General features: G+C 65.4%; 205 protein-coding genes, 2 tRNA genes and 4 pseudogenes. 93 read left to right on the forward strand and 118 right to left on the reverse strand.

The window, feature by feature from the left end; genetic code table 11:
- Positions 1-103 precede the first annotated feature (103 nt).
- The gene (locus E3O45_RS02520) at positions 104-703 is read right to left on the reverse strand and encodes an LON peptidase substrate-binding domain-containing protein (RefSeq protein ID WP_092450307.1); all 600 of its coding nucleotides are present in this window, start codon (positions 701-703) and stop codon (positions 104-106) included.
- A 174-nt stretch (positions 704-877) separates the two neighbouring features.
- Here E3O45_RS02520 and E3O45_RS02525 point away from each other — a divergent pair, with 174 nt between their 5' ends.
- Positions 878-1,249, forward strand: coding sequence for a LysR family transcriptional regulator (locus E3O45_RS02525; protein ID WP_134441490.1), 372 nt, complete (start codon positions 878-880; stop codon positions 1,247-1,249).
- A 100-nt stretch (positions 1,250-1,349) separates the two neighbouring features.
- Here E3O45_RS02525 and E3O45_RS02530 read toward each other — a convergent pair whose 3' ends face one another.
- Complete coding sequence (locus E3O45_RS02530; RefSeq protein WP_241980444.1) at positions 1,350-2,168, reverse strand: bacteriorhodopsin-like; 819 nt, start codon at positions 2,166-2,168, stop codon at positions 1,350-1,352.
- Between the two features lie 234 nt (positions 2,169-2,402).
- Between E3O45_RS02530 and E3O45_RS02535 the strand changes: the two genes are divergently transcribed.
- Together E3O45_RS02535 and E3O45_RS02540 are read left to right on the forward strand one after the other, a co-directional pair.
- The gene (locus tag E3O45_RS02535) at positions 2,403-3,611 is read left to right on the forward strand and encodes a lycopene cyclase family protein (RefSeq protein ID WP_134441491.1); all 1,209 of its coding nucleotides are present in this window, start codon (positions 2,403-2,405) and stop codon (positions 3,609-3,611) included.
- Positions 3,608-4,549, forward strand: a complete 942-nt coding sequence (locus E3O45_RS02540) for a Brp/Blh family beta-carotene 15,15'-dioxygenase (RefSeq protein WP_134441493.1) — start codon at positions 3,608-3,610, stop codon at positions 4,547-4,549. The genes E3O45_RS02535 and E3O45_RS02540 overlap by 4 nt, the downstream gene beginning before the upstream one ends.
- Positions 4,550-4,567: 18 nt before the next feature.
- On the opposite strand, the gene E3O45_RS02545 is transcribed toward E3O45_RS02540, so the two are convergent.
- Together E3O45_RS02545 and E3O45_RS02550 are read right to left on the reverse strand one after the other, a co-directional pair.
- Entirely contained in the window at positions 4,568-6,232 is a 1,665-nt protein-coding gene (locus E3O45_RS02545) for an ABC-F family ATP-binding cassette domain-containing protein (RefSeq protein WP_134441495.1), read from the reverse strand.
- A 40-nt stretch (positions 6,233-6,272) separates the two neighbouring features.
- Positions 6,273-6,944, reverse strand: a complete 672-nt coding sequence (locus E3O45_RS02550) for a bifunctional 2-polyprenyl-6-hydroxyphenol methylase/3-demethylubiquinol 3-O-methyltransferase UbiG (RefSeq protein ID WP_134441497.1) — start codon at positions 6,942-6,944, stop codon at positions 6,273-6,275.
- Positions 6,945-7,084: 140 nt separating this feature from the next.
- Between E3O45_RS02550 and E3O45_RS02555 the strand changes: the two genes are divergently transcribed.
- The gene (locus E3O45_RS02555; protein ID WP_241985188.1) at positions 7,085-8,338 is read left to right on the forward strand and encodes an MFS transporter; all 1,254 of its coding nucleotides are present in this window, start codon (positions 7,085-7,087) and stop codon (positions 8,336-8,338) included.
- 18 nt (positions 8,339-8,356) lie between these two features.
- Here E3O45_RS02555 and E3O45_RS02560 read toward each other — a convergent pair whose 3' ends face one another.
- The gene (locus E3O45_RS02560) at positions 8,357-10,204 is read right to left on the reverse strand and encodes a sigma-54-dependent Fis family transcriptional regulator (RefSeq protein ID WP_134441498.1); all 1,848 of its coding nucleotides are present in this window, start codon (positions 10,202-10,204) and stop codon (positions 8,357-8,359) included.
- Between the two features lie 166 nt (positions 10,205-10,370).
- On the opposite strand from E3O45_RS02560, the gene E3O45_RS02565 reads away from it, so the two are divergent.
- From E3O45_RS02565 to E3O45_RS02585, 5 genes are all read left to right on the forward strand, one after another.
- A complete protein-coding gene (locus tag E3O45_RS02565; RefSeq protein ID WP_134441500.1) occupies positions 10,371-12,227 on the forward strand; it encodes a hydantoinase/oxoprolinase family protein in 1,857 nt (618 codons plus the stop codon).
- Positions 12,228-12,275: 48 nt separating this feature from the next.
- Positions 12,276-12,725: an acetone carboxylase subunit gamma gene (locus E3O45_RS02570; RefSeq protein ID WP_241979007.1), complete on the forward strand. Its 450-nt coding sequence runs from the start codon at positions 12,276-12,278 to the stop codon at positions 12,723-12,725.
- Positions 12,726-12,727: 2 nt separating this feature from the next.
- Complete coding sequence (locus E3O45_RS02575; protein WP_134441503.1) at positions 12,728-14,854, forward strand: hydantoinase/oxoprolinase family protein; 2,127 nt, start codon at positions 12,728-12,730, stop codon at positions 14,852-14,854.
- Positions 14,855-14,897: 43 nt separating this feature from the next.
- Positions 14,898-17,234 carry a hydantoinase B/oxoprolinase family protein gene (locus tag E3O45_RS02580; protein ID WP_134441505.1) on the forward strand — a complete coding sequence of 779 codons (2,337 nt, stop codon included), beginning with the start codon at positions 14,898-14,900 and terminating at the stop codon, positions 17,232-17,234.
- Between the two features lie 88 nt (positions 17,235-17,322).
- Positions 17,323-18,123, forward strand: coding sequence for a hypothetical protein (locus E3O45_RS02585; RefSeq protein WP_134441507.1), 801 nt, complete (start codon positions 17,323-17,325; stop codon positions 18,121-18,123).
- A gap of 121 nt (positions 18,124-18,244) precedes the next feature.
- Here E3O45_RS02585 and E3O45_RS02590 read toward each other — a convergent pair whose 3' ends face one another.
- From E3O45_RS02590 to E3O45_RS02620, 7 genes are all read right to left on the reverse strand, one after another.
- Complete coding sequence (locus tag E3O45_RS02590; RefSeq protein ID WP_134441509.1) at positions 18,245-18,541, reverse strand: bacteriorhodopsin; 297 nt, start codon at positions 18,539-18,541, stop codon at positions 18,245-18,247.
- Between the two features lie 69 nt (positions 18,542-18,610).
- Positions 18,611-19,333 carry a DUF2461 domain-containing protein gene (locus E3O45_RS02595; RefSeq protein WP_134441511.1) on the reverse strand — a complete coding sequence of 241 codons (723 nt, stop codon included), beginning with the start codon at positions 19,331-19,333 and terminating at the stop codon, positions 18,611-18,613.
- A gap of 6 nt (positions 19,334-19,339) precedes the next feature.
- Complete coding sequence (locus tag E3O45_RS02600; protein WP_134441513.1) at positions 19,340-19,909, reverse strand: HhH-GPD-type base excision DNA repair protein; 570 nt, start codon at positions 19,907-19,909, stop codon at positions 19,340-19,342.
- A 67-nt stretch (positions 19,910-19,976) separates the two neighbouring features.
- Positions 19,977-20,432, reverse strand: a complete 456-nt coding sequence (locus E3O45_RS02605; RefSeq protein ID WP_134441515.1) for a hypothetical protein — start codon at positions 20,430-20,432, stop codon at positions 19,977-19,979.
- Positions 20,433-20,602: 170 nt separating this feature from the next.
- Positions 20,603-21,277, reverse strand: coding sequence for an SDR family oxidoreductase (locus tag E3O45_RS02610; RefSeq protein ID WP_104132099.1), 675 nt, complete (start codon positions 21,275-21,277; stop codon positions 20,603-20,605).
- Positions 21,278-21,538: 261 nt separating this feature from the next.
- On the reverse strand, positions 21,539-21,859 hold the full coding sequence (locus E3O45_RS02615) for a HigA family addiction module antitoxin (RefSeq protein WP_134441517.1): 321 nt from the start codon (positions 21,857-21,859) through the stop codon (positions 21,539-21,541).
- Positions 21,834-22,115, reverse strand: a complete 282-nt coding sequence (locus tag E3O45_RS02620) for a type II toxin-antitoxin system RelE/ParE family toxin (protein ID WP_134441519.1) — start codon at positions 22,113-22,115, stop codon at positions 21,834-21,836. Before E3O45_RS02620 ends, E3O45_RS02615 begins: the two co-directional genes overlap by 26 nt.
- 404 nt (positions 22,116-22,519) lie before the next feature.
- Between E3O45_RS02620 and E3O45_RS02625 the strand changes: the two genes are divergently transcribed.
- The 4 genes from E3O45_RS02625 to E3O45_RS02640 all read left to right on the forward strand — a co-directional run bounded on the left by E3O45_RS02625 (position 22,520) and on the right by E3O45_RS02640 (position 30,923).
- Positions 22,520-23,944 (forward strand): hypothetical protein, encoded by a 1,425-nt coding sequence (locus E3O45_RS02625; RefSeq protein WP_134441521.1) that lies wholly within the window; start codon positions 22,520-22,522, stop codon positions 23,942-23,944.
- Positions 23,941-24,879 carry a hypothetical protein gene (locus E3O45_RS02630; RefSeq protein ID WP_134441522.1) on the forward strand — a complete coding sequence of 313 codons (939 nt, stop codon included), beginning with the start codon at positions 23,941-23,943 and terminating at the stop codon, positions 24,877-24,879. The genes E3O45_RS02625 and E3O45_RS02630 overlap by 4 nt, the downstream gene beginning before the upstream one ends.
- A gap of 434 nt (positions 24,880-25,313) precedes the next feature.
- Entirely contained in the window at positions 25,314-30,197 is a 4,884-nt protein-coding gene (locus E3O45_RS02635) for a DEAD/DEAH box helicase (protein ID WP_241985204.1), read from the forward strand.
- Positions 30,198-30,218: 21 nt separating this feature from the next.
- Positions 30,219-30,923, forward strand: coding sequence for a DNA/RNA non-specific endonuclease (locus tag E3O45_RS02640; protein WP_134441526.1), 705 nt, complete (start codon positions 30,219-30,221; stop codon positions 30,921-30,923).
- A gap of 555 nt (positions 30,924-31,478) precedes the next feature.
- On the opposite strand, the gene E3O45_RS02645 is transcribed toward E3O45_RS02640, so the two are convergent.
- The 5 genes from E3O45_RS02645 to ychF all read right to left on the reverse strand — a co-directional run bounded on the left by E3O45_RS02645 (position 31,479) and on the right by ychF (position 36,229).
- Positions 31,479-32,297, reverse strand: a complete 819-nt coding sequence (locus tag E3O45_RS02645) for a hypothetical protein (protein ID WP_134441528.1) — start codon at positions 32,295-32,297, stop codon at positions 31,479-31,481.
- Positions 32,294-33,493, reverse strand: coding sequence for a hypothetical protein (locus tag E3O45_RS02650; protein ID WP_134441529.1), 1,200 nt, complete (start codon positions 33,491-33,493; stop codon positions 32,294-32,296). The genes E3O45_RS02645 and E3O45_RS02650 overlap by 4 nt, the downstream gene beginning before the upstream one ends.
- Positions 33,486-34,589, reverse strand: a complete 1,104-nt coding sequence (locus tag E3O45_RS02655) for a cytochrome P450 (protein ID WP_134441531.1) — start codon at positions 34,587-34,589, stop codon at positions 33,486-33,488. Before E3O45_RS02655 ends, E3O45_RS02650 begins: the two co-directional genes overlap by 8 nt.
- 11 nt (positions 34,590-34,600) lie before the next feature.
- Positions 34,601-34,756 carry a hypothetical protein gene (locus E3O45_RS17395; protein WP_166789376.1) on the reverse strand — a complete coding sequence of 52 codons (156 nt, stop codon included), beginning with the start codon at positions 34,754-34,756 and terminating at the stop codon, positions 34,601-34,603.
- A 402-nt stretch (positions 34,757-35,158) separates the two neighbouring features.
- Positions 35,159-36,229 (reverse strand): redox-regulated ATPase YchF, encoded by a 1,071-nt coding sequence (ychF, locus tag E3O45_RS02660; RefSeq protein ID WP_134441532.1) that lies wholly within the window; start codon positions 36,227-36,229, stop codon positions 35,159-35,161.
- 76 nt (positions 36,230-36,305) lie between these two features.
- Between ychF and E3O45_RS02665 the strand changes: the two genes are divergently transcribed.
- Positions 36,306-36,920, forward strand: a complete 615-nt coding sequence (locus E3O45_RS02665; protein ID WP_134441535.1) for an exonuclease domain-containing protein — start codon at positions 36,306-36,308, stop codon at positions 36,918-36,920.
- A 64-nt stretch (positions 36,921-36,984) separates the two neighbouring features.
- Positions 36,985-38,412, forward strand: coding sequence for a DNA recombination protein RmuC (gene rmuC, locus E3O45_RS02670; RefSeq protein ID WP_134441537.1), 1,428 nt, complete (start codon positions 36,985-36,987; stop codon positions 38,410-38,412).
- Between the two features lie 122 nt (positions 38,413-38,534).
- Here rmuC and glpX read toward each other — a convergent pair whose 3' ends face one another.
- The 5 genes from glpX to E3O45_RS02695 form a co-directional block, all read right to left on the reverse strand.
- Positions 38,535-39,467: a class II fructose-bisphosphatase gene (gene glpX, locus E3O45_RS02675; protein WP_092450458.1), complete on the reverse strand. Its 933-nt coding sequence runs from the start codon at positions 39,465-39,467 to the stop codon at positions 38,535-38,537.
- A 195-nt stretch (positions 39,468-39,662) separates the two neighbouring features.
- Positions 39,663-41,132, reverse strand: coding sequence for a GntP family transporter (locus E3O45_RS02680; protein ID WP_134441538.1), 1,470 nt, complete (start codon positions 41,130-41,132; stop codon positions 39,663-39,665).
- 79 nt (positions 41,133-41,211) lie between these two features.
- Complete coding sequence (locus E3O45_RS02685) at positions 41,212-42,132, reverse strand: NAD(P)-dependent oxidoreductase (protein WP_370450296.1); 921 nt, start codon at positions 42,130-42,132, stop codon at positions 41,212-41,214.
- On the reverse strand, positions 42,129-43,574 hold the full coding sequence (locus tag E3O45_RS02690; protein ID WP_134441540.1) for a four-carbon acid sugar kinase family protein: 1,446 nt from the start codon (positions 43,572-43,574) through the stop codon (positions 42,129-42,131). Before E3O45_RS02690 ends, E3O45_RS02685 begins: the two co-directional genes overlap by 4 nt.
- Positions 43,575-43,669: 95 nt before the next feature.
- Positions 43,670-44,380: a FadR/GntR family transcriptional regulator gene (locus E3O45_RS02695; protein ID WP_134441542.1), complete on the reverse strand. Its 711-nt coding sequence runs from the start codon at positions 44,378-44,380 to the stop codon at positions 43,670-43,672.
- A gap of 170 nt (positions 44,381-44,550) precedes the next feature.
- On the opposite strand from E3O45_RS02695, the gene fbaA reads away from it, so the two are divergent.
- Together fbaA and E3O45_RS02705 are read left to right on the forward strand one after the other, a co-directional pair.
- Positions 44,551-45,576, forward strand: a complete 1,026-nt coding sequence (gene fbaA / locus E3O45_RS02700) for a class II fructose-bisphosphate aldolase (protein WP_134441544.1) — start codon at positions 44,551-44,553, stop codon at positions 45,574-45,576.
- Between the two features lie 38 nt (positions 45,577-45,614).
- A complete protein-coding gene (locus E3O45_RS02705) occupies positions 45,615-46,247 on the forward strand; it encodes a DUF6264 family protein (protein WP_134441545.1) in 633 nt (210 codons plus the stop codon).
- Between the two features lie 28 nt (positions 46,248-46,275).
- Here the strand turns inward: E3O45_RS02705 and E3O45_RS02710 are convergent, their stop codons facing one another.
- A complete protein-coding gene (locus tag E3O45_RS02710) occupies positions 46,276-47,316 on the reverse strand; it encodes a 4-hydroxy-3-methylbut-2-enyl diphosphate reductase (protein ID WP_134441805.1) in 1,041 nt (346 codons plus the stop codon).
- A 132-nt stretch (positions 47,317-47,448) separates the two neighbouring features.
- Here E3O45_RS02710 and xseA point away from each other — a divergent pair, with 132 nt between their 5' ends.
- The 5 genes from xseA to E3O45_RS02735 all read left to right on the forward strand — a co-directional run bounded on the left by xseA (position 47,449) and on the right by E3O45_RS02735 (position 51,699).
- Positions 47,449-48,666, forward strand: coding sequence for an exodeoxyribonuclease VII large subunit (gene xseA / locus E3O45_RS02715; RefSeq protein WP_092450365.1), 1,218 nt, complete (start codon positions 47,449-47,451; stop codon positions 48,664-48,666).
- A 5-nt stretch (positions 48,667-48,671) separates the two neighbouring features.
- Entirely contained in the window at positions 48,672-48,923 is a 252-nt protein-coding gene (locus tag E3O45_RS02720; protein WP_134441547.1) for an exodeoxyribonuclease VII small subunit, read from the forward strand.
- Entirely contained in the window at positions 48,920-49,573 is a 654-nt protein-coding gene (locus E3O45_RS02725) for a DUF4245 domain-containing protein (protein ID WP_158251596.1), read from the forward strand. Before E3O45_RS02720 ends, E3O45_RS02725 begins: the two co-directional genes overlap by 4 nt.
- On the forward strand, positions 49,570-50,220 hold the full coding sequence (locus E3O45_RS02730; RefSeq protein WP_134441550.1) for a carbonic anhydrase: 651 nt from the start codon (positions 49,570-49,572) through the stop codon (positions 50,218-50,220). The genes E3O45_RS02725 and E3O45_RS02730 overlap by 4 nt, the downstream gene beginning before the upstream one ends.
- 63 nt (positions 50,221-50,283) lie before the next feature.
- On the forward strand, positions 50,284-51,699 hold the full coding sequence (locus tag E3O45_RS02735; RefSeq protein WP_134441552.1) for an aspartate ammonia-lyase: 1,416 nt from the start codon (positions 50,284-50,286) through the stop codon (positions 51,697-51,699).
- A 188-nt stretch (positions 51,700-51,887) separates the two neighbouring features.
- On the opposite strand, the gene E3O45_RS02740 is transcribed toward E3O45_RS02735, so the two are convergent.
- From E3O45_RS02740 to E3O45_RS02755, 4 genes are all read right to left on the reverse strand, one after another.
- The gene (locus tag E3O45_RS02740; RefSeq protein WP_370450297.1) at positions 51,888-52,430 is read right to left on the reverse strand and encodes a GNAT family N-acetyltransferase; all 543 of its coding nucleotides are present in this window, start codon (positions 52,428-52,430) and stop codon (positions 51,888-51,890) included.
- An 81-nt stretch (positions 52,431-52,511) separates the two neighbouring features.
- Positions 52,512-53,861 (reverse strand): PhoH family protein, encoded by a 1,350-nt coding sequence (locus tag E3O45_RS02745; protein ID WP_092450375.1) that lies wholly within the window; start codon positions 53,859-53,861, stop codon positions 52,512-52,514.
- Between the two features lie 217 nt (positions 53,862-54,078).
- Positions 54,079-55,200 carry an aminotransferase class V-fold PLP-dependent enzyme gene (locus tag E3O45_RS02750; protein ID WP_134441556.1) on the reverse strand — a complete coding sequence of 374 codons (1,122 nt, stop codon included), beginning with the start codon at positions 55,198-55,200 and terminating at the stop codon, positions 54,079-54,081.
- A 36-nt stretch (positions 55,201-55,236) separates the two neighbouring features.
- Positions 55,237-56,022, reverse strand: coding sequence for an isoprenyl transferase (locus tag E3O45_RS02755; protein ID WP_134441558.1), 786 nt, complete (start codon positions 56,020-56,022; stop codon positions 55,237-55,239).
- A gap of 68 nt (positions 56,023-56,090) precedes the next feature.
- On the opposite strand from E3O45_RS02755, the gene E3O45_RS02760 reads away from it, so the two are divergent.
- Complete coding sequence (locus E3O45_RS02760; protein ID WP_092450381.1) at positions 56,091-56,792, forward strand: hemolysin III family protein; 702 nt, start codon at positions 56,091-56,093, stop codon at positions 56,790-56,792.
- A 4-nt stretch (positions 56,793-56,796) separates the two neighbouring features.
- On the opposite strand, the gene E3O45_RS02765 is transcribed toward E3O45_RS02760, so the two are convergent.
- Together E3O45_RS02765 and mca are read right to left on the reverse strand one after the other, a co-directional pair.
- Complete coding sequence (locus E3O45_RS02765; protein WP_134441560.1) at positions 56,797-57,054, reverse strand: hypothetical protein; 258 nt, start codon at positions 57,052-57,054, stop codon at positions 56,797-56,799.
- Positions 57,051-57,899 carry a mycothiol conjugate amidase Mca gene (mca, locus tag E3O45_RS02770; RefSeq protein WP_134441561.1) on the reverse strand — a complete coding sequence of 283 codons (849 nt, stop codon included), beginning with the start codon at positions 57,897-57,899 and terminating at the stop codon, positions 57,051-57,053. Before mca ends, E3O45_RS02765 begins: the two co-directional genes overlap by 4 nt.
- Positions 57,900-57,999: 100 nt before the next feature.
- Here mca and E3O45_RS02775 point away from each other — a divergent pair, with 100 nt between their 5' ends.
- The gene (locus E3O45_RS02775) at positions 58,000-58,485 is read left to right on the forward strand and encodes a DUF4307 domain-containing protein (RefSeq protein WP_166789377.1); all 486 of its coding nucleotides are present in this window, start codon (positions 58,000-58,002) and stop codon (positions 58,483-58,485) included.
- Positions 58,486-58,583: 98 nt separating this feature from the next.
- Entirely contained in the window at positions 58,584-59,075 is a 492-nt protein-coding gene (greA, locus tag E3O45_RS02780; RefSeq protein ID WP_092450387.1) for a transcription elongation factor GreA, read from the forward strand.
- 400 nt (positions 59,076-59,475) lie between these two features.
- Here the strand turns inward: greA and ilvA are convergent, their stop codons facing one another.
- Genes ilvA through E3O45_RS02810 form a run of 6 tightly spaced genes read right to left on the reverse strand, consistent with a single transcriptional unit; the run spans position 59,476 to position 66,056 of the window.
- Positions 59,476-60,711, reverse strand: coding sequence for a threonine ammonia-lyase (ilvA, locus tag E3O45_RS02785; RefSeq protein ID WP_134441565.1), 1,236 nt, complete (start codon positions 60,709-60,711; stop codon positions 59,476-59,478).
- A 3-nt stretch (positions 60,712-60,714) separates the two neighbouring features.
- Positions 60,715-62,133: an AI-2E family transporter gene (locus E3O45_RS02790; RefSeq protein WP_241985189.1), complete on the reverse strand. Its 1,419-nt coding sequence runs from the start codon at positions 62,131-62,133 to the stop codon at positions 60,715-60,717.
- Positions 62,134-62,154: 21 nt separating this feature from the next.
- Positions 62,155-63,258 carry an ABC transporter ATP-binding protein gene (locus E3O45_RS02795; RefSeq protein ID WP_166789378.1) on the reverse strand — a complete coding sequence of 368 codons (1,104 nt, stop codon included), beginning with the start codon at positions 63,256-63,258 and terminating at the stop codon, positions 62,155-62,157.
- On the reverse strand, positions 63,255-64,100 hold the full coding sequence (locus E3O45_RS02800; protein WP_134441567.1) for an ABC transporter permease: 846 nt from the start codon (positions 64,098-64,100) through the stop codon (positions 63,255-63,257). Before E3O45_RS02800 ends, E3O45_RS02795 begins: the two co-directional genes overlap by 4 nt.
- Complete coding sequence (locus E3O45_RS02805; protein WP_370257716.1) at positions 64,097-65,050, reverse strand: ABC transporter permease; 954 nt, start codon at positions 65,048-65,050, stop codon at positions 64,097-64,099. The genes E3O45_RS02800 and E3O45_RS02805 overlap by 4 nt, the downstream gene beginning before the upstream one ends.
- Positions 64,947-66,056 (reverse strand): ABC transporter substrate-binding protein, encoded by a 1,110-nt coding sequence (locus E3O45_RS02810; protein WP_134441811.1) that lies wholly within the window; start codon positions 66,054-66,056, stop codon positions 64,947-64,949. Before E3O45_RS02810 ends, E3O45_RS02805 begins: the two co-directional genes overlap by 104 nt.
- 192 nt (positions 66,057-66,248) lie before the next feature.
- On the opposite strand from E3O45_RS02810, the gene E3O45_RS02815 reads away from it, so the two are divergent.
- Positions 66,249-67,439: a winged helix-turn-helix domain-containing protein gene (locus E3O45_RS02815; protein ID WP_134441568.1), complete on the forward strand. Its 1,191-nt coding sequence runs from the start codon at positions 66,249-66,251 to the stop codon at positions 67,437-67,439.
- A 43-nt stretch (positions 67,440-67,482) separates the two neighbouring features.
- On the opposite strand, the gene E3O45_RS02820 is transcribed toward E3O45_RS02815, so the two are convergent.
- From E3O45_RS02820 to E3O45_RS02830, 3 genes are all read right to left on the reverse strand, one after another.
- Entirely contained in the window at positions 67,483-68,367 is an 885-nt protein-coding gene (locus E3O45_RS02820) for a M48 family metalloprotease (RefSeq protein ID WP_134441570.1), read from the reverse strand.
- A 13-nt stretch (positions 68,368-68,380) separates the two neighbouring features.
- Positions 68,381-68,947 (reverse strand): LemA family protein, encoded by a 567-nt coding sequence (locus tag E3O45_RS02825; RefSeq protein WP_092450401.1) that lies wholly within the window; start codon positions 68,945-68,947, stop codon positions 68,381-68,383.
- A 181-nt stretch (positions 68,948-69,128) separates the two neighbouring features.
- A complete protein-coding gene (locus tag E3O45_RS02830; protein ID WP_134441572.1) occupies positions 69,129-69,713 on the reverse strand; it encodes a heme-binding protein in 585 nt (194 codons plus the stop codon).
- A gap of 107 nt (positions 69,714-69,820) precedes the next feature.
- Here E3O45_RS02830 and E3O45_RS02835 point away from each other — a divergent pair, with 107 nt between their 5' ends.
- On the forward strand, positions 69,821-70,393 hold the full coding sequence (locus E3O45_RS02835; RefSeq protein ID WP_166789379.1) for an ATP-binding cassette domain-containing protein: 573 nt from the start codon (positions 69,821-69,823) through the stop codon (positions 70,391-70,393).
- 8 nt (positions 70,394-70,401) lie between these two features.
- Positions 70,402-70,683 (forward strand): ABC transporter permease, encoded by a 282-nt coding sequence (locus tag E3O45_RS17760; protein WP_166789380.1) that lies wholly within the window; start codon positions 70,402-70,404, stop codon positions 70,681-70,683.
- Positions 70,684-70,692: 9 nt separating this feature from the next.
- Here E3O45_RS17760 and E3O45_RS02840 read toward each other — a convergent pair whose 3' ends face one another.
- Positions 70,693-72,153: a glycoside hydrolase family 1 protein gene (locus E3O45_RS02840; RefSeq protein WP_134441574.1), complete on the reverse strand. Its 1,461-nt coding sequence runs from the start codon at positions 72,151-72,153 to the stop codon at positions 70,693-70,695.
- 175 nt (positions 72,154-72,328) lie between these two features.
- Between E3O45_RS02840 and E3O45_RS02845 the strand changes: the two genes are divergently transcribed.
- The 3 genes from E3O45_RS02845 (at position 72,329) to E3O45_RS02860 (ending at position 76,277) form a co-directional block, all read left to right on the forward strand.
- Positions 72,329-74,575 carry a hypothetical protein gene (locus E3O45_RS02845; protein ID WP_134441575.1) on the forward strand — a complete coding sequence of 749 codons (2,247 nt, stop codon included), beginning with the start codon at positions 72,329-72,331 and terminating at the stop codon, positions 74,573-74,575.
- Positions 74,576-74,601: 26 nt separating this feature from the next.
- Positions 74,602-75,528: a Ppx/GppA phosphatase family protein gene (locus tag E3O45_RS02850; RefSeq protein ID WP_134441577.1), complete on the forward strand. Its 927-nt coding sequence runs from the start codon at positions 74,602-74,604 to the stop codon at positions 75,526-75,528.
- Between the two features lie 287 nt (positions 75,529-75,815).
- A complete protein-coding gene (locus E3O45_RS02860) occupies positions 75,816-76,277 on the forward strand; it encodes a GNAT family N-acetyltransferase (protein ID WP_255452951.1) in 462 nt (153 codons plus the stop codon).
- A gap of 40 nt (positions 76,278-76,317) precedes the next feature.
- Here E3O45_RS02860 and E3O45_RS02865 read toward each other — a convergent pair.
- Both E3O45_RS02865 and E3O45_RS02870 read right to left on the reverse strand, forming a co-directional pair.
- A pseudogene (locus E3O45_RS02865) lies at positions 76,318-76,704 on the reverse strand (RidA family protein).
- Between the two features lie 436 nt (positions 76,705-77,140).
- The gene (locus E3O45_RS02870) at positions 77,141-77,482 is read right to left on the reverse strand and encodes a co-chaperone YbbN (RefSeq protein WP_134441580.1); all 342 of its coding nucleotides are present in this window, start codon (positions 77,480-77,482) and stop codon (positions 77,141-77,143) included.
- 125 nt (positions 77,483-77,607) lie between these two features.
- Between E3O45_RS02870 and E3O45_RS02875 the strand changes: the two genes are divergently transcribed.
- From E3O45_RS02875 to E3O45_RS02885, 3 genes are all read left to right on the forward strand, one after another.
- Positions 77,608-78,984, forward strand: a complete 1,377-nt coding sequence (locus tag E3O45_RS02875) for a rhodanese-like domain-containing protein (protein ID WP_134441582.1) — start codon at positions 77,608-77,610, stop codon at positions 78,982-78,984.
- A 178-nt stretch (positions 78,985-79,162) separates the two neighbouring features.
- Positions 79,163-79,723 carry a rhodanese-like domain-containing protein gene (locus tag E3O45_RS02880; RefSeq protein ID WP_241978986.1) on the forward strand — a complete coding sequence of 187 codons (561 nt, stop codon included), beginning with the start codon at positions 79,163-79,165 and terminating at the stop codon, positions 79,721-79,723.
- Entirely contained in the window at positions 79,720-80,484 is a 765-nt protein-coding gene (locus tag E3O45_RS02885; protein WP_134441584.1) for a sulfite exporter TauE/SafE family protein, read from the forward strand. The genes E3O45_RS02880 and E3O45_RS02885 overlap by 4 nt, the downstream gene beginning before the upstream one ends.
- A gap of 15 nt (positions 80,485-80,499) precedes the next feature.
- On the opposite strand, the gene E3O45_RS02890 is transcribed toward E3O45_RS02885, so the two are convergent.
- Positions 80,500-80,790, reverse strand: a complete 291-nt coding sequence (locus tag E3O45_RS02890; protein WP_092453080.1) for a metal-sensitive transcriptional regulator — start codon at positions 80,788-80,790, stop codon at positions 80,500-80,502.
- Between the two features lie 131 nt (positions 80,791-80,921).
- Here E3O45_RS02890 and E3O45_RS02895 point away from each other — a divergent pair, with 131 nt between their 5' ends.
- The 5 genes from E3O45_RS02895 to E3O45_RS02910 all read left to right on the forward strand — a co-directional run bounded on the left by E3O45_RS02895 (position 80,922) and on the right by E3O45_RS02910 (position 83,419).
- A complete protein-coding gene (locus E3O45_RS02895; RefSeq protein WP_241985190.1) occupies positions 80,922-81,482 on the forward strand; it encodes a hypothetical protein in 561 nt (186 codons plus the stop codon).
- Complete coding sequence (locus E3O45_RS02900; protein ID WP_134441585.1) at positions 81,472-82,005, forward strand: hypothetical protein; 534 nt, start codon at positions 81,472-81,474, stop codon at positions 82,003-82,005. The genes E3O45_RS02895 and E3O45_RS02900 overlap by 11 nt, the downstream gene beginning before the upstream one ends.
- The gene (locus tag E3O45_RS02905) at positions 82,002-82,376 is read left to right on the forward strand and encodes a rhodanese-like domain-containing protein (protein WP_134441587.1); all 375 of its coding nucleotides are present in this window, start codon (positions 82,002-82,004) and stop codon (positions 82,374-82,376) included. The genes E3O45_RS02900 and E3O45_RS02905 overlap by 4 nt, the downstream gene beginning before the upstream one ends.
- A gap of 480 nt (positions 82,377-82,856) precedes the next feature.
- Positions 82,857-83,000 (forward strand): hypothetical protein, encoded by a 144-nt coding sequence (locus tag E3O45_RS17405; RefSeq protein ID WP_166789382.1) that lies wholly within the window; start codon positions 82,857-82,859, stop codon positions 82,998-83,000.
- On the forward strand, positions 82,997-83,419 hold the full coding sequence (locus E3O45_RS02910) for a YkvA family protein (protein WP_134441589.1): 423 nt from the start codon (positions 82,997-82,999) through the stop codon (positions 83,417-83,419). The genes E3O45_RS17405 and E3O45_RS02910 overlap by 4 nt, the downstream gene beginning before the upstream one ends.
- 177 nt (positions 83,420-83,596) lie before the next feature.
- Here E3O45_RS02910 and E3O45_RS02915 read toward each other — a convergent pair whose 3' ends face one another.
- From E3O45_RS02915 to E3O45_RS02930, 4 genes are all read right to left on the reverse strand, one after another.
- Positions 83,597-83,980 carry a hypothetical protein gene (locus E3O45_RS02915; protein WP_166789383.1) on the reverse strand — a complete coding sequence of 128 codons (384 nt, stop codon included), beginning with the start codon at positions 83,978-83,980 and terminating at the stop codon, positions 83,597-83,599.
- 333 nt (positions 83,981-84,313) lie between these two features.
- A complete protein-coding gene (locus E3O45_RS02920) occupies positions 84,314-84,721 on the reverse strand; it encodes a RidA family protein (protein WP_134441592.1) in 408 nt (135 codons plus the stop codon).
- A gap of 439 nt (positions 84,722-85,160) precedes the next feature.
- Positions 85,161-87,473 (reverse strand): catalase/peroxidase HPI, encoded by a 2,313-nt coding sequence (gene katG / locus E3O45_RS02925; RefSeq protein ID WP_134441594.1) that lies wholly within the window; start codon positions 87,471-87,473, stop codon positions 85,161-85,163.
- Between the two features lie 835 nt (positions 87,474-88,308).
- Positions 88,309-88,734 (reverse strand): hypothetical protein, encoded by a 426-nt coding sequence (locus E3O45_RS02930; RefSeq protein ID WP_241985191.1) that lies wholly within the window; start codon positions 88,732-88,734, stop codon positions 88,309-88,311.
- Between the two features lie 318 nt (positions 88,735-89,052).
- On the opposite strand from E3O45_RS02930, the gene E3O45_RS02935 reads away from it, so the two are divergent.
- On the forward strand, positions 89,053-89,748 hold the full coding sequence (locus tag E3O45_RS02935; RefSeq protein ID WP_134441595.1) for a hypothetical protein: 696 nt from the start codon (positions 89,053-89,055) through the stop codon (positions 89,746-89,748).
- Positions 89,749-89,886: 138 nt separating this feature from the next.
- Here E3O45_RS02935 and E3O45_RS02940 read toward each other — a convergent pair whose 3' ends face one another.
- The 3 genes from E3O45_RS02940 to E3O45_RS02950 form a co-directional block, all read right to left on the reverse strand.
- Positions 89,887-90,147: a Txe/YoeB family addiction module toxin gene (locus E3O45_RS02940; RefSeq protein ID WP_134441597.1), complete on the reverse strand. Its 261-nt coding sequence runs from the start codon at positions 90,145-90,147 to the stop codon at positions 89,887-89,889.
- Positions 90,144-90,395: a type II toxin-antitoxin system Phd/YefM family antitoxin gene (locus E3O45_RS02945; protein ID WP_134441598.1), complete on the reverse strand. Its 252-nt coding sequence runs from the start codon at positions 90,393-90,395 to the stop codon at positions 90,144-90,146. Before E3O45_RS02945 ends, E3O45_RS02940 begins: the two co-directional genes overlap by 4 nt.
- 109 nt (positions 90,396-90,504) lie before the next feature.
- Positions 90,505-90,900, reverse strand: a complete 396-nt coding sequence (locus E3O45_RS02950) for a hypothetical protein (RefSeq protein WP_134441600.1) — start codon at positions 90,898-90,900, stop codon at positions 90,505-90,507.
- A gap of 308 nt (positions 90,901-91,208) precedes the next feature.
- Between E3O45_RS02950 and E3O45_RS02955 the strand changes: the two genes are divergently transcribed.
- The 3 genes from E3O45_RS02955 (at position 91,209) to E3O45_RS02965 (ending at position 93,095) form a co-directional block, all read left to right on the forward strand.
- Positions 91,209-91,421 carry a hypothetical protein gene (locus tag E3O45_RS02955; protein WP_134441602.1) on the forward strand — a complete coding sequence of 71 codons (213 nt, stop codon included), beginning with the start codon at positions 91,209-91,211 and terminating at the stop codon, positions 91,419-91,421.
- A gap of 9 nt (positions 91,422-91,430) precedes the next feature.
- Positions 91,431-91,874: a hypothetical protein gene (locus E3O45_RS02960; RefSeq protein WP_134441604.1), complete on the forward strand. Its 444-nt coding sequence runs from the start codon at positions 91,431-91,433 to the stop codon at positions 91,872-91,874.
- Positions 91,875-92,105: 231 nt separating this feature from the next.
- On the forward strand, positions 92,106-93,095 hold the full coding sequence (locus E3O45_RS02965; protein ID WP_134441606.1) for a DMT family transporter: 990 nt from the start codon (positions 92,106-92,108) through the stop codon (positions 93,093-93,095).
- A gap of 108 nt (positions 93,096-93,203) precedes the next feature.
- Here E3O45_RS02965 and E3O45_RS02970 read toward each other — a convergent pair whose 3' ends face one another.
- Entirely contained in the window at positions 93,204-93,647 is a 444-nt protein-coding gene (locus tag E3O45_RS02970; protein WP_134441607.1) for a hypothetical protein, read from the reverse strand.
- 185 nt (positions 93,648-93,832) lie between these two features.
- Between E3O45_RS02970 and E3O45_RS17410 the strand changes: the two are divergent.
- A pseudogene (locus E3O45_RS17410) lies at positions 93,833-94,174 on the forward strand (tyrosine-type recombinase/integrase); the annotation flags it as partial.
- Between the two features lie 49 nt (positions 94,175-94,223).
- Here the strand turns inward: E3O45_RS17410 and E3O45_RS02980 are convergent.
- The 7 genes from E3O45_RS02980 to hisS all read right to left on the reverse strand — a co-directional run bounded on the left by E3O45_RS02980 (position 94,224) and on the right by hisS (position 101,234).
- Positions 94,224-94,297 (reverse strand) — tRNA-Leu (locus E3O45_RS02980).
- Positions 94,298-94,371: 74 nt separating this feature from the next.
- On the reverse strand, positions 94,372-95,865 hold the full coding sequence (locus E3O45_RS02985) for an NAD(P)/FAD-dependent oxidoreductase (RefSeq protein WP_134441611.1): 1,494 nt from the start codon (positions 95,863-95,865) through the stop codon (positions 94,372-94,374).
- 22 nt (positions 95,866-95,887) lie between these two features.
- A complete protein-coding gene (locus tag E3O45_RS02990) occupies positions 95,888-97,219 on the reverse strand; it encodes a S8 family serine peptidase (protein ID WP_241985192.1) in 1,332 nt (443 codons plus the stop codon).
- Positions 97,216-97,761: a DUF501 domain-containing protein gene (locus E3O45_RS02995; RefSeq protein WP_134441613.1), complete on the reverse strand. Its 546-nt coding sequence runs from the start codon at positions 97,759-97,761 to the stop codon at positions 97,216-97,218. Before E3O45_RS02995 ends, E3O45_RS02990 begins: the two co-directional genes overlap by 4 nt.
- Complete coding sequence (locus E3O45_RS03000; protein WP_092451667.1) at positions 97,758-98,243, reverse strand: septum formation initiator family protein; 486 nt, start codon at positions 98,241-98,243, stop codon at positions 97,758-97,760. The genes E3O45_RS02995 and E3O45_RS03000 overlap by 4 nt, the downstream gene beginning before the upstream one ends.
- 263 nt (positions 98,244-98,506) lie before the next feature.
- On the reverse strand, positions 98,507-99,787 hold the full coding sequence (gene eno / locus E3O45_RS03005) for a phosphopyruvate hydratase (protein ID WP_092451665.1): 1,281 nt from the start codon (positions 99,785-99,787) through the stop codon (positions 98,507-98,509).
- Positions 99,788-99,965: 178 nt separating this feature from the next.
- Positions 99,966-101,234 carry a histidine--tRNA ligase gene (hisS, locus tag E3O45_RS03010; protein ID WP_134441614.1) on the reverse strand — a complete coding sequence of 423 codons (1,269 nt, stop codon included), beginning with the start codon at positions 101,232-101,234 and terminating at the stop codon, positions 99,966-99,968.
- Positions 101,235-101,327: 93 nt separating this feature from the next.
- Here hisS and E3O45_RS03015 point away from each other — a divergent pair, with 93 nt between their 5' ends.
- The gene (locus tag E3O45_RS03015) at positions 101,328-102,308 is read left to right on the forward strand and encodes an ABC transporter ATP-binding protein (RefSeq protein WP_241985193.1); all 981 of its coding nucleotides are present in this window, start codon (positions 101,328-101,330) and stop codon (positions 102,306-102,308) included.
- Positions 102,305-103,414 carry an ABC transporter permease gene (locus tag E3O45_RS03020; RefSeq protein WP_241985194.1) on the forward strand — a complete coding sequence of 370 codons (1,110 nt, stop codon included), beginning with the start codon at positions 102,305-102,307 and terminating at the stop codon, positions 103,412-103,414. The genes E3O45_RS03015 and E3O45_RS03020 overlap by 4 nt, the downstream gene beginning before the upstream one ends.
- Before the next feature lie 19 nt (positions 103,415-103,433).
- Here the strand turns inward: E3O45_RS03020 and E3O45_RS03025 are convergent, their stop codons facing one another.
- The gene (locus E3O45_RS03025; protein ID WP_370449966.1) at positions 103,434-104,261 is read right to left on the reverse strand and encodes a MazG family protein; all 828 of its coding nucleotides are present in this window, start codon (positions 104,259-104,261) and stop codon (positions 103,434-103,436) included.
- A gap of 150 nt (positions 104,262-104,411) precedes the next feature.
- Here E3O45_RS03025 and nhaA point away from each other — a divergent pair, with 150 nt between their 5' ends.
- The gene (gene nhaA, locus E3O45_RS03030; RefSeq protein ID WP_134441616.1) at positions 104,412-105,782 is read left to right on the forward strand and encodes a Na+/H+ antiporter NhaA; all 1,371 of its coding nucleotides are present in this window, start codon (positions 104,412-104,414) and stop codon (positions 105,780-105,782) included.
- A 61-nt stretch (positions 105,783-105,843) separates the two neighbouring features.
- Here nhaA and mfd read toward each other — a convergent pair whose 3' ends face one another.
- The 3 genes from mfd to E3O45_RS03045 are packed head-to-tail and all read right to left on the reverse strand — an operon-like array spanning position 105,844 to position 110,733.
- Positions 105,844-109,464: a transcription-repair coupling factor gene (mfd, locus tag E3O45_RS03035; RefSeq protein WP_134441618.1), complete on the reverse strand. Its 3,621-nt coding sequence runs from the start codon at positions 109,462-109,464 to the stop codon at positions 105,844-105,846.
- A 13-nt stretch (positions 109,465-109,477) separates the two neighbouring features.
- Positions 109,478-110,062, reverse strand: a complete 585-nt coding sequence (pth, locus tag E3O45_RS03040; protein WP_134441619.1) for an aminoacyl-tRNA hydrolase — start codon at positions 110,060-110,062, stop codon at positions 109,478-109,480.
- Between the two features lie 56 nt (positions 110,063-110,118).
- Positions 110,119-110,733 carry a 50S ribosomal protein L25/general stress protein Ctc gene (locus E3O45_RS03045; protein WP_092451655.1) on the reverse strand — a complete coding sequence of 205 codons (615 nt, stop codon included), beginning with the start codon at positions 110,731-110,733 and terminating at the stop codon, positions 110,119-110,121.
- Between the two features lie 273 nt (positions 110,734-111,006).
- Between E3O45_RS03045 and E3O45_RS03050 the strand changes: the two genes are divergently transcribed.
- Positions 111,007-111,732 (forward strand): FadR/GntR family transcriptional regulator, encoded by a 726-nt coding sequence (locus tag E3O45_RS03050; RefSeq protein ID WP_134441621.1) that lies wholly within the window; start codon positions 111,007-111,009, stop codon positions 111,730-111,732.
- A 5-nt stretch (positions 111,733-111,737) separates the two neighbouring features.
- On the opposite strand, the gene E3O45_RS03055 is transcribed toward E3O45_RS03050, so the two are convergent.
- Together E3O45_RS03055 and E3O45_RS03060 are read right to left on the reverse strand one after the other, a co-directional pair.
- Positions 111,738-113,138, reverse strand: a complete 1,401-nt coding sequence (locus tag E3O45_RS03055) for a GntP family permease (protein WP_174843044.1) — start codon at positions 113,136-113,138, stop codon at positions 111,738-111,740.
- Complete coding sequence (locus tag E3O45_RS03060) at positions 113,138-113,701, reverse strand: gluconokinase (RefSeq protein ID WP_241985195.1); 564 nt, start codon at positions 113,699-113,701, stop codon at positions 113,138-113,140. The genes E3O45_RS03055 and E3O45_RS03060 overlap by 1 nt, the downstream gene beginning before the upstream one ends.
- 196 nt (positions 113,702-113,897) lie before the next feature.
- On the opposite strand from E3O45_RS03060, the gene gndA reads away from it, so the two are divergent.
- Both gndA and E3O45_RS03070 read left to right on the forward strand, forming a co-directional pair.
- Positions 113,898-115,355, forward strand: coding sequence for an NADP-dependent phosphogluconate dehydrogenase (gene gndA / locus E3O45_RS03065; RefSeq protein WP_134441625.1), 1,458 nt, complete (start codon positions 113,898-113,900; stop codon positions 115,353-115,355).
- 107 nt (positions 115,356-115,462) lie between these two features.
- Positions 115,463-115,828 (forward strand): hypothetical protein, encoded by a 366-nt coding sequence (locus E3O45_RS03070; protein ID WP_092451631.1) that lies wholly within the window; start codon positions 115,463-115,465, stop codon positions 115,826-115,828.
- 319 nt (positions 115,829-116,147) lie between these two features.
- On the opposite strand, the gene E3O45_RS03075 is transcribed toward E3O45_RS03070, so the two are convergent.
- The 3 genes from E3O45_RS03075 to E3O45_RS03085 all read right to left on the reverse strand — a co-directional run bounded on the left by E3O45_RS03075 (position 116,148) and on the right by E3O45_RS03085 (position 118,672).
- On the reverse strand, positions 116,148-117,125 hold the full coding sequence (locus tag E3O45_RS03075; protein WP_092340644.1) for a ribose-phosphate diphosphokinase: 978 nt from the start codon (positions 117,123-117,125) through the stop codon (positions 116,148-116,150).
- Positions 117,126-118,565 (reverse strand): bifunctional UDP-N-acetylglucosamine diphosphorylase/glucosamine-1-phosphate N-acetyltransferase GlmU, encoded by a 1,440-nt coding sequence (glmU, locus tag E3O45_RS03080; RefSeq protein WP_134441626.1) that lies wholly within the window; start codon positions 118,563-118,565, stop codon positions 117,126-117,128.
- Between the two features lie 35 nt (positions 118,566-118,600).
- Positions 118,601-118,672, reverse strand: a tRNA-Gln gene (locus tag E3O45_RS03085).
- A gap of 122 nt (positions 118,673-118,794) precedes the next feature.
- On the opposite strand from E3O45_RS03085, the gene E3O45_RS03090 reads away from it, so the two are divergent.
- Positions 118,795-119,286 (forward strand): MarR family winged helix-turn-helix transcriptional regulator, encoded by a 492-nt coding sequence (locus tag E3O45_RS03090; RefSeq protein WP_092451627.1) that lies wholly within the window; start codon positions 118,795-118,797, stop codon positions 119,284-119,286.
- A 12-nt stretch (positions 119,287-119,298) separates the two neighbouring features.
- On the opposite strand, the gene E3O45_RS03095 is transcribed toward E3O45_RS03090, so the two are convergent.
- The 10 genes from E3O45_RS03095 to rsmI all read right to left on the reverse strand — a co-directional run bounded on the left by E3O45_RS03095 (position 119,299) and on the right by rsmI (position 130,484).
- Complete coding sequence (locus tag E3O45_RS03095; RefSeq protein WP_134441628.1) at positions 119,299-119,958, reverse strand: methionine ABC transporter permease; 660 nt, start codon at positions 119,956-119,958, stop codon at positions 119,299-119,301.
- Positions 119,958-120,986, reverse strand: coding sequence for a methionine ABC transporter ATP-binding protein (locus E3O45_RS03100; RefSeq protein ID WP_134441630.1), 1,029 nt, complete (start codon positions 120,984-120,986; stop codon positions 119,958-119,960). Before E3O45_RS03100 ends, E3O45_RS03095 begins: the two co-directional genes overlap by 1 nt.
- Before the next feature lie 95 nt (positions 120,987-121,081).
- Entirely contained in the window at positions 121,082-121,978 is an 897-nt protein-coding gene (locus tag E3O45_RS03105) for a MetQ/NlpA family ABC transporter substrate-binding protein (RefSeq protein ID WP_241985207.1), read from the reverse strand.
- A gap of 249 nt (positions 121,979-122,227) precedes the next feature.
- Positions 122,228-124,021 carry an ABC-F family ATP-binding cassette domain-containing protein gene (locus tag E3O45_RS03110; RefSeq protein ID WP_092451601.1) on the reverse strand — a complete coding sequence of 598 codons (1,794 nt, stop codon included), beginning with the start codon at positions 124,019-124,021 and terminating at the stop codon, positions 122,228-122,230.
- A 41-nt stretch (positions 124,022-124,062) separates the two neighbouring features.
- Positions 124,063-124,995, reverse strand: a complete 933-nt coding sequence (locus E3O45_RS03115; protein WP_134441825.1) for a 4-(cytidine 5'-diphospho)-2-C-methyl-D-erythritol kinase — start codon at positions 124,993-124,995, stop codon at positions 124,063-124,065.
- 52 nt (positions 124,996-125,047) lie between these two features.
- The gene (rsmA, locus tag E3O45_RS03120) at positions 125,048-125,845 is read right to left on the reverse strand and encodes a 16S rRNA (adenine(1518)-N(6)/adenine(1519)-N(6))-dimethyltransferase RsmA (RefSeq protein ID WP_241985208.1); all 798 of its coding nucleotides are present in this window, start codon (positions 125,843-125,845) and stop codon (positions 125,048-125,050) included.
- A gap of 101 nt (positions 125,846-125,946) precedes the next feature.
- On the reverse strand, positions 125,947-126,951 hold the full coding sequence (locus tag E3O45_RS03125) for a TatD family hydrolase (RefSeq protein ID WP_134441633.1): 1,005 nt from the start codon (positions 126,949-126,951) through the stop codon (positions 125,947-125,949).
- Entirely contained in the window at positions 126,944-128,515 is a 1,572-nt protein-coding gene (metG, locus tag E3O45_RS03130; protein ID WP_134441635.1) for a methionine--tRNA ligase, read from the reverse strand. The genes E3O45_RS03125 and metG overlap by 8 nt, the downstream gene beginning before the upstream one ends.
- Positions 128,516-128,554: 39 nt before the next feature.
- A complete protein-coding gene (locus tag E3O45_RS03135; protein WP_134441636.1) occupies positions 128,555-129,562 on the reverse strand; it encodes an NADP-dependent oxidoreductase in 1,008 nt (335 codons plus the stop codon).
- A gap of 49 nt (positions 129,563-129,611) precedes the next feature.
- Positions 129,612-130,484 (reverse strand): 16S rRNA (cytidine(1402)-2'-O)-methyltransferase, encoded by an 873-nt coding sequence (rsmI, locus tag E3O45_RS03140; protein WP_134441638.1) that lies wholly within the window; start codon positions 130,482-130,484, stop codon positions 129,612-129,614.
- Between the two features lie 61 nt (positions 130,485-130,545).
- On the opposite strand from rsmI, the gene E3O45_RS03145 reads away from it, so the two are divergent.
- From E3O45_RS03145 to E3O45_RS03165, 5 genes and pseudogenes are all read left to right on the forward strand, one after another.
- Entirely contained in the window at positions 130,546-132,117 is a 1,572-nt protein-coding gene (locus E3O45_RS03145; protein WP_241985196.1) for a dolichyl-phosphate-mannose--protein mannosyltransferase, read from the forward strand.
- Between the two features lie 155 nt (positions 132,118-132,272).
- Positions 132,273-133,373 carry an acyl-CoA desaturase gene (locus E3O45_RS03150; protein ID WP_134441641.1) on the forward strand — a complete coding sequence of 367 codons (1,101 nt, stop codon included), beginning with the start codon at positions 132,273-132,275 and terminating at the stop codon, positions 133,371-133,373.
- 292 nt (positions 133,374-133,665) lie between these two features.
- Positions 133,666-134,482: pseudogene (locus tag E3O45_RS03155) on the forward strand (L-serine ammonia-lyase, iron-sulfur-dependent, subunit alpha); the annotation flags it as partial.
- A gap of 98 nt (positions 134,483-134,580) precedes the next feature.
- On the forward strand, positions 134,581-135,078 hold the full coding sequence (locus E3O45_RS03160; RefSeq protein ID WP_134441643.1) for a LysM domain-containing protein: 498 nt from the start codon (positions 134,581-134,583) through the stop codon (positions 135,076-135,078).
- Between the two features lie 72 nt (positions 135,079-135,150).
- Complete coding sequence (locus E3O45_RS03165) at positions 135,151-136,074, forward strand: sulfurtransferase (RefSeq protein ID WP_134441645.1); 924 nt, start codon at positions 135,151-135,153, stop codon at positions 136,072-136,074.
- Positions 136,075-136,223: 149 nt separating this feature from the next.
- Here the strand turns inward: E3O45_RS03165 and E3O45_RS03170 are convergent, their stop codons facing one another.
- Positions 136,224-138,722, reverse strand: coding sequence for an RNA helicase (locus E3O45_RS03170; RefSeq protein WP_134441646.1), 2,499 nt, complete (start codon positions 138,720-138,722; stop codon positions 136,224-136,226).
- 112 nt (positions 138,723-138,834) lie between these two features.
- Between E3O45_RS03170 and E3O45_RS03175 the strand changes: the two genes are divergently transcribed.
- Entirely contained in the window at positions 138,835-140,421 is a 1,587-nt protein-coding gene (locus E3O45_RS03175) for a molybdopterin-dependent oxidoreductase (RefSeq protein WP_134441648.1), read from the forward strand.
- 11 nt (positions 140,422-140,432) lie between these two features.
- On the opposite strand, the gene E3O45_RS03180 is transcribed toward E3O45_RS03175, so the two are convergent.
- From E3O45_RS03180 to E3O45_RS03210, 7 genes are all read right to left on the reverse strand, one after another.
- A complete protein-coding gene (locus E3O45_RS03180) occupies positions 140,433-140,786 on the reverse strand; it encodes a DUF5655 domain-containing protein (protein WP_134441650.1) in 354 nt (117 codons plus the stop codon).
- A 104-nt stretch (positions 140,787-140,890) separates the two neighbouring features.
- The gene (locus tag E3O45_RS03185) at positions 140,891-141,847 is read right to left on the reverse strand and encodes a ferritin-like domain-containing protein (RefSeq protein ID WP_092451571.1); all 957 of its coding nucleotides are present in this window, start codon (positions 141,845-141,847) and stop codon (positions 140,891-140,893) included.
- Between the two features lie 151 nt (positions 141,848-141,998).
- Entirely contained in the window at positions 141,999-142,754 is a 756-nt protein-coding gene (tatC, locus tag E3O45_RS03190) for a twin-arginine translocase subunit TatC (RefSeq protein WP_134441827.1), read from the reverse strand.
- A 41-nt stretch (positions 142,755-142,795) separates the two neighbouring features.
- Positions 142,796-143,038, reverse strand: coding sequence for a twin-arginine translocase TatA/TatE family subunit (gene tatA, locus E3O45_RS03195; protein WP_134441652.1), 243 nt, complete (start codon positions 143,036-143,038; stop codon positions 142,796-142,798).
- A 117-nt stretch (positions 143,039-143,155) separates the two neighbouring features.
- Positions 143,156-144,781 (reverse strand): FAD-dependent oxidoreductase, encoded by a 1,626-nt coding sequence (locus tag E3O45_RS03200; protein ID WP_134441653.1) that lies wholly within the window; start codon positions 144,779-144,781, stop codon positions 143,156-143,158.
- Positions 144,774-146,933, reverse strand: coding sequence for a molybdopterin oxidoreductase family protein (locus tag E3O45_RS03205; protein ID WP_134441655.1), 2,160 nt, complete (start codon positions 146,931-146,933; stop codon positions 144,774-144,776). The genes E3O45_RS03200 and E3O45_RS03205 overlap by 8 nt, the downstream gene beginning before the upstream one ends.
- 6 nt (positions 146,934-146,939) lie before the next feature.
- Complete coding sequence (locus E3O45_RS03210) at positions 146,940-148,346, reverse strand: MFS transporter (RefSeq protein ID WP_134441657.1); 1,407 nt, start codon at positions 148,344-148,346, stop codon at positions 146,940-146,942.
- Positions 148,347-148,580: 234 nt separating this feature from the next.
- Here E3O45_RS03210 and E3O45_RS03215 point away from each other — a divergent pair, with 234 nt between their 5' ends.
- Together E3O45_RS03215 and E3O45_RS03220 are read left to right on the forward strand one after the other, a co-directional pair.
- A complete protein-coding gene (locus E3O45_RS03215; protein ID WP_134441658.1) occupies positions 148,581-149,378 on the forward strand; it encodes an RNase H family protein in 798 nt (265 codons plus the stop codon).
- 18 nt (positions 149,379-149,396) lie between these two features.
- Positions 149,397-149,783: a TraR/DksA family transcriptional regulator gene (locus tag E3O45_RS03220; RefSeq protein WP_134441660.1), complete on the forward strand. Its 387-nt coding sequence runs from the start codon at positions 149,397-149,399 to the stop codon at positions 149,781-149,783.
- A gap of 50 nt (positions 149,784-149,833) precedes the next feature.
- On the opposite strand, the gene E3O45_RS03225 is transcribed toward E3O45_RS03220, so the two are convergent.
- Positions 149,834-151,093, reverse strand: coding sequence for an exonuclease domain-containing protein (locus E3O45_RS03225; protein WP_134441662.1), 1,260 nt, complete (start codon positions 151,091-151,093; stop codon positions 149,834-149,836).
- Between the two features lie 291 nt (positions 151,094-151,384).
- Entirely contained in the window at positions 151,385-152,857 is a 1,473-nt protein-coding gene (locus E3O45_RS03230; RefSeq protein ID WP_134441664.1) for a sugar porter family MFS transporter, read from the reverse strand.
- Between the two features lie 253 nt (positions 152,858-153,110).
- Between E3O45_RS03230 and E3O45_RS03235 the strand changes: the two genes are divergently transcribed.
- Positions 153,111-154,112, forward strand: a complete 1,002-nt coding sequence (locus E3O45_RS03235; protein ID WP_134441666.1) for an isopenicillin N synthase family oxygenase — start codon at positions 153,111-153,113, stop codon at positions 154,110-154,112.
- A gap of 446 nt (positions 154,113-154,558) precedes the next feature.
- Here E3O45_RS03235 and E3O45_RS03240 read toward each other — a convergent pair whose 3' ends face one another.
- The 4 genes from E3O45_RS03240 to E3O45_RS03255 form a co-directional block, all read right to left on the reverse strand.
- Positions 154,559-155,677 carry a pyridoxal-phosphate dependent enzyme gene (locus E3O45_RS03240; RefSeq protein ID WP_134441667.1) on the reverse strand — a complete coding sequence of 373 codons (1,119 nt, stop codon included), beginning with the start codon at positions 155,675-155,677 and terminating at the stop codon, positions 154,559-154,561.
- A 426-nt stretch (positions 155,678-156,103) separates the two neighbouring features.
- The gene (locus tag E3O45_RS03245) at positions 156,104-157,288 is read right to left on the reverse strand and encodes an acyl-CoA dehydrogenase family protein (RefSeq protein WP_134441669.1); all 1,185 of its coding nucleotides are present in this window, start codon (positions 157,286-157,288) and stop codon (positions 156,104-156,106) included.
- Between the two features lie 13 nt (positions 157,289-157,301).
- Entirely contained in the window at positions 157,302-158,561 is a 1,260-nt protein-coding gene (locus tag E3O45_RS03250; RefSeq protein ID WP_134441671.1) for a beta-ketoacyl synthase, read from the reverse strand.
- The gene (locus tag E3O45_RS03255) at positions 158,558-160,066 is read right to left on the reverse strand and encodes a class I adenylate-forming enzyme family protein (RefSeq protein ID WP_134441673.1); all 1,509 of its coding nucleotides are present in this window, start codon (positions 160,064-160,066) and stop codon (positions 158,558-158,560) included. The genes E3O45_RS03250 and E3O45_RS03255 overlap by 4 nt, the downstream gene beginning before the upstream one ends.
- Positions 160,067-160,337: 271 nt before the next feature.
- Between E3O45_RS03255 and E3O45_RS17415 the strand changes: the two genes are divergently transcribed.
- The 3 genes from E3O45_RS17415 (at position 160,338) to E3O45_RS03265 (ending at position 161,817) form a co-directional block, all read left to right on the forward strand.
- The gene (locus E3O45_RS17415; protein ID WP_166789384.1) at positions 160,338-160,508 is read left to right on the forward strand and encodes a hypothetical protein; all 171 of its coding nucleotides are present in this window, start codon (positions 160,338-160,340) and stop codon (positions 160,506-160,508) included.
- Between the two features lie 118 nt (positions 160,509-160,626).
- Entirely contained in the window at positions 160,627-160,845 is a 219-nt protein-coding gene (locus tag E3O45_RS03260) for a hypothetical protein (RefSeq protein WP_134441675.1), read from the forward strand.
- 57 nt (positions 160,846-160,902) lie between these two features.
- Positions 160,903-161,817: an oxygenase MpaB family protein gene (locus E3O45_RS03265; RefSeq protein WP_134441677.1), complete on the forward strand. Its 915-nt coding sequence runs from the start codon at positions 160,903-160,905 to the stop codon at positions 161,815-161,817.
- Between the two features lie 223 nt (positions 161,818-162,040).
- On the opposite strand, the gene E3O45_RS03270 is transcribed toward E3O45_RS03265, so the two are convergent.
- From E3O45_RS03270 to E3O45_RS17420, 3 genes are all read right to left on the reverse strand, one after another.
- Positions 162,041-163,318: a M18 family aminopeptidase gene (locus tag E3O45_RS03270; RefSeq protein WP_134441679.1), complete on the reverse strand. Its 1,278-nt coding sequence runs from the start codon at positions 163,316-163,318 to the stop codon at positions 162,041-162,043.
- Between the two features lie 48 nt (positions 163,319-163,366).
- Positions 163,367-164,104, reverse strand: coding sequence for a hypothetical protein (locus E3O45_RS03275; RefSeq protein ID WP_134441681.1), 738 nt, complete (start codon positions 164,102-164,104; stop codon positions 163,367-163,369).
- Between the two features lie 144 nt (positions 164,105-164,248).
- On the reverse strand, positions 164,249-164,401 hold the full coding sequence (locus tag E3O45_RS17420) for a hypothetical protein (RefSeq protein ID WP_166789385.1): 153 nt from the start codon (positions 164,399-164,401) through the stop codon (positions 164,249-164,251).
- A gap of 235 nt (positions 164,402-164,636) precedes the next feature.
- Here E3O45_RS17420 and E3O45_RS03280 point away from each other — a divergent pair.
- The 4 genes and pseudogenes from E3O45_RS03280 (at position 164,637) to E3O45_RS03295 (ending at position 169,319) form a co-directional block, all read left to right on the forward strand.
- Positions 164,637-166,775: pseudogene (locus E3O45_RS03280) on the forward strand (ATP-dependent DNA helicase RecQ).
- A gap of 194 nt (positions 166,776-166,969) precedes the next feature.
- The gene (locus tag E3O45_RS03285) at positions 166,970-167,785 is read left to right on the forward strand and encodes an amino acid ABC transporter substrate-binding protein (RefSeq protein ID WP_134441683.1); all 816 of its coding nucleotides are present in this window, start codon (positions 166,970-166,972) and stop codon (positions 167,783-167,785) included.
- Between the two features lie 12 nt (positions 167,786-167,797).
- Positions 167,798-168,466 carry an amino acid ABC transporter permease gene (locus E3O45_RS03290; RefSeq protein WP_134441685.1) on the forward strand — a complete coding sequence of 223 codons (669 nt, stop codon included), beginning with the start codon at positions 167,798-167,800 and terminating at the stop codon, positions 168,464-168,466.
- Positions 168,453-169,319 (forward strand): amino acid ABC transporter ATP-binding protein, encoded by an 867-nt coding sequence (locus E3O45_RS03295; protein WP_134441687.1) that lies wholly within the window; start codon positions 168,453-168,455, stop codon positions 169,317-169,319. The genes E3O45_RS03290 and E3O45_RS03295 overlap by 14 nt, the downstream gene beginning before the upstream one ends.
- Positions 169,320-169,484: 165 nt before the next feature.
- Here E3O45_RS03295 and E3O45_RS03300 read toward each other — a convergent pair whose 3' ends face one another.
- The 5 genes from E3O45_RS03300 to E3O45_RS03320 all read right to left on the reverse strand — a co-directional run bounded on the left by E3O45_RS03300 (position 169,485) and on the right by E3O45_RS03320 (position 175,339).
- Positions 169,485-169,781 (reverse strand): hypothetical protein, encoded by a 297-nt coding sequence (locus tag E3O45_RS03300; RefSeq protein WP_134441689.1) that lies wholly within the window; start codon positions 169,779-169,781, stop codon positions 169,485-169,487.
- Positions 169,778-170,107 (reverse strand): hypothetical protein, encoded by a 330-nt coding sequence (locus tag E3O45_RS03305; RefSeq protein WP_092451242.1) that lies wholly within the window; start codon positions 170,105-170,107, stop codon positions 169,778-169,780. The genes E3O45_RS03300 and E3O45_RS03305 overlap by 4 nt, the downstream gene beginning before the upstream one ends.
- A gap of 346 nt (positions 170,108-170,453) precedes the next feature.
- Positions 170,454-171,005: a hypothetical protein gene (locus E3O45_RS03310; protein ID WP_134441690.1), complete on the reverse strand. Its 552-nt coding sequence runs from the start codon at positions 171,003-171,005 to the stop codon at positions 170,454-170,456.
- Positions 171,006-171,122: 117 nt separating this feature from the next.
- Entirely contained in the window at positions 171,123-174,161 is a 3,039-nt protein-coding gene (locus E3O45_RS03315) for an AAA family ATPase (RefSeq protein WP_134441692.1), read from the reverse strand.
- Positions 174,158-175,339 carry an exonuclease SbcCD subunit D gene (locus E3O45_RS03320; protein ID WP_134441694.1) on the reverse strand — a complete coding sequence of 394 codons (1,182 nt, stop codon included), beginning with the start codon at positions 175,337-175,339 and terminating at the stop codon, positions 174,158-174,160. Before E3O45_RS03320 ends, E3O45_RS03315 begins: the two co-directional genes overlap by 4 nt.
- 175 nt (positions 175,340-175,514) lie before the next feature.
- On the opposite strand from E3O45_RS03320, the gene E3O45_RS03325 reads away from it, so the two are divergent.
- The 7 genes from E3O45_RS03325 (at position 175,515) to E3O45_RS03355 (ending at position 182,858) form a co-directional block, all read left to right on the forward strand.
- A complete protein-coding gene (locus E3O45_RS03325; RefSeq protein WP_134441696.1) occupies positions 175,515-176,303 on the forward strand; it encodes a DeoR/GlpR family DNA-binding transcription regulator in 789 nt (262 codons plus the stop codon).
- Entirely contained in the window at positions 176,300-177,301 is a 1,002-nt protein-coding gene (locus E3O45_RS03330) for a 1-phosphofructokinase family hexose kinase (RefSeq protein WP_134441698.1), read from the forward strand. Before E3O45_RS03325 ends, E3O45_RS03330 begins: the two co-directional genes overlap by 4 nt.
- Positions 177,298-179,322 carry a fructose-specific PTS transporter subunit EIIC gene (locus E3O45_RS03335; RefSeq protein WP_134441701.1) on the forward strand — a complete coding sequence of 675 codons (2,025 nt, stop codon included), beginning with the start codon at positions 177,298-177,300 and terminating at the stop codon, positions 179,320-179,322. The genes E3O45_RS03330 and E3O45_RS03335 overlap by 4 nt, the downstream gene beginning before the upstream one ends.
- Positions 179,323-179,418: 96 nt before the next feature.
- Positions 179,419-181,149, forward strand: a complete 1,731-nt coding sequence (ptsP, locus tag E3O45_RS03340; protein ID WP_134441703.1) for a phosphoenolpyruvate--protein phosphotransferase — start codon at positions 179,419-179,421, stop codon at positions 181,147-181,149.
- 44 nt (positions 181,150-181,193) lie between these two features.
- Positions 181,194-181,472, forward strand: coding sequence for an HPr family phosphocarrier protein (locus E3O45_RS03345; protein ID WP_092451256.1), 279 nt, complete (start codon positions 181,194-181,196; stop codon positions 181,470-181,472).
- Between the two features lie 166 nt (positions 181,473-181,638).
- Positions 181,639-181,890, forward strand: a complete 252-nt coding sequence (locus E3O45_RS03350; protein WP_092451375.1) for a hypothetical protein — start codon at positions 181,639-181,641, stop codon at positions 181,888-181,890.
- 2 nt (positions 181,891-181,892) lie between these two features.
- Positions 181,893-182,858, forward strand: a complete 966-nt coding sequence (locus E3O45_RS03355) for an FHA domain-containing protein (protein WP_241985197.1) — start codon at positions 181,893-181,895, stop codon at positions 182,856-182,858.
- 38 nt (positions 182,859-182,896) lie between these two features.
- On the opposite strand, the gene E3O45_RS03360 is transcribed toward E3O45_RS03355, so the two are convergent.
- Positions 182,897-183,403 carry a hypothetical protein gene (locus E3O45_RS03360; protein WP_241985198.1) on the reverse strand — a complete coding sequence of 169 codons (507 nt, stop codon included), beginning with the start codon at positions 183,401-183,403 and terminating at the stop codon, positions 182,897-182,899.
- 196 nt (positions 183,404-183,599) lie between these two features.
- Here E3O45_RS03360 and E3O45_RS03365 point away from each other — a divergent pair, with 196 nt between their 5' ends.
- Entirely contained in the window at positions 183,600-183,908 is a 309-nt protein-coding gene (locus tag E3O45_RS03365) for a hypothetical protein (protein WP_134441707.1), read from the forward strand.
- A 425-nt stretch (positions 183,909-184,333) separates the two neighbouring features.
- On the opposite strand, the gene E3O45_RS03370 is transcribed toward E3O45_RS03365, so the two are convergent.
- The gene (locus E3O45_RS03370) at positions 184,334-185,107 is read right to left on the reverse strand and encodes a gamma-glutamyl-gamma-aminobutyrate hydrolase family protein (protein ID WP_134441709.1); all 774 of its coding nucleotides are present in this window, start codon (positions 185,105-185,107) and stop codon (positions 184,334-184,336) included.
- 218 nt (positions 185,108-185,325) lie between these two features.
- Here E3O45_RS03370 and E3O45_RS03375 point away from each other — a divergent pair, with 218 nt between their 5' ends.
- The 5 genes from E3O45_RS03375 (at position 185,326) to E3O45_RS03395 (ending at position 189,993) form a co-directional block, all read left to right on the forward strand.
- Positions 185,326-186,057, forward strand: coding sequence for a PspA/IM30 family protein (locus E3O45_RS03375; RefSeq protein WP_134441711.1), 732 nt, complete (start codon positions 185,326-185,328; stop codon positions 186,055-186,057).
- Positions 186,058-186,202: 145 nt separating this feature from the next.
- Entirely contained in the window at positions 186,203-187,036 is an 834-nt protein-coding gene (locus E3O45_RS03380) for an arginase family protein (protein ID WP_134441713.1), read from the forward strand.
- A gap of 195 nt (positions 187,037-187,231) precedes the next feature.
- Complete coding sequence (locus tag E3O45_RS03385; protein WP_134441715.1) at positions 187,232-188,020, forward strand: crotonase/enoyl-CoA hydratase family protein; 789 nt, start codon at positions 187,232-187,234, stop codon at positions 188,018-188,020.
- Positions 188,021-188,166: 146 nt separating this feature from the next.
- The gene (locus E3O45_RS03390; protein WP_134441716.1) at positions 188,167-189,630 is read left to right on the forward strand and encodes an NAD(P)/FAD-dependent oxidoreductase; all 1,464 of its coding nucleotides are present in this window, start codon (positions 188,167-188,169) and stop codon (positions 189,628-189,630) included.
- Between the two features lie 3 nt (positions 189,631-189,633).
- A complete protein-coding gene (locus E3O45_RS03395; RefSeq protein WP_134441718.1) occupies positions 189,634-189,993 on the forward strand; it encodes a Fe-S oxidoreductase in 360 nt (119 codons plus the stop codon).
- Positions 189,994-190,102: 109 nt separating this feature from the next.
- On the opposite strand, the gene E3O45_RS03400 is transcribed toward E3O45_RS03395, so the two are convergent.
- Entirely contained in the window at positions 190,103-191,593 is a 1,491-nt protein-coding gene (locus E3O45_RS03400) for a catalase (RefSeq protein ID WP_134441719.1), read from the reverse strand.
- Between the two features lie 46 nt (positions 191,594-191,639).
- Positions 191,640-192,122: a Fur family transcriptional regulator gene (locus E3O45_RS03405; protein ID WP_134441721.1), complete on the reverse strand. Its 483-nt coding sequence runs from the start codon at positions 192,120-192,122 to the stop codon at positions 191,640-191,642.
- A gap of 95 nt (positions 192,123-192,217) precedes the next feature.
- On the opposite strand from E3O45_RS03405, the gene E3O45_RS03410 reads away from it, so the two are divergent.
- Positions 192,218-194,275: an MMPL family transporter gene (locus E3O45_RS03410; RefSeq protein ID WP_134441723.1), complete on the forward strand. Its 2,058-nt coding sequence runs from the start codon at positions 192,218-192,220 to the stop codon at positions 194,273-194,275.
- Positions 194,276-194,338: 63 nt separating this feature from the next.
- Here the strand turns inward: E3O45_RS03410 and E3O45_RS03415 are convergent, their stop codons facing one another.
- A complete protein-coding gene (locus E3O45_RS03415; RefSeq protein WP_134441725.1) occupies positions 194,339-195,769 on the reverse strand; it encodes an amidase in 1,431 nt (476 codons plus the stop codon).
- A gap of 77 nt (positions 195,770-195,846) precedes the next feature.
- On the opposite strand from E3O45_RS03415, the gene E3O45_RS03420 reads away from it, so the two are divergent.
- Complete coding sequence (locus tag E3O45_RS03420; RefSeq protein WP_134441727.1) at positions 195,847-196,671, forward strand: SDR family oxidoreductase; 825 nt, start codon at positions 195,847-195,849, stop codon at positions 196,669-196,671.
- An 85-nt stretch (positions 196,672-196,756) separates the two neighbouring features.
- Here E3O45_RS03420 and E3O45_RS03425 read toward each other — a convergent pair whose 3' ends face one another.
- From E3O45_RS03425 to E3O45_RS03455, 7 genes are all read right to left on the reverse strand, one after another.
- Complete coding sequence (locus tag E3O45_RS03425; RefSeq protein ID WP_170851577.1) at positions 196,757-197,335, reverse strand: GNAT family N-acetyltransferase; 579 nt, start codon at positions 197,333-197,335, stop codon at positions 196,757-196,759.
- Positions 197,328-198,050: a uracil-DNA glycosylase gene (locus tag E3O45_RS03430; protein WP_134441729.1), complete on the reverse strand. Its 723-nt coding sequence runs from the start codon at positions 198,048-198,050 to the stop codon at positions 197,328-197,330. The genes E3O45_RS03425 and E3O45_RS03430 overlap by 8 nt, the downstream gene beginning before the upstream one ends.
- A 123-nt stretch (positions 198,051-198,173) precedes the next feature.
- The gene (locus tag E3O45_RS03435; protein ID WP_134441730.1) at positions 198,174-198,881 is read right to left on the reverse strand and encodes a Type 1 glutamine amidotransferase-like domain-containing protein; all 708 of its coding nucleotides are present in this window, start codon (positions 198,879-198,881) and stop codon (positions 198,174-198,176) included.
- Positions 198,882-199,064: 183 nt separating this feature from the next.
- Positions 199,065-200,204: a bifunctional 2-methylcitrate synthase/citrate synthase gene (locus tag E3O45_RS03440; RefSeq protein ID WP_134441732.1), complete on the reverse strand. Its 1,140-nt coding sequence runs from the start codon at positions 200,202-200,204 to the stop codon at positions 199,065-199,067.
- A 10-nt stretch (positions 200,205-200,214) separates the two neighbouring features.
- On the reverse strand, positions 200,215-201,132 hold the full coding sequence (gene prpB, locus E3O45_RS03445) for a methylisocitrate lyase (protein ID WP_134441734.1): 918 nt from the start codon (positions 201,130-201,132) through the stop codon (positions 200,215-200,217).
- Positions 201,132-202,667: an MmgE/PrpD family protein gene (locus E3O45_RS03450; protein ID WP_241985199.1), complete on the reverse strand. Its 1,536-nt coding sequence runs from the start codon at positions 202,665-202,667 to the stop codon at positions 201,132-201,134. The genes prpB and E3O45_RS03450 overlap by 1 nt, the downstream gene beginning before the upstream one ends.
- A gap of 31 nt (positions 202,668-202,698) precedes the next feature.
- Entirely contained in the window at positions 202,699-203,379 is a 681-nt protein-coding gene (locus E3O45_RS03455) for a GntR family transcriptional regulator (RefSeq protein ID WP_134441737.1), read from the reverse strand.
- Between the two features lie 106 nt (positions 203,380-203,485).
- Between E3O45_RS03455 and E3O45_RS03460 the strand changes: the two genes are divergently transcribed.
- The 3 genes from E3O45_RS03460 to E3O45_RS03470 all read left to right on the forward strand — a co-directional run bounded on the left by E3O45_RS03460 (position 203,486) and on the right by E3O45_RS03470 (position 207,471).
- A complete protein-coding gene (locus E3O45_RS03460; protein WP_134441739.1) occupies positions 203,486-205,414 on the forward strand; it encodes an AMP-binding protein in 1,929 nt (642 codons plus the stop codon).
- Positions 205,415-205,504: 90 nt separating this feature from the next.
- On the forward strand, positions 205,505-205,852 hold the full coding sequence (locus E3O45_RS03465) for a DUF485 domain-containing protein (protein WP_092451296.1): 348 nt from the start codon (positions 205,505-205,507) through the stop codon (positions 205,850-205,852).
- On the forward strand, positions 205,849-207,471 hold the full coding sequence (locus E3O45_RS03470; RefSeq protein WP_134441741.1) for a cation acetate symporter: 1,623 nt from the start codon (positions 205,849-205,851) through the stop codon (positions 207,469-207,471). The genes E3O45_RS03465 and E3O45_RS03470 overlap by 4 nt, the downstream gene beginning before the upstream one ends.
- A gap of 342 nt (positions 207,472-207,813) precedes the next feature.
- Here E3O45_RS03470 and E3O45_RS03475 read toward each other — a convergent pair whose 3' ends face one another.
- Positions 207,814-208,593 (reverse strand): SDR family NAD(P)-dependent oxidoreductase, encoded by a 780-nt coding sequence (locus tag E3O45_RS03475; protein ID WP_174843045.1) that lies wholly within the window; start codon positions 208,591-208,593, stop codon positions 207,814-207,816.
- A 29-nt stretch (positions 208,594-208,622) separates the two neighbouring features.
- On the opposite strand from E3O45_RS03475, the gene E3O45_RS03480 reads away from it, so the two are divergent.
- The 6 genes from E3O45_RS03480 (at position 208,623) to E3O45_RS03505 (ending at position 215,729) form a co-directional block, all read left to right on the forward strand.
- Positions 208,623-209,723 (forward strand): acyltransferase family protein, encoded by a 1,101-nt coding sequence (locus E3O45_RS03480; RefSeq protein WP_241985200.1) that lies wholly within the window; start codon positions 208,623-208,625, stop codon positions 209,721-209,723.
- 113 nt (positions 209,724-209,836) lie between these two features.
- A complete protein-coding gene (locus tag E3O45_RS03485; RefSeq protein WP_134441745.1) occupies positions 209,837-211,168 on the forward strand; it encodes a bifunctional o-acetylhomoserine/o-acetylserine sulfhydrylase in 1,332 nt (443 codons plus the stop codon).
- A gap of 73 nt (positions 211,169-211,241) precedes the next feature.
- A complete protein-coding gene (locus E3O45_RS03490) occupies positions 211,242-212,444 on the forward strand; it encodes a homoserine O-acetyltransferase (protein WP_134441747.1) in 1,203 nt (400 codons plus the stop codon).
- Positions 212,445-212,514: 70 nt separating this feature from the next.
- Complete coding sequence (locus E3O45_RS03495) at positions 212,515-213,690, forward strand: sensor histidine kinase (protein WP_134441749.1); 1,176 nt, start codon at positions 212,515-212,517, stop codon at positions 213,688-213,690.
- A complete protein-coding gene (locus E3O45_RS03500) occupies positions 213,687-215,027 on the forward strand; it encodes a hypothetical protein (RefSeq protein WP_134441750.1) in 1,341 nt (446 codons plus the stop codon). The genes E3O45_RS03495 and E3O45_RS03500 overlap by 4 nt, the downstream gene beginning before the upstream one ends.
- A 45-nt stretch (positions 215,028-215,072) precedes the next feature.
- A complete protein-coding gene (locus tag E3O45_RS03505) occupies positions 215,073-215,729 on the forward strand; it encodes a response regulator transcription factor (RefSeq protein WP_134441752.1) in 657 nt (218 codons plus the stop codon).
- Between the two features lie 235 nt (positions 215,730-215,964).
- Here the strand turns inward: E3O45_RS03505 and E3O45_RS03510 are convergent, their stop codons facing one another.
- The 4 genes from E3O45_RS03510 to E3O45_RS03525 all read right to left on the reverse strand — a co-directional run bounded on the left by E3O45_RS03510 (position 215,965) and on the right by E3O45_RS03525 (position 219,983).
- On the reverse strand, positions 215,965-217,242 hold the full coding sequence (locus tag E3O45_RS03510; protein WP_134441753.1) for an MFS transporter: 1,278 nt from the start codon (positions 217,240-217,242) through the stop codon (positions 215,965-215,967).
- A gap of 38 nt (positions 217,243-217,280) precedes the next feature.
- Positions 217,281-217,583: a thiamine-binding protein gene (locus tag E3O45_RS03515; protein ID WP_104132783.1), complete on the reverse strand. Its 303-nt coding sequence runs from the start codon at positions 217,581-217,583 to the stop codon at positions 217,281-217,283.
- Positions 217,584-217,593: 10 nt separating this feature from the next.
- Positions 217,594-218,943: a glycosyltransferase 87 family protein gene (locus tag E3O45_RS03520; RefSeq protein ID WP_241985201.1), complete on the reverse strand. Its 1,350-nt coding sequence runs from the start codon at positions 218,941-218,943 to the stop codon at positions 217,594-217,596.
- Between the two features lie 164 nt (positions 218,944-219,107).
- Positions 219,108-219,983, reverse strand: a complete 876-nt coding sequence (locus tag E3O45_RS03525) for an ADP/ATP-dependent (S)-NAD(P)H-hydrate dehydratase (protein ID WP_134441755.1) — start codon at positions 219,981-219,983, stop codon at positions 219,108-219,110.
- Between the two features lie 331 nt (positions 219,984-220,314).
- Between E3O45_RS03525 and E3O45_RS03530 the strand changes: the two genes are divergently transcribed.
- Positions 220,315-221,793, forward strand: a complete 1,479-nt coding sequence (locus E3O45_RS03530) for a leucine-rich repeat protein (protein WP_166789386.1) — start codon at positions 220,315-220,317, stop codon at positions 221,791-221,793.
- Positions 221,794-221,905: 112 nt separating this feature from the next.
- Here E3O45_RS03530 and E3O45_RS03535 read toward each other — a convergent pair whose 3' ends face one another.
- The 3 genes from E3O45_RS03535 to E3O45_RS03545 form a co-directional block, all read right to left on the reverse strand.
- The gene (locus tag E3O45_RS03535; protein ID WP_134441758.1) at positions 221,906-222,976 is read right to left on the reverse strand and encodes a hemolysin family protein; all 1,071 of its coding nucleotides are present in this window, start codon (positions 222,974-222,976) and stop codon (positions 221,906-221,908) included.
- The gene (locus E3O45_RS03540; RefSeq protein WP_134441835.1) at positions 222,973-224,310 is read right to left on the reverse strand and encodes a hemolysin family protein; all 1,338 of its coding nucleotides are present in this window, start codon (positions 224,308-224,310) and stop codon (positions 222,973-222,975) included. Before E3O45_RS03540 ends, E3O45_RS03535 begins: the two co-directional genes overlap by 4 nt.
- A 177-nt stretch (positions 224,311-224,487) precedes the next feature.
- Positions 224,488-225,927 (reverse strand): GuaB1 family IMP dehydrogenase-related protein, encoded by a 1,440-nt coding sequence (locus E3O45_RS03545; RefSeq protein ID WP_134441760.1) that lies wholly within the window; start codon positions 225,925-225,927, stop codon positions 224,488-224,490.
- Positions 225,928-226,109: 182 nt separating this feature from the next.
- On the opposite strand from E3O45_RS03545, the gene E3O45_RS03550 reads away from it, so the two are divergent.
- Complete coding sequence (locus E3O45_RS03550; protein WP_134441762.1) at positions 226,110-229,895, forward strand: multifunctional oxoglutarate decarboxylase/oxoglutarate dehydrogenase thiamine pyrophosphate-binding subunit/dihydrolipoyllysine-residue succinyltransferase subunit; 3,786 nt, start codon at positions 226,110-226,112, stop codon at positions 229,893-229,895.
- Positions 229,896-229,957: the final 62 nt, after the last annotated feature.

Consider the following 229,957-nt stretch of genomic DNA (forward strand, 5'->3'; position numbering starts at 1 on the left):
CCGGTGCCGACCGCTCAGCCGATCTCACAACGCCCCACCCCGGAGCAAAAAAACACTCTAGAGACTCGCCGGGCCGGCTGAACCCATGTTATTCAGCAGCCTCCTAGGCCCAGGTCGCGGCCGCGGCCTGGGTCAGCTCGATGATGTTATCGAGCAGTGCTTCCATGGTGGGCGAGCGCAGCAGCACGATCTGATCGAGCGGTCCGACCGGGGCGATCGCGGCGAGCTGCCAGGCGGCGGCGGTCGGGTCGTGCGAGAGCGCGACATCGGGCGACCACTCCTGGTCGCTGAACTCGCTCGCGAGTGACAGGGTGCGGCGCACAAGTTGCTCGGCCTGTTCGCGGCGCGGCAGCAGCGCATCGTCCCATTCCAGGTCGGGTAGTGCACGAACCGTCGCGAGCGGATGCGGGTCCTCCGGCATCCACTCGGTCACCTCGATTCTGCGCTCACCCTGCACCACCAGCCCGAGGTAACCCTCGGGGGCTTCGAGCTGAGTAACCCGGGCGACGGTGCCGACGCTGAACCGACGTTCGCCGCCGCCCACTTCCTGGCCGCGTTCGATCAGCACGATGCCGAATTCGGCCGGCTCGGCATCGAGCACCCGGGCCAGCATCACGAGGTAGCGTTCCTCGAACACGCGCAGTTGCAGCGGCATGTAGGGGAACAGCACGGATCCCAGAGGGAACATCGGCAGGGTCGTCATACACCCAGCGAACCACGTTGACGCCGCCGCGCCTAGCCCCAGGCACGTGTTCGCGGTGAACACTCGTTGGGTGCAGCGGTCGGACATCCGTGCGTGCAGCGGTGGGTTCGGTCGGTTTCGGCGCGTAGCGTAGAAGGGCTGCTCGCCTCCCGCGCAGCGAACGAGAGGCTTTACGTGGACATCACCCTGCTGGCACATTTCGTGGCCGCCGCTGAGGCACCCGATTTCGCCCGCGCCGCGCAGACACTCGGCGTCTCCCGCGACACCCTCAGCGCCTCGGTAAAGCGAGTCGAAGCCGAACTCGGCTATGCATTGTTCGATCGTGCCGCCGAGAGCACGACGCTCACTGAGATCGGGGCTGCCTTCCTGGACGACGCCCGCCTCGAGTTGACCGAGGCCGCCGGGCGCGGCGCGCAGGCTGGCGGCGGTTCGCGCCGGTCAGGCGGTTCAGGTGGCGGCGGTAAGGCCAAGGCCAACAAGGGCAAGGGCCGCGCCCCCGCGGTGAAGGGCCAGCCGAAGCTCGGGAAGAAGCGCCAGTCGCGCTGATTCGCGACGCTTGTTTAGCAATGCACGTGGCGGCCAAAACGGGACCCGCAGGACCGATTACCGGTCTGGCAGGTCCCGTTCATATCGACGGCTTCGTCGATTATTTCCGCCGATTCTGAACGATAGGCTGCTTGAGGCTCGTCGCCTCCTCCAGAGTCAGTTCGACCTCGGCAAAGGCCTGGTCGTCTGAGAAGGACTTCATCCGCGCGATCCGGAAGATGATCAGGCCGTACAGACATTTGGCCAGGATATCTGCTACGGAGTAGCCGATCTGGAGTCCGACCCATGCATCGGACCCGTCGATACCCAGTCCGGGCAGCAGATAGGCAATCGGGTAGACGCCCCACGTTGCCAGCAGGAGCAGTCGCAGCAGGCTGATGGTCTTACGCACCGTGGCGGGTTGGCGGTCGAGCGACTTGGTCAGTTCAACGAAGAGCACGTAGAGGATATACGCGAAGGGAAGAGAAGAGAGCAGACCGAAGATGCCACGGGTGAGGTTGTCCGACGCCATTTCGCCGGGGTAGCCCAAGGCAATCATCAGGGCAGCAGCAGGAATGAGCCGGGTGAGCAGGCTGCTCTGCACCTTCCGGGCCAGCGCCAGAACTGCCACGAGTTCAAGGAGAAGCAGCGGAACCGTCAGCAGCCAGTCAACGTAGCGGTATCCCTCGTTGAACGACGCTCCCGCGACCTGAACATAATCACCGCGGCCGCCGACCGCCTCGGTCACGAAAGCTTCCGTGAAGGAATTGAAAATACGGAAGTAGTGATACGCCGCGATGCCACAAACGATCGCCGCGACAGTCAATGCCTGGCGATACCTCGGCAATACGCGCGGAAGGCTGATCACCAGAAAGATAGAGGTGAAAAGCTGCGAGGCAATCACGAGGGAGAAAATATTGTAGATGGTGTCGTACTGCACTTGGGTTAGTGAATCAGGTATCAAAATAGCCTCTGATGCTCGAGAATCGCTGACGGTACGGGAGATAAAGCACGTACTTAGGTAACCTAGCTAGGTATATTAGGAAACCTACTCCAAATCGACGTTCAGAGGTAGTAGTGATTCATCCGTAGATTTCTTCAGCTGTTGCAGCCGGCTCGATCGGTCCACAGAAGCACCACACCTCAGCATGTGGTTAAGAGAAATAGAGCACAAATGAACTCTGTCGAAGACGTTGACGTTGTGGTGCTTGGTGCGGGACTGGCCGGGCTCAGCCTGGCGGCCCGGCTGGCGCGCGCGCCAGCCGGGCCGCGCGTTGTCGTCGTCGAACCGCGCACCGCGTACCAGGACGACCGCAGCTGGTGCTTTTGGCAGAAAGAACAACACGAACTCTCGCACTTGGTTTCCCAACGCTGGCCGACGTGGACCTTTACTGATGCCGCAGGTAGCGCGGTTCGGCACGAGGTTCCGGCATTGTCATACCAGTACATTCGTGGCATCGACTTCTATTCCAGCGCGCAGACCGACATCGCTCAGTCGCCGCGTGTAGACCTGCGTCTCGGCGTACGCGCCGAAATGGTGAGCGCGGTGCCGGACGGTGTGCGGGTCGAAACCAGCGGCGGCACACTGCTGGCCCGTCAGGTGATCGATACGCGACCACGGCCCGCTGCCGCGATGCTCTATCAAAGTTTTGTGGGAGTTGAATTCGAGTGTGACGGGCCGCATCCGTTCGACCCGACCGAGGTGACATTGATGGGGTCGCTTGCCGCCAATGAGGAAGGCCTGAGCTTCGTTTACGCGCTGCCATTGGGTCCGAACCGGGCCATCGTGGAGTGGACCCGCTTCGGCACAACACCGATCAAACGGGAACTTCTGGCCGGTGAGTTGGACCACGTTTTAACGGGCCTGGGTCTGGATGACGTTCGTCGGGTGCGCACCGAGGGTGGGGTGCTGGCCATGGGACGGGGCCGTCAGACCGCGCCGGAGATACCCGGGGTGGTGCTTGCCGGAAATGCGGGCGGTGCCTTGCGAGCCGCCTCAGGCTATGGATTCTTGCGCATTCAACGGTGGGCGCAAGTGTGCACGGATCGCCTCCTGGCGGGGCGGGAAGCGGTGGGGCATCCCGAAGAACCGTGGCTGCGTCGCACCTTCGACCGCATCTTTCTCCAGGCCGTTCGCGCGCATCCGGAACGTACTGCAGAGTATTTTCTCGCTCTGGCCCGCGGTGTGCCGCCGGCCACCCTGGTGCGTTTCCTCAGTGACGGCGCCCGGGCCGCAGACTATGCCAAAATCATATTCAGCCTGCCCTGGAGCCCGTTTATCGCCCAGGTAGCCGCACCCACAGCCTTCACGTCTGCATCGGCTGCACAGGCCTTACTCGTCGCCACGCCCACTGGGACCGTGTGCTCGGGCGAGACACAATGATGGAGCAGGTCGCCGCGCCCCGAGTCGGTACCGCCCGCGCAACGGCCCGGATCCGCCACGTCCCCATCGAAACGGTGGTGTTCTCCGGTCTGGCACTGACCACGCTGGCCATGCTCGAGTTCGGCCTGCCGATGCTCTCACTTACGTTTCAGGTCGTACTTCTCGGCGTGCTCGTCGCCGTGCTGGGTCTGCCGCACGGTGCCCTCGATCCATTGATCGCGCGCCGCGCCGGCGTCTGGCGAACCCCGCTGGGTTTTGCTGCGTTCAACGCGGTATACCTCGTGATTGTGGTCGGTGTCGTGCTGCTCTGGCTGGTCGCCCCGGTGCTGAGCTTGGTTGCGTTCCTGATCGTGTCGGCGCTGCATTTCGGGTCTGATTGGAACGCTGATCGTGGGTTGTGGCTACGCTTTGTCGCCGGATTCGGACTGCTGAGCGTACCGGCCTTCTCACATCCGGATCAGGTGGGCGCTGCCTACGTGGTGCTTGCCGGTGCCGACGGCGCGATGGTGTCGGACGTGCAGGCAGGACTGGCACCGCTCGCTCTGGCCGGGCTGCTGGTGGCGGCCGTCGCCGCCATGCGGCATCGGCCGCATGAGAGCGTGGAAATCGTGCTCACGTCGGTGCTCGCATTGGCCTGCGAACCGCTGGTGTTCTTTTTGGTGTATTTCTGTGCGCTGCACAGCTTTCGGCATTTGAGGGCGGGGTTTGCCGAAGAACGTGGCGGAGGGCGACTACCGCCCCTGATCGTGGTCGCGTATACCGTGGTGCCGATCCTCGCGGCCGGTGCTTTGCTGTTCGTCATCGGCCCCAGCGGCGATGTGCCGGAGCAGATTCTGCAAGTGCTGTTCATCGGCCTGGCCGGCCTCACCGTGCCGCACATGATCGTGGTCACCCACGAAAAGCGGCACCAAAAGAAGTTGATGGCCCTGCCCGGGTGAGCTGTTCGGACGCGACCGTCAGCCCTCGAGAACCTGGCCCGCTTCGACATTCCAGTGCCGGTCGGTGCGCACGTTGGCCAGCATGCGCCGGTCGTGGGTGACCAGAAGCAGCGTGCCTTCATAACTGTCGAGCGCCTGTTCCAGTTGCTCAATCGCCGCGAGGTCGAGGTGGTTGGTCGGCTCGTCGAGCACGAGCAGGTTCACGCCGCGCGCCTGCAGCAGCGCTAGCCCGGCCCGGGTGCGCTCCCCCGGCGACAGATCGTCGACCGGGCGGTTCACATGGTCGGCTTTCAGGCCGAACTTAGCCAGCAGGGTGCGCACCTCCGCGGGCGAGAGCTCGGGCACGAGAACTTCGAAGCTCGCGGCCAGGGGCCGGGCGCCGGCCAGGAGCGCCCGGGCCTGGTCGATTTCTCCGATCGCAACGCTGGCGCCGAGGTGAGCGCTGCCGGCATCCGCTTTCTGACGTCCCAGCAGAGCGCGCAGCAGGGTGGACTTGCCGGCGCCGTTCGGGCCGGTGATGCCGATGCGTTCTCCGCCGTTGATCTGCAGGGATACCGGGCCGAGCACGAAGTCGCCCTGCCGGAATTCGGCGTTATTGAGGGTGGCCACGACGGCGCTCGAGCGCGGGGCGGCGCCGATGGTGAACTCGAGCTGCCATTCCTTGCGGGGTTCCTCGACTTCTTCCATGCGCGCAATACGGCTCTCCATCTGCCGTACCTTCTGGCCCTGCTTCTCGCTCGATTCGACCGAAGCCTTGCGGCGGATCTTGTCGTTGTCCGGTGCCTTCTTCATGGCATTGCGCACGCCCTGGCTCGACCATTCCCGCTGAGTTCTGGCCCGCCCGACAAGGTCGGCTTTCTTGGCGGCGAACTCGTCGTAGTTCTCACGGTTGTGCCGGCGCGCGGTTTCGCGTTCCTCGAGGTAGGAGTCGTAGCCGCCGCCGAACACCCGGTTCGCGCCCTGCGCGAGGTCGAGTTCGAGCACCCGGGTGACGCAGCGGGCGAGGAATTCGCGGTCGTGGCTGACCAGCACGACGCCGCCGCGCAGCCCGGTGACGAAGGTTTCGAGGCGTTCGAGCCCGTCGAGGTCGAGATCATTCGTCGGCTCATCGAGCAGCACGATGTCAAAGCGAGAGAGCAGCAGGGCGGCCAGGCCAACCCGGGCAGCCTGGCCGCCGGAAAGCGCGGTCATCAGGCTATCGGCGGTGAGTGTGCTGCCGAGGGTGAGGCCGAGGTCGGCGAGCACGATCGGCAGCCGCTCGTCGAGGTCGGCGGCACCGCTGGCCAGCCAACGCTCGAGCGCGCTCGAATAGGCGTCGGCCGGGTCGATCCCTCCGGCGCGCGGCTGAGCGGCTCCGAGAGCGGATGCCGCGGCATCCATTTCGCGGGTCGCCTCGGCGCAGCCTGTGCGCCGGCCGATGTAGCCGGCGATGGTTTCCCCGGGTACCCGTTCGTGTTCCTGCGGGAGCGCGCCGACGAAGGCATCCGCTGGGCTGAGCGCGATGGTGCCGGCTTGCGGCTCGGTAAGCCCAGCCAGCAGGTTCAACAGGGTGGACTTGCCCGCGCCGTTGGCGCCGACCACGCCGATCACATCACCGGGGGCGACGGTCAGGTCGAGCGATTCAAAGAGGGTGCGGTGCGCGTAGCCGCCGGCCAGGCCCTTGGCCACGAGTGTTCCGGTCATTACCCAATGTTCTCATTGCCGCAGGCGTAGAGTGACCGGCTCAGATCGAGTGGGTGCGACGGAGGGTCAGCACGCTGTCCACGAGGGTGGCGACCTGGCCGTCCGGGCCGATGGCTTCCCGCTCAACAGCAGCTTTGGTGACGATCTCCCAGTGCTCGGCGAGCAGCTCGAGCGAGGCGAGCACGTCGTCGGCGGTCGGCAACGGAACGCCGTCTGGCTTGTGCTTCGACCACGGCGGAAACTGGGCGTGGCCCACGACGAGCAGCACGCCGCCGGGGGCGACCGTTGCGGCGGCGCGGCGCAGGATGACCTCGCGGGGCAGCTCGACCGGTGATTGCAGAAAGTGTGCCGTGACGAGGTCGAACGGGCCGTCCGGCTGCCAGGTGGCCAGGTCGGCGGCGATCCAGCGGATGCGTTCAGCGAGGCCAGCCCCTTCGGCGGCGGCCTGGCCGCGGGCGAGCGCGGTCGGGGAGATGTCGACGGCGGTGACGGACCATCCGTTTTGGGCAAGCCAGAGGGCGTCGCCACCCTCCCCGCTGCCGAGGTCGAGCGCCGTGCCCGGCGCGAGGCCGGCGGCCTCGCGTTCGAGCGCCGCGTTCGCGCGCCCGCTCCAGGAACGATCGCTTTCGCGATAGCGGTTTTCCCAGAAGGTTGCGGGATCCTGTGAAGGCTCGTCGTGCAGTGCGGCAGTGTGCTCGCCGGGATTCGTCATGATCCCACGATGCCCGGTGTGGCGGCACGGCGCAACTTTCGCGGCCGGCGTCGATCAGACCGGTCGGCCGCTCGGTAGAGTGAGCCTCGCGAGCACTCGAGTCGCACGCCCGACGGTGCGACCAACTGGGGGAACAGACAGTGAAGCACGCCAGCACACGCACGACGACCTCGTCACCCGCACCGAACCTGCAGAAGCGCGTCGTGCGAGTGCTCATCGCCGGGCAGATTCTGGGCGGTATCGGCATGGGAGCAACCCTGTCACTGGGCGCGCTACTCGCCGCCGAACTGTCGGGGTCCAGCGCCTGGTCGGGCATGGCCGCCACCATGAGCACCCTCGGGGCCGCGATCGTGGCCGTTCCGCTCGCCCGCCTGGCGCAGGCGCGCGGGCGTCGCGTGTCGCTCGCGACCGGTTCGCTTATGGCCGGCACGGGCGCGGTGCTCGCGATCATGTCGGTGTCCGTCGACAACTTCCCCCTGCTACTGCTGGCCCTGATGCTGCTCGGCGCCGGCTCAGCAACGAACCTCCAGGCCCGCTTTGCAGCGACCGACCTGGCCAGCCAGCGCTTTCGAGCGCGGGACCTGTCCATCGTGGTCTGGTCCACCACCATTGGCGCCGTGCTCGGCCCGAACCTGTTCGGACCGGGCGAGGCGCTCGGTGCCACCCTCGGGCTTCCGGCGATGACCGGGGCGTTCGCCTTTTCGCTCGGCGCCACGGTCGCCGCCGCCTTCGTCTACGCGCTTGGGCTGCGACCCGACCCGCTGCTGACCGCGCTGGCGGCGCGCACGACAAGCGTGGGCATCCGTCGGGCCAGGGGCGGTCTGGCTATTCTGCGCGGCAACACAGCGGCCAGGTATGCCGTTGTCGTGATCGCGCTCAGCCACGCGACCATGGTGGCCCTGATGTCCATGGCGCCGGTGCACCTGCGGGACCACGGCGCGACCCTGACCATCGTCGGGCTGACGATAAGCCTGCATGTGGCCGGCATGTACGCCCTCTCCCCGGCGTTCGGGGCGCTCGCCGACCGGTTCGGCCGGCTTCGAGTGATCCTCGGCGGGCAGGCCCTGCTGCTCGGGGCGCTGGGAGCGGCCTGGCTCAGTGACGGGTCGCAGGGCACGATGACGGTAAGTCTGGTGCTGTTGGGCCTGGGCTGGTCGGCATCCGTTGTCGCCGGCTCTGCGCTCGTCGCCGAGGCCGTCGAGATCGAGGATCGATCTTCGCTGCAGGGCTTCTCCGACCTCTCGATGAACGCGGCCGGAGCTCTCGGCGGCGCAATTGCCGGGCCGATCCTGGCGCTGGCCGGCTACTCCGGACTCGGACTGTGCGCCATGGCACTCGTCGCCGTCGTGGTCGTCTGGTCTGTGATTCGCCTGCGTGCCACACACCGCCAGTAAGCGGATGCCGCAGCCCGGCTACGAGTCGGTGACGGTGATACCGAAGGTTTTTAGCTTGCGGTAGAGGGAGGACCGAGCTATTCCCAGGGACTCGGCCGCGCGCATCCGATTGCCGTCGGCTTTGTGCAGGGCACCGACGATGAGGTCACGCTCCCCCGCTTCGATCGCCGACAACAGGCGCGGTGCACCGCCGTGGCAGTAGGCGGGCAGGTCTTCGGCCTGGATGGCGCCGACCGGTCGCGTGAGCAGGGCGGTGTCGAGCGCTTCTTCGAGCTGACGAATATTGCCCGGCCACGGATAGCGGGAGATCACCCGCATCGCTCCGGCGCTCACAGTGGCCGGACGTAAACCGGCCCGTCGAGCGAGCACCCGGGTGACGATGTCGGGCAGGTCTCCCTGGCGGTGCCGCAGCGGCGCCACCGTGACCGAGGTTGTGAAGTGCTGCAGCAGGGCCGTGTACGGGCGGGCAGCGGCCAAATCAGCCTGAAGATCGGGTTGCGACACGGTGACGGCCAGGCCGCCAGCACCGCCTTCGCGGGTCACCAAAAACGCCTCGAGTTCGGCGGTCGCCGCCTCGGTGAACCGATCGATATTGCGAAAGATGTACAGCGTTGGCCGGGCCAGGGCGCTGATCAGGTCGTTATTAATGGCCGAGTGCATGCCGTGCTCGTTAATCTGCTCGGCACCGAACACGACGCTTCGACCCAGCGGAACGATCTGGCGATATAGTTCGGCGATCAGCGACACCTTGCCACCGCCGGCCTCCCCCAGCACGAGCAGGGGCGCGCCGGCGGTGAGCGCGGTGACCACTCCGCTCGAGGCGCGTTTGCCGAGCAATGATTCCGCATCGTGCAGAATCGCCGAAGTGTCAGCAGGAATGGGTTTCTTCAACCGGTGCCTCCGCAGCGGCGGCAGGGTCAGTCTCGATGCGGGCACCGGTACCACTGCGGGCTCGGAGACGATTTCGACCACCACAACGATGCCGGCGACGGCCGGGCCCACCACGACACGTTTGCCCCGAACGTGCACGACCTTGCCCGAGGACAGCTCGATCTGGTCGACCGGCTGACCAGGAGAAATCATCAGATAGCGAGCGTGCTCTTGAATGGTCCACTGTTCATCGGGAGAAAACGAACTTTGCGCGACCGCGTTGCCCATCACCACGGTGCCGCCGATGGCCATGACGGCGCCCCGGTTGCGGGAATCCACCCGCACATACTCCTCAAACAGTGCCTGCTGTCGCTGACTGCGATCGGCGAGCAGGTTGCGCTCAATCTCATGGGCGGCCGACCGCACCAGGGAATGCATGAGCGGGCTGGCATCTTCGATGAGGCAGCTGATATCCAGCACCCCCTCCACCCGCCCGGTGATCGCGTCCCGAATGGGACTCCCGGCGCAGGCGAACGGCTGCAGATGCTCGAGAAAATGCTCGGGCCCCACGATGTACAACGGCTGACCCGACTCGAGCACGGTGCCGATTCCGTTGGTTCCGACGCTCGCCTCGGCGTAGTTGAAGCCGGGCGCCAGCGACACGTCATCAAGCAGGGTTCCGATGGTCTTGTCGGTTTCGGAACGACTCAGAATTCGTGCCTTGTAGTCGGTGAGTACGATCGACAGCGGCATTTCGGCCATCTCATCGCTCAGCCGGGCGATGACCGGTTCCGAGCAGCGCATCAGACGGCCGGTCAGATCGAGGTCGTTGTGAAACACTGCCTGAGAAGTGGATGCATCCACTCCCGCTGAGAAGGAACGCTGCCAGGAGGCGGCCACCACGCCAGGAACCGATTGGGTTTCAGCGTGTCCGAATCGCAGAAAATCGGCGCGCGCAGCCGCTATCTTGATTCGCCGATCGGCGACTCTGTGCATATCGACTCCCTTGTGGACTCTGCAAGCATGCCCGCTGCGACCCCGCGAGCGCTAGTCGTGCGGTGTCCCAATCTGGGACACGCTCTACCTCGGACGCGGGGTCATTCTTGGTGACGTGGCTCCCCGAGGGCCTCGATCACTCACCACAAACCGCAAAGGAGCGCTCATGGAACGATTGATCAACATTGACAATGGTGGAACCCTCACCGACATTGTTGTCGCCAGTGGCACGGATTTCACGTTCACCAAGACCCTCACCACTCCGGTCGACCTGTCCCAGTGTCTCTTCGACGCGATGACAAAGGCATCCGCTCTACTGTTCGGCGAAGCGAATCTAGCCGACCTGCTGCATTCAACCCAGCACATCCGCTATTCATCGACCCAGGGCACCAACGCGCTGGTGCAGCGCAAGGGGCCCAAGATCGGGCTCATCACCGACGATCCCACCCTGCCGGACTCGCTCGGCCACTCGGACGACACCGCCGCGTTGTTCACCGACCTGATCGGTGCCCGGATCGGCATCATCACGGCCGACGGCAGTCCCGAGGAACTCTCCCGCCAGCTCGTCGCCGAGATCAACCGACTGACCACCGCCGGAGCGGAGCGTCTCGTCGTCGCCGGCCTGAGCGCCGAACGCGAACACCTGTTCAAGCGCACCATGCTCAAGAACTTTCCCCGACACCTGCTCGGTTCGGTGCCGATTCTATTCTCCCGCGAGTTCGCCTCTGATACCTCCCGCCAGCGTCAGGTTTGGTCCGGCATCCTCAACTCCTTTCTGCACCCCACGGTCGAGCGTTTTCTGTACAGCGCCGAACACCGGCTGCGCGCCTACAAGGTAAAGAACCCGCTGCTGATCTACCGCAACGACGGCGCTTCCTCCCGGGTGGCCAAGTCGGTCGCGCTCAAGACCTACTCCTCCGGACCGCGCGGCGGCCTCGAGGGCACCCGGGCTCTGGCCGAGGCGTACGGGCTCGACAACGTGCTCATGATCGATGTCGGCGGCACCACAACGGATGTCGGCGCCGTCGCCAATTCCACGATCGCCGTCGACCGGCGCGGATCGATCCAGGGCGTCGACATCTCCTACGAGATGAGCGATGTGCGCTCGACCGGAGTCGGCGGCAGCTCGATCATTGCCGTGCACGACGGCGAGATCACCGTCGGGCCGGAAAGCGTCGGGGCAGCCCCCGGACCGGCCTGCTTCGGTTTCGGTGGCACGCAGGCCACGATCACCGACGTCAACCTGCTGCTCGGCGTGCTCGACCCCGCCACCTATCTGAACGGCGAGATGGCCCTCGACGCCGAACGGTCGCGCGCTGTCATCACCAAGACCGTCGCCGACCCGCTCGGAATCAGCCTCGACGAGGCCCTGATTCGCATGGAAGCCAGCTATTCCAGCCACCTGGCGCGGGCCTTCGCCGACCTCGTGAGCGCGACGGGCGACACGACGGTCGCCGCGTTCGGTGGTGGCGGACCGATGAACGCCTGCGCCGCCGCACGCATTGCCGGCGTGCACAACGTGCTCGTGCCCCGGCTCGCCGCGGTGTTCTCGGCCTACGGAATCAGCTTCTCCGACATCGCCCAGTCCTACGAAACGAGTGTCACCGGGTTCTCGGAGGCCGAGATCACCGCGGTGCGCACGTCGATGCAAGCGGATGCCGGCAAGGACATGTTCCAGGAAGGGCACGACCTGAGCGAGTGCGAACTCGACTGGTCGACCATTGTCGAAGACGGCGAAGAGATTCTCTCGCTCAAGGCCACCTTCCGGCTGCCGCACCCGACCATCGCCAGCGGGGTACCCGCTGCGGCGAGCGCCGCCGTGGCCGCCGGAACCCGGCAGGTGCGCTCCACGCCCACCCAGATCGACAGCGTCTCGGTCTACCAACTCGACGACCAGAAGCCCGGCGCCACGGCGGCCGGACCGGCCATCGTCGAGGGACCGTTCTTCACCGCGCGCGTGCCGCTCGGCTGGACCCTGACGGTCTCCACGGCTGGCGACCTGCAGCTCGCCGACACGCTTTAGCCCACTTTTTTGTTTCCCCAGGAAGGTACAAACACAATGCGCGTTCCCATGACCGAATATCTGCTCATCGACCTCGATACGGAGCGGTGGATCTGCCGCGTCTGCGCCCATGACTTCGGCGACGCCCGCGGCAACTACAAGGAAGGAACTCTGGTCTACGACCGGGACCCGCGGGAGATTCACCCCCCGGTGATCGACCCGGAAAAGTACGAGTTCACGTTCTCCCCGGACCCGACCTTCTGCCGCATCCTGGAGTTCTACTGCCCCACCTGCGGCACCCAGATCGAGGCCGAATACCTGCCGCCGGGGCATCCGCCGACCGTCGACATGCTCTGGGACATCGATTCCCTGCGCGAAAAGTGGGAAGCCCACGGCGGCAACCCCGAGGAGGTCGTCAACTACGGCCCCGGCGAGAACGCCGAGACCGACCTCAGCGCCCGGTTTGATTCCGTGTCCGCACATTCCCACTCGCACGCCGACAACTCCGAAGGGCACTGACCGTGAAACGCATATCCGTAGACATCGGCGGCACATTCAGCGACTGCTTCTTCGTCTGGGACGACGTGTACATCGAATCCAAGGCGCTCACCACCCACCACAACCTCGCCCTCGGTTTCAACGAAGCCCTCGACCGGGCCTGCGAGCGCGCCGGCATCAGCCGCGAAACCGCGCTCAAGGAGGTCGACTCGGTGCGCTACGCCACCACCCTCGGCACCAACGCCCTGATCGAGGGTAAGGGGCCGCGGGTCGCGGCGATCGTCACCCACGGGTTCGAGGACACCATCCCGCTCTCCCGTGGCCGCGGCTACGGCGAAGGACTCGACGGGGTCAAGCAGGGCGATATGCCCGATGCCCAGCGACCAGACCCGCTTGTGCCGCGCCGCCTCATCCGCTCTGTTAAAGAACGGATCGACTCGGTCGGCGAGGTACTGGTGCCCCTGATGTACGACGACGTGCGCACCCAGGTGCGCGAACTCGTCGACAACGGTGCAGAGGCCATCGTTATCGCGTTGACCAACGCGACCGAGAACTCGGTGCACGAGGATCGCATTCTGGAGATCATTCTCGACGAGTACCCCACGCACGAGCTTGGGTCGATTCCGGTGCTGCTGAGCAGCCAGGTCTCTGGCCGCAAGGGCGAGTACGTGCGGGCAATGGCCACCGTCGTCGATGCTTTTTTGCACCAGACAATGTTTCATGCACTCAATCAGCTCTCCAACAACCTGCGTGACTCGGGTTATGAGAAGCCGATGCTCGTTATTCACAATTCGGGCGGCATGGCGCAGCCCAATTCAACGGATGCCTTACAAACGATTCACTCCGGACCGATCGCCGGCGTCGGCGCGGCCCAGCACCTGTCAGAATCCACCGGGCTTGGCGACGTCGTGTCGATGGACATGGGCGGCACCTCGTTCGACATCGGGCTGGTTCCGGAGGGTGGTGTGCGGCACTACGATTTCCAGCCCACCATTGGACGTTGGATGGTCTCGGCGCCGATGATCCACCTGAACACGCTCGGTGCTGGCGGCGGCTCGATCGCGGCCTACAACCGCATCCACCACGCCATTCAGATCGGACCGGAGTCGGCCGGAAGCGACCCGGGTCCAGCCTGCTACGACCGTGGCGGCCTGCGCCCCACTGTCACCGACGCCGACCTCGTGCTCGGCTATCTCGACCCGGACAACTACGCCAACGGGCACATTAAGCTCAATAAGAAGCGGTCGATCTACGTGATCGACGAGACGCTCAGCGACGAGCTCGATCTGGACGCGGTCGAGGTGGCCAAGGTCATCAAGAAGACCGTCGATGAGCAGATGGCGATTGGCATCGAGAAGGAGCTGCGCTCGCGCGGCGGCCTGATCGAGGACTACACGATGCTCGCCTACGGTGGCAACGGCCCCCTTCACGCCTGTGGCATCGCGGCGAGCGCCGGCATCAGCCGTATCCTGTTTCCACCGTTCGCGTCGGTGTTCTCGGCGCTCGGCGCCGGCAATATGCGACCGCTGCACATTCACGAACGCAGCGCCTACGTCGTGCTCTACGAAGCGATCAAGCGCAGCCTGTACAACCAGTACGACGCGCTCAACGGGTACATCGAGGAGCTCGAAGCCAAGGGTGCCGAAGACCTCGTGCGCCAGGGCTACGACCGCGCCGACGTGCGCTACCGACTCGAGATGGACATGCGCTACGGCAACCAGCTCGTCACCACCGCCGTCGCCTTCGACATCAACCGGGTCAACGGGGTCGCCGATGTGCTGCACCTGATCAAGACGTTCTCCGAGATCTTTGGCGAGCGGTACGGCGAGGGAACCCAGGCACCGGAGGCAGGCATCCGGGTGCAGACGATTCGGGTCGCATCGTTCATCGAGGGCGAAGTCATTCAGTTCGAGTCGATCAAAATCGGCGGCGAGAAGACCAAACCGGCCCCCGTGTCGCACCGGTCGGTGCACTTTACGAGCATCGAAGGCGCGGTGGACACCCCTGTTTACGACGCTGAGGCGCTCAAACACGAGTACGTGATTCACGGGCCGGCGATCGTGACGACCGAGAACACCACGTACCTGGTCGAGCCGGGCTGGCGCCTGGAGCCGACCCTGCAGGGGGCGGTATGGCTGCTCAGCGACTGACCACTTTTTCTGTAGCTAACGCAAGCAAAGGAGCTTGAACACCATGACACTGACAACTGACCAGTTTGTACCCACCAGCGGAAACGACGACGACGCAGCCCAGCTACTGACCGACCAGGAACAGCAGTGGGTCGACAAATTCATGGACGAAACCACCCTCTTTCTCGGACCAGACCCGGCTATTATGCGCCACCACGAGATCATGCCCCGCACCGCCTATGAGGAGGAGTGCATCGCGAACGGCATCAACCCGCTCGAGATCGACCGCATCCGCAAGCGCCTGGCCGGGGCCCTCGACGAGGCGTTTGAAATGTGCGAGAGCATGGGCGCAGCGCCCGGCGCCAAGTGGGCGGACCTGTCCTGTGCCGTCTACACCGCCGAGGGCGACGTGACGTACCTCTCCAATCGCGGTGTGATCGCGTTCTCTGCGGTGCTGCACCACCCCATCCGCTACATCATGAAGAACTGGAAAGACGAACCCACCGTCGGCATCAACGAGGGTGATGGTTTCTTCCACAACGACTCGCGTTTCGGCATGGTGCACAACACCGACCAGTCGATGCTGGTGCCGGTGATTCGCGGCGGCATCATCATCGCCTGGGTCGGCGCCACCATCCACGAGGGCGAAAACGGCGCCTGCGAGCCGGGCGGCATGCCGAGCGGCTCGGAGACACCGTTCGACGACGGCCTGCGCGCCTCGCCGATCAAGATCGTGGAAAAGGGCCACCTGCGCCGCGACCTGCTCACCTTCCTGCAGCACTCGACGCGCGACCCGAAGCTCATGCTCGCCGACATCAAGGTGAAGATGGGCGCCGTCAAGCGCATTATGGACACCGTCGACCGCCTGATCGACGAGGTCGGCCAGGAAACGTTCGTGGCCTCCCTGCGAGTCACCGTCGAGGACGTCGAAACCGAGGTACGCCGCCGTATCGGCGAGCTTCCCGACGGCACGGTCACCTTCAATCAGTTCGTCGACTCGACGCTGAAGGAAAACATCCTGATCAAGTTCGCCTGCAAGATCACCATCAAGGGCGAACGCATGATCGTGGACCTCACCGGCACCGGCCCCGAGATTCTCAACCGCGCCATCAATTCGCCGCTCGCCTCAACGAAGTCATTCATGGCCCAGGCCATCCTGTCGTACTGGTGGCCCGACCTGCCCCGCTCGACCGGTGCGCTGTCACCGATCGAAGTCATCACCGAGGAACACAGCTGGGCGGATGCCGGCTACGACGCTCCCGTCGGGCAGTCACTGCAGGCATCCTTCCGCGGTTTTTCAGCCCTGCAGACGGCCTTTGCCAAGATGCAGTTCTCCTCACCACAGAAGTACTCCAACGTCGTTGCCCCCTGGTTTAACCAGATCAACGACTTTCTCTGGGGCGGCACCACGCAAAATGGTGAGCAGGTCGGCAACCTGTGCGCCGACCTCAACGGCATGGGCGGCGGCGCGAAGGCCTTTCGCGACGGTGAAGACGCCGTCGCCCCGCTATTCTGCGCGATGGCCGACATCGGCGAGCAGGAAGTCATGGAAGAAGAGGTTCCGTTCCTGCAGCTCGTGAGCAAGCGTCTCGTTCGCGACAACCAGGGCTTCGGCAAGTTTCGCGGTGGCATGGGCTACGAGATGATCGTCGCCTCCCGCGGCACCCCGAGCTGGGGTTTCATGACCGTGACGAGCGGGTCGAAGTTCTCCTCTGTACCCGGCATGTTCGGCGGCTACGGGTGCCCGGTCTACCCGCTCGCGATGGTGAAGAACGTCAATATCTACGACATCATCCAGAAGGACCCGTCGCAGTTCAACCTCTCGATGGAGCGCGTGATGAACGAGCAGCCATTCGAGGGCGGCGACTACCAGTCCGCCCACATGGGGCTGCAGTTCGACGTGGCGAAGGAGGGCGAGCTCTACATGATCGCCCAGGGCGCGGGCGGCGGCTACGGCGATGTGCTCGAGCGCGACCCGGAGCTCGTGGTCACCGACCTCGAACTCGACCGGATCAGTGCCCACACCGCGTCGACCATGTACGGCGTGGTCTGGGAACCGGAGACCTACGTGGTGCACGAGCAGGCCACCATCGAGTTGCGCGCGAAGATGCGCCAGGACCGCATCAACCGCGGCACTCCCTACAAGGAATTCATCAAGGATTTCGTGAAGGAAGAGCCGCCGGCTGACCTGCTGTACTTCGGTTCCTGGGGGCAGGACGACGACGAAAACCTGATTGCCACCCACTGGGGCGGACTCGAGCCGGAGCGCGTCAAGGGCAAGCTCGAGGATCTGCCGCTCATCATGGTTCCCGATCGTCGGGTGCTCAAGATCAGCAAGCTCGAGGCGCGCGTGCGCGAACTGGAGCAGAAGTACGGCGAAGTGGCCCTGCACAAGTCCTAATTTTCACCAGCTGACCCGGGCTGCGGGACCGTCTCCTTACGGTCCCGCAGCCCGGGTCGATTTTCTTGATTGATCGATGGGAGACACCGTGACCGTTTCATTGAATGACCTGCTGGCCGAGCCAACGTCGGGCCGCCGTCGCGCGGTCGTGCTGGACAGCCACGAATATGCCCAATCCGTTTTTCTGCAGGGCAAGCCGGTGCCCTGGCAGGAGCCGATGGCCTTCGCGAACTTCTTCGGCCAGGTGCAGGGCGTGCTGAAGTCCGACCTGGCCTTGCTCAGCCTCGACCGGTTCTACGCCCAGCGGGTCGCCGCCGACCCTGCGCTTCAGGCAGCGATGGGCGCCAAAACCCGCACCGGCTATGCCCTGCGTACCCTGCTCGGTGATGCCGAGACGACGGCGTACGTGATTGAACTGGCCACCCTCTTCAGCCAGACCCAGCGGGTACCGGTCGTGCTGCAGATTCCGTCGCCGATGCAGTGGCTGGCGCTCACGCATCCATTTTCGGGGTCGAACGATGTGTCCGGGCTCGACGCCGACAACGCCGAAAACGCGTCAATGTATGTTGCCGACTGGCTGCGCGGGTTCGCCGCGCTGCCGCTGATCGCCGTGCTGCTCGACGACCGCGGCCCGGCTGTCGGCGGGGTACCTTTGTCGACCTATTCTCCAGTCGCCAACGTGACCGACCATTACCGGTGGGCGCTCGGCCAGCGACACGACGACCACGTCGAGCTGCACGGCAGCCAGCTGAGCGGAGCGGTGATCGGCGCGGAGTTCTGGTCGTCCGACTCCGGCACGCTGCTGCCCGACGGCGATTTTCTGGTGGGCGAGGTGCCGCGCCAGGCGGTTCCCGAGCAGGTGCTGAGCCGTATTACGGCGCTGGACTAGGCGGCGCCTTTGTCGGGTGCGGCATCAGACATCCGTTGTCACCTCGATGTCATAGGCCCAGGGTGCATTGGGGGCCCGGCCGAGCAGACGTTCGCTCGGCCGGGCCCCGATGACGTTCGCCCTATTTCACGACGTCGGCGGGCTTGATCGACCGCAACAATTCCCCGGCGTCCTCGACGGACAGTTCCGCGAGCGCCAATGCCGGGTCGTCGGCAAAGGATTTCATCCGCGCAATCTGGAAGATGATGAGCCCATCGACCGTCTTCGCCAGAATGTCGGCTATCGAGTATCCGAGTTGCTTGCCGACCCAGGCGTCTCCACCGCTCACACCGATGGCCGGAAGCAGGTACGCGATCGGATAGACACCCCAGGTCAGAATTTTGCTGTGAGAAACGGCGCCTAGATTGTGCACCACCACAGGGACAAAGTGTGACCGGCACTTACCGGGGCCCTGGCCTGATACGGCGCGGGTCCAGGCTGGCTGTGGTCAGGCAGAGCGACGGCGGCCTACGGCTGCTTCCTGCTCGAGCGGGGTGGCCGCGGCCAGTGGAACGTTGAGAAAGTCGACTACCGGTTGAAACGCCCGAAACCGTTCAATGACGAGGTCGGTGAAATTCTCGTCGAGCGCGACGTCGCCGGGCAGGTGGCCGACCAGTGCCCAGCTGCGATTGAGCAATAGGTCAGCCGCCGGATGGTCGACCGGGAAGCCGCGCGGCGGGCGGATGAGCTTGTTGCCGCCGAACGGTTGCGCCAGTTGTGTGAGCGCGGGCGTGGCGAGCAGAGAGCGCAGCTCTCCGTGGTGGTCGAGCACGTAGTCGCGGATGGCCCGTAGCTGCGGCGGCTGCGGGCTATAGGCACCGCCGGCCACCATGACGCTGCGCACACCCACCTGCAGAAAGTATCCGGCTCCCCCGGCCTTCTCCAATCCACGGGGTGGCCAGTGGGCAGCGAGATGAGTCTTGTACGGCGACTTGTCGTTCGAGAATCGAACGTCACGATAGATGCGCATCATGGCCTTGTTCGGCGGGCGCACACACTCGGCCGCGAAGTCGCCCAACGCAAGGTTGATTCGCTCGATGACCGCAAGCATCCGTTCTTTCAACTCGTGCTCGTAAATCGCTTTGTGCTCCTGGAACCAGTCGCGTTCGTTGCGATGCTCGAGTTCGTCGAGAAAGTCGAATGTCTGTTCGTTGAAGTGAGGGCCCACCACGCGAGACTACGCCTTCGCGGCTGCCTTAGCGGCGCGCTTGGTCTCCCGCACGCGAGTGAGCGATTCGGGGTCGACAATGTCGGCCACCGATCGGTATGACCCTTCCTCCCCATAGGGAGCGGATGCTTCGCGCCAGCCGGCCGCGTCGACTCCGAGGCGCTTACCGAGGAGTGCGAGAAAAATCCTCGCTTTCTGTTCGCCAAACCCGGGCAGTGACTTCAGTCGACGGAAGATTTCCTTGCCGTCGGGATCTCCCTCCGTCCAGATCGAGGCGGTGCAGCCGTTCCAGTTGCTCATGATGGCCCCGGCCACCGATTGGGTGCGCGCCGCCATCGAACCCGGGTAGCGGTGCACGGCCGGTGACGCGCGGAACATCTCGGCGAAGGCATCCGTGTCGAAGTCGGCGATCACTTTCGGATCGAGGGTGCCGATCCGTTCGCGAATCTTGGCCGGACCGGCAAAAGCCGTTTCCATCGCAACCTGCTGGTCGAGCAGCATTCCGATGAGCAGCGCGAACGGATTCTCGCTGAGGAGGGCGTCGGAGGTGTCATCGCCGGTGATGTGCAGCGTCGTCATGGGAATCAGTCTGCCACCGCCACCCTGTGCAGCCGACCCGGTCCGGACCGGTTCACGGCGGACGGGGCTATCGGCGTCCACGCAGCGCCCGACGGAGTACTGCGCTCGCCCCGGTCGCCCACAGTGCCCACAGCACGAGAAGCGGCTGGAACAACAGTCGGATGAAGCGGCTTTGGTCGGTGTCGAGGCCGAACGCGTCGGTCTTCGTCAGGTACTGCGAGATGTTTCCGGGGAAGATGGCTATGAAGAAGGCCGCTGCCACGAATCCGACCAGCACACGCTGCTTCGCGGCGACGAGGAGAGCCACGCCGAGGGTGATCTCCACCACCCCGGAGCCGAGCACGACGAGGTCGTCGTTCAGCGGTACCCACTCCGGCACCTGTGCCTGGAAATCGTCACGCGCGACCGTGAGGTGGGTGGTACCGGCACCGGCCAGGACCAGCCCGAGCGCGATCCGTGCCGCCGTGCGTGGGATCGACCCGGTGCGGGAGGTACGGGATCTCTGCTTGGCCGTCTCAGTCATGCCAGAACGCTAACACTCGACGCAGTCAACCGACGCAATTCCATCGGACGAGCGGCCGCTCGGATGGCGGTGGACTTCTTTTTGGGGCACTGCGTCCACGCGCAGACCGCGCCGAGCCTCACTTCGGCGTGCAGTCTGGCTGACCATCGTGCGACGGGGCAACGAGTTCGCTACTCCCGGCCGTCCTCGAGCGGGATGAGCATGGTGCGGAACGGACCGGCAACGGCGTGGAGGTCCCAGATGCGATCAGCGACGCCATCGATGCCGTTGGCAAGCTGAAGCTGGGGGATGCCGCCGGGGATCACCAGTTGGTTAACCCGGATACCGTCACCCTCCAGGGCATCGTGCAGCATCTCGCCGTAGGCGCTCTCGGCCGGGAAGGCGATCGACGTGCCGGCGAAGCCGGCGCGCGCCTGCACCGAGGTTCCACCGTTGATCAGGATGATGCTGCCGCTTCCTGCCAGACGCATTCCCGGCAGCACCGTGCGCACGGCGTGGATGAGCCCGAGGGCCGAGAACTGCAATGCCTCCAGCGCCAACTCAGGAGTCATCTCCAGCACCGGCTTCAGGTAGTCGCGCGACGGGAGCGGACTGTACTGCAGCGCAGTAATGGGCCCGAGCTCTGCCGCGGCACGTGCAAGGGCAGCTTCGAGCGACGCGGGCGTGCGGACATCCGCAGCGTAACCACTCGCGGTGAAGCCGGCATCGGTCAGCTCGGCTGCCATAGCGTCCAGCTTCGACTGGTTCCTGGATATCAGGGCAAGCGAGAAGCCCTCGCGCCCGAACCGGCGCGCAACCGCTGCGCCGAGTCCCGGTCCGGCTCCGATAATGGCGATGACAGGCACGATGGTCTCCTTCGATTGATGCTCTCGTGACGAATATCGCAAGAAACTTGAGCCTAAGCGTTGAACCTGAACTCGACCACGTTCCAACGGCTGCCTGCATGAAGTCCGGAGACTGCGGCACGCGCATTCAGGGATGCATTGACGCGATGACTAGTCCGACGTCGCACTGGTACGGGACCCGTCTTTCGAACAGCCGCCCCAGTTGGGCGAAGTCTCGCGCCCCCAACGCATTGTGCGCAACGACCCTAATCGAAGAATCTGTCACGCGACCTTCAGCGGTGTGATCGATGCGACCTTGTCCCGCAGCGCCCGGCGCTCGCGACGCAACTCATAGTTGGACTGCAGGTTCATCCAGAACTCTTCCGATGTTCCGAAGTACCGCGCCAGGCGGATCGCCGTGTCGGCCGTGATGCCCCGCTTGCCGTGCACGATCTCATTGATCCGGCGCGGCGGCACCCCAATGCTGACCGCGAGCTTGTTCTGCGTGATCCCGAATCCATCGATGAAGTCCTCCATCAGGATCTCTCCCGGATGGATCGACTCGATCGAGTCGTTCTCAGTGGCAGTCGATGAGTTCGACATGGTCTGCTCCTCCTTCTCTCCAGACGAAGCAGATGCGCCACTCGACGTTCACCCGGATGCTGTACTGACCTCGACGGTCCCCGACCAGCTGTTCCAAACGATTGTCCGGAGGGATCCGAAGGTCCTCAAGATCCTTGGCCGCATTGACCAACACGAGTTTCCGCAGGGTCGCTCGCTGCACCGCGCGGTCGACACCCTTGACGTACTGCTCATGCCAGATCTTTCCAGTGTCCTTGCTACCGAACGACCTGATCACACGATCAGTCTATAACGCATTGCGTCAATAACGCTAGACGTTAAACCTGAACTCCACCGACTGGCGTGCAAGCAACTCCTGCCGGAGAACCGTCCGGCCTCCGAAGACGATGATGCAGGAGGCGGCGCGGCCGCTGACGTCGAGGAGGACGGTGAGGGCTTCGGAGCTGGTCGGGGTAGAAGTGACACGGTTTGCGAGACGGCAGCTCAATCTACCGGCTGTCCCGCGGGCGCTCGTCCTAGTCACCGACGGAGTTCGGCCCGCAGGCCAGTGCTGGAAAAATGTTGAAATCGCCTCGTCGATACATGCCAGAAACCCCTAAGCTTGGACAACCCGAGCGAGAGTGCGAGGCCAACGTGCACCCCAGCTCTTCCCGAACCGTCGTGAATCCGGGCACAGCCGCAATGGAAACGCCGCAGCCTCTGCGCCGCTGGTGGTCCGACCCACGCACCGCGGTCTCGACCAGGATCTACCGGCCGGAGTCCGGCGACAGCCGGACATCGTTTTCGGACGCCCAGGCGTTACTCCGCACATCGGCAATCCCCGCCCCGCCCGCCTTGCTGCCGGTGACGTGGATCGACGACCGTTCCATCGCATGCCTCGTCTCGTCCGAGGACGATACATACGGTTGGACCCCCGGAGAGATCGTCCGATGGCATATCGACGACATCCCGGCCGTGCAGCAGGGTCGCCGGATCGACACCGACCTCGACCTGTTTATCGAGTCACTACTCGAAGAGCACGGGCCCGCCTGGGAATCCGGCTACCGCGGAATCATCGAACTCGCCGAGCACTACCACGAGCAATTCGTCAACGCCGAGGAGACGCCCAAACCGCATGACCTTCGCCCGTTCCAGCTCGCATCACAGAACGTCATCATCGGCCTGGCTGCGTTTCGCCGCGACGTCCGCTCGGATGCTACCGCGGTGCGTTTCTGGCAGACCTGCGACGTGCCCCACGTGGGTGCCTCCGAGGGATCCCGAGCGCTCAGCGCCCTAATGTTGTGCGACGCCTTCCAATCCGGCGGCACGATGGAGATCCGGTTCGACGGCCACCCGGAGCATCGAGTTCCCGCCTCGCTCCGCCGCTACGGGCGAACGCTCGGACTCGTCCTGGGAGCGGAAATCCCCGGCGGAGCCAGTATCTCGCCGGCGGAAGCGCGGGCGCTGTTCTGGGAGGTGACCCCGATGCCGGACGATCTCCGCGTGCGCGCACGGCGTTATGTAGACGGCGGAATTTGTTCCGTAGAGCGACTCTGCTACACGCTGCTGTCACCGATTTGGACGGCAAAGGCACTGGACTTCATGATGGCAGCCGGCAGTCTGCAGCGCGTCACAGCAATACTCCTCGGCGGATCGGCAGTAGACAACCGCGCGGCCCGCGGCGTTGAGATGGAGCTGATGCGCGCCGCCCTGCTTGTGGAGATGCTCATCGACCGCCTCGACTCTCGCGACACAGCGGGGGACGACGGGACGACTGCGCGGCTGTTCGAGGACACCACACACGGAGTCATTTGGCAGGCACTGGATCAGTTCGCCGCCATCGCGGTACGGGGATTCCCTCCCGGCCGGGTGCCGTGGAGCGCTGGAGCCGAAAGCTCCGGCCGCCTCGTTGTCCTCCCTCGACCCCACCCGTTACCCGCGGACTACATTGTGGCGTCGAAGCTCGCGGCCAGCGCCGGATTCGAGGGCGTAACAGTCATGGTCTTGACAGCGCAGGATGGGCCAGGAGGGCCAGTCCCGGAGACCATGCGCGCACCCGTTCGACTGGCCGACCTCGACGTGCAAATTGACACCAAGCTTCTCGCCGCGAGACTCGGTCGAGAGTGAGCGCCGAAGCGGAGCTTCACGTGAGGATTCCCCCGGACCTCGCCGAGCGGGCCGCGGTCCTGAGGCGACAGCTTTCGACGGCGCAATTCCACCTCGACCTTGCCACGCCCGACGACCGGGGCGCGGCAGCCCGGTACGAATTGATCGCGAGCCAGCTCGAAGGGCTCGCCTATGAGGGCCTCACTATCGGCGCGGTGCTAGAACCATCGCCGGGCCCCGACACGGTGACGGTCGTCTGGCCATTCAAGGTCGGCACCGCCGAGAACTCGGACGTTCGGGGCGCAATCCGACAGCCGGCTGCCATTTGGCGCTCCAGCAATCCTCAGGCGAGCCGTACCGCCGCAACATTCGAGCGATTCGACGGGCAGCTGGAGGCATGGGCGAACAGCACCGCGGATTCAGCTGACCGCCTGTCTCCGCTCAATCCGAGCGGGATCCAGAACAAGGCACTGACCTGCGCGCTCAGGCGCCACACGATGGCGGGAAGCGGCCCGCTCGTCGAAGTTCCCGTTGTCTACCACGACGGATCACCCGCGCGTGCGTACCCAATTCGGGCACTGCCCCTTCTCGACCAAGAACCCTCTGACGGACGAGAGCTGCTGAAGATGACACTACTTTCCGTCCGGCACTTCGAGATGGATTCGACCGTCGACGGGGCGTGGTTCCGCAACCGTGACATCAGCGTCAAACGCCCCAGAGGCCAGACCGACGAGATTGCGCACAATCAGACGCTGGCGCAACTCAGGTCGCTGGCCTCAGCAGAGCCTTTCACCCTGTACCTCTACCAGACCGGCCTCGAAGCGGCGAACTTCGCGTTCTATCGCGCGCTGGTCGATTATCACCGGCTCGGATTGGGCTACCCGGTGTGCGTCGTGCCCCAGTTCTTCGCTGGCGGCAACTCTTTCGAGAAGGGTACCCCGTGGAACTTCCAGTGAACGAAGCGTCGACGACATCGCATCTATCGACATGGAGCGCGCTTTGCAAAGACTGCCAGAACCGAAAACTCGCCGACGAGGCCGGGCCCACTTCTCGGAAGGCTAAGAAGTCCGACCCTCGCCAGGAGCAGTTTGAGTACTCGGATATGCACTCGTCTCGTGTGACCGACCGCGGCCAGACCCGTTCAGATCGCTGCCCGGAATGCCGCCGCAGGCACCGCAACGAAATCACTGCTTTCCCGGTCGCCTACGTCGACGTGACGGCAATCGGTGAGGCCTCCACCTACGTCGTCGATCCTCGCCAGGGCCCTACCGGACCTCTCGGCGGCCTCGGCCCGCTGCCCCAGACACATTCGCGCCGCACGGAATCCGTCGACCTCCGGTCGTTCGCCCTCGGTATGACAGACGCAGACATCCTCCGACTGCTCGAAATAATGTCGACCCACCAGGTCGTTGTGCTCGAAGCCGGTACGGGCACCGGCAAGTCGACGCTCGCCCCATTCCGACTTATGAATCCCCCGCCCGGGGCCGCGTACCGACCTACGGACGTGGGACAGATCGTGGTATCTGAGCCCAGGATCATCGCAACGAAAAGTGTGGCCAAATTTGTCGGCGAAGCGATGTGCTTCGGGCACGACCTGCGTGAGTGCGCGCGCCATGTCGGCCCAGGCTACCCCGTCGGGTACCAGTGCGAAGGAATCAAAGTCTGGGACGACGCTTGCAGCCTCGTCTACGTCACCGACGGGACCATGATCAACTGGATCGTCAACGGCGACTTGGCGCGAATTGGGACAATAATCGTCGACGAAGCTCACGAGCGCAGCGAGAATATCGAGAACATACTGACGCTTCTGGCCGCCCAGCTCCCCCGATACCCACACTTGAAGGTGGTTATCGCCTCCGCGACGATCGACAAGAACTACTTCATCCGGTTCTTTCAGACCACCCCGACCGTCAAAGTGGGCCATGTCTTCGTGGAGGCCAGGAAAACCATTGGGTACGGCGTCCCGCTCTTTTCCGATCTCGACTTCAGCGAAGAGGTCCTCGAGAACGGTTTCGCCGCGCCCGACCCCGTCGGCGAGCCGCTCTTCCTGCTGCCCGGATGGCCGGACGCTCCGAATCCGGACGAGGGCTGGCGCAGCCTCCGCGACATCACGCGAAACATGATGCTGGGACTGCGTCTACCGGCCCCCGACTGGCCCCAACAAGTCGACCAAGCCGGCGCGGCGCAGACCGTCGCCATCCTAGACGCGACTACCTCAGGCGACGTACTGGTTTTCATGCCCAGCCAGAGGACGATCCTCAGCACCCGCGATCTAATTAACTCCGTTCTCGAAGACCGCGAGTGGGGGGACACGGTCGACGTGTACTGGTTGATGAAAGCCGCGCCTGATGACCAGAAAAAGGCGGCTCTGGCGCAGAGCCCGGCCGGGCGCCGCAAAGTGGTTGTCGCAAGCACCCTCGCCGAGACCTCGCTCACCATCGAGGGAATACGATTCGTGATCGACTCCGGACTCGTCGTCGACGAGCAATGGAATCCGGAACTGGCGCTAAAGCTTTATCCGACTCAACCCCACAGCCAGTCCGGCGTCCGACAGCGCTGGGGCAGGGTCGGCCGCACCTCGCACGGCTGGGTTTTCCCCCTCTACTCGTTAGCCCAGTTCTCGGGTTTCCCCCGCGACACCGCTGCGGGAACGACCAAGACTAACTTGGAAGGGACGATGCTCAAGCTCCTCGCTGCCGGAGAGGATCCCGACCTCCTGGCCTTCCCTGCCGACTTCGCAGCCGAAGGGCTCGTTCGCGACTCCTTCGCGTCAGAGGGCGCCGACAGGTTCCGCGCCGAACACCGCCGCGCGATGTCGGCGCTGCGGGGAAGCGGCGCGGTCACTCCCGACGGGCGGGCGTTAACCAGCCTGGGATTCGAACTCGCACGCTCGCGAGTGCCCGCCGAGCAAGCTGTCGCGCTGATATTCGCCGACCGGCTGGCGTGCCTGCCCGAGGTCGCCACAGCACTCGTCGTGCTGCAGTCCGGTCCACTCGTTACGCCATCGATCGGATCCCGCGACGACGGCCTCTTAGCATCAAACCCGCGATGGACGGACGATCGGAACGCGCACGCGCGCCGGTGCCACGAGGCCCTCGCGGACGGATGCGCCGATGACCTGGAACTGGTCGTGCGAATTTTCTCCAGCTGGGCTCGGTCCCCTGACCCCGGACGCTGGTGCCGTCAATGGTGGATCAACGAGAACGTCCTACGCTCTGCGACCAAAGCCGCCGGCGCGCTGATGAAATCGTTCGCCCCGGGTATGGACAAGGAGGCTACTCGGCCGCTCGAGCTCGCACTCGTCGTCCGAGCCCGCGCCGCGATCTCCCGAGCACTGCCGAACCTCCGTTTCGAGAGGGCGCCTACCGGACTGTGGCACTCAACTTCGAACCCTGACAGCCGACCGGTCGCCAGTCCCCCTCTGCACATTGTGGCGCCCGCCGACACCGTCATTTCGCTTTACCGCGAGCAGGCGTCGGCGTGGGGCTGGGAGGTGGGGGCAGGGACAATCCACGGGTTGGTCGCCGCCGTACCATGGGCGACGGATGGCGATCCCGACAGTTTCGAGCTTGTCCGGCGCGTGCGCGACCGCGCTCGTCAAGACGGGCCCCCGTCCGACCCGACGCGGTTGTTAAGGAAGCACTACCCAGTCGGCGCCAGACTGTCGATCACCCCCTCGTCGAACGGCGCACCCCCGGCCATCACGAAGACGTCGGATGGAATCGAGATGGTCGACGAGCTTCCGGAAGACGACGATATGACGGACGGCGCAACGGGCGATTCGCTTGTATTGGTCTATAAGACAGAGACTGCCGACGCCGCCGACACCGAAGCACTCGACCTTTACGAAATCACGGACAGCGATCCGTTCCCGGAATCCGACCCCGAGCCGGAAATCGCAAGATCCCGAAAGGTTGCCGGCAAAGCCGCGCGATCCACCGGGGACCTCGCCGAGGTCGCCAGCGCGGTGGCAGAGATTCCCGACGAGGAACAACGGCTGCTCCCTCTCCCTCTTCTTGAACTCGAACACGAGCAACTGGAACATTTCGCGTCAGCAGAGAACGCCACAGCCGACACAGCGTGGGGAACATTCGAGACTTTTGACGCCTCGCCCGCGATGACAGTCCGCGGACCCGAACCCGACTGGCAACAGCCGTGGCACGCCCTCGTCGCAGGGTACCTGCTCGACGACGGGCAGCCTCGCCTCCTGGTCGAGATGGTTCCCGCGCAACCGGACGACTGGCCCGACGTCGGCAGCGAGATATCGGTGGTCGCCGGCGAGCTCGCGACCACCCACTACGCACAGGGCCGGGTGTTCCGAGCAGCGGCAACCAGAGGGTCCATCCCGCCGATCTCCAAACAGTTCGCCTTCAACTCTCTCGTCGACGACAGGGTCGGCGCCGATCCCGAGGCGATCACAGAGGGCTCCATCTGGGACGCGCTCGTCCTCCCCGGACGCCGGGCTCGCGACCCGCTGCGACTGAGCCTCGCGCAGGCCGCAATCGCGCGCCTATCGAGCGGCCCTAAGGGCGCCGGCGCGCTTCAAGCGGTGATGTGCGAGATTCTCGCAGAGCGCTACCGCGATAGAAACGGGAACTGGTACGCCCTCGGCCACGTTATTCCTCGGAACGACGGAGGATTCGCCCCGCGCATACTGATCCCGGTCAAAAAGTTCGAAGAGGCATCCATCGCAGTCCTCCCGGGGACAAGAATGCAGCTGAACCTGCAATACGACATGTCGGCCCGGCGCTCCGGCAAATGGCCCGCCGGCATACTCGAAGCCATCGCCGAAAAAGGCTCGCGGAGGCTCCAGATGAAGAAGAAGGGCCAGCTGTGGCTCAGCGGGCCTGCCCCGCTCACCGAGATTGAACGGGACGAGCTCCTACAGCTCGACGGCGGCAACGCAAGAACCGACCGCAATACCTGGATGCTGTGGGAGACCAGCAGGCGCATCGCCGTACGTTCAACTGAAATGATCGCCGAGGCCGACATCCCCATCCAGTCGGCAACCCTCCTCCGCGGGCAAGTCGGGAAGAAGGTGAAGCGGGACCAAAACGTCTCCGTGGCCGTAACCCGAGCAGGAAAACTCGTCGTCAGCGGAACAGCAGAAAACGTCAACGCGGCCCTCGCCTCGATACGGTTGGAACTCGCCGCCCCGACATTCGCCGTGCAACTCCCCTCCCGACGCGGTCGGTACCCGGCCGAAAAGGAAGTGACGAATAGCCTCGACGCGTTCGACCCGGCCACGCGATCCGAATTCAGATACAACGAGAAAAGGGGGCGGCTGGCCATTCCCCGGAACTTCGGCCAGCGCGAGGCCTTGATACAGCACCTGGTTGGTCCATTCACCACATGGGCGCACACGATGACATTCACCGACACGCGTGGCTTCCTGGCCTTTCAGAAAAAGACGACGTGGGATTCCGTCGCCGACGGGCTCACCGGCGTCTCCAGAAAATCGGAGATCGCGGGATCGGTTTGGGCAATCGAGGCACCGGCCCCGGCGACCTTCGACACACTCGTGGCGCGCACGCAAGCTGCTTTGCCCCGCGTGGAACTGGCCGCCCATTCCGAATCATCGGTACCCATCCTGATCGAGCAGCCAGCCCAACAATCGGGCATCCAGCTGACTTATTTGACACCCCCGGCCCACGCGGGCGAACCGGACGCTGCAGGCGTGCCAAAGCCCTCCCCGATCAATACCGAACGCCGTTATCTGAAGTCGACCGCGAACGGGTCCGTATTCCAGATCACTGTGTCCGAGGACGGATCGGAGCTGCGCGAGCACAGCGTCTTCGACCCGGGCAGCTGGCCAGGTGCCATTGATGCCTCGGGCACCCAGACTGCATGGCAGATCGGCGCCTACCGAATGACCGGCCCCGCTGACACGCGGACCGTGTTCTTGGGGAAGGAGTCGGGCCCGGACGGGGACAACGACGTCGCGGTCGTGTCGCTCGCATTTCTCGGCAAATCGCCCCGTGCGTTGAAAGCGGTCGATGGGGTCGGCGCGATGATCATCGGCCGCTCTCTCGACGGGACCTTCAACGAAATCGGGCTCCTCGACCTGGCGCAGGGATCCCCGCAGTGGCGATCGGCAGCCGCCTACGTAGTCGACGACCGCGTCGTCCTTACCGTCGACGGCTATGTTGCGGACCTCCGGGCAACCGATGATGAACACGAATTCGCTGGCTACGAGGCAACCTCCGCGGGAGATTTCAAAAAATGCTGGATATGGATGAACCAAGCGATGGCCGAACATCTGGGCATTGGCTGAGCCGCGCGGAGAGGACCCGAGATGGCATGCATTAAACCGCCCGCACGGGTGACCGCCCGAGTTCCGTCGACCGGCCCGACGCTAGTCGCGCGACCCGCGCTCACTCCAAACCAAATCAAAGATTTCGAATTGCGGGCGAGTCTCCCACAGGAGCTTCCCGCGGGCCTCAAGGTCACGAATCGAATTGATCTCACTCTCGACGAAGTCAACCCGACAACGCTCAAGCCCGAGACTGCCTATGTCTATGAGAAAAGCGTTTATGTTACGGACGAGCACGGCCATACAGCCTACGTACACGGCGAATTGCGGCTCGTCGAAAACAGTCATTCGCTGCGTAGCAAAAAGGGAATGCAGACGAAGGCCAGCGCGGCGGCTGGAGGCGCGACGAACGGCTATCACGGTGGCCATCTGATAGGGCTAGACCTGGGGGGGCACCCGACTGGACCCAATTTGTTCGCCCAGCAGCAACACTTCAACCAAGCTTTGTTCAGGGTGTTTGAGAGAGAGGCCAAAGCAGCATTGAAAAACGGGGTCAAGGTCGAATTAGAGGTTCGCATCTTCGACGAATCACCGGGCGACGCAGTCCCAGATGGCTTGATTTTGAACTACACCATCGGCGAGGTGGCGATGCCCGAAATCGTCCTGATGAATATTGCAGAACAGCTCGGAAATAACCCCGCAGAAGACACCCGCCGGCCGTCCATCATGACGCCCGGACCGGAGTAATAGGAAAGACCGACTTGAGGCAATTTCCTTTCCTCAGCTGACACGCTGCCCCGAGTCCGAGTCCGAGTCCGAGTCAGGTGTCAGTGCCGGTCGAACCCGACGGACTGCGCAAACCGACACATCGCAAGTCGGTACTGGATGCTAATCGTTTTTGGCCAATGTACTGGTGGAAGACGACACGCTGGCAGCACCGCGACGGAATGGCGGTTTACACCTCGGGTTTCGACTTGTATGGGGTGGAGCCGGACACTGAGTCATCCGCCTGCCGTCGGGTTTCGGCAGCCATTCGGGATGCATGGACTTCGGTGCTGTATGTGTCAAACCATGATCGCCGAATGCCGGCCGCAACTTCACGGCATGACCGATATGACGGCGCAATCGCTGCAACCTTTTTCCGAGGATCCGCCTAAATTCGATATTGTCCCCCAAGACTGCGCGCATACCCCGCAGCAAGGTGTGCCTCCTCGGGCGTACCGGCAGCCGACCCAACGGGAGGGCGACGTCCGATTCCGGAATCAGCGCCCCGCGCAGCGGGCGTCGCTGGGGCAAGGACGTTTACTCCGGGCGTCCTCCGAGTTTGACCCGGACGAGTCGCCGCTCGTAGTCCTGATCGATCTTCGGGCCGCGGTGGAGGTTTGCCATGTTGCCGAACATCACGAGCTCGCCGGGCCGCACGGTCGCCTCGACGGCGGGGAGTCCGTCGAGGGTCCCCTCCAGTACGGCGATCGCGCGGAGCATGTCCGGGGCGAGCTCCGGCCGCAGGTCGTGGATGACGGATCCGACCCACCGCGGCACGTCAACGGCCAGGATGGGGGCGGAGAACTGTGGCAGGTGGGGGAAGTTCCTGCGCCAAGGTATCGCCTGGGTGCGCAGCACGTGGAGCGCAGCGGGGTCCAGGGCGAGCCTTTGTTCGATGGAGGCGATCGGCAGTAGACCGGTGGCGGGCGGTTCCATGCCGGCGGCGATGTGGACCTGGCCGAGCAGCGTTAGGACGTTCGGCTGGCGCCACGGCGTGCTGTCAGTGTGCCATGCCTGGTCGTGCCTGTGGCCCAGGCCAGACCGCACGATCGTGAACGCGCCGCCGAGGTCCTCGTGCACCCGGTCGCCTGATAGTCCCATCCACGAGGCGAACATGGCCACGGCGTGCACGGCGCCGTGGCCCTCGGGGTAGCTGAAGCGCTGGTGCCCGCCGCGCGCGTCGCGGACGGCCGCAACCAAGCGAGCTCCGGAGGGCGACGGCGTGTGGGCGATGGCATTGATGGCGTCGGCGGCGGGATGCCGCAGCGATGTGCGGAGAGACTGCTCGTTCCCGGCGAGGGGGGCGAGATCGAACCACTCGTCGGGCAGAGGAATCAATTCTCGGGCCTGCGTCATGCGGTTTGCTCCCCTGGGAAGTGGCGGCGCAATACCGCGGCGACGCGATCGAGGCGTTCCGGGGTTGCGTCACTGGTGACGAACACGTCAAGTTCGCGGTAATGGCGGAGTTCCCCGAAATGGCCCGCGAAAGCGCGGCTGGCGCCGTCGAGGAAGCTGGTCCCGAAACTGGGGTATACCGAATCGAGAGAATGTCCCAGGTAGAACGCCAAGGATCGCTGGCGGGTGGTGTGCGCGTCGCGTTCGCGGTAGTTTTCCATGCTGAAACTGGGGTGGCAGGCGTCGAGGAGCAGTTTCGGCGCTTTCCACACCGGCATGACGATGCGCTGTTCGCCGATCTGGCGGACGGGGTACGACAGCGGCGCCCGGCCGTTCATGATCATGAACAGCAGTTCCGCGAGGAGGTCTTCCCGGTTGTACCCGAAGGCGAGGTCAGTGAATCCGCTCTGCCGGCCGATCGCCCGAGCGGCCTTGAGGATGAGGAAGGTCCCGAAGAAGTGCAGTGCCTCGGTTCCGAACGCGTCACTAAAGTCCGAATACAATTGGTCGAGCGAGGTGGTCATACCCAGCAGGAGCGCAGTATCCACTTCGGAGTACACCCGGTGGTCGATGCCGAGGTCCTGGCACAGCACGGTCGCACGGTCCGCGGCAGCTCGGGTCATGACGTCGGCGAACACGAGGGTGAACGCGGTGAGGTGCTCCGGCGGCAGGGCGGCGCTGAGACCATACGCCAACGCATTGCTGTCTCCCCCGCCGGAGACCCCGAACACGCACCCGCGCTCGGCGACGGCGTACTCCTCGACGAATTCTCCCACCTCGCCCGAAACGAGGGCTTTGGCGGCGGTTTCGTCGAGTACCGTCCCGTGCCGCACTGCCCGCCCTCCTGGCTCGGTCGCGATCGCCTGGAATCCCACCCCGTACCCGGCCGGGAGCGCCGGACCCGGCGCCCAGGGCAGGATCGTGTCGAATAGGGTGTTTCGGAGGGCACGGACCAGCACGACGTCGACATCGGCGGGAACCTCGTCCAGCCGCGTCCACCCGGGGATGACCGACATTCGTTCGCCCCGGAGGAAGTACGTCTGCACCATAGTTCGCGGGATACCGTTTTGCGCAAGCACCTCGTCGACCGTCGCCGCAGTGGAGGGAAGGTGCCTCGTCCCGAGCACGTGCTCGAGTTCGATCTTCAGTTCAGCCATCGGCCTTCTCGTCGCGGTCGTCGGTAGGGATAAGTGCGGAGCTTCTGCAGTCGAGGAGGCCGATCTCGGCTTGCTGGTCGGGGCCGCCACCGAAACGCCCCATCGCGACGGCTACCTGTGAGCGCGCGTACGAGTCGGCCGGGCATCGCCGGGGGCCACTACCGAATGGCATATATCCCGGATGGGGGCGCTGTTCAGCGAATCGCTCCGGGTCGAACACCCCTGCATCAGGCCAGTTTTCGTCCGAACGGTGGATCAGCCAGGGGCTGACCACGGCGAGGTCGCCCCGCTGTCCCCACGGTTCGGATCCGGTTAGCGCGCGCACGATGAGCCAGCTTGCGGGGAAGAGCCTCAACAGCTCGTCGACCTCCCCGGTGGAGGGGCGGGACGACATGCCGAGCGCCACCGCGCTCGTGACTACCGCGGCGGTCGATTCCCAACCCGCGGCGGCGAGCACGACGAGTTCGCCGACGATGTCCCTGTCGCGCCAGCCCGCGTCGCGCAGGTGGTCGAGGAACGGTGAGCGGCCTGTGGAAAGGAGACTGGACAGTGCCAAAACCAGCAGGTCCCGGTGCGGCGATTCCTCGGCTGGCTCTCCTGCTTGGGCCCGCTTTGCGGCGTCCATGACATCGTCGATCCCGCGGGTGAGGGTGTGTGTGTCGAACCCGCCCGCCGAAGCACCCGCAAGGTGCCCGATCATCCACGCTGTGAAGTATGCGCTGCGTTCGCGACGCGGCGGCAAGGCGGTGGGGGCAGCCGAAGGACTGCCCCCACCGAGAGAATTGGTCATGCCGTCGATGTCCGCGCCCGCCAGGCTCAGGGCGGCGACAACGTCCCGGCGGCGGCGGCGAAATATCTCCCCGTCGTGCGACGGGTAGCCGCCGACTGCCGAGCGCGAGATTTCCCCGCGGCCCTTCGGCGGAGAGTTCCGCAGGAGTTCACGCGCCGTCGCCGCATGCAGAACGAGCCACCCGCTTCGCTCCCTGAAAGCTACCTGTACTAGTTCCGCACCCGATGCTGCCGCCTCGAGGAGAAGCGGGAACAACTCGCGGCGCTCGGCGATACTCAGTCCCGGCAGCGGGACGGGACCAGTCATCGAGGAATCGGCTACATTTGCGCGGTGAGGGCCGAAGCGCACAAAACGAACTCGACGCCGTCCGGCGTCATCGTGTTGAGCCCGCCGGCCGGGAGAGTTCCGAAGATCAGCTGCCTCGACAGATCGAGGTCGGCGGAGACGTGGGTCAGGAGTTCTACAGTAGGCATGAGCATCCTCGTTTCAGACTGTGATTGAGTATCATACAGAGAGTCGGCCTTTGGACGCTAGGGATCCTCGCCTCTTCCGGCACGTCGAAATCGCCGTAACGCGTGGGCAGAAAACTGTCGGAGCGAATTTCAGCGAAATTTTGGCCGAAGACAGGGTATAAACCCGAAGATTCCGGCTAGTTCGGCGGGAGAGAGCTCGAGGCGTCGCGCGCAGCCGGTCACGCGATGAGCTCCGCGCCGTCCGGTTTACAGACTTGGCCGGTACGCGAGCATCGAGACATACAACCCAGAACGAAGCCGCGGCAGCCTGACCCGGAACACACAAGAAAGCCCAAAGCCAGAACACCGGCTTGGGGCTTTTCCTTGCATTGATCCGCAGAAACCCGCGGGTCCGCCAGATGTTTAGGAGTGACGGAACTCCACTACGTCGCCGTCTTGCATGACGTATTCCTTGCCCTCGATCCGCGCCTTGCCCTTCGAGCGGGCCTCGGTGATCGAGCCGGCGGCCATGAGGTCTTCGAAGGAGAAGATCTCCGCCTTGATGAAGCCCTTCTGGAAGTCGGTGTGGATGACTCCGGCGGCCTGCGGTGCGGTCCAGCCCTTGTGAATGGTCCAGGCGCGGCACTCTTTCGGACCGGCCGTGAGGTAGGTCTGCAGGCCGAGGGTGTCGAAACCGATGCGGGCAAGCTGGTCGAGACCGCTCTCGGCCTGACCGGTCGACGCGAGCATCTCGGCGGCGTCTTCGGCGTCGAGCTCGCTCAGTTCGCTCTCGAGCTTGGCATCAAGGAACACGGCGTTCGCCGGTGCGACGAGGGCGGCGAGGGTGTCGAGCTTGGACTGGTCCTGCAGCACGGCCTCGTCGACGTTGAAGACATAGATGAACGGCTTCGCGGTGAGCAGGCCGAGTTCGCGGATCGGCTCGATGTCGAGCGTGGCCGAGGACAGCGGCTGGCCACCGTCGAGGATGGCCTGCGCCTTGAGCGCGGTCTCCAAAACGAGCGGCGCCATCTTGCGGCCCTTGACCTCTTTCTCGAAGCGCAGCACGGCCTTCTCGAGGGTCTGCAGGTCGGCGAGGATCAGCTCGGTGTTGATGGTTTCCATGTCACCGGCCGGGTTGACCTTCCCGTCGACGTGCACGACGTCGGGGTCGGCGAATCCGCGGATAACCTGGGCGATGGCATCCGCTTCGCGAATGTTGGCGAGGAACTTGTTGCCGAGTCCCTCTCCTTCGCTCGCACCACGCACGATGCCGGCGATGTCGACGAAGGACACGGGCGCCGGAAGCAGGGTCTTGCTGCCGTAGATGGTTGCCAGGTCGGCCAGGCGCGAATCGGGAAGGTTCACGATTCCAACGTTGGGCTCGATCGTGGCGAACGGGTAGTTCGCGGCGAGCACGTTGTTCTTGGTCAGGGCGTTGAACAGGGTTGACTTGCCCACATTGGGGAGTCCGACGATTGCAATAGTAAGAGCCACGAGAGACCATTCTACCGGCCAGGTCACCGCGGCCCTTGTCGGAGGCTCATGTCGGTGGCCCGTGAGACCATAAGGCGTGCTGAATTTCACCGCGATCGATTTCGAAACCGCCAACTCCTCGGGCGCCTCGGCGTGCTCGGTGGGCATGGTGAAAGTGCGTGACGGCCTGGTCGTCGATTCGGCCTACTGGCTCATCCAGCCGCCGCCCGACCACGACGCTTTCTCCGAGTGGAACACCCGCATTCACGGCATTGTTGCAGCGGATGTCGTGGGCGCGGCTACCTGGGCCGAGCAGCTTCCGCAGCTGGTCACCTTCGTCGGTGACGACTATCTCGTTGCCCACAACGCCGGTTTCGACCTCGGAGTGATCAAGACGGCGTCGATCGTGACCGGCCAGCCGGTGCCGGACTTTCGCTACGTCTGCAGCCTGCAGGTCGCTCGCCGCACCTATCACTTGGAGTCGTATCGCCTGCCGGTCGCAGCCATGGCGGCTGGCTTCGAAGACTTCTCGCACCACAATGCGCTCGCAGACGCTGAAGCCTGCGCTGCCATCATGATCCACGCCGCAAAGCGTCACGAGGTCGATACGCTCGAGCAGCTTGCCCATATCACCCGGGTCAAGGTCGGCGTGATCGGGCCGGTGGCTACCCAGGAACACGCGTCGATGCACGGGCCAATGGCGCTCAACTAGCGTGCATTTAGCCTGATCCGAGTGTCATTCCGGCAATGTCGGTGGTCGCTGGCAAACTTCAAGCATGGAACCACTGCTGAGTTTGACCATCGGTCTCGTCATCGGCGCCGCGTTGGGCGCCCTGCTGACCCTGGTGTTGGTGCAACGTCGCCGCAGCAAGGGCGAGACTGAAGGCTCGGTCGACCCCGACGTTCTCCAGGCCCGCCACCAGGTCGCCCTCGCCGAGGCGCGAGCCAGCGAGGCGACCGTGCGCGCGGCGCTGCAGAGCGAGCTGTCTGCCGCCCTCGCGACCGTTGACGGGCTCAGTTCGCAGATCGACCACGACCGGGCGTCGACGCGTGAGGCTGCGGAACGGGCGCGGTCTGACCAGCAGTTGCAGTCCGAGCGGGAAAAACGCGAGCACCTCGTGCTCGAAGCCCTCAGCCCGGTGCGCGAGACCCTACGCACCATGCAGGAGAAGGTCACCGAGCTCGAAACGCAACGCACCGAACAATACGGATCACTGTCGGAGCAGCTCAAGCAGGCGCAGATCTCCGACCAGCAGCTGCGGGTGACCACCGAATCGCTCGCGAGTGCCCTGCGCTCCAACAGCACCCGCGGTGTCTGGGGCGAGACGCAGCTGCGACGCGTGGTCGAAGCGGCCGGACTAGCCCAGTATGTCGATTTCAACACGCAGACCAATATCACGACGGATGCCGGGCTCGGCCGACCGGACATGGTCGTTCGCCTGCCCGGGAACAAGTCGATCGCCATCGATGCCAAGGTTCCGCTTGAGCATTACATCGAGGCGAGCACCATTCCGTTCACGGCCACCGGTGAGGAGGGCGCCCGCCGTAAGCTGCTGATCGACAAGCACGTAAAGGCCGTACGGGCCCACATCGACGCTCTGGCCAAGAAGACCTACTGGGAAGGTTTCGATGCCAGCCCGGAGTTCGTGATTGCCTTCATCCCGAGCGAATCCCTGCTGTCGGCAGCACTCGAAGCCGATCCGTCAATCCTCGACTACTCGTTCAGCAAACGAGTCGCCTTGGCGTCACCGGTGAACCTGTGGGCCGTGCTCAAGACCGTGGCGTTCACCTGGCAGCAGCAAGCGGTCACCGACGAGGCCCAGAAACTGTTCGACCTCGGCAATGCCCTCTATCAGCGGCTCGGTGCGCTGTCCGGCCACGCGGACTCACTGCGCAAGGCGCTCGAACGCACGGTGGACAGCTACAACAAGTTCGCCAACTCACTCGAATCCCGGGTGCTCGTGACCGCGCGGCAGTTTCCGGGGATCGACCAGACCAAGATCGGGCTGCTCACCGAACCAGCCATCATTCATGATTCACCGCGCAAACTAACCGCGCCCGAGTTGGAGACGCCGGCCGAAGAACTCGACACGCTGGATCTTCCCGTTGACCTGGACGGTGCCGAACTGAACGAGGCTCAGCACAGCGCCATCAAAGCTCGCCTGCAAGAATTAGACGATCCAGAATTAGACGATCAAAAATAAGACGCTTTGCGAATCCGACCTGTGCGGGTAATTACCTGCAGACGGCACAAAAAGAAGCACGCCCCAAGCCTGAATGAACAGACCCGAGACGTGCAATTGTGTGAAGACCTAGTGCGAAGCGACTACAGCCACTTCGCCGCGAGGTGCTCCGCGATGACGCGACGAGCCGTGCCCGAACGGGACCGCAGCACGATGCTCTCGGTGCGGATCATCGGGCCCTTGCGACGCACGCCGTCGACGAGTCCGCCATCGGTCACACCGGTCGCCACGAAGAACGTGTTGTCGCCGCTGACCATGTCGTCGATCTCAAGCAGCTTGTCGATGTCGAGTCCGGCCGCGACGCCACGGGCGCGTTCGGCGTCGTCCTTCGGGGCGAGGCGCCCCTGCATGTAGCCGTCGAGGGCCTTGAGAGCGCAGGCCGTCGTGATGCCTTCCGGGCTTCCGCCGATACCGACGCACATGTCAATGCGAGTCTCGTAGCGAGCAGCATTGATGCCGCCGGCCACATCGCCGTCGAGCATGAGGCGCGTGCCGGCACCGGCCGTGCGGATGGCATCAATCAGGCCAGCATGGCGCGGACGGTCGAGCACGGCCACCGTCAGTTCACCGACCGGCTTCTTCAGTGCCTGGGCAAGGTCGCGAAGGTTGTCGCCGATGGACTGGTCGAGGCTGACCACGCCACGACCGGCGCCACCGGTAACGATTTTGTCCATGTAGAAGATCGACGAAGCGTCGAGCATGGTGCCGCGGTCAGACACGGCGATGACGGAGACGGCGTTCTGACGGCCGGCGGCGGTGAGGCTCGTTCCGTCGATAGGGTCCACGGCGATGTCGCAGGCGGGGCCACGGCCGTTGCCGACGTGCTCACCGTTGAAGAGCATGGGGGCTTCGTCTTTTTCGCCCTCGCCGATGACAATGAGGCCATCGAAGTTGACGGTGCCGAGGAAGGCGCGCATGGCGTCGACGGCGGCCTTATCAGCGGCGTTCTTGTCGCCGCGGCCGATGAACGGCACGGCGCGGATGGCTGCGGCCTCGGTGGCGCGCACAAGCTCCATGGCGAGGTTACGATCGGGGTGTTGAAACAGGGTGGCGGTCTCAGTGCTGTTCAAAAGGTCCTCCCGGACGTAAGTTCGACTTCGATTACGACGGATGCGCGGCGGGTCGCGCGGAGTGTCCGCCCGAGTCACCTTATCGCGACCGGCGTACGGAGGCTGTCACGGCCTTCGCACGCCGGTGGAGGGAACTGCGGTTCAGGCCCCCGCAGCGCCAACGAGGATCCACAACACTCCCACGATCAGGAAGCCGGCAACACCAAGGACGGTCGTGAGCACGGTCCACGTTCGCAATCCGTCAGCGACGCTCAATCCGAGATATCGCGTCACCACCCAGAACCCGGAGTCGTTGACGTGCGACAGCCCGAGGGCACCGAAGGCGATAGCGAGTGTGATGAGTGCCACCTGGATCGGAGAGTACTCCGCGGACGCCACCGTTTCCGCTACCAATCCGGCGGTCGTGAGGATGGCGACGGTCGCCGACCCCTGCGATACCCGCAAGACCAGCGATATCACAAAGGCGAGCACAAGCACCGGAAGACCGGTTTCGGCGAGAGTGTCCGACAGCGCCGTGCCGACGCCGCTTTCGGTGAGCACTCGGGCAAATGCGCCACCGGCACCGGTGACCAGGATGACGATAGCGGCGGGCGGCAGGGCGGCTTCGAGAACGTCCCCGGTGTGCGACAGTGACCAGCCGCGGCGCACGGTCAGCAGGTAGAACGCGAGAGCAAGTGCGACCAGCAGCGCGAACACGGGATTGCCGATGAACGCGAACAGCGGGCGCAGCCCGGCATCGGCGGGCAGAAGGGTCGAGGCGACCGTGCCGGACATGATCAGCACGAGCGGAACCAGAATGAGCGTGAGGATCGTTCCGGCCGTGGGCGGCGCTTCGGTCTTGGTCAACGTGCCGACTCCGCCCGATCGGCCGATCGCGCCGGTCGGGGTCGATCCCGTGGAATCGCTCGAATCAGAGGCACCGAACGACGCGAACTGCTTTGCAGTAGCGGGCAGCATGATGAAATCGCGACGGTTGAGCCATTTTGCCACATAGTGGGCGAGCAGGCCGAGGGGCAAGGCGATAGCAAGACCGAGCATGGTAACCCAGCCGAGGTCGGTGCCGAGGAGTGCGGATCCACCCACGATTCCGGGGTGCGGCGGTACGGCCACGTGAACGGTGAGCATGATGGCCGCGACAGGAAGCCCGAACTTGACCGGGTCGAGACCGGCGATCTTGGAGAAACCATAAATGATCGGCACCAAAATAATGAATCCGACGTCGAAAAAGACGGGAATCGCCAGCACGAGGGCAGCCGCAGTGAGTGCCGCGGCGACGCGCTTCGGCCCAAGCAGGGTCGTGAACCGGCCGGCTAGGCTCGCCGCTCCCCCGGACACCTCGATCAGACGTCCGAGCATGGCGCCGAGAGCGACCAGGATGGCGACCGTGCCCAGGGTTCCGCCCATACCGGCGACAATCGTCGGAATGATACCCAGGCGCTCCGGGGCATCGGCGGTCGCCGGGATGGTTGCAAGCGGGATGCCAGCGGCGAGCGCCACGAGAATGCTGACGAGCAGAAGCGCGACGAACGCCTGCACCTTGAATTTGATAATGAGAACGAGCAGCAGGGCTATGCCTGCCCCTGCGATACCCAAGAGTACGGCGGTTTCCATCGGGGTCTCCTTTGACGAACGAGGTGAGAGTGAATTACGAAGTGAACGCGAGTAATCGTGCGAATTTAGGGCGCGAGAACTACACCGAACTGCGCGGAGCGATAACGCGAATTACCGCCGAGTCATCGTGCGCAGCGAGACCGCTGGCCTGCCCCAGCAGGTATACCTGCTCCGCCGCGGCGGCGACGGGAGTGGCCAAGCCGAAGCTACGTGCTGCGGCGGTGACGATGCCCATGTCCTTGACGAAAATGTCTAGACGACTGAGGACCTCGGCTCCGTCTTCCGTGTACGCGTCGAGCATGCGCGGTCCTCGGTTGGAGAGCATGAACGAACCTGCAGCACCCGCTGACAGCGTCGCGAGGGTGCTTTCCACGTCGAGCCCGAGCGATTCTGCGAGGGCAAGCGCCTCGGCGGCGACAGCGATGTGCACACCGCAGAGCAGTTGGTTGACCGTTTTGAACGCCTGTCCATCGCCGGCCTTGTCTCCGATGATGCTGAGGGTGGAGGCGAGCAGATCGAGCACCGGGCTGGCCTTCGCGCGCGCGCTCGGCTCGGCGCCGACCACGATGAGAAGGTCGCCCTGACCGGCACGCATCGGGCCGCCGCTGAGCGGCGCGTCGACGAGCTGCACGCCGGTCTCGGCGAGCCGGGCCGCGACCGAGACGACATCATCGATACCGACCGTACTGGTCATGATGACCACGGCACCCGGTGTGAGTACGTCGGCGATGCCGGCGTCACCGAACAGGACCTCACGCAATTGCTGGCCGTTGCGCACCGCGAGCAGCACGGCGTTGACACCCTGAGCAGCGCTCCTGGCAGAATCAAACGGGGTGATGCCGGCATCCGCTGCCAGGGCAAGGCGGGCCGGAGCGATATCGAAACCGTGCACGGTCAGCGCAGTGGCCAGTCGGGTAGCCATCGGCAGCCCCATGGCCCCGAGGCCGAGCACGGCGACCCGGTAGTCCGTGGGGATGGTAGCGGGGGTGACAGCTGTCATTGGTGAACTCCAGTCAATTCTTCGGTACGAGTGGTGGTGGTGCTCAAAGTCGCGACCACGTGGGCGAGCGAGTCGTCGTCGCCGACGTTGCCCGCAAAAACGATGTAGGGAATACCGGCGGCCGGGCCGTCCATGGGTTCCCAGAGCGAGACGATGCCGGGCAGCATCGGCCCGCGCACGATCGCATGACGAATGCCGAGCCCCTCGCTGGCCACGTCGCTCGAGGTGATCCCGCCCTTGGCAATCACGAACCGCGGTGCACGCAGCGCGAGCGTGCCCTGCACGATGGCGACGACCGCAGCCGATACCCGGCGAGAGATCTCGAGACTCGCCGCCGGGTCATCCATTTTCACGAGCAGGCGGCTGGTGTGCACGATGACGTCGCCGGTGCTGAGCCGGTCGGCGACGCGAGCGACGACGGTATCGAGGTAGGCGACCGGGTCCGCAGCATCGATCACGGTGGCAACATCGATTTCGATCGTTGTCGCGGTCGGGCGAGCAGCGACCAGTGCCGCGAGCTGCCGGGTGGTGACGCCGACGTGAGAGCCAACCACGACCAGCCCGCCACCCGGTGCGGGATCACCGCGGTGGAAGACCTCAGCCGCGATGAGGGGTGCGCGGCATTCCTGGCCGATGCGAGCCCGCACAAACGGCGGGCCGACCCGGTAGAGGAGCTTCTTGCCGGCACGTTCGGCCAGATCCAGGCCGAGGGCGAGCATTCGGAGATCGTCTTCGGTGACAGCGTCAGCGCAGATCGGCGTCGCGTGGGTAGCGGGCGCGATAGCCGCCGCACCGGAACGAATGATGCCGAGGTCGAGCACAATGACATCGGCGGCCCGAATCCGGCCCCCGGTCTTCTCCTCGACGTAGCCGGGCAAGTCGGAGTGCACGAAGCCGAAGGTGGAGTCGCGGGCGAACTCGGTCTCGGCGACCGGGGTAAGCCCGGTCGCCAGGCGCATGTAGTGCACGCCGCCAATGGTCACCCGATTGGCGTCGGGGAAGGCAGGAACCATGACGACGCCATCAACGGCGATACCCGTCGTAGCAAGGAGTTCTTCGGCGATGACATCGGTTTCAAGCGGAAAGTGGCCGCGCAGCGTGGAATCGCTGCGACTGACAAACCCGATGCTCCGGTCGGTCCGGGCCGCAGCTGCCACAGCATTCTGCACGACCTCACGATTGCGGGCGGCCGCAGCCTCGGCATCGAGACTGCGGGTATTGGTGAGCACGTAGATCGCTGCGGCACCCTGGTCAAAAGCCCATTCAAAGTCGCTTGCCGCCCAACGGGTCAGCACCGGGAGGTCAGAGACTGACTGCGTTCCGGTGGGATCGTCATCGAGGACAACGAGGATGCGCTCGGTCTCGGCCACGCGCGCCGCGACTTCAGCGGCCGGCACTCGCACGGCGACCGGATAGGCAGCGAGAATTTCGCGTTCGTCCATGTTTTCGTTACTCCCTTGTAAATCACTGCCAGATGTCAGCTGTCTGACAGCTTACAGATTGCAGAGCGGAAGTCAAGATCCACACGACGCCGTCGTTAGGCCCTGCGGGAGTCCAGCACGTAGTACCGCAGGTCGGCGAGCGTCTGATCCATGTGACTGTCCATCGCCTTGCGGCTTGCTTCCGGGTCGCCTGCCCGGAGTGCGGTGAGCACGCCCTGGTGTTGCACGATGGCGTGCGCCTGAATCTCAACCACGCTGGACGTTTCGGTGCGCCGTTCGGCCATCACCCGGGTAAGCGGCTCGAACAACACCCCCAGAATGACGTTGCCGGACGCATGCAGGATGACATCGTGAAAGGCGAGATCCGCCCGAACGAACAAATCGACATCGCCGCGTTCGTGCGCGTCCCGCATGAGTTCGAGTTCGGTCGCGAGGGATTGCAGGTCGTGTTCGGTGCGCCGGCTCGCGGCGAGCGCCGCCGCGCCGGTCTCGAACATGCGCCGCACCTCGACGAGCTGTACGGCCACGTCGACGTCGCTCGTCCCCACCGCGGCCACGCGCAACACGGCGTCCAGGGAGGTCCATCGGGCCACGGGGTTGACGAAACTCCCGGTTCCGGAGACGACTCGCACAACGCCCATAGCCTGCAGCGTTTTCATGGCCTCGCGCACGGTCATGCGGCTCACGTCATGGGTGTCACCGATCTCCGCCTCGCTGGGAAGCCCGGCGTCGATGGCGAGGGAGCCGCGAATGATCTGGTCGAGAACATCGTCGGCGACAACGCTGACGAGGGATTTGCGTGCCACGGGATCTCCATCAGATAGCTGCTGTCCGACATCCGGATGTGTTCCATTGTGCCCGGTTCCGGCCGAGTCGTGTGCCGAAGGGCTCCTCCCCGCAGTAGAACCATGGAGTTGACGTTAGGCGGGCGTGGCTAGACTCGATTCACACCCCCGCACACTTTCGAGGAGACGCAATGCCCATCGCAACCCCGGACCAGTACGCCGAAATGCTCGACAAAGCGAAGACGGGCGGGTTCGCTTACCCGGCATTCAACGTGTCTTCGTCGCAGAGCATCAACGCCGTACTTCAGGGCCTCACCGAGGCCGGATCTGACGGCATCATCCAGGTCACCACGGGAGGCGCCGACTACTTCGCCGGCCACACCGTGAAGAACCGGGCCTCCGGCGCACTCGCCTTCGCCCGCTTCGCGCACGCGGTCGCGGACAACTACCCGATCACCGTCGCGCTGCACACCGATCACTGCCCCGAAGGCGCACTCGGCGACTTCGTTATCCCGCTCATCGAAGCCTCGGAGTCAGCGGTCGCCGATGGCGGCCACCCCATCTTCCAGTCGCACATGTGGGACGGTTCGGCCATCGCGCTCGACAAGAACCTCGACATCGCGACCGACGTTCTCAAGCGCACCCGCGCGATCAACGCCATTCTCGAGGTTGAGATCGGCGCCGTCGGCGGCGAAGAAGACGGCGTTCAGGCCGACGTCAACGAGAACCTGTACACGACGCTCGACGACGCGATCAAAATGGTCGAGGCTCTCGGCCTGGGCGAGCAGGGCCGCTATATGGCTGCGCTGACATTCGGCAACGTGCACGGCGTCTACAAGCCCGGCAACGTCAAGCTGCGCCCGGAATTGCTCAAGGAGATCCAGACCGGCCTCTCGGCCAAATTCGGGCTCGCTGCTCTGCCGCTCGACCTGGTCTTTCACGGCGGCTCGGGCTCAACGGATGCCGAAATCGCCGAAGCGGTCGCCAACGGCGTCGTCAAGATGAACATCGACACCGACACCCAGTACGCCTTCACCCGCTCGATCGCCGACTACATGCTCAAGAACTATGACAGCGTGATCAAGGTCGACGGCGAGGTCGGCAACAAGAAGGTTTACGACCCGCGCGCCTGGGGCAAGGTGGCCGAGTCGGCCATGGCCGCTCGCGTCGTCGATGCCACCCGCCAGCTCGGCTCCGCCGGGCACTCAAACAGTTAGAGCACTGACAGCAGTTAGATCATGACAGCGGTTAAACCATGACAGAGAATCCGGACTCCATTCCCCCCGCGAAAGAACCTCGTCCCCGCCCCCAGTACGGCGAACTCGCCCCTGAGGGCTGGACCTGGCAACCTCCGCAGGACCAGGACCGGGTTGACGCTCCCGCCCCCACCGTTGGGGCGGGAGCAGGCGTGCACCCGACCGCGCAGCCGCCCGCCGTTCCGGCACCCCCGTTCCAGACGGGGCAGCCGTTCCAGACGGGGCAGCCGTTCCAGACGGGGCAGCCGCACCAGCCCTCCTCGCGCACCGTGCCCCGCTGGGACCGGCCGCTCACTATCGGGCTATTGACCGTCGGTCTTTTGGCCACCCTGTATGGCGCGTTTTCGCTCGGCGCACTCCCCGATGCCATGCAGCTCATCTACACGCAGCAGGGCCTGGGCACCTACACTTCCGGTGCCAGCATTGGCCCGTTGACCTCGGTCGGGGCCATTGCGGTGGTGTTTATCTGGCTCGCCGCTGCCGCGGTGTCGGTGCGTCTGCTGCTGCGGCGCCGCCGTGCGTTCTACGTGTCGCTGATCGCCGGCGCAGTGTCGACCGTGACGATGTTCGCCTTCATGCTCGCCGCCATGCTGAATGACCCGACCCTGATCGAGTTCCTCAGCCGCCAGTAGCTTTCAGCGGCTGAACCGCCCCGGCCGTCTACTCGGCGGGGGCGGAGCGACCACCGAAGGCACGGGCATCCGTTTCGCCGGAGACGTTGGTGCGCAGCTCCTTGGGAAGCGAGAAGACCAGGTCTTCTTCGGCGGTCTTGACCTGCTGAACGTCGGCATAGCCGGCATCAGCGAGGGCCTCGAGCAGCTCTTCGACCAGTTCTTCGGGAACGGATGCCCCGCTCGTCACCCCCACGGTCGTCGCGTTGTCGAGCCACTCCTGTTTGACCTCGCTCGCGAAGTCCACGCGGTAGGCGGCCTTCGCGCCGTATTCCAGCGCCACCTCGACGAGGCGCACGGAGTTGGACGAATTCGCTGAGCCGACCACAATCACCAGGTCGGAGTCGCGGGCGACCTTCTTGATGGCGACCTGACGGTTCTGAGTGGCGTAGCAAATGTCGTCGCTCGGCGGATCCTGCAGGTTCGGAAATCGTGCCCGCAGCCGGCGCACAGTTTCCATGGTCTCGTCGACGCTCAGCGTGGTCTGCGACAGCCAGACCACCTTGTCGGGATCGCGCACGACGACCGTGTCGGCGGCATCCGGGCTGCCGACGAACGTTGTGTGCTCCGGCGCCTCACCGGCGGTGCCCTCGACCTCTTCATGGCCTTCGTGACCGATCAGCAGAATCTGAAAGTCGTCACGGGCGAAGCGCACAGCTTCGCGGTGCACCTTGGTCACGAGCGGGCAGGTGGCGTCGATGGCCTGCAGGCCGCGCTCGGCGGCGGCGTTGACGACGGCCGGAGAGACGCCGTGCGCGCTGAACACGATGTGCGCGCCGCGTGGAACCTCGTCGACCTCGTCCACAAAGATGGCACCGAGATTTTCGAGTTCGGAGACCACGTGAATGTTGTGCACGATCTGCTTGCGCACGTACACCGGCGCGCCGTAGTGCGTAAGCGCCTTCTCGACGGCGATGACCGCACGGTCGACTCCGGCGCAGTAGCCGCGGGGGGCGGCGAGCAGCACCCGCTTGTGTCCGACCACCGGGGTATCCTTGAGCCTGTTGCGGGCGCTTGGAATGCGTGGCATGCCCAAGCCGATAACGGGCGGAGTGCTCTTCGTTTGCGCTGTATTCACCGCCTCAGTCTACGCACGCACGACCGAAGAACTCTGGGAGGACCAGCCTGTGCCCCACGCCAGCGCAACGCCAAGGACAGCCGCATGACGGATGCCCCCGCCACAGTCGAAACGCCGTGGCCGGTCGCCCTGCTCTCGGGCAAGATTCGCGGCTACATCGAGCGCCTCGGCATGGTCTGGGTCGAGGGGGAGATCACCCAGTGGGGTGCCAGCGGCGGCAACGTCTACGGCAAGCTCAAAGACCTCACCGAAGACGCCACCGTGAGTTTCACAATATGGTCCTCGGTGCGGGCCAAACTGACCGCTGACTTCAAGGCCGGCGACCGCGTCGTCGCACTGGTCAAACCCAACTTCTGGGTCAAGGGCGGCACGCTCACCATGCAGGCCTTCGAAATGCGTCACGTCGGGCTCGGCGACCTGCTGGAACGGCTCGAACGGCTGCGCAAGCAGCTCGCGAGCGAGGGGCTGTTCGATGCCTCCCACAAGAAGCGTCTGCCGTTTCTGCCGCACTGCATCGGCCTCGTGACCGGCAAGGACTCCGACGCCGAGAAGGACGTCATTCGCAACGCGCAATTGCGCTGGCCGGCCGTGAACTTTCGGGTCGCGCACGCCGCAGTGCAGGGAGACCGTGCCGTCGGCGAGGTCACGAGCGCCATCCAACGCCTCGACGCCGACCCGGAGGTCGATGTCATCATCGTCGCCCGCGGCGGCGGTGACTTTCAAAACCTGCTCACCTTCAGCGACGAGAGTCTCGTGCGCGCCGCCGCCGCCTGCGTGACGCCGCTGGTCAGCGCGATCGGGCATGAGGCCGACCGGCCGCTGCTCGACGAGGTGGCGGACCTGCGGGCGTCCACACCAACGGATGCCGCCAAGCGCGTCGTTCCCGACGTCAGCGACGAACTGAACCGGGTACAGCAGGCCCGGGCACGCCTCAGCAGCCGGCTCACCGGCATCCTCTCGTCGGAGATCGACCGAATCTCTCAGCTGCGCAGCCGCCCGGCGCTCGTCGACCCGCGCTGGATCATCGATTCCCGCAGCGAAGACCTCACCCGCTACGTCGCCCGCGGCGCTGAGTTGACGGGGCGCGTTCTGGAGCGCGCCGGCAGCGTCGTCGTCGACCTGCGCTCACAGCTGCGCGCGCTCTCGCCGCAGGGCACCCTGGATCGCGGCTATGCGATCGCCCAGCTGCCGGGCGGCCACGTGCTGCGCCGAGCCGAGGATGCCCCCGAGGGCACCGCGCTGCTGCTCACCCTGGCTAATGGCACCGTGCCCGTCACCACAAACGCCGCCGCGCCGAAATAATTAGAATGGATGCCATGACCTCGCCTACCCCCACCATCAGTGAACTCAGCTACGAACAGGCCCGCGACGAGCTCATTCGCGTCGTCAACGAACTCGAACAGGGGTCGAGCACCCTGGAGCAGTCGCTCGCGCTGTGGGAACGCGGCGAAGCTCTGGCCCGTCGCTGCGAGGAATGGCTGATCGGTGCCAAAGCCCGCCTCGACGCGGCCCGCCTGGCCGCCACCACACCTTCCGAAGACGCCACACCCACCAGATGAGCCGCGCCCCCAAGCCGCCGCGCGTCGTCGCCGAGCTCGGCCGACCGGAGACTCCGCAGGAGACCGCCGATCGCCTTGCCGAGAATTCGCGCAAGTACCGGTCGCACAAGACCGTGAACAACCTCGTGCTGTCGCTGCTGGTGACGGTGGGAGCCGTGCTCGTGCTCGTGTTGCTGGTGCCGCGCAACGATAATCCGATCACCCGCGACGCCGACTATCCAAGCATCGCCGCCCAGCTGGCTCCGGTCGTCGACCACACCCTGGCCAGCCCGGAGCTGCCAGACGGCTGGAGCGCCAACGACGCCGAGTGGCGGGCCGGAGCGAACGACCAGGTTCCGTCCTGGTATATCGGCCTGATCACGCCCGAAAACCAGTTCATCGGCTTCAACCAGGCCTTCGACGCCAACCCCACCTGGCTGGCCCAGAAGCTGCCCGGCTCCCCCGTCGTCGACACGGTCAGTATCTCTGGCGTCACCTGGGACGTCTATCGCAACAGCGCGCCGGCCGCTGACCGGGGAAATTTCGACTACGCGCTCGTGACAACAGCCGGCCCGAGCACCTATCTGCTGATCGGAACGGCGCCCACCGACGACTTCGAGACCCTCGCCACCGCGCTGGCCGCCAACATCGCACAAAATGGGGCGGAATGAACCGGTCATCGACGGCCGTCCCTTCTCCGGCGCAGGCCTGGAACGAACTATGCGAGGGCAATGCGCGTTTTGTTGCCGGCACCCCCCGGCACCGCGAGGACGTTGACCGGCGGGCCGAACTCGTCGGAGCGCAGACACCGCACGCTGCACTGTTTGGCTGCAGCGACTCCCGGCTCGCCGCCGAGATCATCTTCGACCAGGGGCTCGGCGACCTCTTCGTCGTGCGCAACGCCGGCCAGGTCATCTCGTCGTCCGTGCTCGGTTCGCTGGAATACGCGGTCGCCGTGCTGCGCGTTCCGCTCATTCTCGTGCTCGGCCACGACGAGTGCGGAGCGGTACGTGCTGCGATCGATTCTCAGACAGCGGATGCCCCGGCTTTGCCCGTGCATATCGCGAGCATTATCGAGAAGATCGTGCCGGCCGTGCGTCGGGTCAGCGGGCAGGCGGCATCCACTCAGCTGGACCCGGCCCGGGTCGACGCCGGCCAGGTCGGCCGGGAACACCTCAAGGACACGGTCACCGAACTGCTCGAACAGTCCGAGGTGATCAGCGCGGCCATCGCAGCCGGTACATTGGCTATCGTCGGTGCGAACTACGTTCTTTTCGAAGGGCACGCCGACCCCAACATCGTGGTGGGCGATATTTAGCTCACCGGCGCACCCGTTGCGCACAGCACGACTCTCATACAGCACCGAAAGGGAACGCACACAGTGGTGGACACCTCCGCACAAACCGGCTACCGGATCGAACACGACACGATGGGTGAGGTCCGCGTTCCGACGGACGCTCTCTACGGTGCCCAAACCCAGCGCGCGGTCGAGAATTTTCCGATCTCCGGCTCCACACTTGAGTCCGCGCAGATCGCGGCTCTCGCCCGCATCAAGAAGTCGGCGGCTCTCGCCAACGCTCAGCTCGGCGTGCTCGATGCGGACATCGCTGACGCGATCGCCTCGGCCGCTGACGAGGTCATCACCGGGCAGTTCGACTCCGAGTTTCCGATCGATGTATATCAGACCGGCAGCGGCACCTCCTCGAATATGAACATGAACGAGGTCATCGCGACCTTGGCGACCCGCGCGCTCGGCCGTTCGGTGCACCCGAATGACCACGTCAACGCGAGCCAGTCCTCCAACGACGTGTTTCCGACCTCGGTGCACATCGCCGTCACGAGCGCCCTGATCGACGAGCTCATCCCCTCGCTCGACCACCTCGCCGTCTCCTTCGAGGCCAAGGCCGAACTGTGGAAAGAGGCCGTCAAGGCCGGCCGCACCCACCTGATGGATGCCACGCCGGTCACCCTCGGCCAGGAATTCGGCGGCTACGCCCGCCAGATGCGCCTCGGCATCGAGCGCATCCGCACCGCCCTGCCCCGCATCGCCGAGGTTCCGCTCGGCGGCACCGCGGTCGGCACCGGCATCAACACGCCCTATGGCTTTCCGCAGCTGGTCATCGAGTTGCTGGTGCAGGAAACCGAACTGCCGATCACCGAGGCACGCGACCACTTCGAAGCCCAGGCCAACCGCGACGGCCTCGTCGACGCATCCGGGGCATTGCGCACCATCGCCGTTTCGCTTACCAAGATCTGCAACGACCTGCGCTGGATGGGCTCCGGCCCGAACACGGGTTTCGGCGAGATCAACATCCCCGATCTGCAGCCCGGCTCGTCAATCATGCCCGGCAAGGTCAACCCGGTTATCCCCGAGGCCGTGCTCATGGTCTGCTCACGCGTCATCGGCAACGATGCCACGATCGCCTGGTCCGGTGCGTCGGGCTCGTTCGAGCTCAACGTCGGAATCCCGGTGATGGGAACCGCCCTGCTGGAGTCGATCCGCCTGCTCACCAACGCCACCCGGGTACTCGCCGACAAGACCGTCGACGGTCTCGAAGCCAACCTTGAGCACGCCCGCGCCCTGGCCGAGAAGTCGCCGTCGATCGTAACGCCGCTCAACCGCGTCATCGGCTACGAAGCCGCAGCCAAGGTGGCCAAGAAGGCTGTCGCCGAGGGCCTCACCGTGCGTGAGTCTGTCATCGCGCTCGGCCACGTCGAACGCGGCGACCTCACGCTCGCCGAGCTCGACACCGCGCTCGACGTGCTGAGCATGACGCGCCCCCCGCAAAAGAAGTAACCGCACGACCGACAGCGAGTGTTGCCGATGCGCCTCAGGCGTTATCGGCAACACTCGCTGTCGTTAACCGCTCACGCCGCGGGCATCGCGACTCATTTTCTTCACCGCCACCAATAGACCGATCGTCGCTGTCGTCCCGATACGGGAATGCCCTGCGGGACGCATCGGGATCAGGGCGGAGTTCACGTTCAGCGGGGATCGGCCAACAGCTGATACATGAGATGGTCTTGCCACCGGCCCGCTATTTTGAGGTATGCGGGCGCCAATCCATAACGTACGAAGCCCACACGTTGAAGCACCCGTTGGGAGCGCACGTTCGGAATCAGCGTCTCGGCTTGCACCCTGTGCAGCCCCAACTCTTCGAATGCCCGCGTGGTCATTGCTCGAACTGCGTCAGTGGCGTAGCCGCGTCCGTTGTTCTCTTCAGCGACCCAGTAACCCATGTTGCACGACTGAAATGCCCCATAGGTGATCCCGCTGAACGTGATCCGACCCACGACCTGGGCGTCCTCGTCGAGAATCACGTGTGGCAGAGCCTCGCCTCGGCTGTGCCGAGCAAGAACATTTTCGACCTCTGCCTGCTGACCTGCGACCGTGAAGTAGGGATCTGGGCGCACTGGTTCCCACGGAGCGAAGAAGATTCGACCAGTTCGCTGGAGGACGGCAAGGCGCTCCGCATCATCGGCGGAAATGAGTCGAGTAGTAGCAGGCATCAAAGAATGCTCCCACATGAGCCGCAAATCAAACGACCTGCCGCGTGGGCTGTCGCCAACGGCGACCAGCGACCACAGACATCCACTCCCCCGCCGAAACTACATCACCTCGTTGCCCTCCAGCATCTCGGTCACGAGCGCCGCGATCGCGCTGCGCTCCGACCGGGTCAGGGTCATGTGCGCGAACAGCGGATGCCCCTTCAGCGTTTCAATCACGCTGGCCACGCCGTCGAAGCGGCCGACCCGCAAATTGTCGCGCTGGGCGACGTCGTGGGTGAGCACAACGCGCGAGTTCTGACCGATGCGGCTCAGCACGGTCAGCAGCACGTTGCGTTCGAGGGACTGCGCTTCGTCGACGATCACGAAGGCGTCGTGCAGGGACCGGCCGCGAATGTGAGTGAGCGGGAGTACCTCGAGGATGCCGCGCTCGATCACCTCCTCGACCACGTTCTCCGACACGATCGCGCCGAGGGTGTCGAATACCGCTTGCGCCCAGGGCCCCATTTTCTCGCCCTGGTCCCCCGGCAGAAAGCCGAGGTCCTGGCCGCCGACCGCATACAGCGGCCGGAAGACCATGATCTTGCGATACTGCTGACGCTCCAGTACCGCTTCCAGACCGGCGCAGAGGGCGAGCGCCGACTTCCCCGTTCCGGCTCGACCTCCCAGCGACAGAATGCCGATCTCCGGGTCGAGCAGCAGGTCAATGGCGAGTCGCTGCTCCGCCGACCGTCCGTGCAGCCCAAAGACGTCCCGGTCGCCGCGCACCAGCTTGAGCGTGCCTCGGCTGGTCACCCGTCCGAGGGCAGAGCCCCGATCGGAGTGGATGACCAGCCCGGTGTTGATCGGCATGTCCTGCACCGTGCGCGAATCGAGCGTTTCCTTGTCGTAGAGCACGCTCATCTGCTCGGCGCTGAGGGTGATCTCGTCCATGCCGGTCCACCCGGAATCAACAGCGAGTTCGTGCCGGTACTCGTCGGCGGCGAGGCCGAGCGACGCGGCCTTCACGCGCAGCGGCAGGTCCTTGGAGACGACCGTCACGGTCATCCCTTCATTGGCGAGGTTGAGCGCCACAGCCAGAATGCGCGAGTCGTTGTCACCCAGCTGCAGGCCAGACGGCAGCACCGACATGTTGGAATGGTTCAACTCCACCCGCAGGCTGCCGCCCTCGCCGACCGGAATTGGAAAGTCCAGGCGCTCATGCTTGAGCCGCAACTCGTCGAGGTTGCGCAGCGCCTGCCGGGCGAAATAGCCGATCTCCGGGTCGTTTCGCTTGGACTCCAGTTCGCTGATCACCACCACGGGCAACACCACGGCGTGCTCGGCAAACCGGAAAATCGCCTTCGGATCGGACAGAAGCACCGAGGTGTCCAGCACGTAGGTGCGCTCGGTTTGCGAAGCGGATGTCTCCACCCGGTCAGTCGCCTTGCGATCGGTTCGATTAGCGGTCATGGCCACTCCCACCCTGCGTCACGAGGACGCGGATCACTTTGGCGAGCTGGCCATCAAGCAATTCTCGAGCCGTACTTATATGGCCGTCTCGATCAGGTGCCGTACCTGATGAAAGCGACGCTACGACCTACGGGAGAAAAAAGAAACCCGACACGCCCACCGAAATTTGTCGTTCACCTGACGTTGAGGCAGACGACGGGTACGCCGGCGCCGACTCCTAGTAGTTTGCTGAGAGTGCGTACGCCGTGAGCGCACCCCTCAGCATGGTTACTGTGTCGGGGTCGAGGGCCGCGTGCACACACAATCGCACGGTCCGGCCGCGGGTGGTTGCGGTGATTCCGTGGTTGTGCAGGCTGGCTACCAGGGTGGTCAGGAGTTCGGCTGGCGGCTCCAGGACCACGATGCCGGCCCGTGAGACGACATCCCGCGGCGACACGATATCGACGACGAACTCATCGACCAGCTCGATGATCTCCGACACATTCTCGTTCATGGCCTTCTGGATCACGTCGACACCGACGTCGAAACTCTGCTCGAGCGCAGCAGCGAACCGCGCCTGCGCGATGGCGTCCCCATTGGTCACCCGAAAGGCTCGGGCAGCGTGACTGGGCGGGGTGACCTCGTCCCAGGGATCGTCCGTGTCGGTACCGACGTAACCGGAAATCACGGGCACCAGGCGCTCGAGTGCCCGTTCGCTGAGGGCGAGAAACCCGGTGCCCCAGCCGGCCCGCGTCCATGTCTGACCACCGGAAGCGACGACATCCGCTGCCTCATAGGCGGCATCGACGACGCCGAAGCCCTGAATCGCGTCGACGATGAGCAGGCGATCGCCGATGACCTGGCGGATGCCCTCGAGGTCGGTGCGATACCCGGTGCGCGAATCGACCAGGCAGACGGCGACGGCAGCGACGGCCGGGGTCAGCTGGTCGCGGATCTGTCCGGGGGTGACGCGGCCGTGATCCGTCTCCAACCAGAGCGGAGTCACCACGTGCAGGGCTTCGGCGGCGCGCACTGCGGCGAACGGAACGCTCGGAAAGTCACCGGCCGAGAGCAGCACGGATCCGGTGAGACCAAACATGGCCTGCATGAGTCCGGAGCTCGTGTTGGGCTGCAGCACGATCTGATCGGCGGCAAAGCCGGTGAGCTCTGACACGGCGGTGCGAGCACGCAGATCCTGGTCGACCAGATGGTCGAGGCTGCCGTGGCGGGCGCGGGACAACACCTCGGTCTGGCCGAGAGTCTCAGCCACCACGGCCTCGGAGAGCGGGCCGACCCGACCGAAGTCGAGGTAGCCGGGTTCCTCACGAAAACCGTCGGTGAAGCTGAGCAGGGAATTCATGCGCGCAATTCCAATCGGTTGTCAAACACAGGGTGGCTACCCCCCGAAGCGCCGCTGCCGGCGGGAAAAGTCGCGCAAAGCCCGCAGAAAGTCGATCTGCCGCAGGTCCGGCCCCAGCGCTTCAACGAAGTAGAACTCGCTGTGCGCGCTCTGCCAGAGCATGAAGTCGCTCAGCCGCTGCTCGCCCGAGGTACGGATGACGAGGTCGGGGTCGGGCTGACCGCCGGTGTACAGGTGCTGACCGATGAGTTCGGGCGTGAGGGTCTCTACGAGGTCTTCCAGGGTGCCGCCGTGCGCGTGGTGGGTGGCGACGATGCTCCGCATGGCGTCGGTGATCTCGGTGCGGCCGCCGTAACCGACCGCGAGGTTGACGTGCAGTCCCTTATGGCCGCTGGTGCGGGCATCCGCTGCATCGAGAGCCGCGACCAACGGCTCGGGCAGGCCGGCCTTGGACCCCACCTGCTGCACCCGCCAGTTGCGGTAGTGCGAAAGCTCCTCAGCGAGATCGGCGATGATTTCGATCAGATCGGCGAGTTCATCACTCGGGCGCTGGGTGAGGTTGTCGGAGGAGAGCAGGTACAGGGTAACGACCGAAATGCCGAGGTCGTCGCACCATTCCAGAAACTCGCGCATTTTGGCGGCGCCAGCTCGATGGCCGTGCGCGGCGGTTTGAAACCCCAATTGCCGGGCCCAACGCCGGTTGCCGTCGATGATCATGGCAACGTGGTGAGGCATGTGTGCCGGAGTGAGCCCACGCCTCAGCCGGCGCTGATACAGCCCATAGAGGATGCCACGCGGCGAGGGTACCTGGGGTTTCTGCACACAGTTACGCTAGTCCACTCCCCGGGCGTTCGCGGCACCCGGGCCACGCCCTGCCGTATCCTTGCAGCATGGCCACCGAGCACGATATCCCCAATCTGCCGCTGATCGAGGCGGCTGACGCCCACCCTGAAGACGTCAAACCGACCTGGCGCGGCTGGATTCACGCTGGCACATTTCCGGTGACGATCGCTGCCGGCATCGTGCTGCTCGTGCTCGCTGAGGGGTCGGCGGCGAAGATCAGCTCGGCCGTGTTCGTACTCAGTTCGATGCTACTGTTTGGCAATTCAGCGCTGTACCACCGCTTCAACTGGCAGCCGCGCACCCGCATCATTCTCAAGCGCATCGACCACGCGAATATTTTTCTGCTCATCGCCGGGTCGTACACGCCCATCACGGTGCTCGCGCTGCCGCCGGAAAAGGCGACTCTGCTGCTCTGGCTGGTCTGGGGCGGAGCCGGGCTGGGCATCCTCTTTCGAGTGTTTTGGATTCACGCCCCGCGCTGGCTGTACGTTCCGCTCTACCTGGTGCTCGGCTATGGCGCGCTGCTGTTCATCGTGGATTTCTTCCAGGCCAACGCGGCCATGATGACGCTCATCCTCGTCGGTGGGCTCTGCTACACGGTCGGCGCGGTCGTCTACGGGCTGAAGAAGCCCAACCCGGTTCCCGGTGTGTTCGGCTTTCACGAGATCTTCCACACCTTGACGGTCGTGGCGTTTCTGTGTCATTTCGCGGCGATATTGCTGATCGCCACGCATCCGCTCTACCCGTAACGGCTTATTCGGGCTTGTCGCTCGGCGTCGGCGGTGCGCTCGGGTCGGCATCGCGGGCGGCGACCTCGGCATCGAGGCGTGCCTTGATCTCGGCGCGATAGGTCGTACGACGGATGCGACGCACCACATCCAGGCAGAGCAGCAGGGTTGCCAACGCGATCAAGAAAAAGACCAGAAAACCGACGACGCCCGGGGTGACGGTGTTGGGGTCGAAGTCGGGGTCGGGAGTTGCGGCGAGCACGACGGTCAGCAGCGAGGTCATGCGTCGTCCTGGATTCCGGCGAACAGATCGGATTCGGGCATTGCGGTGTCTACTTTCGATTCGACGAGTTGGAAGTCTTCGTAGGGCCAGGCCTCGCGGACAAGATCGTTGGGCCAGAAGAAGAAGCTGCTGTCGGGTGTGACCTGGCTCGCGTGCGAGCGTAGGGCGGCATCTCGAGCTTCAAGAAAATCACCGGCGGGAACGTGCGTGGTGGCCAGCTTGGGGTAATTCTCCATGCGCTCGCGGGCTGCGCCGAGTGGCTCCAGCAGCGGAGAGTCCGGCTCAGCCACGCTCAGCGCGAGGTACATGGCATCGATACGTTCAAGGTTGAAGATGCGGTCGTAGTACACCTTGTCGATCTGCCACGGCTGCCCGGTGTGCGGGTAGCGACTCGGGTCGGCGGCGGCACGATAGGCCTCCATCGAGACCTCGTGGCAGCGGATGTGATCCGGGTGCGGGTAGCCGCCGTTTTCGTCGTAGGTGATCAGCACCTGCGGACGGAACTCCCGAATCAAATTCACCAGCGGCTCAGCCGAGTAGTCGATCGGAATGGCCGCAAAGCTGTTCGGTGGCGCCTCCTGGCCCTCGTCCATCCCGGAATCCTCGTAGCCGAGCCAGCGATGCTGCACGTTCAGCGCCTCCTGGGCACCCTGCATCTCCAGGCGGCGCAGCCCGGGCAGGTCACGCTCGGCCATGGCATGGCCGGTCAGGGACGGGTTCAGGATGCTGCCGCGCTCGCCGCCGGTGCAGCTCACGATCATCACCTCGACGCCGAGGCTGCGGTAGTAGGCATACGTTGCCGCGCCCTTGCTCGATTCGTCGTCGGGATGGGCGTGCACAGCCATCAATCGCAGCGTCACCATACTCCTCAGGAATGCCAGATAACCTTAGGCCAGATAACCTAGATACCAGCCTAATCGCTCCATCGGAAGTGTGAAATCGCCAGTGCCCCTCAACAGCACGCCCAGCGGAGTTCAGTCGAGCCGCCAGCCCGAGCGCCTCGACGAATCTGACGTCGCCCCGGCACCGGCACCCGAGAGCGCCGCGATCCAATCGCGCTACGGGCGCACCCCGGCCCGCCGGGTTCGCGACCGCCGCATCCTGTGGGGGCTCGGTGGCGTTTTCGTGTTGGTGCTGGGAGCGTGGGTGCTGTGGACCGGCCTGGACGGGGCATCCACTCAGATAGAAGCGCGCGATATCGGGCACACCATCATCGATGAGCACAGCGTGAGCGTCACCTTCGAGGTAGCGCTGCCGGTGAACCGCACGGCGAGTTGCGCGGTTCAGGCTCTCAACGAGAGCTATTCGGTCGTTGGCTGGAAGATCATCGATCTACCGCCCTCCAGCCTGTACAACCGGTCGTTCACCGAGGTTCTGCGCACCACCGATCTGAGCAACACGGGTTTGATTTACCAGTGCTGGCTGACCTAAAATGACGTATTCGCCTCGGCAATCGCCCGGGCGACGACTATATCTGCGCGGCCCTCAACCGGCCTTTCTGCGCTTGAGCGTATTGAAGGAGATCACTCGTGATTACCGACACAACGGTCACCTGGCTAACTCAGGAGGCCCACGACCGCCTCGCCGCGGAACTGGCGACACTGAGCAACTTTGGCCGGGGCGACATCGCGAAGAAGATCGAGTCCGCGCGAGAAGAGGGTGACCTCAAGGAGAACTCGGGCTACCACGCGGCGAAAGAAGAGCAGGGCAAGATGGAGGCGCGCATTCGCACGCTCACCCTGTTGCTGCGCACCGCCGAGGTCGGCCACGCCCCAGAGAGCAACGGCACCGTCATGCCGGGCACCGTCATCACGGCCACCATCGCCGGCGACGAGAGCCGCTTTCTGATCGGCAGCCGCGAGATCGCCGCCAACAGCGACCTGGACGTGTACAGCGAGCAGAGTCCGCTCGGCGCGGCGATCATCGGCCTCAAGGTCGGCGCCAAGACCAGCTACACCACGCCCACAGGCAAGGAGATCACCGTGCAGATCTCGAACGTGGAGACGTTCACCGGCGCCTGACTCCCCCCGCCGAGGCTCGGCTGCCGATTCGCGCCGATATTGGGGCTCAGGTTGTCCACTCGCTGCTCGTGGCCTTCCACTGCACGCGAGGTGCCATCTTTAGCCCCTTGACCACTCTCGCCCGTACGCGAGGTGTCATCTTTAGCCCCTTGAGAGCTCGCCAAGGGGCCAGAAGTGGCACCTCGCGCGGTCAATGCACAACGGATGAGGCTGCCCCGCTTACAACGCTGCACAGCCAGCAGCAATCAACTCGCAGCCGACGGTCGACAGCGCCGGCGGCAGCAGCTGCCGCCCGGCCTGTCTGTCTGTCTAGTCGACCGGGCTAGTCGACCGGGCTAGTCGACCGGGCTAGTCGACCGGGCTAGTCGACCTGGCTAGTCGACCTGGCTAGTCGACCGGGCTAGTCGATCTGGGGGTCGTAGCCGGCGGCGCGCAACGTGTCCACGACGTGCTGGCGGTGCTCTGGCCCGCGAGTTTCAACGCTGACGTCGAGTTCGACTTCGCTGATCCGCAGGCCGACGCCGTGCCGAGTGTGCAGCACCTCGATCACGTTGGCCGTCGCCTCCGCGAGCAGCTCGGAGATTCGAGCCAGCTGACCTGGACGGTCGGGCAGCATGATGCGCAGCGTCAGGTACCGTCCCGACGCGGCGAGGCCGTGGCTGATCACGCGTTGCATCAGCAGCGGGTCGATGTTTCCGCCCGAGAGGATGGCGACGGTCGGCCCGGTAGGGGTGATCTTGCCGGCCAGGATGGCGGCGACCGCCACTGCCCCGGCCGGTTCAACCACGAGCTTGGCGCGTTCCAGCAGCACCAGGAGCGCGCGGGCGGTGTCGTCTTCGGTGACGGTGACGATCTCGTCGACGGCGTCCCGAACGATCTCGAGATTAAGCAACCCGGGCCTGGCCACCGCGATGCCATCGGCGATGGTTGGGAGCATGTTGATCGTCACTGCTTCGCCGGCGGCGAGGGAGGGCGGATACGCGGCCGCGTTCTCGGCTTGCACCCCAATCACCCGGATGTGTCGCCCCTCCCGGGCGGCACGCTGCTTGAGCGCGCTGGCCACTCCGGAGATGAGTCCGCCACCGCCGATGGGCACAATGACTGTCTCCAGGTCGGGAACCTGATCGAGAATTTCGAGTCCGAGCGTGCCCTGCCCGGTGACCACATCGGCATGGTCGAACGGCGGGATCAGGATCGCGCCGGTCTCCCGGGCGTATTCGGCTGCGGCGAGCAGCGGTTCGCTCACGGTCGTTCCGCGCAGAATGACCTCTGCTCCGTAGTCCCGCGTCGCTGACAGTTTCGGCAGCGCGACTCCGACGGGCATGAAGATGGTCGCCTTGATGCCGAGCTCGCGCGCGGCGAAGGCCACGCCCTGGGCGTGGTTTCCGGCCGAGGCCGCCACGACGCCACGGGCTTTCTCCGCCTCGGTCAGTTTCGACAGTCGGTTGTAGGCACCGCGAATCTTGTAGGAGCCGGTGCGCTGCAGATTTTCACACTTGAGGTACACCGGCGAGCCCAACACATCGGCAAGGTAGCGCGAACTCTCCATCGGGGTCACATCCGCAACCCGGGCGACGACCGCGCGAGCGGCCTCGAATTCGGCGAGGGTCGGTCCGACGAGGGTGGTCTCTGGCATGTTCTAGTTCTCCGAACTATCGTGCGGGGCGCCGGGTGCGCTCAAATCTGTAGGGGTGACGCGCGCGGATGCCCCCCGCGACGTGAGGAGGGTCCCCGGGCGCAGCCGTGCTGTGCGCGCCGGTGCGCCGGACGTGCGATATCCCGGTCGGCTTTGCGGCACGGTCTGCCAGAGCACCGATCCGGTCGTCGGCACCGTCGGCGGGCTCGACCGCCACGTGCCCCCGGCAATGTAACTGGTCATCGCGTTCAAAACCGCGGCCACCGGAACGGCGAACAGTGCCCCCGGAATTCCGGCGAGTAAGGCGCCGGCTGCCACCACGAGCACGACGGCAAGCGGATGCACCTTCACCGCGGTTCCCATAATGAGCGGCTGCAGCACGTGGCCTTCGACCTGCTGCACGAGCAGGACGACGCCGAGCATGGCCAGGGCGATGGCCCAGTTGTTGAAGATGAGCGCGATCACAATCGCCACCGATCCGGTCGCGACCGCGCCGACGATGGGGATGAATGAGCCGAGAAAGACCAGAATTCCAATCGGGATGGCCATCGGCACCCCGAGCAGGGCCGCGCCCACTCCAATGCCGACCGCGTCGATCGAAGCGACCAGAATTTGCACCTTGGCGAAGTTGCCCAGGGTGGTCCAGCCTGCGATTCCCGCACCGTCGACAGCGGCCTGGGCCCGCAGCGGGAAGAACCGTACGATCCAGCTCCAGATGGCTTTACCGTCGATGAGGATAAAGAGCAGGCTGAACAGTGCCAGCAGAAGCCCGGTCAACAAGTGACCGAGCGTGGTTCCCACCGACAGGGCGCCGCTGATGAAGACGGCGCTATCATTCTGGATCGCTTCCCAGGCCTGCTGCACGTACGTGTTGATATCAGTCTCGGAAACCTGCAGCGGTGAACCGGCCAGGAACGCCTTGAACGAGTCGAGTGATCGGGTGAGCCGTTCGCTCAGCCCTACGGTGCCCTCGGCGATCTGCGTCGAGGCGAGGGTGACCAGACCGGCAACGAGCACCAGCGTGCCCACCATCGCCAGCGCCACAGCGACGCCCTTAGGCCAGTGATGCCGCACCAGGAATGCCACAAACGGAACCAGGAGCGCGGAAACCAGCACGGCCACAAGCAGCGGAATGACAATCAACCGCAACTGAATAACCAGGAAGACCAGAATGGCGATAGCGGCGGCGATCACAATCAGACGCCAGGACCAGGCCCCAGCCAAACGGATGCCGGCCGGCAGATTCTCGTCGACGCCGTTGGCGGCGGGGGCCCCGGTCACAACCTCGATCGGCGTGACAACGAGCTCGGATCCGGCGAGATCAGCGCTCTCCCGCACGCGTTCCCGCGCGCGCTCGGCCGAACGCCTGCGACGCAGCCGTAGCAGCGCGCGTGCACCTGGATTGCCCGTGGATTCGCTCACTTAAACAGTCTAGGACTGCCGTCAGGGCTGTTGCTGCGCCACACTGGCGGTCTCCACCCGCTCGGTCGAGACCGGTGCCCCGGTGAAGTTGACAAACACGTTCTCGCCCGCTTTCGGGTGCACGCGCACGCCGTGCTGAAGAAACAGAATGGTGCCGTCGGCCAGGCGCAGGGTCGTGCGGCGGAGCGACCCAAGAAAGCTGGAGGTGACCACGGTCGCCGCGAGGCCCTCGGCTGCGAACTCGATGTCTTCCGGGCGGATCGAGACCGTCACGGGTCCGTCGGGCGTCGCCGGGTCGATCAGGGGCAGGCTCGTTCCATAGACCTCGGCTCGAGCCGAGCGCACGAGACCGTCGATGCGGTTGCTGAGTCCGACGAAGTCGGCGATGAACGGGGTGGCCGGACGGGAATAGAGTTCTTCGGGCGTGCCGACCTGCTCGATATTGCCGGCGCGCATCACGGCGACGCGGTCGGCGACCGCGAGGGCCTCATCCTGATCGTGGGTGACGAACAGGGTCGTGATGCCGAGTTCGGTTTGAATGCGTCGAATCTCGTCGCGCAGCTGCACGCGCACCTTGGCGTCGAGCGCCGAGAGCGGTTCGTCGAGCAGTAGCACACGCGGTTCGGTCACGAGTGCGCGCGCGAGCGCGACCCGCTGCTGCTGGCCGCCGGAGAGCTGGTGTGCAAAGCGATCGAAGTGGTCGTCGAGGCCGACCATGGCCAGGGACGCTGCCGCCCTGCGGCGCCGCTCGGCCGGCTTGATCTTTCGCATCCGCAGCCCGAATTCGACGTTTTCGCCGGCACTGAGGTGCGGAAACAGCGAGTACGACTGAAACACCATACCCATGTCGCGTTTGCTGGTGGAGAGTGCTGATACGTCGATGCCGTCAATGGTGATACTGCCGGCATCGGTGGATTCCAGCCCTGCCAGCACGCGCAACGCCGTGGTCTTGCCGCTGCCACTCGGGCCGAGCAACGCGACACATTCGCCGGCGTGCAGGGTGAGGTTGAAGCCGTCCAGGGCGCGCATTCCGGAGAATTCTTTGACGACGCCGGTGAATTCGACAACGGTTCCCGATCGGGTCGGTGCGGTTGGCTGCTGGGCTGTCAGCTGCTGTGAGTTCATGCTGGACCTTTCACGGTGGTACGGCGGCGCGATGTTCGGGTGCGCGGGGCACCGAGTCGTCCGATAACGAGGAGCAGCAGGAAAGCGAAGGCGAGGGCCAGCAGCGAGAGGATCACGGCCGTGTACGGGTCGACCTTGCTCACGACGACGAGAGCGGTTTGCAGGTTGACCCGGTTCAGCAAGGACGCGATGGTGAATTCGCCGAGCACGACGGCCACGGCGATGAAGGCACCGGCCAGGATGCCCCGGCGCAGGTTGGGTACGAGCACCCGCAGGAGCACACTGCCCCAGCCGGCCCCGAGAGTGCGCGCAGCTTCGGTGAGCGTTTTCACGTCGACGCCGTCGAGGTTGGATTGAATGGCCCGATAGGCGAAGGGCAACACCGTAATGCCGTAGGCGAAGGCCAGGGTCCACACGCCGCTGCCGAGCATTCGAGCCACAATGGCGTAGACCGGCGCGAGCCCGACCACAAGCACAATGGCCGGAATGGTGATGGGCAGAATACAGATGAATTCCAATACTCGGCGCAGCCGGGGAAAACGGATGTGCACGAGCAGCATGGTGGGTACGAGCAGCAGCAGCACGATCAGGACGGTGCCAATGGCCAAAGCCACCGAGTTGCCGAGCGCTACCAGCACCGGTCGGTATACCCCGGTGAATCCGCTCTGAAACAGGGCGACCCAGCGGTCGACGTTGTAGCCGCCGACCAGCCCGGCACGCAGGGTGAATTCGATCATGGCCACGATCGGCACGGCGAAGATGACCCCGACCACGCCGAGAATGATGGTGCGAACCGTGCGGGAGGGCGCGTGAGCCACACCGTTGGTGGTCAGTCCGGTCATTGCTGCCACCGCGCAGCCCGTGACTGCAGCGCTGAATAGCCGACCATGACGACGGCCATCACCACGATCATGCCGAGGGCCAGCGCGCCGGCCAGGTTTTCCCGACCGAGCAGCGTCTCGCTGGTGAGTGCGGCGCGAATTTGCAGGGGCACAATCTGCGAGCCCTGACTCACCAGCGCCGCCGCGGTGGCGTAAGAGGAGAACGCGTTGGCGAACAGCAGCAGCAGGCTGCCGATGAAGGACGGCGCGAGCACCGGAAAGGCGATACGGAACCAGTAGCTGGCTGTGCTTCCGCCGAGAGTGGCGTTCGCCTCGGCCCACTGCGGTTTCAAGGCTTGCAGGGCGGGCATAAAGGTGATGATCATAAGCGGAACCTGAAAGTAGATGTAGGGCAGGATAAGGCCGGTCGTCGAATACAGCCAGACGCCGTTCTCAAAAATATCCAGGCCGAAGGTGTCGCGCAGATACAGGGTGACCATGCCCTGAATGCCAATGGTCGCGACGAAGGCGAAGGCGAGCATGACGCCACCGAACTGGGCCAGCACACCGCTGAGCGAGTCGATGGTGGTGCGCAGCGGGCCGTCGGGGCGCGCGCCGAGCAGGGCGTAGCAGACCACAGCACCGACAACAGCACCGACGACGGCCGTCAGCGCCGACAGCCAGAAGGAGTTGAAGAAGGTGGTGAGCACGACGGGGTCGCCGAGGGCCGCGACCGTGGCCAGGGTGAAGGCGCCGGTATTGTCGAAAAAGCCCGTGCCGATGGCAATCAGGGTCGGCACAGCCAGGAACAACAACACATACACCGCGAAGGGCAGCAGCCCGAAGGCTGCTGCCCGACCACGGATGTTACTGGACAGCGGCAGCCCACTTCTCGCCGAGCAGCGTTGCCGCTGCGGTGCTCTGGTCTTCGGTCGGAACGACGGTGTCGCTCGGCGCCTTCGGCAGCGCATCGAACAGCTCGCTGTCGATGGTGCCGGCCTCGGCCATAGCCTCGGCGCGCGCCGGGCGGGCGCCGCCCGCAAGCCACAGGTTCTGTGCTTCATCGCTGTACAGGAATTCCTGCCAGAGCCGCGCTGCGGCGGGGTTGGGAGCATCCTTGTTGATCGCCTGGTTGTAGTAGCCGGCGTAACCGGTGCCGTCGAAGACGACGACCTTCCAGTTGCGCTGGCCCTCCAGCTGGGCGCCGTAGCCAACGTTGAGGTAGTCCCAGTCGAAGACCACCGGGGTCTCACCGGAGGCGACGGTCGCCGTCGTCGGGTTGACCTTCAGAAAGTTACCGGCCGCATTGAGATCGGAGAAAAAGTCAATGCCGGGCTGAAAGTCAGCGACCGTTCCGCCGCTCTGCACGGTGGCGAGGCCGACAGCGGCAAACGCTGCACCGGCCTGGGTCGGGTCACCATTGATGGCCACCTTTCCCTTGTAGTCGGCGCCGAGCAGGTCGGTCAACTCCTTGGGCTCCGGAACAGCGTCGGGGTCGTAGCCCACCGACAGGTATCCGCCGTAGTCGCCGACGTAGAGGCCGGAGGCTTCCTTGAGCGCGTCGGGAATGTCGGCCCAGTTGGCAACCTGGTACGGCGCAAAGCGGTCGGTACTGGACAGGGCGACTGCCAGGCCGAGGTCGAAGACATCCGGTGCCGTGTCCTGGCCCTTGAGGTTGTCGGCGGCCTGGATCTCCTCGGCGCTGGACCCGTCTGGGGACGCTTCGTTGATCGTGATGTCCGGGTATTTCTCGGCGAACAGGTCGAGAACGGCGCCGTAGTTCGCCCAGTCACGCGGCAGCGCGATGACGTTCAGCTGACCTTCCGCGATGGCGGCTTCTTCGAGGCCGGCCAGATCGCCGAAGGCGCTCAAGCTGGTGGCGGTCGCTGCGTCGACGCCCGAGGCCGGAGCCTCGGCGGCCGGTGAACAGCCGCTGAGCGTGAGGGTGAGGGCCGCTGCGGCGGCCAGGGACACCATCAGAGTGCGTTTGAGTGACAATTTTCCTCCATTGTGACCGGGTCCGGAGCGTTGGATTACTGTGCAAACGCTACGGGTGAACAGGATATGGGGCAGGGTGCGCCGGTCGCCCGACAATACGAAGGCTACATGGCTGCCACATGTTTTCCGGGTAAACACCAGGTGAACGGGGGTGCAGCTAGAGTGAGACGAATGGTCACGACAGTTTCCCCCGCACTGGCGCGGCGGATTGCGCTCGCCGCGCAGGGCTTCGGCGCGCGACCTGGAGCGGCCGTCGGCATCCGTCAGCTCACGGCCCTCGTGAATCGACTCGAGCTGCTGCAGATCGACTCGGTCAACGTGTTCGAGCGCAGCCACTACCTGCCGGCCTTCAGCCGACTCGGCGCCTATGACAAGGCCCAGCTTGATCGGTTGACCACGGGTCGCGAGGCCCGCTTCACCGAGTATTGGGCACACGAGGCCTCGTTTCTACCGGTCGAGGTCTGGCCGCTTTTCCACTGGCGCATGCAGAACTATCGCGACCGTTCAGCGCGCACGCCCGACGATTGGTCGCACGCCAACCGGCCGATGCTCGATTGGCTCCTGGCCGAGCTCTCCGCCAACGGCCCGATGCGGGCCAGCGCAATCGAACACGACGCCAACAAGCGCAGCGGGCCCTGGTGGGGCTGGTCCGAGGTGAAGACCGGGCTGGAAATTCTGTTCCGCTGGGGTGATGTGGTCAGTGCCGGGCGCATCCGTTTTGAGCGGGTCTATGCCCTGCCAGAGCAGGTCTTCTCCCCCGAGCTGCTCGGCACCGAAATTTCTGAAGCGGATGCCCACCGCGAGTTGGTGCGCGGCTCGGCGCGCGCACACGGGATCGGCACCGTCAAGGACTTCGCCGACTACTTTCGGCTGAAGTCGGCGCCGGCACTCTCAGCCATCCTTGAGTTGGAGGAGGCCGGCGAGTTACTCCCGGTGGAGGTTGCGGGCTGGGGCGCGCGCGCCTGGCTGCACCGCGACGCCCGGCTGCCGCGGGCCATGGACGCGCAGGCGGTCTTGTCGCCGTTCGACCCGGTGGTCTGGGAGCGTGCCCGCGCCCTGCGGCTGTTCAATTTTCACTACCGCATCGAGATCTACACGCCGCAACCAAAGCGCGTGTTCGGCTACTACTCACTGCCGATTCTCCTGGGCGACATGATCGTCGGCCGGGTCGATCTGAAGAACGACCGGCAGGCCGGCGTGCTCCGGGTGCAGTCGGCCTGGGCTGAGCCGGCGGCGCCGACGGATGCCGCGGGTCGGCTCGCGCAGGTGCTGCGGGAAGCCGCACTCTGGCAGGGACTTGAGGAGATCGTCGTCGCGCCGCGGGGAAACCTGGCTGGGGGTCTGGCCGCCGAACTGCGGTAGATCTCGCCGCCGGGTTACGCCCCCGATGTGCGGGAAAACTAATTCAGAACTTGCTGCCCATGGCGGTCAGGCGCTCTATGCGGTCGGCGATCGGCGGGTGCGTCGCGAACAGCTTGCCCATGGCGCCCTTCTTCAGCGGGTCCGAGATCCAGAGGTGGGCCATCGAGCTGTTCTGCTTCTGCATGGGGCGACCGTATTCGCCCAGTTTGGCCAGGGCAGAGGCGAGCGCATCCGGGTGGCGCGTCGTCAACGCGCTGGTGGCATCCGCTAAATATTCGCGCTGGCGAGAGATGGCGAGCTGCACGACGGTCGCGATGAGCGGGGCCACGATCATGGCCACGAGCCCGAAGACCATGACGACGGGGTTGCCGTTGCTGTTGTTGCTGCGGCCGAAGAACGCCATGCGCAGGAACATGTCCGAAATGAAGCCGATGGCGACAACGAGGCCGAACACGACCATCGACACGCGAATGTCGTAATTGCGCACGTGGCCGATCTCGTGGGCCATGACGCCTTCGAGTTCGGAGTCGTCCATGATGTCGAGCAGGCCGGTGGTGGCGGCGACGATCGCGTGCTGGGGGTCGCGACCGGTGGCGAAAGCGTTCGGCGCCGGATCATTGATGATGTAGACCTCGGGCATCGGTGTGCCGGTCGTGATCGACAGGTTCTCCACGATGCGCCAGAGGCGCGGGTGGTCGGCCTTGCTGTTGACCCTGATGCCACCGCTCATCAAGATGGCCTGGCGACCGGCGGCGTAGTACTGAATGATCACGTAGAGCGCCGTGATGACGACGGTGGCGATGAGGATGCCGTAGCCGCCGGCACCATAGACGGCGTTGGCCAGCCAGCCGAGCCCCGCAATGATCACGAAAAACAGGATCATAATGAAAACGGTGTTGCGTTTGTTCTTAGCTATCGCGCTGTACATCGGCTAAGTCCCGTTAGAACTGCACGCGGGGCGGCTCCGCAATCGCTGCGGAATCGGCCACCTCAAAGAACTCGCGCTCGGTGAATCCGAGGTTAACGGCAAACAAGTGGTTCGGGAACACCTTGATCTTGGTGTTCATTTCGCGCACGCCACCGTTATAGAAACGACGCGCGGCCTGGATCTTGTCTTCGGTGTCGACGAGTTCGCCCTGCAACTGCAGGTAGTTCTGGCTGGCCTGCAGCTGCGGGTACGCCTCGGCGACGGCAAAGATGCTCTTCAGCGCGGTCTGCATGTGATTCTCAGCAGCGGATGCGTCGGCCGGGCCTTGGGCAGATAGCGTCTCGGCCCGAGCCTTGGTCACGTTTTCAAACACGTTCTTCTCGTGTGCTGCGTAGCCCTTGACCGTTTCGATCAGGTTGGGCAGCAGGTCAGCACGACGCTTGAGCATCACCGTGATGTCGCTCCACGCTTCGTCGACGCGCACATTGAGCGTCACGAGCGAGTTGTACGTCGACCACAGGTAGATACCAGCGATGGCGACGAGTGCGACAACGATCAGAACCGGGATGAGCCATTCCATGGCAGCGTCTCCTTGCAAATTGGCTTTCTAGGGTGGCACGGAGACATGAACTAGCGACAACGACCCCCGTGCGTACTTGCCAATACTAACCGCGACCCCGGAGGCTCCCACCCGCTTCCCATCACACTCCAAGCAACCTCAAGGCGTGCGGGGATTTCCCAAGGCGGCAGGGAGAGCGCGGTCAGCCGGGCTCTTCGACGTCGACCAACACCTCGTTGCGACGCAGAAACCACGGTTTGAACGGCGGGTCGAATCGGGCGAATCTCGGTGACCCTAGGGCGGTGAGCCCGGCGGCGGCGAGCGCCGCGCGCAACTCCTCGACATGCTGTTCGTAACGAGTCTCACGCCAGCGTCCACCGAACCGCAGTGCAGCGACCAGTGCGGACGGTACCGTTCTCAGTTGCACGTTGGGGTCGGTGGGTTGCGGCGCCGTTTGCGCCGTCAGCTCCTCGGGCAGCACGAAGGCAACCTGGAACTGCGCACTGCCCACTCGATTTGACGGGTGCGTCACAGGCTGTTGCAGCACGGGCGCGGTCATCGCGATCTTTTCTGCCGCACCGGTCTGCACCACTGGCGCGGTCATGGCCACCTTCCGGCGGGACTGGTTTGCTCCGCTGATGTAGGCAAACAGGTATCGGAAAGCACGGTTGCCGGCGTCTTCGAAAGGGCCATCCGTGGTGACTTCGGCCAAGAGATGGGCTGGGTATCGGCGAAGTTCGAAATCGTCGTAGGAGTGCAGGACGCGGTAGGGCTGCTGCTTGGTCACGCCCCGAATTTACTGCAGGTGGCTGGGTACCCGCTTTCAACGTGAAGCACCGCGGAATCGCCCATTGTGGGCTTGACAGGGGGTGTGCAGCGGCGGAGAGTTCGGGCATGGTGAACACATCCGCCCCCGCGGTAGACGTGACCGATTTACACGTGCGACGGGGAAAGCATCCGGTGCTGCGTGGGCTTACCGTCACTGTTCCCCGCGGAGTCGTGGTGGGGCTGCTCGGCCCGAGCGGATGCGGCAAAACCACGCTCCTGAGAGCGATCGTCGGCGTGCAGGTGGTGCAGTCCGGCACAGTCACGGTACTCGGCCTGCCAGCTGGCGCCGCCCCGCTTCGGCACCGCGTGGGCTATGTGACACAGTATGCGAGCGTCTACGACGACCTCACCGTGCGGCAGAATCTGCACTATTTTCGCGCCGTGCTCGGTGCCCCGCGCCGGGACGTCGACCGAGTGTTGGCCCTGACCGATCTCACGGCACAGGCCGGCCAGCTCGTCGGATCGCTCTCCGGCGGACAGCGCAGCCGGGTCTCGCTGGCCGGAGCGCTGCTCGGCTCCCCCGATCTGCTCGCGGTGCCGAGTCTGCTGATCGGGCTGCTGCCCTGGATTTTCTCAGATATTCCCGTGTTCGCCACGATCAGGCCGGGCATGATTGCCCTCTGTTTCTGTTCAGCGTGATGTTTCTCGTGATCAGCATCCCAACCCTCCGCAAACGCCGCACCGGCACGCTCGAACGCCTGCTGTCGATGCCGCTCGGCGGCATTTTTCTGCCGCGCGAGCAGCTGCCCGATGTGCTGCGAATGATCAGCGATTGGTTGCCGCTGTCGCACGCGATCGACGCGCTGCAGGCGGTCGCGGCCGATTCGCAGGACGCCGCCTATATCGGCGGGGAACTGCTCATCATCGGAGCGTGGATCGTGGGCGCCGTCGTGCTCGGGTCGGTGACGCTGCGGCGGCGTACGCCGTAGTTGGCCGCCTCAGCGATTGGCCAGCGCGTGTTGCAGCCAACGGTAGCTCGACTTGGGCGTGCGCGTGCGGCGGTCGTCGGCGAAGTCGACGTGTACCAGACCGGTCGGCTGGGTGTAGCCGTCATCCCACTCGAATCCGTCGAGCAGCGACCAGAACGCCACACCGGCGAGGTCGATGGCAGCGGCCGGGGCTCCGGCCGCGGTGGCGTCGAGGGCGGCCACGAGGTGTTCGGCCAGGTAGTCGATGCGGGCGGGATCGTGCACCTGGTGGCGGGCATCCGCCTGGTCCCAGAAGGCGCCGCCGGCTAGTGAGAGGTAGACGGGGGGCAGGTCGGGGTAGCGTTCGGCCAGTTCGGCGAGCGCCACGGCAACGTACTCGGGAGCGTTAACGTCGCCGGTGGAGGTCGTGGGGTGTTCGCGGAACGGCTCGAGGTGGAACGGCCATGAGGTAACGGGGATCGGCTGGCCGTCGGGGGTCTTCAGCACCGTCGCACCGGCGGCGATTCGGGCCGGCCCCGTGTAGCTCAGCCCGTAGAAGTCGAGCGGCTGCTGGATCGTGCGGAGGTCGGCGGGGTCTGCTTCGAGCAGGGTGCGTAGTTCGACCGCGAACGGTTCGAGCGGGTCTGGATAGTGGCCGAGCAGCACCGGGTCGGCGAACAGGCGGTTCTGCAGCAGGTCGTAGAGGGCCGCATAGGAGCGGTCCTGGTCGCGGTCGGTCGCTGATTGCACCGGAGTGTGGGAGTTGACCAGACCGATGCGTCCGCGCACGTCGGCGGCGCGCAGGCCCTGCACGGCAAGACCGTGCGCGAGCAGCTGATGGTGCGCACTGGGAAGCGCGTCGAACAACAGGGTGCGACCGGGTGCGTGGGTGCCGAGCGCGTAGCCCCTGGTGGTGACCGTGGCTGGCTCATTGAGGGTGACCCAGGCATCGACGCGGTCACCGAACGCCTCCCCCACGGCATGGGCGTAGTCGGCGAAACGGCCGGCGGTGTCGCGGTTCAGCCAGCCGCCCCGCAGGGCAGCCGGCAGATCCCAGTGCGAGAGAGTGGCGGTAGAACGGATGCCGTCGGCCAGCAACGCATCCAGCAACCGATCGTAGAACGCGAGTCCGTTGCGGTTGAGGGGGCCGCGGCCCTCGGGCTGCAACCTGGTCCAGCCCAGCGAGAAGCGGTAGGCGTCGACGCCGAGGTCGCGCAGAATGGCGGCATCCGCTGCGTAATTCTTGATGTGGTCAGCCGAAACGGAGGCGTTCGAGCCATCGCGGATGCGTCCGGATCTTTGACTGAAGGAATCCCAGACGCTGTCGCCACGGCCGCCGTCGCGAGCGGCTCCCTCGATCTGAAAGGCGGACGTGGCGACGGCCACCTCGAACCCGGTCGGCAGGCCATCGCCGAGCTCGCCGGCGCGGTGTTCCCAGTCCCGGGCGGCGACGGCGCGTGTGGAGGCGGGGGTGCGGGGCGTGGGATTCATCAGGGTGCGGCTCTCTTCGGCGGTCTCATGCTGGGCATCCGCTTCGTATAAAGGGTGTCATGTTTACCGGCGGGCGGCGGCAGCGCGAAGAATTCCCTCGGTTTGTTACATTCTGCGGGCGCGGGAGGTTGACTTTACCGCCCTCTGCCCCTCAAATTGGGGCAGGGGGTGAGTCATGTCCGAATCGACTCGGGTCGAAGCATCTGGCGCAACGGCGCGTCCACGACGCTCCCGCAGCTTAGCGGCCGTCGTCGCCCTTCTGCTCGGGTGTGCGATCGTCCTCTCCGGGCCCGTGCTGGCCGCGGCGCAGGCGACACCCGAATCGACACCGGAATCGACACCGGAATCGACCGCTCCGGCCACCGAAGAACCCATCCCGAACACCACGACCGATCCAGCTACGACGAGGCCGCTGATCGAGAGTCCCGGCAACGGGCAGTTCATCGGCAGTAACCGTACAACTGTGTCTGGGTCGAAAGCGCTCGATCAGGAGATTCAGTTGTTGTCGCCGCGCGGCGGGGACCCGCTGTGCATCGTCGATGACAAATCAACCTCCTGGAGCTGCAGCAACCTCTACCTGCAGAACGGTCCGACGATCAAACTGCGCGTCGTTGTAACCGGCGATTCCACCCTGAGCGACGAGATCACGGTTGCCGTTCTGGGCGCACCGACCGTGCAGGGCGGCCGCAGCGGCTCCGAGTCCGACGGCTGGGTTCGCGGAACCGGGCATCCCCAGGCCACTGTGACGGCGTCCCTGGGGACCGAAGACTCTTGCTCAAGTGACGTCGACAACTCGGGTGCTTGGGCGTGCCTGTTCGAGGGCACGCTCAAGAGCGGAAGCCGGGAGATGACAGCGAGCCAGCGTTCGACCTTCAGCAGCCCGTCGTCGTCGAATTCGAGCGAGCCGGTCACGATTGTCTTTGACCTTCAGGGCCCAGCGGCTCCGGTCGTGACGACTCCTCGCGAGGGCGCCCAGGTGCCCGTCGCGGGAACCGAATACACCGGCACCGGCGAGACCGGCGCAACCGTCACCGTGTTCGCCGGCGCCTACTCGGTCTGCACCGCCGAGGTGACCGCCGGGGCGTGGACCTGCTTCGCCGGGGGCGTGGCTGCGGGTTCGTACTCCGTCATCGCCGTGCAGCAGGATTCCGCCGGCAATGTCGGACCGGGCAGCACCCCCGTGACGGTCAGCTATGCCGCCCCGAGCACCGCCACACCGACGCCGACCCCGACCCAGTCCGCCTCGGAGACGCCAGCGGACACGCCGGCTCCGAGCGCATCGGCTTCGCCGTCGCCCGACGGTGCGGTTGGCATACCGGGTGACACAGCGGAGCCGACGCCTTCCGCGGCGCCCCAAACGCAGGAACCAGCACCAGAAGCCGCTGAGGAGGAGCCGGCGGACGACTCGGCGGGGGCATCCACTTTCACCGGCCGGTGGGATGACCCGACCCGCTTCGCACTGCCGATCGGGCCAAGCGGCACCAGTTCGCCATTCCCCTGGTTGCAGGCCGGGCTGCTCGCCCTGGGTGCCCTGGTGCTGATAGCTCTGCCGCTGCGGATGCTCGCGGGCACCATCTCGCGTACGCGCGGCGGCCGTCCGCTCTGGTCAGGGCCCACCCTGGCGGGTCGCAATCGGGTGCGCGAAGAGTACGAGGTGGCACCGACCGTGCGACTCAATCGGTGGCTGCGCGGTGGCACCGCGCTCGTCGCCGCCGCAACCTTCGTCATGCTGTCCGGACCGGTGGTGGATCAGCCGGCCTACCTGCGTCTGCTGGTCGCGGTGACTATCGGGCTGGTCTTGGTCAACGGGGTCGCCATTCTGGTGCCGCTCTGGTGGAGTTCCCGCGTGCTGGAGCTGCGCGGGGCGGTCAGGTTTCTGCCGCGCTACCTGTTGCTGATCGCGGCCGCGGCGACCGCCTCGCGCGTCTTCGACGTGCACCCGGCCCTGCTGTTCGGCCTGCTCGGCAGCGTGAGCCTGTTAGCCAAAGCGGATGCTGGTAGCGCGCAGCCGACGCCGGCGCAGCGCGGCCAGCTTGCGGCAGTGCGGGTCGGTGCCCTCTCCCTGTTTGCCGTGCTCGCCTGGTCACTTGGAGCACTTCTGCCCGCCGCCAGTGATTTCACGACCTCGCTCGTGGCGGAGACGGTCAACACGATCGTGCTCGCTTCAGTCGGCTCGGCCGTGCTCATCCTGGTGCCGATCGGTCACACCAGTGGGCGCAGCATTCTCGCCTGGTCACCGCCGATCTGGACCGGCCTGACCGTGGTCGCCTATGGAATTTTGTTCGCCGCGCTGGCCCCGGCGATCGATCAGCTGCAGAGCAGCGGCTCTGGCACGGTGTTGTGGATCGTCGCCGCGAGCTTCGCGGTCCTGTGCGCGAGCGGCTGGGTCTGGCAGCGCTTCGTCGCTCCCGCGCAACGCTGACCCGGCGGAGGCAGTATCGTACGAATGTGCGCCTTGGAGTCCTCGATGTCGGTTCGAATACCGTCCACCTGTTAGTTGTCGACGCGCACGAAGGCGCCCCGCCGGTGCCGATGGCCTCCGACAAGAGCGTTCTGCGCCTCATGCGGTACATCACGCCAGAGGGTGCCATCAACGACGAGGGTGTCGCTGCGGTGCTCTCTGCGGTGCAGCATGCAGCGGATGTTGCCCAGCAGCACAATATCGACGAGTTGTTGCCGTTCGCCACCTCGGCCCTGCGCGACGCGACCAACGGTCCGGAACTGCTCGACCGGGTCGAACGGGAAACCGGTGTCGCCCTGCAGGTGCTGTCGGGCGAGGACGAAGCCCGGCTGACCTTCCTTGCCGTGCGGCGCTGGTATGGCTGGTCGGCCGGCAACATTCTGCTGTTCGACATCGGCGGTGGATCGCTCGAGATCGCGGCCGGCGGGGCTGAGTTTCCCGAGGTAGCACTGTCGCTGCCGCTCGGCGCCGGGCGCAGCACGATCGGTTTTCTGCACCACGATCCTCCCCTGCCGGAGGAGGTGTCTGCGCTGCGCAGGCATGCGGCATCCGTTTTGCGCGATGCGGTCGGTGCCTTTGCACAGCTGCCGGCACCGCACCACATCGTCGGGTCGTCGAAGGCGATTCGATCACTGGCCCGACTGGCCGGAACCACCTCGGACGGCGTCGGCGCCGCCGATCGCTTGCGGTTGGGTCGCGCGGAGCTCGATGACTGGGTGCCGCGTCTCGCGCGTATTCCTGCCGAAGCCCGCCCCGCGCTGCCCGGTATCACCGCCGACCGCACCTTTCAGATCGTGGCCGGCGGCATCGTGCTCGGCGCGGCAATGGCCGCGTTCGGGGCGGCGGAACTTGAAGTGTCACCGTGGGCGCTGCGCGAGGGTGTCATCCTGCGCTATCTCGACCGACTGAGGTAGCATTTTCGCTCACCGACCCCTGGAGCGATTCGCATGCGAAAACTGACCGCCGGCTTGTTCATGTCCCTGGATGGCGTCGTGGAGTCGCCGAACCTGTGGCCGGAAGATGTCAACCGAGGTGACCGGCGCGGAACAACACCGTGCGGCGACTCCCAACGCAGCCTGTGCCCACAAGTGGAACCGAGCCCGCTTGGGTATTTCTGCAGAAGCAGGCCAGAATAGGGCGCATGCCGTTGCCAGTTGCTCCACCGGATCGCTTAGCGGCCGGCCCGTTCGATTTGCGAGTGATGGTGGAAGCGGACTGGGCCCTCGAAGTGGCCCTCTCAATGGATCCTGACGTGCTCCGGTGGACTCACTATCGCCCTCAAATGACCGAGGAGACAGCGAGAGCGCGATTGCGCCCGACCCATTCGGAGGGTGCCTCCGCTGACACCTATCGTTACTTGATTACAGACGGCCAGACCAACTTGGGTGTCACCGGCGTGTTCGCGGATCCCGGCGAGGTTCCGGAGATCTACTATGCGCTCCTCCGAACAGGTCGCGGTCGCGGTGCAGCCTCACTCGCAACCCGGGCCCTCACCGACTGGCTGCTCGACAACGGGAGCCGAGTGGTGACCTTGGTGATCTTTGAAGGGAATACCGCGAGTGAGGCGGTCGCTTTGCGCACCGGGTACTCCTGTCAGCGACGGGCGACAGCGAATCATCAAGGAGTACCCACGGAGACAACGGTGTGGGAGCGGACGATCTGAGGCAAGGATCTGACCCCGGACGCTGTCCGCGCTGGTTCTGTCAGTCGATTACCGCCGCGACAGCTTCGATCTCGACCAGTTGATCCGTATAGCCCCGAACGGTGACGCCAAGGAGTGTGCTCGGCACGTCATGCTCCCCGAAAGCCTCACGAATGACCGTCCACGCCTCGACCAGGTCACTCTGAGTGGAAGACGCGACGAGAACCCGTGTGCTCTATACGTTCTCGAGTTGGATTCCCGCCGCCTTCAGAGCTAACGCGAGGTTCTCCATCGCCTTGCCGGCCTGGGCTGCATAGTCTCCGACGCCAACGGTGCTGCCGTCGAGGTCTAACGGGCAGGCGCCAGCGAAAAAGATGAGGCGCGCCCCTGCGGGAGCGGTGTCGCTGATTCTGTGTAAAGCAGCGCGTGGCGGCGCTCTTTCTGACATGAGGGCTGCGCACATACCCGACCGCGGAACGAGGACCTCCTCGCCCCCGGCCGTGTCAGCCGTAGCCGCGCCGGTGGTCCGGTTGGCGGTCTGGCCAGCGCTGTCGAGCGTCGAGAGCAGGGGTGGGTACCGCCGTTAGCGTCCGAGCAGCCGGGACCAGAAGGAGCCAGTCGATTTTTCTTTCACGTGCCCGGCGCATTGCTGGCTGCGTGGCACGCCCCGCATTACCTGATCAACGTGCTGACCGCAGCCCGCCCACGTTGTTTTTTGACACACTTTGCAGGTGACGGAACGACACATAATAGATCTCCATTCAATAAGGTGAGCTGCTAGAAGAATGATACCCCTGGGAGTATATTACTTACTGGGGGGGCAGGGACGTGCTCATGTGACCCTGCCGTGAAGCGGTCATGCGGTTCCTCACAGGGCGCGAGGTTTAGCGGGCGGCAATACTGGCGCGCACGTCGTCCATGTCGAGGCTCTCGACGCCGGCAATGAGCTCTTCCAGGCTGACTGCGTTCAGGGCGCCTGGCTGGGAAAAGACGAGTACGGAGTCCCGAAATGCCATCAGCGTGGGGATGGAACGGATGCCCGCGGCTGCGGCCAATCCCTGTTCGGCTTCGGTGTCGACTTTTCCAAAGGTGATTGCGGGGTGTTTTTCAGACGCCGCGCTGAATGTCGGGGCAAAACTGCGACACGGGCCGCACCATGCGGCCCAGAAATCAACCAGCACGATGGGGCTCTGGGCAATGGTCGCGTCAAAGGNGGTAGTAGCCATACACGCAGACTATACCCTTAGGGGTATCTTGCATACCGTGCGGGGTATGTGTGAGACTGGGGCACATACCCACTACACGCCCCAATTCGTGTCGGCGTGGTGGGCCCCGACCTTTGGAGGCCACGATGATTTTGACCCAGTATTACCTCAACTGCCTGTCCCATGGCTCGTACCTCGTCGGTGATTCGACGAGCAGTCAAGCCGTCGTCGTGGACCCCCGCCGCGACATCGACGAATACCTCGCCGATGCGCAGGCGAATAACCTGACCATTATCGGCGTGATCAACACGCATTTTCACGCTGACTTCGTCGCCGGTCACCTCGAGCTGGCCGCAGCTACTGGCGCCTGGATCGGCTACGGTGCCCGCGCCGAGACCGAGTACGAGATCCGTCACCTCGCCAATGGCGAGAAGATCTCGCTCGGAGAGGTGGAACTAGAAATTCTCGACACCCCCGGGCACACCTGGGAGTCCATCAGCATCGTCGTTCGTGAACACGCCAGCGATGCCGTGGCCCATGCCGTCCTCACCGGCGATACCCTCTTCATCGGTGACGTGGGCCGTCCCGACCTGGCCGCATCCGTCGGCGCAGATCCCGACCAACTGGCCCGCGCCCTGTACGCGTCGATCCACACGACGCTTCTCGCCTTGCCCGATGCGGTGCGTGTTCTCCCCGCCCACGGCGCTGGTTCCGCCTGCGGCAAGACCCTCTCCGACGAGCTCGAATCCACCATCGGCAACCAGCGCCTGACGAACGCGTCTGTGCAGCCGATGAGTGAAGACGACTTCGTGACGATGATCCGCAGCGGTCAGCCCGCAATCCCCGGCTATTTCGCCGTCGACGCGATGATCAACCGTAGCGCGCACGAAATCATAGGTTCCACCCGCGAACTGGCACCGCTGAATCTGACGGATGTTCGCGCATCCGTTGAGCGCGGGGCCCGCGTTCTCGACACCCGCAGCCCCGAAGACTTCGCACTCGGGCACTTGGCCGGGTCCATTAACGTGGGACTGGACGGACGCTTCTCCGAGACGGCCGGAATGGTCATCGAGCACGACGACAGCATCGTGATCATCGCCGACTCCGGCCGTGAAGCCGAGGCCGGAATGCGGCTGGCCCGCATCGGCTTCGACCGGGTCGCCGGATATCTGACAAACCCGGCGCAGGCGTTCACCGACCTCGGCCCGCTGGTGCAGGTCGGTGCGCGGGTCGAGCTTGACGACTTCGAGGCTCTTCGCCGGGACACCGCCGCAATGATCCTCGACGTACGCAATCCCGGCGAGGTCGAGCAGGGCGCGATCCCGGGCTCCCTGCGCATTCCCCTGGCCGAGCTGAGCCAGCGCCACGCCGAAGTGCCCGCCGGACCCGTGATCATCCACTGTGCCAGCGGCTGGCGTTCGAGCGTCGCCGCGAGTGCGCTGCGGGGCCTTGGCCATGCGGACGTCACCGACCTCATCGGCGGCTATACCGCATGGGCTGCCCAATATTCAGTGAAAGCCTGATGGCGATGACCCACGGCTGAACACCTAACCAACGTTGGCTTCACGGCAGACACGATCGCCAGCGGCCTGCCTCAGCGGCAGGCCTCCGGGCTGCCGGCATTGTTCCGCTCCCGCACCAAACTGAAACGGATTTACTATCTCTGACACCACGCACACCGTCAACACCTCCCCGTCACCGATTGGGGCAGACGAATTCCATCAGTGGGTTCTCCATCATGACGACCTGATGGTCATCGATGTGAGGGACGGCTCGGAGTTTGAAGCCCGGCATATCCGGGGTTCGTATCACGTGCCGCTCCACCTGCTCAAAGAACACACTGACGAGTTTGCGGCGCAGCTGGCCCCGCGGGTTGTGCTGGTGTGCCAGTCGGGTCGACGCGCGGAAGAAGCGCGAAAGAATCTTGACACAGCTGGCCTGAGCGGTGCTCGTGTGTTGACCGGTGGTGTGGCGGGCTATGCCGCCGCCGGCGGCGATATCACCAGCGGTCGCTCCACGTGGGCCATGGATCGACAGGTACGTATGACGGCCGGATCTCTGGTGTTGGCGAGCGTGCTGGCGGGAAGGTTCATTCATCCGCAGTTTCGTCTTCTCGCCGGCGTCATCGGTGCCGGCCTCACGGTATCGGCCGCCACCAACAGTTGCACGCTGGGGCGAATTCTGTCGTGGATGCCCTGGAACCGCCCGGTTTCCGAACCCACGAAGAGCGACGTCCTCGCGCAACTGGCGCCGCACGCATGATCCTGACTGCGCTGCTTCTGGGAGTGATCGTGGGTGCGCTGCTCGGCCTGGTCGGCGGGGGCGGGTCAATCCTGGCCGTTCCGGCCTTGGTCTACGGTGTCGGGTTACCCCTCGACGAGGCGATACCAACCTCGCTGATCGTCGTGGGAGCGGCGTCGGCGGTCGCCGTGCTTCCGCGGCTGCGCACCGGCGTGAACTGGCGTCTGGCCGGCATCATCGGCGCCGCCGGCATTCCCACCGCCTACCTCGGCACCCTCGTAAACCGACTGGTTGATCCTCAGCTTCTGCTCGGCGCTTTTAGCGTGATCATGGTCATCGCTGGCGTGCGAATGTTCTTTGCCACCCCCGCCGCAACCGGCCCCTGCGCGCTGCCCGGCGGCGGAACCCGGTGGCGCAGCTGTCTGCCCCGTGCGCTGGCAACGGGCACCGTGGTCGGGTTCCTGACTGGGCTGCTCGGCGTCGGCGGCGGGTTCCTCATCGTTCCGGCACTGGCCCTCGTTCTCGGACTCCCCATGGGCGTCACGATCGGCACGTCCCTCGTGATCATCGTCATCAATTCGGTCGCCGGCTTCAGCGCCCACCTGAGCGACGTGCAGATCGACTGGGCCGTCACCGGCGCCTTCGCGGGCACCGCCATGCTGGCATCCCTCATCGCGGGCAGACTCAGCCGAAGACTCCCCGACCGCGTTCTCAAAACAAGCTTCGCGATCCTTGTGGTCTGCATCGCCGTGTACGTCGCGATTCGCGCCGTCGCTGGCTAGCTCTCGCGAGCGGCGTCAGGCGAGGGACAGGAAAAGTTTTTCAAGCTCATTGACACTGAGCTGCTTGGTTTCCCCATCCGCGCCGCTATCGATGAGACACTCCTTCATCGCCGACGAGATGATCGTGAACCCCGCCCGGTCAATGGCACTCGAGACAGCAGCCAGCTGGGTGACCACGGCACGACAATCAGCGCCGGACTCAACGGCTGTGATGACGGCGCCGAGTTGCCCCTGCGCGCGCTTGAGCCGATTGAGGGTCTTGCGCAGGTCGTCGCTGGCGTGGGTCGCGGGTTCGGTGATCCCCATGAGGGTGTGCTCCTGTTCGTAGGCGGATGCGAGGCTGGTTTTGTCTAAGACCAGGATACCCCTTAGGGTATCAGTGTATTCAAATATGGCAGCAAACGTTTCACGATGAACAGTAAATGAGGGCTATTCGAATGCGTGACCAACGCACCAGCAGGGACGAATCACCACGGCGTGCCCCTTGGCGCGGCAAGCTGGCCGGGCTCGGCGGGGACCTGCGTCGCTGGCCCTCTCGCCGCTGGTGGGTTGCTCTGGCAACAGCACTATTTACGGTGGTCTTCATTGCCATCCCGACGGACTTGATTGACACGCCATTCTTTTCGCGACAGATCCCGCCGACCGCCTGGTCGTGGCCGGTGCTCATCCTCAGCGCGGTCTTGACGGGCATGGTCACCGCCACCTATGTGGCGCACCCGGAAGGCGCCCCGCCCAGTAGGGCCGCCGGACGATTGGGCATGGCCGGTTGGCTGGTAACGTTCTTCGCGGTGGGATGCCCCGTCTGCAACAAATTGATTCTCCTCGCTCTCGGCACAACCGGGGCGATGCAATTCTTCGAGCCGGTCCAGCCGTATCTGGCCGCCGCGTCCATCGTCTTGCTCGGCTGGGCTCTCTATGCGCGCATGACTCGAGAAAATTCTTGCGGTCTTCCCGCTCGGACCGCTGCCGTGACAGAGGTCCTTGATCGTGTTCTCTGACCTACAAACTTGGTCGACTCGACGCTGGATAATCGCGGCCCCCGTTGCCGCAGCCGCATTCATTGCTTTTGTAACGGGCTACGCGCCCCGGGCGGACGACGCAGACGGTGCCCTCTGGTGGACGGTCGCGGCCACCGCACTCGGAGCGAGCTTGATCGGCTTGATCGTTGCCAGTTATATCGGCACCCCCATCGGCGCCGACGCAACTCTCTGCGACACACGGTGGCCGGCTCTGGGTCTGATAGCGCTGTATCTGACCACCGAAGTGCGCTCCCTCGACCCGATAGTGAGCGGTGCTGCGCGCCCGGTTCTGGCCGCCGCCGCCCTCGCCCTGTTGATCTGGGCCCTGCGCGAACGACTGGTCAGCGAACGCCGAGCCACCACCCGCCGCGAATTGTCAGAGTCCGCTGAGGGTGAGGTCTGCACTACCTGCACGCCCTTGTTCCCGCACTCCCGGAAAGTCGATCCCAGGCCGATCACACTGCCACCCACTGCACGCACCGGTCAGGATACCCAGCCATGAAGAAAGCACTCACCGGCATCACAATCGCCGTGGCGGCACTGCTCAGCATGGCCGCCTGCGCGAGCCCCGCGCCGGCGCCCTCCATCGCTGTCACCTCCAGTACGGTCATCATCGATGTGCGCACCGCACCAGAGTATGTCGGTGGACACCTTCAGGACGCCATCAATATTGATGTGCAATCCCCGGACTTCGACACTCTGATCGCGGCGCTGCCAATCGACGGGGACTACATCATCTACTGCGCCACCGGAAACCGATCGGCTGCAGCAGCCACCCGCATGGCCAACCTCGGGTTCGCCACGCTGACCGATGCTGGCGGCATCACGGACGCGTCCGCCGCCACCGGACTGGCCATCGCCATCGACAGATAAGTTCCCTATGCCCGCACTTGCTTTATACCCCATGGGGTATGCTGGGGACTTCAGCTCGACCAACTAAGGAGTCACTATGTGCAGTCCCATGCGATGCGACAATTGCGGAAAAATCACTTGGACCGGATGCGGCATGCACGTCGATGAGGTTATGGCCGACGTCCCAACGAGTCAGCAGTGCACCTGCGCCACCCGCCCGAACTCCTAACCACCCGCGGGCGTCGCGAAGTTCTTCACTACCAAAAGATCGCGTCGATCTCGAAACTTGCGAATACGACGCCCGCCTACGGTTCGCTGCCGCCACTCACGGGGTTCCCCTGTGAAACGAGGAGCGAGGCCAGCCCTGACTTTGCGACCGGGCCCGAACCCGTGTCGCTCAAGGTTCCGCTTGCGGTCGTTTTCTGACGGCCGTGATGCCTCGCAGCGATGTACCCGCGGCTTTCTTGTCAGCAGCCGATCGCGGACTGCGAGAATCAGTACATGACCTCCATCGATCACGCGGCGATGCTCGTTGGGCGGGAAAAGGGTCTCGAAGGGATCACGCTGGAGTGGAACCTCATCATCATCTATTACGCGGCTCGTGAGGCCCTCAGCATCTTTCGTTCGAACGGTGGCAGCTCATGACGACCTGGTGGGACGTCGCTCTGAGCGTGCTCGGCGGATTGCTGGTGCTGTGGCTGGCCCTTGTTCTGGTTCTCTGGATCGAGCAACGCCGGCATCCTGGCGGTGCTTCACTTCGTGATCTCCTGCGCCTCGCGCCCGACGTCGCCCGGCTACTCAAACGCCTCGCCGCCGATCGAACCGTGGTGATCGGCGTTCGAATCTGGATCGCGGTGCTTTTGCTCTACTTGCTGTCGCCGATCGATCTCATTCCGGATTTCATACCCGTTCTCGGTTACGCCGACGACGCCATCGTTGTCGCGATCGCTCTACGATTCGCGACTCGTCGGGCAGGCAGCGATGCGGTAAAGCGACATTGGCCAGGAACACCCGAAGGGCTCTCAGCCGTGCTACGACTGGCTGGCTTGCAACCCTCGCCGTAATGCTCACGTTCACTGAACGATCCAAAACCGTCGAGCGGGCGTCCCGTTGAGGGCTCCCCTGCGGGCTAGTCGAGCCGTCGGCTGCAGTGGCACGAGCTGATTTCCATGGCGTCTACGAAGGCAGAAGCGGACTGCGGCACGCCGTCGAATCCCGGAGTCGAGGTCGACGGGGTCAGATCAAGGAGTTGTCGCAGCCGTCAGGACTGCGGCGACCTGCTTGGCCTCGGATGCGGTCTCGAACATCAGCGTCAGCGGGCTGCTGGTGAGGGCCTCCTTCACGAGCGGTGCGAAGAGGACTCGGCCGTCGAGGACAATCGCCAGGTTCTTGTTCAGCGCCTCGCGAGAAACTTCGCTGAGTGTGTCGGTATCTGTGTCATTGAGATCGAGAGCCACGGAGTTGGTCGATCCCTGGTTGTCGGAAAGCGTTACGGATTCCGGTGTGATCACACCCAGAACGTGTGCTAATTCGTATGTGGTGGTTTCTGCCCGGTCGCACGCGATGGCTGCGCCGTCTGAGGTCAGGGCTGGCGCGGTGCATGGACCGTCAATGGAGGGGATCACGAGCCGAAGTTGAAGTGGTTTTCCCGGCGAAGTCGTGTCACCGGCGGCTGCGGTGCTGCACCCCGTGAGAAGCGTCGCGACGGCTGCAAGAGCAAGCAGGAGGGTTGAACCTCGACGCGTCTGATTATTGAGTCCTGGTCGGACATTCGAGCTTGACGATGATGTAGGCGACATTTTGTATTCCCCCATCGTTGCGGCACTACTAATTTCCCTACAACCTCGCAGTGAATCGGACATGTGTCAAATGGCCTATTGGCTCCGGAACGAACGAACTTGCGCTCGACGACGGTCTCCTGGCGTCCCGTAAGGGGAACCCCCTGCGGGACGGCCTCGTCAGTCGATCACAGCAGCGACGGCTTCGATCTCGACGAGCTGATCCGTATACCCGAGGACGGTGACGCCTATGAGCGTGCTCGGTACGTCATGCGTTCCAAAGGCCTCGCGAACGACTGCCCAGGTCTTGACGAGGTCGCTCTGATTAGAGGAGGCGACGAGAACTCGTGTGCTCAGGACATCATCGAGTCGGGCGCCCGCTGCGTGCAGGGCAATAACGAGGTTTTCCATCGCCTTGCTGGCCTGCGCCGAGTAGTCTCCGACTCCTGCGGTGCTGCCATCGAGATGGAGCGGGCAGGCTCCGGCCAGAAAGATGAGGCGCGCCTCAGCGGGAGCTGTTGCAGCGTAGGCATACTGAGCCACATTGGAAAGCTCAACGGAACGGATCAAGACAACATTTTGGGACATGCCCTCACTGTAGGGGAGAGCCACCGCGCGGCTGGCTTGCTCACGAACGCCCGCAAACCGAACCTCTACCGGTCACGCGCATTCCTCAGCGAGACATGACCCCGGAAGGCACAGGCCTTACGAGCCGCCACAGAGAACATCAGCGGCACCCTCTCGCGACCCGAGGCCAAAGCAAATCCGGCCGGCGTCTCTACGAGCGGGGGCAACGGCTTCCAGGGCATAGCGGCCCGTCCACCCTCGCAGGCCGTCGAGGTGCGAGTGCGGTCGACCACGTGCTGCCCGCGGAGGTTCCTTGGCCGTCCCCAGCCTGATCAATCCGTGAAACGTTCGGCTCGCGGCCTCAAGCGTCGTTCGGTCAAGGCCTCGACGACTTGGAGGCTCAGCGCGTGACCGCGCCGTGCCTCCACGCCGTCAGCTCGCCGGGACGCGACCTCCGGAGTCAGGCGGCCATCGCCCCGTAACGCTTGTGGCCATTGACGTCGTAGCGGTCGAGCATCATGACCTTCGACCAGACGCGGATGAATTCGCGGACGAACCGCTCTTGCCCGTCGCTGCCCGCGTAGGCGTCGGCGATCGACCGCAGTTGCGCGTTCGAGCCGAATACCAGGTCATTCCGGGAGGCCCTCCAGCGAGCCTCGCCGGTCACCTGAACCCGACCAGTGAAGGTCATCGCGGTCTCGTCGTCCTTCGTCCAGATGAGGTCGGTGTCGGTCAGATTCACGAGGAAGTCGGTCGTCAGGACTCCGACGTGATCCGTGAGCACACCCACGTCGGAACCGTCCCAGTTGCTGCCGAGCACGCGGAGCCCGGCGTGCAGGACGGTCCACTCCGGTGCGGTGAGAGTGAACAGGTTCGCCTTGTCGAGGAATGCCGCCTCGGGCGCGACGCCCGGAGCAAACTCTTCGAAGCGCTCGGACACGAAGTTGCGGAACCCGTCCGCAATGGGTCGCAGCCACTCGAACATCTCGATGTCGGTCAACTCCTGCGTCGTGTCGACACGGCCTGGCGTAAACGGCACGCTGGCGTCAGATCCTGCCGCCCGTGCCGCCTGCTCCACGGCGGCGCTGCCGGCGAGGACGATGAGGTCGGCGAGAGATACCTTCCGTCCGCCCGACGTCGCCGTGAAAGCCGCCTGCACGTTCCGCAGCGCGTCGATGACTGGGACGGTGCGTCGGTTGACCGCCCAGTCTTTCTGCGGCGATAAGGCCAGGCGGGCACCGTTCGCCCCTCCGCGCTTGTCGCTGTCGCGGTAGGTCGAGGCGGCGGAGAACGCCGTGTAGACGAGGTCGGACACGGACAGCCTGGTCGCGAGGACGGCTTCCTTGAGCGCTGCCACGTCGGCCTCGTCGAGTGAGTATCCTGCTGAGTCCGGGAGCGGGTCCTGCCAGAGCAGGTCGTCGGCGATGGTGACCTCCCGGCCGAGGTACCGGTGCTTCGGCCCCATGTCGCGGTGCGTGAGCTTGTACCAGGCCTTCGAGAACGCGAGGGTGAACAGATCGAAGTCGGCCAGGAAACGCTCGCATATGGCCCGATACTCCGGGTCGACCTTGAGTGCGATGTCCGAGGTCATCATCATGAGCGGGTTCATCTGACCGGGTACGTGGGCGTCCGGAGTCTTCGGCGCCTCCGAGTCAGTCGGTGTCCACTGCAGCGCGCCGGCCGGGCTTTTCGTCTGCTCGTAGTCGTACGCGAACAGGTTCTCGAGGTAGGCGTTGTCCCACTGTGTCGGGTTCGGAGTCCAGCTGCCCTCGATGCCGTTGGTCGAAGTGTGCTCGGCACTGCCGGTACCCACCGGGTTGTGCCAACCGAGCCCCATCGACTCGATCGGGGCTTTCTCGGGTGATGGTCCGATGTCGGATGCGGGTACCTGGCCGTGGCTCTTACCGAACGCGTGGCCACCGGCGATCAATGCCACCGTTTCCTCGTCGTTCATCGCCATCCGCGTGAACGTGATGCGAATGTCGCGTGCTGAGCCCAGCGGGTCGCCGTTCGAATAGGGCCCCTCAGGGTTGACGTAGATGAGCGCCTGGTGCGACGCGGCCAGGGGGCTCTGCAAGTCGTAGTCCGCGTCGCCGTTCTGACCATGCCAGCGTTCGTCGCGGCTCACCATCTCGTCAGGGCTCGCGACCGCGTGCGGGTTCCAGACCTCCGGGCCCCACCAGGTGCCGTCGTCCGGTTCCCACGCATCGAGTCGTCCACCACCGAAGCCGTACGTCGACAGGCCCATCAACTCGAGGGAGCAGTTGCCGGTCAAGACCATCAGGTCGGCCCACGACAGAGCGTTGCCGTACTGGTGCTTGATCGGCTGTAGGAGTCGTCGTGATTTGTCGGTGTTGCCGTTGTCCCACCAGCTTCCGATTGGTGCGAACCGCTGCATCGCGGTGCCCGCTCCGCCACGGCCGTCGGCAATTCGGTACGTGCCGGCGGCATGCCACGCCATTCGGATCATCTGTGGACCGTAGTTGCCGTAGTCCGCCGGCCACCAGTCGACCGATGTGGTGAGCAGTCGCTTGATGTCCGACTTGAGCGTCGTGAGGTCGATCGTGGCGAAAGCCGCCGCGTAGTCGAAGTCCGCGCCGAGCGGGTCGGCGTCTACGCCGTTCCGGTGGAGAAGCTCAACCCGGAGACGCTGCGGGTACCAACGGTCCAGGGTCGGCGACTGACCGAAGGTGCCACCGAGGTGGTCGCCACCTGCTGGCAGCGCACCGCTCATGTGGAAACTGCATGTGTTGGTCTGGTCGTCAGTGCTCATTGATGCTCCCTGTGTGCTTTAGCTGGATGAGAAACGGTGTCGTCGGGGTCACAATTTAACGATTAGCCGCCGCATCGCAGCGGCGTCAATCTGTGGTGCAGCGATGCTTCGACGCTGCTGTGAGGCGGTGCGTCGCGGGCTCCCGACGTGACGGGAAGCCCGATAGAGAGATCGTATTCCCGCAAGGTGCGCGTGGCATGCCAAGAAAGTGACTGACTTCTAGACGGCGGTGGTGCGGTGGCCGAGCGCACGACGGCCAAACCAAATAAAGCCCTGCGCCGATTGCTGCGGTGCGGGCGGTGCGAAGCCCGGTGAAACCGACGCCGGAAGATGGGGGCTGTCGAGAGCTTGATTTCCGAGAATCGTGTTCCACTCGCGGTGACCTGGGAGCACCCCCGCCAGAGGCTCCTAGTGGGGAACCCTCTGCGGGACGGCTGCCGTCAGATCAATCCGGAGCGTTTGGCCGCATCTTGGTTTGTCATTGCGCAGAAAACCGCGCGGTCGCTCGCGATAGCCTCCGCAGACTCAGCACTGCTTTGAACACTGTGGTGAGTGCGACGAGAACGAGAACGCCTCCGGCCAACATTGTCTGCATGGACAAGGCCTGTGCGAGTAAAAACACGCCAAACCCCATCGCGGGGACCGCGATCCCAATCACTGACCACCATGCGAGCATTTCTTTTCTCTTCCCCATAAGTGCAGTATCCCCTACGGCAGCACTCTCGGCTTGACGATGACCACCCGGCCACCGGAATCAGGGAGTAGCGCACCCCTGACGACCAACCCTGTGCGGGACGGCCCGTCCGGCTCCCCCTTAGACGGCGTGGGCCGACAATCAGAGAATCAGCTTCGGCCGTCCATCTGGCGTCTGACCGAATCGGGCAAAGAGCAGGAGTACGAGGGCGGCGCCTGACAACACCCCGTCTAACAGGCCAGCGGGAAGCAGTAAAACCATCAGCGCCAGCGTCACAACGCAATTGATCAAGGAGAGCGCAAGTCCCCACAATCTGTTCCTCAGAAGCCCGACCGCGCCCAGCACGCGCAGAGCCGCGAAAATTCCGCTCATAGCCATCATGAGATAGAGGTTTTCTTGCAGATAGGGAAGGGCGAAGACATCGGCATTTTCGACGATGGTCGTTTGCGGAATTCTGAGAGCCAAGAGGACAAGGACGCCAATGAAGACGAGCCCCTCCATAAGGACGCCTTGAACTAGGAGCAGTCCGGCTGCCCAGCGATATTGCAGCCGCTGAGTAGTGTCCATTCCGCAACCATATCGGCCACACGACGGTTCGAATGTCGAACCCTGCACGGGACAGGGTGCCCCACAGTAGGTCCTCTCGCGCTTCCTATCGCGATGTTGGCGAAGCTCAGCACGACTCTTCGGCGGTCGAGGCTTGCAGCAAGCGCTCGGCGGCTCGGCTACAAGAACGACGGCGACGAAACTGTCGCCATCTTGCGGTAGGCCCGGCTCCCGTGGAGGATGAGCGTCAGCGGATGTTCATGCAGCGAAAAATGCGGAATTCGATTCTGGGGGAACGTGATGACAGGCGAGCTGAGGACCGGCAGCAAGATTCGACCGGTGACCATTGATGATGCGGTGTTTGCTACGGGGCTGCTGGTCAGTCATGGCGCAACGACGCGACTCCATGCGGTGGCGCACGGGCTCTATGACCAGTTCATCCGGGATGCCGGCGGCATCAGCGTAGCCACTGATCTCCCGGCGACCTGGGCCTCCGAGGATGTGGTTACCGTCGAGGGGATGTGGACGGGCGAGTCCATCCGGGATGCCCACGTTGTGGACCTCATCGCCCCTATCTCCCTGCCCGCCCGGCTCGGCGATGGAATTGATCCGGACATCGTACCCGCGGGTCGACTTGCCAGGAACGAAATTCTCGCCCCCGCCGTCCACAGTCTCACCCAAGAGCTGAGCGACGAGACCTTGCTCTTCTATTGCGCATACAAGATGACGGATGGATGGATTGGCATAGCCTGCGTAACAGATCCCGCACCGGTCGAGCACGCACTGCGTCCAATTCTGGGTGATGCGCTTGCTGTTGTGAAGGTCGAATGGACACCGCACGACATCAGACTCATTGACGCCTCTTTTGAATATGATTTCTCAGATGGTCTCGTCTCCATCGGGAAGTTCATGCACCCGGCTGGCCATTTCACTGCGCACGCGCTCGTGCGAATTATTACCCCAGAGATGGCGTCAACCCTCTCGCCCGTGGATCCCAACGCCATTATTCTGACGAGCTGGATTCAGAAAGCATGAGCTGGCGTTCCCAGCGAAGTGAAAAACAGTGAGCTCCGAGTCCACGGCGAACAAGAACGATCCTCTCGCTGCCGGCTTCGTCTTGGCGCGGCGTGTCCTCAAGGGGAACCCCCTACGGGAACTGAGCTAGACCTCGGGTTAGTAGTGTACGCGGGCTTGCAGGATGACGAGGTGATCGTCCGTGACGTAATAGACCAGACGGTTCGTATCGTCGATCCGGCGGGACCAGGCGCCGGAGAGGATGTGCTTGAGGGCTTCGGGTTTGCCGATACCGGCGAACGGATCGCGCAGTGCGTCGGCAATCAGCTGGTTGATTCGCTTGAGAGTTTTACGGTCCTGAGTTTGCCAGTAGATGTAGTCCTCCCACCCATTTGGGTCGAAGGCGATCTTTCGCGTCACGCGTCGAGGAGGTCGTGTCGCTCGAACTCGCCGCGTCGGGCCCGCTCGATCGCCGTGAGCAATCGCTCGGCATTGGCGGGGCTCCGTAGGAGGTAGGCCGTCTCGGTCATCGCGTCGTAGTCCTCTTTCGACAGGATGACCGCGTTTCCGTGCCGGGATACGACCTCGACAGCGATGTGGTCGTCATTGACCTGTTGGATGAGCCCAAATAGGCTCTTGCGTGCTTCCGTCGCGGTGATCGCCGACATGATTACCTCCCTGAGTAGTACTTGATAGCGTACCACTGACGGGTGCGGTGAGGGAAGTGCTCCGTTCCCGTAAGAGGAATGCTCTGCGGGACGGTCTAGGTCTAATTCTTCAGAGGGATTCGTGCCAGGACCGTCGAGTGGCGAGTCGGGCGGTCAGAAAGAGCGCAACGCCCAGGACTCCGAGGATCGCGGCGAATGTGATTCCCCAGTCCCACACGCTGGTCTGGGTATGTACTAGGAGGAGTTCATGCTCGCTTGTGAAATAGGAGCATTGGACCCCAACGGGGAAGAACGAAAATGCGCCGTCCGTGGTCCAGCCTGCTGAGGGCAGAGGCAGATTGCCTAGCTCAGGGTTCTGATAGCAGGATTCTCCGATACCCGCATGTGAGATGATCGCGAACTGAAGCCCCGCCAGGGCGATGAGGGCCATCGACGGAATGCCGAGGATCCAGGACCGCGCAGTCACGGCGAGGAGCACGGGAAAGGCCGGTCTTTGCAGTTGCATTTCGTGTACCCCCTCCTCAACAAAGTACGTGCTGCCAGACACCGGGGTAAGCGTTTGAAGAAATCACTAGCCTGACAGAGTCAGTGCCCGTAACCGAACCCCATGGGGCACATCAACGAGTCAGCTACGCCAACAGCAGCCCTCTATTCTGATAACCGACATATCGTAGAGAAATATTCATAGCTACGCGGGAGTCAGTTGCTCAGATGCCCCTTGTCGCGACGGTCTGCGGCAGGGTTCCGGGTCCGAAAGTCGCGCCTGACCAGCACAGCAGTGCTGTGCTGCGATATCTGAAGAGGGAGCAATAGATGAAACGATCGCCCATCACCACCGCACTTGACGTGATCGCCGTCACCGCATTGGTCATCTCGGCAACTACGGACGTCGTCAAGGCCAGAGAGGAATGGCGACTTCGCCTGGGCTCCGCATGGGCAGACCACAGTCGCCCGCGCCGATTTCGGAGGCAACTTCAGCAACGAATGGATCAAAAGACGAGCCCTGAACTTGCCGACCTGATCTAGCAAGGAAATATGGATCAGGCGATCGAACTCGCGAACCAGCTCAACCCGGATGAGATCCGTAACCGTATTTTTCGTGACGACGAACGGCACCTTCATGACGAGGCGCCCTGTGATGTTTTCCTTCGCCGCTGGTACCAGACTTTGGAGAGCCCCTACCTACGTGCTGAAGCTGCGGACTGTTTTGTGAGCGCCTATACGACGGAACTCGCGCCCGTACCGAACGGCGAGTACATCGGTGCTTATATGCGTACCGAGTCGTTGCGCGAAGTCATCACAAAGATCGCCAGCGCGATCCTTGGTCCAGAGTTGAAAGACCTGGACGATACTCCTGAGCACCCGCTCGATGCCGCCTCGGCAGAAAAGTGGCGTGCCGTCGGCCGGATCCTTGCAGATATCGAGTTGCCTCCCGTCGTATCACCAGTCGCTCCTCCGGAGGAAGCAGAGACGAACTGACACAGGTGGCCTCCCGCGCATGCGATCGCGGGTACCACCCACTCCTGTTTTCCGCCCTCCCGCAGGGGAACCCCCTGCGGGACGACACCCTTGGTCGGCAGATGGCTCGTATGGCACACGAGAATAGCCCTTCCTGGTGCGCGGGTCCACCGGGTGTTCGGTCTGCTGCTCATGATCGAACTGAAATCATGGGTGTCAGGTCGGCTCGAGGCTCGGAAATAGAATGCGAGCATGGTCAACACCGCACTTCATCGACGACTTCCCTTAATGGCCGTCGGAATCGCCGTGGTGTTGTGGTCGACGAGCTTTGGAATCAGCAGTGAGGTTTTGAAAACGGCGTCACCCGCCGTGCTCTCGGTCGGCCGGTTCGCGATCGGCCTGATCGTTCTCGTGCCCCTCGCCGCACGTCGGCCGCTTTTCGCGCGTACCCTCCGCGATCCGCGAACGATTTTGCTCGGGCTCCTGGGGGTTGCGATTTATTACTCGCTGACCAACATCGGTCTTGAGTTCACTACTCCTGGCACGGCCGCTCTCAGCAACGCGGCGCTCCCTGCACTGACCGCCCTGCTCGGTCTGTTCATCCTGAAGGAGCGCCTGCCTCCCCGCACGATTGTCGGACTCGTGCTCGCGACCGCGGGCGTCGTCATCGTGGCGGGTGCGGGCCTCACTGTGGATAGCGGCGTGCTGCTCTGCCTTATCGGCTTGGCCAGCTACTCACTCTATACAGTGCTTCTCCGTAAGGGTGTCCTCGCCGAGCCCCGAGAACGGGCGGCCGGCGGCCGACAGACGGCCGAGTCCGTTGATCCGCTCGTGCTGGCGACGGCGACCGCCGTGTGGGGAACGGCGATCATGCTCCCCTGGCTCGTCGCAGAGATGGCGGTCGGCGCGGCCGCCATCCCGAGCGGATGGGGAGGTCTCGGGGGTCTGTTGGTCCTCGGTGTCGTAATCACCGCGCCGACTCTCGTGCTTTTCAACTTCGGCGCTGAACGCCTTCCCGCTGCAGCCACCGGCGTGCTCACCGCAGCAATTCCGGCACTCGGCTATCTCTTCGCCCTGGTACTTGGCGAACCATTCGACGCGATGACCGCACTCGGCGGCGCAGTCGCGCTCGTCGGCGTCGCCATCGCCTCGGTCACAGCTCCCTCGACCGACTCGAGTCCGGCCGGTTCAGGCTTACCCCCACACGAGGACGTGGCCGCCGGCACTTCTGCAGTCGACTGATCACAGAGCAGGGGCCAGTCAGGGGCGCAGTGCGGCACCGAGCAGTCACCAACGCCGCCACAAGGCGCTCAACTCCACATGCCAAACCAGGCGCGCATCCGCATGCCCCTAAGGCCGACCTCGACCAGGACGGAACAACCCGCGGTCGTGTTCCGCGGAGGGCCATATGAAGGCTAGGACCTTCATTCCCGTAAGCCCCGCCCGAGAAAATGCCCGGTGAAGGGAGGCTAACCGGGGCAGAAATATCGCTGCTAATTCCTTGCCCGGGGCTTCGGGACCGTCGAGCTGCGTCGCTGCCTCGCGCTGGACGGCGTGGTCGCCAGGGTCAGGGTTGGGGCCGATCCAGATGCCGCGGGCGTCGAGGCAGGGGTACGAGACCAACCGTGGGTGTTCGGTGCGGACGAGCCGTCTGTCCGCTTCGCGGGTGATGGCGCGATGGGCGTCGGAAGTGCAGAAGTACGCGACCCGGTCGACGTTTTCGTGCACGAGGCGGTAGCCGTGGTTGGTCACGATCTTCTGGTACCGCTGCCACGACTTCAGGGGTCCTGACATGGACGTCTTAGGTCGATTTATTCTGTCGTAACTCAGAGCCGTTCTTTGATGGCGTATCGCAGGATTAGGTCGGTGCCCGGATAGCGAGTCTGAGTTTCTGTGAGACTCGAGCAGAGCTCGCTGACAGCGGCGGTTTCGCGTTGGGTGGGCATCGGGTCCAGCGTGATGGTCAGTTGGCACTGCTCTGCGCCGATAAGACCCCCGACCAGATCCTGTTCGGCAACGGGCTATCTCACCAGCGCACGCCGTCGACTCGGGACGGCTGGCTGGTCTACGCCCTCAAACGTGCCCGGGAGGTCGATCCGACCTTCCCACGCGTCAAGCCCCACGACCTCCGGCTCACCGCCGCGAGCCTGGCCGTGTCCGCCGGCGCGAACGTCAAAGCGCTGCAGCGGATGCTCGGCCACGCCTCGGCCGCGATGACCCTCGACGTGTACGCGGACCTCTTCGACGACGATCTGGACAGCGTCGCAGTGGCCCGCGATCAGGCCCGGATGATTTCAAGTGTGGGCAAACGGGGCACCTGACGCACCCGTCACCAACTTAAAACCGAGATCAGCGTAGATATATTTGCGGTGCCCCCACTGGGACTTGAACCCAGACTGTGACGATTTTAAGTCGTCTGCCTCTGCCAATTGGGCTATGGGGGCGTGCCCGGTAACGGGCGGATCAAGCATAGGTGCTGCCGAGCGATGCGATCGCCCGGCAGCACCTATCGAAACAGCTACTTTGAAGCGGATGCCTCGGCGGCCGCCTTCTGCGCAGCGGGTGCCGTGGTGGCCGAAGCAGCCTCGGCTGCAGCAGCCTTGACCGTGGGCTTGCGCGGCGCACGGGGCGCACGCGGGGCCGCCGGAGCCTTGGCCGCGGGGGCTGCAGCGGGCGCTGCAGCAGGTGCCGGCGGCTTGGGACGCGAAACGAACTCTTCGAACACGGCACGCGGGTTCTCGGTGGCACTCAACGACACCACGTCGCGGCCGAGGAAAACGTTGTTGACCCAGCCCCAGACGACGCGCAGCTTGCGTTCCCAGCTCGGCATGGCGAGGCCGTGGTAGCCACGGTGCGCGAACCAGGCCGGCATGCCCGTGATAGCCAGGTTGCCGCTCTGGAAGACACCGACTCCAACGCCAAGGCCGGCAACGGCGCCCATGTTCTTGTGGAAGTACTGCACCGGTGCCTCGTCGCGCAGCACGGCAACGATGTTCTTGGCGAGCAGCTTGCCCTGGCGCACAGCGTGCTGGGCGTTCGGCACGCAGTTGCCGCCGACGCCGCCACCACTCAGGTCGGGGACACAGCTCACATCGCCGGCGCCCCAGGCATCGGCGATGATGTCGTCTTCGGTTCCGACGCGCAGGTCGGCACGAACCTGCAGGCGACCGCGCTCTTCGATGGGAAGGTCGGTGTGGCGCACGATCGTCGGGTTGGCCATGACGCCGGCGGTCCAGACGATGAGGTCGGTTTCGAAGGTCTCTCCGGTGGAGAGCTCGATCTTTCCGTCGACCGCGCTGGTCAGCTGGGTGTCGAGGTGAATCTGGGCGCCGCGACCGGCGAGGTTGTCGATGACCCAGAGGCTTGTCTTGAGCGAGACCTCGGGCATGATGCGGCCCATGGCTTCGATGAGGTGAAAGTTGGTGTCCTCGAAGCTGATCTCGGGGTACAGGGTGAGCAGCGAGGTCGCGAACGAGCGCAGCTCGGCAAACACCTCGATGCCGGCGAAACCGCCACCGACCACAACGAACGTGAGCAGGCGCTCACGCTCGGGGCCGGCCGGAAGGGCTGCCGCCGTGTCGAAGTTGGTCAAAACTCGGTCGCGAATGGCGACGGCTTCTTCGATGGTCTTGAGTCCGATGGCCTGGTCGGCGACGCCCGGAATCGGGAACGTGCGCGACACCGCACCGGCGGTGACGACGATAATGTCGTACTTGAACTCGTACGGCTCGCCGGTCGGCGGGGCGATCGTGGCGGTCTTCTCGGCGTGGTTCACGTACGTGACCTTGGCGGAGATGACGTTGGTCTTCTTGAGGTGGCGACGGTGCGACACGACCGCGTGACGCGGTTCGATGGATCCGGCAGCGACCTCCGGCAGGAAGGGCTGGTACGTCATGTAGGGCAGCGGGTCGACCATGGTGACCTCGGCTTCACCGGATCGTAGCCACTTCTCGAGCTTCCACGCCGTGTAAAAACCGGCGTAGCCGCCACCAACAATGAGAATTTTGGGCACGATGAGAAGGCCTCCTACAGGATTATGATTGTGCGAAATCTTTGGGGTTGCGCCGAATTCGCTTGATGTACCGAGTGGCCCCAATGCCCACCAGCGTTACTAGGATACCAAACCCTACGAGTACAGCGAGCGGCAGACTGATATAGGTCAGTGTCAGCTGGTTCGGGAGCCACGCCGTGAGCACATTCTGCACCGGCAGCGCCGGGTCTTCATCGACCGCAGCCGGAGCCTCCGCAACGGGAGTCTCGGTCGGAACCACGTCAATCTGAGCCCGCCGGTGCAGCGTGATCCACTCCGTGAGCAACTCGCTCGGAGTGGCCTCTGTCGCCGGAGCGACATAGCGGGTGACTGCGGCAGCGGCATCGATCAGGCCGTTGCCATAGATTGGGCTCGGCACGCTCCGCCCGTTGGCGTTCGCGGTCGCGATGACCCGGTTCATGACTCCCGCAGCGTCGAGCGTCGGATAGGCCGCCCGCACCAGGGCAACGAGCCCGGACACGATCGGCGTCGCGGCACTCGTGCCGTCCCACTGTACATAGGTCGAATCGGGCGTCACCCCGACGAGCTTCTCGCTCGGCGCAGCGACGGCAATGGTGATGCCTTGCGAGGAGGCATCGAAGCTCGCCGATTTTTCGCGGTCAACGCCGGCGACCGTCAGCACGCCGGGAATCGTCGCGGGAGCCCCGACTTCGGTGGTTCCGCTCCCCCGGTTGCCGGCGGCGGCCACAACGACGACATCATTTTCGAAGGCATAGAGAAATGCGTCATCCCAGCTCTCCGGCCAGTACAACGTATTGCGGGTGAGGGACATATTGATGACGTCCGCCCCATTGTCGACGGCCCAACGGATGCCCTGCGCGATCTGGTCGTCGTTGCTCACGGCAGAACGACTGCTGCCAAACCCGACCGACACCGCCAAAATGGATGCCTCAGGCGCCACGCCGATCAGGCCAGTACCGTCGCCAGTGCCGCGTCCGGCCAGAAGCGAGGCGACCAGGGTGCCATGCTCGCCCTCATCATCATCGCCGGCGACCGGGGTTTGACCGTTTGCGGAGCCGAGCCCGGAGACATCCGTTCCCCCGATGACCGCGCCGGTCAGCTCGGCCACGTTGCCGTTGACTCCAGAGTCGATGACCGCGACCGTGACGCCGGCGCCGCGCGTGGTGTTCCACGCTTCGGTGAAGCCATAATCGGCGAGCCAATACTGCAGGTCGCGAATCTGATCGGCGTGCGCGGCGGGCGCGTCGAGCACGACGGAACCGGCCACGGTACCGCCGAACAGCGCCGTGGCCAGCGCGAGCCCGACGCCCGCGCTGACCCGACGAGCGCTGACCCGGTGCGTAGTCGCGGTCACGCCAGGGCCGCCCCGGATTCGTCGATCGGCGCCGCAGAGTAGTCCAGACACTCGCAGACCGTGGGCGACCAGGTGGCGCGTTCCAGCGCGAGGTCGCCGACCGGATTAACGCCGGGTCCGGCCGCCAGCGAGTGGGCGGCCAGGGCGTGCAGGCATTTCACCCGGTTCGGCATGCCGCCGGAGGAGATGCCAGCGATTTCCGGCACGCTTCCGAGCTGGTCGCGGTCGAACAGAAAGCTCTCGTGGGCAGCCTGGTAGGCCGCGCGCACGTCCGCATCGTCGGCGAGCAGGTCGTTGTACTCGTTCATGACCTGGGTGGCTTCGAGGGAGGAGATCGCTGCGGTGGCCGCGGGGTGGCAGAGGTAATACAGCGTGGGGAACGGGGTGCCGTCGGCGAGCCGCGGTGCGGTCGCCACGACGGTCGGCGCGCCGCAGACGCAGCGGGCGGCGATGCCGACGACGTTGCGGGCCGGTCGTCCGAGCTGGGCCGAGACGAGGTCGATGTCGGCCGCGGTGAACGGGTCGAACGGCGGCCGGGTCACGGCGCCACCGTTTCCGGTGTCGCCGGTGTTAATGTCGCGGGTGCTCCGGCTTGCGGGGCGAGGCCGGCGGTCATGGTGGAGGCGAACAAGGAACCCAGCCAATCAATCTTGGTGCTTTGGATATTGGTACTCACCGGCGCGGCATCCGCTTCAAGCGGGGCGACGACCGGTAAATCGTTGATGACGAGAAAGCTGATGTCGCCGGGCAGTACGTAGAACAACCGCTCGCGTGCCTGCGTTGTGACGTAGGTGCGGTCGTTCCAGCGTTCACGCTGGCTGGTGAGGCGGTCGACCTCGTCTTGTTGATCGGCGACGGCCCTGCTCAACTGGCTGATCTGCTGCCGCTGCTCGGCGTAGGTACGCAGGCTCGGCGCGAGAATCACCACGGCGAGCACCAGAATCACCATCATCACCAACGAGAATCCCGAAAAGCGGATGCCGCGCAGCCAGCCGCCGGCGGGCGTTTCCGTCTCCGAGACCATGGGTGGCCGCTGGGCTGGTTCACGCTGTAGTGGTTGACGGTGGGCTGTTTGCCGCTGGGCCTGCGGGCGCTTGCCCGACTTGGACTGCGCCGGCTGGGGCTGGGACGGCGTCTGCTGAGGTCGCTTCGGCGCCATCACAACTCCTTTCGCTGGTCGGTCGTGTCTGTCAGTAAAAAATGGTACCAAGGGAAAGCTGTGGGCCCCCGACCAACCGAAATATCGGTGGTCGAGGGCCCGATGATGCTATTGCTGCTGAGTGCCTACTACGCGGTGAAGCGGGGGAACGCGGTGCGACCAGCGTAGACCGCGGCCTCGCCGAGTTCCTCTTCGATGCGCAGCAGCTGGTTGTACTTTGCGACGCGTTCGCTGCGGGCGGGGGCGCCGGTCTTGATCTGGCCGGCATCCGTTGCGACGGCGAGGTCGGCGATGAAGGTGTCCTCGGTCTCGCCGGAGCGGTGCGAGATGATCGCGGTGTAACCGGCGCGCTGGGCGAGGGAGACGGCATCCATTGTCTCGGTCAGGGTGCCGATCTGGTTGACCTTGACCAGAATGGAGTTCGCAGCCGCGAGGGAAAGGCCCTTGGCCAGTCGCACCGGGTTGGTCACGAACAGGTCGTCTCCGACGATCTGCACCTTGTCGCCGAGCGCAGCCGTGAGGTGCACGTAGCCGTCCCAATCGTCTTCTTCGAGCGGGTCTTCGAGCGAAACGAGCGGGTAGTCGGTGACGAGCTCAGCGTAGTAGGCGCTCATCTCTTCGGCCGAAAGCTTCTTGCCCTCGAAGTTGTAGCTGCCGTCCTTGAAGAATTCGCTCGCAGCGACGTCGAGGGCGAGGGCGATGTCCTTGCCGGGAACGTAACCGGCGTTTTCGATCGCTTCGACGATGAGGTCGAGCGCTGCCCGGTTGCTGGGCAGGTTGGGGGCGAAACCGCCCTCGTCGCCGAGGCCGGTGGAAAGGCCCTTGGACTGCAGCAGGGCCTTGAGCGAGTGGTAGGTCTCGACGCCCCAGCGCAGGGCCTCGCTGAACGACTCAGCACCGAGCGGAACGATCATGAATTCCTGGATGTCCACATCGTTGTCGGCGTGCGATCCACCGTTGATGATGTTCATGAGTGGCACCGGGAGGGTGTGCGCGTTCGGGCCGCCGAGGTAGCGGAACAACGGCAGTCCGGCCGAGCTCGCGGCGGCCTTGGCCACGGCGAGGCTGACGCCGAGGATGGCGTTGGCGCCGAGGCGCTCCTTGTTGTCGGTACCGTCGGCTTCGATCAGAACGAGGTCGACGATGCGCTGGTCGGTCGCGTCGATGTCTTCGACCGCGGGGCCGAGGTCGTCGATGACGGCTTCGACGGCCTTGAGCACGCCCTTGCCCTGGTAACGGGCCTTGTCGCCGTCGCGCAGCTCATAAGCCTCGAACACGCCGGTGGACGCGCCGGACGGCACCGCGGCACGACTGACCGTTCCATCGCCGAGCAAAACCTCGACTTCGATGGTCGGGTTGCCTCGCGAGTCGAGAATTTCGCGTGCGTCTACTGCCTCAATTAGGGCCACAACTGTCTCCTGTTTTGTCGGGATTGACGCCTGGTCGGGCGCCGGGGTACTGGTCGGAATAAAGGTAGGGGTGTGCCGGACGCTTTTAATGAACGCAGCCCAGGCGAATTCAGTCTAACCAAACCCGTCGGCCGTTCGCCGAACCGCAGAGCTGCCTGGTCGGGCGCGGGTGGCCTGGTCAGACGCCGAGCGGTTTGAAGTCGAGGTCGCCGGCCGTCTGAGTCTCGGCGGTCACGAACGCGAACCTCCCGTAGCCGGCCTCGCCGGCCCGGTCGAGCAGCGCCTTGAGGTTCTTGGTGCGGCGTTCGAGGCGGACACGCAGGCCGTCGGCGACCAGGTCGCGCTTGAGAGCGACCAGTCGGGCCGGATCGGCCTCTTTGTCGTGCACGAGCACGACCGCCAGATCAGCGGATGCGGCATCCGCTTCAAGCAGGTCGACGATGCGTTCAAAGCCGATCGAGAATCCGCAGGCGGGCACCTCGGTGCCGAGAAACCGGCCGATCATGCCGTCATAGCGGCCACCGCCGCCGAGGGAATAGCCGAGGGCGGGGTGCGAGATCTCGAAGATGGTGCCGGTGTAATAGCCCATGCCGCGCACCAGGGTGGGGTCGAAGACCAGGTCGACGCCGGGGAGGGCGGCGCGCAGGGCGGCGAGGTCGGCGAAGGCTTTCGGGTCGAGCCAAGCCGGCGCAGCGCCGTCGAACAAGCCGTCGCCCAGGGCCCAGCCGCCGGCGCCGAGCTCGGTGAGCAACGCGGCGAGGCCCGGCGCATCGATGCCGAGGGCACCGAGTTCGGCCGCGACACCGTCGACGCCGATCTTGTCGAGCTTGTCGATCACGATCAGCGCCCGCTCGGTCAGCGCGGCGGCGACGCCCCAGTGGGCGAGCAGGGCGCTGAGGATGCGGCGGTCATTGATGCGAATGGAGCAGCCCTCGAGGCCGAGCCGATCGAGCGTCGCGGCCGTGGCGGTGATCAGTTCGATCTCGGCGAGCGCGCCGGCCTCACCGATGATGTCGATGTCGCACTGCATGAACTGGCGGTAGCGGCCCTTCTGCGGCCGTTCGGCGCGCCAGACCGGTGCGATCTGAATCGACCGGAACACGGTCGGCAAGCTCGCACGGTGAGTGGCGTAAAACCGGGCGAGCGGCACCGTCAGGTCGAACCGCAGGCCCAGGTCGGCCAGCGACAGAAGGTCATCCTGCTCGGCCGCCGCCGCAACATCCGCTGGGCTGAGCCCGCGCTTGAGCACCGCGAAGGCGAGTTTCTCGTTGTCGCCGCCGAGCCCGGAGTGCAGGCGGGCGGAGTCTTCCATGACCGGGGTTTCGATCTCGTCGAAGCCGTGCGCACGAAAACTCTCGCGAATAATGCCGAGCGAGCGTTCGCGGAGGGCCTTGTCGGCGGGGAGAAAATCGCGCATGCCGCGCGGCGGGGTCACTGCAATAGCCATGGAGTAATTCTCTCAGCATGCCGTGTACGCGATTCACCGCCCGCCCCTGAAAATGGCCGCGCCCTAGACTCGGGGAAACAAGTGGGGGTGTGAATGTCGGTCGCGACTTTTTCCGGCGGATTGGACGTGGCGTCGAGCGGCGTCGCGGTGACCGGGGTCAGTCGGTCATTTGGCAATGTGCTGGCGGTGGTGGATGCGTCGCTCGTTGTGCCGGCCGGGTCGGTGACGGCGTTGATCGGACCGAACGGCGCGGGCAAGACGACCCTGCTGCTCATGCTCGCCACGTTGCTCACACCGTCGACGGGCAGTATCCGCATCAACGGGCACGACCCGGTCACCGAACCGGAACGGGTGCGCGCCGTCACGGGCTGGATGCCGGACGCCCTGGGATCCTGGCCGAGCCTCTCCGCCCGTGCCGCCCTGCAGACCACCGGGCGCATGTACCGAATGACCCGCGAGCAGGCCGCCGTGCGCGCCGACGAACTGATCGCGCTAACCGACCTCGGTGATTTTGCCGATCGACCCTCGCGGGTACTGTCCCGCGGTCAGAAACAACGCCTGAGCCTGGCGCGGGCGCTCGTGCACTCCCCGGGCGTGCTGCTGCTCGACGAACCGGCGTCCGGTCTCGACCCGGCCGCGCGCGCATCATTGCGCCAGCTGCTGCGTCGCCTGGCCGGCGACGGCACCGCCATTTTGGTGTCGAGTCACGTCCTCGCCGAACTCGACGAGATGGCGGATGCCGCGGTGTACCTCGCCGCCGGACGCACGGCGAGCCCGGAGCAGGTGGCCGCGGCGGGCGCGAGTGCCAGATCCTGGCGCATCCGTTCCCTGGATGAGGTGGCGCTGGAACGTGCCCTCGCCACTCCCGGAGTGGTCGGCGCGCTCGTCACTGTGCGCGGCGTCGACCAGCTCGGCACTTTGGTGCAGGTGGAGAACGAGGCCTCGGCGGCGGCGCTGCTGCACAATCTGGTGCTGAGCGGGGTTCCGGTCTGCGATTTCGGACCGGCCGTCGGCAACCTCGAACACACCTTTCAGGACCTCACCCGGTCGACCGGTGGGGAGGCGACGAAATGACCCACTCACGGGTGTTCTTCTCCGGGCTCTGGCTCATCGTCACCCTCGAACTGCGTCAGCGCGTGCGTGGAGCCTCGTGGTACGTATTGCTCGGCGTCTTCATGCTGCTCGTCGGCGTGGTCACATTTCTGCTCTGGCTGGCGACCTCGGCCTGGCTGTCCGGCGGCGGCGGCGTGTTCTCCACCATCATCTTCTTCGTGCTGCTGCTCGGCACGCTGGTCTCTCCGGCGCTGTCGGGCAATGCCATCAACGGCGATCGGGATGCCGGCACCCTCGCCACGACGCAGGTCACGCTGATCAGCACCGGGCAACTCGTGCTCGGCAAGTTTCTTGCCGCCTGGATCACGGCCCTCGCCTTTCTCGCGGCGGCGCTGCCGTTTCTCATCTTCGCGGTCGTGCTCGGCGAAGTCTCGTTCGGCACCATCGCTGTGTCGGTGCTCGTGCTCGCGGCCGAGCTCGGCGTCATTGCAGCCGTCGGAGTCGGACTCTCCGGCATTCTGACCCGGCCGCTGTTTTCGATCGTGCTGACCTATCTGGTCGTCGCGGCACTCAGCCTCGGCACCCTCATCGCGTTCGCGCTGCTCGGCACCGCCACCCAACAGCAGGCGACGAATGTGAACTACTACGTGGTGTCGTCGACGTTCGACGAGGCCACCGGCGAGCAGTCGGACATCGTCTGTTCCACGGCCGAGACGACGACCCAAAACGTGCCGCGCTTCGACTACTTCTGGTGGATTCTCGCCGCGAACCCCTACGTGGTCGTCGCGGATGCCGCCCCCGGCAGCTTCAACGACGCCGGCTACCCGACCGACCTGTTCGGCCAGATCGCCGTCGGCGTGCGCAGCGCCCAGTCGCCGCCGGAGTTGTACACGGAGTTCAACGGCTGCGACGAGGCCGCCCAGAGCAGCTTCAGCGACAGTGGCGCCTTTTCCGGTGAGGCCTTCGACCGGGGGCCGACCGCACAGCAGACCTACGACGGCGCGGTGCCGAGCTGGTTCATCGGCCTCGCCATGCACCTGCTGATCGGCGCGGGCGCCCTGCTCTGGGCGTGGCGACGCACCCGCACCCCGGCAACGCATCTCCCCGCCGACAGCCGCATCGCCTAACCCTCTGTTCTGATCCGCGTTAGGAGGGGAGAGCGATTATTCCAGCGTCGAAGGACTCGTCCAGCGGAGCGCCGGGCGCCTGGACTCCCTCGGCTCCGCGAATCTCGCCCTGCAGGTCGCGCACGGCGGCGCGCAGCGCGCGCTCGGCGTCAAGGCCCTGGGCCCGAGCGGATGCCACGATCGCCAGCAGCAGCGGGCCCAGATCGGCTTCGGATTCAATCGGAAGCGGGAAGCCGGCATCCGCTTCGATCAGGCCGATCTTTTCGGCCCGACCCAGCACCTTGTCGGCGAGGGCGAGGGCCGGCATACCACCCGGAATTCCGTCGAGCACGCTGGTGCGGCCCGGCTTCTCCGCGGCTTTAAAACCGTCCCAGGCAGCCGAGACCTCCGCCGCAGTGTCGAGGGTGACATCGCCGAACACGTGCGGGTGTCGCCCGACCATTTTCTCCGTCAGGCGGGCAGCGACATCCTGAATGTCGAAGTTCTCCTCCGGCGTGTGCGCGGCCAGGTCGGCGTGGAACAGCACCTGATAGAGCACATCGCCGAGTTCCTCGAGCAGGTCGTCGCGGCTGCCGTCCTCGATCGCCTCGATCAGCTCGTGCGTCTCTTCGACCAGGTGCCGCACCAGCGAGGCGTGGGTCTGGTCGGCGTCCCACGCGCAGCCGCCGGGCCCGCGCAGCCGCGCGACGGTGACGATCAGGGTGTCGAGAGGGCTGGGTTGCATCGTTGTCTGCCGAGCGGATGCCGCATCCCGGTCATTTTCGTCGGCCGGCGGCGTCGGTCGGGTAGCGTTGGCACCGGACACAGCGCCGGACACGGAGCCGGAGGAAAACACGGGGTTGGTCATGGTCGGCACTCCTGGATCGGTTCCATCGTCCCTCCATCGTAGGCGGGCCACCGATGATCGCTCAGGTACGTCGTGTATTCTGGTCGACGGTGAGCCGGGAAGTCTGGTCGGCACATGTATGTTCGCGCCCGAAAGACCAGAGGAATTTTAATGACCGAACCATCCAACCTCCCAGCTTCGAAGGCCACCCCGTCGACCGCCACCGTGCTTCGCCGCGGCAGCCACAACGAGTTTGTCCGCATCTCGCGCATTCTGCGCAAGGAAACCGTCGGAGGAGCCATTCTGCTCGCCGCGACCGTGGCCGCGCTGATCATGGCCAACTCCGGCTTCTCCGACGCCTACTACGCCTTTCGCGACTACAAGATCGGCTACGCCCCCTGGCACCTCGAGCTGAGCCTCGGCGCCTGGGCGGCCGACGGGTTTCTCGCCATCTTCTTCTTCCTCGCCGGACTCGAACTCAAACGCGAATTCGTCGCTGGTGACCTGCGGAGCGTGAGCCGGGCCATCGTTCCGGTGGCGGCCGCCGTCGGCGGAGTGATCATTCCCGCGCTCATCTATGTGCTGATCAACCTCGAAACCGGGGCTGAGACGCTGCGCGGCTGGGCGATTCCCACCGCGACCGACATCGCCTTCGCCCTCGCCGTGCTCGCCGTGATCGGGTCGAAGCTGCCGGCCGCGCTGCGCATCTTTCTGCTGACCCTCGCTGTCGTTGACGACCTGCTCGCCATCGCCATCATCGCTTTCTTCTACACGACGGACATGAATGTTCCGCTGCTGCTGCTCGCCATCGTGCCCCTCGCCCTGTTCTGGGTAATCACCCACCGGTTCTCCTACTTCTTCAAGAACAAGGCGTGGGCAGCCTGGGTCATTTTGCTGCCGCTCGGCTTTATCGTCTGGGCGCTCGTGCACGGTTCCGGCGTACACGCGACCGTCGCTGGCGTACTCCTCGGTTTCGCGGTGCCGGTCTTGCGCAGCAAGCGCGGCGGCGGCCCCGACGCCGGGCCCGGTCTGGCCGAGGTGCTCGAGCACCGCATTCGCCCGCTGTCGAGCGGTTTCGCGATTCCGGTGTTCGCGTTCTTCTCCGCCGGCGTCACCCTCGGCGGCGCCGAGGGTCTGTACCAGGCCATCACCGACCCGGTAGCTGTCGGCATCGTCGTCGCTCTCGTGGTCGGCAAGCCGATCGGGGTGTTGCTGGCCACCTTCATCGTGACCAAGACCACCAAGGCAACCCTCGACCCCGACCTGGCCTGGATCGACGTCATCGGCGTGTCCCTGCTGGCCGGCGTCGGCTTCACCGTGTCACTGCTGATCAGCGAGCTCGCTTTCGGCCAGGGCAGCCCGCACGACGATCACGCCAAGGTCGCCATCCTGGTCGGTTCGCTGCTCGCCGCCCTGCTGGCCACCGCGATCCTGCGCTCCCGCAACCGTCACTACGGTCGCATTGCCGAGAAGGAAGCCATCGACAGCGACAGCGACGGCATCCCGGATGTGTACCAGACGGAACAGTCGTCGAAGGGCTAGGCATCCGCTGACTCATACAGCACCGTCGTTCCCGCAACGACGGTGCTGTCGGCGTTAACGGTTAGGTGGCGGACAGAACGGCCGGCGGGAAGATCGCGGTCAGCAGCGACTTGGTCCACTCGATCAGGGCGTTGTCATCCAGCGGCTCACCGTTCGGCCGTGGCATCGGCACGCTGAGCGCCCCAGTGGCCGACACGTAACGTGAGCCGGGATACATCCGCTGCAACCGGATTTGAATGGAGTCGGCCAGATCGGCCGGAGCAACCCGCAGGTTCGACCCCATGGCGACGACCTCGCTGAGGTTCGCCTGCTGGGCCTGCCAGCGCAGCCGCGACACGGCCACCAGATTCTGAACCGGCACCGGCGGTTCGCCGTAACGGTCGGTGAGTTCCTCGACCACGAGGTCGATCTGGTCGTCCGCCGCCGTCGGCGAGCTCGCGCTGGACAGCTTCTGGTACGCCTCGAGACGCAGCCGCTCACTGTCGACGAAGTCGTGCGGAATGTGCGCGTCCACCGGCAGCTCGAGCCGCAGTTCGGTCTGCCCCTCGGCGACGTCGCCGCGGAACGTCGACACGGCCTCGCCGATCATGCGCAGGTACAGGTCGAAGCCGACGCCCGCGATGTGCCCGGCCTGTTCGCCGCCGAGCAGGTTTCCGGCACCGCGAATCTCCAGGTCCTTCAGGGCCACCTGCATACCGGCACCGAGTTCGTTGTTCGCCGCGATCGTGGCGAGCCGATCGTGCGCGGTCTCCGACAGCGGCTTGTTCTCGTCGTAGAGGAAGTAGGCGTAGGCCCGCTCACGCCCACGACCGACCCGGCCGCGCAGCTGGTGCAGCTGGCTCAAGCCGAACTTGTCGGCCCGGTCGATGATGATCGTGTTCGCATTGTTAATGTCGAGGCCGGTTTCGATGATCGTGGTGCAGACCAGAATGTCGAACTTGCGCTCCCAGAAGTCGCCGACCACCTGCTCGAGCTGAGCCTCGGGCAGCTGCCCGTGCGCGATCGCGATGCGCGCCTCCGGCACCAGTTCGGCGAGCTCCGACGCAATGCGGTTGATGCTCGTGACCCGGTTGTGCACGAAGAAGATCTGACCCTCGCGCAGCAGTTCCCGACGGATGGCCGCAGCCACCTGCCGTTGCGAGTACGGTCCGACAAAGGTCAGGATGGGGTGCCGGTCCTCGGGCGGGGTGGCCAGGGTCGACATTTCGCGAATTCCGGTTACCGCCATCTCCAGCGACCGCGGAATGGGGGTCGCGCTCATCGCGAGAATATCCACGTTGGTCTTGAGCTTCTTCAAGGCGTCCTTGTGCTCGACACCAAAGCGCTGTTCCTCGTCGATAATGACCAGGCCGAGATCCTTGAAGATGATCGACGGCGACAGTAGCCGGTGCGTGCCGATGACGACGTCGACGGTGCCCTCGAGCATTCCGGCGATCGTCTCGCGCGACTCCTTGTCGGTCTGGAATCGGGACAGGGCGCGCAGGTGAATCGGGAACCCGGCGAAGCGCTCCTTGAACGTTTCCATGTGCTGGCTGACCAGCAGCGTGGTCGGAACCAGCATGGCCACCTGCTTGCCGTCCTGCACGGCCTTGAACGCGGCACGAATGGCCACCTCGGTTTTGCCGAAACCGACGTCGCCACTGAGCAGCCGGTCCATCGGAATCGGCCGTTCCATGTCGGCTTTGACCTCGTCGATCGTCGTCAGCTGGTCGGGGGTCTCCACGAATGGGAAGGCTTCTTCGAGCTCGCGCTGCCAGGGGGTGTCCGGCCCGAAGGCGTGACCCTTGCTCGCCATCCGCGCCGAATACAGCTTGACCAGCTCGACGGCAATGTCGCGCACCGCCTTGCGCGCCTTGGTCTTTGCGCTCGACCAGTCGCTGCCGCCCATCTTGCTCAGGGTCGGCGCCTCCCCGCCGACATACCGGGTGACCAGGTCGAGCTGGTCGGTCGGCACATACAGCCGGTCGCCGGCGTGGCCGCGCTTGGACGCCGCATATTCCAGCACCAGATATTCGCGGGTGGTCTTGACCGGGTTGCGCCCGCCGCTCGATACCTCGCGCTGGGTCAGTTCGAGAAAACGACCGATGCCATGCGTCTGGTGCACGACGTGGTCACCGGCGACCAGCTGCAACGGGTCGACGACATTCTTGCGGCGGCTCGCGAGCTTCTTGATCTGCCTGGCCGAGTAGCCGACGGTGCGCCCGTAAAATTCGCTCTCGCTGATCAGGGTGAGTTTGCTGGTCGGCAGCTCGAAACCATGATCGACGGATGCCTTCAGCAGGTAGGCGATACCCGCCTCCGGTTCCAGCGGCCACACGTCTACGACGCGCACCGGAAGTTCGCGCTCGGCCAAAACCTGCGCGGCCCGCTCGACCAGCCCCGCCCCCTGGGCGACGATACCGACGACCCAGCCGTCGTGCAGCCGGGAGGCGACATGACCCACTGCCCCGTCGACGCTGCCGGCGAAGGTGGGGACGGCATCCGCTTCGATGCGAATGGTGAGCAGTTCGTCCATTTCGAGGTGTTCGGGCAGAACCGCCTCGTCGGTGGGCGCCGCCTGGAACGTGCTCAGGGTCCACCAGTGGTGGCCGGTCGCCGGTGCACCGGGAGCCGAATATTTGACACTGTCGCGCAGGCGGCCGAGCGTGAGAAAATCGCCGGATTCGAGGTCGATCGGCGCGTCGGCACCGGCCGTGGCAGCGCTCCAGGCTGCACCGAGAAACTCACGGTTGGTCTCGGCGAGGCTGATCGCGCGGCTTGCGACCCGCTCCGGCGAGATCACGGCGACGGCAGCGTTGCTCGGCAGGTAGTGCGTGACCGGCACCAGCCGGTCGACCAGGGCGGGGGCGAGGCTTTCCATGCCCTCGACCGGGATGCCCTCGGCGATCTTGGCGAGCAGACCGGACAGGCTCGGAAATTCGTGCTGCATTTCCTGGGCGCGCTGCCGCACGGCCGGGCTGAGCAGCAGTTCCCGGCTCGGCGGCAGGCTGACGGATGCGACCGGTTCGGGCAAGGACCGTTGGTCGGCGACGCTGAACAGGCGAATCTGCTCGACCTCGTCGCCGAAGAATTCCACCCGGTAGGGGTGCGAGGCGACCGGCGGAAAGACGTCGAGAATACCGCCGCGCACGGCGAACTCACCGCGCCGGGTGACCATGTCGACGCGGGCGTAGGCCACATTGACCAGCTGCAGCACGATCGCCGAGAGGTCGTGCCCGCGGGCTCCGACCGTCAGTTCGATCGGTTCGTAGTCGGTGAGGTTGTCGGCGACCGGCTGCAGGGCGGCTCGCACCGAGGCGACGACGATAAGCGGATGCCGCTCGCGCGCGTCCTGCTCCTGCCACTCGCGCATCCGCCGCAGGGCGTGCAGGCGCTTGCCGACGATCTCGGCGCTGGGGCTCAGGCGCTCGTGCGGGAGGGTTTCCCAGGCTGGAAAGTCGATGATCTCCGCGCTCGTGGCGAAGCAGCCGAGGTTCTCGCGCAGCGCCTCGGACTCGCGGCCGGTCGCGGTGATGACGAACAGCGCCTGAGCATCATCGCGGCGCAGGTCAAGCAGCGCGGCGAGCAGCGGGGCACGCAGGCCCTCGGTCAGACTGAAATCAGCATCCCGGCTGGCATAGGCGAGGGCGTTGTCGAACGTGGAGGCGCGCGCGAGCGCTGCGATTAAGCCCTGAAGGATCACTGAACGAGTCTACCTACGCGGGCGAGTGGAACTTCTGTTGGGCCGCAACGACGCCGTCGGTGGCGATCAATTCGATCGCGTCGGCGGCATCCGCTATTAAGACGAGCAGAATGCTGCGCTCGGCGGCGGCGAAGTCGTGCAATACGAAGTCGGCCGCGTTCTGGCGGCCCGGCGGCCGGCCGATGCCCATGCGAATGCGAACGAACTCGTTGCTTCCGGTGGCCGCAATAATGTCGCGCAGGCCGTTGTGGCCGCCGTGACCGCCGCCAACCTTAATCTTGAGGGTGTCGAAGGGCAGGTCCAGGTCATCGTGCACGACGATGAGGCGGGAAATGGGCAGCGAGTAGAAGCGCAGCAGCGCGGCGACCGGGCTGCCGGAGACGTTCATAAACGTGGTGGGCTTGGCCAGCACCAGCTTGGGTGCGCCGGGAGCCAGTCGCCCCTCGGCGACCAGGGCGGCGGTTTTGTGACGCTTGAAATTCGCGGGCAGACGATAGGCGAGTTGCCCTGTGACCATCTGCCCGACGTTGTGGCGGTTACCGGCGTAGTCGGGCCCGGGGTTACCGAGCCCGACTACGAGCCACAGGTTCGTATCCAGGGGAATCCTCCGCCTAAGTGTTGGAAAACCCCGCGAGAACCGAGTGAAGATAATTGTTACGCGGCGGGCGGCGTGGCGGCCGGGGTGCCTGCAGTGATGACCTCGGTCTCCTCGGACTCGTCCTCGCCACGCGGCGTGTGGACGTAGATGACCAGGGTCTCGGGGTCGGACACGAGCACGGCGCCGGCGGGCAGCGTGACGTCCTTGGCGTGCAGCTGCGCGCCGTCTTCGAGGCCCTCGATCGACAACTGGAGGTTCTCGGGGATGTCGGTGGCTTCAACCTCGAGCAGGAGCGACTTGGTGTCGAAGTCGGCCATGGTGCCGGGGAACGATTCGCCGGTGGTGTGTACGGGGACCTCAACCTGGACCTTTTCACCCTTGCGTACGACGATGAGGTCAATGTGCTCAATGATGGCCTTGACCGGGTCCTTCTGCACGTCCTTGACCAGCACAAGCTGCTTCTCGCCGGCGAGATCGAGCTCAAGAATCATGTTCTTGCGACGCAGCAGCAGACCGATGCGGTGCGAGGGCAGCGACACGTGCACCGGCTCGGTGCCGTGGCCGTAGATGACGGCCGGGATCAGGCCGAGCACGCGCAGCTTGCGGGCCGCACCCTTGCCAAAGTTTTCGCGCAGTTCAGCGACGACGGCATTTACTTCTTTTTTAGCCATGGTGTTACTCCTAGCGGGTATAAGACCCAGATCGTGGTCTTCGGGCCGAAGCCCGAAGATGGGGGTACTGATTCAACTCGAACGCATGTCAGCGTGAGGAAAAGCCCAAGGTCTCGTCCGCCGCGTCGATCACGGATGCCGTCAGCCCGGTTGCCCGGGTGACGATATCCCTCGCCGAAGTTCGATTCTCAAGCTTACACAGTTTGGGCCGCCCCCGCAGTCCGGGCGTGTCACCCGCTGTAGCCGTGCCGCCCCAGCCGTTAGGGTCAGAGCATGCCCTCCAGCCTGCACAACCGCGTCGTCGATGCGGTTGGCACCCCCATCGTGGACGGCCGGATGCCGGCCGGGACGGTCATGCTCGCCGATCACATCGCCCTCGACCAGGGCGTCAGCCGATCGGTTGTGCGCGAGGCCGTGCGCGTGCTCGCCGCGATGGGATTGGTCGAATCGATCAAACGGGTCGGCATCCGCGTGCGTCCGCAATCGGGGTGGAATGCCTTCGATCCGACGCTTATTCGGTGGCGATTAGCCGGGCCGGAGCGTGGCGCACAGTTGCGCTCGCTGACCGAGCTGCGAGCATCCGTTGAGCCGATGGCGGCCGAGCTGGCTGCCGCACACTGCCCGCAGGCGATGTCGGGTGAGCTGATGACCGTGGCCGCGCAGATGCGCACGGTGGGGCGCGCCGGCGACCTGGAGCGATTTCTGACCCTGGACATCCATTTTCACCGGCTGTTCCTGCACGGCTCCGGCAATGAAATGTTTGCCAAGCTCGACGAGGTGATCGCCGCTGTACTCTCGGGGCGCACCGGACTCGGCCTGATGCCCGAGAAGCCGCACGAGACCGCGCTGCAGTGGCACGTGGACGTGGCCGACGCCGTGCAGGGCGGGCACCCCGTGCAGGCCCGGGAGTCGATGGAGCTCATTATGCGGCGCACCATCGCCGAGGTGGAAGACTCCTGGGCCGATACCCCGCGGCTGTTCTTCTCAGCCGCGGAATAGTTGGGTCAGAACAGGGTGGCGACGAGGTAGATCGCCAGGGCGATGGTGAAGCCGACCACACCAACCAGGGCCTGACCGACGGTCCACGTCTTTAGGGTGGTCTTGGTATCCATCTCGAAGAACCGGCTGATCAGCCAGAATCCCGAGTCGTTCACGTGGCCGGCGAAAACCGACCCGGCAGCCAGTGCCAGCACGATCGCGGCCAGCTCGACCGGGTTATAGGTCGAATTGCTCATGACGACCGGCTGCAGCAGGGCGGCGGAGGTGGTCAGCGCAACGGTGGCCGATCCCTGCGCGATCCGCACCACGGCGGCGATAACGAAACCGGCGACGATCACCGGCAGCCCAATGCTGTCGAGCGATTCGGCGATGGCAGTGCCAATACCACTGGCCTGCAACACCCCACCGAACATTCCACCAGCACCCGTGATCAAAATGACGGCGGCAACCGGGCCGAGCGCGCTGTCCACGACGGCCTCGATCAGACCCGACGACTTGCGCTTCTTCCAGCCGAGCAAGATCATGCCGAGGAGAACGGTGATGAGCAGGGCGACTGGGGTCTCGCCGAAGGCGCGCAGTACCTGCACCCAGGCGTCATCGAGCGACACCAGGCCGGCTGTCGCTGCCATGTTCAATCCGGTATTGAGAAAGATCAGGCCGATCGGCAGCAACAACAGGGACAGAACGGTGCCGACCTTGGGGGCCGACTCGAATTCCTTGAAGTTGTCGGTCTTGCTGCTGAGAATAGACGGCACGGGAATGTTGTACTTGCGGCCAACGTACCCGCCGAACAAGCGCCCAACGACGAACCAGGTGGGCAGCGCCACGACCAGGCCGAAGATCAGCACCAGGCCGACATCGGCGCCGAGCAGGCCGGTCGCCGCGACGGGCCCCGGGTGCGGCGGAACGAAAATGTGCATGACCGAGAACGCCACGGCCGAGGGAAAGCCGTAGGCGAGGAACGATCCGCCCAAGCGACGGGCGACCGCGAAGATGATCGGTAGCATGACGACCAGGCCGGCATCGAAGAAAATCGGGAAGCCCAGCATCAGGGACGCGACACCGAGGGCCAACGGCGCACGTTTCTCGCCGAATCTCTTGATCAGGGCATCCGTCAGCACCTGCGCGCCGCCGCTGGTTTCGAGCATGCGGCCGAGCATCGCACCGAGGCCGACGAGCAGGGCGACGCCGGCGAGGGTTCCGCCGAATCCATTGAGCAGGGTCGACACCAGCCGATCGGTCGGAATTCCGGTGGCGACGGCTGTCAGGAGGCTCACGATAATCAGGGAGAGGAAGGCGTGCACCTTGAACTTCATAATCAGTACGAGGAGCAGCGCAATGGAGCCGGCAGCAACGCCGAGCAACGCAGGGGTGGATAATACCCAGTTCATGTCAAGTGCGGTCATCAGTGAGCGAGTTCTTCCTGGTTCATTTTTGTAATCATGTTCTGTACGAGTCCGACGATGTCGTCGGGAGTTCTGGTGAGTTCGATCCGCATTCCGGCCTCGTCGGCCGCGAGCGGTTCGAGGGCGGCGAACTGCGAATCGAGCAACGTGGCCGGCATATATTCGTGATTGCGGTGCGTCAGCCGTTCGGCGATCAGTGCCTGATCGCCGTAGAGCTCGACGAAGACCAGAGACGGTACGAGGTCACGCATCAGGTCGCGGTAGCTGCGCTTGAGCGCCGAACACGCCACGGTGAGCGCTTCACCGCCCTCGAGGGCCGCCGCCATGGTCTGGGCGATGTGGGTCAGCCACGGCAAGCGGTCCTCGTCGGTCAGCGGATGCCCCGACGCCATTTTCGCGCGGGCTGCAGCGCTGTGCAGGTCGTCGCCGTCTGCAAAGCGGATGCCGAGGGCATCGGCGATACCGCGGCCGACGGTGGATTTGCCGCACCCCTGCACACCCATGACGACGATGGGCAGCCCGGGGGCGATCTGGCTGGTATCCGCGCTGTTCGTCTTTGACATTGTGCTCCGCATGCTCGGCCGTTGCTTCATTACATCGGATTAATTTGCGGTTTCATCGTAATAAATCTGATTTCAATCATCAACGCTAACACCACACTGTTCCCGATCAAATTCAGCTTCCGGGCCAGACATGGCGCTCAGGCCCGTGCACTAAAGTTGAAGATGGCCTGTTCAATACAGTCCCAAAGGAGAAAACGTGTCAGAGTCCCGTGCAGCGCAGGCAAATATTGGTGTCGTCGGACTGGCGGTGATGGGCTCGAACCTCGCCCGTAACCTCGCCGGCCGCGAGGGAAACACGGTCGCCGTGTACAACCGCTCCCCTGAGCGAACCCGCCTACTCACGACCGAACACCCGGAAGCGAACTTCGTCGCCTCCGAGAACATCGCCGACTTCGTCGCCTCGCTCACCAAGCCGCGCACCGCAATCATCATGGTGCAGGCCGGTAAGGGAACCGACGCCGTCATTACCCAGCTCTCCGAGCTGTTCGAACCCGGCGACATCATTGTCGACGGCGGCAACGCCGAATTCACCGACACCATCCGTCGCGAGAAGGAGCAGAGCGCCAAGGGCATCAACTTCGTCGGCGCCGGCATCTCCGGTGGCGAAGAGGGCGCTCTCAACGGCCCGAGCATCATGCCCGGCGGTTCCGTCGAGGCGTACAAAACCCTCGGCCCGATCCTCGAATCCATTGCCGCCGTCGTCGACGGTGTGCCCTGCGTCACCCACATCGGCACCGACGGTGCCGGTCACTTCGTCAAGATGATCCACAACGGCATCGAATATGCCGACATGCAGCTCATCGCCGAGGCCTACGACCTGCTCCGCAAGGTCGGCGGGCACTCCCCCGAAGCCATCGCCGACGTCTTCACCGACTGGAACGACGGGGAACTCAACAGCTACCTCATCGAAATCACCGCCGAGATTCTGCGTCAGGTTGACGCCAAGACCGGAGCCCCGTTCATCGACGTCGTTCTCGACGAGGCCGGCTCGAAGGGAACCGGCGTCTGGACCGTGCAGAACTCGCTCGACCTCGGCGTTCCCGTCGGCGGAATCGCCGAAGCCGTCTTCGCTCGCGCCGTGTCCAGCCACCCGGAACAGCGCGGCCCCGTGCGCGCCACCCTCACGGCTCGCCCCGAGATCGCCGTGGTCGGTCACACCTTCCAGGAAGACGTGCGCCAGGCGCTCTACGCCTCGAAGATTGTTGCCTACGCGCAGGGTTTCGACGCGATCATCGCCGGAGCCAAGAAGTACGGCTGGAACATCGACAAGGGCGCCATCGCCACCATCTGGCGCGGCGGTTGCATCATTCGGGCCCAGTTCCTCAACCGCATCGTGGATGCCTACAACAACGACCCGTCGATCCCGAGCCTGCTCGTCGACCCGTACTTCGCAGAGGCCATTGCCTCCGGTGAAGCCGCGTGGCGCCGCGTCGTCTCGATCGCCGCACTGTCGGGCATCCCGGTTCCCGGTTTCGGTTCGAGCCTGAGCTACTTCGACTCGCTCGCGAGCGAACGCCTTCCGGCCGCGCTCGTGCAGGGACAGCGCGACTTCTTCGGCGCGCACACCTACCACCGCGTCGACATGCCCGGCACCTTCCACACGCTGTGGTCGGGCGACCGCAGCGAGATCGCCACGGAAGCGTCGACTCACTAGGCCCGCAGTTCTGCCGGCCGGCAGCATCCACTTATATAACGGATGCTGCCGGCCGTTTTGTCTACCCGGGTCGCTTCACACCCACGTCTGGAATACTTGGACTCCCCATGACTGACAACCACCCCGAGCTCTCCGGCTACGAGCCGAACGACAACTACCGTCCGCTGCGCGGCAAGCACTTCACCGCAATTTTGCGGGTCGCTGTCGTGCTCGGGCTCATTGCCCTGGTGGTGCCGGGCGTGCTCACGACTATGCGGGTCGCCTCCGACACCGCTGCCAACGCCTGCGTGGCCGCGGTGGCCCAGTACTATCCCTTCGCCGTCGACTTCGACGCCCGCTTCGACCTGACCGGACCCGGCGGATTCGGCTGGCAGTGCTACGCGATCGACCAGAACGAGCGCGACACCTTCGTCACGCCGCTCGGCATCATCCCCGCCGCGCCGCGCCAGCTGGCCCCCGCCACCCGCACCTAGCGCGCCTCGAGACCCAGCTGGCGGCCTCCGCTCTTCGCCGAGCCGTGAGTTTCGCCCCGCGGGCACCACCGAGCCGTGAGTTTCGGCCCGAAAATCGCCAAAAATACCCTCAAACTCACGGCTCGACGGTTGAAACTCACGGCTCGATGTGGTGGCCGCAACGAGAAGCCAGCTTCGACCCCACGCATAGGCCAATGCATGCGGTGGGCGGGCGACAACGCGAGAAAAGCCGCGAAACGGGGCGGGCAGCATCCGTTATTGGCGCATTTAATGAAAGGGAGGCGGCGACCAAAGCCGCCTCCCCAATACGATCTGGTGCCTACGCGGCACCGTCGAACATCGAGGTGACCGAACCCTCGTCGAAGACCTCATGGATCGCGCGCGCGAGCAGCGGAGCGATCGGCAGCACGGTCAGGGTGGGGAAGCGCTTCTCCGGCGGGATGGGCAGCGTGTCGGTGACGACGACGGCGCTGATGGCCGGGTTCTGCAGCATGTCGACGGCCGGGTCGCTGAACACGGCGTGGGTCGCGGCGACGACAACGCCGATGGCGCCGGCCTCACGGAGGGCCTCCGCCGCCAGGGCGATGGTGCGTCCGGTGTCGATCATGTCGTCAACGAGCAGGCAGACGCGGCCGCTGACCTGGCCGACGATCTCGTGCACGGAGACGCGGTTCGGGACGAGCGGGTCGCGACGCTTGTGGATGATGGCCAGCGGCACACCGAGGCGGTCGCTCCAGATGTCAGCGACGCGCACGCGACCCATGTCGGGCGAGACTACGGTGAGGGTGGCCGGGTCGAGCTTCTCGCGGAAGTGCTCAAGCAGCACCGGCATCGCGAACAGGTGGTCGACGGGGCCGTCGAAGAAGCCCTGAATCTGGGCCGCGTGCAGGTCGATCGACATGATGCGGTCGGCGCCGGCAACCTTGAACAGGTCGGCGACGAGGCGGGCCGAGATCGGCTCGCGACCGCGGCCCTTTTTGTCCTGGCGGGCATAGGGGTAGAACGGCGCGACCACCGTGATGCGCTTGGCTGAGGCACGCTTGAGCGCGTCGACCATGATGAGCTGTTCCATCAGCCATTCGTTGATCGGCGCGGTGTGCGACTGGATGACGAAGGCATCCGAGCCGCGCACGCTCTCGTCGAACCGGGCGTACAGTTCGCCGTTGGCGAAAGTACGTGCGTCGGTGTGGAGCAGCTCAGAACCAAGCTCCGTGGCGATATCGAGAGCGAGCTGCGGGTGTGCTCGCCCCGAAACCAGTACTAGTCGTTTGTCGCCGCTGGTCTTGATTTCCGACACTTATTCTCCAGTCTCTGTGGTGCTGCTCGCTGCGGCTGCTGTCGCCGCAGCTGTGCCGGCCCGGTTGGTCTCGACCCAGCCGTCCATATTGCGTTGCGGGGCCACGTTAATGGCCAAAGCGCCGGCCGGAACGTTTTTGCGAACGACCGTGCCAGCCCCCGTATACGCCCCGTCTCCAATTGTAATCGGGGCGACGAACACGTTGTGCGACCCGGTACGCACGTGCGACCCGATCGCCGAGTGGTGTTTGGCCACTCCGTCATAGTTGGCGAATATTGTTCCGGCGCCGATATTGGATTCGACCCCGACCGTGGCATCGCCAACGTAGCTCAGGTGCGGCACCTTGCTGCCCGCGCCGATCTGGGCGTTTTTGGTCTCGACGAAGGCACCGATCTTGCCATCGGCGCCGAGCACTGTGTTCGGGCGCAGATATGAGAACGGGCCGACGGATGCCCCGGCCTCGATCACCGCGAGGGTCGCGTCTGTACGGTTGACGCGGGCGCCTTCGCCGATTTCGCAGTCGCGCAAGGTCGTGTCCGGGCCCACGATGGCGCCGGTGGCCACGACGGTGGCTCCCTCAATCTGGGTGCCCGGCAGCAGAGTGACGTCGGCTGCGAGCACGGCCTTCAGGTCGATCCAGGTCGTGGCCGGGTCTTGCACGGTCACGCCGGCCAGCTGCCAGCCGCGCACGATCAGGGCGTTGAGCTTCTGCGCTGTGTCGCCGAGCTGGGCGCGGTCGTTGATGCCGGCGACGATCCAGGCATCGGCGACGGGAACGGCGCTCACCTCGGAGCCGGCCCGGCGCAGCAGTTCGATCACATCGGTGAGGTACTTCTCACCCTGCGCGTTCGCGGTGGTGAGCTGCGCGAGCTGTTTGCGCAGCTCGGCCAGGCCAAACAGGTAGACACCGGCGTTGATCTCGGTGACGGCCAATTCGGCATCCGTCGCATCTTTTTGCTCGACGATGCGGTCGAAAACACCCTCGACCGAGCGGATGATGCGACCGTAGCCGGTCGCATCGTCGGGGTAGGCGGAGAGTACGGTGCCGGCGGCGGCACCGGTACGGTGCGAGGCGATGAAGGAGGCGAGCGTGGAGGCGTTCAGCAGCGGCACGTCACCGTTAATGACGAGCACGTCACCGTCCCAGCCGGCAGGAAGCGCGGCGACGGCCTGCTCGACGGCACGACCGGTGCCGGGAATCTCGTCCTGGTCGATGATGGTGCTCTCCGGCAGGTCCTGCGCGACGACAGCGGCGAGCAGGTCGCGCTCGTGCCGCACGACGGTGATGACGTGGGCGGCGTCCAGTGCGCGCGCGGTCGCGAGAACGTGGCTGACGATGGGCACCCCGGCGAGCGGATGCAGCAGCTTCGGCAGGCTGGACTTCATGCGGGTGCCCTGGCCGGCGGCCAAAACGATGATGGCGAGGCGGGCGTCTGTCACAGGATTCCTAACGCATTTTGTGAAGAAAGTGAGGGCTCCGCCACCAGGATTCGAACCTGGACCGAACAACTCCAAAGGTTGCCGTGCTGCCGTTACACTATGGCGGACCATGCTGACCGGAGCCAGCAACCTGTCAAGTCTGCCAGATTCCAGCGGCCCTCGACGCCGATGACCAGGCCTGTGAGGCGTCTAGGCGAAGAAACTCCCCGGTAAGCGGGATAATGGAGCAATGCCTGGCCATGATGAAGTCGATCGAATCGTTGATTCGTGGCTGCGTGAACGGCCCGATCTCGACTTCGCGCCGCTGCAGGTGCTCAGCCGCGTCGCCCGGCTGTCCAAGCATCTCGACCGTGCCCGCCGCACCGCATTCTCCCGTTCGGAGCTCGCGTCCTGGGAATTCGACGTATTGTCGGCCCTGCGCCGGGCCGGCAGTCCCTTTGAGCTCAGCCCGAAGGCCCTGCTGCAGCAGACCCTGGTCTCAAGCGGCACCATGACAAACCGTATCGACGGGCTCGTCGAACGCGGGCTCGTGAAGCGCCGCTCCGCACCGAACGACGGTCGCGGAATCCTGGTGGGCATGACACCCGCCGGCCTCAGCCGAGTGGATGCCGCGATCACCCGGCTGGTCGAAGCCGAGGCTGCTCTGCTCGCGACCCTCTCGGTGAGCGACCAGGAGCGCCTGGCCGGCCTGCTGCGCAAGTTGAGCCTCGACTTCGACTGAGCCCCACGAGAACTAGCGGCGGAGCGCCTTGCGGGCGAGGTAGTTGCCGAAGAACTGCACGAACTGCACCAGCACGATGATCAGCAGCACGGCCGCCCAGGTCACGATCGGGTTGAACTGGCGGTAGCCGTACTGCAGGGCGAAGTTGCCCAGGCCGCCGCCGCCGACGTAGCCGGCGACCGCCGACATGTCCACGAGCGCCACGAAAATGAAGGTATAGCCGAGAATCAGCGGTCCGAGCGCTTCGGGCAGCAACACCGTGAAGATGATGCGAATCGGCCCGGCACCGACGCTGCGCGCCGCGTCGATCACACCGGGCGTCACGGTGAGCAGGTTCTGCTCGACGATGCGCGCCATGGCGAAGGAGGCTGCGAGAGCGATCGTGAAGATGATGGCGTTATTGCCGATGCCGCTGCCGGTGACGGCCCGGGCGAGCGGTTGCGCCGCCGCGAGAAAGATGATGAACGGAATCGGGCGAATGAAGTTCACCAGCAGGTTGAGCACGAAGAATAACGGTTTGTTCTCGAGGATACTGCCGGCCCGCGTGAGGTAGAGCGCGAGTCCCACCAGCAGCCCACCGAGGCCACCGAAGAAGAGGGTGAGCGCGACGATGTAGAGCGTCTCGTAGGTGGCCGTCCAGAGTTCGGGCAGCAGATTGATCAGGGCATCCATCAGCGTACCTCCGTGACGGTCGTAAGCGTTCGAATATGGGCGAGTACCTGGTCGACGACCGGGTCAGCGCCGGTGAGGGCGAGGGTGAGGTGCCCGAACGGGCGTCCCTGAATCTCGTTGATGCCGCCGTAGACGACCTCGAAGGCGATGCCGGCCCTGGCCAGTTCACCGAAGACGGCGCCCTGGTCGACCGCGCTGTCGCGAAAGGCCAGCGTGACGATGCGGCCGGCGTGACGTTCGCGCAGCACGGCGAGTTCGGCCGGAGATGGCACCCCCTTGACCACGGTCGAGACGAACCGAGCGGATGCCGCGGCTTGCGGGTTCGAGAACACATCAAAGACGGGTCCGCGTTCAATGACCCGGCCCTGGTCCATCACGGCGACCTTGGTCGCGATGGTCTGGATGACATCCATTTCGTGGGTGATCACGATGATGGTGACCCCGAATTCCGCATTCACTCGCTTCAGCAGAGCGAGGACTTCGTGGGTGGTTTCCGGGTCGAGGGCGCTCGTTGCCTCGTCGGCGAGCAGGATGCTCGGCTGGGTGGCGAGGGCACGGGCAATACCGACCCGCTGCTTCTGGCCACCGGAGAGCTGGTCGGGAAAGGACCCGGCCTTGTCGCTGAGGCCGACGAAGTCGAGCAGCTCGGCCACGCGTGCGGCGCGCTTCTCCTTGGGATATCCGGCGACTTCGAGCGGGTAGGCCACGTTGCGGGCCACCGTGCGGGAGCCGAGCAGGTTGAACTGCTGAAAGATCATGCCGATGCCGAGGCGCACCTGGCGCAGCTCGCGCTCTCGCAGCGCGGCGATGTTCTGCCCGTTGACCCAGATCTCACCGGAAGTCGAACGCTCGAGAGCATTGATCAGACGCACCAGGGTGCTCTTGCCGGCACCGGAATAGCCGATAATGCCGTAAATATCGCCGGCTTCAACGTCGAGGCTGACATCGGCGATCGCCGTGACGCTCGCGCCGTCTTTGGACGTGGGCGGGTAGATCTTGCCCACATTGCGCAGACTGACTACAGCCATCCGTTTGCCTCGCTCATTTCATGCTCCGTGATACCCGACACAACAGCGCAGTCCAGGGCGCCTGCTCCCCCGGACTGCGCTGATGAAGCGGATGCTTACTTGGCGGCCTTGATATCGGCCTGAACCGTCGCGAGCGACTTGGCCAGGTCGGAGGCGGGGGTGGTCACCATTTCGGCGGTGTCGCCCGAGACGGCCAGCACGCCGTCCTGCACGTCCTGGGTGTTCTGGTAGATCTCGACGAGCTGCTGGAAGGTCGCGTTGTCCTTGTCTTCGTCCCGCGAGACGAAGATGTTGACGTAGGGCAGCGCCTGCGGGTCGGTCGCGTCATCGGTGGCGATGGCGTCCTCGAACTTGAGTCCGCCCTTCTCGGCGAAGTCGTTGTTGATGACCGCGGCGGCGACGTCGGGCAGCGACGCGACGGTGAGCGAGGCGTCGAGGGCCGTGACCTTGACTTTGGAGGCCTCCTCGTCGATGTCGGACAGGCTCGAGAAGATGGATCCGCCGTCTTTCAGAACGATGAGACCGTTGGACTGCAGAATGACGAGCGCGCGTGCCTGATTGCTGTCGTCGTCGGGCACGGCGATGGTGTCGCCCTTCACGATGTCATCGACGTTGCTGTACTCGGTGGAGTACAGGCCCAGCGGGTAGATGGCCGTGGCGCCGATCGGAGCCAGGTTGTCGCTGCTCGCCTCGTTGTATTCGGCGAGGTAGACGATGTGCTGGAACTGGTTGAGGTCGACCTCTCCGGCGGCGAGGGCCGGGTTCACCTGCGGGTACTGCGCGAAGTCGACGATCTCGATCTCAATGCCCTCGGCCGCTGCGGCCTCGGTGTAGATCTCCCAGTAGGGGTCGCTCGCTCCGACGACGCCGATCTTGATGGCATCACCGTCGGTACCGGTGGCCGGTCCTTCGGAGGCTCCGGCACAGCCGGCCAGCAGGGCGACGAGCGGTACGAGGGCGAGACCAGCGAGCAGGCTCTTCTTGTTCACGATTTTCTTCACGGTAATTCCTTCAGACGCTGTGGGTTCGGTTTCGTATGGCAGGGCGCAGCACAGTGCATTTCGTCACGGTTCGACGAGACGCACTGACAGCTCGCGGGCACACAACAACGACCGGTCAAACCAGAAGGCTGCGCCCACGAGGAGCTGTGTACCGCGGCTGCGCAGGCACCCCTTAACGATACGTGCCGAAGCTGCGACGCGTGGCCTGCACCGACACACTGCGTCACAGCTTCTGCGAAACTAGCCCTCGATCAGCTCAGTAAGTTCGACCCAGCGGGTTTCCAGCGTGGCGATGGTCTCTTCGAGTTCGGTCAGCTTCACGCCGAGTTCACCGAGACCGGCAAAATCGGACTGGTCGTGGGCGGCGAGCTTCTCGTGCTTCTGCGCAATACGCTCCTGCAACTTGACCACCTTGCGGTCGATGGAGCCGAGCTCCTTCTGGGCGTTGCGCAGTTCAGCGCCGCCCAGGCTGGGGATCTTTTTGGTCTTGCCAGCGGCATCCGTTGGAGAACCGGCTGCCGGGCCGGCGACCGCCCTGCGGCGTACCTCGAGGTACTGGTCGACGCCGCCGGGCAGGTGGCGAAAGCCGCCGTCCATGACCGCGTACTGGTTGTCGGTGACGCGCTCGATGAGGTACCGGTCGTGCGACACGACGAGCAGGGTGCCGGGAAAGGAGTCGAGCAGGTCTTCCATGGCGGCGAGCATGTCGGTGTCGAGGTCGTTGGTGGGCTCGTCGAGGATGAGCACGTTCGGCTCGCTCAGCACGATGAGCAGCAGTTGCAGACGGCGCTTCTGGCCACCGGAGAGGTCCTTGACCTGGGTGGTGAGCTGTGCGCTCAAGAAGCCCATGCGTTCGAGCATCTGGCCGGGCGTGATCTCTTTGCCGCCGGCCATGTAGCTGGTTTTCTGGCGGCCGATGACGTCGCTGACCCGGTCGTTGCGAATCTCGTCGAGTTCGAACAGCTGCTGGGTGAGCACGGCCACCTTGATGGTCTTGCCGCGCTTGACCGTTCCCGTCGTCGGCTGCAGGGTGCCGGCGACGAGGTTCAGCAGGGTGGACTTACCTGCGCCGTTGACGCCCATAATGCCGGTGCGCTCCCCCGGCGCGATGCGCCAGGTGATGTCGTTCAGCACGGTCTTGTCGCCGAACTTCACGCCGATGTCGATGAGGTCGACGACGTCCTTGCCGAGGCGCTGCATCGCCATCGACTGCATCGTGACGGTGTCGCGGGGCGGCGGCTCATTCTCGATCAGCACGTTGGCGGCATCGATGCGGAACTTGGGCTTGGCCGTGCGGGCCGGGGCGCCGCGGCGCAGCCAGGCCAGTTCCTTCTTCATGAGGTTCTGGCGCTTGGATTCGACGACCGAACTCATGCGGTCGCGCTCGACGCGCTGCAGAATGTAGGCGGCGTAGCCTCCCTCGAAGGGTTCGATCAGGCGGTCGTGCACCTCCCAGGTGATATTGCAGACCTCATCGAGGAACCACCGGTCGTGGGTGACGACCACGAGTCCGCCCGACTGGGCTGCCCAGCGGGTCTTGAGGTGACCGGCGAGCCAGGAAATGCCTTCCACGTCGAGGTGGTTGGTGGGCTCATCGAGGAAGATGCAGTCGTAATCGCCGATGAGCACGGCGGCGAGGGCAACGCGGCGGCGCTGGCCACCGGAGAGGTCGTCGACGAGGGCGTCCCAGGGGATGTCGCGCACGAGGCCGCCGATGACGTCGCGCACCTTGGCGTCGCCAGCCCAGACGTGTTCTTCGATGCCGCCGACGATGGTGTGGCCGACGGTCTGGCCGCTGGCGAGGTCGTCGGACTGGTCGAGCATTCCGATCGTGACGCCGCGGCGACGGGTGACCCGGCCTTCATCGGGTTCCATGCGGCCGGCGAGCAGACGCATCAGGGTGGACTTGCCGTCGCCGTTCTTGCCGACGACGCCGATGCGGTCGCCTTCGTTGAGGCCGGCGGTGACGCTGTCAAAGATGACGCGGGTAGGAAATTCGAGGTGCAGGGACTCAGCCCCGAGAAGATGTGCCATAGCCTCCAAGTTTACGGCACGCCGGGGCGCACGATTTCGGGCTAGTCGTTGATCAGGCGGGCGCCGTGCACCGGGCCGGTGGCGCGCACGACGCGCAGGCGGGAGGCGGAGAGCGCGACCTGCAATTCGAGCGCGCTGTCGGCATCCGCTACCAGAAAGGCCACGGTCGGGCCGGAGCCGGAGAGGATACCGGCGAGGGCTCCGTTTTCTTCACCGAGCTGCAGCACCTTGCCGAGGCCGGGCGCGAGGTGCAGAGCGGGGGCCTGTAGGTCGTTGTGCAGCACGTCGGCGAGCATGTGCGGGTCGCCGGCCCGCAACGCCTGCAGCACGTTTGCGTCGACGGAGGGCTGGTGCTGGGCCGGAAAAATGTCCTGGGCGTGGCGGTCGCGGTGCCGATCGAGTTCCTGATAAACACCGGGTGTCGACATTCCGAAGTCGGCGAGGGCGAGCACCCACTGAAATTTGCCCTTGGCCAGGGCCGGGCTGAGCTGGTCGCCGCGGCCGGTGCCGATCGCGGTGCCGCCGGTGAAGGAGAACGGCACGTCGGCGCCGAGCTTGGCGGCGATCCCGAGCAACTCGTCCTTGGTGGCGTTGGTGCCCCAGAGCGCGTCGCAGGCCAGAAGGGTGGCTGCGGCGTCGGCGGAGCCGCCGCCCATTCCGCCGGCAATGGGTACGTTCTTTTCGATCTCGAGGTGCACGCCGCCGCGATAGCCCGCCTTGCGGGCCAGGGCCCGAGCGGCCTTGATGGCGAGGTTGGTGCCGCCGGTCGCGAGGCCGGAGGTGTCGATGCTGCCGCTGAATTCGACCGAGAAGTCGGTAGCGGGCGTGGCGCGCACTTCTTCGAACAGGGAAACGGCCTGGTAGGCGGTCGCGAGGTCGTGGTAGCCGTCTTCCATGACGGCGCCGACCTTGAGAAAGACGTTGATTTTGCCGGGAGCCTGCGCGTGCACAACGGGGCTGCCGGCGGTCGTCATCATGCTTTTAACTTAGCCCAGCCTGTCTACCCGCACGGACAGCACGCTCGTGCTAGGCCGGCATCCAGACCCGGGCGATGGCGAGAAAGTCGTGCACGGTCAGCTGTTCGCCGCGGGTGGTCGGGTCGATTCCGGCCTCCGACATGAGAGCGGATGCCGCCGTCGAGTCCCCGAGAACCACCGACAGCGACTGGCGCAGCATCTTGCGGCGCTGTTGAAATGCGGCGTCGACGAGTGCGAAGGTCTTCAGCCGCATTTCCTCGGATTCCAGCGGGGTGGCGCGACGATCGAAGGCGATCAGGATCGAATCGACGTTGGGAACCGGCCAGAACACCTGGCGGCTGACCTTGCCGGCGGTGCGAAAATCGCCGTACCAGGCGGCTTTGACGCTTGGGCTGCCGTAGACTTTGTTGCCGGGAGGAGCGGCGAGACGCTCGCCGACCTCGGCCTGCACCATGACAACACCGGCGCGAATCGAATCGAAATGCTCGAGCAGGTAGAGCAGCACCGGAACGGACACGTTGTAGGGCAGGTTGGCGACGAGCCGGGTCGGGTCGCCGGGCAGTTCGGTGATCTTGAGGGCGTCGGCGCGGATGACCGTGAGCGCAGCACCGGGCTGCATGAGATCGACCGTCAGCGGAAGCTGCTCGGCGAGGCGGTCGTCGATCTCCACGGCGACAACGGCCGCGCCGATTTCGAGCATGCCAAGGGTGAGTGAGCCGAGGCCCGGGCCGACCTCGACAACGGTGTCACCCGGCGCGACGCGGGCGACCTTGACGATGCGCCGCACGGTATTGCCGTCGATGACGAAGTTCTGGCCGAGCTTCTTGGTGGGGTTGACTCCGAGCATCTCGGCGAGGTCGCGAATCTCGGCGGGGCCGAGCAGCGTCTTGGTGGGCTTGGCCGCGATGACGGGGTCAGCGGGGACGGGCTCCGGGGAATGGCGGCCGGTCATGCGAGGCCGCCGAGTGGGGCCTGACCGGGATCTTGCTCGTCGTTCGGGGCCGCGAAGGCAGCGGTGACGGGCTCGGCGTCCCAACGTCCGTAGACCAGTTCGGTGTTGGCGGTGATTTGCGCAGAGAGCAGGGAGACATCCGTTTCGAGGTGGGCGGCCATGCCGCGCAGCGTGTTGGGCAGCAGGTACGGCGCATTGGGCCTGCCGCGGTACGGCAGCGGGGTGAGGAAGGGGGCATCCGTTTCGACCAGCAGCAGATTGCGCGGGGCGGCGAACAGGGCTTCCCGCAGGTTGCCGGCGTTCTTGAACGTGACATTGCCGGCGAAGGACATATACCAGCCGTGCTCGGCGCACAACCGGGCCATGTCGGCATCGCCGGAGAAGCAGTGAAAGACCGTGCGTTCGGGGGCGCCAACCCGAAGCAGAGTTTCGATCACGGCCTCGTGGGCGTCGCGGTCGTGAATCTGAAGCGCGAGGTTGTGCTCCTTGGCGATGCGGATATGCGCTTCGAAGGAGCGGAACTGGGCGGCGCGACCGTCGTGACCCGTACGAAAGAAGTCGAGGCCGGTCTCGCCGACCGCGACCACGCGCGGCTGGCCGGCGAGTTCGTTGATCACGGCGAGGGCGTCGTCGAGGGTTCCGGCTTCCTCGAGATCGGGTGCCTCGTTGGGATGGATCGCGACGGCGGCCAGCATGCGCGGCTCGATCCGGGCAGCAGCAGCCGACCACCGTGAGGTTTCGACGTCTCCGCCGACCTGGATCACACCACGCACGCCAACGCTCGAGGCGCGGTCGAGCTGTTCCCGATAGCTGAGCGGATGCTCCCCATCGGCGATTTCGAGATGGGTGTGGTTGTCGTAAACGGGAACCGTGAGTGGCTCCGGTAGTGGTGGGTAGCTCAGGTCGCGGCCCGCGGTATTGTCACGGCGGCGAATGGCACTGCCGTAGCCGTCGATGCCGTCAGGACCAGGCACGTCATTAGACACCGCTTCATTAGGCATCGGCTGGCTCCACGATCGATTCGATGCGCGGGAACAGCGGTTCGAGAGGGCTGACCTGGGCGCCGCCGGTCCACTCCCAGGCGCGGTCGACGCGCTGGTCGGTGAGGGCGCCGTCGCCGCCGAGGGCGGTCCACAGCTTGGCGGTGGCAATGGGAATGACCGGAGAGAGCAGCACGGTGAGGGTGCCGAGGCCGCGCACGGCCGTGTGCAGCACGGTCTCCAGGCGCGCCCGGGTTTCCGGGTTCTTGGCCAGGGCCCACGGTTCCTGCAGGGTGATGTAGCCGTTGAGTTCGTCGACGAGTTCCCACACGCTGGTGAGGGCGTCGTGGATGGCGAGGGTCTCGATGGCTTTCGCCGCGGCATCCGTCACCCGCTGTTCGGTGGCAGCAATCGCGAGGTCATCGACTGTGAGCTCGCCGGCGGCCGGCACAACGCCGTCGCAGTAGCGCACGACCATGGCGATCACGCGGGAGGCGAGGTTGCCGAAGCCGTTGGCGAGTTCGGACTGGTAGCGGGCCGAGAGGTCTTCCCAGCTGAACGAACCGTCCTGGCCGAAGCTGATGGCACGCATAAAGTAGTAACGAAAGGCATCGGAGCCGAAAGTGTCGGTGATCTGACTCGGGGCGATACCGGTGAGCTTGGACTTGCTCATCTTCTCGCCGCCGACCAGCAGCCAGCCGTGGCCGAAGACCTGCTTGGGTACCTCGATACCGGCGGCCATGAGCATGGCCGGCCAGATGACGGCGTGAAAACGCAGAATATCCTTGCCGACGATGTGGGTCGCGGGCCAGCGGCTCGCGAATTCCTCGTCGTTCTGGCCGTAGCCGGCCGCGGTGATGTAGTTGAGCAGCGCGTCGAACCAGACGTAGACGACGTGCGATTCGTCCCACGGCACCTTGATGCCCCAGTCGAAGCTCGAGCGGGAGATCGACAGGTCACTCAGGCCGCGCTTGACGAAGGACATGACCTCGTTGCGGGCCGCTTCCGGCTGCACGAAGTTGGGGTTCTCTTCGTAGAGCGCGAGCAGACGGTCGGCGAAGGCGCTCATCTTGAAGAAGTAGTTCTTCTCGTGCAGCAGTTCGACCGGCTTGGAGTGGATCGCGCAGACCGGTTGGCCGGCGTATTCGCCGGTGCCGTCGACGAGGTCGGTGGTCTGCTTGTATTCCTCGCAGCCGACACAGTAGTAGCCCTCATACTCGCCGGTGTAGATGTGGCCCTCGTCGTGCAGGTGCTGCAGAAACTTCTGCGCGTTCACCTCGTGGCGTTCGTCGGTGGTGCGAATGAAGTCGTCGTTGGCAATATTGACGGTCTCCAGCAGCGGCTTCCACGCGGTCTCGACCAGCCGGTCGGCCCATTCCTTCGGCGTGACGCCGTTGGCTGTGGCGGTGCGCAGAATCTTCTGGCCGTGTTCGTCGGTGCCGGTGAGCAGCCAGGCGTCATCGCCCGACTGCCGGTGCCAGCGCGCGAGCACATCGGCGGCGACCTCGGTGTAGGCGTGCCCGATGTGCGGCACATCATTCACGTAGAAAATGGGCGTGGTGATGTAAAAAGAGCCTGCGGACATGCGTTCATCTTATGCGCAGCGTGCGGCCCTGACGTTTTGTTACTCGCTGTGGGAGCTCTCCACCGCTGGGCCGGCGGCTGCCAGGTGGTGTCGGTGGCCGAAGACCAGCGGGAGCGCCTCGTGGATGGGCGGAACCGGCGGGCGGTTCGGGGCATCCTTCGTTACCTCGCTCTCGCGCACGTCGATGCCACGTACCTTCTGGTGCGCATACTCGACTGGCATCATGCACAGCACGATCTTGCCGTGGGCATGCCCAGCTTCCAGCTCCCGATAGGCGTCCCGCACCCGTTCGAATGGGTAAATGGCGGCAACCGGAATCACGATCTGATGGTCGGCGATCAGGCGCGCAATCTTCTCAAGCACGACGGTGTCGGTCGAGTCAACATTCATCAGTCCGTTGTCGCCCAGGCGATTCAGCTCGACATCAACACCATCGGGCGCAATCCGCCGCAACCGCTCGTCGAATCCTGGACCGTATTCCACCGGTATCACGCCGATTTGGCGCAGGTAGTCAAAACTGTTCGGGCTGGCGGTGCCGATAACTCGGGCTCCGCGTCGTTTGGCCAACTGTGCCGCGATCACGCCGACACCCCCGTGTGCGGCGTGCACGAGCACCGTGCGACCCGGGGCGGGGCTCGCGCCGGAGACCGCCTGCCACGCGGTCGCTGCAGCAACGTAAAGGCTGCCGGCGATCTCCCACGGCAACCGCTCGGGCTTGTGAATGATGTTCCCTACCGGGACTGTGACAAAATTCGCCTGGGAACCGCGCACCGTGTGACCGAGCACCGCGTCGCCGATTTTCCACCCGGTGACGCCCGCTCCGGCACCCGCGATAATGCCGGCGAAGTCGCTGCCCTGTCCTGCCGGGAAGTGCGCAGGCCATTCGGTGTCGAGTCGCCCTTCCCGAATACTGGATTCGCCAGGGTTCAGGCCTGCCGCCATGACCTCAACGACCACCTCACCGACACCAGGAACCGGCGCGGTCATCTCGACCAGATCGAGAACTTCCGGCCCCCCATAGCGGGAGAACTGCACCGAGCGCCACATGAGAACCTCCCGAGGTTGGTCGCGACCGTGCGACTCACACTTACCGAACTTAACGCTGAAGAGGACTCGGGTATTCCGGTTTTTTTACGGCAGGTTTTCCCGGGCCGGCCTTGGCTTGCAGCGCGTGCTCGTACAGTTCACGCTTGCCAAGTCCGCTGGCCGCGGACACGTCGGCCGCAGCTTCTTTCAAGCGGATGCCGCCAGCCACCAGTTCGAGCACCTCGGCCACGCCCATGGCCAGGTCCAGCACCCGCACTTCCGCACCCGCAACGACGATACAGATCTCGCCGCGCACCCCCAAAGCCGCCCACTCGGCGAGCTCTGCAGCTGTGCCGCGTTTGACCTCTTCGAAGAATTTGGTCAGTTCGCGACAGACCACGACGCGGCGGTCGGCGCCGAGCGTTGCGGCGAGGTCGAGCAGCGAGTCCGCCAGGCGATTGGGCGATTCGAAAAACACCATTGTGCGACGTTCGGCGCTGAGATCGCGCAGCAGTTTGACCCGCTCGCCGTGTTTGCGCGGCAGGAACCCCTCGAACGTGAACCGGTCGGTCGGCAGCCCGGACACGGCGAGGGCGGTCAGCACGGCGGACGGGCCGGGCAGGGCGGTGACCTGCACGCCGGCGGCGACCGCGGCATCCACTAAATGAAAGCCGGGATCGGAAACGGTGGGCATGCCGGCGTCGCTGAGTACGAGAATGTCCGTGTCGCGGGCCAGCTCGACCAGTTCGGCGGCCTTGCCGCGTTCGTTGTGATCGTGCAGGGCAATGAGTCTGGGTCGGTTCTCGATGCCGAGGGCTTTGAGCAGGTGCACCGTGACGCGGGTGTCTTCGGCCGCCACGATGGTGATGGTGCTCAGGGTCTCGATCAGGCGCCGGGAGGCGTCGCCGAGGTTTCCGATCGGGGTGGCAGCAAGAATGATCATTCTGCAATTCTCGCAGCACCAGCCGAGCATCCGTTCTTCGGTCCCTCTGTACGATGGTCACGTGCTCGCTACTAGTCGATGGGTTCGCTGGGGCGCTCCCCTCGCAGTGGTCCTCCTGGCCGCGGTGCTACGGCTGTGGAACCTCGGCGTGCCGCACGCGCTCGTCTTCGACGAGACGTTCTATGTCAAGGACGCCTGGAGCCTGTTCAATAACGGCTACGAGTCCACCTGGCCGGCAGACGCCAACGTTCAGTTCGAGGCGGGCCACACCGACATCTTCACAACCGACCCGTCCTTTGTCGTGCATCCGCCGCTCGGAAAATGGCTCATCGGGCTCGGCATGAATCTGCTCGGCCCCGGCAACCCGTGGGGCTGGCGGCTGGCGACGGTCGTGGTGGGGGTGCTCGCGGTCGTGCTCATCATGCTCGTGGCGCAGAAGCTGTTTCAGTCCCGCTTGCTCGCCCTGATCGCCGGTTTTCTGCTCGCGATCGACGGTCACGCCATCGTCATGAGCCGTGTGGCGCTGCTCGACAACTTCGTGATGTTCTTCGCCTTGCTCGGTTTCGGGGCAATCCTGCTGGACCGCGAGTGGCACGCGACTCGACTGGCCAGCCGGCTGGCCGGGCTCCGCGAGCTGGGCTGGGGTCCAGCGCTGTGGTGGCGGCCCTGGCTGCTCGCCGCCGGCCTCGCCTTCGGTCTGGCCAGCTCGGTGAAATGGTCCGGCGTCTATTTTCTCGCCGCGTTCGGCATCTACCTCGTCGTCGTGGATGCGCTGGCCCGGCGCCGTAATGGCGTGTCATTCTGGCTCAGCGCCGCCATCCTCAAACAGGCCCCGGTCACGTTTCTGCTGCTGGTTCCGATTGCCGTCATGACGTTCCTGGTTTCCTGGACCGGCTGGTTTGTCACGCGCGGTGGGTACTACCGCCAATGGGCCGATTCGACCGGGGCCGACGGGGCGGGGGCCGTCTGGACCGGTCCGCTCGCCTGGGTTCCGCATACCCTGCAGAGCTTCTGGCATTACCAGGCGGCTGCGTACACGTATCACGTGGGGCTCGCCACACCGCATCCGTACCAGGCAAACCCGTTGACCTGGCTGTTCATGACCCGACCGACCAGCATGTACTACCGCGGTTCCAGCTCGGGTGAATTCGGCTGCGAGTTGCAGAGCTGCTCTGAGGCCATCACGTCGGTCGGTAACCCTCTCATCTGGTGGGCGGCGACGGCAGCGCTGTTCTACCTCGTCTACCGGCTGGCTCGGTATCGGGAATGGCGGGTCGGTTTCATATTGATGGGCATGGTCGCCGGCTACCTACCGTGGTTGATGTATCTCAACCGCACGGTTTTCCAGTTTTATACGATCGCCTTCGAACCGTATCTGCTGCTCGGACTCACCTTCGTCATTGGCCTGATACTGGAGCAAATTCCCGACCAGGCGCGGCCCAAACGCAGGCATTCAGCACATTCGCAGGTACCGGAATACGACCCCCAACCGCAGCCTGGGGCTCTTCGGGCGGTCATCGTGGGCCTCGGCGTCGCCCTGCTGCTCACGGCGTTTTTCTTCCCGGTATGGACCGGAATGCAGACATCCTTCTTGTTTTGGCAACTGCATGTATGGATGCCAAGTTGGCGATAGAACGGTCGAATACATTCCATTTTTGGCATATACTGACTGGGAATGCTGTGTGAATAAAGCACGAATCGCGGTCGGACGACCGTAGACTGACGACTATCTGCACGACGAGTAATCGCTCACGTCCCGACTGAGAAGTCCCGATCCACTAAGGCCTCATGTCGGAAGCACTAGCCGCACCCTCGGTCCGTATCATCAGGACCCGCCCGGGTGGAGACACCAAGAACCCCACAACCGAATACTCCGCACTCCTGCACACCGTGCGCAATCTGGGCCTGCTCGGCCGGCGCACCGGTTTCTACTGGATGGTGTTCTCCATCCTCGTCGTCGCCACGGGCGGCGCTATCGCCGGTTTCGTTCTGCTCGGTGACACCTGGTATCAGCTGATCATCGCCGCAGCCCTCGGCCTCATCTTCACCCAGTTCGCTTTCTTGGCGCACGAAGCTTCACACCGTGCCGTGTTCACCTCCGGCAAAGCCAACGACCGAGCCGGTCGCATCCTGGCCAACCTGTTCGTCGGCATCAGCTACGCCTGGTGGATGACCAAGCACAGCCGGCACCACGCCAACCCGAACGTCATCGGCAAGGACCCCGACATCGAGCCCGACTTCATCGTGTTCCGCGAGGAAGACGCCAAGAAGGTCAGCCGCCTCGGCGCACTCGTCACCCGCAAGCAGGGCTACTTCTTCTTTCCGCTATTGATGTTTGAAGGCATCAACCTGCACATTCAGGGCTTCAAAACGGTCTTCGGCAAGCACAAGGTCGACCAGCGCTGGATCGAGATCACGATGCTCGTCACCCGCATCTCGCTCTACCTTGCCGTCATCTTCTTCTTCCTGCCGCTCGGCATGGCCTTCGCCTTCGTCGGCGTGCAGATGGCCGTGTTCGGCGTCTACATGGGTGCATCCTTTGCCCCCAACCACAAGGGGATGCCGCAGCTTCCGGCCGAAAGCAAGGTCGACTTTCTGCGCCGCCAGGTGCTGACCAGCCGCAATATTCGCGGTGGCACCTTCATCGACACCTATATGGGCGGGCTCAATTACCAGATTGAGCACCACCTGTTTCCGAACATGGCCCGACCGCACCTGCGCAAGGCGCAGGAAATCGCGAAGGAATACTGCCAGTCGCACGACGTGAAGTACACCGAGACCGGCGTCTTCGAAAGCTACGGCATTGTCATCGCTTACCTCAACAAGGTCGGCCTGGCCGCTCGTGACCCGTTCGACTGCCCGATGACCGCACGGTTCCGCACGCACTAGTTCCACACGCACTAGTTCCGCAGCACTGAATACCTGAAGGCCGTCTCTCCGGAGGCGGCCTTCGTGCGTCGCAGCTGGACCATTTCTGAGAATGTGTCAAATGGGTGCTATTCGGTGTCAAATGGGCATTGTTCGGTGTCAGAGCTTGCTGCTGGCCGCCGCCCTGCTCGCGCCGGTTGGTCTGGCCCTGGCCATGCCACAGTCGACCCAAGCCATCGATGACGGAACCCGGGGCGGGCATCCGAACGCGCTGACCCTGTCCGCGTTTGAAGCCGATCAGTTTGGCACCGACGACTCGACGGCGTTGTTCGAGGAGACGTGCTATTTCATCGGCGGAGGGTTTATTCGGCACGACGGCGACCAGATTCGCGTGGCCGCTCCTCAGCAGCCGCTCCCCTTCGAGTCCAGTGCCGAATTGCTCGCGCTGTGCGACGCGCACGAGCTCAGCATCTGCGAGGTCGCGCGCCGCAACGAAGAAGCCATCCATGGCAGCGCCGCATTCGATGTCGGACTCGACGCCATCTGGGATGCCATGCACGTCTGTGTCGAAGCCGGCCTGGTCGTCGAGGGTACGCTTCGGGGCGGACTCAAGGTCAAGCGTCGGGCCGCAGCGATACGTATGCACTTAGAGGAATATGACCGCCTGCCCGCACACGACCGGGACACCTCGACCGAGTGACTGCACGCCTTCGCGCTCGCGGTCAACGAAGAGAATGCGGCCGGCGGCCGCGTGTCACCGCGCCCACCAACGGGGCGGCTGCCAGGTCGAGGTCGGAGCTGCATGTGCCATGGCGTCCGGTGCGCTCTATGCCGTGCTCGGCGGCACACCGCGCCAGGTCGAGAATGCGGCCGAGATCGCGATGGAGCATCACTTTGGACTGACCTGATACCCGGTCGGCAGCCTGGTACAGGCACCTTGCATCGAACGCAACGCCATCGCCTCGTCGACGGCCGTATCGGCGGCCCGGCTGGCGCTATACGGCGATGGGACCCACCTGGTCTCCCTCGACACGGTGATCGAAACCATGCGCCAAACCGGACTCGACATGATGACGAAGTACAAGGAAACCAGCGAGGGTGGTCTCGCGGTCAACGTAATCGAGTGCTGATCTGATCCCCACCTGGGGGTAGTGACGCCTGTCCGACCGGACCGGTCTCCCCCTAAGCTGGCTGAACGCGGGGGTCGGCCGGGCCGCACCGTCTTTCTTTGAAGGGTTCCACCATTCGCACCGTTTTCGCACGTCGTCCCCGGGGCATCGCCGTCGCTGCCCTCCTGCTCGTTGCGCTGGTCGGCTGCGCCGGTGAACCAGCACCCGCGGTGACGGTGACCATCACTCCGAGCGTCGCACCGACGCCTTCGCCCACGCCGACGCCAACGCCCACTCCGACACCCACGGAGGAAGCGGCATTGATTCCCAACCCGGAAGTACCCGATCTCGTGCCGAACGCGGAACCCGTGCCGCTGCCTCAGGGGCCGGCCGTCGACCTCGGCAGCACACCCGGGGCGCGCGGCACCACGATGTCCGATGGTGCCGGCGCGCTGCTCACCTACACGGTCATCGAAGGTGACGCATTCTTCGATATTGCCCAGCGATTCAATATCCCGGTGCAGCTATTGCTCACCATGAATCCCTCCGTGCCCGGACTCGGCGAAAACATCTACATCAAACAGAAGATCAACCTCGATTGGACCACGACGCTGTAGCTGTGTGTCTAAGAACGACCTGAATCGACTCCGGTTCCGGCCGGTGTCGGCGGCCACCGCTAGCCTTGAGCTATGACTTCACTCGTGCCATCCTCGCTCGTCGTGTCCAGCCCCATTGTGTCCACGCAATGGCTGGCCGACCATCTCGGTTCCGACAATCTGGTCATTCTCGACGCCACCGTGTTTGCCCTGGCACCCGTCACCCCCGATGGGCCGCGTTACCTCAGTGGGCGCGAGGACTACCTCACCAAGGGACACATCCCCGGTGCCGTGTTCGCCGACCTGTTCGACGTTTTCTCCGACCCGACCGGCGAATTCGACTTCTCGCGGCCGAACGCCGAACTGTTTGAAGCGGCCGCAGCATCCGTCGGCATTGATAATGAGACCACGGTGGTCGTCTACGACGCCGTCGTCGGTCAATGGGCGGCGCGCATCTGGTGGCTGTTCCGATCCTTCGGCTACGACGATGTCGCCGTGCTCGACGGCGGCCTGACCAAGTGGCACGCCGAAACGCGCCCGTACGCCACCGGCGCCGTACGCCCGCGGGTCGCCGGCGGCACACACCCAAGATTCGCCGGCGGCTTTGTGGCAACGCCGCGGCCCGAGCTGTGGGTCGACAAGAGCTTTGTCGAGTCGATCGTCGCCGGCCACGCGGATGCCGCCCTCGTTTGCTCCCTACCACCGGCGGAGTTCGCCGGTACGGCCGGAACCCGCCCGCGCGCAGGGCACATTCCGGGCAGTATCAGCCTGCCAGCCGCGAAGCTCGTCGACCCCGTCACGAACGCGTTCCTCCGTGGTGACGCGCTCAAAACGACCCTCGCGCCCACCGTGACCTCGAGCGCTCACCTCGTGACCTACTGCGGCGGCGGGATCGCCGCGGCGGCCAGCGCTCTCGCGCTCATCCGCGCCGGCAACGAGCACGTCTCGATCTATGACGGGTCGCTCAACGAGTGGACGGCCGACGCGGCCGCGCCACTGAGCGCTCCCGGCGCGTAGCGGCGCAGCACTCCGACACCGCACGAGCGCGCCCGATCTGGGTAGTCGCTGCGCCCGTTACCGAAGCGGCTACCAGTCGTGGGCGTGGGCGCGGTCAAGACCCTGTGCTCGATTAAGGGCGCGGGCGCGATTAAGGGCGCGGAGCCGCGCTACAGCCGGTTGACCCCGGTGACGCGCACGACGGCTTCGCCGAGCTCGTCAGAGTCGGCGAGGTTCACGCTCGCGCTGATGCCCCAGTCGTGGTCCCCGGCCGGGTCGTCGAGAATCTGGCGCACGGTCCACTCTTCGGCGCCCTCCTCGATCATGAGCAGGTCGGAGCTGCGCGCGTTGCCGCCGGTGAGCAGCTCATTGTGCTCGGCGAAGTAGCCGTCCATTGCCTCGGCCCAGACGTCACTGGAATAGCCGTGCTCGCGGTCCAGTTCGCCGAGCTGGTCGTAGTGCTCGAGCGCGGCCAACTGCACCCGGCGGAACAGTTCGTTCCGCACCAAAATGCGAAAGGCCCGCGTGTTGGTGGTGAGGCGGCGCGGCGGCGGCGGCAGAATCGCGTGCGATTCGGCGGCGTGCACGGCGAGATCGGGGTGCAGCAGTTCCTCCCACTCGTCGAGCAGGCTCGAGTCGACCTGGCGCACGAGCTCGCCGAGCCATTCGATCAGGTCCAGCAGGTCTTCGTTCTTAGCCTCGTCGGGAATGGTCTGCCGGGCCGCCCGGTAGGCGTCAGACAGGTAGCGCAGCACGACGCCCTCGCTGCGGGCGAGCTTGTAGAACGCGATGAATTCCCCGAACGACATGGCCCGCTCATACATGTCGCGCACGACGGTCTTCGGTCGCAGCTCGAAGTCAGCGATCCACGGCTGGGAAGCCTTGTAGGTCTCGAACGTGTAGTTCAGCAGCTCCTCGAGGGGCTTAGGATAGGTGATCTCTTCGAGCAGCGCCATCCGCTCGTCATATTCGATGCCTTCCCGCTTCATCGCATTCACGGCTTCACCGCGGGCGGCGAACTGCTGCCCCATGAGCACCGGCCGCGGGTCGTCCAGGGTAGATTCCAGAATCGAGATCATGTCGAGCGAGTAAGTGGGCGCTTCGGGGTCGAGCAGCTCGAACGCGGCCAGCGCGAACGGCGAGAGCGGCTGGTTGAGCGCAAAGTTGGCCTGCAGGTCGACGGTCAAACGGATGCTGCCGCTTGCGCTCTGCTCCACAATTCCGGCTTCGCGGAGGGTCTTGTAGATGCCCAGCGCGCGCCGGGCCAGCACCAGCTGTCGCCGCCACGGTTCGTGGTTGTCGAAGACCAGCGAGTGCACGTGCGCGAAGGCGTCGCCGCCGCGCCCGATCACGTTGATCAGCATCGCCGCGGTCATCTGCATGCTCGACGACAGGGTCTCGGGTTCGGCGTCGACCAGTCGGCGAAAACTCGGTTCGCCCCAGGACACAAAGCCGTCGGGTGCCTTCTTGCGCACGATCTTGCGCTTCTTCTTCGGGTCGTCGCCGGCCTTTTCAATGGCCTTGAGGTTGTCGCTCTCGTGCTCCGGCGCCTGGATCACGACCGTGCCGGCGGTGTCGTAACCGGCCCGCCCGGCCCGCCCGGCGATCTGATGGAACTCGCGCACGTTGACCTGGCGCATTTTCACACCGTCGTACTTGGTGAGCGCGGTGAACAGCACGGTGCGAATGGGCACGTTGATGCCGACGCCGAGGGTGTCGGTGCCGCAGATCACGCGCAGGTAGCCGCGCTGGGCGAGCTGCTCGACCAGCCGACGGTATTTGGGCAGCATGCCGGCGTGGTGGACGCCGATTCCCATGCGGATGAGCCGCGACAGGGTCTTGCCGAAACTGGTGGTGAACCGAAACTCGCCGATAAGTTCGGCGATCACGTCGCGCTGCTCGCGGGAGGCGACCTTGGCGCTCGCGAGGGCCTGCGCACGTTCGAGGGCGGCCGCCTGGGAGAAGTGCACGATATAGACCGGGGCCTTGTCGGTGTGCAGCAGTTCTTCGACGGTTTCGTGCACGGGTGTCTGCTCGTAGTAGTAGCTGAGCGGAACCGGGCGCTCGACGCCAGTGACGACGGCGGTGTCCCGCCCGGTGCGCCGGGTCAGGTCGTCGCTGATGAACTTCACGTCACCGAGCGTGGCCGACATGAGAATGAATTGCACCCGCGGCAACAACAGCAGCGGCACTTGCCAGGCCCAGCCGCGCTCCGGGTCGCCGTAGAAGTGGAATTCGTCCATCACGACGAGGTCGACTTCGGTGTCCTCACCGTTGCGCAGGGCGAGGTTGGCGAGAATCTCCGCCGTGCAGCAGATGATCGGAGCGTCGGCGTTGACGCTCGAATCGCCGGTCATCATGCCGACGTTCTCCGCTCCGAAGGTCTCCACCAGGGAGAAGAACTTTTCGCTCACCAGGGCCTTGATCGGCGCGGTGTAGAAGCTGCGCTTGCCGGCCGAGAGCGCGGCGAAGTGGGCCCCGACAGCCACGAGTGACTTGCCGGTTCCGGTCGGTGTGCTCAAAATGAGGTTGGCACCGGAGACGATTTCGATGACCGCTTCCTCCTGCGCCGGGTACAGGGTGAGGCCCTGCTCGGTCGCCCAGCTTTCGAACGCCTCGAAGAGAACGTCGGGGTCGGTTTCGTTTTCGAGGCGTTCAAGCACAGACATAGTCCCTCAAGACTGCACTACCGCGCGCACAAGATGTGACGGATGTCTGACGAAACTGATCCTGCGCCCCCTGCTGGGTGGTAATCACAGCAGCCCGTTCTAGGCTGGCGTCATGGTCTACGTCACCCCGGACACCGCTGCTGTTGCCACGCCAAGTCGTGCCCGGTCACTCTGGCGCCCGGCGGCTGCCGGGCTCGCCGCGGCGCTGGCTGGCCTCGGGCTGGCCGAGCTGACTGCCGCGTGGATCGCCCCCGGCGCGAGCCCGGTACTCACGGTCGGCGCGCTCGTCATCGACATCGTTCCTGCCGGCGTCAAAGACCTGGTGATCGGCCTGTTCGGCACGGCCGACAAGATCGTGCTGATCATCACCATCGTGCTCGTGCTGCTGGTACTCGCCGCCCTCGCCGGAATCCTGGAGAGCCGGCGCCCGCCGTTCGGCCGACTGCTCGTCGCACTCATCGGGGGGATCGCCCTGTTCGCGGCGCTGTCCCGCTCGAGCGCCTCTACCCTCGACGTGGTGCCCGCCGTCGTCGCCATGGGGGTCGCGGCGATCGCGCTGACCCTTCTCACGACCCGGTTGCCGCGGTCCGCACCGGAACCGGCCGGCGCACCCCGCGACCTGAACGGCCCTGACCGTCGTCGGTTTCTCGTCTACACCGGCGTGACCGCCGGCATCGGGCTGCTCGCCCTGGCCGGCGGCCAGATCAGCGCCGCAGCGACCCGGGCAGCGGATGCCGCGCGCGCGCTGTTCACGCTGCCACCGGCATCCGTTCGACAAGCCACCATTCCGGCGGGGGCGAGCCTCGACGTGGCGGGCATCACCCCGCTGATCACCCCGAACGCCGACTTCTACCGCATCGATACCGCCCTCAGCGTGCCGCGCATCGACCCGCGCGACTGGCGGCTGAAGATCACCGGAATGGTCGAGAACGAGGTCGAGATCGACTTCGCCGAGCTGATCTCCCTGCCGCTCGAAGAGAGCACAACGACGCTCGCCTGCGTCTCCAACTATGTCGGCGGCGACCTGATCGGCAATGCCACTTGGCTCGGCTATCCGATTCGCGAGCTGCTGGCCCGGGCGAAACCGCAGACCGGGGCCGACATGGTGCTCTCCCGAAGCCAGGACGGTTTCACCGCAGGCACCCCGATCGAGGCGCTGACCGACGGGCGCAACGCCATTCTCGCGGTCGGCATGAACGGCGAACCGCTGCCGCTCGAACACGGCTACCCGGTGCGCATGGTGGTACCCGGCCTGTATGGCTACGTGTCAGCGACAAAGTGGGTGGTGGAACTCAAGCTCACGCGCTTCGCCGATGAGCAGGGTTACTGGACGCCGCGCGGTTGGTCCGCCCTCGGGCCGGTCAAAGTCTCCTCGCGCATCGACGTACCGCGCGCCGGAACGTCGGCTACGGCCGGGTCGGTCGTCATTGCCGGTGTCGCCTGGTCCCAGCACGTGGGCGTGAGCGCCGTCGCGGTGCAGATCGACGACGGCCCCTGGCAGGACGCTACGCTCGCCGACGCGATCTCAGTCGACACCTGGCGGCAGTGGGCGTACACCTGGACCGACGCCATCGCCGGCGACCACACCGTAAGGGTGCGGGCAACGGATGCCGCCGGCCTCGTTCAAACGTCGGCCACAGCCGACGTCGCCCCCGACGGCGCCACCGGACTGCACGAAGTCACGGTGTCTGTCTCGTAGTTCATTCGGAGTCAGTTGCCCTCATAGGCGGCGCGCAGCCAGCCGAGCAGCTCCGGGTCGACCTCGGCGAGACTCGTCACCGACACCGTGTGGGTGCACATCCCGCCGGCCAGCAGCAATCGGTCGGTGGGCGCGGCATCCGCCAGATTGACGCCCAGCTGCAGGCGCTTGGCGCTCGCCGCTGCGATCAGGGCGAATGGCCTGTGGCGCCGCAGCGAGACGCGTGGGGGCTGCGCCAGAACGCGGGAATTCGGGTAGCGGGGTGAGGCCGGGCGCGCACGGTGCGCGGGAGACGCGCCGAAACGCGGGAGTTCGGGCGTGGCCAGAACTCCCGCGCCACCAGAACTACCCCAACCCACAGGCATAAACACTCACCTCCTGTCTCAGGCAGGTTGACAACTACCGTGCGCCTGCCGCGCACTGGCGCAAGTCCCGCGCCGCGTGACGCTCCCCGTTCGAGGGCGACCGACTAGCCGTTGGCCCCGCTCGTGTTGATCACGCCGTTGACGCCGGCCGGGAAGAACCCGCCCGAACGCACCGGGGCCGCGTTGAGATACGTGATATTGAGCACCTGGGCGGCGCTGCGGCTGAAAGCCAGACCGTTGGCATCGGTCGGCACGAGGTTCGCCTTCGACGCGTTGCCAATGCCCTGGTCGAGGTCGGACGAACCATCGACGGCGTCGCGCACATCGGAGATCGCCTGGGCGGTCGTGTAGACCGACGGCAGGGCAATACCGAGCGCGTAGAGCGTGCTGCGAATGACACCGGCGTGATATGCCTCGACCGCGAGCAGGCCAGCCGCCGCCTCCAGGAACGTCTTGTTCGAGATCAGGGGCGCTGCGCCCTTGTAGGCGGTCACTCCGACGTCTTCGAAAATGAAGGCACCGAACAGAAAGTTCGCCTCGTTGGCGTAGACGTCGAACTTTTGCCCCGGCTTGACCAGCCCGGCCGCCTGGGCGGCAGCCGTGAAGCTCGCATCGAGGTTGATCTTGGGGCGGGACACGGCGACGCTGCCGAGCGCTGACCGTAGGAAGGCCACGTGCGCCTTCTCGTCGGCGGCGATCTCGTCGGCGTACTTCTTGATAATTGCCGTCTTGAAGTGCACCATGCGACCGCCGGTCACCCCGCCGCGGGTTCCGGTTCCTGTGGTCAGACCGTCGGGCAGCCCGCTGCCGGTCGTGGCGCGCAGGTAGAACTCAGCCTCGAGGTATTCAAGGTTGAGTGCGAAGTTCAAAATGGAGGCGTCGCTGGGCGCGGCTGCTGGTGCCACGGCAGCTTCCGCCGCGAGCGCCGGACCGCCGGTGGCGAGTACCGCCGCTCCCACGCCGAAGCCGGCCACACCGGCAGCCCGCAGAAAGTTGCGGCGGTCCGTGGAATTCTCTGCACTGCGGTTGATGGCATTCGTAATGAAACCCTGATCGAACATCCTTGTTCTCCTGACGTTGTATGAATGTGCCGAGCGTGTCTGAACAGACCTCGTCAACCTACCCGCGCAAAACAGATCGCCCCAACGGCTGGACACGGACGTAAGCAAACGATAAGGAGTACGTGCGCTTTAAGCGGATGCTGATCCACGATCAGAGCAGCAGCCCGTCCGCTCCGACGGGAGGTAGGCGCCGGGCCGCCCGGCGGTCGTGCAGCACCGCGATGCCGTAGGCGGCAAAGTAGAGCGCGACCATGGGCACCGCGAGCAGGAACATCGATACGACGTCGGCGGCCGGCGTCGCGATGGCGGTGAACAGAATGATCACGAGGATGGCCACCCGCCAGGATTTGATGACCGAACGGGCGCTGATCACCCCGGCGAAGTTCAGCAGCACGATGAACACCGGCAGCACGAACGCGATGCCGATGGCGATCATGAGTTTGAGCACGAAATCAAAATAGTTCTGGGCGTTGATGAGCGCTGCGTCCTGCTGCGGCGCGAAACTCGTCATGAGCTCGACGACGTGCGGCAGCACGTACCAGCCAGCCGCACAGCCGATCAGAAATAGCGGAACGGCCGAGAAGAAGAATCCGAAGGTGTATTGCTTCTCGCGGCGGGTCAGCCCGGGGACCAGAAAGGCGAAGATCTGGTAGAGCCACATCGGGCTCGAGACGATCAACCCGACGTAGAACGAGATGCGCAGCTTCAGGTCGAACGCACTCGTAATGTCGGGGTAGTTGATCTGCGCGTTGCGGTTCTGCGCCCGAACGATGGCATAGATCGGCTCGCGCAGCCCATCCCAGACGAATCCGGACAGCAGCCAGCCCGCAATCGCACCGACCAGGATTCCGGCAGCGGCGAGAAAGAGGCGCTTGCGCAATTCCAGCAGATGCTGCCCGAGCGACATTTTGCTCTTGTCGGGAGTGCTGCGCACTCCCTGAACCACCATCAGGCTTTCGGGTGTGGTGCGCCGCGCGAGTCTGTACTGGGGCTGCTGTGGGCGCTCGTGCTGCCGTCGGTGTCGTCGGCCGGCCGAGTTTCACCGTTGCGGTCCGGCGTGATCTCGCTCTTGAAGATCTTCATCGACTGGCCGAGACTGCGGGCGAGCCCCGGCAGCTTCGGAGCGCCGAACAACAACAGGATCACAACGAGAATGATCAGAAAATGCCATCCGGTCAGGTTGCCCAGCATATGAATTCTCCTTCGAATCAAGTCGGTCGTGCAGCAGTGTAACCGCCGCAGCACCGACAAATCCGGGAAAAGCTCAGTATTTCCTGCGGCCGTAAGGTTTCTGCCAGCCGGTTATCGTCAGCTGGTTGACTCGGCCGTCGCCGCGGCGAAGCGCTCGAGAACATCCCCGATCCGCGCTTTGCAGCCGCCACATCCGGTGCCGGCGCGAGTGGCCGCACCGATGCAGGCGATGGTGGTGTTGCCGGCTTCGGCAGAGTCGGCAATGGCGCCGACGGTGACGCCGTTGCACCAGCACACGGTCGCGTCCCGCGCGAACGCGCTGCCAGCCTCGGGCTCGTAGTCCGGTCCGTCGTAGCGCAGCAGGACAGAGCGGTCCGCCGGCAGCTCACTGCCGCGCTCGAACAGCAGGGTCAGCTCGGCGGCCGTGCGCGGCATCCCGACGCAGACGAAGCCGGCGAGAATGCCGTCGCGGGTGACCATTTTCACATAGCGTCCGTGCTCAGGGTCGGCCCACTGCGACACGTGCAGCGGAGCGGATGCACACCCCGCAGCGTGGACGTCGACGGAAAGGTCCCAGGGGTCGGCAGAGGTGTTGCCGACCGAGACTACGTCGATTCCCTCGGCTTTGAGCATGACGACGGCCGAAGCGGATGCCGCGAGCGCCGCCGTGTCGGGCCGACCCAGCACCTCGGCGGTGAACCGTGCGGCGAGCCAGTCGGCCTGGCGCCAGCCCGGACCGATCAGGCCGCTCGGCCCGCCGGCCGGCGGCGCCGTCGAATCGCCGGCGCGGGGCGCGGCTGCCACGTGGGCACAGTCGCCGATCGCGTAGATACGCGCGTCGGTCCAGCTCTGCAGGTTCTCATCGACCAGGATCCCGGTCGAGACCGGCAAACCGGCCAGCTGGGCCAGTTCGGTGCGGGCGCCGACCCCGCAGGAGAGCAGCAGCAGGTCGCCATGAATCTGTTTGCCGTCGGCGCAGATCAGGGCGTCGAAGCGGTCGACGCCGTCGTCGTCCTGGTGAAACAGCAGGCTTTCGGCGCGGGAGTGGTTGACCATGGTGACGCCGGCCCGCCGGGCGCTCCGGGCGAGCACGCTGCCGCCGCCCCGGTCGAGGTTGCGCGCCATCGGAATCTCTCCGTGGTAGACGACGCAGGCCTCTCCCCCGGCGGCGGCAGCGGCGAGCGCGATCTCCATGCCGAGCACGCCGGCGCCGAGCACGACGATGCGTTTGCCGGCCGTCACTGCTGCGAGTACCCGCTCAGCGTCGTCCAGGTCGCGCAACACGGTGACCCCGCGCGGGAGCGGGGCGCCGCTTGTGTCGAGGGTGGCGGCATCCGCTGGAGGTATCTGGCGGTCTCGGCGCACCCGGGTGACGCCGTCGAGCGTGGGGATATTGGCGCGGGCGCCGGTCGCGAGCACGAGCCGATCGTAGGGCAGCAGGGTGCCATCGCTGAGGGAGACCGCCCGGCGGCTGCGCAAAATGGCCGTGACACTCACACCGCGGCGCAGGTGCACGCCGGCCTCCCGGGCGGCGAGCGTGTCGGTGATATCCAGGCTCTCCCGGTCGGCGTTTCCGACGGCATATTCGGCGATCAGCACCCGGTTGTAGGCGTCGGCGCTCTCGGCCCCGACCACGGTCAGGGTGGCCGCGCCTTGGCGCACGAGCGGCAGCAGCTCTTCAACGAAACGGGCACCGACCGGGCCGTAGCCGACCAGCACGATGCGCTCGGGTTGCTCAGACATGGGCGCCTGCTTCCACGAGTGCTTTCACTCGAACGGTCGTCTTCTTGAATTCGGGCATGCCGCTGATGGGATCGGTCTCGTCATCGGTCAGCAGGTTGGCGCGCTGGTCGCCGGCAAAGTGAAACGGTAGAAACACCGTGTCGAAGCGGATGTCGGCGCTCACCTGGGCGCGGCAGCGCACCGTTCCGCGGTCGTTGCTGACTTCGACCCAGGCCTCGTCCTCGATCCCGAGCTGCTCGGCGGTGGCCGGGTGCAGCTGCAGGCGGGCCTCCGGCTGGGCATCGGCCAGTTCTTTCACCCGCCGGGTCTGGGTTCCGCTCTGATAGTGCTCGAGCAGGCGACCGGTGATCAGAGTCAGGGTGCCGCCGACCTGGGCCGGCGCGCCGAGGCGCCGCGCCGTGACGGCGACGAGGTGCGCGCGGCCGTCGGGGTGGGCGAAGCGATCCAGAAAGAGCCGCGGCGTTCCGGTGGACCCGACCGGGTAGGGCCAGAAGGCCGGTTCCTCGGAGTCGAGCAGGGCATAGCTCAGGCCGGAGTAGTCGGCCAGCCCGCCCGCGGAGGCCTGGCAGAGTTCGTCGAACACCGCAGCCGCCTCGGCGCTGAAGGTTCCCGGGGAATTCAGCCGTCTGGCGAGTTCCTGCCAGATCCACAGTTCGCTGCGCACTCCCCCCGGAGCCTCGACGGCCTGGCGACGACGAATAACGCGGCCCTCGAGCGATGTCATGGTCCCCTCTTCCTCGGCCCACTGGGTCACCGGCAGCACCACGTCCGCCAGCACCGCGGTTTCGGAGAAGAAGAAGTCGGCCACGACCAGAAAGTCGAGCGTTTTAAGGGCGGCCCGCACCCGGTCGGCGTTCGGCGCGGAGACGACGACGTTGGAGCCGTGTACCAGCAGACAGCGGATGCCGCCCGGCTCGCCGAGTGCGCTCAGCAGCTCGACCGCGGGCAGGCCCACACCGGGCAAGCTGTCGGGGTCGACGCCCCAGACCCCGGCGACGTGGGCCCGGGCGGCAGGGTCGGTGATCTTGCGGTAGCCCGGTAGCTGGTCGCACTTCTGCCCGTGCTCGCGACCGCCCTGCCCGTTGCCCTGGCCGGTGAGGGTGCCGTAACCGGAATGGCTCGTGCCGACTAGGCCGAGCACGAGGCTGAGGTTGATGGCCGCGGTGGCTGTGTCGGTGCCGTCGGCGTGCTGCTCGACGCCGCGCCCGGTGAGAATGTAGGTGCCAGCGCCGGTCGCGGCTCCCCGGGCAGCGCCGGCGGCGAGGCGGCGGGCGAGTTCGCGCAGCTGCCAGACCGGAACGCCGGTCTGTTCCTGCACGCGGATCGGCCACCACTGGCTCACGCTGCGGCGCACGGCGTCGAACCCGGTGGTGCGGGCTTCGAGGTAGTCCTGGTCGGCGAGTTTCTCGGCGATGACGATGTGGGTCAGCCCGAGCAGCAGCACGAGGTCGCTGCCCGGGGTCGGCTGCACGTGCATGCCGGCGCCGTCCGCGGTGAGCCGGGCGGTCGCGGTACGCCGTGGGTCGACGACCACGAGGCCACCGGCGGCACGGGCTCCGTCGAGGTGGCCAATGAACGGAGGCATGGTCTGTGCCACGTTGGAGCCAAGAATGAGGATAGTGTCGGCCGCATCCAGCTCGTCCACCCGAAACGGCAGCCCGCGGTCGAGGCCGAAGGCACGGTTGCCGGCCGCGGCGGCGCTCGACATGCAGAACCTGCCGTTGTAGTCGATGCGGCTGGAGCGAAGCGCCACCCGGGTGAACTTGCCGAGCTGGTAGGCCTTCTCGTTGGTCAGGCCGCCGCCGCCGAACACGCCGACCGCGTCGGCCCCGAACTCCGCACGGGTCTCGCGCAGCTTCGCGGCGACGAGGTCGAGCGCGTCGCTCCAGGCGACCGGCTCGAAGGTTCCGTCGGCCTGGCGCAGCAGGGGTTCGAGAATCCGGTCCGGCGAGACGAGCAGTTCGGCCGAGGTCCAGCCCTTCTTGCACAGGCCGCCACGGTTGGTGGGAAAGTCCCGGCCCGCGACCGTTACTGCGGCGGCCAGCGAAGCGGATCCGTCAGCATCCGCTTCTCTCGCTGTCGCAGCAGCGGAACTCAGTGTCATCGCGCACTGCAAAGCGCAGTACGGGCAGTGGGTGGCGGTCGCGGGCATAGGGTCCTAGATCTTCTGGCCGGCGACGGAGGAACCGCGGCGGAGGTAGACGAACGCGGTGACGCACATCATCACAACATAGGCGATGGCGAAGGCGTAGATCGCGCTGGAATAGTCCCCGGTGGTGGTCTTGGAATGGCCGAGCACCTGCGGAATGATGAACCCGCCGTAGGCGCCGACCGCGGAGATGAGGCCGAGGGCCGCGGCCGTTTTACGCTGGGTGTTGACGTCGCCCGAGTTCTGGTGGGCGTCTTTCACACCGCTTCTGGCCGAGAACACGCTCGGAATCATGCGGTAGGTCGAGCCGTTGCCGATTCCGGTGGCGACGAAGATGAGCAGGAAACTGCCGAGGAAGGCCCAAAAGTTACCGAGCGGCAGCACCGCGACGACCACGAGAGCTCCGACGGCCATCACGCCGAAGGCGGCGACGGTGACGGATGCCCCGCCAAAGCGGTCGGCCAGGCGTCCGCCGGCCGGGCGGGCCAGCGAACCGACGAGAGCGCCGATGAAAGCGAGCGACAGGGAGGCGGATGCGACCTGGAAGGTGGAGTAGGCCGGAAACTGGTCGGCGATGAGCTTGGGGAAGACGCTCGCGAAACCGATGAAGGAGCCGAAGGTGCCGATATAGAGCACAGCGAGAATCCAGAAGTGCGGTTCCTTGACCGCGGCGATCGAACCGGCGAAGTCGGCCTTGGCGTTGGTGAGGTTGTCCATGTACTTCCAGGCGCCCCACATGGCGACGAGGATGAGCGGAATCCAGAACCAGCCGGCGAAGCTGATGTTCAGGGTGCCGACGGCGCCGAGGGTGATCACGATCGGCACGATGAGCTGGGCCATCCCGGCGCCGAGGTTGCCGCCTGCGGCATTGAGGCCGAGCGCGTAGCCCTTCTGGCTCTGCGGGTAGAAGTAGGTGATGTTCGACATCGAGCTGGCGAAATTGCCGCCACCGAAGCCGGCGAGCGCGGCGACGAACAGCATGACGCCGAACGGGGTGTCCGGGTTGCCGACGCAGAATCCGAGGGCGGTCGAGGGTATCAGCAGCAGGCCGGCCGAGATGATGGTCCAGTTGCGACCGCCGAACTTGGGCACCATGAACGTGTACGGAAAGCGCAGGGTCGCGCCGACGAGGCTCGGCATCGAGATGAGCCAGAACACCTCGGTGGTGGAGAAGGTGAAGCCGGCGGCCGGCAACGACACGACGACGATGCTCCACAGTTGCCAGACCACAAAGCCGAGGAACTCGGCAAAGATCGACCATTTGAGGTTGCGGACGGCGATGAGCTTGCCGCCCTGTTCCCACTGCTTCTTGTTCTCCGGGTTCCAATTGTCGATCCACCGGCCCGGACGGTGCACGAGCACGGCGGTGTCGGTATCGATCACGTTCGGTGCTGATTCAACGGTGCTGGATGTCATCGAAGTCCCCTCGGGATGAAGCGGCAGGCAGCCCGAGCGGCTGGCCATGACTTCGACGTTAGCCAGCGCGTGTTTCCGGCAACCGTGGCACCGGTTACCTTTCGATCACGAGATGATCACACCAGCTCGGGGGACGTGATGGGGCGCTGTTACATGACGGACACAATACGGGCAACGGATGACGAGGGTGGCAGACTTAGTCAACCTGCGCTCCGCTGTTTGAAAGGCCACCTAATGACGATCACCGCTGCCGCCGACGGTTCTGCCCTCGGAAACCCCGGACCAGCCGGTTGGGCCTGGTACGTCGACGACTCCTCCTGGGCGGCTGGCGGCTGGAAGCACGCGACCAACAACCAGGGTGAGCTCAAGGCCGTGCTCGAACTGTTTCGGGCGACCGCACACATCGACGACGATTTGCTCGTGCTCTGCGACAGCCAGTACGTGATCAACTCCGTCACCAAGTGGATGAAGGGCTGGAAAGCGAAGGGCTGGCGCAAGGGCGACGGCAAACCGGTCATGAATCTGGATTTGCTCAAGGAGATCGACGAGGCCATCGCCGGGCGTCGCTACCGGTTCGAGTGGGTCAAGGGGCACGTCGGGCATCCGCTCAACGAGGCCGCCGACGAGCGTGCGCGCGGGGCGGCCGAGGCGTTTCAGCGCGGCCGTCCGGCACCGGCCGGGCCGGGTTTTCGCGCGGGCGGAGCGGCGGCCGAGCCTGGTGTTAGCGGAGGGCGCGCTGCGACGGCTGCGGCATCCGTCGGTCAGCGCTCGCCGACGTTGACCGCGGACCGGGTGACGGAGCAGGCTTCGGCCTACGCACACGATGAGCTGTTCTCTTTCGACGATCTCGGTCACGACATCGGCGAGGATTTTCGCGACCTGACCGACCCACACGGCACGGGCGCGGTGCGCAGCGCGGGCGAGTTGCACCGGGTGACCCTGTCGCTCAGCGCCGAGGAGCACCGGCGCCTGGTGCAGCGGGCCGCTGCCCGCAACGTGACCGTCGAGGAGTACCTACGCGGTCTGATCTAGGGCGTGAGACCATGGAACATGATCGTTTCACCCTTTAATCCCACGCAATTGCACGTTTTCGAGACCGCACTCGGCGAACGCCGCCTCGAACTGACCGAGAAGTCCCAGCGTCTCGCCGACACCTTCGCCGGCGTGCAAAGCTCCCGTAGCGACGGCTCGGCCGATGGCGCCCACGACGCTGAGGCTTCCTCGCTGCGCACCGAATGGTCACGCATGTCGGGATTTCAGGGCGAGGCCGTCGAAGAGCTCGCGGCCATCGACCGGGCCCTGCAGCGCATCGTCGATGGCAGCTACGGCCGGTGCGTGCGCGGCGGCGAGATTATCCCCGAGGGCCGGCTGCAGATCAAGCCCGCCGCCGACCTCTGCATCGCCTGCGCCGAGACGGCCGCGCCGCGACGACGCTAGCTGCACCCACTTTCACGCTACGCGGGAGTTGTGCAGCAGCAGATGCCGCGTCAACGCACGCCGATCAGCGAGCGCAGCCCGAACTCGGAGACGATCGGGATACCGTAGTCGCGGGCCTTGCCGGTCTTTCCGGTGAACGACTCCGGGTTGGCGGCGACCAACAGCCGGGTGCGCATCGTGACCGCCGTGCCCAGAGACAGTCCGCGGGCAACCAATTCTTTGCCCCAGTCGGCGCGGGCGCGGGCCATGTCACCGGTCAACACGACGATATCGCCGCGTTCCAGCAGTACTTCGTCGATGGAGGTAACCGTTTGACGCGGCGCCAAGGCGGGCGTAGCCAGCGCGGTCGCGACGACCTCAGGGGCAACATCGAGCATGCGGGCGACGGCGATCAGCTCGGCCGAATCGGCAATGCTCAGCGCGCCGCTCGACCACGCGACGCGCACGAGGTCTTCGAAGTAGCCGCGGTGCAGGGCGGTGCAGTCGGTCGGGCTGATCCCGCTGACTTCCGCCTGTATGCGCAACTCACGCGTGTCACGAGGCAGAAGCACGCGATCGAGCAGACACAGATCGAGCAGGGCGAGATAGTCGAGGTGCTCCTCCGGGCCGGTGTAGTCGGGCAGCTTCACAGTCACCCGGGCGAGAAAACTCGGCGTCGCCAAGGCAACCGTGGGTGTCGGGTCGCGGTGCACCCAGGCCGGCGCAGTGCCGACCGGCGCAGTGCCCGTGGTTACGCGCGGGAGGGCCGGCCAGACATTCAGCTCGGCCCGGTCGAGCGCGTCGGTCCACGGGGCAGCGCTCGGCGAACCGTGCAAATAGGCCGCCAGCAGGCTCGCACCGGCGACGGCCTGCACGAGTGCTCCAGGGCCGGGCTCGATCTCAATGTCGTACGCCGCGCAGCAATCCACCAGCAGTCGTCCGGCACCCGGCAGGTAGCTGCGGGCCAGTTGCATGGTGCAGACAACTTCGAGTCCGCGACTGGGGGCGTAGCCGATCTGGTCGAACTCGCTCATCAGAAAGCCGGTGACGAACTGGGCATTGTGGGTGACCAGCACGCGTCCGCTGAGCAGATCGACCAGGCGCGGAGCGATCTGGGCAAACGTCGGTGCGCGCAGCAGCTCGGCCGTGCTGACGCCATGGTTCGTCGCGCCCCCCACGTTGCTTTCCGGGTTGACGACAGTCTCCCACCGCGCAGTAATGTGACCACCCTCGTCGAGGTGCACCACGGCGACCTCGACGACCCGGTCCCGTTGGTACGGGAACAGTCCAGTGGTTTTCAAACTTATAACGGCGTATCCACGTTCGGGCATGGTCACACTCCACAATCTTGTGTTGTGAAGTTATCGACAAACCGCCGGCTGTGCGACTTCCCCTTCGGGGGCTTGACGCGTCGCCTGAACTACTGATTTATGCGCAGTAGGTCTCGTCGTGTGGCCAAAAACTGCTCAGGCGTTGGGTCTAACCCAGTACGGCCTAGGCTGAACCCTGCAGGCGCGAGCGGACGCTGCTCACGCGTCCGGCAGGCCAGGCGTGCGAGCAGCTTTCGGGCGCGCAATCACAAATTTGCAGCCACGACAGCGGGCTGGGCGACGGCGCCCGGGCTAGCGTGCCGGGGCGGCGGCCGCCTTCTTCGCCGAGTTCTTCGGCGGCAGCAGGGTATCGGCCTCTTCGAGGGACATGCCGTTCGTCTCGGGGACCTTGCGCAGCACGAACCAGAACGACAACCCGGCGAACAGGGCGTAGAGGCCGTAGGTGATCGGCAGTGAGGCATCCGCCATCGGGGGGAAGCTGACTGTGATCAGGAAGTTCGCCATCCACTGGGCCGCCGCGGCGAGCCCGAGTGCCTTGGCCCGAATCGAGTTCGGGAACATCTCCCCGAGCAACACCCAGACCACGGGACCCCAGGACGCGCCGAACGAGATCACGAACAGGTTGGCCGCAACGAGCGCGATCGGCGCCCACGCCCCCGGCAGGCTCAGCTCGCCACCCACCGTCACCGACTGGCTGAACGCGATAGCCATGGTGGCGAGCGACACCGTCATGCCGATGGAACCGGTGAGCAGAATCGGTCGCCGTCCGATCCGGTCGACCAGGGCGATCGCGACCAGGGTGACCAGGATGTTGGTCACCGAGGTGATCACCGAAATGGTCAGCGAGTTGGATTCTTCGAACCCGACGGCCTCCCAGAGGGTGGTCGAATAGTAGAAAATCACGTTGATGCCGACGAACTGCTGGAACACCGACAGTATGATGCCGACCCAGACGATCGGCTTCAGCCCGAAGGTACTCCCCCGCAACGAGCCCGATTTCTGGGATCGTGCGTCGACCTCGATCGACCGTCGCATGTCGCGAATCTCTCGATCGACGTCGCCGCTCGGCCAGAGCCGGGTGAAGACGGCGCGGGCATCCGCTTCTTTATCTTTCAGAATGAGAAAACGCGGGGATTCCGGCAGGATGAACGCGATTCCGCCGTAGACGATGGCCGGAACCGCGCCGGCCAGGAACATCCAGCGCCAGGCTTCGAGGCCGAACCAGAACTCGCTGCCGGCGCCGCCGGCGCTCTCGGCGAACAGGGCATCGGAGAGCAGAGCGGTGAAGATTCCGAGGGTGATCGCGAGCTGCTGCAGCGAGCCGAGGCGCCCACGCATCTGACGCGGTGAGATCTCGGCGATATAGGCCGGTGCGACAACGGATGCGAGACCAATACCGAGTCCGCCGACCACCCGCCAGATGATCAGGTCGACGACGCCGAAGGCGAAGCCGGAGCCGATCGAGCTGACCAGGAACACCACGCCGCCGACCACCATCATGGGGATGCGGCCGTAACGGTCGGCGAAGCGCCCGCCGAAGAACGCTCCGGCCGCGGCGCCGAGCAGCGCGCAGGCCACGGCGAACCCGGTCAGGGTGGCGTTCAGCCCGAATTCCTGCTGGACCGCGTTGACGGCCCCGTTGATGACCGAGGAGTCGAAGCCGAACAGAAACCCGCCGAGGGCACCGGCGATGGCCAGCGCGATGACCTTTCGGTTCGTGCTCGGAATGCCGCGGTCGGTCGTGGATGTCGTGCTGTCGGTCAAGTGCCGCCCCCTGAGTCAGGTGACCCGCGCTGTACGCGCGCGTCTGGTGCATCGATTGTGCAACCTGACCAGCCTACTTCGGGTGCCACTCGTTTCTGAAGTCCTGCCCTCAGCCTCCGCCGATGTCCGCGTCCCGCTGAGTGGTGCTATACCCCGCACATCCAAGCGAATGTCAGCCGACACTTATAACCCTGTCTCAGGCTCGGAGGCGTCACGATTCGCGGCGTGGCCTGCTCGGTGCCAGACTTAGACCATGGTGTTCTCACTGCCGATCCTCGATTTCTCTCAACTCGACGCTGGCGAAGCCGAAGCTGCGGTATTCCGCGCCGAACTCCTGCGCGTCACCCACGAGGTCGGGTTCTTCTACCTGACCGGCCACGGTGTCGACCCGCAGCTGACGAAAGAGCTCCTCGCCGTCTCCCGCAAATTCTTTGATCTGCCGGCCGACCAGAAACTCAAGCTGGAAAACATCCACAGTCCCCAGTTTCGCGGTTATACCCGCGTTGGCGGGGAGCTCACCGCCAACGCCGTTGACTGGCGTGAGCAAATCGATATCGGAGTAGACCGCGAGCCCGTGCCCCTCGCCGTCGGAACTCCAGACTATTGGCGCCTCGAGGGCCCGAACCTCTGGCCGGAGTCCTTGCCCGAGCTGAAGACCGTCGCCCTGCGCTGGAATGAGGAGCTGAGCCGCATCGCGCTTCGCCTGCTGCGCGCCTGGGCACTCGCCCTCGGCAGCCCCGAGAGCGTCTTTGACGCCGCTTTCGCCGAGAACCCGTTTCTCTTGACCAAGATCGTGCGCTATCCCGGCCAACCGGTACGTGCCCAGGGCGTGGGCGAGCACCGCGACGGTGGAGTTCTCACACTGCTGCTCGTCGAACCAGACAAAGACGGCCTGCAAGTCGAGCACGATGGCGAGTGGATCGACGCTCCCCCGCTCGACGGCGCCTTCGTCGTGAACATCGGCGAAATGCTCGAACTGGCAACGGATGGCTACCTCAAGGCGACCCTGCACCGCGTTTTCTCCCCTGAAGACGGGTCCGACCGCATCTCCGTGCCGTTCTTCTTCAACCCTTCACTCGACACCGTAATGCCGCGACTGCAGCTCGACGAGAGTCTGACTCGCGAGGCCCGCGGGCTCTCTGCCGACCCGACCAACAGCCCCATTCTCGAGACGACCTACGGTGACAACGCCCTGCGCTACCGCTTACGCGCCCACCCCAACGTGGCTGCGGCCCACCACGCCGATCTGATCTAACCCCAGATAACAGATGCTGCCCGGACCGAGACAACCGTCATACGCGTTACCTAAACCGTCTACTCGATGATGACCTCCTTCCGGGCCTGAATAGCATTAGAGCACTAAATCCCAAAGTGAGCTGCTGCGGATATCTCGGACAGTGGGCCCTCTTAAAATGAGGGTCTACTGAAAGTAGAGATCAGCATTACCGCAGCACGTAGGCGTTTCACCCAGGAGTTCAAAGACGATCGGAAAGTCCCGCTGTTCTGGGCCGTGACCCTGCACAAACCAAGCCAGGGCCGTTTCGACGCGCGGATGGCTCGGACACTCGGCTCGGTCCACGGCTGGGTGCCGACCATCACCGTCACCAGCTGCATCGTAGTCGCCGTCGTCGCGCAGCTTCGACTGGACGTGCTGAGCCACCTGTGACGGGCATCCGGCTGGCCTGACGCGGATCCCTCGGCTCAGATCGGATTTGCCGAGCGGCTTTCTGTACTCAGCAGCACGACCACGGCATCGGAAGTCAGCGACGCTGCGGTGCGTCTGCCCGGATCGCCTGCGATTGCGCGCATCGCAGCCAGGGACGACGCGCCGCACGGGCCGGCGTCCACCCCGAGCTGCTCGAGATCGTGCACAGCGCGCCGCGTGTCGTCCTCCGAGACGGTGACTGCGGCATCCAGGCCGTCGATCAAATATGGCCAGGAGTTGCTCGACGGCGTGCCGCAGTTGAGGCCGGCCATGATCGTGTATGAGGTCGGCACTGAGGTGAGCGTACCGGCTTGCAGCGAGACGATGACGGATGGTGCGTTCTCGGGTTCGACGCTCAGCAGTGTCGGAACCGCGGCGACTCCATCCGGTCGCGAGCGATAGTGGCGGATGGCCGCCTCAGCCAGGGACCCGACACCGACGGGAACCGCCACCAGGTCGGCGAGAAGCCCCAATTCCCCCAGCTGCGCGTCAGCCTCACTGAAGATGGTCGAGTAGCCGTCGACGATAAGCTGCGGTACCTGCTCATAGCCGGGCCAGGCGGTGTCCTGGATGTGGAGTGCACTCTCCCCCGCCGACTCGACATAGGCGCGGGCGGCAGCCACCACGCCGTCGTACGGTGCGTCCACCCCAACTACCCCCGCACCCTCCGATTCGATCGCCGCCCAGGGGAGCTTCGACAGGTAGTTCGAGACGAAGATGCGCGCGGGCAGGCCGAGCAGCCGCGCCATATGGGCGACCGCGCGTCCGTGGTTGCCGTCGGTCGCGGCGACCAGGGTGAACGGTGCCTGCGCGGTCAGCCGGTCGCGCAACTCGTCCAGCGGAAGCGCCGCATCCGGCGACCCTACCCGAGCCGACAGCACACGGGACACCGCGTACGACGCGCCCATCATCTTGAACGCCGGCAGGCCGAATCGGAACGATTCGTCTTTCACGAACGCACGGCCGACCCTCAACTCGTCGGCCAGGGCGGAAACCTCCGTGAGCGGGCTCGGCCGGTAGTCGGGCAGGCTGCGGTGGAATTGCAGGATCGAGTCGTCCACAGCATCCGTTCGCCACCGTCTGGCGGCCGGGTTGGAGTAGAAATTGTCAGTCATGCTACCTCTACTTTTCCTAAAGAGTTCGTTCCGCAATAGTCGATGATGACGCCGTGGAGCACGCGGGTGACGGTCTCCAGAGACTTGCGCTCGTATGGTGAATTGAGACAGAGATAAGAAGAATCTGTTTCATGACTAATCGTCTAAAATTCACCCCTTCCAGTTCCAGTCCGAGTTGAGCAGACTTCTACGTTTGCTGTTGGTGTCCCCGGAGGTCGGCAATGAAATTCACGTTCTCCCGTGGGTTGGCTGCAGAAGAGTCGCGGCCATCGTGATGATCGTGATTTTCCCGGCCCTATTCGTGCCGAGAATGCCACGATCTCGTCCGGTTTGATCTGCCGGGGGAGATTGCACCCCGCCTCAATCGAGTTGGCAGGACAATGGAATGACCAGCGAACAGGGATCAGCTTTGGCGGACGAAGCCCGTCACGCAACGGTGGGCTCGTCGAGTAATGCGGCCGCGTACATCGGTCGGGCGGCGTCGGCACTCGGCGGATGGAACAGCCCGGCCGTAGCATCCCGGAACAGGCGGTTAAGCTCGGAGCTGTTGTTGAATCCGCTGCCACTTGCGCACATTAGCGCGGTCTCGGTCGCGTGCCGGGCCACGTTGGATGCGTTGATGCGCGCGCTGACCAGACGCAGCGGCCAGCCTGCGCCGTGGTCGATGAGGTCGTCGAAGTCGCGAGTGTGGGCATCCAACTGCGCGGGCACGGCCATGTACGCCATGAGGGCGTCGGCCAGGCGTGCCCGGAACTCCGGAACCTGGGCGTAGGTAGTGCCGTTCTTGGCCGACTTCCGGCTTTTCAGCCCCGCGGCGCCCAGATCCAGCGCACGGCGCGCGACACCCGTGTACACAGCCCCGATCAGCAGTTGAAAGTTACTCGTGATCGCGAACGTCAACAGATCGGGGTATCGCCCCGTCGGAATTCTGCGAGCGACCTTCTCCGGCCGCATCCGCACGTTCTTCAGGATCGTCGCACGGCTCTGCGACGCGCGCATACCGAGCACGTCCCACTGGTCCGACACGCTGATACCCTCCGCGCTCCGCTCGATGAACCCGTACACGAGCCTCGGGTTGTCGGCATCGGTGCTGTCCAGCCCGTGGGTGATCAGGCGCGTCCATACCGGCGACAGTGAGGTGAAAACCTTCACCCCGGTCAGCAGATAACCGCCGTCCTCTTGCGGCTGAGCAACGGTGTTCGACCCCTGCAGTACCCAGTCGTTGGCTGGCTCGCTCACCCCGAACGCGAAGATCTCACCGGCCATCGCCTCGTCGAACACGTACGTCAGCGACCGGTCGCCGCGCTCGAACATCGCACGTACTACCCCGACGCACATCAGGTGCATGTTTACGGCGAGGGCCGTCGCGGGCGCTGCCGTGGCCAGACGCTGCTGCAGCCGAGATACTTCGTTGAGGCTCAGACCCGCGCCGCCGAACTCCTCCGGCACAAACAGGGTGAGATAGCCTTGCGCTGTGAGCTCGGCGAGGTCCTCATCGAAGAAGCGGTTTTCCCGATCGTAGATCTCGGCCCGCGCGCGGAAACGGCCCAACAGGTCGTCGGGCAGGTACGTCGAGGCCAGCTCTGCGTGTCGGGTTTCCCGATCTGACATGTCTGCTCCTTCGTCATGCATTGGCGCGTCTGATCAGTACAGCGCCGTTGTGGCCGCCGAACCCGAACGAGTTCGACAGCACCGTGTCAACACGCTGTCGGCGGGCCTTGCCGGCCACGATATCCCAGCCCGCGAACTCGAGGTCGTCGAGGTTGCGAGTGGGCGGCAGTGTCTCGTCACGCAACGACTGCACGGCGATGATTGCCTCCACCACCCCGGACGCGCCGAGGAGGTGGCCTGTGCTGGACTTGGTTGCGCTGATCGGGATGCTGCGAGCTCGATCACCGAGCGCGGCATCCATCGCGTTCAGTTCGGCGGCATCACCGGTCGGTGTTCCGGTGCCGTGTGCGTTGATGTGGTCGACGGCATCTGGCGTGACGCCGGCGTCGGCAAGGCAGACTCGCACAGCTTGCGCCGCTCCTCGACCTTGTGGATGCGGTGCGGTCGGGTGGTACGCATCGCTGGCCGCCCCGAAACCGGCCAGCTGGGCTAACACGGTAGCCCGGCGGGTGCGCGCGCCCTCCTCGGACTCGAGAAGGATGGCAGCGGCCCCGGCCGACATTACGAAGCCGGAGCGTGCCCGATCGAAGGGGCGGGATGCGGCGGCGGGATCATGCTCGTACCCAGCTGCCAGGGCGCGTATGTTCGCGTTCGATGCGAGATTTACCGGGTTCAGGCAGTCCTCGACACCGACGACGAGGACTGCGTCGGCGTAGCCGTGGCGGATGCGACGCAGCGCCTCCCCGAGACCGATCGCGCCGCTCGCGCACGTCGCCGATACGCTCTGTGCCGGCCCGAATGCCTGGTAGCGCTGGCTGAGTAGGGCCGCCGCTGCGTCGGGTACACCGTAGATCGCGAGGGTCAGTGGCACTGCTCGGGGGCCGCGCTCGTCGAGGGCGCGGGTGGCGTGCTGCATGGCGTTGACCGGTCCGGAGCCCGTGGCGGCGATCACCGCGAATCGGTGCGGGTCCCACGGCATCTCGCCGGTTCCGGGCGTCCAGCCTGCCTGCGCCAGCGCCTGGTCAGCGGCCGCGACGGCCCAGTGTTGGCTGCGGCTCAGCCGACGGGCAAGGCTCGGTGCGAGGACGCTGGATACCTCGAACCCGTGCACTTGTCCGCCGATGCGCACGGCCAGGTCGGCGAATTCGGGATCGTCAAGTGTCGTAATGGCGCTGCGGCCGTGGCGGACGGCATCCCACATCGTCGGCACATCCAAGCCGCTCGGGGTGATCGCCCCGAGCCCGGTGATGACCACGCGGCGCCGATCGCTCACAGCCGCACGGCCTCTCCCCGCGCGACGAGCTGCGCGGTGGCGGCGCGGCGAATCTTTCCGCCGATTGTGCGCGGCAGCCGCTCGACCCAGTACCAACGGCGTGGGACGAATTGCGGGGCCAGGTTGTGCCGCGCGTGCGTGAGTAGCTGGCCCTTGTTTGGTGTTTCACCCTCGATGACGAGGGCGATGACAGTGCCCAGCCGTTCATGAGGAAGCGCCACGGCGCAAATCGCGCCCAGGCGCGGTATCCCCTCGAATGCGCGTTCCACCTCCGGTAACGCCACCTTGTGTCCGCCGGTGACGGCGATGTCTCCGGCGCGGCCCACCAGAACCAACGCACCGTCGACCAGCCGGCCGTGGTCATGTACGGTTGACCAGCCGTCGGAGCCCTTCAGCACGGCATTTGTCGTACCGGCGATGTAACCGTCGGAGCAAGCGGCGGCCCGGATCCACAGCGTGCCGGGCTCGCCGTCGGGCAGCTCGGCGCCATCCTTGTCGCGAATACTCGCCTTCACACCATCGTAGATGTTGATAGTTGTGCCGTCACCGTCACGGCTGTCACCGATGAACCCGATCTCAGCTGCACCGTAATAACTGATCAGCCGTACATCGGGCAGCACGTCGGCCAAACCCGCACGAAGAACGGCGGGTAGATTCGCGCCGCCAGTGACGATCAGTTCGAGCGTGGTGAAGCGGGCGGGGTCACGACGGGCGGCATTCACCAGTGCCTGCACGACGGCAGGGACCGTAACGACGCGGGTGATCTTCTCGTAGAGGATGCGCGCGGCCATTTCCAGCGGATTGAACACGTCCGCCATGTGCGCGGTGCCTCCGGAGGCGAGGCACTCGATCAGCGCGTAGAGGGTGAGGCTGTACGACACTGGGCCGGGCGCGAGCGTTGCGACGCCGGGCCGTGGTTCCAGGTGCGCACTGGAGATCGCGAAGTTCTCGCGGTACTGGTGCCGCGTCTTCAGGAATGCCTTGGGGTTGCTCGTCGTGCCCGAAGAGAACAAGAGGAGGAAAGGCTCGTTGCCGTGCCGCACCGTCGGTGCTGCCGCCGCCGTGGCAGATGCCTCGCGCTGCATGAAGTCGGCCAGCGGCTGGATCGTACCGGTCCAGCCGCGCGCGGCGAGGGCATCCGCAAGGTCGGTAGCATCACTGATCACCACACCGATTCCCGTGGCAAGAATGACGCCGACCCTGTGCTCCAGCGGCCACCGTGGGTCGATAGTCGCCGACACAGCGCGGAACCCCGCGAGCCCCGCGATGATGCGTGCCGTATGGAACGCTGATGCGATGCTTACGGCCGTGATCGGGATGCCGCCGGTTTCAGCGGCGGGTACGGGCGGCGTGTGCTGCCTCCGGTGAAGCTCCTCCACGGCGGCGAACATGTACCGGGAATCCTCAACGAGTTGCGCATACGTGAGCCGAATATCAGCTGCAACGATCGCCAGCTGGTCCGGATACTGCTCGGCGACTTCCAGCACGGTCCGCGTAATCGGCACCCGCGACCTCCTTGCGCGACCACGCCCTGGATCGATGCGATTAGTCTAATCCCCACCTAATCCTCAATCGACCGGTCTGCGTGGGTTGTGACGGCGTGGTGACCCGAGCGTTCTGCTCTGATGGTCAGGCTCGATCCGGCTCAGCGCAGCTGATTAGAGCAGATCGTCACCGACCTGCTCCAGCGGGTCTGGACTTTCTAGTCCGAAGATTCCGGATGCCAAGACGGTTGATCGCCGCCGGCAGTACGACGACGCTCGTGGTGAAGACGGAGTGGCGTTCTGGTTCGCTGAACACCACCGGTCACACTGCCGCGCTGGGAACCCGTTCGGCGCCGTCCCCGGCCTGGCCACCTCACCCACCAGCAGGGCCGGATGCCACCGCCTCATCAAAGAATTCGGGGCGCGGATCATCACCGACGCGACCGACGCCGCCGAACTGTAGGAGCCAGGGTCGGCCAGCCTTCGGGCTGACCGGCGAGGGCCGTGTCGACACCCAGCCCGACGAAACGTGCACTGTTACCCGCTATGCCGACAGCAACGCCTAACCGAGGAGACTCATCATGACCATCACCCACATCACCCAGCTCCGCGCCCTCCGCATCGGCTTTCTCACGGAGCTTGAACCTACTTTCATTGCGACGGTTGACCTCGCTGCGGTGGCTAATGGCCAATCGTCGCCACCACCACCACCACCAAGGACGGATTCGACAGAGCCTGCAATCCATACCGCGACAGCACGACAAACTCAACGTAAAATCCGCAGAACTCGCGATACGTAACGCCAGCGCTGCCGCACTCGCGGCGAGCGTCCAGCAGGGCAGGGCTACCATCCGAAGATGGGCAAATTTTTGGACAGCTGGCGCTCGCACCTTCTGGTGACGCTGTCGGGCAACAGCGAAGGCCGGCCGAAATGGGTCGGCCAGATCGCGACGGGCGACGACGCCGGGTACTTCGGCCCGGGCAGCGCGGCCTGGGCGGTGCACGGCGGAATGGCGACCATGGTCGCCGGCATTCGGGCCCTGCTCATGCAGACGCTGCACCCGGGCGCGATGGCCGGGGTGCACGACTGGTCGCGCTATCACGAAGACCCGCTCGGCCGCCTGTCGGGAACGATTCAGTGGCTCGTCACCGTGACCTTCGCGGACACGGTGGTGGCTCAGCGCGAATCGGGCCGGGTGGCTCACTTTCACGAACGCGTCGCCGGAACCTACCTCGATGCGCGGGGCCAGGAACGGCCGTACACCGCGGGTGACCCCGAGCTTCTCTCGTGGGTGCACGTGGTCTTCACCGACGCCTTCCTGCAGGCCCACCTGCTTTGGGGCGACGCCATTCCCGGCGGTGCCGACGGCTACGTCAACGAATGGGCCACGGCCGGCGAGCTGATCGGCGTGCAAAATGCTCCACATTCGGCCAGTGAACTCGCCGCCCAGCTGGAGGCCTTTCGCAGCGCCGGAACCCTGAAAAGCGACGCCCGCGTGGCCGAGGCGGTGCGATTCATCCGCTACCCGCCGCTCAGCCGTGGCATGCTGCCCTTTTACCGCATCATGTTCGCCGGGGCCGTCGCCTCGATCCCCCGCGAGTATCGCGACATGCTCGGTCTGAAACGCTCCCGACTGCCCTCCCTCTGGGCCACCCGCCTCGTTCTGGGCGTCGTGCGCACCCTGCTCGGCCCTTCGTCGACCTCAGAGGATGCTGCCCGCGCACGTCTGGCGCGCATCACACGCTCCGACCAGCTCGCTCCCGAGACGTAGCCTCCGCGCGGGCCTCGATCGACTGTTACTCGGTAAGATCAGGCCCTGGCGCCGGAAGGCATTCCACAAACCGTGATCGAGCACTGCGGTAGTGACTTCATCGGCGTGCAGATCGACGTCGTCGGGGCGGGCGACAGCGGATACACCGTCGCCCCAGCCCTCGCCCTATCAGCACCCGCTCCTGACCCAGCCCTCGAATGGGTGCCGTCCGGACCGGGTCCGGTTACGCCTCGGGCACGAAGAACGCAGCCGTAGCCGCGCTGAGCGCTTGGGGATCGTTGACGTGGCAGAGTTCCCGCGCTGAGTGCATCGACAACAACGGCACGCCGACGTCGACGACGCGGATGCCGAGCCGGGTCGCGGTCAGTGGTCCGATGGTCGAACCGCAGGGAACCGTGTTGTTGGAGACGAATTCCTGGTACTCGACGCCCGCCTGGGCGCAGGTGCGCGCCCACAGGGCCGCGCCATGGGCATCCGTTGCGTAACGCTGGTTGGCATTGATTTTCAGTAGCGGGCCGCCGCCGAGAATGGGCACGTTCGCCGGGTCGTGGCGCTCGGGGTAGTTCGGGTGCACGGCATGTCCGGCGTCGGCGGAGAGGCACCAGGACTCGGCGTAGGCCTGCAACCGCTCCGAAACGGATGCGCCGAGACCGGCGCCGATCCGGGTGAGAATGTCATCGAGCAGCGGTCCGCTCGCGCCGGAGCGGGACTGCGAGCCGAGCTCTTCGTGGTCGAAGGCGGCCAGTACGCTGATCGGGCCGGTGGCGTGCTCGCTCGTCAGGATCAGGGCGCGCAGCCCGGCGTACACCGAGGTGAGGTTGTCGAGGCGCCCGCCGGCAAACAGCTCCTGGCCGAGACCGAACGTGGCCGGAGGGTTGGTGTCTGCGGTGAGAATGTCGTAACCGGCGACATCCGCTGCCCGAAGACCGGCCAGACTGGCCAGATGAGCCAGCAGGTCGGCCTCGGCGGCATCGCCGACGCCGAAGACCGGCGTGAGGTGGCGTTGCTTGTCGAGGGTCAGGCCGTTATTAACCTCGCGGTCGAGGTGCACCGCGAGCTGCGGGATACGCAGGAACGGTCCGGTGCGCACCAGATGCTCAACGCCATCGCGGGTGACCAGCCGGCCGGCGAGCTCGAGCTCGCGGTCGAGCCAGGAGTTCTGCAGGGGCCCGCCGTAGACCTCGACGCCGGCCTGCAGCCAGCCGTGTGCGCCGATCGTGGGTTTGGGCTTGAGCTTGAACCCCGGGGAGTCGGTGTGCGCGCCGAGGATGCGGAACGGCGTGGTGGGCCCGGCGTTGGCCGGCTGGGACCAGGCGATCACGGCTCCGTCACGCACGATGTAGCAACGCTCTGCAGCATCGATCCAGTTGTCTGACTCGCTCAGCCGGGTGAAACCGGCCGCGTCGAGGCGCCGGGCCACCTCGGCTGCGGCGTGGTACGACGACGGTGAGGCTTGCAGAAAAGCAGTGAAATCGGTGATGTAGTCGGGCGTTGCATCCATTCCTCCATCCAACCACTCAGGTCGGGCAGCGGATGCCGTGGGCGTGATCTACCCGGCGACCGGCGCCTCGGATTGCAGGGCCGCTCGGGCGAAAGCCGCGCCGCCAACGGTGACAGCGCTGCGGTCGCCGTGCCAGGCATCGGTCTGCTCGAACACGCTGAGCCGGTTGAGCAGGCGCCACTTGGTGTCGACGAGGTGCCAGACCGAGTCCGTCGTCGGTTCCTGACCGTCGGACTGCACCCAGCCGAGTGAGCCGAGCGCGCGCGCGAGGGTCACCAGATAGTCTTCGCGTCGGGTGAGGCCGCGGGTCGCGACGAACAGCAGCAGCAGTCGGGTGGCGTCGCTGACTGCGGGAGTGCGGCTGTGGTGGATGGTGCGGGCGAGGTGCCACCACAGTTCGCGCGGATTCCCGGCAAGGGCGCGACCCTTCTTGGTGAGCAGCAGCATCCCCTTGCTGATGCGCAGCAACCCGACATCGCGCAGGTGCCCGCGCAGCTCCTGCAGCGGGCTCAAGTGGACTTCGCGGTTGACGCTGATCGGCCAGCCCCAGTCGAGCGCGGCGGCTGCCTCCACGACGACGGCCGGCGGCAGGTGTCCGGCCTGAGTCAAACGGATGCCGTCGGTGCCGACCCGGTTCAAAATCCACTGCGCTTGCGCGACCATGCGTGCCATGGCTCGTTCCTGCAGCAGGATCGGGTCTTTGACCCGGGCCTGGCCGATGAGTCGGCGAAAACCGACGACCGCCTGTTCCGGCAGCCGCGTCTCGATCTCCTGAATCACGTTCACCCACCGAGCCTACTGAGCGATGTCGCTCAAAACTGACGGATGCCCCACGACACGCACGCTGGACCGGTGTTCGACAATCTATCGAACGGGTTCTGCGGCTGCTTGGTCAGCGAATCGTTGTCGTGCTGCCGGATCGACCGGCCCCTATCCGCCGTGGTGGGACTTGAACAGCAGCACAACGCCGAGCCCCAGCCACCACAGCATTCCCAGCGGGATCAGTGCCAGGGAGGCAACCCAAAGAAAACCGGGGAAGTCGATACCTGCTGCCGTCAGGAACGGGCCAGCCATGAGCATCACGAGCCGAAGGCCGGCGACTAATCCCAGGACGCATAACCAGATCGGAAGGGCGCGGGAGCGTGCCCCCGCCACACAGATACCCACCGACCAGGGTCTAGCGATGACAGAACAGCACGCGCACGGACGCCCGACCGGAATGGGCTTTCCCGGCGATTTTCAGTGCGTCGAGCAGCATTCCGCACCCGCAAACCCGAGGGCGGGCGGGACTGTCGGTGGTATCTGGCACCCTTGAAGGATGACCGACACCCGCGCATCCGCTCTGGCCATTCTGCGCACCCTGGTGGGTCGGGACGACGCCTCCTGGCACGACGGCCAGTACGAGGCGATCGAAACCCTGGTCGACCAGCGCCGCCGCGCACTCGTCGTGCAGCGCACCGGGTGGGGCAAATCGGCCGTGTATTTTGTGGCGACCCTGCTGCTGCGACGCCAGGGCGCCGGCCCGACCATTCTGGTCTCGCCGCTGCTCGCACTGATGCGCGACCAGGTTGCCGCGGCGGCGCGAGCCGGGGTACGAGCGGTGTCGATCAACTCGTCGAACGCGCACGAGTGGGCCGACGTGCTGCGTCAGCTCGATGCCGACGAGGTTGACGTGCTGCTGGTGTCGCCCGAACGGCTGAACAATCCGTCTTTCCGCGATGAGCAGCTGCCCGCTTTGATCGCCCGCGTCGGCCTGCTCGTGGTCGATGAAGCACACTGCATCTCGGACTGGGGCCACGACTTTCGCCCGGACTACCGTCGCCTGCGCGACCTGATCGCCCAGATGCCGACAGGGGTGCCGGTGCTCGCCACGACGGCGACCGCCAACAGCCGGGTCGTGCAGGATGTCGCGGAGCAGGTGGGTATGGTCGCCGCTGGTTTTGGTGCCGGCACTGGCGCCGCAGAGGTCGTCACGATTCGCGGCCCGCTCGCCCGATCTTCGCTGCGCCTCGGCGTGCTGCGCCTGCCCGACTCGCGTGCTCGACTGGCCTGGCTGCTCAGCCACCTCGGCGATCTGCCCGGTAGCGGCATCATCTACACCCTCACCGTGGCGGCGGCCGAAGACACCGCCCGGCTGCTGCGTGAGGCCGGCCACGCGGTGCGCGCCTACACCGGGCAAACCGATACGGCTGAGCGCGAAGAGTCCGAGGGGCTACTCAAGACCAACCAGGTCAAGGCGCTCATCGCCACGAGCGCCCTCGGCATGGGATTCGACAAACCCGACCTCGGTTTCGTGCTGCATCTGGGGGCGCCTTCCTCCCCTGTTGCGTACTACCAGCAGGTGGGACGTGCCGGTCGTGCCACCGCCTCGGCCGACGTGCTGCTGTTGCCCGGCACCGAGGACGAGGCGATCTGGCACTATTTCGCGACCGCTTCGATGCCCAATCAGGCCAAGGCCCTCGCCGTGATCGGCGCGCTCGAAGCTGCCGGCGCACCCCTGTCGACACCGGCGCTCGAGGCCAGGGTCGACCTTCGGCGCACCCCGCTCGAACTGCTGCTCAAGGTGCTCGACGTCGACGGCGCCGTGCACCGGGTCAAGGGCGGCTGGCAGTCCACCGGGCAGCCCTAGGTCTACGACTCCGAACGCTACGAACGCATCGCCGCCGCGCGGCTCGGCGAACAGCGGGCGATGCTTGAATTCGAGAGCACCACCGGCTGCCGCATGGAATTTCTGCAACGCGCCCTCGACGACGATACCGCCGTGCCCTGCGGCCGCTGCGACAACTGCCAGGGCTCTTGGTATCCGGTCGACCTGGCCGAGGGAGCAGCCACCACGGCCGCGCAATCGCTCGACCGGGTGGGCGTCGCGATCGACGTACGCGCCCAATGGCCCACCGGCATGAGCAGCCTCGGCGTCGCGGCCACCGGCAAGATCCCCCTCACCGAACGCGCCGAACCCGGCCGCGCGCTGGCCCGGCTGACCGACCTCGGCTGGGGCGGCCCCCTGCGAGATCTCTTCGCCACCGGTGCAGCCGATGCTGCCGCCCCGCCGGCCATGCTGGCCGCCTGTGTGCGGGTGCTCGCTGAGTGGGGGTGGGCCGATCGACCGGCGGCTATTGTCTCGATGCCGTCGCGGCAGCATCCGCTTCTGATCGATTCGGTGGCCCGGTCGTTGTCCGAGGTCGGCCAATTGCCCTGGCTGGGCGCCCTGGACTGGGCGAACGGCGGCCCGACCGGCGAGCCGGGCGGAAACAGCGCCTACCGGCTGTCCAGCGTCTGGGACCGCTTCATGGTGGGGCCCGACCTCGCCGAAGCGCTCGCGGGGTTCGCCGGGCGCCCTATTCTGCTCATCGACGATCTCGCCGACAGCCGGTGGACCGTGACCGTGGCGGCCCGCGTGCTGCGCCAGCACGGCGCCTCGGCCGTGCTGCCGTTCACGCTCGCACTGCGCTCGTAGCCGCTGGGCGTTGCGTCGTGGCCGACAAGCGCTGCTTTCGTAGCCAACCAGCGCTGCCATCGGGCGTAACCGGAATATTCGAGCCCGCCAGCGCCTTGTTACGCTGAGGAAGCCACTACTCGCGGCCTCCGCACATTCTGGGGCAGCACCCGCACGACCCGTGCTCACCCCCACTAGTTCGTTAGGCGTTTTTCATGAAGCTCAGATTCATTCCGGCCGCTTTGCTTTCCATCGTCGCCCTCACCCTGACCGGCTGCTCGGCCTCCAGCGCCGACAACGTAGCGGACAGCACGACCGGAACCGACAATTCGCTCAGCAGTGTGCTCGACGCCGGCACCCTCGTGATCGGCACCGAGGGAACCTACCGGCCGTTCTCGTTCCACGAAGACGGATCCGGCGAACTGACCGGTTATGACGTCGAAGTCGCTCGCGCCGTCGCCGCCGAGCTCGGCGTTGACGCCAAGTTTGAAGAAACCCAGTGGGACGCCATCTTCGCCGGCCTCACCGCTGGCCGCTGGGACACCATCGCCAACCAGGTGTCCATCACGCCGGAACGCCTGGCCGCCTACAAGTTCTCCACGCCGTATACCTACTCCACCGGCGTCATCGTAGTTACGTCCGACAACACCTCGATCACCTCGTTCGCGAGCCTCGACGGCAAGACAACCGCGCAGTCGTTGACCAGCAACTGGAACACCCTCGCTACTGAGAGTGGCGCCACCGTTGAGGGCGTTGAGGGCTGGGCCCAGTCGGTCGCCCTGGTCGAACAGGGCCGAGTGGATGCCACGGTCAACGACAAGCTGACCTTCCTCGATTACCAGAAGACCAACGGCGCCGACAACCTGAAGATCGCCGCCGAGACCGAGGAGCGCTCGGAGAGCGCGTTCGCCTTCGCCAAGGACGGCACGGCCCTGGCCGACGCCGTGAGCGAAGCGCTCGCCACCCTCAGCGCCGACGGCACGCTGGCCGAGCTCTCGGACAAGTACTTCGGCGCCGACGTCAGCCAGTAAACCGACACGTCGATGATCCAACCTGATTGGGATTTGTTCCTCAGCTCGCTGTGGCCAATGTTCGACGGCGCGGTGCGCGGCACGATTCCGCTTGCCCTGATGTCGTTCGCGATCGGGCTCGTGCTCGCGGTTGCACTGGCATTGATGCGGTTGTCGACCCGCCGATGGCTGTCCGGAATCGCGCGCGGCTACATCTCGATCGTGCGCGGCACTCCGCTGCTGGTGCAACTGTTTGTGATCTTCTACGGGCTGCCGTCGATCGGCGTTACGATCGATCCGTGGCCGAGCGCTGTGGTCGCCTTCTCGATCAATGTGGGTGGCTACGCGGCCGAGGTCATTCGGGCTGCGATTCTCTCGGTACCCAAGGGCCAGTGGGAAGCGGCCTACATGATCGGCATGTCGCACCGTCGGGCTCTCACCCGCATCATCCTGCCGCAGGCAGCCCGGGTCTCGGTGCCGCCGCTGTCGAACACCTTCATCAGCCTGGTGAAGGACACCTCGCTGGCCTCCACGATCCTGGTCACCGAGCTGTTTCGTGAGGCGCAGCAGATCGCGGCTTTCAGCCAGGAATTCATGCTGATCTACCTTGAAGCAGCCCTGATCTACTGGGTCATCTGCCTCGTGCTTTCCACCGGCCAGGGTTTTCTCGAAAAACGATTGGACCGCTATGTCGCCCGCTGATCTCTCGCCCGGCTTTGCCGCCGGCGAAACGGATGCCGCTCCCCTGCTGCGCGTGCGAGGCCTGCAGAAAAGTTTTGGCAGCAACCGAGTACTGGAATCGGTGGACCTCACCGTGGGCCGCGGCCGGGTGCTCGCGCTGATCGGACCGTCAGGCTCAGGCAAGACCACCATTTTGCGCTGCTTGAACGGTTTGGAACTACCCGACGGCGGCACGATCGACGTCGCCGTCGCCAGCGCGAGTGACCGGGGTCCGGGCGGTTCAGCTGCCGGCCGGGGCGAGCGCTCGGCCGCACCGTTGACCATCGATTTTGCGGCGAAAACCTCACCGAAAGAGTTGGCCAGCCTGCGCGACCGGTCGGCGATGGTCTTCCAGCACTACAACCTGTTCCCGCACAAAACGGTGTTGCAGAACGTGATCGAGGGACCGGTAATCGTGCAGCGACGCCCGGCCGCCGAGGTGACCGCCGAAGCACTCGCCCTCCTCGAGCGGGTCGGGCTGACCGACAAGCGGGACAGCTTCCCGTTCGAGCTCTCCGGCGGCCAACAACAGCGGGTCGGAATCGTTCGGGCACTCGCCCTGCGTCCGCAGGTGCTGTTATTCGACGAGCCGACATCCGCTCTCGATCCGGAGCTGGTCGGAGACGTGCTGCGCCTGATCAAGGAACTCGCCGACGAGGGCTGGACCATGGTGATCGTCACCCACGAACTCGAATTCGCCCGAGAGGTCGCCCACGAGATTGCGTTCGTCGACGGCGGAACGATCGTCGAGCACGGCGACCCGAAACAGCTGCTGCGGCACCCGCAACATGAACGCACCCGCCAGTTTCTGCACCGACTGCTCAACCCGTTCTAGGCTGCGGGCACTGAGCGACCAACCGCGCAGCAGGCACTGAGCAGAGCGCGGCGTGACCGGGGTCCGAACGGCCCGAGCAGCTGCCGCGGCATCCGCTACCCGCACGACCGCGCCCGAAACGGGTAGCCGCTACGCCGGTTCGTTACCGCAGGGCGCGGGCGGGCGCTACGGGTGCGGCGTGATGATCACGACGGTGATGCGGTCGAGTCCTGGTCCGTAATGCCAGTAGATGCGACCGGCCGTGGGCGTGCGGTGCTCAATGTAGGAGTCCCAGACGGCCTCGCCCTTCTTGCCCGCGAGCGACACATATTTGTGCGAGCGCAGGGCCGGATCTTCGGGGTTCAGCTGCAGCCGACCGAGCGCGGTTCGCACGCGCTTGAGTCGGCCGACCAGTTGCGGTTTCGCTTCCAGCATGGAGAGTCCGGATGCCGCTTCCCGAGTAAGAAGGAGCGTAAAGCTCATGACCGGGGCTCGGCGGAGGCGTTCTCGTCCTCGAGCGGGTGGTCTTCCTCGGCGTACCGCGTGAAGTCACCGCCCTCACTCGTTTCGTCCTTGGAACTGTGCTCGAGGCCACGCACCAGAGCGGCACGAATTCCCTCGTCATCCCAGACCAGAAGTTCCCGGCGGGGAATGGACACGAGCGGCGTCAGAAGAATTTCACCCTCGGCATTCACCGCAACGGCATACCGATCATCACGGTGCACGCCGGCCTTGCCAAAAGCCATTCTGGAGCGCTCATCGGCGCTCACTTCGCCCATCGGAACGAAATCCGACTTCAGTTCCACCATGTCGTCACCCAATCATCTGGTGGCATTGACTCGCGAGGGTAAAACACCCCGGCAGGACATTGCCCGTCTGAAAAATGAGATTACCCCAGATTTACATGTGGGTAAACCCCTAGTCAGGACTTTCAGAAGATGTATACTCCGCACCCACAGAGGTCTCTCAGGGTTGGTGACGGTGAGTTCAGGCGCTGGTCGCAGACAGATCGCACCGTGAAATCCCACCGCACACAGAAAGATCAGTCCGGCCGGCAGGGCGATCGGACTGATCTAGACAGCATGAATATACAACGCCGGGGGCACCTGCTCAAGCACCAAAACACCTAGTGGCTGACTGTTCCGCCGGGAAAAATCACCGAGCCGAGGACACCACGGTCTGCAGATCACTCGAGCGCAGCGACCGGGATTCCCGCTTGGCGCGCGGCTCCGAACAAAGCGGCGTTTCGGCCCGCTCCAGCAGATAGCGCGTGACCATGTGCCAGTCCGGAAACTTCGGTGTCAGAAACTTGATCAGCTCCCCCTCGAACCGGTCAGCGCCGACGGCCATGCCATCGTCGACCAGAAAGTCTCCGCGATTCAAATGCTTGTGGTGCGAGAGGATCAGCCGCTTGTAGGCCGGACCGGTCGCATCCGCTCCTAAATGTTCCTGTACCCACTCCAGCTTGTGCTGCCAGGCACTCGCGTTGCCCCACGGCGCCATCGACAAAATATAGGTGTCAAAGGATTTCGCCAGGGTACGAAAGGCCTCTATCGCGCCGCTGATCGGTTCCATCCGGGCGAAAACGCCCGGCACCTCATCGAGTCTTTTTTCGTAGCGGCTGTATTCCGCGTTGGTCAGGCGGTCGATTCCCGATTGCACGTTGACGAGTGTGTTGTCGAGGTCGATATAGAGGATCTTTTTCATTCGGGCTCCCTAATGCGGCTCGCATCATTGCGGCAACGCTCCGATGGTGACAGGGCCACCCCAGATCGGCAATACCTGAAGACAACCCCGAGCGATTGGCACGTCCGGCGGCGCCGGTCACCCCGTGGCGTCACCGCCCTCAATTTCGCTAAAGCCCCGATCGGTCACCACGATGCGAAGAGTTGCAGGGATCTGCTCCTTCATGGAATCGACGTGACTGATCAGCCCGATGGTGCGGCCCCCGGCACGCAGGGAATCGAGCGTACTCATGGCCGTCTCGAGGGTTTCACCGTCGAGGGAGCCGAAGCCCTCATCGACGAAGAGGGTATCGAGAGTTACGCCGCCGGCCTGCCCGGTCACGACCTCGGCGAGCCCCAGAGCGAGGGCCAGAGAGGCGAGAAATGTCTCACCGCCCGACAGCGAGTGCGTTGGACGGGCCCGTCCGGTGTATTCGTCGCGGATGGCGAGCCCCAGGCCCGACCGTGCCCCGCCGAAAGCCAGGGAGTCATCGTGTTCAAGGGTGTAGCGGCCGCTCGTCATGGTGCGCAGCCGAATGTTGGCGGCCGCCACGATCTCCTCGAGCTGCGCGGCCAGCACGTAATTCTCCAGTCGCATGCGTTTGGTGTTGGGTTCGTCGCCGTGCACGACGTCGGCCAGCTGACGCACCTGCTGCTGCATCTCGTGCAACTGAGCGGATGCCGCGAACAGCGATCCAACCCGGCGCACGATCGCCGAGAGGGTCCCGGTGCGATCGACCAGCGAACTCTGCCAGGTCAACGCGGCATCACGAGCCGTGCTCGCAGCGGCAGCGGCAGCCGCGGCCGGTAATACGTCGACGGGCTCGGTGGGTAAATCGGCGAGGTCGGGCTGGGCCAGGGTCGCGCGGGCTGCCGCCAGACCGTCATCATGCACCCGCAGAGCTCTCGTGCGTCGCTCAATCTCGGGCTGGTCGAGCCGCGCGGCGAGTGCTGCTGCTTCATCGGTAAAGGCTTCCTCAGCCAATTGCACGGCGAGGCGGCTCTGCGCGGCGTCTTCGGCTGCGCCGCACTCATCGACCACACTCAGTGCGGTGGCGAGGGTGCGGGCCTGGGTCAGTTCGTCGTGCAGGTGAGTGGCCTGGCCGCGCACACTGTCGAACTCGCCGCGTTGCGCGGCAAGCCGGCCGAAGATGGCCTCCCTCTGGCTGACCTTGAAGGCATGAGCGGTGCTGGCCTGATCGCGTTGGCCGCGTAGTTGGTCGACGCTCGTGGCCGCCCGGGTCATCGTGGACTGCAGTTGAGCGAGCCGGGCGTGCAAATCGGGCAGAGTCGCGGTGGCCCGATCGGCCAGCCGGTGCGCCGCGGTTGCTGCGTCGTGCTCGGCAGTGATCGTGGCCGCGTCGCGGCCGCTGGTGAGGGCGCGGGCTTCAGCCAGACGCAGATCGACCGATTGCACCGCGTTCTGGGCGACGAGGAGCTGACCCTGCCGGTCGGTGACCGTGCTGCGCGCGGTGTTCAGATCGTGGGTGGTGACCGGATCATCGTGGCCGAGGGCCGGCTGGGGGTGTGCCGTTGACCCGCACACCGCGCAGGCGTCCCCGGTGACCAGCCGGGTGGCGAGCTCAGCGGCGAATCCCGAGAAGCGACGAGCGAGCACGCTCTCGTAGTGCGCGGCCGCGTCGGCGTTGTCGCCGCTCGCGGTCAACTCGGCCTGCTGCGCGGTGAGCAGGACACTACTAAGCCGCGTGACAGTCTGCGCGGCCTCCAGGGTCAGGGTGGCGCGGTCGAGGGCAATCATCGTGTCGGGCTGACGAGCAGCCGCGAGCTGTGCCGCGGAGTGCTCCGCGGTGATTGCCTCGATTTGTTCGGGCAAAGCATCGGCCTGGGCACGGGCAGCATCGAGCGCGCGAGTGCCTTCCAGCTGTTCGATCAGTAGCTCCGCGATCTCGTTGTCGAGCTCGGGGAGGGCGAGCTCGTCGGCGAGGGCATCTTCGAGCGCACCAAGGCGGCCGAGCAGCCCGTCAATGACCAGCTGAAGCTGCCCGAGCGTTTCCGGGGAAGCCACATCCGATCGCGAACGACCCGCAGCTCCAGCACCCGCACCCGCACCCGCAGTCTCGGCCGGGCGATCGCCCGCGCGCTGCGCCTGTGCGGCGGCCAGGGCGCTCTCGGCCGCCGCGAGTGCACTGGCGGCCTCGTGGCGCGCCCGAACCTGCGGCCAGACTCGGGCCGCACGCGCGGCGTTTTGCAGATCGGAGCGCTCCCGCACGATGTCGTCCTGCCGGGAGTCGAGTGCGGCCAGAGCACTGGCGGCAGCGAATCGACGCAGCTGACGCTGCTCGGTCTGCAGCAGGGACTGGTGCCGGTCGGTCGCGGCGGTCAGTTCGGCCACGGTGCGCGCCTGCTCAATGGTCGCAGCATCAAGTTGTCCGGCGAGGTCGTGCTGGGCGGTGGCAAACCACCCAGCGGTTGGTGCGGCGAGCGGCCCCTCGTCGCGGAGCAGCTGTGCGGCAGCGGTCTGGTCTTGCTCGAGGTCGCGCTGGCTCGTCGCCAGCTGCTCGTCCAATCCCTTGCGGCGCAGAATCAGCGCGGCCTCGAGCTGTTCGAAGCGGCCGGTGTTGAACAGGGTGCGCAGGACAGCGCGGCGCTCCTCGGTCTTGGCGAGCAGGAATCGTTGGAATCGATTCTGCGCGAGCAGAATCACCTGCAGAAACTGGTCGACCTTCAGCGGCAGAATGGTGTCAAGCTCGTGCCCGACGGCACCGGGCTTGGCTGCTATGCCGCGCCAGCCGCCACTATCGGAACCGTCGGCGTCGTCCAGAACCTGCAGCACGGCAGTCGGCGCGGCCGTGGTGACCCCGACTTGATTCTTCTTGGGTCGTTCGTACGCCGGGCTGCGGCGCAGCCGATATCGGGACTGGTTGACGCTGAAGTCGAGTTCGACGAAGGTCGGGTCGCCAGCCTCGCAGTGGTCGCTGCGGAGCTTGAGTTCGCTGCCATCGAAGCGCGGAACCTGGTTGTAGAGGGCGAAACAAATGGCGTCGAGAATGCTCGATTTGCCGGCCCCGGTCTTGCCGGAGATCAGAAAGATGCCGTCACTGTCGAAGCGCTCGAAGTCCACGAGCTGCTCGTCTTTATACGGGCCGAACCCGGCGAGCCGCAACCGCAGTATCTTCACGAATTCACCGCCCGGGTGGACTGCTCGGTGAGTAGTTCGGCGACGAGCGCACTCTCAAATTCACTCGGGCCGACGCCGTTGCGCACGAAAGAGAGGAAGCCGGCCACGATCTCGGGGTCACTCGTCGCCGCGCGAATGCGCTCGGCGTAGCTGTTATCGCCGGGGTCGACCCGAATCGCCGGGCGATGCTCGAGCGCCACCGCGTGCGCAAACCGGCCCTGCAGCGCACGCATGGCGTCGAGCGGCCGCACCTGATCGGTGAGGATGGCCTTCACCCAGTCGCCCTCGTTGTCGGCGTAGCTGGAATTTTCGAGCAGATCGGCGAGCTCGCCGGTGAGCACGGCCAGTCGGCGCGGCACCGGCAGGTCGACCCACTCGACCCGCCCGAGGCCGGAGGCATCCAGTTCGACCAGCCAGGCTCCCCGCGGTTTGCCCACCTCAGAGAAGGAGTAGTGCAGTGGCGACCCGGAATAGCGTACGCGGTCGGTGAGGGTGGCCCGGCCGTGGATGTGCCCCAGCGCGACGTAGTCACAGCCGTCGAAGACGCTCAGCGGAACGACGTCGAGGCCGCCGGCGGTAATGTCGCGCTCCACATCGCTCGCCGCCGTGGCCGGAGTCACTCCGGCGGCGAAGCAGTGCGAGAGCACCACGCTGCGCCCGCCGCCCGCAGTAAGTCGGCGCAGTGATCGGTCGGCCCGAATCTGCGTCATGGCGAAATCCAGGACCTGCTCGTGCGTTTTCAGCAGCTCGCCGGGATGCAGGTGTCGGATGAGTACGGGCTCCAGAAACGGAATGCCGTAGAAGTACACCGGCCCGTGCTCATCACTGATGGTGATCGGTTCGAGGTACTGCTCGGGCCGGGTGACCACGTGAATGCCGGCCAGCGCCGCCCACTCGGCCTGAAAGCCCAGACGGGTGGCCGAGTCGTGGTTTCCGCTGGTCATGACAACGGATGCCCCGGCCTCCTTCAGACGCCGCAAGACGCGCGTCAGCAGCGCGTAGCTCTCTTTCGAGGGCATGGCGGAGTCAAACACGTCGCCCGCCACGACGACCACGTCGACGCCTCGCTCGCGCACCGCCGCAACGACGGCGTCGAGCACGACCGTCAGGTGTTCGAGGGTCGAATGGGTGTGGAAGGTGCGCCCGATGTGCCAGTCCGAGGTGTGCAGAATCTTCATAACATTCACGCTACCGTCGGCCACCGACACGGCCGACCGACAGCATCCGTTCCACCCGAATGAGGCAATTTCTTTGTTTATCTTGTTTTTTCTTGACAAACAAAAATAAACACAGCTAAAGTCAATGAAACCAACTTCTTGTGACCTGTGTCACTCATCGTCGAGGAGGCAATTCGTGTTCGCCGAAGAACGTCAACTCTTGATCGCCGCACTCGTGGCAACCGAGGGACGGGTCACCGTGACCGACCTCGCCGCGCGTTTCACCATCACCGCCGAAACCGTGCGCCGTGACCTCGACACCCTCGAGGCCGCCCGCCAGTTGCGCCGAGTGCACGGCGGTGCCGTCGCGATCGATCGCCTAAGCCTGTCAGAGCCGAGCCTCGACGAGCGTCAGACCCAACGCCTCGACGAGAAGTCCCGCATTGCCGATGCCGCCCTGCGCATGATTCCCGCGAGTCGAACCGGCTCGATCTTGCTCGATTCCGGCAGCACCACCGAACGCCTCGCCGAGCGCCTCGCCGCTTGGACCCCCGCCGTCGCCGGCGACCAGCTGCTCGTGATCACCAACGCCGTTCCGATCGCCGCCAAACTCTCCCGCAACGACGCCATCAACCTGCACATTCTCGGCGGTCGGGTGCGCGGGCTGACCAGCGCGATCGTCGGTGCCGGAACCGTCGCCCAGCTCGCCGCGCTGCGCCCCGACATCGCCTTCATCGGCACCAACGGCATCAGTGCGAGCTTCGGCCTCAGCACCCCGGACTCGGTCGAAGCAGCGGTCAAATCCGCGATCGTCCGGGCAGCCCGGCGCGTCGTCGTTCTCGCCGATTCCAGCAAGCTCGACCAGGAGACCCTGGTCTCCTTCGCCGCCCTCGCAGCGATCGACACCTTGATAACGGATGCCACGCCATCCGCCGATCTTGCCGCAGCACTGGCCGCTGCCGATGTCGACGTGGTGATCGCATGATCGTCACGCTGACCCCCAACCCGAGCCTCGACCGCACCATCGAGCTGGCCGGCCCGCTCGCCCGCGGCGAAGTGCAACGCGCCGTCGCCGCCCACGGCGAACCCGGCGGCAAGGGCGTCAACATCTGCCGCGCCCTCGAAGCGAGTGGCATCTCGAGCCTGGCCATCCTCCCCGGCGACGCCGACGACCCGGTGCTGCTCGCCCTGACCAGCCACGGCATTCCGCACCTCGGCCTGCACATCGGCAAACCGCTGCGCAGCAACGTGGCGATCACCGAACCCGACGGCACGACCACCAAGCTCAACGAACCCGGACCGGAACTGAGCCCGGCCCAGCAAAACGCCCTCGTCGACCTGGTGCTCGAGCAGTCGGCCGGCGCCAGCTGGCTGGTGCTGGCCGGGTCCGTGCCGCCCGGCGTGCCCGACGATTTCTACGCCCGCATCATCCGCGAGCTGCGCGAACGCCTCGGCTCGGCGGCACCGAAAGTGGCCGTGGATTCGTCGGGTGGCCCACTGGCGAAAGCGGCGCTGGCCCACCCCGATCTGCTCAAACCCAACGGTGAGGAACTCGCGGAGTTGAGCGGCCTGTTCGACGGCGACACACTCGAGGCAAACCCCGACCTTGTCGTCGACGCGGCGCGCGTGCTCATCGCAGGCGGTGTCGGTGCCGTACTGGCCACCCTCGGAGCGAAGGGCGCCGTCCTCGTCACTGCCGAGGGCAGCTGGCTCGCGACCACGCCGCCGATGATCGCCGTGAGCACCGTCGGTGCCGGCGACTCGGCCCTGGCCGGTTACCTGCTCCAAAGCAACCTCGGCGCGAGCGCCCCCGACCGCCTGCGCCAGGCCGCCGCCCACGGCGCCGCCGCAGCCTCCCTACCCGGTTCCACTGTTCCCGCCCTGCACCAAACCAACCCCAGCGCCGTCACCGTGACGGACCTTGCCCCAGAATCGGTCCCCCGGCCGGTCCTGGCCGCACATCCAAAGGAGGATGACCAGTGAGTGCACTGATTACCCCGGAGCTCGTTGCTCTGGACACCCATCTCGGCAGCGAGCCGAAGGACGTCATTCGGCGCCTGGCCGAGCTCGTCGTCCAGTCAGGTCGCGCCACCGAGATCGAGGCGTTGTACGCGGATGCCCTCGCTCGCGAAGCGAAGACCGCCACCGGCATTCCGGGTGGCCTCGCCATTCCGCACTGCCGTTCGTCGGCCGTGTTGGAGCCCACGCTCGCGCTGGCCCGTCTGTCGACCCCGGTCGATTTCGGGTCGAAGGACGGCCCCGCCGACCTGGTCTTTCTCATCGCGGCCCCGGAAGGCGCCGATCAGGAACACCTGAAGATTCTGGCCAAGCTCGCCCGGTCGCTCATGAAGAAGGACTTCACCGCGGCCCTTCGGGACGCGTCGACCGCGCAGCAGATCGTCGATCTCGTGGGCAACGTCGTCGCCCCGGTTCCGGTTGCAGCTGGCGCCCACGCGGCCGGTGCCGCCGAGAACGCAAACGCCGGCACCGGTCCGGCTCAGTCCGGCGCCGAGTCAACCAGCAGGGGGCGCATCGTCGCCGTCACCGCCTGCCCGACCGGCATCGCGCACACCTACATGGCCGCCGACTCGCTCGTGGCCGCTGCCAAGGCCGTCGGCGTCGACCTGCAGGTGGAAACCCAGGGTTCGGCTGGCGTCACCCCGCTCGACCCGGCAGTCATCGCTGCCGCCGACGCCGTCATCTTCGCCGTCGACGTCGACGTGCGCGGCCGCGAACGTTTTGCCGGCAAGCCCGTCATCAATGCCCCGGTCAAGCGCGGCATCGACGAACCTGGCCGACTGATCGAGGAAGCCCTCGCGGCCGCACTCAACCCGAACGCCCGTCGCGTCAGCGGCACCGTCGACCTCGGCGGCGCATCGGACGAGAAGAGCGAGCACCTGGGCCAGAAACTCAAGCGCGCGCTGCTCACCGGTGTCAGCTACATGATTCCGTTCGTCGCCGGCGGAGGCCTGCTGATCGCCCTCGGCTTTCTGCTCGGCGGCTACGAGATCACGGAGGTCGCCGATGACGTCGTGATCAACAACAGCCTGTTCAACCTGCCCGACGGCGGCATGCTCATCTACCTCGGGGCGGTCTTCTTCAAGATCGGCGCCCTGTCGATGGGCTTCCTCGTTCCCGCACTGGCCGGCTATATCGCCTTCGCCATCGCCGACCGTCCCGGTATCGCGCCCGGCTTCGTCGCAGGCGCCGTCGCCGGCTTCATGGGTGCTGGCTTCCTCGGGGGCATAGTCGGCGGACTGCTCGCTGGTGTCGTCGCCGTGAGTATTGCCAGGATCAGCGTTCCGCGCTGGCTGCGCAGCCTGATGCCCGTCGTGATCATTCCGCTGATCGCATCGATCGTCGCGTCCGGGTTGATGTTCCTCGTGCTCGGCGGTCCGATCGCGCTGCTCACCGTGGGACTCAGCAATTGGCTGAACGGCATGACCGGGGCATCCGCTGTGATTCTCGGTGTCATTCTCGGTCTCATGATGGCATTCGACCTTGGCGGTCCGGTCAACAAGGTCGCCTACTCGTTCGCCGTCGCCGGCCTCGGCGCGGCGAGCCTCGCCAACCAGGCACCGTGGCAGATCATGGCCGCAGTCATGGCCGCCGGCATGGTTCCGCCGCTCGCAATGGCCCTCGCCACCGTGATCGACAAGAAGCTGTTCAGCCTGTCTGAGCGTGAGAACGGCAAGGCGGCCTGGCTGCTGGGTGCCTCGTTCATCTCCGAAGGCGCCATTCCGTTCGCCGCTGCCGACGTGTTCCGGGTAATTCCGGCCGCCATGCTCGGCGCAGCGGTCACCGGCGGGCTGTCCATGGCCTGGAACATCACGAGCAAGGCACCGCACGGTGGAATGTTCGTCTTCTTCGCCATCGACAACTTCCTGCTGTTCGTGCTCGCCATTGCGATCGGTACTGTGGTATCAGCGTTCGCCGTGGTCGGGCTCAAGCGTTACGCGGTGCGCAAGCCCGCAGTCGTGGACGCCGCCCCGGTCAACGCCTGACCCGGAAAGTACCCCGTGCGGGAACTCCCCGCGAAGAATGCCACGCAGTACAGTGACGCCAGCCGCAGGCTGGGGTTCAAGGAATTGAGGACGATCGTGCAGACGCTTTCAGGCAAGGCCAGTACCAACCAGGCCGAAACCGGCCGCACCTTCACCGGAGTCGGTGTCAGCCCCGGCCGTATCGTCGGCTCCATCCTGTTGATGCCCCAGCCCGTGCGTGAACCCGCTGCGGGCGAACGCCTGGCCGAGGGGACCACGCCGGAAGAGGCATCCGCTACCCTGCGGGTCGCAGCAAAGGCCGTGCAATCCAGTCTCACAGCTCGCTCGGTCGGCGCTTCGGGCGCCGGCCGGGAGGTGCTGGAGGCGACGGCGCTGATGGCGAACGACCCGATGCTGGTCAAGGCGGCCGTCAAGCTCATCACCAACGGTTCCTCACCGGAACGGGCGATCTGGGATGCGGCCGCCTCGGTGGCCGAAATGCTGCACAACCTCGGCGGTTACATGGCCGAGCGGGCGACCGACGTGCTCGATGTGCGCGGCCGGATCGTGGCCGAACTACGCGGCGTTCCGGCCCCCGGAATCCCGTACTCGGACACGCCGTTCGTTCTCGTCGGCGAGGATCTTGCGCCGGCCGACACCGCCACTCTCGACCCGGCGAAGGTTCTCGCCCTCGTCACCTCGAGCGGCGGACCCCAGTCGCACACGGCCATCATCGCCCGCGCCCTTGGGCTGCCGGCCGTGGTCGCCGCTGTCGGCGTCGAAGGCCTGACCGACGGCACCACCGTCTTCGTGGACGGCGCGGCCGGAACGATTCTGGTCGACCCCGGCGCCGACGAGATCGACCTGGCCAAGGCCTGGGCGACCACCACCGCCGCCCTGGCCGTGTTCGACGGCACCGGGCGCCTCAAAGACGGCCACCTGGTTCCGCTGCTCTCCAACGTCGGCGGCGCCAAGGATGCGGTCAAAGCCGCAGCCGCCGGTGCCCAGGGCGTCGGCCTGCTGCGCACCGAATTCTGCTTCTTGGAACGTGACACCGAACCCACCATCGCCGAACAGGTCGAGGCCTACCGCGGCGTGTTCGACGCGTTCCCCGGCAAGAAGGTCGTCGTGCGCACCCTCGACGCCGGCGCCGACAAACCGCTGCCGTTTTTGACCGATGCCTCCGAGCCGAATCCCGCCCTCGGCGTGCGCGGCTACCGCACCGATTTCACCTCCCCCGGAGTGCTCGAGCGTCAGCTCCAGGCCATCGCGCAGGCAGCCGACGGCACCGAGGCGCAGGTCTGGGTGATGGCGCCGATGATCTCCACCGCCGAGGAAGCCGAACATTTCGCCGGCCTCTGCGCCGCGGCGGGGCTCACGACACCCGGCGTCATGGTCGAGGTCCCCTCGGCCGCGCTCACCGCCGCGAGCATTCTCGAACACGTCGACTTCGTCAGCCTCGGCACTAACGACCTGACCCAGTACGCCATGGCCGCCGACCGCCAGCTCGGCTCACTCGCGGCCCTCAACACGCCGTGGCAGCCAGCAGTGCTGCAATTGATCCGCCTGACCGTGGCCGGTTCGCGCGACGAGGGCAACGACAAGCCGGTTGGGGTCTGCGGTGAAGCTGCCGCCGACCCCGCACTCGCGGTGGTGCTGGTCGGACTCGGCGTCTCGACGCTGTCCATGACCGCACGGGCCCTCTCCGCCGTCGCCGCCGTGCTCGCGAGCGTGACGCTGCCCGAGGCGCAGCAACTGGCCGCCCTGGCCCTCAAATCACATTCAGCAACGGATGCCCGTCGAATCGTTCGCGAGAAACTTCCCATACTTAATACGCTGGGTTTGTAATCTGCCCTCACTCTTTGTCAACACTGCTTACCTTGGAGGACCCCATGTCTGAACGAACCGCTGTCATCGCAAGCCGCGTCGGCCTGCACGCCCGCCCTGCCGGAATCTTTGTCGCCGCGGTCGGTGAGCTGCCCCTCGAGGTCACCATCGCCATGGCCGGCGAGCCGGCCGAGGATGCCATGGACGCGTCGAGCATCCTCTCCATTATGAGTCTCGGCGCCTCCAACGGCGATACCGTCGTGCTGCGTGCCGACGGCGAAGGCGCCGACGAGGCTCTCGATTCCCTGGTCAAGATTCTGGAGACGGATCTCGACGCCGAATAATACCCGTTCCCCGTTTGGGGACAATCCTTTACCGCACGCAACTAGGTAACTACGCTAGATAAATCTCGCGGACGCTGTGCCCGCGCGAGACCGGCGCACTGCCGGTACCTGCACCACCATCTGTGCGAGCGAAAAGGAACCTACCGTGACTGAACGACAGACTTACCTGGGCAACGTTGAGAGCACCCCTGAATCCGAGGAGCACACCATCAAGGACTGGGCGGATCTCGGCCAGGAAATGTGGTCGTACCTCACCGGTAAGGGTGCGGCCATCAACTACAGTTTCATCGATATGGTCGTCGAAGTTCCCCGTGACATCGGCCCCGATGCTCCCCGGGCCGTCTGGAAGCTCAACGGCACCCTGCGGGTAACCACGAGCGACGAGAAGTCGCTCGGCTCCGATCCGTTTCGGGGCTGATCGTGAGCTCCTCGGCGAGCTCAACACTGGCTGGCTCCCCGGTGAGTCTGCACATCGATCTCGCCTTTTCCCTGGTCGAACCGACGGGTGCGGTCGGTGCGTCGAAAGCTTCCTCCGGTGCGGATTCGACCGGAGCAGAGTTCGGCGATTCCTTTGGGTCAGCGGATGCCATGCAGGGCACGGTGACCGCCAACGGCACGGAGATCACCGTCTTCACGAGCAACCCGGAAATGTTCGTGCAGGGGCGTGCGCTCAATCTGGAACCGCTGCGCGCGCTGGCTGCCGAATTGGCCTCCCGCGGTCTGACCGTCTCCATCACGGGCCCGATCGGGCTGATTGCGCGTATCGGCGACGTGCAGGCATCCGTTTCGCAACGACTGTTGACGCGGTCACCGCACATCGTGCTCGGGTCCCGAAACGCCCTCGGGCCGCTCGTGCAGGCACGAATGCGCGGGCGTGCACGCATGCCCGTTGCCATTCCGCTGCCACCATCGACGGTGTTTCCGCTCGCACCGACCTTTGATCGACACCGCCGGCGAAAGATCACCACAACGCACTACACGCCGGGGAGCGGGCGACCCCGCCTCATCTTCGTCGTGGGCTCGGAGAACTGGAACGGGCAGATGCCCCGGGAATTCGATCTACTGCCGGGCGTGACGACGATCGGCTCGTCCGCGGATGCCGACCTGCAATTGCCCGGGTTGAAACCGCTGCACGCCGAAATTCGCCACGATGACAACGATGAGTACGTTCTGTTTGCGATGGGTGACGTCGCGAGCAGCTCTCGGCCGGCCGAGGGAAGCACCGGGAACAGCCAGATTCTGCGCACCGGGTCGCGGCTCGAAATGGGCCCGTGGCGCATGGGCTACTTTCGGGAGGAATTCGCCGACCACGGCCGGCCGTTTGGCGGGCGCGTTGGCGGGGAGCTGGCATTCCAGAAGCCGCAGCCACCCAGGCCGCGGGCCTGAGGGGCGCGTGAGGGTGTCGCACGTTCGATGCGGCACCCTCACGAGGTGAACAGGTCGGTCCAAACCGCTCGAGAACCCGATTCCCCGATGAGCGCAACCGTGACGACCGATCCAAGCGCGCTGACCAGAACCACAAGATCAAGAACAATGGTGGCCGCGAGACGTCCGGCACCGTGTGGCAGAGCGGATGCGAAACGGGCGCCCTCGGCGGTCACGTAGCGGTACCAAAACCACTGCAGTGCCGCCACGAGGAACAGGGCGATCACCCACGGCAGCAGCGTGTTGCCGAGCGAGGTGTGCGTGCCGAGCAACGGGGTCACGTTGACCAGCCGGGACTGCAGCCACTCCCCCGCCTGCACGGCGAGCGGAACCAGCACGAGCGCTGCCAGGGCCACCAGGGGCGTCACGATGCCCAATCGCCGCCGAGCGGCCGGCCAGAACGCGGTGAGCAGCGCGCACAGGGCGGCGAGTGGCACCACGATCACGACCGCGTGCACGATCAGCACGTGAAGCGGCAGTCCGTTGAATTCCCAATCAATGTTCAAGGCGTATCTCCACTGCATCGGCTCTTGCGGGCGGGGAAATCAGAATGAGCGCAAGCACGTGTCGGAGTAAATTACCACCATTTGGCGGTTCCTGCTGTCCCCATCACAGGGGAGGACATCACGCTGTCTATCCCCGCTAGGTTGGAATTATCGAACCGATTACCCGGAGTCGGCGATGGAACGGACAATCGTGAAAATGTTGCAGACAGAGTGCCCCGAATGCCAACAAATGGTGTGGATCACGTCGGATACCCGCTTCGCGACCTACCATTCCCTGGCCAATTCCTCCAAGGATTGCCCGGGCTCCCGAATGATCGTTCCGGTCCCCCCCAAACAGACCGCTGCGAGCCGTAAGCGGGCGCAGGCCGAACTCCTCGCCTGGAGCCACTCTGCGAGCGCTGTCAGTGCCACTGAACACCAGGCCACCGAACACCAGGCCACCGAACACCAGGCCGCCAAAAACCACGTCACCAAGCACCAGGCCGCCAAGCACCAGGCTGCCTGACACCAGCCGACTCGAGCATCCGAGGCGGTGTCGACTCCCTACCCGGGTCGGCACCGCCTCGTTTTGTGGAACGGCGGACTCGGTTCAGTTCAGTCGGCCGACCGCTGTGCGCTCGACGCGTTGCAACGGATGCGTAACAAACCGGCCGACCGGGAGATCTCATTCTGGCGCGGGGGGTAGACTCCCTTTTGTTTTTTATCAGCCTCTTCTCAGGCCATGCCCCGTACCGTTACACACGGAGTTCCCCCACTCCACGTAAAGCCCCGGCATATTTCTCACCTCCCCCAGGCGAGAAGTGCCGGGGCTTTTTCGGTTCCGCGGCGCCGCGAGGGCCGTGCCATGGCGGTCTCGGCAGGATCGGCCAACGAATTGGTGGCGATCCCGAGACCAGCGTGGGTCGTTCAGCGGATGCTGACCCAGGCCGGTTACGCGGCGAGCGCGGGGGCGTCGACGCGCAGCGAGCGAGCCCCGTGCTGCTCGGCCAGACCGGCCAGAAGCCGGGCGAGCTGATCGACCGGGGAGTCGGGCGCTTCGGGGTGCCACTGCACCCCGGTGATCGGAGCACTCTCATGCTCGAGGGCTTCGATCAGGCCGTCGGGGGCGTGGGCGGCGGCCACAAGTCCGGCGCCGAGGCGGTCGACGATCTGGTGGTGGGCGCTCTGCACCGAGATGTCGATGCGGCCGAGGCTCGCGGCCAGGGTGCTGCCTTCGGCGAGCACGACGTCGTGGGTGGAGAGAATCTGGTCGATCGGCACGTCGATGTTTTTGTGAATGCCGTCGTCAATGTGCTGCACCAGATTGCCGCCGAGGGCGACATTGATGATCTGCAGGCCGCGGCAGATGCCCAGCAACGGGGTGCCGACCAGGAGGGCGCGCTGCACCAGGGCTATCTGGCCCTCGTCGGCGACCGCGAAGTGCGCCGTCTCACCCTCGTAGCCGGTAGCGCCGCCGTAGAAGTGGGGCGTGACGTCTTCGCCGCCGACGATGATGAGGGCGTCGGCATCCGCTGTGATGCGCAGCAGTTCGACCGGTGTGACGTCGGCAGCGGCGACCCGGGTGACGGCCCAGCCGGCGGTTTCGGCATCGGCGGCGACGCGCGAATTGAGCACCTGCACCTTGGCGTGATAGGCGGGGCGGTCGGGGCGCGCTCCGGTAACCTCGACGACGACGAGCATCCGGTTCGTGAATTCTTGGTTCATGCCGGGCTCCCGTCCTGTCGCATTGCTGTCCTGATTCCATTGTGGGCGGCAGGCCCGTGGCACGCGAGTTGCCCTGTAACACAGGGCAACATCGCAATCGCACGGATTTCCTGAGGTTCCCAGACTCGCCTCTGCCGGTCACCCTAAACTTTGGTCATGCACGCACTTTCCTGGCGGGCCAGCTCGACCAGGACGACTCCTTTGGAAGGGACACCCGAATGACCAAGCAGTCCATCTTCGGCCGTATTTCCCAGCTCGCGAAGGCGAACATCAACGCCATCCTCGACTCGGCGGAAGACCCCGCCAAGATGCTCGACCAGATGGTGCGCGACTTCTCGAGCAGCATCTCTGACGCCGAGAGCGCGATCGCCGAGACCATCGGCAACCTGCGGCTGCTCGAAGACGACTACCGCGAAGACCAGGAAGCCGCCGTGGAGTGGGGCGACAAGGCCCTGGCCGCGAGCCGCAAGGCCGACGAGCTGCGCCTGGTCGGCAACGCTGCCGACGCCGACAAGTTCGACAACCTCGCCAAGGTCGCGCTGGGTCGCCAGCTCACCTCGGAGAAGGAAGCGAAGACCGCTGAGCCGCAGATTCAGGCCCAGACCGCCGTCGTCAACCAGCTCAAGACCGGCCTGAACGCCATGAAAGAGAAGTTGGTGCAACTCACCAACAAGCGTGCAGAGCTCGTCGCGCGCTCCAAGACCGCCAAGGCGCAGGCGCAGGTGATGGATGCCGTCAAGAGCATCGACATGATGGATCCGACGAGCGAGGTCAACCGCTTCGAGGACAAGATCCGTCGCGAAGAAGCCCGGGTTCGCGGCGCGCAGGAGCTGGCCGCGTCGAGCCTTGACGCCCAGTTCGAAAGCCTTGACGACCTCGGCGAGCTCACCGAAGTGGATGCCCGCCTCGCGGCCCTGAAAGCCGGAACCACCGCCGCCCTCGAGCGCTGAGCGTTCAGTAGACAACTTTGGTGGGTGACACCCCGGTGGCACCCACCAAAGTTGTCCACTCAGGACGTGGCCGGCGAGCCCGGCGAGAAATTCGCTCTCGGCGAAGCGGATGTTGTTGGCCCCGGCCGCTGCGCCATACTGAGGTATGGCTCCCACCTTCGTTGTAGTACCGCAGTGGCAGGGTTCGATTTCTCCGCGCGCAATGCGCCTGGTCGACGGGGCGGCGGCCATTCAAGGCGACCTGCCCTTTTCGGCCACGCGTCTGGTCGACGTGCCGGTCGAGGCCGGTGACGCGCTCGATACCGGGGTGCACCGGTTCTCCGCGATCCAGCAGGTGCGGGAACGCCACACCGCTGTTTTGAAGGACACGGCCGATTGGGCGCTCTCCATCGGCGGCGACTGCGGCATTGCCCTCACCGCTGTCGAGCACGCGGCGCGTACGCATCCGGACGACCTGGCCGTCGTCTGGTTCGACGCCCACCCCGACCTGCACACGCCAGAGACCTCACCGTCCGGCGGATTCTGCGGCATGGTGCTGCGCGCGATCAGCGGCGAAGGGCCAGCCGAGCTGGAACTCGCCGCCACGAGCAGCGTGTCACTCGACCGCGTCGTGCTGGCCGGAATCCGCGATGTCGACGATGCCGAAGACGTTCTCCTGCAGGAGCGCGGCCTGGTGAGCGTGTCCTGCTCCGAGTTGACCGACCCGGCTGCCCTGATCGCGGCCGTCGCTGCCATCGGCGCCAAGCACGTTTTCGTGCACATCGACCTGGATGTGCTCGATCCGTCAGCTCTTGGCGGCCTGAATGACCTGATTCCGTTCGGGTTGAGCGTGGCCGAACTCGGTAAAGCGATCACCGCCCTGCGCGCTGAGTTCACCCTCGCCGGAGCGACGATCACCGGGTTCGCGCCGGCCTCCCCCGAGGCGGCGACCGATGATCTGCCGAGCATCCTGCGCATCATCGGGGCACTCACCCGCTAGGCACTGATCTCGCAGGTGACCGGACTGAGCGAGTGGGAATGCGCATAACTCCTGCAATTTCTGGCTGGCCAGGGACACACCGGCGTCATTCCGGGCAACTTTGCGGGACCGCCAACGAATTGCAGGAGTTATGGACTCGGGGCGATAGGCCCGGCGAGCACCGCACGAATTCACACACCGACCAATGGAGGCCCCATGAACGATCAGCCCCGCATCCTCACCGAGCGCCGCGGCCACATTCTTCTGATCGGGTTCAATCGGCCCGAGAAGCGCAATGCCGCCGACTTTGCCCTGCTGCGGCAGCTCGCCCTCGCCTACGGTAAGCTCGACCGCGACCCCGAGCTGCGCGTCGGCCTGGTCTACGCCGTCGGCGAGCACTTCACGGCCGGGCTCGACCTCGCCGACATCGGTCCCCGGCTGGGCCCCGCCGGGCTCGAGATGGTGCCGGAGGGCGGCATCAACCCGTGGCAAGTGGATGGCGAATCCCTCAGTAAACCGGTCGTCATCGCCGTGCAGGGAACCTGTCTCACCCTCGGAATCGAGCTCATGCTCGCGAGCGACATTGTGGTTGCCGCCGAATCGACCAAGTTCGGGCAGATCGAGGTAGCCCGCGGCATTTTGCCGTTCGGCGGCGCGACCATTCGGTTTCCGCGTGCGGCCGGCTGGGGCAATGCCATGCGCTGGCTGCTCACCGGTGAGCTGTTCGATACCGCCGAAGCGCATCGTTTGGGCCTCGTTCAGGAAGTCGTGCCCGACGGCACCCAGTTCGACCGGGCGCTCGAGCTCGCCGAGAAGATCGCCGCCCAGGCACCCCTCGCGATCCAGGCCACCCTCGCCAATGCGCGCCTGGCGCAGCGGGAGGGGGCGGCATCCGCTGAACAAGAGCTGCAGCCGGCCCTCGCCCGCCTGGTGCAAACCGAGGACTCCCGCATCGGCATGCAGAGCTTCATGACCCGGACCCCCGCCGTCTTCGTGGGCCGTTAGCCACGCGCGCACCCTCCTCTTCCGCGACCGGGCCCGGAACGCAGGCCCAGCCTATTAATCGGGCCCGGGTTCACAGAGTGGGCCCCGGACGGGCACCTCGGGATAGGCTGCTCTGAACGGTCGGGCCACAAAGTCAAGGAGATTCAATGTCAAGTCAGAACTACGACGTCATTGTGATCGGCGGCGGCGCTGTCGGCGAGAATGTGGCCGACCGCACCGCGCAGGGCGGCCTGCGCACGGTCGTCGTCGAAAGCGACCTGGTCGGTGGCGAATGCTCCTACTGGGCCTGTATGCCGTCCAAGGCTCTACTGCGCAGCGGCGCAGCTCTCGCTGCGGCCAGGCGCGTGCCGGGCGCCGCCGAAGCCGTCACCGGAACCGTCGACGCGCGCGCCGCCCTCAAGCAACGCGACGCCATCGCGAGCCACTGGAAGGACGACGGCCAGGCAAAGTGGCTCGAGTCGGCCGGAATCGACCTGGTACGCGGCCACGCCCGCCTCACCGGCACGAAAGAGGTCACCGTGACGTCCGCCGACGGCACCGTGACCGTGCTCACCGCCACGCACGCCGTCGTCGTGAGCACCGGTTCGGCCGCCCTCCTGCCCGACATTCCGGGCCTGACAAACATCGAACCGTGGACCAGCCGCGACGCGACCAGCGCCCAGGAGATTCCGGCCAGCCTGGCCGTGATCGGCGGCGGCGTCGTCGCAGCCGAGATGGCCGCCGCCTACGCCTCACTCGGCTCGACAGTGACCGTCATCGCGCGCAGCCCACTGCTCGGCGGTCAGGAACCCTTCGCCGGTGAGCTCGTCACCGCCGCCCTGCGGCGCAACGGCGTCACCGTCCTCGTCGGCCCGTCTACCACCGAAGCCCACCGCGACGCAGACGGCACCGTCACGCTCACCCTCGACGACGACAGCACCGTCACGGCCGAGAAAGTGCTCGTGGCCATCGGCCGAACCCCGCGCACCCAGGATCTGGGCCTTGAAACCGTCGGGCTCGACGAAGGCGACTGGCTCGCCGTCGACGACACCCTGCTCGTGCAGGGCGACTCCCCCGCGCTCGCCGGTAACTGGCTCTACGCCACCGGCGACGTCAACCATCGCGCGCTCCTCACCCACCAGGGCAAATACCAAGCCCGCGCAGCCGGCGACGCGATCGTGACCCGCGCGGCCGGCAGACCGATCGACACGGCGCCCTGGGGCGTGCACGTCGCGACCGCCGACCACGCCGCCGTGCCCCAGGTCACCTTCACCGACCCGGAGGTGGCCTCGGTCGGGTTGACCGCAGCATCCGCTGTGAAGGCGGGATATCGCATCCGTATTCTGGATTACGACCTGGCCAACCTGGGCGGTGCCTCGGTGCTCGCCGTCGGCTACGTCGGCAAGGCGCGCGCGATCGTCGACCTCGACCGCGAGGTTCTGCTCGGCGTCTCCTTCGTCGGGCAGGATGTTGCTGAGCTGTTGCATTCGGCCACGGTCGCCATTGTCGGCGAAGTGCCGATCAACCGGCTGTGGCATGCCGTGCCGAGCTACCCGACGCTGAGCGAGGTCTGGCTGCGGCTGCTCGAGGCCTACGGACGCCCCGGGTACACCGACGAAGAATCACGATAGCGGATGCGGCGACTCCTCTTTGATTCACCGGTGAGTCGCGCCGGCTACCTCTACGCGACCGCGTTCGGGCTGGTCTGGGGCTCAATCTGGAGCACCGGCCGGGTCGAGAAACGCGCCGGACTGTATGTGTTTCGCGGCATGCCGCCGTGGACGTTCGGACGCGGCGGATCCTGCGTCGGCGGCTGCTATCTCACCAATCAGAACGTCACCGCGGCCGTGCTCGAGCATGAGGCCGTGCACAAACGCCAATGGCAGCGCTTCGGCATGGTCTTTCCGCTGCTATACGCGCTCGGCGGGCGCAATCCGCTGCACAACCGCTTCGAGATCGAGGCCGGCCTGAAAAAGGGCGGCTACATCCGCTAGTTCAGCCAACGTGGCTCGTGACACCGCCGCCCATTCCGGTGCGCGGCTGCAGCACACACAAAACCGCCCGGGCTGGGAACAGGCCGGGCGGTTTTGTCGTGCAGAAGCGCTACTGCGCGGCGACGTACTCAGCGTCGATGGCGGCAGCCGCGGCGAACACAGCGAGGTTCGCACGCAGCTTGGCGCCGAGGTCGGCGTCAACGCTGGTCCAGTACCAAATGGCACGCTCGGTGACCTCGGGGCGGGTCACGCCGCTGATGGCACCGGTGATGGTGTCAAGGAAGCGCGCCTTGGCGGCGTCGTCGTAGACCTCGCGGTACAGCGTTCCGGCCTGGCCGAAGTCGCTGTCCTCGCTGCGCAGGGTCGCGGCGGCACGCAGCAGCGTTCCGTCGCCTTCCCAGGCGCCCTCGCCGGCCGCGGCCGGGTCGGCGACGGGGCCACCAAGGGAGTTGGGTGCGTAGTTCGGCTCGCTCGGTGCGTTGTAGTAGTGGCGCTGTGCGCCATCCTGCGAGTAGTTGTTGACCGGGCTCTTCGCCGCATTGATCGGCAGCTGGGTGTAGTTGGTGCCGACGCGGTAGCGCTGCGCGTCGGGGTAGGAGAAGATGCGCGCCATGAGCATCTTGTCGGGGCTTGCGGCAATTCCGGGAACGAAGTTGGCGGGCGAGAACGCGGCCTGCTCGATCTCGGCGAAGAAATTCTCCGGGTTGCGGTTGAGGGTGTGGGTACCGACCGGAATGAGCGGGAAGTCGGCGTGCGGCCAGACCTTGGTCACGTCGAACGGGTTGAATCGGTAGGTGTTGCCCTGCTCGTACGGCATGACCTGCACGGAGACGTTCCAGGACGGGAAGTTGCCGGCGGCAATGGCGTCGGACAGGTCGCGACGGTAGTAGTCAGCATCCGCTCCGGCGATGAGCTCAGCTTCTGAGCCTTCCATCTCGACGTTGCCCTGGTTGGATTCGAAGTGGTACTTCACCCAGAAGCGCTCGCCGGCGGCGTTGATCCACTGGTAGGTGTGCGAGCCGAAGCCGGGCATTTCACGCCAGGAGCGCGGCAGGCCGCGGTCTCCCATGAGGTAGGTCACCTGGTGGGCCGACTCCGGGGAGAGGGTCCAGAAGTCCCACTGCATGGTCGCGTCGCGCAGGCCGGTGCCCGGCAGGCGCTTCTGCGAGTGGATGAAGTCGGGGAACTTGATGCCGTCGCGGATGAAGAACACCGGGGTGTTGTTGCCGACGATGTCGTAATTGCCCTCGGTCGTGTAGAACTTGACCGAGAAGCCGCGCACGTCGCGCCAGGTGTCTGGGCTGCCCTGCTCGCCGGCCACGCTGGAGAAGCGCTGCAGGGTGGGGGTGACGGTGCCGGGCTGAAACACGGCCGCGCGGGTGTACTTCGAGACGTCGCCGGTCACGACGAACTCGCCGTGCGCTCCGCCGCCCTTGGCGTGCACGATGCGCTCCGGAATGCGCTCGCGGTTGAACTGGGCGAGCTTCTCGACCAGGTAGCGGTCGTGCAGCGCGGTGACGCCGTCGGCGCCGACGGTGAGGGAGTGCGCGTCGCTGGCGACGGGCGTTCCCGTCTGGTCGGTAGTGGGCTTGATAGTCATGGTGCTCCTTGGTGTGGATCAGCAACGCGAGGTTGGCGGAAGAAAGTTAGGGGTGTGCGGTGTCGAGCTGGCACTGGGCGCACAGGCCCCAGTAAATAACCTCGGCGGCGCGCACGTCGAAACCGAGCGCATCCGCCGGCGTGAGGCAGGGTGCGTGACCGACGGCACAATCCACGTCGTGCACCACAGTGCAGCGGGTGCAGACGATGTGGTGGTGGTTGTCGCCGACCCGGCGCTCGAACAGGGCGGGCGAACCGGCCGGTTCGATCTTGCGCACGAGTCCGGCAGTGCCGAGCGAGGCGAGCACCCCGTAGACCGCCTGCAGCGAGGTGCCGGGCAGGTCGGTGTGCACCGCTGTGAACAGGGCGTCGGCGTTGGAGTGCGGCATATCGGTGAGGGCGCGCAGCACCGCCAGACGCGGCGCCGTAACTTTGAGACCAGCCGAACGGATGCTGTCGGCCAGCAACCCGGCGTCGGCTGCGGCCAGGCGCAGGCCCGCGGTCTCTTCGCTCGGTTCGGTCGTCGTCATGCTCTGACCCTAACATTTGTTTTGAGTAATTCAAAACAAATTTGGGCACTGGTATAGCTAGCTAGGATAGCGATTATCGAGGTTCTGGAGGAACTGTGCTCGCGATCACGCGCTTCATCACCGGCAAACGCACCGCCTGGGCGGTCTTGCTCGGAACACTCGTGGCGGTCGGTCTGCTGTTTGCGCTGCTCCCGGCCAATGAGTCCGAGGATTTTCCGGCGGCGGGGCTGCCGGAGACCAGCCAGGCGGCCCAGGTCACCGAGCTGCTCGCCGAGTTTCCCTCGGCCGACCAGACCGCGGCGATCGTGGTCTGGAGCCGCGACGGCGCCGCGCTCACGGCGGCCGACCAAACCGCGATCACCGCCGCAGCCGAGCGGCTCGGCGCCGCGTCTATCGCCCCGCGCGCGGCCACACCGCAGTTCAGCGACGACGGTCAGGCGGCGCTGAGCGTGGTGCCGCTGGAAGCGGCGAGCGCGACGGCCGACATTGCGAAGACGGCCACCGATATCCGTTCAACGGCGTCGACCGCGCTGCCGAGCGGGCTGACCGCCTATGTCACCGGGCCGGTCGGCTTTCAGTCCGACATCACCAACGCTTTCGCCGGAGCCGACTTTCGCCTGCTGCTGGTGACCGTGATCGTCGTCGCGGTGCTTCTGATCGTGACCTATCGCAGCCCGGTGCTCTGGATCGTGCCGCTCGTCGTGGTCGGGCTCGCCGACGGCCTGGCCGGCAAGGTCGCCGGCGCGCTGGCCGAACCGCTCGGTTTCGCCCTCGACGCCTCGATCTCGGGCATCCTCTCGGTGCTCGTGTTCGGCGCCGGCACCAACTATGCCCTGCTGCTCGTGGCCCGCTATCGCGAAGAATTGCTGCACACCGAAAATCGCAACGTCGCCATGCGCACCGCCGTGACGAGCGCCGGCCCGGCCATCGCGGCCAGCGGTGGCACCGTTGCGCTGAGCCTGGCAACCCTGGTTTTCGCCGAACTGGCCGGCAACCGGGCGCTCGGCATCGCCTGCGCCATCGGTGTACTCATCGCCATTCTGTTCGCCCTGCTCGTGCTGCCGGCCGCCCTCGTGGTCTGCGGGCGCGGCCTGTTCTGGCCGTTCATTCCGCGCGTGGAGGCCCAGGCCACTGCCCCGCGCATCGGCTTCTGGACCAGGCTCGGTCGCGGAGTGGCCAGGCATCCGGTGATCATCACGGTCGTGTCCGTTCTGGCGATCGGTTCGCTCGCGTTCGGGCTGAACGGAGCCGCCGTCGGGTTATCCCAAGCCGACCAGCTGCTCGGCAACCCGGAGTCGGTTGTTGCCCAGGACATTGTGGACGAGTCTTTTTCGGCGGGGCTGACCAGCCAGACGGTCGTGCTGACGCCGGATGCGGCATCCGCTGACACCGTGGCAGTGGCCCTGCAGACTCCAGGGGTCTCCGCGGCTGTCGCCGGTGAGAACGCTGGCGGCCTGACCCGCATCGATGTCACCCTCGACAGCGAACCCGGCAGCGACCTGACTTTTGCGACCCTCAGCCAACTGCGCAGCGATTTAGCGGATGCTTCGGGCGCGGTCTCGCAGGCGCGGGTCGGTGGCAGCGATGCCACGGCCCTCGACACGAAAATCAGCGCCGAACGGGACCAGGCCCTGATCCTGCCGCTGATTCTGGGCATCGTCTTTCTCATTTTGGCGCTGCTGCTGCGCTCCCTCGTGGCGCCGGTGTTGCTCATCGCCACCGTGCTCGGCACCTTCTTCGCCAGCCTGGGAGCTTCGAACCTGATCTTTCAGAACCTGCTCGGCTTCGCCGCGTTCGACACCAGCGTCGTGCTGTTTTCCTTTCTGTTCCTGGTCGCTCTCGGCGTGGACTACAACATCTTCCTGACCACGCGAGCGCGGGAAGAGGCCCGGCGCTACGGCACCCGAGAAGGCATGGTGCGGGCGCTCTCGTCGACCGGCGCGGTGATCACCAGCGCCGGGATTCTGATCGCGGCGGTGTTCGCCGTGCTCGGCGTCCTGCCGGTCGTGGCACTCACCCAGATCGGCGTGATCGTCTGCATCGGAGTGCTGCTCGACACCCTTGTCGTGCGCACCGTACTCGTGCCGGCCCTGGTCTTTCTGGTGGACGACCGGTTCTGGTGGCCGTCGAAGCCGGTCGCGTCACGCCAGTAGAATTCCGGCGCGACTCTGGTTGACTCCGGGTTCACGCCCGGTGAGGCCAACGCCCGGTCAGGCCTACGCAGGGTCGGGCGGCACGCGATCCTGCCAGCGGATGCGCCGCTCCAGCTGCGCGCCGAGCGCCAGCAGCGTCGCTTCGCCGCCGGGTCGCCCGATGAGCTGCACGCCCATCGGCAGGCCGTCGTCGGTCTGGTGCACCGGCAGCACGATGGCCGGCAGCCCGCTCACGTTGATCATCGAGGTGAACGGCGTGTACTGCACCTGCTGGGCGAAGTTCGCCTCGCCGTCGTGCGCGTCGTACCAGCCGACCGGCCGCGGCGTCAGCGCCATCGCCGGGGTCAGCACGGCATCGAATTTCGACAGCTGGCGAATGAACGAACGCTCGAACGCGGACAGTGCGGCCAGCGCCTCGGCGAGTTCCCGGGCACCGAGGGCACGACCTCGGGCGAGCAGCCACTGGGTCAGCGGTTCAAGCAGGGCGACGTCTGCGTCGGTTTCGGCAGGGATGGTCGCCGCGCCCGCTTGCCAAATTGTGCGAAACGCCGGCACATAGCTCGCGTCGGGCACGAGTGCCGTCTCCTCGAGGCCGTGCTGCAGCGCGGCGAAACCGGCCACGGCGAGATCGAGCGCGGCCTGAGCTTCGGGCGCAATCGAAATGGAGTAATCGTTGTCCCAGGCTGAAGTGGTCATGACGCCGAGCTGAAACCGCCCATCGCCGCGCACCGCCGCGGCCAGCAGCGGAGCTTCGTCTCCCGGAGCCCGCAAGGCATAGTGGTGGTCGGGGTGACCATCTCGCGGCGCGATCATGGCATCGAGCAGCAGGGCGGCATCCGCTACCGTGCGGGCGATCGGGCCGCCGACGGCGAGGCCACCGAGCTTGTCGACTCCGGAAGCGGACGGCACCCGTCCGCGGCTCGGTTTGAGGCCGACCAGCCCGCAGGCGGCCGCTGGGATGCGGATGGACCCGCCGCCATCGGAGCCCGGCGCGAACGGCAGCAGGCGGGCGGCGACCGCGACGGCGGCGCCACCGCTGGATCCGCCGGCGCCGAGCGCAAGGTTCCACGGCGTGCGAGCCGGCGGTGCGGCGAGGCTTTCGGTGTAGGAGGCGAGGCCGAACTCCGGCGTGTTCGTCTTGCCGAGGCTGACTCCCCCGGCGTCGTCAAGGGCCTGCACGAGCTCATCCGACTCGTCGGGCACATAGTCGGCGAAGAGGCGCGAGCCGAACCTGGCTGGCACCCCCGCACGCAGGTACAGGTCCTTGTCGGCAAACGGGAGGCCCCAGAGCGGCGCGGTGCGCGGCATCCGCTCTTCAACGTAACGGGCCCTGGCCCTGGCCGCGTCTGCCGTCACCGTGACAAAGGCACCGAGTGCCGAATTGTACTTCTCGATGCGGGCGAGGTAATGCTCGGCGAGCTCGCCCGGGCTGATTTCGCGGCTCTGCAGGGCCTGCCATTGCTCAAGGGCGGTCAGTTCGTGTGGATCAGCCATGACCCGAGCCTAGTTCGGCGACGGTCGCCAATCAGGCAGCACTGGCCGCGGCGGCACAACGAGGCTAGCCTCAATCCATGGCCAGCGCTTTGTACAACCCCATCGGCACCACCGCGCTCATCACCGGAGCGTCAAGCGGACTCGGCGTCGGGTACGCCCACGCGCTCGCCCAGCGCGGCGCGGATCTGGTACTCGTCGCCCGTCGCCAGGCCCGGCTCGAAGCCCTTGCGGTCGATCTCGCCGAGAAATACGGCACCGTTTCCACCGTGATTCCGCTCGATCTCACCGAAGCGGATGCCGTCCCCGAGCTGGTGCGCGACCTGCGCGAGCGGGCAATCACCATCGGCACCCTCGTGAACAATGCCGGATTCGCCACCTTCGGCACCGTGCTCGACTCGGACGAGGCCCGCGAACGCGAGCAGGTGGCGCTCAACGTGCACGCGCTGACCGCGCTGACCCACGCCTTCCTGCCCGATCTGGTCGAGACCGCCTCGCTGCATCCGCACACTGCGGCGCTGGTGAACCTGGCCAGCACGGCCGCATTCCAGCCGGTGCCGCACATGGCGGTGTACGGCGCGACCAAGGCCTACGTGCTCAGCTACACCGAGGCGGTCAGTTACGAAACGCGGTCGAGCGGCCTCAAGGTCACGGCGATCTGCCCAGGTCCCGCCAACACCGAGTTCTTCGAGGTCGCCAAGACCGGCGGCGGCAAGAAGGGCACACCGCTCACGGTCGACGAGGTCATGCGCGCCTCGTTCTCGGCGCTCGACCGCTCGGTCACGCCCTCGGTCGTGCTCGTCGGCGCCCGCAACGCCCTGCTCGCCCGGGTCGCGAGCATCTCTCCGCGACGTGCAGTACTCAACGCCGTCGGCCGCCTGAACACGCCGCGCGGCACGCACTGAGCCCGGGCACGCCCGCGAGACGCCAACTTCGATCCCGATGCCCCGCGACCTGCCAACGTCGGCCCCATGAGCCGGGCCAACGGGGCTACTTCAGACTCTTCTGCAGCAAAATAGTACCGAGCCAGCGCTCGAACTTGAAACCGACCTTGCCCATGCGGCCGATCTCCTCGAAACCGAAGTCGCGGTGCAGCTTGATCGAGGCATCCGCTCCCTGATCCGCGATCACGGCGATGATCTCCTTCAGGCCGGCCGCCTTCGACCGCTTGATCAGTTCGCCGAGCAGCTCGCGCCCGAGTCCCTTTCCGGTGGACGCGGCGCCGAGGTAGATCGAGTTTTCGACCGTGAACCGGTAGGCCTTCTTCTGTTTCCACGGGGCAACCAGGGCATAGCCCAGAATCTGGCCGGCCGGTGAGACGGCAACGATGAACGGCATGCCCTGCTTGTTCAGGTAGTAGAACTTGTCGCGCCACTCGGGGAGAGTCATGGCATCTTCGTCAAAAGTGACGGTGCTGTTGGCGACGTAATAATTGTAGATTTCGCGAATGTGCGGCAGGTCGGTCGCCCGTACCTCACGCATCGTGTATTCGAACGGCGTCTCGACGGCGGTTTCCGGCCGCAAGTGGCGGGGCAACCGACGACGAGGCTCGTATTCTTCCTCAAGCACCGGGCACTCCCCTTTCTGGTTGATTCCAGATTACCGGAAGCTCCCAGTTCACCGATGCAGCCCCCTGCCCGGTCAACAGCCGGTTGGCGTTGCTGAATGGCTTCGAACCGAAAAAACCACGCCAGGCCGATAGTGGACTCGGGTGCACCGACTCGTGCACGGGCGTGTCGCCGAGCAGCGGCTTGAGCGCGCCGGCATCCTTTCCCCACAAAATCGCCACCAGCGGATGTCCCCGCCCGACCAGTGCGCGAATGGCCTGGTCGGTCACCGCTTCCCAGCCCTGGCTGCGGTGCGAACCGGCCGCTCCCGCACCGACGCTGAGCACCCGGTTCAGCAGCAGCACGCCCTGATCGGTCCAGGCCGAGAGGTCGCCGTGCTCGGGTCGCGGCAGGCCGAGATCGGCTTCATATTCAGTGAAGATATTGCCGAGGCTGCGCGGAAGCGGGCGCACGTCGGCTTTGACGGCGAAGGCCAGGCCGATCGGATGGCCCGGAGTCGGATACGGATCCTGCCCGACGATGAGCACCCGCACGGCGTCGAACGGCTGGCGGAACGCACGCAGCAGGTGCTCCGCAGCGGGCAGCACGGTGCGGCCGACGGCTCGTTCACACGTCAGGAACTCGCCGATCCTGGCCAGGTCATCGGCCACGGGTGCGAGGGCGAGCGCCCAGCCCGGATCGATGTCGCCGCTTGCCGCGAGGGCGTCGAGGTTCACGACCTCATCCGGCCGACCGGGCGCGCACGATCAACCGGGCAGGTACCTGATGGGGTGGCGACCGCCGCGAGCTGACTCCGTACGCGTGTTGCGGCGTCCGTTGTGCAGGCTGTCATGCGCGGGTCAGGCGCCGATGGTGCTCACGAGCACACCGCCGTCGGCCTGGCTGACGTTCCAGACGCTGCCGGCGCCGAGCACGCGAAGTGCGCCCTCGCCGACCACGAGCACGGTGTTCTCGTCGATGGCTAGGCCGCCGTCGATCAGGCCGGCTTCGGTCGCCGCGATCAACCGGGACAGGCTGCCGGACTGGGCGGCGTGCACGTCGACCGTGACGTCGAGCAGTCCGATGCCCTGGGCGAGGGTGATTTCGTCGAGGCCCTCGGAGACGTCTTCGGGCGTCACCTCGACGCCGCCGATGCGCCAGCCGCCGATCAGGGCTCGTTCGGCGGCGATCATGGCACCGGCCGAGAAGCCGAGGTAGGGCACGCCGGCCGACACCTGGCGGCGAATCTCGCCGGCGATGGGAAGCAGCGCGGCCAGGTAATCGGGGGTCACGCCGCCGCCGATGAGAATGCCGTCGACAGCGCCCAGAGCGGTGAGGTCGCCGGTATCGCCGGGCGCGAGCACGGTGCGGCGGGTCTGCACACTGTCGCCGAGCGAGGCAGCCAGTTCCTCGGCGTGGGCGCTGCCCGGGCCGACGGTGATGATCGCCACGATCGGTTCGTCACGGCCAGCCTGTGCGGCGTGAGCCACAACCTCGGACAGGAACGTTCCGAACACCTGGGCATTGTGGGCCGGGTCTCCTCCGCCGCCGACCAGGTGCACGCTCACGCGGTGACCTTCGTTTCGGTCGTGGCTGTGTCGTTGCTCGAAAGAGGCGCGTCAAGTGTCATTCGACAATGCTAACGAAAGACGCAAGCGCCGTGACCATAGGCACAATAAAGCGGATGCCGCGCTGCCGACCGGCAGCGCGGCATCCGCTCGTTGCGTTTTATCCGGCGCGAAGAAGAAGCGTCACGGAACCTGACGCTGGTCGAGCCCGTTGTAGGCCGACAGCGGGCGAATCAGTGCGTTGCTGGTCTTTTGCTCCATGATGTGCGCAGTCCACCCGGTGATGCGCGCCGCAACGAACAGCGGAGTGAAGGTGAGGGTGTCAAACCCCATCAGGTGGTAGGCCGGACCCGACGGGTAGTCGAGGTTGGGCAGGATCGCCTTGCGCGTCGTCATCGCCGTCTCGAGGGCTTCGTAGAGTTCGAGAAGCTCCGGCTTCTCGTAGTGCAGGGCCAGGGTGACGAGCGCCGCCCGCATGGTCGGTACGCGCGAGTCGCCGCTCTTATAGACGCGGTGCCCGAAGCCCATGATCTTGCGCTTCTCGGCGAGCGCCTGCGCGAGCCAGGGCTCGGCCCGGGCGGCCGAGCCGGCGCCGAGGCCGATCTCGGTAAAGGTGTGCATGACGGCTTCGTTCGCGCCGCCGTGCAATGCTCCCTTGAGCGCCCCGACCGCGCCGGTCACGGCCGAATAGAGGTCGGACAGGGTCGAGGTGATCACCCGCGCGGTGAACGTCGATGCGTTGAAGGAGTGCTCGGCGTAGAGAATCATCGACACGTCGAAGGCGTTGACGACGACGAGCTCAGGCACCTCCCCGAAGGCCATGTGCAAAAAGTTCGCCGAGTAGCCGAGGTCGTCGCGCGGCTCGACCAGGTCGAGCCCATGCCGACGCCGCTGGTCGTACGACACGATCGCGGGCAGCTGGGCGAACAGCCGAATCGACTTGGCCAGGTCGGATTCCGGCGACGGGTTCTCGGCTTCCGGATCGCTCGCTCCGATAACGCTCACCGCGGTGCGCACGACATCCATCGGGTGCGCGGTCAACGGCAGCTCGTCGATGATGCGCTTGACGACCGGGTTGAGGTGGCGCAGCGAACGCTCGAGGGCCTCGAAGTCCGCGAGCTGCTGGTCTGTGGGCAGTTCACCGTGCCAGAGCAGGTAGGCGACCTCCTCGAAGCTCTTCTTCGCCGCGAGTTCCTGCACCGGGTAGCCACGGTAGAGCAGCGAGTTGGTCTCCGGGTTGACCTTGGAGACCGCGGTCGTGTCGACGACCACGCCGGTCAGCCCCTTATAGACGTGTGGCGCGAGTGTTTCCGTGTCAGACATTGTGCTCCCCTTATACCTTGGACGAAATGTGCGGGTTCAGCGTGAAATCGAAGATACCCGAATCGAACTGGCTATACGACGCGTAGTCGAGCAATTCGTACAGGTCAGCCCGGTGCTGCATCTCGGGCAGCATCGTCGTGAGCGAGCCGGTCTGCTCGATCGCATCGAGTCCGCGGGCCGCCGACCCCATCGCGAGGCGCAGCAACGACACCGGAAAGATCACCAGGTTCATGCCCACGTTTTCGAGCTGCTGCACGGTGTACAGCTCGCCCTTGCCGAATTCGGTCATGTTCGCCAGGATCGGCACCGAGACGGCCGCCCGGATCGTCTCGAACTCGGCCAGGCTGCCCATCGCCTCGGGGAAGATCGCGTCCGCTCCGGCATCCTGCAGCTGCTTCGCCCGAGTCACCGCGGCATCCAAACCGTCGACGGCACGGATGTCCGTGCGCGCCATCACGAGAAAGTTCGCATCCCGGCGGGCATCGACCGCCGCGCGGATGCGCTTGATCGCGGTGTCCGCATCCACGACCTGCTTGCCGTCCAGGTGACCGCAGCGCTTCGGGTTGATCTGGTCCTCGATGTGCATGCCGGCCAGGCCGGCATCCTCGAGAGTCTGGATGGTGCGCGCCACGTTCATCGGCTCGCCGAAGCCGGTGTCGGCATCGACGATCGCCGGCAGGTCGGTCATGCGGGCGATCTGCTGCGACCGGCCGGCCACCTCGGTGAGGGTGGTCAGGCCAATATCGGGCAGGCCGAGGTCGGCCGAGAGCACGGCACCCGAAATGTAGACGCCCTCGAACCCCTTCTGCTGGATCAGCTTGGCCGACAGCGGGTTGAACGCGCCCGGAAAGCGCAAAATCTTGCCGCTTTTTAGGCCCTGGCGCAGGGCAATCCGCTTGTCGGCGGCGGTCGTTCCGGCGTACAGCATTAGAAGATTCCGATCGGCGCGGTAATGGAGGAGAGCAATCCCGGCTTGGCCACGATGGTCAGGCCCCCGAGGTCGGCAGCACCAAGCTCGGGCAGGCGCTGGGCCAGCGCCAGGAAGCGCTCAATTTCGGACACCTCCATGACCGGCGCGGCCAGGGTGCGGAACTTGTTGATGTACTCCGCGCGGGCAAAGGGGCGAGCGCCGAGCGGATGCGCATCGGCGACGGCAATCTCGTCGACGATGCGGGTTCCATTGGCCAGTTCGATCTCGACGCGACCGCCGAAGGCCTTCTCGGCCGGGTCGAGGGAGTGGTAGCGACGCGTCCACTCCTTATCCTCGGTGGTTGTGACGGTCTGCCACAGGGCGATGGTGTCTGGGCGGCCGGCTCGTTCCGGGCTGTAGGAATCGACGTGGTTCCAGCTGCCGTCCTGCAGAGCGACCGTGAAGATATAGGGAATGGAGTGGTCGAGCGTCTCGCGGCTCGCGGTGGGGTCGTACTTCTGCGGGTCGTTGGCGCCGGAGCCGATCACGTAGTGCGTGTGGTGGCTGGTGTGGATGACAACGCTCGTGATAGCCCCGGCGACGAGCAGTTCGGGGTGTTCGTTGTGCAGCTTGCGAGCGAGGTCGATCCAGGCCTGCGCCTGGTATTCGGCCGAGTGCTCCTTGGTATAGCTGTCCAGAATGGCCCGCTTGATGCTGCCGGCTTTCGGCAGCGACACGTCATAGGAGCCGTCCGGGCCGTCGAGCAGCCAGGCGATGACGCCGTCTTCGCCCTCATAGATGGGAGTCGGGCTGGTCTCGCCGCGCAGCGCACGGTCGACGGCTTCGACAGCCATCTTGCCAGCAAAAGCCGGGGCGTGCGCCTTCCAGCTGGAGATTTCTCCCTTGCGGGATTGACGCGTCGCGGTCGTGGTGTGCAGCGCCTGACCGACGGCCTGAAAGATGGTTTCCTTGTCGAGGCCGAGCAGGGTGCCGATACCGGCGGCGACCGACGGGCCGAGGTGGGCAACGTGGTCGATCTTGTGCGCGTGCAGGCTGATCGATTTCACCAGGTCGATCTGAATCTCGTAGCCGGTGGCGATGCCGCGAATCAGGTCGCTGCCGGTCAGGCCGCGGGAGGCCGCGAGGTGCTGGGCGACCGCCGTGATCGGCGGGATATTGTCGCCGGGGTGCGAGTACTCGGCGGCGAGGAACGTGTCGTGATAGTCGAGTTCACGCACGGCCACACCGTTGGCCCAGGCCGCCCACTCCGGGGAAACCCGGCGGGCGGGGGCGAGGCCGAACACAGTCGCTCCGTCGCCGCCATTGGAACGCGGATGTGCGAGCGCCTGCGAGCGGGCGGCGATCACCGGGCGACGAGTCAGGCTGGCCGCCGCGACGGAGGCGTTGTCGATCACCCGGTTGATGACCATCTCGGTCACCTCTTCGGAGACGAGGGCCGGGTCGGCGGCGACCTCGGCGATTTTCCAGGCCAGCTGGTCCTCGCGGGCCAGATTCTCGTCGCTCTTGTGAACTCGAACGTGGTGAAGCTGCACGGTGGATCCCTTCGTTAGGTGACCAGGGCCGCTAATTGGCGACAGTGGCCGAGCCCTCATCGATCGCCGCGAGGACGCTCTGGAGGCTTTGATGAAGATGAATATGGGTGGCATGGGCCGCCAGCGACGGATCGCCGGCGATGATGGCGTCGAGAATCAGCAGATGCTCGGCCGCCGCGGCATGGAGCCGCAGCGGATTTCTCCGGGCCAACCGACGAATTCGGGCCAGGTGGGTGCGTACGGCGCGCAGGGCGCCGACGAGAAAAGGGTTGCCGACCGCGACATCGATGGCATCTTCGAGTTCATCGATCAGCCCGTAGTATCGGTGCACTCCGACGTCGCCCTGTTCCAGCAGTTGCGGAGCATTGACGAAGCCCTCACGGAGCAGGGCGAACGGGGTGGGATCACGGCGAATCGCCGCCAGACGAATGGCCTGCACCTCGAGCGCCTGGCGCAGTTCGTAAAGTTCGGAAATACTGTCGACCGAGATGTCGGTGACTTCAAAGCCACGGCCTCGGCGACCGACGACGAGTCCATCGGCAATCAATCGGGCCACCGCTTCCCGCAGCGGGGTGCGCGATATGCCAATACGCTCGGCCTGTTCGACTTCGAGCAGGGCAGCCCCTGGTGCAAGGAGTCCGTTCAGGATCTCCCCGCGCAGCTGACGGTACGCTCGCTCACTGGCGCGGAGCGGCACGTCTAACCCCAACATTGCGGTTTCTGTATACACAACTTAGATCATATTCCACAATGCTGGGTTATATGCAATACTTCAACCACTCTTTGTATACAGAGGCACTTCGATGGAGAAGATAGACATGAACGGCGAATCAGGTGCGAGCTACCGGGATGCGTGGCGACGCAGCATTTCGTCGACGGAAGCCTTCTGGCTTGAGGCGGCTGAGGGCATCGACTGGATCACGCAGCCCCGTCTGGCGCTCGCTCCCGACGGCCCGGCGACCGGCACCTGGTTTCCCGGCGGCACTCTCAATACCAGCTACAACGCACTCGACCGCCACGTGCTGGCCGGCCGGGGCGCCCACACCGCGCTGATCTATGACTCCGCCATGACCGGCACCCGGGCCAAGCTCAGCTACCTCGACCTGCTCGGCCGCGTCGCCAGGTTCGCCGGCGTGCTCCGCGCCAACGGCGTTGGCACCGGCGACCGCGTCGTCATCTACCTGCCGATGATTCCCGAAGCCGTTGTCGCCATGCTCGCCTGCGCCCGCATCGGCGCGGTGCACTCGGTCGTGTTCGGTGGTTTCGCCGCAACCGAACTGGCCGTGCGCATTGATGACGCCCGCCCCAGTGTCATCGTCACAGCATCCGGCGGCCTGGAGCCTGGCCGCGCGGTGGAATACCTGCCACTGGTCGACAAGGCCATCGCCCTGAGCCAGGGTTCGGTGCACACCGTGATCGTGCAGGGCCGGGACAGCATCCCCGGCTCAGCTGCTGACTACCAGAACCATTCAGAAGCGGATGTCGTCTGGCTCGACTGGGCAGCCGAAGAGGCCAAAGCCGCGCCGGCCGACCCGGTCGCCCTGCGCTCCGAAGACCCGCTGTACATCCTGTACACGTCCGGTACGACCGGCAAGCCCAAGGGCATCATCCGCGACAACGGCGGCCATGCCGTCGCCCTGAACTGGTCGATGCGCAACATTTACGATGTGGGACCGGGCGACGTCTACTGGGCCGCATCCGACGTCGGCTGGGTGGTCGGACACTCCTACATCGTCTACGCGCCGCTCCTGGCGGGCGCGACCACGGTCCTCTATGAGGGCAAGCCGATCGGCACCCCGGACGCCGGCGCCTTCTGGCGCGTCGTCGACGACTACAAGGTGAAGGTTCTGTTCACCGCGCCGACCGCCATACGGGCCATCCGCCGGGTCGACCCCGACCTGCTCGAACTGAAGAACCACGACGTTTCGAGCCTGACCAGCCTGTTCCTGGCCGGCGAACGACTCGACCCCGAGACCTTCCACTGGGCCAACAATGGGCTGCACTGCCCGGTCGTCGACCACTGGTGGCAGACCGAAACCGGGTGGGCGATCTGCGCCAATCCGCTCGGCATTGAAGAATTGCCGACCAAGCCGGGTTCGGCCACCGTCCCGGTGCCCGGATACGACATTGCCATTCTGGATTCCAAGGGCAAGCCGATCGAGAAAGTCGGCAAGGACGGCAACATCGCCATTCGGCTCCCCCTGCCGCCCGGAACCCTGCTCGGGGTCTGGGGCAGCGAGGAACGGTTTGCGAGTTCTTACCTGACCGCCTTCCCCGGCTACTACGCCACCGGCGACTCCGGACATTTTGATGCCGACGGCTACCTGTTCGTCATGGGCCGCACCGACGACGTGATCAACGTTGCCGGCCACCGGCTCTCCACCGGGTCGCTCGAAGAGGTACTCACTCTGCACCCGGCCGTCGCCGAGTGCGCGGTACTCGGCGTGCACGACGCCCTCAAGGGCCAGCGCGCCGCTGGTTTCGTGACCCTCAAAGTCGGGACTAGTGTCGACCACGACGTTCTGGCCGCCGAACTCGTCGCGCTCGTCCGGGAGCATGTCGGCCCGGTTGCCGCGTTCCGCGACGTCACCATACTCGACCGACTGCCCAAAACGCGGTCGGGCAAGATTCTTCGCAAAACCATTCGACAAATCGTCGACGGTGAAGAATATTCCGTTCCCCCCACTATCGAAGACCCCACCGTTCTCGACGATCTCAAACGAGCACTGACAGCATCCGTTTTGTAGACCACCGGTCGAGACCACGCTCCGCCCCCACCGCGCACCCACACTTTTCCGCAAAACCCGTATTTTTCGTTCCCGAGGCAAGGAGGCCCCATGAGTGAAGCAGTGAAAGACGCCCCACCGAAGTCCATCATCGACTACGAGGCTTTTGAAAAGACCCCCCGTTTTCTCGAGTTGAAGCGCACCCGCAACAGGTTCGTCGTACCGATGGCAATCTTCTTTTTCGTCTGGTACATCGCCTACGTACTCGCTGCCGCGTACCTGCACGAGTTCATGGCGACGCCGGTCTTCGGCCGCATCAATATCGGACTGCTGCTCGGCCTCGGCCAGTTCGTCACGACCTTCGCCATCACCATGACCTACGTGACCTTCGCGAACCGCAAGATCGACCCCCGCACCGAAGAACTTCGCCTTGAGCTCGAGCGGATGGAACAGCGATGAACGCATTGCACCTCCTGGCCACGACGGTCAAACCGGTTGAAAACAACCCGATCCTGAACATCTCCATCTTTCTCGCCTTTGTGGCGGTGACCCTGATCATCGTCATCCGCTCCGGACGCAACAACAAGTCCGCCGCGGACTACTACACCGGTGGCCGCTCGTTCACCGGACCGCAGAATGGTTTCGCCATCGCCGGCGACTACCTGTCAGCGGCGTCGTTCCTCGGCATCGTCGGCGCGATCGCGATCAGTGGCTACGACGGGTTCATGTACTCGATCGGATTCCTCGTCGCCTGGCTCGTGGCCCTGCTGCTCGTTGCGGAGCTCATGCGCAACACCGGCAAGTTCACGATGGCCGACGTGCTCTCCTTCCGGTTGAAGCAGGGTCCCGTGCGCGTGGCCGCAGCAACGACCACCCTGGCCGTGTGCTTCTTCTACCTGCTCGCCCAGATGGCCGGAGCCGGCGGACTCGTCTCGCTACTCCTCGGCATCAACGACAAGCTCGGCCAGTCCATCGTGGTCACCGTCGTCGGCGCGCTGATGATCGTCTACGTACTGGTCGGCGGTATGAAGGGCACCACGTGGGTGCAGATCGTCAAGGCGTTCCTGCTCATCATCGGTGCACTCGCCATGAGCATCTGGGTACTGGCCCTGAACGGGTTCAACCTGTCGGCCCTGCTCGACAGCGCTGTTGCCATCTCGACCTCCGTTCCGGCCGATGCGATCCTGGCTCCGGGCCTGAAGTACGGCACCAACCCGCTCGACTTCATCTCGCTCGCCCTCGCCCTGGTTCTCGGAACTGCCGGCCTGCCGCACGTGCTCATGCGCTTCTACACGGTTCCGACCGCCAAGGAAGCTCGTCGCTCTGTGGTCTGGGCCATCTGGCTCATCGGCGCGTTCTACATCTTCACCCTCGTGCTCGGCTTCGGTGCCGCATCGCTCGTTGGTGCTGACACCGTTCTCGCCGCTCCCGGTGGAGTGAACTCGGCAGCTCCGCTGCTCGCGCTCGCTCTCGGTGGTCCGCTGCTGCTCGGCTTCATCTCGGCCATCGCCTTCGCGACGATCCTGGCCGTTGTGGCCGGAATCACCATCACGGCGGCAACGAGCTTTGCGCACGACATCTACGGCTCCGTCATCAAGAAGGGCAAGGGAAACCCCGACGACGAGGTCAAGGTCGCCCGTCGAACCGTGATCGTGATCGGAATCCTCGCCATTGCCGGTGGTATCGGCGTGCAGGGGCAGAACATCGCCTTCCTCGTGGCACTCGCGTTCGCCGTCGCGGCGAGCGCCAACCTGCCGACCATTCTCTATTCCCTGTTCTGGCGTGGCTTCACTACCCGGGGCGCGGTCTGGAGCATGTACGGCGGGCTGTCGTCAGCCGTGCTCCTGATCATCTTCTCGCCGGTATTCTCGGGCACTGACACCTCCATGTTCGGTGCCGGCGTGGACTTCGCGATCTTCCCGCTGAGCAACCCGGGCATCATCTCGATCCCGCTCGGGTTCTTCCTGGGCTGGCTCGGATCGGTCACCAGCACCGTGAAGGAGAGCCCGAAGCTCGCCGCCGAAATGTCGGTGCGTTCGCTCACCGGGCACGGCGCCGAAAAGGCCGTCGAGCACTAACCCTCTGCAGTACACAAACGGGCCGGCCAGGATTCACATCCTGTCCGGCCCGTTTGCTGTGCCCCGCCTGTCGCAGACAAGCTCGCGTTGGCCGATGGCGATCTCGGCGAGCTCGATCAGCGGATAGAGGCGATCCGCCGACACGCTCACGCCGGTCTTTATGGGAGCGGCGGCGGCGGGTTTTCCGCGGGGTTGCGAGTTTTGAGGGTTTCCGGGGGCCGCCGCACGCTTTTCGCGGGGGGCCCCGGAAACCCTCAAAGTTTGAGCGAGGAGCGGATGACCCGCCGACGCCGCGGGCCGCGCGCAAAGCCGCGGGCCGCGCGGAGTAATGCGGCGAGGTTACTACTCGCGCACCTTCAGCGGACCACGGGCGATGCGGGTCGGGGCCGCCTGGGCGACCGGCTTGATCACGATCAGGTCGAGGTTCACGTGTGCCGGGCGCTCAACGCTCGACACGATGGTCTCCGCGATGTCCTCCGCCGATAGCGGATCTGGCACGTTGTCGTAGGCCGCGAACGCCTTGTCGGCGTCACCGTTGAAACGAACCAGACCGAACTCATCCGTTTTGACCATGCCCGGCGCAATCTCGATCACCCGAATCGGCTCACCGGAGAGCTCGAGGCGCAGCACCTCGGTCATGGCGTGAGCAGCGAACTTGGCCGCGTTGTAGCCGCCGCCGCCGAGATAGGCCACGTGCCCGGCGATCGAGGTGATGGTGACGATGTCGGCCGACCCGGCCCCGGAGTCGATGCCGGAGCGCAGCAGCGGCAGAATCGCCGTGGTGACCCGCTTGACGGCGAGCACGTTGATCTCGAACATCCAGGCCCAGTCCTCGATGCTCCCAGCCTCCACCGTGTCGAGGCCCTTGGCGCCGCCGGCATTGTTGACCAGGGCGTGCACCGGGCCGGTGGCGGCGAGGTAGTCGCGCAGGGCGTCGACATCCGCTTGCAGCGTCAGGTCAGCGGTGAAGACATCCGCTCCCGTGTCCGCTCGCAGCGTAGCGAGGCGGTCGGCCCGCCGCGCGACCCCGACCACATCCCAGCCGCGCAGCCGGAACTGGCGAACGGTCGCCGCTCCGATTCCTGAACTTGCTCCGGTCACAACCACTCTTCGAGTACTCATTTCTCCATTGTGGCGGGAGAATGGATTCAATGAGCGCACTTGGCACCGCCACCACTCGACCGCAGAAGCGTCGCTTACCCCTCTGGGACAACGCGCGCTGGATCGCGGTCACCCTCGTGGTGATCGGCCACGCCATTCTCAAACTCATCGGCGAAGCGGATGCCGCCTATACGCTGTACCTGTTCATCTATGCCTTCCACGTGCCGGTTTTCGTTGCCGTGAGCGGCTATTTTGCCAAGTCGGGGCCGCCCGACGCGCGGCAGATGCAGCGGCTGCTCACCGACATCGTTTTTCCGTACCTCATCTTCGAAACCATCTGGACCGGGCTGCGCTGGATCCTCGGCGGCAAATTTCTGCTGGATTACTCCAGTGCCAGCTGGACCCTCTGGTTTCTGCTCGCCCTGCTGATCTGGCGGATCGCATTGCCCTACCTGGTCTTGCTGCGCTATCCCCTCACCATCAGCATTGTGATCTCCATCGGCGCCGGCTACATCTCGTCGATCGATGGCACCTTCACCCTCGCCCGCACCCTCGGGCTGCTCCCGTTCTTCGTATTCGGCTGGAAACTGCGGCAGTGGCTGCTCACCGACAACTGGCTCGAACTGCGCGCGGGGCTGGTCTGGCGCTGGCGGGCCGGGGCGCTCGGGCTGTTTGGCGGGCTGTACCTGCTGATCGCCCTCAATATCGACACCCTGCGCGAGCTGCAGGTGCGCCGTTTTCTGCTCTACGACGAGTCGTACGCGACGTTTGATTACTCCTCATGGTGGGCCGGCGGCATCCGTTTGGCCGTCATGCTGCTCGCCTTCGCGCTGATCGTGGCGTTTCTGATGCTGATCCCCCGGCGCACGACCTGGTTCAGTGAGCTCGGAGCGGCCACGATGTATATCTATCTGCTGCACACTTTTCTGCTCTACCCGCTGCGCGAAACCGGTGTACTCGACGGGCCCCAACCGGGCTGGGCGCTTCCGGCGATGATCGTGCTGAGCGTGGCCATCTCGATCGTGCTCTCGCTGCCGATCGTGCGGAGGGTAATGCGGCCCCTGGTAGAGCCGAAAGCCCGGTGGCTGTTTCGCCCGGGCGCTGCGACACCGACGGGCACGATTGTGCTGCCGCATCGCGACCGAAAGTAGCCTCCGGCAGAAGATGACGCCGTGTTGCGGCATCCGTTGCAGGGTCCACACCGGCTCCATATGCTCGTGGCCAGAGCGCCGGAAAGTCCGCGCCGAGTGATCCGGAGGCTATCGTGACCGACAATTCTTCATCGTGGAAGTTTGAGACCAAGCAGGTTCACACCGGAGCACACCCGGACCCGACCACCAACGCTCGGGCGACGCCGATCTACCAGACCACCTCGTATGTCTTCAACAGCGCCGAGCACGCCCAGAACCTGTTTGCACTGGCCGAATTCGGCAACATCTACACCCGCATCCAGAACCCCACCCAGGCCGTCGTCGAGGAGCGCGTGGCCGCACTCGAGGGGGGCACCGCGGCGCTGCTGCTGTCCAGCGGACAGTCGGCGTCCACTTTTGCGGTGTTGAACATCGCCCAGGCCGGCGACCACATTGTCTCGTCGAGCTCGATCTATGGCGGCACCTACAACCTGTTCAAGTACACCCTGGCCAAGCTCGGCATCGAAACGACCTTCGTCGAGGACCAGGATGATGCGGCCGAGTGGGCCCGTGCGGTGCGCCCGAACACCAAGCTGTTCTTCGCCGAAACCATCGGCAACCCGCGCATCAACGTACTCGACATCACGCTGGTCGCGGATATCGCCCACGCTGCGGGAATTCCGCTGATCGTCGATAACACGATCGCGACGCCGTACCTGATTCGCCCGTTCGCGCACGGCGCCGACATCATCGTGCACTCGGCCACGAAATTCCTCGGCGGCCACGGCGCCGTCATCGGCGGGGTTCTCGTCGACGGTGGCAAGTTCGAGTGGTCGAAGAACGTGGAGAAGTTCCCCGGACTGACCGAACCCGATCCCTCGTACCACGGCGCGAGCTACACCACCGCGGTCGGTGACGGAATCGCCTACGTCATCAAGGCTCGCGTGCAGCTGCTGCGTGACCTCGGAAGCGCCATCGCCCCGGCGAGCGCCTGGCAGCTCATCCAAGGCATCGAGACGCTCAGCCTGCGCATCGAACGCCACGTGCAGAATGCCCAGGACATCGCCGAGTGGCTCGACAACCACGACGACATCGCCTCGGTGAACTACGCCGGCCTGCCCTCGAGCCCCTGGTACGCCAACGCCAACAAGTACGCCCCGCTCGGCGTCGGAGCGGTGCTCTCCTTCGAACTCAAGGGCGGAGTCGCCGCCGGCCGCGCCCTCGTCGACAATCTGAGCCTGTTCAGCCACCTCGCCAACATCGGCGACGTGCGTTCCCTGGTCATTCACCCGGCCTCGACCACGCACGCCCAGCTCACCCTGGAGCAGCAGCTCACCGCCGGCGTCACCCCGGGCCTGGTACGGCTCTCGGTCGGCATCGAAAACGTGGTCGACCTGAAAGCCGACCTCGAGGCTGGCCTCGCCGCGGCCCGCGCCGTCGTCAAGCGCGACCGCGCCGACGCCTGACCGGGTCGCTGGGCCCGGGCGCACAACGTAACATGCGCCCGGGCCGTCCATTCGACCGACAGAATGGACGGGTATGGAATGGCAATCATCAGCAGACACGGTCCCGTCGAGCTTCATCACCGAAGCCCAGGCGCGCTCGCTCCTCGGCAAGCCTCCGGCGACCGGTGCCTGGCGTGACGGTGACCCGGTGGGAAACCGGCAATTCGCCCATCTCGGCCCGCTGAGCTTTGAGGCCGGCGGCAGCCTCCCCATGGTGCGGCTCGCCTACGAGACCTGGGGCACCCTCAACCCGGCCGGAGACAATGCCGTGCTCGTGCTGCACGCGCTCACCGGTGACAGCCACCTGGCCGGCACCCCCGGCCCCGGCCAGGAGACCGGTGGCTGGTGGGACGGCATCGTCGGACCGGGCCTCGCCATCGACACCGACCGGTGGTTCGTCGTGGCGCCGAACATGCTCGGCGGCTGCCAGGGCAGCACCGGGCCGGCGTCGCTGGCTCCGGACGGTCTGGAGTGGGGCATCCGTTTTCCCTATCTCACGATTCGCGACCAGGTCAGCGCGCAGCGCGTTTTCAGCGACCGGCTCGGTATCGGCCGCTGGGCGGCCGTAATCGGCGGGTCAATGGGCGGCATGCACGCCTTGGAATGGGCGATCATCACCCCCGAGCGGGTCGAGCGCCTGATCATTTTGGCCGCGCCGCCAATCACCACGGCCGATCAGATCGCCGTCAACTCGGTTCAGATCGAGGCGATTCGCACCGACCCGGCCTTTCGAGCCGGCGATTATTACGATGAAGCAGATGGTGACGGACCGACGCGCGGGCTGGCCCTCGCCCGCCGCATGGCTCTGTTGAACTACCGCAGCCCAGCCGAACTCAACGCACGCTTCGCGCGGGGCTGGCAGAGCGATATCAGTCCGCTCGGCGCCAACGGTCGCTTCGCCGTGGAATCGTATCTTGACTTTCACGGGAATAAATTCACCAGGCGCTTCGACGCCAACAGCTACATCGTGTTGGTCGAAGCCATGAATTCCCACGATGTCGGCCGCGGCCGCGGCGGCGTGGCGGCCGCTCTCGGCCGGGTCACCGCCCGGTCCGTTGTCGTCGGTATCGACAGTGACCGACTGTTCCCGGTCGACGGCCAGCGCACCATCGCCGCCCACCTGCCGAACAATATCGATGGCCCCACCGCTGTGGTGCTGGAATCCGGGTATGGTCACGATGGCTTCCTCATCGAGAACGAAGCGATCGGCGCCCAAATACGGCGGGTGTTGGACTAGGGAGAACTCTCCGGCGTCCCGCCCGGTATGGTGCAGATAGACATGTTTATCTCCCACCAGACAGGCACCCATGCAACGCATCCTCAAGGAGCGAGACCGGCTCCTTCGCAGAGCGGTGCAGGCGGCCGGGCTGACCGGCTCGGCCACGACACTGGCGTGCTTGTTCGTACCCGGGGGCGTTGCCGGAGGCGCGCGCATTGCGGCGGTGGCGCTCATCCTGCTGCTCGCGGCCGCGCAGTACCTGCTCGGCAGCACCGGCGCCCTGCGCTGGGCGGTGCTGATCGTGCTGTGCGGGGAAGGAACGATCCTGATCGTGGGCTTCGCAAGCCACCCCGGAGTTCCTCCCAACCTGGTCGAGGAAAGCGTGATCGGCATGGTGGCGACCGCGCCGATATGCGCGGTCGCGGCGGTACTGATCACGAGCGCGCGCCGGCTGCTGCTGCTCGGCTCCTTCTTCGTGCTGACCGTCGCGACCATTGCCGTCGTGACGGTGGACGCCCCCGACCGGGTCGTTTTACTCACCCTGACGGTAGCCATGTGGCTTTCCTTCACCCTCGCCTCCTGGTGGATCGCGCAAAGCGTCCCCCGGGTGATGCACCGCATCGCCGCAATCGGGCGTGCCCACCGCGCCGAACGGTACGCGAGCGAACTCGAGGCGCAACGCCGACAGGACGCCCGGTTACTGCACGATACGGTGCTCGCGACGCTGACCCTGCTGGCCCATTCCGGCGTCGGAGTGAGCCCGGCAGCCCTGCAAAAACAGGCCGGTGACGACGCCCGGCTACTGCGTCAATTGCGGCTCGGCGGTCTGCCGATGCCGAGTCGTTCCGGTGGGTATGCCCTCGAACCAGCCTCGGTGCTGACCCTCGGCGGCACGCTCGACGCAGTGCGTCAGCGCTTCGAGCGTGCCGGCCTGACCGTCAACTGGCACGGCAGCGGGCAGGTGCAGTTGCAGTTGCCCAGCAACGTGCTCGATTCCTTTCTACTTGCTCTCTCTGAGTGCCTCGAAAACGTGCGCCGTCACGCCGGTGTCGACCATGCCGACGTAACAATAACGGATGACGACGCCACTGTTCGCGCAATGGTCACCGACACCGGGGTCGGGTTCGACCTCGGCCAGGTCGGCTCCGAACGGCTCGGCGTGGCCGAATCGGTCATCGCCCGGCTGCGTGACGTGGGGGGCAACGCTCGCCTGTTTTCCTCGCCGGGTGCCGGAACGACGGTTGTTCTTGAGGTCCCCAAATGACTCCGCTGAGCGACACCGCCCCCATTGATATCGTTCGCACCCGCCGTGTGGGCGCGCGCCTGCTGGGCGCACCGGACGAGCGCAGTTGGCCGACAACATCCGCTGGCCAGACGACCAGGGCAGCGCTGTCGCCGCTGCGGTTTCCGCGGTCGAGTCTGCGTGGTGACGGTCATTTCACCGTTTTCCGATCGGATCAAAACGGTTTGGGTGCCCGCCACCTCGGAATCGGGATGAGCATCAGCGGAGGCGTCATCGCCGTTTTCCTGGTTGCGCGGCTGGTGGTCGAGTGGGGACAGACCCCCACGCCCACCCCCACCCTGAGTATCGTGGCCTGGCTGGTACTCGCCGCGACCGCGGTCGGGGTGAACCTGGCGGTCCACGAGTTCTCCTCACGCATGCCCACATGGCTTTTTCTACTCGCCCTCGGCCTCTGCGCGATCGTGGTCGCCCTCGATCTGGCCGGATCCTGGGGATTTCCGGGAACGGCGACTTTTCCCACCGCGGCCCCAGCCGTTGGCGCCTTTTTGCTGACGATTGTGACCCTGCGGGAATCCCGCGATATCACCCTGGCAGCGCTCGCCCTCGGTGTCATTATGGGCGCGGCCACCCTGTTCGAAGCCCGCAGCGACGTACTGGCGCTGGGACCTGACATTCTCGGGGTCGCCCTCGCGGTGGTACCGCCGGTGGTCGGCGCAAGCATTGTGCAAGCGTTTCGGCGCATGGTTCAGCGCGAGCTCGATCTCGTGCTCGTGCAGAGCACCGTGTCCCAGCCGCGGTTTGCGGTCGGCATGCTCGCTTCGGAGCAGCTGGCCCGGCTCGACCTCGATGCGGAGACCCTGCTCGACGATGTGGCCCAGGGACGCACAGCACTTCCGTTGGCCGCGTCGACGGCCACGACCGCTGCGTCGCTCGCCACCCAGTTGCGCGTGCACCTGATCGAGGGCCGCACCGAAACCTGGCTGCACCACGCGATCACGGAGAGCAAGTTTCTGGGCCCCGTCGTTGCCCTGAGCGACCCGACCGGGCTCGCCGGGCTGTTATCGCCGACCCAACGTGACGGGCTGCTCCTGACGATTTGGCTGCTGTTGGGGGATACCCAGCGATCGGGAGCATCCGTTTCACTGCGGCTCGGACCGATTGCCCCCACACAGAGGGTGGGGCTGCACCACCGGGTGCGTTTTCCGATTGACTTGACCACAACTGGGGTATCGCGGCGGCGTGTCGATCCCGAAACCTGGCAGGCGATTCGTGCGGTTGGTCCGCACGTGGACTCCAATCGGGCCGGAAGCTTGCGGGTAGACATCGAGTGCAGTGTGGACAATCCAGCTGATGCTTAGTATCGGGGATATAAACGATAAGGTGCACTCAGTAGGAGGCAACACATGACGACGACACCCCGTCCCATCCGCTTGGCCCTTGTTGACGATCACAGGATGCTCCTGGGGGCGCTCACCGAGTGGATTCGAAGCGCCGCTGACGACATCGAGATGGTCGCGGCGGTGACGACCTGGCCCGAGTTGCTGACCCACCCCGAGTTTCCGGTGGACGTCGTGCTGCTCGACCTCGATCTCAAGGACAACATTCCGGTGTCCCTGAAGATCTCCACGCTCAAGACGACCGGGGTAAAGACGGTGCTCATGAGCACCTACTCCGAGCCGGCTCTCGTGCGCGAAGCCCTCGCCGCCGGTGCCCTCGGCTACCTCGTAAAGAGCGAGGAAGCGAGCATGATTGTCGATGCCATTCGTGCTGCCTACAACGGCAAGTCCTACATCTCCGCTGAGCTCGACTACGCGCTCAACTCGACCGAGAACGTTGAAGGTCCCCGCCTCAGCGCCCAGGAACGTCGCGTCATGGCGCTCTACGGCGCCGGTGAGCCGGTGAAGGCCGTCGCCTACCAGCTCGGCATCTCCGAGGAGACCGCCAAGAGCTACCTGAAGCGCATTCGCGAGAAGTACCGCCTGGCCGGTTACGACGTGGGTACCAAGGTCGCGCTGCGCAAGCGCGCTATCCACGACGGCATCCTGCTGCAGACGGACTGACGTTCGTTTACCGACCGGCTCCATTTTTCGAAATGCGGGCCGGTTCGTTCATTAACGCGGCTTCGATTGAGTGGATGCCGGCAGGCACGCGCCGACGTCAACCCTTGCGAACGACCGGGATCAGCTGAGTCTCGATCAGCACAGCGCCGCACGGCACGCGCCAACGTCAACCCGTGCGAGCGCCCGGGATCAGCTGAGTCTCGATCAGCACAGCGCCGCACGGCACGCGCCAACGTCAACCCGTGCGGACGACCGGGATCAGCTGCGTGCCGTAGGGCACGTGCTGGCCCCGCAGGCGGCGCCGACGGTCGATGCTGAAGGTGAGCAGGGTCAGCAGTACGCCGAGCGCGCTCAGGGCGACGCCGATCCAGACCGGGGCCAGGTAGCCGAGCCCAGCGGCGATGGCCACGCCGCCGAGGGCCGCGCCGAGGGCGTTACCGACGTTGAGCGAGGAATGGTTGAGCGCCGCCGCGAGCGACTGACTCTCGTGCGCGACGTCCATCAGTCGGGCCTGGATGGTCGGCGAGAGAGCGGATGCCGCCGCACCGATGAAGAACATGCCGATCACCAACCCGATTAGCGACTGCGCAGAGAGACCGAGCGTGACGAGGGCCGCGATCAGCACGGCGAAGGAAATGTACATGGTGCGGCGCACGCTCCAGTCGGCCAGCGCTCCCCCGGCGAAGTTGCCGACTGTCATGCCGAGGCCGATGACGACGAGAATGAGCGGAACCGCTGCGGCCGTGAGCCCGGTGATGTCGATCACCAGCGGGGCGACATAGGTGTAGACCGCGAACAGGCCGCCGAAGCCGATCGCACCGATCGAGAGGGTGATCCAGACCTGCAACTGGCTGAACGCTCGCAGCTCGGCGCGCATGGTGGCCTTGGGGTTGCCGGCCTGAAACGGCACGAACACGGCGACGGCCACGAAGGTGAGCGCGAAGATCGCGGCGACGACGAGGTAGGCGATTCGCCATCCGCTCACCTGACCGATCCAGGTGATTGTGGGCACCCCGATGACGTTGGAGATGGTCAGCCCGGAGAGCACGATTGCGATACCGCGAGCCCGTTTGCCGGGGCCCATCAGGCGGGCGGCGACGAGCGAGGCGATGCCGAAGTAGGCGCCGTGCGGCAGCCCGGCCACAAAGCGGGCAACGAGAACGGTCTCAAAGGTCGGCAGCAGGGCCGAGGCGATCGTGCCGAGCGTGAACGCGGTCAGCAGGGCCAGGAGTAGTTGTTTGCGCGGCCAGCGGGCCGCAGCGGCCGCGATTGTTGGCGCTCCGACGACGACACCGAGGGCGTAAGCCGAGATCAGCCAGCCGACCTGCGCGTTGGCGGCATCCGGCGCCGCAGCATAGAGACCGGGCAGCAGGTCGGCGGCCAGGTTCGGCAGCAGACCCATGGCAACGAATTCGGTCGCGCCGATGCCGAATCCGCCCAGGGCGAGGGCGAGCAGGGCAAGACGAATACGGGTCGACGACAGCTGCGTCGACCCGTCAGGTGTGAGGGGCATGCCACAAGCCTAAGCCCAGGCCAGCTGGAGCGGACGATTCACTCGGAGAGGGCGGTCTCCAGACGTTCGAGCTTGCCGGTCAGCTCACCGGTGTGGCCGGGGCGGATGTCCGCCTTCAGCACGAGGGAAACGCGCGGCCCGAAGGCGCCCACCGCTTCGGTCGCCGCCTTGATTACGGCGAAGACTTCATCCCAGTCGCCCTCGATGGTGGTGAACATGGAGTCGGTGTGATTCGGCAGTCCGGATTCGCGGACGATGCGCACCGCGGCGGCAACCGCATCGTGCACGGACCCCTGCGAGTCGGCGGCGACGGACGGTGCGACAGAGAATGCTACGAGCATGAGGGGCTCCCTAGATGAGTGGTTTCTTGGTGAGTGGTTTGGGGATGAGTTGTTTCGTGGAGAGTGGTGTGGAGGTGAAACGGTCGGGAGCGGCTTGGCCTGAAGCGGCTTGGCCTGAAGCGGGCTTGGCTGGCCTGCCCAGTTGGTACAGCGTGAAGAGCGCCCAGCCGAGCAGCACGAATTCGAGCAGGTTGCGCACGGTCAGCACCAGAATCATGAGGGGATGGGCCACCAGCAGCCAGTCGTAGAGGTACGGGTAGACCAGCTGGGTGAGGGCGGCGAGCGCGAGCGCGAGCAGCGCCGGCGTGCGCCAGGCACGCCCGTTCAGCACGAGCCCGAGAATGATCGGTGCGGCCAGCCAACTGATGAACTGCGGCGACCCCACCTTATTGACGGCGATGAGGGTCATGGTCAGGGCGAGGGTCAGCGGCGGAAAGACCGCCAACCAGCCGGCTCCCCGCCCCTGGGCCCGTACTCCGAGCAGCAGCACGGCCGCGGCGGCGAGCGCGAGCAGCGGAGTCATCACGGCGCTTGCGGCGGCGGTGCCATCTCCGGCGACTTGAAAGGTGAGGATCTGCTGGTCGTAGTAGATGAAGCTGCCGGGCACGTTGAGCACGGCCTGCCACAGCCACGGCACAGCGATGGGTGATTCAATCTGGATCCCCCGGCCCGCCTGCTCGCCCACGAAACTCAGCACGTGGATGCCACTGCCTCGAGCCAGGCTGAGCGCCCCGGCCGCGGCGACGACCGCCGCGGTGACGGCTGCGGCGACCCCGAGCATCCGCCAGCGCAGTTTGGACGCCACAAACAGGGCGGCGAGGGCGGCCACCGGCCAGATCTTGATCCAGGCCGCAATGGTCAGCAGCACCGTGCCCCAGAGCGGACGGCGCCGCAGGCCCAGCAGGGCGATGATGCAGAGCGGCACCGTGACCGCGTCAATACGCAGCAGCGCAATCGGGCCAAGCAACGCCAGGAACGCCAGCCACCACCACGCCGCGGGTCGGTGCGTGCGCAGGAGTACGAAGAATGCCCCGGCGTTCAGCACGGTGATTAGCCCAAACCAGGTGCCGAGATAGGCCGGGCCGCCGAGGGCGAGCGCGCCGACGACGGGTACGAGCGCGAGCAGCGGGTAGACGAAATTCTCGGTGACGCCGACGATATTGCCGGCCGCGGCGTCCTCGGCCCATCCGCGATACACCACCTCAACATCGCCGAGCGGATACCCCGGCCCGAACAAGGCCAGAGTGATCAGCAGCAGGTGCACGAGCACGAAGGCCGACCACAGCGCGGCGAGCGGATGCCGCAGCGCCGGCCGCGCAGGCCGCGCGGTTGCCCCGTGGGGCTCGTCGTGAATTCGCACGCTTTACCTTCGCACAGGCGGCGGCCCAGGGACACCGCCCGCGCAGCTCACCCGAGAGTTTCTCGCCCGCGTTCCGCTCTAGCGCGCCGGAAGGGCATCGCGACTGCGCGCCGCGCACACGTCAGCACGCCGCGCGAGCTCAGCGCGCGGGGTCAAGGCGCGGGTCAGCGCGCCGCGCGAGCCCCCGGCGCGCTGCCATAGTCCAGGAACGCGGCGACGGCCCGCGGTACCGCATCGGCCACGTCCAGGGCCGCGATCGGACCGCCGGCGGAGGCGAGGTTCGCCGCTTCGGCGTGGATGAGCGCTGCAGTGGCGGCGAGCGGGGCGAGGGACGCGGCATCCGCTTCGAGCTGGTCGGAGTGGGTCGCGAGCAGCGCCCCGAGAATGCCGCCGAGCACGTCGCCGGACCCCGCCGTCGCGAGCCAGGCCGGCCCGGTCGACACGGTCAAACGGGCGCCGGCCGGTGAGGCAATGTGGGTGACGGCTCCCTTGAGCAGCACCGTGACGTCAAACAGCCGGGCGGCGCGAATGGCCCATTCCCCCGGATTCGCTGCGATCTGCGAGGCTGAGCCCGGCTTGGCTTCGCCCTCGAGCATCGCGGCCAGTTCGCCGGCATGCGGTGTGATGACTGTCGGTCCGATTGCGTGCGAGACCAGGTCGAGGGCGCCGGCGTCGATGACGGTGGGCAGGCCCTCGGCGAGCGCTTTGTCGAGGGCAGCGCTGACGGCATCCGTTCTCGTGGCGGCGCTGATGCCGGAGCCGAGCAGCCAGGCCTGTACCCGTCCGGGCAGGGTCACGATTTCGGGGCGGCGCTGCAGGACCAGGTCCTGAGCGCGGCGCGGCCCGAGGTAGCGCACCATTCCGACGCCGGTGCGCACGGCCGCGTCGACGCCGAGCACCGCTGCGCCCGGGTAGTCCTTGGAACCGGTGCGCACTCCAAGCACACCACGGGAGTATTTGTCATCTCCGGCCTGGGGCCGCGCGATCCAGTCGCGGGCCTGTTCGGCCTCCCATTCGAGCCAGCCGCGCGGTTTCACCATGCCTCCACGATAGGTCGTTTCGGTTCAGCACGATCACACCAACGGATGCCGCGAGCGGCTGCCTTCCGGACACGCCCGGTCGGTTGGAGCACCCCGGGAGACCACGACCGGTCGACTTTGCACGGGCGGATCGAAAACCCAGTAGTTCTCCCGGCAATCACAGTGTCCACCGAGAGAAGACGTGGGTAACGCCCGAAGTAGGCTCAAAATTCGGCGCATGCCGGAACCCTCTGACGTCCACGCCCACCGGGGGGGGCGAGTCATCACGGTCATCTATTTGGAGGTCGCATTGTCTGTAGCTTTTTCTCTTTCGCGAGGAGCGTCGAAGCGGATGCTGGCGGCATCCGTTGTCGGCCTGCTCGTGGCCAGCTCGATAGCGCTGATCGCCGCTCCGGCGCAGGCCGCGACGTCGGGCTTTACCGCTGCAAACGGCATCCGATACGGTGCCAGCGACGTCGACGGAACGATTACCGCCATTGGCTATGACGGGTCGGCATTGACCGTTGAGATTCCCGACACGGTCACAGAAGCGGGCGCGGAGTACACGGTCACTGCCATCGGGGCCGAGGCCTTTAAATATTGGGGCCTTACCGGGGTCATCATTGGCCAGAACGTGAAAACCATTGGCCAGATGGCCTTCAGCAGGAACTCCGTGACCGGGCCTATTATCATTCCGGCGTCCGTGCAGACCATCGAAGACGATGCGTTCAGCTCAAGCGGTACTCTAACGTCACTCGACATTCCAGCGTCAGTGACACACATCGGCGAGGCAGCTTTCGGCGACACTGGCCTGAAGTCGGTCACTCTGCATGAGGGGCTCGAAAGCATTGATCAATACGCCTTCTGGGGAAACCCGATGACGGCAATCACCATTCCGGCGTCAGTGCAGACCATTGGCGCGAACCTCTTCTGGCACGGCCACGTCGTAGCGGTGACTTTCGCGGGCGCAGCGCCGACACTCTGGAGCACTGACGCCATCAATCCGGACTCGGGCCACGTCGAGCCGTCGCTGGGCGACGCTGCGGGCTTGACGGTGCACTATCTGTCGACGTTCGGAGTTGACGGAGGGCGTGCCAATGGGTTTACGACGCCGACCTGGATGGGCTACAACACCGTGATTGACCCGATCGTGTCGTTTGACGTCACCGGGCACGACGCGATTGCTGAACAGCGCTTGGTTGCAGGCGAGCGGGCCACGGCTCCTACTGTTACGGATGCAGGCTTCGATGGCTGGTTCACCACGGCAGACTTCACGACGCCGTTTGATTTTTCGGTCGCTCCGACCGACGACGTGACCGTGCACGCGAAGTGGCCCGTGGCCGCGGTCGTTGTTGAAGAGCCCGTTGTTGAGCCGGTCGCGCCGTCGTCGCCGACCCTGACTCTTGACCTCGGCCTGGCCGTTGGCGACGTCGTCGCCGGCGCCCCGGTGACGGTGTCCGGTGCCGGGCTCAAAGCCGGCTCCGACTACACCGTCATTCTGCGCTCCACCCCGGTACTCCTGGCCGGCGGAACGATCGACAGCTCCGGAGCGTTCACAGCCAGCGCTGTTCTGCCGACCGGACTGTCGGCCGGACAGCACACGGTGACCCTGACGGGCACCGCCACTGACGGCTCTTCCCTGTCTCGCGTTGCCTTCCTGACGGTCAGCGCGACCGGGACGGTCACTTATCTCTCCTACACCGCAGCGGATGCTGCCACCGCAGCGCTCGCGGCAACCGGATTCACGGCAGCGCCATTCGGCTTCGCCGCGCTGCTGCTGCTCCTGGCCGGAGCCGCGCTCGTCGCGGCCCGACGTCGAAGTATCGCATAACGCATCCACTTAAAAAACGGCCGTCACCGCGCGAACTACACGGGTGACGGCCGTTTTTTGCGGTCTCGGCGAGCTCGACCAGCGAATTGGGCGAGTTCCGCAGCTGCGCCAACTACTCGCGGCGGGTGGCGTCCTGTACTTCGCCGACGAGCTCTTCGATAATGTCCTCGAGAAAGAGCACCCCGGTGGTTTCGCCCTCGGCGGTGAACGACCGCGCGAGGTGCGCGCCAGAACGGCGCATGGTCGCGAGGGCATCTTCGAGGTCGGTGTCTTCAAAGATTGAGATCAAGGCACGGATGCGCTTGGCCGGGATCCGCCCCGAGTAGCTGTCCGGCGCGGCCAGCGTTGCTTCCCCGACCGATGCGATATCGAGGTCGAGAACGTCCTTCAGGTGCACGTATCCGGTGAGATAGCCCTCGGCATCGGCCAGCACGTACCGGGAGAACCCGTGGCGAGTGACGGCCTTCTCCACGTCGGCCGGGGTGGCCGACTCGGGCAGACTGACCAGCTTGGACAGGCCAACAGCCACGTCGCGCACCTTGAGGTTGGTGAACTCGAAGGCCGCGGTCAGCGCGCCGGTCCCGTCGCTCAGCACACCCTCTTTGGTGGACTGCGTGACGATCGTGGCTACCTCGTCGAGCGTGTACGCGCTCGTCGCCTCATTCTTCGGCTGCACGCCAAACAGCCGCAGCACACCATTCGCGCAGGCGTTGAGCGTGACGATCACCGGACGAAAGACGCGGGCGACGAACACGAGCGGCGGGGCCAGCAGCAACACGGCCTGGTCGGGGACCGAGAAAGACAGGTTTTTCGGTACCATCTCGCCGAACACCACGTGCAGGTACGAGACCAGCAGCAGTGCGACGATGAAGGCGATCGTGCCGATCAGAGCCTCGGGCAGGCCCGTCAGGGCCAGTGGCACCTCGAGCAGGTGGTGGATCGCCGGTTCGGAGACGTTCAAAATGAGTAGCGAACAGACCGTGATGCCCAGCTGCGAGGTCGCGAGCATGAGCGTTGCGTGTTCCATCGCCCAGAGCGCGGTCTTGGCGCTGCGTTTTCCGGCCTCGGCGAGCGGCTCAATCTGGGAACGACGTGCCGAGATGACGGCGAATTCCGCTCCGACGAAGAAGGCGTTGGCGGCGAGCAGCACGACCAACCAGGCAAGTCCGGCCCAGTCGCTCATTTGTCGCTCACCTTCTTTCGATCAGTCTTGGGCCCGGGCGGAACCGCCGGCTCCGGCGCCGCCTCCGGGGTGAAACGCAGCCGGTCGATGCGACGCCCTTCCAGGCGCTCAACGGTGAGGAATCCGCCCGGCACCGGTACGCGGTCGCCGGTGACCGGCAACCGCCCCAGCTCGCTCATCACAAAGCCGGCCACGGTCTCGTAGGGGCCCTGTTCCGGCACGACGACACCGGTACGATCGAGCAGTTCATCCGGCCGCAGCATTCCGGGAAAGGTCAGCGAGTCGGGCGAGCGCACGACGCCGGCCCTGGCTCGGTCGTGCTCGTCGGCGACCTCGCCGACCAGTTCCTCGACCAGGTCTTCCAGGGTGACGACGCCGGCGGTTCCGCCATATTCGTCGACGACGATCGCCATCTGGTAGCCACGACCGCGCAACTCGCCGAGCAGGTCGTCGAGTTTCATCGTTTCGGGTACGCGAACCGGGTCGGTCTGCAGGGCCGACACCGGCACATCCGCTCGCCGATTGCGCGGCACGGCCACCGCCTGTTTGACGTGCACGACACCCGCGACGTCGTCGACGCTCTCGTCGACGACCGGGAACCGGGAAAAACCGGTGGAACGCGCGAGGTCGATGATGTCCTGCGCCGAATCGGTGCGGTGGATACTCGCGACCCGCGGGCGCGGAGTCATGACATCGGAGGCGGTGTGTCCGGAGAACATCAGCGTGCGGCGCAGCAGGGTCGCGGTGTCCTTCTCGAGTAGCCCGGCGCTGGCCGAGCGGCGTACGAGCGAGGAGAGCTCTTCAGCGGTGCGGGCACCCGAGAGCTCCTCCTTGGGTTCGATGCCGAACGCGCGCAACAGGCCGTTGGCGCTGTTGTTGAGCACGAGCACGGCCGGTTTGAACACGGCGGTGAACGCGGTCTGAAACGGAATGACCAGCCGAGCGGTCGGAATCGGCAACGCAAGCGCAAAATTCTTCGGGACCAGTTCGCCGATGACCATCGACACGAGGGTCGCCGAGACGATGGCGATCGTGGTGCCGAAGACGGGAACCAGGTCAACCGGCAGCCCGGCCGCGGTAAGCGGGCTGCGCAGCAGGGACGAGAGGGCCGGTTCGATCGTGTACCCGGTCAGCAGCGTGGTCAGGGTGATGCCCAGTTGCGCACTCGACAGGTGGGTCGAGGTGATTTTCAGCGCCGCGATGGTCATGGCGAGACGGGTTTCCCCGCGATCGCGGCGCGCTTCAAGGTCGGCGCGATCGAGATTCACCAGGGCGAACTCACTGGCGACGAAGATGCCCGTTCCCACCGTGAGGATGAGGCCGAACCCGAGCATGATCAGCTCAGACAAGGAGTTCACCGCCGGCAGTCACGGGCGAGGGTTTGTCAGGCGAGGGTTCAGCGGTGGGAGGGTCATCCATTATTCCTCCGAGTATACCGGGCGCACCTGCCTGCGCGCCCGACCACACCCACCAGCGCAGCACGAGAACCGTCCGGCAGCGCCCGGCCACACCTACCAGGAGACCGGCAGAGCCTTGCCCTCTTCGTACCCGGCCGCCGACTGAATACCCACGAGCGCTTTCTCGTGAAAGTCGGCGACGGTGGTGGCACCGGCGTAGGTGAACGACGAGCGCACGCCAGAGGTGATCATGTCGAGCAGGTCCTCGATCGACGGCCGCAGCGGGTCGAGGTAGATCTTCGAGCTCGAGATTCCCTCGGCGAACAGGGTCTTGCGGGCGAGGTCGTAGGCGTCGAGGCGCTCGAAGCGTGCCTGAACGGCCTTGGTCGAGGCCATTCCCCAGCTTTCCTTGTAGAGCGCGCCGCGGGCATCCGTATTCAGCGTTCCTGGCGCCTCGGTCGTGCCGGCAAACCAGGAACCAATCATGACGGATGCCGCCCCAGCGGCCAGCGCGAGGGCCACGTCCCGCGGGTAGCGCACTCCCCCGTCGGCCCAGACGTGCGCGCCGAGCTCACGGGCCGCGGTGGCCGTTTCGAGCACAGCCGAGAACTGGGGCCGACCGACGGCGGTCATCATGCGGGTGGTGCACATGGCGCCCGGACCGACTCCCACCTTGACGATCGTGGCGCCGGCACCGACCAGGTCGCGCACGGCATCCTTGGTGACGACGTTGCCGGCCACGATCGGCAGCCCGAGGTTCAGGTCGGCGACGATGCCGAGGGCACGCAGCATGCCGTCTTGGTGGCCGTGCGCGGTGTCGAGCACCAGAATGTCGACGCCGGCGGCGGCGAGGGCGCGGGCCTTGGCGGCGACGTCGCCGTTGATGCCGATCGCGGCAGCGACCTTGAGCCGACCGCGGGCGTCCAGTGTCGGCTGGTAGAGGGTGGAGCGCAGGGCGCTCTTGCGGCTGAGCGTTCCGACGACGGTGCCGTGGTGCAGCACCGGCGCGAAATCGATGTCAGCCTCCGTCATCAGGTCGAAGGCGCGGCGCGGCCCCTCGACGTCGTCGGCGTCGAGCGCGGCGAGTTCACCGTGCAGCAGATCGCCGAGGCGCGCATCGGGCAGCGCGGTCGCCAGCCGGCTGGCGACGATGCAGCCCAGGTAGTCTCCGCTGGTGGAGTGGATGACGATTCCCTGGCCGGGCGAGGCCGGAACCTGCCGCAACGCCATCTCGACGGTATCGTCCGGGGCAAAGGTGAACGGCGTGTCGAAACGAACCGATTGGGCTTTGACCCAGCGGATAGCGGCATCGAGGTCCTGCAACGGCATGTCCTGCGGCAGCACTCCGAGCCCCCCGCGGCGGGCCAGCGAGGCAGCCAGGCGTGGCCCGGTGACCGAGTTCATATTCGCCGACACGATCGGAATCGTCGCGTCCGTACCGTCGTTCGGTGCCAGGGAGACATCCAACCGGCTAGTGACAGCCGATTGTCCGGGCACCAAAAACACGTCGGAGTAAGTCAAATCATGGCTGGGCGTCGTTCCATAGAACTGCATACCAAGAACGCTAGCCGTTCGACAGGGTGTTAGTGGTCGCGTGGGATGGGATTAGGCTGGACAGTAAGACTGACCTGGCGGTCACGATCGTCAGCGACAGGCTCAATGAAAGCGCAGAATGACCCGGCAACGGACCTTGCCGAGGGCATCCAAATTCAAAGCAGAGAGTGGGCGATCCCACGGTGTCAAGCCAGGTAACCGGTGGAGCTTCTGACGAGACAACGTCAGGCGAATTCGGAGCAAACGAGTGGCTCGTTGACGAATTGTATGAGCGATTCCTGATCGACAAGAACTTGGTTGATGAGTCGTGGTGGCCGGTGTTGGAGAGCTACAACCAGACCGCGAACACTCCCATTCCAGCGGATGCTGCCCCCGCAGCAGCGCCAGCAGCATCCGTTTCACCGGCGCCGGCCGCACCCGCCGCAGCCACACCCGCCGCAGCCGCAGCCCCGGCCGTACCGGCCGCGCCAGCTCAGGTGACAGAGAACCAGCCGACGGCCCGCACCACCTCGAGCGCGCCGAAGCCGGCCCCGGTTCCCGCCGACGCTCCCGTCACCAGCCCGCAGACCGTCGTCACCGACGAGTCAGCGCCGGTCAAGCAGGACAAGGTCGTTCCGCTGCGCGGTATGGCGAAGTCACTCGCGACCAACATGGTCACCAGCCTGACCGTGCCGACCGCGACAAGCGTGCGCACCATCCCGGCCAAGCTGCTCATCGACAACCGCATCGTCATGAACAACCACATGAAGCGGGCACGCGGCGGCAAGGTCAGTTTCACCCACTTGATCGGCTGGGCGCTGATTCGCGCGCTCAAGATGTTCCCGAGCCAGAACGTCTACTACGACGAGGTCGACGGCAAGCCCTCGGTGGTCGCTCCCGCCCACGTCGGCATGGGCCTGGCCATCGACATGCCCAAGCCCGACGGCACCCGCGCCCTGCTGGTTCCGGCGATCAAGCGTGCCGACACGATGACCTTCGGCGAATACCTCGTTGCCTACGAAGACCTCGTCACTCGCGCCCGCCAAAACAAGCTCACGGCCGACGACTTCGCCGGAGCGACCCTGTCGCTGACCAATCCGGGCGGCATCGGCACCGTGCACTCGGTGCCCCGCCTGATGAAGGGCCAGGGCTGTATTATCGGCGCCGGCGCCCTCGACTACCCGGCCGAATTCCAGGGCTCGAGCGTCAAGACGCTCACCGGCCTGGCCATCTCAAAGACCATCACTCTCACCAGCACCTACGACCACCGCGTCATCCAGGGTGCAGGGTCGGGCGAGTTCCTCAAGATCGTGCACGAGCTTTTGATCGGCCAGCACAACTTCTACGAAGAGATCTTCTCCGCCCTGCGCATCCCGTACGACCCGATCCACTGGGCCCCGGACATCAGCGTCGACCTCGCGAGCGCCGTCGACAAGACCGCGCGGGTGCAGGAACTGATCAACTCGTTCCGCGTGCGCGGCCACCTGATGGCCGACATCGACCCGCTCGAGTACTCACAGCGCAGCCACCCCGACCTCGACATCGCCACCCACGGGCTCACCTTCTGGGACCTCGACCGGTCCTTCGTGACCGGCGGTTTCGGAGCGAAGCGCCAGATGCTGCTGCGCGACATTCTCGGTGTGCTGCGTGACTCGTACTGCCGCACCACGGGTATCGAGTACATGCACATTCAGGACCCGGCCCAGCGCAAGTGGGTGCAGGAGAAAATCGAGAAGTCGTACGTCAAGCCCACGCACCACGAGCAGATGCGTATTCTGGCCAAACTCAACGAGGCCGAAGCCTTCGAGACGTTTCTGCAGACCAAGTACGTCGGTCAGAAGCGCTTCAGCCTCGAGGGCGGCGAGTGCACCATTCCGCTACTCGACACCATTTTGCAGGGCGCCGCCGAGCAGGGTCTCGACGAGGTCGCGATCGGGATGGCTCACCGTGGCCGCCTGAACGTTCTCACCAACATCGCCGGCAAGACCTACGGCGAGATCTTCCGCGAGTTCGAGGGCACGCAGGACCCACGCACCGTACACGGCTCCGGCGACGTGAAGTACCACCTCGGTACCACGGGCATGTTCCGCGGTGAAGACGGCGCCGAGATTCCGGTGTCGCTGGCCGCGAACCCCTCGCACCTCGAGGCCGGCGACGGCGTGCTCGAGGGCATCGTGCGCGCCAAGCAGGACCGCAAGCCGATCGGCACCTTCTCCACCCTGCCGATCCTCATCCACGGCGACGCCGCGATGGCCGGCCAGGGCGTCGTACTCGAAACCCTGCAGATGTCCCAGCTGCGCGGCTACCGCACCGGCGGAACCGTACACATCGTGGTCAACAACCAGCTCGGGTTCACCACCCTGCCGCAGGACGCCCGCACCAGCGTCTACGCAACCGACGTCGCCAAGACCATCCAGGCGCCGATCTTCCACGTCAACGGGGATGACCCGGAGGCCGTGGTACGCGCCGGCGAACTAGCCTTCGCCTACCGCCAGGAATTCAAGAAGGATGTCGTCGTCGACCTCATCTGCTACCGCCGTCGGGGCCACAACGAGGGCGACGACCCCTCGATGACGCAGCCGCTGATGTACAACCTGGTGGAGGCCAAGCGCAGCGTGCGCAAGCTGTACACCGAGGCGCTCGTCGGCCGTGGTGACATCACCGAGGAAGAGTACGAAGCCGCCCACCGCGACTTCCAGGATCGCCTCGAGCGCGCCTTCCTCGAGACCCACGCTGCCCAGACCGCGTCGATCCCGGTCATCACGCCGGAAATGGCCGCCACGGCCAAGGCCGAGGCTGAAGCTCAGGCCCGTGAAGACGCTGCAGGTGAGCCAGAGACCACCGGTGTCCCGGAGAGCGTCATCCAGCTCATCGGTGATGCATTCAACAACAAGCCGGCCGGTTTCACCGTGCACAACAAGCTGCAGCAGCTGTTGCAGAAGCGCCTCGACATGAGCCGTAACGGCAATATCGACTGGAGCTTCGGCGAACTGCTCGCGCTCGGCTCGCTGCTGGTCGAGGGCACCCCGGTGCGTTTTGCCGGACAGGATGCCCGCCGCGGCACGTTCGTGCAGCGTCACGCGGTGCTGCACGACCGGGTGAACGGCCAGGAATGGCTGCCCCTGGCCAATCTCAAGGACAACCAGGCCCGATTCTGGATCTACGACTCGCTGCTGAGCGAATACGCCGCCATGGGCTTCGAGTACGGCTATTCGGTGGAACGCGCCGACGCGCTCGTGCTCTGGGAAGCCCAGTTCGGTGACTTCGCCAACGGTGCGCAGACCATCATCGACCAGTTTGTGTCCTCCGCCGAGCAGAAGTGGGGCCAGCGGTCATCCGTTGTGCTGCTGCTGCCACACGGCTACGAGGGTCAGGGCCCTGACCACTCCTCAGCCCGCATCGAACGATTCCTGCAGCTGTGTGCCGAGGAAAACATGACCGTGGCGCGCCCGTCGACGCCCGCGTCGTACTTTCACCTGCTGCGTCGCCAGGCCTACATGCGTCCGCGCCGTCCGCTCATCGTGTTCACGCCGAAGTCGATGCTGCGCCTGCGCGGAGCGACGAGCGCCGTGTCTGAATTGACCAGCGGCAAGTTCGAAGCGGTCATCGACGATGCACGCGTGAACGACAAGAACGCCGTCAAGCGCGTTCTGTTCATGGCCGGAAAGATCTACTACGACCTGCTGAACGAACTCGAGAAGAACCCGAACCCCGAGATCGCCCTCGTGCGCGTCGAGCAGTTCTACCCGCTGCCCGCCGTTGACCTGAAGAACGTCGCCGCCCAGTATCCGAACGCCGAACTGGCCTGGGTGCAGGACGAACCGGAGAACCAGGGAGCCTGGCCGTTCTTCTACCTGGAGACCAACAAGCTCGGCCCGCGCGCCATGCGGCTGTTCTCCCGTCCCGCGTCGGCCTCGCCGGCGGCAGGTTCGGCCAAGCGCCACGCGGTCGAGCAGGCCAAGCTGCAGCGCGAGGCGCTCACGCTGTAACCGCACGTGAAAATGGAGGGTGACCCCGGGGTCACCCTCCATTGGTGTTCCTGCGCGGCAGC

The sequence above is a fragment of the Cryobacterium sp. TMS1-20-1 genome (genome assembly GCF_004402355.1).
GTDB classification, from domain to species: domain Bacteria; phylum Actinomycetota; class Actinomycetes; order Actinomycetales; family Microbacteriaceae; genus Cryobacterium; species Cryobacterium levicorallinum.

What these genes read in the sequence shown, in the direction of transcription:
- E3O45_RS02520 (WP_092450307.1), bottom strand. Translation starts at nt 703, where the DNA reads ATGACGACCCTGCCGATGTTCCCTCTGGGATCCGTGCTGTTCCCCTAC.
- E3O45_RS02535 (WP_134441491.1), top strand. Translation starts at nt 2,403, where the DNA reads ATGAACTCTGTCGAAGACGTTGACGTTGTGGTGCTTGGTGCGGGACTG.
- E3O45_RS02540 (WP_134441493.1), top strand. Translation starts at nt 3,608, where the DNA reads ATGATGGAGCAGGTCGCCGCGCCCCGAGTCGGTACCGCCCGCGCAACG.
- E3O45_RS02545 (WP_134441495.1), bottom strand. Translation starts at nt 6,232, where the DNA reads ATGACCGGAACACTCGTGGCCAAGGGCCTGGCCGGCGGCTACGCGCAC.
- E3O45_RS02550 (WP_134441497.1), bottom strand. Translation starts at nt 6,944, where the DNA reads ATGACGAATCCCGGCGAGCACACTGCCGCACTGCACGACGAGCCTTCA.
- E3O45_RS02560 (WP_134441498.1), bottom strand. Translation starts at nt 10,204, where the DNA reads ATGCACAGAGTCGCCGATCGGCGAATCAAGATAGCGGCTGCGCGCGCC.
- E3O45_RS02565 (WP_134441500.1), top strand. Translation starts at nt 10,371, where the DNA reads ATGGAACGATTGATCAACATTGACAATGGTGGAACCCTCACCGACATT.
- E3O45_RS02570 (WP_241979007.1), top strand. Translation starts at nt 12,276, where the DNA reads ATGACCGAATATCTGCTCATCGACCTCGATACGGAGCGGTGGATCTGC.
- E3O45_RS02580 (WP_134441505.1), top strand. Translation starts at nt 14,898, where the DNA reads ATGACACTGACAACTGACCAGTTTGTACCCACCAGCGGAAACGACGAC.
- E3O45_RS02600 (WP_134441513.1), bottom strand. Translation starts at nt 19,909, where the DNA reads ATGACGACGCTGCACATCACCGGCGATGACACCTCCGACGCCCTCCTC.
- E3O45_RS02605 (WP_134441515.1), bottom strand. Translation starts at nt 20,432, where the DNA reads ATGACTGAGACGGCCAAGCAGAGATCCCGTACCTCCCGCACCGGGTCG.
- E3O45_RS02615 (WP_134441517.1), bottom strand. Translation starts at nt 21,859, where the DNA reads ATGTCGAACTCATCGACTGCCACTGAGAACGACTCGATCGAGTCGATC.
- E3O45_RS02625 (WP_134441521.1), top strand. Translation starts at nt 22,520, where the DNA reads ATGGAAACGCCGCAGCCTCTGCGCCGCTGGTGGTCCGACCCACGCACC.
- E3O45_RS02635 (WP_241985204.1), top strand. Translation starts at nt 25,314, where the DNA reads ATGTCGACCCACCAGGTCGTTGTGCTCGAAGCCGGTACGGGCACCGGC.
- E3O45_RS02640 (WP_134441526.1), top strand. Translation starts at nt 30,219, where the DNA reads ATGGCATGCATTAAACCGCCCGCACGGGTGACCGCCCGAGTTCCGTCG.
- E3O45_RS02645 (WP_134441528.1), bottom strand. Translation starts at nt 32,297, where the DNA reads ATGACGCAGGCCCGAGAATTGATTCCTCTGCCCGACGAGTGGTTCGAT.
- E3O45_RS02650 (WP_134441529.1), bottom strand. Translation starts at nt 33,493, where the DNA reads ATGGCTGAACTGAAGATCGAACTCGAGCACGTGCTCGGGACGAGGCAC.
- E3O45_RS02655 (WP_134441531.1), bottom strand. Translation starts at nt 34,589, where the DNA reads ATGACTGGTCCCGTCCCGCTGCCGGGACTGAGTATCGCCGAGCGCCGC.
- E3O45_RS17395 (WP_166789376.1), bottom strand. Translation starts at nt 34,756, where the DNA reads ATGCCTACTGTAGAACTCCTGACCCACGTCTCCGCCGACCTCGATCTG.
- rmuC (WP_134441537.1), top strand. Translation starts at nt 36,985, where the DNA reads ATGGAACCACTGCTGAGTTTGACCATCGGTCTCGTCATCGGCGCCGCG.
- glpX (WP_092450458.1), bottom strand. Translation starts at nt 39,467, where the DNA reads ATGGAGCTTGTGCGCGCCACCGAGGCCGCAGCCATCCGCGCCGTGCCG.
- E3O45_RS02680 (WP_134441538.1), bottom strand. Translation starts at nt 41,132, where the DNA reads ATGGAAACCGCCGTACTCTTGGGTATCGCAGGGGCAGGCATAGCCCTG.
- E3O45_RS02685 (WP_370450296.1), bottom strand. Translation starts at nt 42,132, where the DNA reads ATGACAGCTGTCACCCCCGCTACCATCCCCACGGACTACCGGGTCGCC.
- E3O45_RS02690 (WP_134441540.1), bottom strand. Translation starts at nt 43,574, where the DNA reads ATGGACGAACGCGAAATTCTCGCTGCCTATCCGGTCGCCGTGCGAGTG.
- fbaA (WP_134441544.1), top strand. Translation starts at nt 44,551, where the DNA reads ATGCCCATCGCAACCCCGGACCAGTACGCCGAAATGCTCGACAAAGCG.
- E3O45_RS02705 (WP_134441545.1), top strand. Translation starts at nt 45,615, where the DNA reads ATGACAGAGAATCCGGACTCCATTCCCCCCGCGAAAGAACCTCGTCCC.
- E3O45_RS02710 (WP_134441805.1), bottom strand. Translation starts at nt 47,316, where the DNA reads ATGCCACGCATTCCAAGCGCCCGCAACAGGCTCAAGGATACCCCGGTG.
- xseA (WP_092450365.1), top strand. Translation starts at nt 47,449, where the DNA reads ATGACGGATGCCCCCGCCACAGTCGAAACGCCGTGGCCGGTCGCCCTG.
- E3O45_RS02720 (WP_134441547.1), top strand. Translation starts at nt 48,672, where the DNA reads ATGGATGCCATGACCTCGCCTACCCCCACCATCAGTGAACTCAGCTAC.
- E3O45_RS02725 (WP_158251596.1), top strand. Translation starts at nt 48,920, where the DNA reads ATGAGCCGCGCCCCCAAGCCGCCGCGCGTCGTCGCCGAGCTCGGCCGA.
- E3O45_RS02730 (WP_134441550.1), top strand. Translation starts at nt 49,570, where the DNA reads ATGAACCGGTCATCGACGGCCGTCCCTTCTCCGGCGCAGGCCTGGAAC.
- E3O45_RS02740 (WP_370450297.1), bottom strand. Translation starts at nt 52,430, where the DNA reads ATGTGGGAGCATTCTTTGATGCCTGCTACTACTCGACTCATTTCCGCC.
- E3O45_RS02745 (WP_092450375.1), bottom strand. Translation starts at nt 53,861, where the DNA reads ATGACCGCTAATCGAACCGATCGCAAGGCGACTGACCGGGTGGAGACA.
- E3O45_RS02750 (WP_134441556.1), bottom strand. Translation starts at nt 55,200, where the DNA reads ATGAATTCCCTGCTCAGCTTCACCGACGGTTTTCGTGAGGAACCCGGC.
- E3O45_RS02760 (WP_092450381.1), top strand. Translation starts at nt 56,091, where the DNA reads ATGGCCACCGAGCACGATATCCCCAATCTGCCGCTGATCGAGGCGGCT.
- E3O45_RS02765 (WP_134441560.1), bottom strand. Translation starts at nt 57,054, where the DNA reads ATGACCTCGCTGCTGACCGTCGTGCTCGCCGCAACTCCCGACCCCGAC.
- mca (WP_134441561.1), bottom strand. Translation starts at nt 57,899, where the DNA reads ATGGCTGTGCACGCCCATCCCGACGACGAATCGAGCAAGGGCGCGGCA.
- ilvA (WP_134441565.1), bottom strand. Translation starts at nt 60,711, where the DNA reads ATGCCAGAGACCACCCTCGTCGGACCGACCCTCGCCGAATTCGAGGCC.
- E3O45_RS02795 (WP_166789378.1), bottom strand. Translation starts at nt 63,258, where the DNA reads ATGAACTCACAGCAGCTGACAGCCCAGCAGCCAACCGCACCGACCCGA.
- E3O45_RS02800 (WP_134441567.1), bottom strand. Translation starts at nt 64,100, where the DNA reads ATGACCGGACTGACCACCAACGGTGTGGCTCACGCGCCCTCCCGCACG.
- E3O45_RS02805 (WP_370257716.1), bottom strand. Translation starts at nt 65,050, where the DNA reads ATGCGCTGCCGAAGGCGCCGAGCGACACCGTCGTTCCGACCGAAGACC.
- E3O45_RS02810 (WP_134441811.1), bottom strand. Translation starts at nt 66,056, where the DNA reads ATGGTGTCCCTGGCCGCCGCAGCGGCCCTCACCCTCACGCTCAGCGGC.
- E3O45_RS02815 (WP_134441568.1), top strand. Translation starts at nt 66,249, where the DNA reads ATGGTCACGACAGTTTCCCCCGCACTGGCGCGGCGGATTGCGCTCGCC.
- E3O45_RS02820 (WP_134441570.1), bottom strand. Translation starts at nt 68,367, where the DNA reads ATGTACAGCGCGATAGCTAAGAACAAACGCAACACCGTTTTCATTATG.
- E3O45_RS02825 (WP_092450401.1), bottom strand. Translation starts at nt 68,947, where the DNA reads ATGGAATGGCTCATCCCGGTTCTGATCGTTGTCGCACTCGTCGCCATC.
- E3O45_RS02835 (WP_166789379.1), top strand. Translation starts at nt 69,821, where the DNA reads ATGGTGAACACATCCGCCCCCGCGGTAGACGTGACCGATTTACACGTG.
- E3O45_RS02840 (WP_134441574.1), bottom strand. Translation starts at nt 72,153, where the DNA reads ATGAATCCCACGCCCCGCACCCCCGCCTCCACACGCGCCGTCGCCGCC.
- E3O45_RS02845 (WP_134441575.1), top strand. Translation starts at nt 72,329, where the DNA reads ATGTCCGAATCGACTCGGGTCGAAGCATCTGGCGCAACGGCGCGTCCA.
- E3O45_RS02860 (WP_255452951.1), top strand. Translation starts at nt 75,816, where the DNA reads ATGGTGGAAGCGGACTGGGCCCTCGAAGTGGCCCTCTCAATGGATCCT.
- E3O45_RS02875 (WP_134441582.1), top strand. Translation starts at nt 77,608, where the DNA reads ATGATTTTGACCCAGTATTACCTCAACTGCCTGTCCCATGGCTCGTAC.
- E3O45_RS02885 (WP_134441584.1), top strand. Translation starts at nt 79,720, where the DNA reads ATGATCCTGACTGCGCTGCTTCTGGGAGTGATCGTGGGTGCGCTGCTC.
- E3O45_RS02890 (WP_092453080.1), bottom strand. Translation starts at nt 80,790, where the DNA reads ATGGGGATCACCGAACCCGCGACCCACGCCAGCGACGACCTGCGCAAG.
- E3O45_RS02895 (WP_241985190.1), top strand. Translation starts at nt 80,922, where the DNA reads ATGCGTGACCAACGCACCAGCAGGGACGAATCACCACGGCGTGCCCCT.
- E3O45_RS02905 (WP_134441587.1), top strand. Translation starts at nt 82,002, where the DNA reads ATGAAGAAAGCACTCACCGGCATCACAATCGCCGTGGCGGCACTGCTC.
- E3O45_RS17405 (WP_166789382.1), top strand. Translation starts at nt 82,857, where the DNA reads ATGACCTCCATCGATCACGCGGCGATGCTCGTTGGGCGGGAAAAGGGT.
- E3O45_RS02910 (WP_134441589.1), top strand. Translation starts at nt 82,997, where the DNA reads ATGACGACCTGGTGGGACGTCGCTCTGAGCGTGCTCGGCGGATTGCTG.
- E3O45_RS02920 (WP_134441592.1), bottom strand. Translation starts at nt 84,721, where the DNA reads ATGTCCCAAAATGTTGTCTTGATCCGTTCCGTTGAGCTTTCCAATGTG.
- katG (WP_134441594.1), bottom strand. Translation starts at nt 87,473, where the DNA reads ATGAGCACTGACGACCAGACCAACACATGCAGTTTCCACATGAGCGGT.
- E3O45_RS02930 (WP_241985191.1), bottom strand. Translation starts at nt 88,734, where the DNA reads ATGGACACTACTCAGCGGCTGCAATATCGCTGGGCAGCCGGACTGCTC.
- E3O45_RS02945 (WP_134441598.1), bottom strand. Translation starts at nt 90,395, where the DNA reads ATGTCGGCGATCACCGCGACGGAAGCACGCAAGAGCCTATTTGGGCTC.
- E3O45_RS02950 (WP_134441600.1), bottom strand. Translation starts at nt 90,900, where the DNA reads ATGCAACTGCAAAGACCGGCCTTTCCCGTGCTCCTCGCCGTGACTGCG.
- E3O45_RS02955 (WP_134441602.1), top strand. Translation starts at nt 91,209, where the DNA reads ATGAAACGATCGCCCATCACCACCGCACTTGACGTGATCGCCGTCACC.
- E3O45_RS02960 (WP_134441604.1), top strand. Translation starts at nt 91,431, where the DNA reads ATGGATCAGGCGATCGAACTCGCGAACCAGCTCAACCCGGATGAGATC.
- E3O45_RS02965 (WP_134441606.1), top strand. Translation starts at nt 92,106, where the DNA reads ATGGTCAACACCGCACTTCATCGACGACTTCCCTTAATGGCCGTCGGA.
- E3O45_RS02970 (WP_134441607.1), bottom strand. Translation starts at nt 93,647, where the DNA reads ATGTCAGGACCCCTGAAGTCGTGGCAGCGGTACCAGAAGATCGTGACC.
- E3O45_RS03000 (WP_092451667.1), bottom strand. Translation starts at nt 98,243, where the DNA reads ATGGTCTCGGAGACGGAAACGCCCGCCGGCGGCTGGCTGCGCGGCATC.
- hisS (WP_134441614.1), bottom strand. Translation starts at nt 101,234, where the DNA reads ATGGCTATTGCAGTGACCCCGCCGCGCGGCATGCGCGATTTTCTCCCC.
- E3O45_RS03015 (WP_241985193.1), top strand. Translation starts at nt 101,328, where the DNA reads ATGTCGGTCGCGACTTTTTCCGGCGGATTGGACGTGGCGTCGAGCGGC.
- E3O45_RS03020 (WP_241985194.1), top strand. Translation starts at nt 102,305, where the DNA reads ATGACCCACTCACGGGTGTTCTTCTCCGGGCTCTGGCTCATCGTCACC.
- E3O45_RS03025 (WP_370449966.1), bottom strand. Translation starts at nt 104,261, where the DNA reads ATGACCAACCCCGTGTTTTCCTCCGGCTCCGTGTCCGGCGCTGTGTCC.
- nhaA (WP_134441616.1), top strand. Translation starts at nt 104,412, where the DNA reads ATGACCGAACCATCCAACCTCCCAGCTTCGAAGGCCACCCCGTCGACC.
- E3O45_RS03045 (WP_092451655.1), bottom strand. Translation starts at nt 110,733, where the DNA reads ATGGCTAAAAAAGAAGTAAATGCCGTCGTCGCTGAACTGCGCGAAAAC.
- E3O45_RS03050 (WP_134441621.1), top strand. Translation starts at nt 111,007, where the DNA reads ATGCCCTCCAGCCTGCACAACCGCGTCGTCGATGCGGTTGGCACCCCC.
- E3O45_RS03055 (WP_174843044.1), bottom strand. Translation starts at nt 113,138, where the DNA reads ATGACCGCACTTGACATGAACTGGGTATTATCCACCCCTGCGTTGCTC.
- E3O45_RS03060 (WP_241985195.1), bottom strand. Translation starts at nt 113,701, where the DNA reads ATGTCAAAGACGAACAGCGCGGATACCAGCCAGATCGCCCCCGGGCTG.
- E3O45_RS03070 (WP_092451631.1), top strand. Translation starts at nt 115,463, where the DNA reads ATGACTGACAACCACCCCGAGCTCTCCGGCTACGAGCCGAACGACAAC.
- E3O45_RS03090 (WP_092451627.1), top strand. Translation starts at nt 118,795, where the DNA reads ATGCCTGGCCATGATGAAGTCGATCGAATCGTTGATTCGTGGCTGCGT.
- E3O45_RS03095 (WP_134441628.1), bottom strand. Translation starts at nt 119,958, where the DNA reads ATGGATGCCCTGATCAATCTGCTGCCCGAACTCTGGACGGCCACCTAC.
- E3O45_RS03100 (WP_134441630.1), bottom strand. Translation starts at nt 120,986, where the DNA reads ATGGCTGTAGTCAGTCTGCGCAATGTGGGCAAGATCTACCCGCCCACG.
- E3O45_RS03110 (WP_092451601.1), bottom strand. Translation starts at nt 124,021, where the DNA reads ATGGCACATCTTCTCGGGGCTGAGTCCCTGCACCTCGAATTTCCTACC.
- E3O45_RS03115 (WP_134441825.1), bottom strand. Translation starts at nt 124,995, where the DNA reads ATGACGACCGCCGGCAGCCCCGTTGTGCACGCGCAGGCTCCCGGCAAA.
- rsmA (WP_241985208.1), bottom strand. Translation starts at nt 125,845, where the DNA reads ATGCTCGGAGTCAACCCCACCAAGAAGCTCGGCCAGAACTTCGTCATC.
- E3O45_RS03125 (WP_134441633.1), bottom strand. Translation starts at nt 126,951, where the DNA reads ATGCCTAATGAAGCGGTGTCTAATGACGTGCCTGGTCCTGACGGCATC.
- metG (WP_134441635.1), bottom strand. Translation starts at nt 128,515, where the DNA reads ATGTCCGCAGGCTCTTTTTACATCACCACGCCCATTTTCTACGTGAAT.
- E3O45_RS03135 (WP_134441636.1), bottom strand. Translation starts at nt 129,562, where the DNA reads ATGTGGCGCTCGGTGCAGTTCTCCCGCTATGGGGGGCCGGAAGTTCTC.
- rsmI (WP_134441638.1), bottom strand. Translation starts at nt 130,484, where the DNA reads ATGATCATTCTTGCTGCCACCCCGATCGGAAACCTCGGCGACGCCTCC.
- E3O45_RS03150 (WP_134441641.1), top strand. Translation starts at nt 132,273, where the DNA reads ATGTCGGAAGCACTAGCCGCACCCTCGGTCCGTATCATCAGGACCCGC.
- E3O45_RS03165 (WP_134441645.1), top strand. Translation starts at nt 135,151, where the DNA reads ATGACTTCACTCGTGCCATCCTCGCTCGTCGTGTCCAGCCCCATTGTG.
- E3O45_RS03170 (WP_134441646.1), bottom strand. Translation starts at nt 138,722, where the DNA reads ATGTCTGTGCTTGAACGCCTCGAAAACGAAACCGACCCCGACGTTCTC.
- E3O45_RS03175 (WP_134441648.1), top strand. Translation starts at nt 138,835, where the DNA reads ATGGTCTACGTCACCCCGGACACCGCTGCTGTTGCCACGCCAAGTCGT.
- E3O45_RS03180 (WP_134441650.1), bottom strand. Translation starts at nt 140,786, where the DNA reads ATGCCTGTGGGTTGGGGTAGTTCTGGTGGCGCGGGAGTTCTGGCCACG.
- E3O45_RS03185 (WP_092451571.1), bottom strand. Translation starts at nt 141,847, where the DNA reads ATGTTCGATCAGGGTTTCATTACGAATGCCATCAACCGCAGTGCAGAG.
- tatC (WP_134441827.1), bottom strand. Translation starts at nt 142,754, where the DNA reads ATGTCGCTCGGGCAGCATCTGCTGGAATTGCGCAAGCGCCTCTTTCTC.
- tatA (WP_134441652.1), bottom strand. Translation starts at nt 143,038, where the DNA reads ATGCTGGGCAACCTGACCGGATGGCATTTTCTGATCATTCTCGTTGTG.
- E3O45_RS03200 (WP_134441653.1), bottom strand. Translation starts at nt 144,781, where the DNA reads ATGTCTGAGCAACCCGAGCGCATCGTGCTGGTCGGCTACGGCCCGGTC.
- E3O45_RS03205 (WP_134441655.1), bottom strand. Translation starts at nt 146,933, where the DNA reads ATGCCCGCGACCGCCACCCACTGCCCGTACTGCGCTTTGCAGTGCGCG.
- E3O45_RS03210 (WP_134441657.1), bottom strand. Translation starts at nt 148,346, where the DNA reads ATGACATCCAGCACCGTTGAATCAGCACCGAACGTGATCGATACCGAC.
- E3O45_RS03215 (WP_134441658.1), top strand. Translation starts at nt 148,581, where the DNA reads ATGACGATCACCGCTGCCGCCGACGGTTCTGCCCTCGGAAACCCCGGA.
- E3O45_RS03220 (WP_134441660.1), top strand. Translation starts at nt 149,397, where the DNA reads ATGATCGTTTCACCCTTTAATCCCACGCAATTGCACGTTTTCGAGACC.
- E3O45_RS03225 (WP_134441662.1), bottom strand. Translation starts at nt 151,093, where the DNA reads ATGCCCGAACGTGGATACGCCGTTATAAGTTTGAAAACCACTGGACTG.
- E3O45_RS03235 (WP_134441666.1), top strand. Translation starts at nt 153,111, where the DNA reads ATGGTGTTCTCACTGCCGATCCTCGATTTCTCTCAACTCGACGCTGGC.
- E3O45_RS03240 (WP_134441667.1), bottom strand. Translation starts at nt 155,677, where the DNA reads ATGACTGACAATTTCTACTCCAACCCGGCCGCCAGACGGTGGCGAACG.
- E3O45_RS03245 (WP_134441669.1), bottom strand. Translation starts at nt 157,288, where the DNA reads ATGTCAGATCGGGAAACCCGACACGCAGAGCTGGCCTCGACGTACCTG.
- E3O45_RS03260 (WP_134441675.1), top strand. Translation starts at nt 160,627, where the DNA reads ATGACCATCACCCACATCACCCAGCTCCGCGCCCTCCGCATCGGCTTT.
- E3O45_RS03265 (WP_134441677.1), top strand. Translation starts at nt 160,903, where the DNA reads ATGGGCAAATTTTTGGACAGCTGGCGCTCGCACCTTCTGGTGACGCTG.
- E3O45_RS03270 (WP_134441679.1), bottom strand. Translation starts at nt 163,318, where the DNA reads ATGGATGCAACGCCCGACTACATCACCGATTTCACTGCTTTTCTGCAA.
- E3O45_RS03285 (WP_134441683.1), top strand. Translation starts at nt 166,970, where the DNA reads ATGAAGCTCAGATTCATTCCGGCCGCTTTGCTTTCCATCGTCGCCCTC.
- E3O45_RS03290 (WP_134441685.1), top strand. Translation starts at nt 167,798, where the DNA reads ATGATCCAACCTGATTGGGATTTGTTCCTCAGCTCGCTGTGGCCAATG.
- E3O45_RS03295 (WP_134441687.1), top strand. Translation starts at nt 168,453, where the DNA reads ATGTCGCCCGCTGATCTCTCGCCCGGCTTTGCCGCCGGCGAAACGGAT.
- E3O45_RS03300 (WP_134441689.1), bottom strand. Translation starts at nt 169,781, where the DNA reads ATGAGCTTTACGCTCCTTCTTACTCGGGAAGCGGCATCCGGACTCTCC.
- E3O45_RS03305 (WP_092451242.1), bottom strand. Translation starts at nt 170,107, where the DNA reads ATGGTGGAACTGAAGTCGGATTTCGTTCCGATGGGCGAAGTGAGCGCC.
- E3O45_RS03310 (WP_134441690.1), bottom strand. Translation starts at nt 171,005, where the DNA reads ATGAAAAAGATCCTCTATATCGACCTCGACAACACACTCGTCAACGTG.
- E3O45_RS03320 (WP_134441694.1), bottom strand. Translation starts at nt 175,339, where the DNA reads ATGAAGATTCTGCACACCTCGGACTGGCACATCGGGCGCACCTTCCAC.
- E3O45_RS03330 (WP_134441698.1), top strand. Translation starts at nt 176,300, where the DNA reads ATGATCGTCACGCTGACCCCCAACCCGAGCCTCGACCGCACCATCGAG.
- E3O45_RS03345 (WP_092451256.1), top strand. Translation starts at nt 181,194, where the DNA reads ATGTCTGAACGAACCGCTGTCATCGCAAGCCGCGTCGGCCTGCACGCC.
- E3O45_RS03365 (WP_134441707.1), top strand. Translation starts at nt 183,600, where the DNA reads ATGTTGCAGACAGAGTGCCCCGAATGCCAACAAATGGTGTGGATCACG.
- E3O45_RS03370 (WP_134441709.1), bottom strand. Translation starts at nt 185,107, where the DNA reads ATGAACCAAGAATTCACGAACCGGATGCTCGTCGTCGTCGAGGTTACC.
- E3O45_RS03375 (WP_134441711.1), top strand. Translation starts at nt 185,326, where the DNA reads ATGACCAAGCAGTCCATCTTCGGCCGTATTTCCCAGCTCGCGAAGGCG.
- E3O45_RS03380 (WP_134441713.1), top strand. Translation starts at nt 186,203, where the DNA reads ATGGCTCCCACCTTCGTTGTAGTACCGCAGTGGCAGGGTTCGATTTCT.
- E3O45_RS03385 (WP_134441715.1), top strand. Translation starts at nt 187,232, where the DNA reads ATGAACGATCAGCCCCGCATCCTCACCGAGCGCCGCGGCCACATTCTT.
- E3O45_RS03390 (WP_134441716.1), top strand. Translation starts at nt 188,167, where the DNA reads ATGTCAAGTCAGAACTACGACGTCATTGTGATCGGCGGCGGCGCTGTC.
- E3O45_RS03395 (WP_134441718.1), top strand. Translation starts at nt 189,634, where the DNA reads ATGCGGCGACTCCTCTTTGATTCACCGGTGAGTCGCGCCGGCTACCTC.
- E3O45_RS03400 (WP_134441719.1), bottom strand. Translation starts at nt 191,593, where the DNA reads ATGACTATCAAGCCCACTACCGACCAGACGGGAACGCCCGTCGCCAGC.
- E3O45_RS03405 (WP_134441721.1), bottom strand. Translation starts at nt 192,122, where the DNA reads ATGACGACGACCGAACCGAGCGAAGAGACCGCGGGCCTGCGCCTGGCC.
- E3O45_RS03415 (WP_134441725.1), bottom strand. Translation starts at nt 195,769, where the DNA reads ATGGCTGATCCACACGAACTGACCGCCCTTGAGCAATGGCAGGCCCTG.
- E3O45_RS03420 (WP_134441727.1), top strand. Translation starts at nt 195,847, where the DNA reads ATGGCCAGCGCTTTGTACAACCCCATCGGCACCACCGCGCTCATCACC.
- E3O45_RS03440 (WP_134441732.1), bottom strand. Translation starts at nt 200,204, where the DNA reads ATGTCTGACACGGAAACACTCGCGCCACACGTCTATAAGGGGCTGACC.
- prpB (WP_134441734.1), bottom strand. Translation starts at nt 201,132, where the DNA reads ATGCTGTACGCCGGAACGACCGCCGCCGACAAGCGGATTGCCCTGCGC.
- E3O45_RS03455 (WP_134441737.1), bottom strand. Translation starts at nt 203,379, where the DNA reads ATGTTGGGGTTAGACGTGCCGCTCCGCGCCAGTGAGCGAGCGTACCGT.
- E3O45_RS03460 (WP_134441739.1), top strand. Translation starts at nt 203,486, where the DNA reads ATGAACGGCGAATCAGGTGCGAGCTACCGGGATGCGTGGCGACGCAGC.
- E3O45_RS03465 (WP_092451296.1), top strand. Translation starts at nt 205,505, where the DNA reads ATGAGTGAAGCAGTGAAAGACGCCCCACCGAAGTCCATCATCGACTAC.
- E3O45_RS03470 (WP_134441741.1), top strand. Translation starts at nt 205,849, where the DNA reads ATGAACGCATTGCACCTCCTGGCCACGACGGTCAAACCGGTTGAAAAC.
- E3O45_RS03475 (WP_174843045.1), bottom strand. Translation starts at nt 208,593, where the DNA reads ATGAGTACTCGAAGAGTGGTTGTGACCGGAGCAAGTTCAGGAATCGGA.
- E3O45_RS03480 (WP_241985200.1), top strand. Translation starts at nt 208,623, where the DNA reads ATGAGCGCACTTGGCACCGCCACCACTCGACCGCAGAAGCGTCGCTTA.
- E3O45_RS03490 (WP_134441747.1), top strand. Translation starts at nt 211,242, where the DNA reads ATGGAATGGCAATCATCAGCAGACACGGTCCCGTCGAGCTTCATCACC.
- E3O45_RS03495 (WP_134441749.1), top strand. Translation starts at nt 212,515, where the DNA reads ATGCAACGCATCCTCAAGGAGCGAGACCGGCTCCTTCGCAGAGCGGTG.
- E3O45_RS03500 (WP_134441750.1), top strand. Translation starts at nt 213,687, where the DNA reads ATGACTCCGCTGAGCGACACCGCCCCCATTGATATCGTTCGCACCCGC.
- E3O45_RS03505 (WP_134441752.1), top strand. Translation starts at nt 215,073, where the DNA reads ATGACGACGACACCCCGTCCCATCCGCTTGGCCCTTGTTGACGATCAC.
- E3O45_RS03510 (WP_134441753.1), bottom strand. Translation starts at nt 217,242, where the DNA reads ATGCCCCTCACACCTGACGGGTCGACGCAGCTGTCGTCGACCCGTATT.
- E3O45_RS03515 (WP_104132783.1), bottom strand. Translation starts at nt 217,583, where the DNA reads ATGCTCGTAGCATTCTCTGTCGCACCGTCCGTCGCCGCCGACTCGCAG.
- E3O45_RS03525 (WP_134441755.1), bottom strand. Translation starts at nt 219,983, where the DNA reads ATGGTGAAACCGCGCGGCTGGCTCGAATGGGAGGCCGAACAGGCCCGC.
- E3O45_RS03530 (WP_166789386.1), top strand. Translation starts at nt 220,315, where the DNA reads ATGCTGGCGGCATCCGTTGTCGGCCTGCTCGTGGCCAGCTCGATAGCG.
- E3O45_RS03535 (WP_134441758.1), bottom strand. Translation starts at nt 222,976, where the DNA reads ATGAGCGACTGGGCCGGACTTGCCTGGTTGGTCGTGCTGCTCGCCGCC.
- E3O45_RS03540 (WP_134441835.1), bottom strand. Translation starts at nt 224,310, where the DNA reads ATGCTCGGGTTCGGCCTCATCCTCACGGTGGGAACGGGCATCTTCGTC.
- E3O45_RS03545 (WP_134441760.1), bottom strand. Translation starts at nt 225,927, where the DNA reads ATGCAGTTCTATGGAACGACGCCCAGCCATGATTTGACTTACTCCGAC.